Annotated in this window: 203 protein-coding genes and 1 riboswitch (1 of these 204 only partly in view); of the genes, 87 read left to right on the top strand and 116 right to left on the bottom strand. The window is 64.2% G+C overall.

The features are described from left to right. The 8 genes from ACOJCM_RS12915 to puuE form a co-directional block, all read right to left on the bottom strand. Window positions 1-749 (bottom strand): pyruvate kinase (locus tag ACOJCM_RS12915; protein WP_445212454.1); only part of this gene is annotated, 749 nt, incomplete at its 3' end. After that, window positions 746-2,050: a glycerate kinase type-2 family protein gene (locus tag ACOJCM_RS12910; RefSeq protein ID WP_445212453.1), complete on the bottom strand. Its 1,305-nt coding sequence runs from the start codon at window positions 2,048-2,050 to the stop codon at window positions 746-748. The genes ACOJCM_RS12915 and ACOJCM_RS12910, both read right to left, overlap by 4 nt. A gap of 217 nt (window positions 2,051-2,267) precedes the next feature. Beyond that, window positions 2,268-3,152, bottom strand: a complete 885-nt coding sequence (locus ACOJCM_RS12905) for a 2-hydroxy-3-oxopropionate reductase (protein ID WP_445212452.1) — start codon at window positions 3,150-3,152, stop codon at window positions 2,268-2,270. 168 nt (window positions 3,153-3,320) lie between these two features. Then, entirely contained in the window at window positions 3,321-4,091 is a 771-nt protein-coding gene (hyi, locus tag ACOJCM_RS12900; RefSeq protein WP_445212451.1) for a hydroxypyruvate isomerase, read from the bottom strand. Window positions 4,092-4,440: 349 nt separating this feature from the next. After that, a complete protein-coding gene (gcl, locus tag ACOJCM_RS12895) occupies window positions 4,441-6,216 on the bottom strand; it encodes a glyoxylate carboligase (RefSeq protein ID WP_445212450.1) in 1,776 nt (591 codons plus the stop codon). A 170-nt stretch (window positions 6,217-6,386) separates the two neighbouring features. After that, window positions 6,387-6,872 carry an ureidoglycolate lyase gene (locus ACOJCM_RS12890; RefSeq protein ID WP_445212449.1) on the bottom strand — a complete coding sequence of 162 codons (486 nt, stop codon included), beginning with the start codon at window positions 6,870-6,872 and terminating at the stop codon, window positions 6,387-6,389. Between the two features lie 166 nt (window positions 6,873-7,038). Beyond that, window positions 7,039-7,872 (bottom strand): bifunctional allantoicase/(S)-ureidoglycine aminohydrolase, encoded by an 834-nt coding sequence (locus ACOJCM_RS12885; RefSeq protein ID WP_445212448.1) that lies wholly within the window; start codon window positions 7,870-7,872, stop codon window positions 7,039-7,041. 233 nt (window positions 7,873-8,105) lie between these two features. After that, window positions 8,106-9,038: an allantoinase PuuE gene (gene puuE, locus ACOJCM_RS12880; RefSeq protein ID WP_445212447.1), complete on the bottom strand. Its 933-nt coding sequence runs from the start codon at window positions 9,036-9,038 to the stop codon at window positions 8,106-8,108. A gap of 574 nt (window positions 9,039-9,612) precedes the next feature. On the opposite strand from puuE, the gene ACOJCM_RS12875 reads away from it, so the two are divergent. The 3 genes from ACOJCM_RS12875 (at window position 9,613) to ACOJCM_RS12865 (ending at window position 13,380) form a co-directional block, all read left to right on the top strand. Beyond that, a complete protein-coding gene (locus ACOJCM_RS12875) occupies window positions 9,613-10,359 on the top strand; it encodes an aspartate/glutamate racemase family protein (protein WP_445212446.1) in 747 nt (248 codons plus the stop codon). 107 nt (window positions 10,360-10,466) lie between these two features. Then, on the top strand, window positions 10,467-11,849 hold the full coding sequence (locus tag ACOJCM_RS12870) for an NCS1 family transporter (RefSeq protein WP_445212445.1): 1,383 nt from the start codon (window positions 10,467-10,469) through the stop codon (window positions 11,847-11,849). Between the two features lie 73 nt (window positions 11,850-11,922). Next, the gene (locus ACOJCM_RS12865; protein ID WP_445212444.1) at window positions 11,923-13,380 is read left to right on the top strand and encodes an NCS1 family nucleobase:cation symporter-1; all 1,458 of its coding nucleotides are present in this window, start codon (window positions 11,923-11,925) and stop codon (window positions 13,378-13,380) included. A 72-nt stretch (window positions 13,381-13,452) separates the two neighbouring features. Here the strand turns inward: ACOJCM_RS12865 and ACOJCM_RS12860 are convergent, their stop codons facing one another. The 3 genes from ACOJCM_RS12860 to uraH all read right to left on the bottom strand — a co-directional run bounded on the left by ACOJCM_RS12860 (window position 13,453) and on the right by uraH (window position 15,952). Beyond that, window positions 13,453-14,199: a GntR family transcriptional regulator gene (locus tag ACOJCM_RS12860; protein ID WP_445212443.1), complete on the bottom strand. Its 747-nt coding sequence runs from the start codon at window positions 14,197-14,199 to the stop codon at window positions 13,453-13,455. Window positions 14,200-14,328: 129 nt separating this feature from the next. Continuing rightward, window positions 14,329-15,531: a urate hydroxylase PuuD gene (locus ACOJCM_RS12855; RefSeq protein ID WP_445212442.1), complete on the bottom strand. Its 1,203-nt coding sequence runs from the start codon at window positions 15,529-15,531 to the stop codon at window positions 14,329-14,331. Window positions 15,532-15,598: 67 nt separating this feature from the next. Further along, entirely contained in the window at window positions 15,599-15,952 is a 354-nt protein-coding gene (gene uraH / locus ACOJCM_RS12850; protein WP_445212441.1) for a hydroxyisourate hydrolase, read from the bottom strand. 202 nt (window positions 15,953-16,154) lie between these two features. On the opposite strand from uraH, the gene uraD reads away from it, so the two are divergent. Further along, window positions 16,155-16,682, top strand: coding sequence for a 2-oxo-4-hydroxy-4-carboxy-5-ureidoimidazoline decarboxylase (uraD, locus tag ACOJCM_RS12845; protein WP_445212440.1), 528 nt, complete (start codon window positions 16,155-16,157; stop codon window positions 16,680-16,682). 79 nt (window positions 16,683-16,761) lie between these two features. Here uraD and ACOJCM_RS12840 read toward each other — a convergent pair whose 3' ends face one another. Further along, window positions 16,762-18,222, bottom strand: coding sequence for a uracil-xanthine permease family protein (locus tag ACOJCM_RS12840; RefSeq protein ID WP_445212439.1), 1,461 nt, complete (start codon window positions 18,220-18,222; stop codon window positions 16,762-16,764). Window positions 18,223-18,516: 294 nt separating this feature from the next. Between ACOJCM_RS12840 and ACOJCM_RS12835 the strand changes: the two genes are divergently transcribed. Beyond that, window positions 18,517-19,128: a phosphoribosyltransferase gene (locus ACOJCM_RS12835; RefSeq protein ID WP_445212438.1), complete on the top strand. Its 612-nt coding sequence runs from the start codon at window positions 18,517-18,519 to the stop codon at window positions 19,126-19,128. 69 nt (window positions 19,129-19,197) lie between these two features. Here the strand turns inward: ACOJCM_RS12835 and ACOJCM_RS12830 are convergent, their stop codons facing one another. Both ACOJCM_RS12830 and ACOJCM_RS12825 read right to left on the bottom strand, forming a co-directional pair. Next, entirely contained in the window at window positions 19,198-19,551 is a 354-nt protein-coding gene (locus tag ACOJCM_RS12830; RefSeq protein ID WP_445212437.1) for a phasin family protein, read from the bottom strand. 127 nt (window positions 19,552-19,678) lie between these two features. Further along, entirely contained in the window at window positions 19,679-20,386 is a 708-nt protein-coding gene (locus ACOJCM_RS12825; RefSeq protein ID WP_445212436.1) for a glutathione S-transferase N-terminal domain-containing protein, read from the bottom strand. A gap of 357 nt (window positions 20,387-20,743) precedes the next feature. Between ACOJCM_RS12825 and ACOJCM_RS12820 the strand changes: the two genes are divergently transcribed. Next, window positions 20,744-22,447: an L-lactate permease gene (locus ACOJCM_RS12820; RefSeq protein ID WP_445212435.1), complete on the top strand. Its 1,704-nt coding sequence runs from the start codon at window positions 20,744-20,746 to the stop codon at window positions 22,445-22,447. A 35-nt stretch (window positions 22,448-22,482) separates the two neighbouring features. Here ACOJCM_RS12820 and glcC read toward each other — a convergent pair whose 3' ends face one another. Beyond that, complete coding sequence (glcC, locus tag ACOJCM_RS12815; RefSeq protein ID WP_445212434.1) at window positions 22,483-23,259, bottom strand: transcriptional regulator GlcC; 777 nt, start codon at window positions 23,257-23,259, stop codon at window positions 22,483-22,485. 194 nt (window positions 23,260-23,453) lie between these two features. Here glcC and glcD point away from each other — a divergent pair, with 194 nt between their 5' ends. The 4 genes from glcD (at window position 23,454) to ACOJCM_RS12795 (ending at window position 27,933) form a co-directional block, all read left to right on the top strand. Continuing rightward, window positions 23,454-24,950: a glycolate oxidase subunit GlcD gene (gene glcD / locus ACOJCM_RS12810; RefSeq protein ID WP_445212433.1), complete on the top strand. Its 1,497-nt coding sequence runs from the start codon at window positions 23,454-23,456 to the stop codon at window positions 24,948-24,950. 10 nt (window positions 24,951-24,960) lie between these two features. Continuing rightward, window positions 24,961-26,067 carry a glycolate oxidase subunit GlcE gene (gene glcE / locus ACOJCM_RS12805; RefSeq protein ID WP_445212432.1) on the top strand — a complete coding sequence of 369 codons (1,107 nt, stop codon included), beginning with the start codon at window positions 24,961-24,963 and terminating at the stop codon, window positions 26,065-26,067. 18 nt (window positions 26,068-26,085) lie between these two features. Continuing rightward, window positions 26,086-27,330, top strand: a complete 1,245-nt coding sequence (gene glcF / locus ACOJCM_RS12800; RefSeq protein ID WP_445212431.1) for a glycolate oxidase subunit GlcF — start codon at window positions 26,086-26,088, stop codon at window positions 27,328-27,330. A 201-nt stretch (window positions 27,331-27,531) separates the two neighbouring features. Further along, a complete protein-coding gene (locus tag ACOJCM_RS12795; protein ID WP_445212430.1) occupies window positions 27,532-27,933 on the top strand; it encodes a GlcG/HbpS family heme-binding protein in 402 nt (133 codons plus the stop codon). A gap of 89 nt (window positions 27,934-28,022) precedes the next feature. Here ACOJCM_RS12795 and ACOJCM_RS12790 read toward each other — a convergent pair whose 3' ends face one another. After that, window positions 28,023-29,639 (bottom strand): BCCT family transporter, encoded by a 1,617-nt coding sequence (locus ACOJCM_RS12790; RefSeq protein ID WP_445212429.1) that lies wholly within the window; start codon window positions 29,637-29,639, stop codon window positions 28,023-28,025. A gap of 301 nt (window positions 29,640-29,940) precedes the next feature. Here ACOJCM_RS12790 and ACOJCM_RS12785 point away from each other — a divergent pair, with 301 nt between their 5' ends. After that, complete coding sequence (locus tag ACOJCM_RS12785; RefSeq protein WP_445212428.1) at window positions 29,941-30,192, top strand: hypothetical protein; 252 nt, start codon at window positions 29,941-29,943, stop codon at window positions 30,190-30,192. 47 nt (window positions 30,193-30,239) lie between these two features. Here the strand turns inward: ACOJCM_RS12785 and ACOJCM_RS12780 are convergent, their stop codons facing one another. Further along, window positions 30,240-30,668, bottom strand: coding sequence for a hypothetical protein (locus tag ACOJCM_RS12780; protein WP_445212427.1), 429 nt, complete (start codon window positions 30,666-30,668; stop codon window positions 30,240-30,242). A gap of 193 nt (window positions 30,669-30,861) precedes the next feature. Between ACOJCM_RS12780 and ACOJCM_RS12775 the strand changes: the two genes are divergently transcribed. Then, window positions 30,862-31,761 (top strand): DMT family transporter, encoded by a 900-nt coding sequence (locus tag ACOJCM_RS12775; protein ID WP_445212469.1) that lies wholly within the window; start codon window positions 30,862-30,864, stop codon window positions 31,759-31,761. Further along, complete coding sequence (locus ACOJCM_RS12770; RefSeq protein WP_445212426.1) at window positions 31,758-32,324, top strand: gamma-glutamylcyclotransferase; 567 nt, start codon at window positions 31,758-31,760, stop codon at window positions 32,322-32,324. The genes ACOJCM_RS12775 and ACOJCM_RS12770 overlap by 4 nt, the downstream gene beginning before the upstream one ends. Window positions 32,325-32,374: 50 nt before the next feature. Here the strand turns inward: ACOJCM_RS12770 and ACOJCM_RS12765 are convergent, their stop codons facing one another. The 5 genes from ACOJCM_RS12765 to ACOJCM_RS12745 all read right to left on the bottom strand — a co-directional run bounded on the left by ACOJCM_RS12765 (window position 32,375) and on the right by ACOJCM_RS12745 (window position 37,968). After that, a complete protein-coding gene (locus ACOJCM_RS12765; protein WP_445212425.1) occupies window positions 32,375-33,142 on the bottom strand; it encodes a MauE/DoxX family redox-associated membrane protein in 768 nt (255 codons plus the stop codon). A 122-nt stretch (window positions 33,143-33,264) separates the two neighbouring features. Continuing rightward, on the bottom strand, window positions 33,265-34,107 hold the full coding sequence (locus ACOJCM_RS12760) for a carbohydrate ABC transporter permease (RefSeq protein WP_445212424.1): 843 nt from the start codon (window positions 34,105-34,107) through the stop codon (window positions 33,265-33,267). 28 nt (window positions 34,108-34,135) lie between these two features. After that, entirely contained in the window at window positions 34,136-34,996 is an 861-nt protein-coding gene (locus tag ACOJCM_RS12755) for a carbohydrate ABC transporter permease (protein ID WP_445212468.1), read from the bottom strand. 390 nt (window positions 34,997-35,386) lie between these two features. After that, window positions 35,387-36,691, bottom strand: a complete 1,305-nt coding sequence (locus ACOJCM_RS12750) for an ABC transporter substrate-binding protein (RefSeq protein WP_445212423.1) — start codon at window positions 36,689-36,691, stop codon at window positions 35,387-35,389. A gap of 44 nt (window positions 36,692-36,735) precedes the next feature. Next, entirely contained in the window at window positions 36,736-37,968 is a 1,233-nt protein-coding gene (locus ACOJCM_RS12745; protein WP_445212422.1) for an ABC transporter ATP-binding protein, read from the bottom strand. Window positions 37,969-38,173: 205 nt separating this feature from the next. On the opposite strand from ACOJCM_RS12745, the gene ACOJCM_RS12740 reads away from it, so the two are divergent. Then, on the top strand, window positions 38,174-39,742 hold the full coding sequence (locus ACOJCM_RS12740; RefSeq protein ID WP_445212421.1) for a GNAT family N-acetyltransferase: 1,569 nt from the start codon (window positions 38,174-38,176) through the stop codon (window positions 39,740-39,742). 4 nt (window positions 39,743-39,746) lie between these two features. Then, the gene (locus ACOJCM_RS12735; protein ID WP_445212420.1) at window positions 39,747-40,562 is read left to right on the top strand and encodes a M90 family metallopeptidase; all 816 of its coding nucleotides are present in this window, start codon (window positions 39,747-39,749) and stop codon (window positions 40,560-40,562) included. Between the two features lie 2 nt (window positions 40,563-40,564). On the opposite strand, the gene ACOJCM_RS12730 is transcribed toward ACOJCM_RS12735, so the two are convergent. The 8 genes from ACOJCM_RS12730 to ltnD form a co-directional block, all read right to left on the bottom strand. Then, a complete protein-coding gene (locus ACOJCM_RS12730; RefSeq protein WP_445212419.1) occupies window positions 40,565-41,446 on the bottom strand; it encodes an NAD(P)-dependent oxidoreductase in 882 nt (293 codons plus the stop codon). 46 nt (window positions 41,447-41,492) lie between these two features. Next, entirely contained in the window at window positions 41,493-42,953 is a 1,461-nt protein-coding gene (locus ACOJCM_RS12725) for an aldehyde dehydrogenase family protein (protein ID WP_445212418.1), read from the bottom strand. 43 nt (window positions 42,954-42,996) lie between these two features. After that, window positions 42,997-44,271 carry a TRAP transporter large permease gene (locus ACOJCM_RS12720; RefSeq protein ID WP_445212417.1) on the bottom strand — a complete coding sequence of 425 codons (1,275 nt, stop codon included), beginning with the start codon at window positions 44,269-44,271 and terminating at the stop codon, window positions 42,997-42,999. Then, the gene (locus tag ACOJCM_RS12715) at window positions 44,268-44,855 is read right to left on the bottom strand and encodes a TRAP transporter small permease (protein WP_445212416.1); all 588 of its coding nucleotides are present in this window, start codon (window positions 44,853-44,855) and stop codon (window positions 44,268-44,270) included. The genes ACOJCM_RS12720 and ACOJCM_RS12715 overlap by 4 nt, the downstream gene beginning before the upstream one ends. A 75-nt stretch (window positions 44,856-44,930) precedes the next feature. After that, complete coding sequence (locus tag ACOJCM_RS12710) at window positions 44,931-45,926, bottom strand: TRAP transporter substrate-binding protein (protein WP_445212415.1); 996 nt, start codon at window positions 45,924-45,926, stop codon at window positions 44,931-44,933. A gap of 64 nt (window positions 45,927-45,990) precedes the next feature. Further along, window positions 45,991-46,953, bottom strand: a complete 963-nt coding sequence (gene denD / locus ACOJCM_RS12705; RefSeq protein ID WP_445212414.1) for a D-erythronate dehydrogenase — start codon at window positions 46,951-46,953, stop codon at window positions 45,991-45,993. 68 nt (window positions 46,954-47,021) lie between these two features. Then, window positions 47,022-47,816: a 2-oxo-tetronate isomerase gene (gene otnI / locus ACOJCM_RS12700; protein WP_445212413.1), complete on the bottom strand. Its 795-nt coding sequence runs from the start codon at window positions 47,814-47,816 to the stop codon at window positions 47,022-47,024. 97 nt (window positions 47,817-47,913) lie between these two features. After that, the gene (ltnD, locus tag ACOJCM_RS12695; RefSeq protein ID WP_445212412.1) at window positions 47,914-48,843 is read right to left on the bottom strand and encodes an L-threonate dehydrogenase; all 930 of its coding nucleotides are present in this window, start codon (window positions 48,841-48,843) and stop codon (window positions 47,914-47,916) included. Window positions 48,844-48,970: 127 nt separating this feature from the next. On the opposite strand from ltnD, the gene ACOJCM_RS12690 reads away from it, so the two are divergent. Next, entirely contained in the window at window positions 48,971-50,002 is a 1,032-nt protein-coding gene (locus ACOJCM_RS12690; RefSeq protein ID WP_445212411.1) for a LacI family DNA-binding transcriptional regulator, read from the top strand. Window positions 50,003-50,005: 3 nt separating this feature from the next. Here ACOJCM_RS12690 and ACOJCM_RS12685 read toward each other — a convergent pair whose 3' ends face one another. Next, window positions 50,006-50,869 (bottom strand): LysR substrate-binding domain-containing protein, encoded by an 864-nt coding sequence (locus ACOJCM_RS12685; protein ID WP_445212410.1) that lies wholly within the window; start codon window positions 50,867-50,869, stop codon window positions 50,006-50,008. A gap of 127 nt (window positions 50,870-50,996) precedes the next feature. On the opposite strand from ACOJCM_RS12685, the gene ACOJCM_RS12680 reads away from it, so the two are divergent. The 3 genes from ACOJCM_RS12680 to ACOJCM_RS12670 all read left to right on the top strand — a co-directional run bounded on the left by ACOJCM_RS12680 (window position 50,997) and on the right by ACOJCM_RS12670 (window position 53,974). Further along, on the top strand, window positions 50,997-52,169 hold the full coding sequence (locus ACOJCM_RS12680; RefSeq protein ID WP_445212409.1) for a TauD/TfdA family dioxygenase: 1,173 nt from the start codon (window positions 50,997-50,999) through the stop codon (window positions 52,167-52,169). Window positions 52,170-52,238: 69 nt separating this feature from the next. Then, window positions 52,239-53,192 (top strand): ABC transporter substrate-binding protein, encoded by a 954-nt coding sequence (locus ACOJCM_RS12675; RefSeq protein ID WP_445212408.1) that lies wholly within the window; start codon window positions 52,239-52,241, stop codon window positions 53,190-53,192. A 98-nt stretch (window positions 53,193-53,290) separates the two neighbouring features. Then, on the top strand, window positions 53,291-53,974 hold the full coding sequence (locus ACOJCM_RS12670; RefSeq protein WP_445212407.1) for a TVP38/TMEM64 family protein: 684 nt from the start codon (window positions 53,291-53,293) through the stop codon (window positions 53,972-53,974). Here the strand turns inward: ACOJCM_RS12670 and ACOJCM_RS12665 are convergent. Beyond that, window positions 53,934-54,935, bottom strand: a complete 1,002-nt coding sequence (locus tag ACOJCM_RS12665; RefSeq protein ID WP_445212467.1) for a LysR family transcriptional regulator — start codon at window positions 54,933-54,935, stop codon at window positions 53,934-53,936. The two genes, ACOJCM_RS12670 and ACOJCM_RS12665, sit on opposite strands and share 41 nt — an antisense overlap. Before the next feature lie 102 nt (window positions 54,936-55,037). On the opposite strand from ACOJCM_RS12665, the gene ACOJCM_RS12660 reads away from it, so the two are divergent. Both ACOJCM_RS12660 and ACOJCM_RS12655 read left to right on the top strand, forming a co-directional pair. Continuing rightward, window positions 55,038-55,922 (top strand): alpha/beta fold hydrolase, encoded by an 885-nt coding sequence (locus ACOJCM_RS12660; RefSeq protein ID WP_445212406.1) that lies wholly within the window; start codon window positions 55,038-55,040, stop codon window positions 55,920-55,922. 18 nt (window positions 55,923-55,940) lie between these two features. Then, window positions 55,941-57,014, top strand: coding sequence for a tartrate dehydrogenase (locus ACOJCM_RS12655; protein ID WP_445212405.1), 1,074 nt, complete (start codon window positions 55,941-55,943; stop codon window positions 57,012-57,014). A 428-nt stretch (window positions 57,015-57,442) separates the two neighbouring features. Here ACOJCM_RS12655 and ACOJCM_RS12650 read toward each other — a convergent pair whose 3' ends face one another. Further along, window positions 57,443-58,114, bottom strand: coding sequence for a GNAT family N-acetyltransferase (locus ACOJCM_RS12650; protein WP_445212404.1), 672 nt, complete (start codon window positions 58,112-58,114; stop codon window positions 57,443-57,445). 368 nt (window positions 58,115-58,482) lie between these two features. On the opposite strand from ACOJCM_RS12650, the gene ACOJCM_RS12645 reads away from it, so the two are divergent. Continuing rightward, window positions 58,483-59,316 (top strand): PRC-barrel domain-containing protein, encoded by an 834-nt coding sequence (locus tag ACOJCM_RS12645; RefSeq protein ID WP_445212403.1) that lies wholly within the window; start codon window positions 58,483-58,485, stop codon window positions 59,314-59,316. A 148-nt stretch (window positions 59,317-59,464) separates the two neighbouring features. Here the strand turns inward: ACOJCM_RS12645 and wrbA are convergent, their stop codons facing one another. Both wrbA and ACOJCM_RS12635 read right to left on the bottom strand, forming a co-directional pair. Continuing rightward, the gene (gene wrbA / locus ACOJCM_RS12640) at window positions 59,465-60,061 is read right to left on the bottom strand and encodes an NAD(P)H:quinone oxidoreductase (protein ID WP_445212402.1); all 597 of its coding nucleotides are present in this window, start codon (window positions 60,059-60,061) and stop codon (window positions 59,465-59,467) included. 114 nt (window positions 60,062-60,175) lie between these two features. After that, window positions 60,176-61,078, bottom strand: coding sequence for a class I SAM-dependent methyltransferase (locus ACOJCM_RS12635; protein WP_445212401.1), 903 nt, complete (start codon window positions 61,076-61,078; stop codon window positions 60,176-60,178). A gap of 196 nt (window positions 61,079-61,274) precedes the next feature. Here ACOJCM_RS12635 and ACOJCM_RS12630 point away from each other — a divergent pair, with 196 nt between their 5' ends. The 7 genes from ACOJCM_RS12630 (at window position 61,275) to iadA (ACOJCM_RS12600) (ending at window position 67,953) form a co-directional block, all read left to right on the top strand. Beyond that, the gene (locus tag ACOJCM_RS12630) at window positions 61,275-62,261 is read left to right on the top strand and encodes a succinylglutamate desuccinylase (RefSeq protein ID WP_445212400.1); all 987 of its coding nucleotides are present in this window, start codon (window positions 61,275-61,277) and stop codon (window positions 62,259-62,261) included. A gap of 242 nt (window positions 62,262-62,503) precedes the next feature. Further along, a complete protein-coding gene (locus ACOJCM_RS12625; RefSeq protein ID WP_445212399.1) occupies window positions 62,504-63,274 on the top strand; it encodes an ABC transporter ATP-binding protein in 771 nt (256 codons plus the stop codon). A 10-nt stretch (window positions 63,275-63,284) separates the two neighbouring features. After that, window positions 63,285-63,986: an ABC transporter permease gene (locus tag ACOJCM_RS12620; protein WP_445212398.1), complete on the top strand. Its 702-nt coding sequence runs from the start codon at window positions 63,285-63,287 to the stop codon at window positions 63,984-63,986. 1 nt (window position 63,987) lies between these two features. Next, window positions 63,988-64,725, top strand: coding sequence for an ABC transporter permease (locus ACOJCM_RS12615; protein ID WP_445212397.1), 738 nt, complete (start codon window positions 63,988-63,990; stop codon window positions 64,723-64,725). Between the two features lie 122 nt (window positions 64,726-64,847). Continuing rightward, a complete protein-coding gene (locus tag ACOJCM_RS12610; RefSeq protein ID WP_445212396.1) occupies window positions 64,848-65,615 on the top strand; it encodes a transporter substrate-binding domain-containing protein in 768 nt (255 codons plus the stop codon). A gap of 351 nt (window positions 65,616-65,966) precedes the next feature. After that, window positions 65,967-66,740, top strand: coding sequence for a transporter substrate-binding domain-containing protein (locus tag ACOJCM_RS12605; RefSeq protein WP_445212395.1), 774 nt, complete (start codon window positions 65,967-65,969; stop codon window positions 66,738-66,740). A 64-nt stretch (window positions 66,741-66,804) separates the two neighbouring features. Then, entirely contained in the window at window positions 66,805-67,953 is a 1,149-nt protein-coding gene (gene iadA, locus ACOJCM_RS12600; protein WP_445212394.1) for a beta-aspartyl-peptidase, read from the top strand. Here the strand turns inward: iadA (ACOJCM_RS12600) and ACOJCM_RS12595 are convergent. Both ACOJCM_RS12595 and cadR read right to left on the bottom strand, forming a co-directional pair. Beyond that, on the bottom strand, window positions 67,941-68,567 hold the full coding sequence (locus tag ACOJCM_RS12595) for a hypothetical protein (protein WP_445212393.1): 627 nt from the start codon (window positions 68,565-68,567) through the stop codon (window positions 67,941-67,943). The genes iadA (ACOJCM_RS12600) and ACOJCM_RS12595 overlap by 13 nt on opposite strands. A gap of 19 nt (window positions 68,568-68,586) precedes the next feature. Further along, window positions 68,587-69,045, bottom strand: a complete 459-nt coding sequence (gene cadR / locus ACOJCM_RS12590; RefSeq protein ID WP_445212392.1) for a Cd(II)/Pb(II)-responsive transcriptional regulator — start codon at window positions 69,043-69,045, stop codon at window positions 68,587-68,589. A gap of 79 nt (window positions 69,046-69,124) precedes the next feature. Here cadR and ACOJCM_RS12585 point away from each other — a divergent pair, with 79 nt between their 5' ends. Further along, a complete protein-coding gene (locus tag ACOJCM_RS12585; protein WP_445212391.1) occupies window positions 69,125-71,359 on the top strand; it encodes a heavy metal translocating P-type ATPase in 2,235 nt (744 codons plus the stop codon). Here ACOJCM_RS12585 and ACOJCM_RS12580 read toward each other — a convergent pair. Next, a complete protein-coding gene (locus ACOJCM_RS12580; RefSeq protein WP_445212390.1) occupies window positions 71,334-72,536 on the bottom strand; it encodes a cation:proton antiporter in 1,203 nt (400 codons plus the stop codon). The genes ACOJCM_RS12585 and ACOJCM_RS12580 overlap by 26 nt on opposite strands. A gap of 154 nt (window positions 72,537-72,690) precedes the next feature. On the opposite strand from ACOJCM_RS12580, the gene ACOJCM_RS12575 reads away from it, so the two are divergent. Then, window positions 72,691-73,947, top strand: coding sequence for an NAD(P)/FAD-dependent oxidoreductase (locus tag ACOJCM_RS12575; RefSeq protein ID WP_445212389.1), 1,257 nt, complete (start codon window positions 72,691-72,693; stop codon window positions 73,945-73,947). Window positions 73,948-73,957: 10 nt separating this feature from the next. Here the strand turns inward: ACOJCM_RS12575 and ACOJCM_RS12570 are convergent, their stop codons facing one another. From ACOJCM_RS12570 to ACOJCM_RS12535, 8 genes are all read right to left on the bottom strand, one after another. Beyond that, window positions 73,958-74,701, bottom strand: coding sequence for a glutamine amidotransferase-related protein (locus tag ACOJCM_RS12570; protein WP_445212388.1), 744 nt, complete (start codon window positions 74,699-74,701; stop codon window positions 73,958-73,960). Window positions 74,702-74,770: 69 nt separating this feature from the next. After that, window positions 74,771-75,952, bottom strand: coding sequence for an iron-containing alcohol dehydrogenase (locus ACOJCM_RS12565; protein ID WP_445212387.1), 1,182 nt, complete (start codon window positions 75,950-75,952; stop codon window positions 74,771-74,773). A 19-nt stretch (window positions 75,953-75,971) separates the two neighbouring features. Further along, complete coding sequence (locus ACOJCM_RS12560) at window positions 75,972-77,357, bottom strand: aldehyde dehydrogenase family protein (protein ID WP_445212386.1); 1,386 nt, start codon at window positions 77,355-77,357, stop codon at window positions 75,972-75,974. A 325-nt stretch (window positions 77,358-77,682) separates the two neighbouring features. Next, complete coding sequence (locus ACOJCM_RS12555) at window positions 77,683-79,062, bottom strand: glutamine synthetase family protein (protein ID WP_445212385.1); 1,380 nt, start codon at window positions 79,060-79,062, stop codon at window positions 77,683-77,685. Between the two features lie 89 nt (window positions 79,063-79,151). Next, complete coding sequence (locus tag ACOJCM_RS12550; protein ID WP_445212384.1) at window positions 79,152-80,210, bottom strand: TRAP transporter substrate-binding protein; 1,059 nt, start codon at window positions 80,208-80,210, stop codon at window positions 79,152-79,154. A gap of 78 nt (window positions 80,211-80,288) precedes the next feature. Further along, a complete protein-coding gene (locus tag ACOJCM_RS12545; RefSeq protein WP_445212383.1) occupies window positions 80,289-81,614 on the bottom strand; it encodes a TRAP transporter large permease in 1,326 nt (441 codons plus the stop codon). Then, the gene (locus tag ACOJCM_RS12540; protein ID WP_445212382.1) at window positions 81,611-82,138 is read right to left on the bottom strand and encodes a TRAP transporter small permease subunit; all 528 of its coding nucleotides are present in this window, start codon (window positions 82,136-82,138) and stop codon (window positions 81,611-81,613) included. Before ACOJCM_RS12540 ends, ACOJCM_RS12545 begins: the two co-directional genes overlap by 4 nt. A gap of 199 nt (window positions 82,139-82,337) precedes the next feature. Next, on the bottom strand, window positions 82,338-83,297 hold the full coding sequence (locus ACOJCM_RS12535; RefSeq protein WP_445212381.1) for a LysR family transcriptional regulator: 960 nt from the start codon (window positions 83,295-83,297) through the stop codon (window positions 82,338-82,340). Between the two features lie 96 nt (window positions 83,298-83,393). On the opposite strand from ACOJCM_RS12535, the gene ACOJCM_RS12530 reads away from it, so the two are divergent. Then, on the top strand, window positions 83,394-84,194 hold the full coding sequence (locus tag ACOJCM_RS12530) for a TraX family protein (RefSeq protein WP_445212380.1): 801 nt from the start codon (window positions 83,394-83,396) through the stop codon (window positions 84,192-84,194). 6 nt (window positions 84,195-84,200) lie between these two features. On the opposite strand, the gene ACOJCM_RS12525 is transcribed toward ACOJCM_RS12530, so the two are convergent. Then, a complete protein-coding gene (locus tag ACOJCM_RS12525) occupies window positions 84,201-86,543 on the bottom strand; it encodes an EAL domain-containing protein (protein WP_445212379.1) in 2,343 nt (780 codons plus the stop codon). Window positions 86,544-86,707: 164 nt separating this feature from the next. Between ACOJCM_RS12525 and ACOJCM_RS12520 the strand changes: the two genes are divergently transcribed. Continuing rightward, a complete protein-coding gene (locus ACOJCM_RS12520; RefSeq protein WP_445212378.1) occupies window positions 86,708-88,729 on the top strand; it encodes a PhoX family protein in 2,022 nt (673 codons plus the stop codon). A 63-nt stretch (window positions 88,730-88,792) separates the two neighbouring features. On the opposite strand, the gene ACOJCM_RS12515 is transcribed toward ACOJCM_RS12520, so the two are convergent. From ACOJCM_RS12515 to ACOJCM_RS12495, 5 genes are all read right to left on the bottom strand, one after another. Next, a complete protein-coding gene (locus tag ACOJCM_RS12515) occupies window positions 88,793-89,929 on the bottom strand; it encodes a 5-(carboxyamino)imidazole ribonucleotide synthase (protein ID WP_445212377.1) in 1,137 nt (378 codons plus the stop codon). A 22-nt stretch (window positions 89,930-89,951) separates the two neighbouring features. Further along, the gene (gene purE, locus ACOJCM_RS12510; RefSeq protein WP_445212376.1) at window positions 89,952-90,461 is read right to left on the bottom strand and encodes a 5-(carboxyamino)imidazole ribonucleotide mutase; all 510 of its coding nucleotides are present in this window, start codon (window positions 90,459-90,461) and stop codon (window positions 89,952-89,954) included. Between the two features lie 120 nt (window positions 90,462-90,581). After that, a complete protein-coding gene (locus tag ACOJCM_RS12505) occupies window positions 90,582-92,603 on the bottom strand; it encodes a TRAP transporter permease (protein ID WP_445212375.1) in 2,022 nt (673 codons plus the stop codon). Window positions 92,604-92,613: 10 nt separating this feature from the next. Further along, entirely contained in the window at window positions 92,614-93,063 is a 450-nt protein-coding gene (locus ACOJCM_RS12500) for a DUF1850 domain-containing protein (protein ID WP_445212374.1), read from the bottom strand. Between the two features lie 160 nt (window positions 93,064-93,223). Then, window positions 93,224-94,183: a TAXI family TRAP transporter solute-binding subunit gene (locus ACOJCM_RS12495; protein ID WP_445212373.1), complete on the bottom strand. Its 960-nt coding sequence runs from the start codon at window positions 94,181-94,183 to the stop codon at window positions 93,224-93,226. Window positions 94,184-94,552: 369 nt separating this feature from the next. Here ACOJCM_RS12495 and ACOJCM_RS12490 point away from each other — a divergent pair, with 369 nt between their 5' ends. Next, complete coding sequence (locus ACOJCM_RS12490) at window positions 94,553-94,834, top strand: XRE family transcriptional regulator (protein WP_445212372.1); 282 nt, start codon at window positions 94,553-94,555, stop codon at window positions 94,832-94,834. Between the two features lie 130 nt (window positions 94,835-94,964). On the opposite strand, the gene ACOJCM_RS12485 is transcribed toward ACOJCM_RS12490, so the two are convergent. From ACOJCM_RS12485 to ACOJCM_RS12470, 4 genes are all read right to left on the bottom strand, one after another. Beyond that, a complete protein-coding gene (locus ACOJCM_RS12485) occupies window positions 94,965-95,153 on the bottom strand; it encodes a hypothetical protein (protein ID WP_104203957.1) in 189 nt (62 codons plus the stop codon). An 81-nt stretch (window positions 95,154-95,234) separates the two neighbouring features. Next, window positions 95,235-96,923 carry a dihydroxy-acid dehydratase gene (gene ilvD, locus ACOJCM_RS12480; protein ID WP_445212371.1) on the bottom strand — a complete coding sequence of 563 codons (1,689 nt, stop codon included), beginning with the start codon at window positions 96,921-96,923 and terminating at the stop codon, window positions 95,235-95,237. A 121-nt stretch (window positions 96,924-97,044) separates the two neighbouring features. Continuing rightward, the gene (locus ACOJCM_RS12475; RefSeq protein WP_445212370.1) at window positions 97,045-98,487 is read right to left on the bottom strand and encodes an APC family permease; all 1,443 of its coding nucleotides are present in this window, start codon (window positions 98,485-98,487) and stop codon (window positions 97,045-97,047) included. Window positions 98,488-98,752: 265 nt separating this feature from the next. Beyond that, window positions 98,753-100,141: a sodium:solute symporter family transporter gene (locus ACOJCM_RS12470; RefSeq protein WP_445212369.1), complete on the bottom strand. Its 1,389-nt coding sequence runs from the start codon at window positions 100,139-100,141 to the stop codon at window positions 98,753-98,755. Next, window positions 100,131-100,235, bottom strand: a riboswitch (TPP riboswitch). It overlaps the preceding gene by 11 nt. A 133-nt stretch (window positions 100,236-100,368) precedes the next feature. On the opposite strand from ACOJCM_RS12470, the gene ACOJCM_RS12465 reads away from it, so the two are divergent. Continuing rightward, window positions 100,369-101,040: a hypothetical protein gene (locus ACOJCM_RS12465; RefSeq protein ID WP_445212368.1), complete on the top strand. Its 672-nt coding sequence runs from the start codon at window positions 100,369-100,371 to the stop codon at window positions 101,038-101,040. Window positions 101,041-101,061: 21 nt separating this feature from the next. On the opposite strand, the gene ACOJCM_RS12460 is transcribed toward ACOJCM_RS12465, so the two are convergent. The 3 genes from ACOJCM_RS12460 to ACOJCM_RS12450 all read right to left on the bottom strand — a co-directional run bounded on the left by ACOJCM_RS12460 (window position 101,062) and on the right by ACOJCM_RS12450 (window position 105,225). Then, a complete protein-coding gene (locus tag ACOJCM_RS12460) occupies window positions 101,062-101,652 on the bottom strand; it encodes a peroxidase-related enzyme (protein WP_445212367.1) in 591 nt (196 codons plus the stop codon). Between the two features lie 88 nt (window positions 101,653-101,740). After that, the gene (locus tag ACOJCM_RS12455; protein ID WP_445212366.1) at window positions 101,741-103,549 is read right to left on the bottom strand and encodes a diguanylate cyclase domain-containing protein; all 1,809 of its coding nucleotides are present in this window, start codon (window positions 103,547-103,549) and stop codon (window positions 101,741-101,743) included. Window positions 103,550-103,725: 176 nt separating this feature from the next. Then, complete coding sequence (locus ACOJCM_RS12450) at window positions 103,726-105,225, bottom strand: CoA-acylating methylmalonate-semialdehyde dehydrogenase (protein WP_445212365.1); 1,500 nt, start codon at window positions 105,223-105,225, stop codon at window positions 103,726-103,728. 177 nt (window positions 105,226-105,402) lie between these two features. Between ACOJCM_RS12450 and ACOJCM_RS12445 the strand changes: the two genes are divergently transcribed. Next, window positions 105,403-106,347 (top strand): LysR family transcriptional regulator, encoded by a 945-nt coding sequence (locus ACOJCM_RS12445; RefSeq protein ID WP_445212364.1) that lies wholly within the window; start codon window positions 105,403-105,405, stop codon window positions 106,345-106,347. Between the two features lie 6 nt (window positions 106,348-106,353). Here the strand turns inward: ACOJCM_RS12445 and ACOJCM_RS12440 are convergent, their stop codons facing one another. Genes ACOJCM_RS12440 through ACOJCM_RS12415 form a run of 6 tightly spaced genes read right to left on the bottom strand, consistent with a single transcriptional unit; the run spans window position 106,354 to window position 111,883 of the window. Then, complete coding sequence (locus tag ACOJCM_RS12440; RefSeq protein WP_445212363.1) at window positions 106,354-107,766, bottom strand: FAD-dependent oxidoreductase; 1,413 nt, start codon at window positions 107,764-107,766, stop codon at window positions 106,354-106,356. Window positions 107,767-107,777: 11 nt separating this feature from the next. Beyond that, the gene (locus ACOJCM_RS12435) at window positions 107,778-108,710 is read right to left on the bottom strand and encodes a polysaccharide deacetylase family protein (RefSeq protein ID WP_445212362.1); all 933 of its coding nucleotides are present in this window, start codon (window positions 108,708-108,710) and stop codon (window positions 107,778-107,780) included. Between the two features lie 2 nt (window positions 108,711-108,712). Then, window positions 108,713-109,663: a polysaccharide deacetylase family protein gene (locus ACOJCM_RS12430; protein WP_445212361.1), complete on the bottom strand. Its 951-nt coding sequence runs from the start codon at window positions 109,661-109,663 to the stop codon at window positions 108,713-108,715. 19 nt (window positions 109,664-109,682) lie between these two features. Continuing rightward, window positions 109,683-110,357 carry an isochorismatase family protein gene (locus tag ACOJCM_RS12425; RefSeq protein WP_445212360.1) on the bottom strand — a complete coding sequence of 225 codons (675 nt, stop codon included), beginning with the start codon at window positions 110,355-110,357 and terminating at the stop codon, window positions 109,683-109,685. A gap of 30 nt (window positions 110,358-110,387) precedes the next feature. Further along, window positions 110,388-111,260, bottom strand: coding sequence for an isocitrate lyase/PEP mutase family protein (locus ACOJCM_RS12420; RefSeq protein ID WP_445212359.1), 873 nt, complete (start codon window positions 111,258-111,260; stop codon window positions 110,388-110,390). Between the two features lie 47 nt (window positions 111,261-111,307). Further along, window positions 111,308-111,883 carry a tautomerase family protein gene (locus tag ACOJCM_RS12415; RefSeq protein WP_445212358.1) on the bottom strand — a complete coding sequence of 192 codons (576 nt, stop codon included), beginning with the start codon at window positions 111,881-111,883 and terminating at the stop codon, window positions 111,308-111,310. Between the two features lie 154 nt (window positions 111,884-112,037). Here ACOJCM_RS12415 and ACOJCM_RS12410 point away from each other — a divergent pair, with 154 nt between their 5' ends. The 6 genes from ACOJCM_RS12410 (at window position 112,038) to ACOJCM_RS12385 (ending at window position 118,038) form a co-directional block, all read left to right on the top strand. Next, window positions 112,038-112,853 (top strand): GntR family transcriptional regulator, encoded by an 816-nt coding sequence (locus ACOJCM_RS12410; protein ID WP_445212357.1) that lies wholly within the window; start codon window positions 112,038-112,040, stop codon window positions 112,851-112,853. Window positions 112,854-113,018: 165 nt separating this feature from the next. Then, window positions 113,019-114,428, top strand: coding sequence for a 3-isopropylmalate dehydratase large subunit (leuC, locus tag ACOJCM_RS12405; RefSeq protein ID WP_445212356.1), 1,410 nt, complete (start codon window positions 113,019-113,021; stop codon window positions 114,426-114,428). Beyond that, window positions 114,425-115,066, top strand: a complete 642-nt coding sequence (gene leuD / locus ACOJCM_RS12400) for a 3-isopropylmalate dehydratase small subunit (protein ID WP_445212355.1) — start codon at window positions 114,425-114,427, stop codon at window positions 115,064-115,066. Before leuC ends, leuD begins: the two co-directional genes overlap by 4 nt. A 69-nt stretch (window positions 115,067-115,135) precedes the next feature. Then, window positions 115,136-116,137, top strand: coding sequence for a TRAP transporter substrate-binding protein DctP (gene dctP / locus ACOJCM_RS12395; RefSeq protein ID WP_445212354.1), 1,002 nt, complete (start codon window positions 115,136-115,138; stop codon window positions 116,135-116,137). A gap of 81 nt (window positions 116,138-116,218) precedes the next feature. Next, entirely contained in the window at window positions 116,219-116,725 is a 507-nt protein-coding gene (locus ACOJCM_RS12390; protein ID WP_445212353.1) for a TRAP transporter small permease, read from the top strand. Beyond that, window positions 116,725-118,038: a TRAP transporter large permease gene (locus ACOJCM_RS12385; protein ID WP_445212352.1), complete on the top strand. Its 1,314-nt coding sequence runs from the start codon at window positions 116,725-116,727 to the stop codon at window positions 118,036-118,038. The genes ACOJCM_RS12390 and ACOJCM_RS12385 overlap by 1 nt, the downstream gene beginning before the upstream one ends. A 6-nt stretch (window positions 118,039-118,044) precedes the next feature. Here ACOJCM_RS12385 and ACOJCM_RS12380 read toward each other — a convergent pair whose 3' ends face one another. Next, window positions 118,045-119,523, bottom strand: coding sequence for a protein adenylyltransferase SelO (locus tag ACOJCM_RS12380; RefSeq protein WP_445212351.1), 1,479 nt, complete (start codon window positions 119,521-119,523; stop codon window positions 118,045-118,047). A gap of 83 nt (window positions 119,524-119,606) precedes the next feature. Then, a complete protein-coding gene (locus ACOJCM_RS12375) occupies window positions 119,607-120,290 on the bottom strand; it encodes a GntR family transcriptional regulator (RefSeq protein ID WP_445212350.1) in 684 nt (227 codons plus the stop codon). Window positions 120,291-120,461: 171 nt separating this feature from the next. Here ACOJCM_RS12375 and dctP (ACOJCM_RS12370) point away from each other — a divergent pair, with 171 nt between their 5' ends. The 11 genes from dctP (ACOJCM_RS12370) (at window position 120,462) to ACOJCM_RS12320 (ending at window position 130,457) form a co-directional block, all read left to right on the top strand. Beyond that, complete coding sequence (dctP, locus tag ACOJCM_RS12370; protein ID WP_445212349.1) at window positions 120,462-121,460, top strand: TRAP transporter substrate-binding protein DctP; 999 nt, start codon at window positions 120,462-120,464, stop codon at window positions 121,458-121,460. A gap of 76 nt (window positions 121,461-121,536) precedes the next feature. Then, on the top strand, window positions 121,537-122,061 hold the full coding sequence (locus ACOJCM_RS12365) for a TRAP transporter small permease subunit (RefSeq protein ID WP_445212466.1): 525 nt from the start codon (window positions 121,537-121,539) through the stop codon (window positions 122,059-122,061). A 2-nt stretch (window positions 122,062-122,063) separates the two neighbouring features. Further along, window positions 122,064-123,398, top strand: a complete 1,335-nt coding sequence (locus ACOJCM_RS12360; protein ID WP_445212348.1) for a TRAP transporter large permease — start codon at window positions 122,064-122,066, stop codon at window positions 123,396-123,398. A gap of 12 nt (window positions 123,399-123,410) precedes the next feature. Then, a complete protein-coding gene (locus ACOJCM_RS12355; RefSeq protein ID WP_445212347.1) occupies window positions 123,411-124,790 on the top strand; it encodes a malonyl-CoA decarboxylase in 1,380 nt (459 codons plus the stop codon). Beyond that, entirely contained in the window at window positions 124,787-126,304 is a 1,518-nt protein-coding gene (locus tag ACOJCM_RS12350; RefSeq protein ID WP_445212346.1) for a malonate--CoA ligase, read from the top strand. Before ACOJCM_RS12355 ends, ACOJCM_RS12350 begins: the two co-directional genes overlap by 4 nt. 127 nt (window positions 126,305-126,431) lie before the next feature. Continuing rightward, a complete protein-coding gene (locus tag ACOJCM_RS12345) occupies window positions 126,432-126,836 on the top strand; it encodes a carboxymuconolactone decarboxylase family protein (RefSeq protein WP_445212345.1) in 405 nt (134 codons plus the stop codon). A 78-nt stretch (window positions 126,837-126,914) separates the two neighbouring features. Further along, window positions 126,915-127,517, top strand: coding sequence for a 2-hydroxychromene-2-carboxylate isomerase (locus ACOJCM_RS12340; protein ID WP_445212344.1), 603 nt, complete (start codon window positions 126,915-126,917; stop codon window positions 127,515-127,517). A gap of 109 nt (window positions 127,518-127,626) precedes the next feature. Continuing rightward, entirely contained in the window at window positions 127,627-128,565 is a 939-nt protein-coding gene (locus ACOJCM_RS12335) for a siderophore-interacting protein (protein WP_445212343.1), read from the top strand. A gap of 97 nt (window positions 128,566-128,662) precedes the next feature. After that, on the top strand, window positions 128,663-129,241 hold the full coding sequence (locus ACOJCM_RS12330; RefSeq protein WP_445212342.1) for an SHOCT domain-containing protein: 579 nt from the start codon (window positions 128,663-128,665) through the stop codon (window positions 129,239-129,241). A gap of 191 nt (window positions 129,242-129,432) precedes the next feature. After that, window positions 129,433-129,714 (top strand): hypothetical protein, encoded by a 282-nt coding sequence (locus tag ACOJCM_RS12325; protein WP_445212341.1) that lies wholly within the window; start codon window positions 129,433-129,435, stop codon window positions 129,712-129,714. A 203-nt stretch (window positions 129,715-129,917) separates the two neighbouring features. Continuing rightward, window positions 129,918-130,457 carry a helix-turn-helix transcriptional regulator gene (locus tag ACOJCM_RS12320; RefSeq protein ID WP_445212340.1) on the top strand — a complete coding sequence of 180 codons (540 nt, stop codon included), beginning with the start codon at window positions 129,918-129,920 and terminating at the stop codon, window positions 130,455-130,457. A 20-nt stretch (window positions 130,458-130,477) separates the two neighbouring features. Here the strand turns inward: ACOJCM_RS12320 and ACOJCM_RS12315 are convergent, their stop codons facing one another. Both ACOJCM_RS12315 and ACOJCM_RS12310 read right to left on the bottom strand, forming a co-directional pair. After that, window positions 130,478-131,092, bottom strand: a complete 615-nt coding sequence (locus ACOJCM_RS12315) for a flavin reductase family protein (protein ID WP_445212339.1) — start codon at window positions 131,090-131,092, stop codon at window positions 130,478-130,480. A 58-nt stretch (window positions 131,093-131,150) separates the two neighbouring features. Beyond that, entirely contained in the window at window positions 131,151-131,294 is a 144-nt protein-coding gene (locus ACOJCM_RS12310; RefSeq protein WP_445212338.1) for a hypothetical protein, read from the bottom strand. An 85-nt stretch (window positions 131,295-131,379) separates the two neighbouring features. Here ACOJCM_RS12310 and ACOJCM_RS12305 point away from each other — a divergent pair, with 85 nt between their 5' ends. Then, window positions 131,380-131,451, top strand: a complete 72-nt coding sequence (locus ACOJCM_RS12305; protein WP_445212465.1) for an EF-hand domain-containing protein — start codon at window positions 131,380-131,382, stop codon at window positions 131,449-131,451. A 110-nt stretch (window positions 131,452-131,561) separates the two neighbouring features. Here the strand turns inward: ACOJCM_RS12305 and ACOJCM_RS12300 are convergent, their stop codons facing one another. Next, window positions 131,562-132,245, bottom strand: a complete 684-nt coding sequence (locus ACOJCM_RS12300) for an RES family NAD+ phosphorylase (RefSeq protein ID WP_445212337.1) — start codon at window positions 132,243-132,245, stop codon at window positions 131,562-131,564. Window positions 132,246-132,247: 2 nt separating this feature from the next. Beyond that, window positions 132,248-132,649, bottom strand: coding sequence for an antitoxin Xre-like helix-turn-helix domain-containing protein (locus ACOJCM_RS12295; protein WP_445212336.1), 402 nt, complete (start codon window positions 132,647-132,649; stop codon window positions 132,248-132,250). 142 nt (window positions 132,650-132,791) lie between these two features. Between ACOJCM_RS12295 and recC the strand changes: the two genes are divergently transcribed. Then, the gene (gene recC / locus ACOJCM_RS12290; RefSeq protein WP_445212335.1) at window positions 132,792-136,382 is read left to right on the top strand and encodes an exodeoxyribonuclease V subunit gamma; all 3,591 of its coding nucleotides are present in this window, start codon (window positions 132,792-132,794) and stop codon (window positions 136,380-136,382) included. Between the two features lie 7 nt (window positions 136,383-136,389). Here the strand turns inward: recC and ACOJCM_RS12285 are convergent, their stop codons facing one another. Beyond that, entirely contained in the window at window positions 136,390-137,298 is a 909-nt protein-coding gene (locus tag ACOJCM_RS12285; protein WP_445212334.1) for a polyprenyl synthetase family protein, read from the bottom strand. 193 nt (window positions 137,299-137,491) lie between these two features. Here ACOJCM_RS12285 and fni point away from each other — a divergent pair, with 193 nt between their 5' ends. Genes fni through crtB form a run of 5 tightly spaced genes read left to right on the top strand, consistent with a single transcriptional unit; the run spans window position 137,492 to window position 143,444 of the window. Further along, entirely contained in the window at window positions 137,492-138,538 is a 1,047-nt protein-coding gene (gene fni, locus ACOJCM_RS12280; protein WP_445212333.1) for a type 2 isopentenyl-diphosphate Delta-isomerase, read from the top strand. 1 nt (window position 138,539) lies between these two features. Beyond that, window positions 138,540-139,799 (top strand): glycosyltransferase, encoded by a 1,260-nt coding sequence (locus tag ACOJCM_RS12275; protein WP_445212332.1) that lies wholly within the window; start codon window positions 138,540-138,542, stop codon window positions 139,797-139,799. Further along, complete coding sequence (crtY, locus tag ACOJCM_RS12270) at window positions 139,796-141,028, top strand: lycopene beta-cyclase CrtY (RefSeq protein WP_445212331.1); 1,233 nt, start codon at window positions 139,796-139,798, stop codon at window positions 141,026-141,028. The genes ACOJCM_RS12275 and crtY overlap by 4 nt, the downstream gene beginning before the upstream one ends. Continuing rightward, a complete protein-coding gene (locus tag ACOJCM_RS12265) occupies window positions 141,025-142,512 on the top strand; it encodes a phytoene desaturase (protein ID WP_445212330.1) in 1,488 nt (495 codons plus the stop codon). The genes crtY and ACOJCM_RS12265 overlap by 4 nt, the downstream gene beginning before the upstream one ends. Further along, window positions 142,509-143,444 carry a 15-cis-phytoene synthase CrtB gene (gene crtB / locus ACOJCM_RS12260; RefSeq protein WP_445212329.1) on the top strand — a complete coding sequence of 312 codons (936 nt, stop codon included), beginning with the start codon at window positions 142,509-142,511 and terminating at the stop codon, window positions 143,442-143,444. The genes ACOJCM_RS12265 and crtB overlap by 4 nt, the downstream gene beginning before the upstream one ends. Here crtB and ACOJCM_RS12255 read toward each other — a convergent pair. Continuing rightward, window positions 143,383-143,934, bottom strand: a complete 552-nt coding sequence (locus ACOJCM_RS12255) for a sterol desaturase family protein (protein ID WP_445212328.1) — start codon at window positions 143,932-143,934, stop codon at window positions 143,383-143,385. The two genes, crtB and ACOJCM_RS12255, sit on opposite strands and share 62 nt — an antisense overlap. After that, window positions 143,931-144,398, bottom strand: coding sequence for a hypothetical protein (locus tag ACOJCM_RS12250; protein WP_445212327.1), 468 nt, complete (start codon window positions 144,396-144,398; stop codon window positions 143,931-143,933). The genes ACOJCM_RS12255 and ACOJCM_RS12250 overlap by 4 nt, the downstream gene beginning before the upstream one ends. Window positions 144,399-144,590: 192 nt before the next feature. Here ACOJCM_RS12250 and recB point away from each other — a divergent pair, with 192 nt between their 5' ends. Together recB and recD are read left to right on the top strand one after the other, a co-directional pair. Continuing rightward, the gene (recB, locus tag ACOJCM_RS12245) at window positions 144,591-148,361 is read left to right on the top strand and encodes an exodeoxyribonuclease V subunit beta (RefSeq protein WP_445212326.1); all 3,771 of its coding nucleotides are present in this window, start codon (window positions 144,591-144,593) and stop codon (window positions 148,359-148,361) included. Beyond that, window positions 148,358-150,703: an exodeoxyribonuclease V subunit alpha gene (gene recD / locus ACOJCM_RS12240; protein WP_445212325.1), complete on the top strand. Its 2,346-nt coding sequence runs from the start codon at window positions 148,358-148,360 to the stop codon at window positions 150,701-150,703. Before recB ends, recD begins: the two co-directional genes overlap by 4 nt. A gap of 150 nt (window positions 150,704-150,853) precedes the next feature. On the opposite strand, the gene ACOJCM_RS12235 is transcribed toward recD, so the two are convergent. From ACOJCM_RS12235 to ACOJCM_RS12210, 6 genes are all read right to left on the bottom strand, one after another. Beyond that, window positions 150,854-151,330 (bottom strand): Mov34/MPN/PAD-1 family protein, encoded by a 477-nt coding sequence (locus ACOJCM_RS12235; RefSeq protein WP_445212324.1) that lies wholly within the window; start codon window positions 151,328-151,330, stop codon window positions 150,854-150,856. After that, window positions 151,318-152,964 (bottom strand): E2/UBC family protein, encoded by a 1,647-nt coding sequence (locus tag ACOJCM_RS12230; RefSeq protein ID WP_445212323.1) that lies wholly within the window; start codon window positions 152,962-152,964, stop codon window positions 151,318-151,320. The genes ACOJCM_RS12235 and ACOJCM_RS12230 overlap by 13 nt, the downstream gene beginning before the upstream one ends. A 5-nt stretch (window positions 152,965-152,969) precedes the next feature. After that, window positions 152,970-154,145: a CBASS cGAMP synthase gene (locus ACOJCM_RS12225; RefSeq protein ID WP_445212322.1), complete on the bottom strand. Its 1,176-nt coding sequence runs from the start codon at window positions 154,143-154,145 to the stop codon at window positions 152,970-152,972. Window positions 154,146-154,426: 281 nt separating this feature from the next. Beyond that, the gene (locus ACOJCM_RS12220; RefSeq protein WP_445212321.1) at window positions 154,427-155,065 is read right to left on the bottom strand and encodes a Cap15 family cyclic dinucleotide receptor domain-containing protein; all 639 of its coding nucleotides are present in this window, start codon (window positions 155,063-155,065) and stop codon (window positions 154,427-154,429) included. Between the two features lie 446 nt (window positions 155,066-155,511). Further along, complete coding sequence (locus ACOJCM_RS12215; protein WP_445212320.1) at window positions 155,512-156,378, bottom strand: DUF6544 family protein; 867 nt, start codon at window positions 156,376-156,378, stop codon at window positions 155,512-155,514. Window positions 156,379-156,433: 55 nt separating this feature from the next. After that, on the bottom strand, window positions 156,434-156,634 hold the full coding sequence (locus ACOJCM_RS12210; RefSeq protein ID WP_445212319.1) for a DUF427 domain-containing protein: 201 nt from the start codon (window positions 156,632-156,634) through the stop codon (window positions 156,434-156,436). Window positions 156,635-156,796: 162 nt separating this feature from the next. Between ACOJCM_RS12210 and ACOJCM_RS12205 the strand changes: the two genes are divergently transcribed. The 4 genes from ACOJCM_RS12205 (at window position 156,797) to ACOJCM_RS12190 (ending at window position 160,112) form a co-directional block, all read left to right on the top strand. Next, a complete protein-coding gene (locus ACOJCM_RS12205) occupies window positions 156,797-157,198 on the top strand; it encodes an MbcA/ParS/Xre antitoxin family protein (RefSeq protein WP_445212318.1) in 402 nt (133 codons plus the stop codon). Further along, a complete protein-coding gene (locus tag ACOJCM_RS12200) occupies window positions 157,195-157,875 on the top strand; it encodes an RES family NAD+ phosphorylase (RefSeq protein ID WP_445212317.1) in 681 nt (226 codons plus the stop codon). Before ACOJCM_RS12205 ends, ACOJCM_RS12200 begins: the two co-directional genes overlap by 4 nt. A 110-nt stretch (window positions 157,876-157,985) precedes the next feature. Then, a complete protein-coding gene (locus ACOJCM_RS12195; protein WP_445212316.1) occupies window positions 157,986-159,191 on the top strand; it encodes a GGDEF domain-containing protein in 1,206 nt (401 codons plus the stop codon). A gap of 165 nt (window positions 159,192-159,356) precedes the next feature. Next, window positions 159,357-160,112, top strand: a complete 756-nt coding sequence (locus ACOJCM_RS12190) for a phosphatase PAP2 family protein (RefSeq protein ID WP_445212315.1) — start codon at window positions 159,357-159,359, stop codon at window positions 160,110-160,112. 165 nt (window positions 160,113-160,277) lie between these two features. Here ACOJCM_RS12190 and ACOJCM_RS12185 read toward each other — a convergent pair whose 3' ends face one another. From ACOJCM_RS12185 to ACOJCM_RS12175, 3 genes are all read right to left on the bottom strand, one after another. After that, on the bottom strand, window positions 160,278-160,625 hold the full coding sequence (locus ACOJCM_RS12185) for a cupin domain-containing protein (RefSeq protein WP_445212314.1): 348 nt from the start codon (window positions 160,623-160,625) through the stop codon (window positions 160,278-160,280). 26 nt (window positions 160,626-160,651) lie between these two features. Next, window positions 160,652-161,668 (bottom strand): diguanylate cyclase, encoded by a 1,017-nt coding sequence (locus ACOJCM_RS12180; protein ID WP_445212313.1) that lies wholly within the window; start codon window positions 161,666-161,668, stop codon window positions 160,652-160,654. 146 nt (window positions 161,669-161,814) lie between these two features. After that, entirely contained in the window at window positions 161,815-162,588 is a 774-nt protein-coding gene (locus ACOJCM_RS12175) for an ADP-ribosylglycohydrolase family protein (RefSeq protein WP_445212312.1), read from the bottom strand. 204 nt (window positions 162,589-162,792) lie between these two features. Here ACOJCM_RS12175 and ACOJCM_RS12170 point away from each other — a divergent pair, with 204 nt between their 5' ends. Together ACOJCM_RS12170 and ACOJCM_RS12165 are read left to right on the top strand one after the other, a co-directional pair. Beyond that, on the top strand, window positions 162,793-162,915 hold the full coding sequence (locus ACOJCM_RS12170) for an antibiotic biosynthesis monooxygenase family protein (RefSeq protein ID WP_445212311.1): 123 nt from the start codon (window positions 162,793-162,795) through the stop codon (window positions 162,913-162,915). Then, window positions 162,912-163,568, top strand: coding sequence for a 5'-methylthioadenosine/S-adenosylhomocysteine nucleosidase (locus ACOJCM_RS12165; protein WP_445212310.1), 657 nt, complete (start codon window positions 162,912-162,914; stop codon window positions 163,566-163,568). The genes ACOJCM_RS12170 and ACOJCM_RS12165 overlap by 4 nt, the downstream gene beginning before the upstream one ends. 32 nt (window positions 163,569-163,600) lie before the next feature. Here ACOJCM_RS12165 and ACOJCM_RS12160 read toward each other — a convergent pair whose 3' ends face one another. Continuing rightward, window positions 163,601-164,230, bottom strand: a complete 630-nt coding sequence (locus ACOJCM_RS12160) for a hypothetical protein (protein ID WP_445212309.1) — start codon at window positions 164,228-164,230, stop codon at window positions 163,601-163,603. Between the two features lie 435 nt (window positions 164,231-164,665). Between ACOJCM_RS12160 and ACOJCM_RS12155 the strand changes: the two genes are divergently transcribed. The 3 genes from ACOJCM_RS12155 to ACOJCM_RS12145 all read left to right on the top strand — a co-directional run bounded on the left by ACOJCM_RS12155 (window position 164,666) and on the right by ACOJCM_RS12145 (window position 167,062). Then, window positions 164,666-165,154 carry a pyridoxamine 5'-phosphate oxidase family protein gene (locus ACOJCM_RS12155; RefSeq protein WP_445212308.1) on the top strand — a complete coding sequence of 163 codons (489 nt, stop codon included), beginning with the start codon at window positions 164,666-164,668 and terminating at the stop codon, window positions 165,152-165,154. Between the two features lie 163 nt (window positions 165,155-165,317). Then, the gene (locus tag ACOJCM_RS12150; RefSeq protein ID WP_445212307.1) at window positions 165,318-165,884 is read left to right on the top strand and encodes a TetR/AcrR family transcriptional regulator; all 567 of its coding nucleotides are present in this window, start codon (window positions 165,318-165,320) and stop codon (window positions 165,882-165,884) included. Continuing rightward, window positions 165,881-167,062: an MFS transporter gene (locus ACOJCM_RS12145; protein ID WP_445212306.1), complete on the top strand. Its 1,182-nt coding sequence runs from the start codon at window positions 165,881-165,883 to the stop codon at window positions 167,060-167,062. Before ACOJCM_RS12150 ends, ACOJCM_RS12145 begins: the two co-directional genes overlap by 4 nt. On the opposite strand, the gene ACOJCM_RS12140 is transcribed toward ACOJCM_RS12145, so the two are convergent. The 3 genes from ACOJCM_RS12140 to ACOJCM_RS12130 form a co-directional block, all read right to left on the bottom strand. Continuing rightward, entirely contained in the window at window positions 166,971-167,279 is a 309-nt protein-coding gene (locus tag ACOJCM_RS12140) for a DUF2945 domain-containing protein (protein WP_445212305.1), read from the bottom strand. The genes ACOJCM_RS12145 and ACOJCM_RS12140 overlap by 92 nt on opposite strands. A gap of 97 nt (window positions 167,280-167,376) precedes the next feature. Next, a complete protein-coding gene (locus ACOJCM_RS12135) occupies window positions 167,377-169,419 on the bottom strand; it encodes a CocE/NonD family hydrolase (protein WP_445212304.1) in 2,043 nt (680 codons plus the stop codon). 59 nt (window positions 169,420-169,478) lie between these two features. Beyond that, on the bottom strand, window positions 169,479-170,780 hold the full coding sequence (locus ACOJCM_RS12130; protein ID WP_445212303.1) for an ATP-grasp domain-containing protein: 1,302 nt from the start codon (window positions 170,778-170,780) through the stop codon (window positions 169,479-169,481). Window positions 170,781-171,130: 350 nt separating this feature from the next. Between ACOJCM_RS12130 and ACOJCM_RS12125 the strand changes: the two genes are divergently transcribed. The 3 genes from ACOJCM_RS12125 to iadA (ACOJCM_RS12115) are packed head-to-tail and all read left to right on the top strand — an operon-like array spanning window position 171,131 to window position 175,793. Further along, complete coding sequence (locus ACOJCM_RS12125; RefSeq protein ID WP_445212302.1) at window positions 171,131-171,985, top strand: cyanophycinase; 855 nt, start codon at window positions 171,131-171,133, stop codon at window positions 171,983-171,985. After that, the gene (gene cphA, locus ACOJCM_RS12120) at window positions 171,982-174,624 is read left to right on the top strand and encodes a cyanophycin synthetase (protein WP_445212301.1); all 2,643 of its coding nucleotides are present in this window, start codon (window positions 171,982-171,984) and stop codon (window positions 174,622-174,624) included. Before ACOJCM_RS12125 ends, cphA begins: the two co-directional genes overlap by 4 nt. Then, on the top strand, window positions 174,621-175,793 hold the full coding sequence (iadA, locus tag ACOJCM_RS12115) for a beta-aspartyl-peptidase (RefSeq protein ID WP_445212300.1): 1,173 nt from the start codon (window positions 174,621-174,623) through the stop codon (window positions 175,791-175,793). The genes cphA and iadA (ACOJCM_RS12115) overlap by 4 nt, the downstream gene beginning before the upstream one ends. An 87-nt stretch (window positions 175,794-175,880) precedes the next feature. Here the strand turns inward: iadA (ACOJCM_RS12115) and ACOJCM_RS12110 are convergent, their stop codons facing one another. The 5 genes from ACOJCM_RS12110 to ACOJCM_RS12090 form a co-directional block, all read right to left on the bottom strand. Next, window positions 175,881-176,423 carry a DUF2380 domain-containing protein gene (locus tag ACOJCM_RS12110; RefSeq protein ID WP_445212299.1) on the bottom strand — a complete coding sequence of 181 codons (543 nt, stop codon included), beginning with the start codon at window positions 176,421-176,423 and terminating at the stop codon, window positions 175,881-175,883. Between the two features lie 168 nt (window positions 176,424-176,591). Then, window positions 176,592-176,864 carry a hypothetical protein gene (locus ACOJCM_RS12105; protein ID WP_445212298.1) on the bottom strand — a complete coding sequence of 91 codons (273 nt, stop codon included), beginning with the start codon at window positions 176,862-176,864 and terminating at the stop codon, window positions 176,592-176,594. Window positions 176,865-177,117: 253 nt separating this feature from the next. Beyond that, on the bottom strand, window positions 177,118-177,849 hold the full coding sequence (gene nfsA / locus ACOJCM_RS12100) for an oxygen-insensitive NADPH nitroreductase (RefSeq protein ID WP_445212297.1): 732 nt from the start codon (window positions 177,847-177,849) through the stop codon (window positions 177,118-177,120). An 88-nt stretch (window positions 177,850-177,937) separates the two neighbouring features. Further along, the gene (locus ACOJCM_RS12095; protein ID WP_445212296.1) at window positions 177,938-178,336 is read right to left on the bottom strand and encodes a GFA family protein; all 399 of its coding nucleotides are present in this window, start codon (window positions 178,334-178,336) and stop codon (window positions 177,938-177,940) included. Window positions 178,337-178,347: 11 nt separating this feature from the next. Beyond that, on the bottom strand, window positions 178,348-178,698 hold the full coding sequence (locus tag ACOJCM_RS12090; RefSeq protein ID WP_445212295.1) for a DUF427 domain-containing protein: 351 nt from the start codon (window positions 178,696-178,698) through the stop codon (window positions 178,348-178,350). Between the two features lie 178 nt (window positions 178,699-178,876). On the opposite strand from ACOJCM_RS12090, the gene ACOJCM_RS12085 reads away from it, so the two are divergent. Next, window positions 178,877-179,209, top strand: coding sequence for an antibiotic biosynthesis monooxygenase family protein (locus tag ACOJCM_RS12085; RefSeq protein WP_445212294.1), 333 nt, complete (start codon window positions 178,877-178,879; stop codon window positions 179,207-179,209). A 61-nt stretch (window positions 179,210-179,270) separates the two neighbouring features. Here ACOJCM_RS12085 and ACOJCM_RS12080 read toward each other — a convergent pair whose 3' ends face one another. Beyond that, window positions 179,271-179,735 (bottom strand): DUF2846 domain-containing protein, encoded by a 465-nt coding sequence (locus ACOJCM_RS12080; protein WP_445212293.1) that lies wholly within the window; start codon window positions 179,733-179,735, stop codon window positions 179,271-179,273. 274 nt (window positions 179,736-180,009) lie between these two features. Between ACOJCM_RS12080 and ACOJCM_RS12075 the strand changes: the two genes are divergently transcribed. Next, window positions 180,010-180,534, top strand: coding sequence for a YgjV family protein (locus ACOJCM_RS12075; RefSeq protein WP_445212292.1), 525 nt, complete (start codon window positions 180,010-180,012; stop codon window positions 180,532-180,534). Between the two features lie 101 nt (window positions 180,535-180,635). On the opposite strand, the gene ACOJCM_RS12070 is transcribed toward ACOJCM_RS12075, so the two are convergent. From ACOJCM_RS12070 to ACOJCM_RS12040, 7 genes are all read right to left on the bottom strand, one after another. Beyond that, window positions 180,636-181,898, bottom strand: a complete 1,263-nt coding sequence (locus ACOJCM_RS12070; protein WP_445212291.1) for a type II toxin-antitoxin system HipA family toxin — start codon at window positions 181,896-181,898, stop codon at window positions 180,636-180,638. Further along, on the bottom strand, window positions 181,888-182,202 hold the full coding sequence (locus ACOJCM_RS12065) for a helix-turn-helix domain-containing protein (RefSeq protein WP_445212290.1): 315 nt from the start codon (window positions 182,200-182,202) through the stop codon (window positions 181,888-181,890). The genes ACOJCM_RS12070 and ACOJCM_RS12065 overlap by 11 nt, the downstream gene beginning before the upstream one ends. A gap of 233 nt (window positions 182,203-182,435) precedes the next feature. Continuing rightward, window positions 182,436-183,413 (bottom strand): lysylphosphatidylglycerol synthase domain-containing protein, encoded by a 978-nt coding sequence (locus ACOJCM_RS12060; RefSeq protein WP_445212289.1) that lies wholly within the window; start codon window positions 183,411-183,413, stop codon window positions 182,436-182,438. A 15-nt stretch (window positions 183,414-183,428) separates the two neighbouring features. Further along, window positions 183,429-184,676, bottom strand: a complete 1,248-nt coding sequence (clsB, locus tag ACOJCM_RS12055) for a cardiolipin synthase ClsB (RefSeq protein ID WP_445212288.1) — start codon at window positions 184,674-184,676, stop codon at window positions 183,429-183,431. Then, complete coding sequence (locus tag ACOJCM_RS12050) at window positions 184,673-185,461, bottom strand: endonuclease/exonuclease/phosphatase family protein (RefSeq protein ID WP_445212287.1); 789 nt, start codon at window positions 185,459-185,461, stop codon at window positions 184,673-184,675. Before ACOJCM_RS12050 ends, clsB begins: the two co-directional genes overlap by 4 nt. 120 nt (window positions 185,462-185,581) lie before the next feature. Next, window positions 185,582-186,619: an SDR family oxidoreductase gene (locus tag ACOJCM_RS12045; RefSeq protein ID WP_445212286.1), complete on the bottom strand. Its 1,038-nt coding sequence runs from the start codon at window positions 186,617-186,619 to the stop codon at window positions 185,582-185,584. Window positions 186,620-186,755: 136 nt separating this feature from the next. Further along, the gene (locus tag ACOJCM_RS12040) at window positions 186,756-187,964 is read right to left on the bottom strand and encodes a hypothetical protein (RefSeq protein ID WP_445212285.1); all 1,209 of its coding nucleotides are present in this window, start codon (window positions 187,962-187,964) and stop codon (window positions 186,756-186,758) included. 119 nt (window positions 187,965-188,083) lie between these two features. Between ACOJCM_RS12040 and ACOJCM_RS12035 the strand changes: the two genes are divergently transcribed. Then, complete coding sequence (locus ACOJCM_RS12035) at window positions 188,084-188,308, top strand: DUF3820 family protein (protein WP_445212284.1); 225 nt, start codon at window positions 188,084-188,086, stop codon at window positions 188,306-188,308. A gap of 2 nt (window positions 188,309-188,310) precedes the next feature. Here the strand turns inward: ACOJCM_RS12035 and ACOJCM_RS12030 are convergent, their stop codons facing one another. From ACOJCM_RS12030 to ACOJCM_RS11995, 8 genes are all read right to left on the bottom strand, one after another. Then, window positions 188,311-188,649: a hypothetical protein gene (locus ACOJCM_RS12030; protein ID WP_445212283.1), complete on the bottom strand. Its 339-nt coding sequence runs from the start codon at window positions 188,647-188,649 to the stop codon at window positions 188,311-188,313. After that, on the bottom strand, window positions 188,646-189,938 hold the full coding sequence (locus ACOJCM_RS12025) for a M20/M25/M40 family metallo-hydrolase (RefSeq protein ID WP_445212282.1): 1,293 nt from the start codon (window positions 189,936-189,938) through the stop codon (window positions 188,646-188,648). Before ACOJCM_RS12025 ends, ACOJCM_RS12030 begins: the two co-directional genes overlap by 4 nt. Before the next feature lie 79 nt (window positions 189,939-190,017). Further along, window positions 190,018-190,653 (bottom strand): hypothetical protein, encoded by a 636-nt coding sequence (locus ACOJCM_RS12020; protein WP_445212281.1) that lies wholly within the window; start codon window positions 190,651-190,653, stop codon window positions 190,018-190,020. A gap of 137 nt (window positions 190,654-190,790) precedes the next feature. Next, window positions 190,791-191,315 (bottom strand): PRC-barrel domain-containing protein, encoded by a 525-nt coding sequence (locus ACOJCM_RS12015; protein WP_445212280.1) that lies wholly within the window; start codon window positions 191,313-191,315, stop codon window positions 190,791-190,793. A gap of 191 nt (window positions 191,316-191,506) precedes the next feature. Beyond that, the gene (locus tag ACOJCM_RS12010) at window positions 191,507-192,400 is read right to left on the bottom strand and encodes a PRC-barrel domain-containing protein (RefSeq protein ID WP_445212279.1); all 894 of its coding nucleotides are present in this window, start codon (window positions 192,398-192,400) and stop codon (window positions 191,507-191,509) included. A gap of 77 nt (window positions 192,401-192,477) precedes the next feature. Then, on the bottom strand, window positions 192,478-192,873 hold the full coding sequence (locus tag ACOJCM_RS12005; RefSeq protein ID WP_445212278.1) for a copper resistance CopC family protein: 396 nt from the start codon (window positions 192,871-192,873) through the stop codon (window positions 192,478-192,480). Then, window positions 192,870-193,352 carry a DUF3618 domain-containing protein gene (locus tag ACOJCM_RS12000; RefSeq protein WP_445212277.1) on the bottom strand — a complete coding sequence of 161 codons (483 nt, stop codon included), beginning with the start codon at window positions 193,350-193,352 and terminating at the stop codon, window positions 192,870-192,872. The genes ACOJCM_RS12005 and ACOJCM_RS12000 overlap by 4 nt, the downstream gene beginning before the upstream one ends. A gap of 85 nt (window positions 193,353-193,437) precedes the next feature. Beyond that, window positions 193,438-193,764, bottom strand: a complete 327-nt coding sequence (locus ACOJCM_RS11995) for a thioredoxin family protein (protein WP_445212276.1) — start codon at window positions 193,762-193,764, stop codon at window positions 193,438-193,440. 339 nt (window positions 193,765-194,103) lie between these two features. Here ACOJCM_RS11995 and ACOJCM_RS11990 point away from each other — a divergent pair, with 339 nt between their 5' ends. The 3 genes from ACOJCM_RS11990 to ACOJCM_RS11980 all read left to right on the top strand — a co-directional run bounded on the left by ACOJCM_RS11990 (window position 194,104) and on the right by ACOJCM_RS11980 (window position 196,326). Then, the gene (locus ACOJCM_RS11990; protein ID WP_445212275.1) at window positions 194,104-194,871 is read left to right on the top strand and encodes a DUF1499 domain-containing protein; all 768 of its coding nucleotides are present in this window, start codon (window positions 194,104-194,106) and stop codon (window positions 194,869-194,871) included. Window positions 194,872-194,960: 89 nt separating this feature from the next. Continuing rightward, complete coding sequence (locus tag ACOJCM_RS11985; protein WP_445212274.1) at window positions 194,961-195,698, top strand: hypothetical protein; 738 nt, start codon at window positions 194,961-194,963, stop codon at window positions 195,696-195,698. 13 nt (window positions 195,699-195,711) lie between these two features. Then, window positions 195,712-196,326: an exopolysaccharide biosynthesis protein gene (locus ACOJCM_RS11980; RefSeq protein WP_445212273.1), complete on the top strand. Its 615-nt coding sequence runs from the start codon at window positions 195,712-195,714 to the stop codon at window positions 196,324-196,326. A gap of 159 nt (window positions 196,327-196,485) precedes the next feature. Here ACOJCM_RS11980 and ACOJCM_RS11975 read toward each other — a convergent pair whose 3' ends face one another. After that, window positions 196,486-197,118: an SDR family oxidoreductase gene (locus tag ACOJCM_RS11975; protein WP_445212272.1), complete on the bottom strand. Its 633-nt coding sequence runs from the start codon at window positions 197,116-197,118 to the stop codon at window positions 196,486-196,488. Between the two features lie 135 nt (window positions 197,119-197,253). Here ACOJCM_RS11975 and arfB point away from each other — a divergent pair, with 135 nt between their 5' ends. Together arfB and ACOJCM_RS11965 are read left to right on the top strand one after the other, a co-directional pair. Further along, window positions 197,254-197,667 carry an alternative ribosome rescue aminoacyl-tRNA hydrolase ArfB gene (gene arfB, locus ACOJCM_RS11970; protein ID WP_445212271.1) on the top strand — a complete coding sequence of 138 codons (414 nt, stop codon included), beginning with the start codon at window positions 197,254-197,256 and terminating at the stop codon, window positions 197,665-197,667. A 58-nt stretch (window positions 197,668-197,725) separates the two neighbouring features. Beyond that, a complete protein-coding gene (locus ACOJCM_RS11965; RefSeq protein WP_445212270.1) occupies window positions 197,726-198,730 on the top strand; it encodes an ion transporter in 1,005 nt (334 codons plus the stop codon). A 15-nt stretch (window positions 198,731-198,745) separates the two neighbouring features. Here ACOJCM_RS11965 and ACOJCM_RS11960 read toward each other — a convergent pair whose 3' ends face one another. Both ACOJCM_RS11960 and ACOJCM_RS11955 read right to left on the bottom strand, forming a co-directional pair. Continuing rightward, complete coding sequence (locus ACOJCM_RS11960; RefSeq protein ID WP_445212269.1) at window positions 198,746-199,789, bottom strand: proline racemase family protein; 1,044 nt, start codon at window positions 199,787-199,789, stop codon at window positions 198,746-198,748. Then, window positions 199,786-200,937 carry a zinc-binding dehydrogenase gene (locus tag ACOJCM_RS11955; protein WP_445212464.1) on the bottom strand — a complete coding sequence of 384 codons (1,152 nt, stop codon included), beginning with the start codon at window positions 200,935-200,937 and terminating at the stop codon, window positions 199,786-199,788. The genes ACOJCM_RS11960 and ACOJCM_RS11955 overlap by 4 nt, the downstream gene beginning before the upstream one ends. Window positions 200,938-201,389: 452 nt before the next feature. On the opposite strand from ACOJCM_RS11955, the gene ACOJCM_RS11950 reads away from it, so the two are divergent. After that, window positions 201,390-202,301 (top strand): diacylglycerol/lipid kinase family protein, encoded by a 912-nt coding sequence (locus ACOJCM_RS11950; protein WP_445212268.1) that lies wholly within the window; start codon window positions 201,390-201,392, stop codon window positions 202,299-202,301. Here the strand turns inward: ACOJCM_RS11950 and ACOJCM_RS11945 are convergent. Both ACOJCM_RS11945 and ACOJCM_RS11940 read right to left on the bottom strand, forming a co-directional pair. After that, complete coding sequence (locus ACOJCM_RS11945) at window positions 202,296-202,805, bottom strand: metallophosphoesterase family protein (protein WP_445212267.1); 510 nt, start codon at window positions 202,803-202,805, stop codon at window positions 202,296-202,298. The genes ACOJCM_RS11950 and ACOJCM_RS11945 overlap by 6 nt on opposite strands. 110 nt (window positions 202,806-202,915) lie before the next feature. After that, a complete protein-coding gene (locus tag ACOJCM_RS11940; RefSeq protein ID WP_445212266.1) occupies window positions 202,916-203,338 on the bottom strand; it encodes a CBS domain-containing protein in 423 nt (140 codons plus the stop codon). 228 nt (window positions 203,339-203,566) lie between these two features. Here ACOJCM_RS11940 and ACOJCM_RS11935 point away from each other — a divergent pair, with 228 nt between their 5' ends. Both ACOJCM_RS11935 and ACOJCM_RS11930 read left to right on the top strand, forming a co-directional pair. Continuing rightward, the gene (locus ACOJCM_RS11935; RefSeq protein WP_445212265.1) at window positions 203,567-205,150 is read left to right on the top strand and encodes an alpha/beta fold hydrolase; all 1,584 of its coding nucleotides are present in this window, start codon (window positions 203,567-203,569) and stop codon (window positions 205,148-205,150) included. Window positions 205,151-205,559: 409 nt separating this feature from the next. Further along, window positions 205,560-209,186, top strand: a complete 3,627-nt coding sequence (locus ACOJCM_RS11930) for a S41 family peptidase (RefSeq protein ID WP_445212264.1) — start codon at window positions 205,560-205,562, stop codon at window positions 209,184-209,186. A gap of 33 nt (window positions 209,187-209,219) precedes the next feature. On the opposite strand, the gene ACOJCM_RS11925 is transcribed toward ACOJCM_RS11930, so the two are convergent. The 3 genes from ACOJCM_RS11925 to ACOJCM_RS11915 form a co-directional block, all read right to left on the bottom strand. Then, window positions 209,220-209,561, bottom strand: a complete 342-nt coding sequence (locus ACOJCM_RS11925) for an antibiotic biosynthesis monooxygenase family protein (RefSeq protein WP_445212263.1) — start codon at window positions 209,559-209,561, stop codon at window positions 209,220-209,222. A gap of 13 nt (window positions 209,562-209,574) precedes the next feature. Next, complete coding sequence (locus ACOJCM_RS11920) at window positions 209,575-210,807, bottom strand: DUF3422 domain-containing protein (protein WP_445212262.1); 1,233 nt, start codon at window positions 210,805-210,807, stop codon at window positions 209,575-209,577. 97 nt (window positions 210,808-210,904) lie between these two features. After that, window positions 210,905-211,834 (bottom strand): alpha/beta hydrolase, encoded by a 930-nt coding sequence (locus ACOJCM_RS11915; RefSeq protein ID WP_445212261.1) that lies wholly within the window; start codon window positions 211,832-211,834, stop codon window positions 210,905-210,907. Window positions 211,835-211,961: 127 nt separating this feature from the next. Here ACOJCM_RS11915 and ACOJCM_RS11910 point away from each other — a divergent pair, with 127 nt between their 5' ends. Together ACOJCM_RS11910 and ACOJCM_RS11905 are read left to right on the top strand one after the other, a co-directional pair. Next, window positions 211,962-213,023 carry an acyltransferase family protein gene (locus ACOJCM_RS11910; RefSeq protein WP_445212260.1) on the top strand — a complete coding sequence of 354 codons (1,062 nt, stop codon included), beginning with the start codon at window positions 211,962-211,964 and terminating at the stop codon, window positions 213,021-213,023. 37 nt (window positions 213,024-213,060) lie between these two features. Next, a protein-coding gene (locus tag ACOJCM_RS11905) for a universal stress protein (RefSeq protein ID WP_445212259.1) crosses the window boundary here: on the top strand, window positions 213,061-213,357 show its 5' portion. Its footprint extends 594 nt past the window's final position; 297 of the gene's 891 nt are visible here — the first part of the coding sequence; it begins with the start codon at window positions 213,061-213,063; the stop codon falls past the right edge of the window.

The raw sequence follows: 213,357 nt of genomic DNA, 5'->3' as shown, positions 1-213,357 counted from the left end.
GCCTCGATGATGCCGTTCAGCGTGGCGTCGTCGGCCACCGCCTCGGCGCGCTCGAGCTTGGCCACCAGGCCGATCTCCTTACCCGCCTCGCCGAGCAGGCGGCGCGCCTCAAACATGTCCTCGGCATGGCGCGGGAAGGAGACGGCGAGATAGTCGACACCGATCTCGATGGCGGTCTCGAGGTCGGCCTTGTCCTTGTCGGTGAGCGCCGGGGCCGAGAGCCCGCCGCCCTGCTTGTTGATGCCCTTGTTGTTGGAGAGCTTGCCGCCGGTGACCACGACGGTGTGAACCTGCGCCCCCTCGACCCGGGTGACGTCGAGCACCAGGCGGCCGTCGTCGAGCAGCAGGCGGTCGCCGGCGCTGACGTCGTCGGCCAGTTGGGTGTACTCGCAGCCGACGCGGCCGGCGTCGCCGGCCTCGGTGTCCATGGCCATGTCGAGCACGAAGGGCTGGCCCTCCTCGAGCACCACGGCGCCGTCACGGAAGCGGGCGATGCGGATCTTGGGCCCCTGCAGGTCGCCGAGGGCGGCGACACTCCGGCCCAGGCGGTCGGCGATCTGGCGCACGGCGATCAGCCGGCGGCGATGGTCGGCGGCGCTGCCGTGGGAGAAGTTGAGGCGCACCACGTCGACCCCGGTGCGGATCATGGCCTCCAGCACGCCCTCGCGGTCGCTGGCCGGGCCCAGAGTGGCGACGATCTTGGTGCGGCGAATGGGGTCGTGGATGGGGGCATGGGGCGGAAGCGTCATGATGTCCTCGGCAAGACCAGGATGGCACGGAAGTCGTTGACATTGGTACGCGTCGGCCCGGTGACGATGAGCCGGTCCAATGCCTGGAAGAAAGTATACGCGTCGTTGCGTGACAGGTAATCGGCGGGATCGAGGCCCTGCTCACGGGCACGGGCCCAGTCGTCGGGGGAAAACAGCGCGCCGGCATTGTCCTCCGAACCGTCGATGCCGTCGGTGTCGACGGCCAGGGCATGGATGCCGTCGGCACCGGCCAACGTCTCGAACAGCCCCAGCAGGTACTCCACGTTGCGCCCGCCACGGCCGTCTCCGCGCACGGTGACGCTGGTTTCACCACCGGAAAGGAACAGCAACGGCGCGTCGATGCCGTCACGTGCCTCAAGCGCCATGCGGGCCTGGGCGCGGCCCAGCTCACGGGCCTCGCCCTCGAGGTCGTCACCCAACACCTGCACCGCGACACCGGCGGCTTCTGCTGCCTGCCCAGCAGCTTCCAGCGCATCGCGGGCTCGTGCCAGGGTCACGCTGTCGTCACGCTCGAAGGCCGCGTCGTCGGGCGAGGGGGCGGATCGGTCCTGATCGAGATGCTCGCGAACGTTCGTCGGCACATCGATGGCGTAGCGTTCCAGCACCGCCAGGGCATCGGCCGGCGTCGAGCGATCGGGAAGGGTCGGCCCCGAGGCGATCTGGGTAGCGATGTCACCGGGAATATCGGAGATCAGCCAGGTCACCACCTGGGCCGGATGGGCCGCTGCCGCCAGGCGTCCGCCCTTGATCGCCGAGAGGTGGCGACGCACGGTGTTCATCTGGCTGATCGGCGCACCGCAGCGCAGCAGTTCGCGGTTGATGGCCTGCTTGTCGGCAAGCGAAATGCCCTCGGCCGGCAGCGTCATCAGCGCCGAGCCGCCGCCGGAGATCAGCGCGATGACACGGTCCTCCTCGCCAAGATTCTTCACCGCCTCGAGCATGCGCCGGGCCGCCCTCTCGCCGAGGTCGTCGGGCATGGGATGGGAGGCTTCGAGCACCTCGATCACGTCGCATTTTTCGACGTGCCCGTAGCGGGTGACCACCAGGCCGGAGAGCGGCGCCTCGGGGCAGCGAGTCTGCCAGGCGCGCTCCAGCGCCGCAGCCATGGCCGCTGCCGCCTTGCCGGCCCCTACCACGACGGTGCGTCCGGGCGGCGGGTCGGGCAGCAGATCGGCTACCAGGGTATCGGGATGCACGGCGGTCACGGCGACGTCGGCGAGGCGGCGCAGCCATTCCGCCACGTTCACCGTGCGGTCCAGGTAAGGAAGTTCTTGGGGCATGGGGCACACCTCGAGCGGAAGACAACATCGACGGTAACAGCCGGGTATGGAAGAAAAAAGCCCGACGGCGGGCGGGGTTCAGCCGGGGATCCCACCGCCGGGTCAAGGACCGCACGGAGCGTGCGATCGTCGATGAGCGACGGCCCGACGTTCATCGCAGAGGAAACGTTGACGGCCGTGTCGCGCGACCGGCGTGACGCAACGTTTCCCCAGGAGGTCAGCTCCCTACTTCATGGTCGGCAAGCGTTTCCAATGCACGCAAAATACCGGCGTGATCCCACTCCCCCCCGCCATGGGCGGCACAAGCCTGGAACAGCTGCTGGGCGTTGGCGGTGCCGGGTAGTGCCAGGTTGAGGCTACGCGCCCCTTCCAGGGCCAGGTTGAGATCCTTCTGATGCAGCTTGATCTTGAAGCCCGGATCGAAGGTACGCTTGATCATGCGCTCGCCGTGCACGTCGAGGATCTTCGACTGGGCGAGACCGCCGAGCAGCGATTCGCGCACCTTGGCCACATCGGCACCCGCCTTCGAGGCGAACAGCAGGCCTTCGGCCACCGCCTCGATGGTCAGCGCGACGACGATCTGGTTGGCCACCTTGCAAGTCTGGCCGGCACCGTGACCGCCGATGTGGGTGATCGTCTTGCCCATGATCTCGAGGAACGGCTTGGCACGTGAGAAGCCCTCCTCGGTGGCACCCACCATAATGGTCAGGGCCGCATTGATGGCACCGCCCTCGCCGCCGGACACCGGCGCATCGACGTACTCGCCGCCGGCCTCATGGACGCGCTTGGCGAAGCCTTGGGTGGCGATGGGGGCGATGGAGCTCATGTCGATCACCAGGGTGCCGGGCTTGAGCCCTTCGATGACACCGCCCTCGCCGAACAGCACCTGCTCGACGTCAGGCGTGTCCGGCACCATGGTGATGACCACCTCGGCCTGTTCGGCCACGGCGCGGGGGCTGTCGAGTTCTGTCATGCCCTTCTCGGCCAGGGTAGCGTCGAGGGTGCCGCGCTTGACGGTGACGAGTTCGTGGCCGGCATCCAGCAGATGTCCCGCCATGGGGCGGCCCATGATGCCAAGGCCAATGAAACCGATCTTGCTCATGATAATTCTCCTCTCAGCTTGTCTTTATGATCGTTGCTCAACGTTCTTAAACGCGTCGTGAGCGAAGGCAGGTCGGCCGCCGCTGGCGCGCAGCAACCGGCGTTGACTGGGTGCTCAATGAGGATTGTGAGCACCGCCGGCGGCCGAGATGCCGAGCGCAACAGCGTTTCACCGATCGAGCCAGCCCAGTCCCTCTTTCGTTGTCGTGGCCGGCTTGTACTCACAGCCGATCCAGCCGTCGTAACCCAGCCGGTCGAGATGGGCGAACAGGAACGGGTAGTTGATCTCGCCGCTGCCCGGCTCGTGGCGACCGGGGGTGTCGGCCAACTGCACGTGGCCGATACGGTCCAGGTGCTTCTCGATGGTCGGCGCCAGGTCGCCATCCATGATCTGCATGTGGTAGATGTCGTACTGCAGCTTCAGGTTGTCGCTTCCCACCTCGTCGAAGATCGACAAGGCCTGTTCGGTGCGGTTGAGGAAGAACCCTGGAATGTCGCGGGTGTTGATCGGCTCGGCGAGGAGCACGATGCCCGCCGCATCGAGCTTCTCGGCAGCATAGCGCAGGTTTTCCACCAGGGTGCGGCGAGCCTGCTCCAGGCTCACCCCCGGGGGCTGGATGCCGGCCAGGCAGTTGACCTGCTTGCAGCCGAGCACGGTGGCGTAGTCGATGGCCGTTTCCACGCCGGCACGAAACTCCTCGATGCGATCCGGGTGGCAGGCGATGCCGCGCTCACCGGCGCCCCAATCGCCGGCCGGCAGGTTATGCAGCACCTGGGTCAGGCCGTGCTCGTCGAGCCGCGCCTTGATCTCGGTGGCCGCATAGTCGTAGGGGAAGAGGTACTCGACGCCCTTGAAGCCGGCCTCGGCGGCGGCCTTGAAGCGGTCGAGGAAATCCTCCTCGGTGAACAGCATGCTGAGGTTGGCAGCAAACTTGGGCATGGTTGTCTCCTTGGGTCGTGACCAGAACTCGCTCTGGGCTGTGAGACGGGGCTGATCCGGCGACAGGCCTGCGAGGAAGCGCTGTGAACCCATCCCTGGGCGCTACTTTTGCCATCCATGGCAAAAGACCTCCTCTTCGGCCTGCCCCCGGCGCCCCTCGGCGCGTCCTGCCAATCAATCGAAACGATGAAATCTCGCAGTGTTCTAAGGAAACTGCTGATTTATGTCGCGAGCGAAGATAGGTTGGCCGCCGCCGGCGCGCAGCAACCGGAGTTGACTGGGTGCTCAATGAGGATTGCGAGCACCGCCGGCGGCCAAGATATCGAGCGCAGCAATAAATCATCGTTTCCTAGGTCAGTTGGGCGATTGATGTGGGCGCATCTTCGCCCTCGTCGGCCAGCGCCTCGAACTCGTTGATGCCATCGAGGTCGGTGCCCATGGCGATGTTGGTCACCCGCTCAAGGATCACCTCCACCACCACCGGCACCTGGTACTGCGCCATCAGCTCCTTTGCTTCCTTCAGGGCCGGTACGATCTCGTCGGGCCGGGTGACGCGCAGCGCCTTGCAGCCGAGCCCTTCGACCACCGATACGTGGTCGACACCGTACTCGTTGATCTCCGGGCAGTTGATGTTCTCGAACGAGAGCTGCACGCAGTAGTCCATCTCGAAGCCGCGCTGGGCCTGGCGGATCAGCCCCAGGTAGGAGTTGTTCACCAGCACGTGGATGTAGGGCAAGTTGAACTGCGCCCCCACGGCCAACTCCTCGACCATGAACTGGAAGTCGTAGTCGCCGGAGAGCGCCACCACTTCGGCACTCGGGTCGGCCTTGCACACGCCCAGCGCAGCGGGAATGGTCCAGCCCAGCGGCCCCGCCTGGCCGCAGTTGATCCAGTGGCGCGGCTGGTAGACGTGCAGGAACTGGGCGCCGGCGATCTGCGACAGGCCGATGGTGCTGACGTAGCGGGTGTTCCTGCCGAAGACTTTGTTCATCTCCTCGTAGACCCGCTGCGGCTTCACCGGCACGTCATCGAAGTGGGTCTTGCGCAGCAGGGTGCGTTTGCGTTCCTGGCACGACTCGGCCCAGGCGCTGCGATTCTTGAGCGTGCCCGCTGCCTTTCTCTCGCGGGCCACCTCGACGAACAGCTCGAGTGCCGCCTTGGCGTCGGAAACGATGCCGTAGTCGGGGCCGAAGATGCGCCCGATCTGGGTCGGCTCGATGTCGACGTGGACGAATTTCCGCCCCTTGGTGTAGGTCTCGAGATTGCCCGTGTGGCGGTTGGCCCAGCGGTTGCCGATGCCCATCACGAAGTCGGATTCGAGCAGCGTGGCATTGCCGTAGCGGTGCGAGGTCTGCAGCCCGACCATGCCGGCCATCAGCGGGTGGTCGTCGGCAATCGTGCCCCAGCCCATCAGCGTGGGGATGACCGGCACGCCGGTGAGTTCGGCAAATTCCTGGAGCAGCGCGCTGGCATCGGCATTGATGATGCCGCCGCCGGCGACGATCAGCGGACGTTCGGCCTCGTCGAGCATGGCCATGGCTTTCTCGATCTGGACGCGGGAGGCGCTGGGCTTGTAGGCCGGCAGCGGCTCGTAGGTGTCCGGGTCGAACTCGATCTCGCTCATCTGCACGTCGATCGGCAGGTCGATCAGTACCGGCCCCGGGCGCGAGCTACGCATCAACTGGAAGGCCTGCTGGAAGGCACGCGGCACCTGGGCCGGCTCGAGCACGGTGACCGCCCATTTGGTCACCGGCCCGGCGATGGCCTGGATGTCGACCGCCTGGAAGTCCTCCTTGTGCAGCCTGGCCCGCGGCGCCTGGCCGGTAATGCACAGGATCGGGATGGAATCCGCACTGGCCGAGTAGAGCCCGGTGATCATATCGGTGCCGGCGGGGCCGGAGGTGCCGATGCAGACGCCGATATTGCCGGCCTTGGTGCGGGTATAGCCTTCCGCCATGTGCGACGCGCCCTCGACATGGCGGGCCAGCACGTGATCGACATCGCCGATCTTGCGCAGCGCGGCGTAGAAGGGATTGATGGCGGCACCGGGCACGCCGAACGCGACGTCGATGCCTTCCTTGCGGAGCACGTGAACGGCGGCTTCTGCTGCGGTCATACGAGCCATGACGGATCCTCCCGTGAGTGGCGACCAGATTGTTTTTGGAAAATATTTCTGTATTTCGAGATTAGAAGCCAGCGCCCACGCCGTCAATGATTATTGGAAAATATTTTCACATAAACAATCAGACACAAAAAACCCAGGCAAAAACAGCTGCCTGGGCTCTTACCCGACGATCAGGCCGTGACGCGTATTGCCAGCGGATACTCGTCGCAGTTGTTGCCTTCGCCGCCGCGATCGACAACCAGGAACTCCCCTTCTCGCTCCAGCACCGACTGGATGGCGTGCCAGGTGCCGGCGCGGTAGTTCACGCCTTGGCGCCCGTCGGTGACGAAGGCGCATACCTCGGCCGGGTCAATGGTCTCGCCCGGTGGCGCCACGACGATGACAAAGCGCTCCTCGTGCAGCGGTATGAAGGCCTGGCTGCCCTGGGGGTGGCGCTCTAGGAAGTCGAGCTCCAGTGGCAGCGAGATCGGCTGGCTGACGAAGATGCTGATCAACGCCCTGGCCTGCTCGCCCAGGGTCTCGACCTTGGCCAGGTCGTGGTAACGCCGGGTACGCCCGGCGTTGATGTGGAAGTAGTCGGCGATTCGCGTGTCGATGACCTCGCCGAAGGGCGCGAAGGCCTCCGGCGTCAGCGGTTCGGCTTTGAGTTCCAGCATGTTAGCCCCTCGGATTCATTCGGCAGACTGCCTTTACACCGGGGCTGATCCGAGGGCAGGCCTGCGAAGAGGCGCTGTAAACCCCATCCCTGGGCGCTACATTTGCCATCCATGGCAAATGACCTCCACTTCGGCCTGCCCCCGGCGCCCCTAGGTCGTGATCTTTTCAGCGAGCGCCCAGCCGCAGCGCCGCGTGGCGGTTCACGTCCTTGTACAGCAAATAGCGGAACGGCCCCGGGCCGCCGGCGTAGCACGCCTGCGGGCAGAAGGCGCGCAGCCACATGAAATCGCCCGCCTCGACCTCGACCCAGTCCTGGTTGAGGTGATAGACCGCCTTGCCCTCGAGCACGTAGAGGCCGTGCTCCATGACGTGGGTCTCGTCGAACGGGATCACCCCACCGGGCTGGAAGGTGACGATATTGACATGCATGTCGTGGCGCACGTCGGAGGGATCGACGAAGCGAGTGGTGGCCCAGCGCCCCTCGGTATCCGGCATCTCGTTGGGGGCGATGTCGTTCTCGTTGACCACGAACGCCTCGGGCACCTCGATGCCCTCCACGAACTCGTAGGCCTTGCGTACCCAGTGGAACCGCACCGGTGCGCCGGACTCGTTGCGCAGCTGCCAGTGGCAGCCCGGCGGCAGGAAAGCGTAGCCGCCCGGCGTCATCTCGTGCCGCTCGCCGGCGATGGTCAGGGTCATCTCGCCCTCGACCACGAACAATACGCCCTCGGCGGCGGGGTCGAGTTCGGGGCGTTCGCTGCCGCCACGGGGGCCGACTTCCATGATGTACTGGGAAAAAGTCTCGGCGAAGCCGGAGAGCGGGCGTGCCAGCACCCACAATCGAGTCTCCTCCCAGAACGGCAGGTTGCTTGTCACGATGTCGCGCATCACTCCCTTGGGAATGAAGGCGTAGGCTTCGGTGAACACCGCCCGGTCGGAGAGCAGCTGGGTCTGGGGCGGGTGTCCGCCGTGGGGGGCGTAATAAGTGCGTTGGCTCATGGGTGGTCCTACTAATCAAATAACGATTTAAACATCAGCCTGGCGACGCCTGGACGCCGAATACATCAGGGCAGAATAGCCCGCAAACGCAGCGAGAGGCGCCGGGAACAGGCCGAACCGGGGGGTCCGATGCCATGGGATGGCATCAGTAGCGCCCAGGGAGGGGGCCACAGCACCCCCAGGTCTGTTGACGGAGCAGCCTCGAGCGGACCACCAGGCTGCAACAACTTACCTCAGCGCGCCGGTGCCGGATGATGCTCGATCCAGTGTCGCGCGATATCCACGCGCCGCGTCACCCACACCCTGTCGTGAGCCTCGATATGATCGAGGAAGCGCTGTAGCGCGCGAAAGCGACCGGGGCGGCCGAGCAGGCGGCAGTGCATTCCCACCGAGAGCATCTTGGGCGATTCCTCGCCCTCGGCATAGAGCACGTCGAAGGCGTCGCGCAGGTAGGTGAAGAAATGATCGGCCGTGTTGAAGCCTTGGGGCGCGGCGAAGCGCATGTCATTGCTGTCCAGCGTGTAGGGAACGATCAAGTGGTCGTGCTCGACGCCTTGGCTGTCGGTCTCTCGGGTCCAGAACGGCAGGTCGTCGCCATAGTAGTCGCTGTCGTAGAGAAAGCCGCCTTCGTCGAGCACCAGGCGACGCGTGTTCGGGCTGTCACGGCCGGTGTACCAGCCTTGCGGCTTCTCTCCATAAAGGCGCTGGAAGATCTCCATGGCACGCTGCAGGTGTTCACGCTCGATGTGTTCCGGCACCTCCTGGTAGTGGATCCAGCGGTAACCGTGACAGGCGACTTCGTGGCCCAGCTCCTTGAAGGCATGCGCCACCTCGGGATGGCGCTCTAGCGCCATGGCCACGCCGAACACCGTGAGCGGCAGGCCGCGGCGCTCGAATTCCCGCAGGATGCGCCAGACACCGGCCCGCGAGCCGTACTCGTAGATCGATTCCATACTGAGGTGGCGATCGGGATAGGAAGCAGCACCGATGATCTCGGAGAGGAACTGCTCGGAACCGGTGTCGCCGTGCAGCACACAATTCTCTCCGCCCTCCTCGTAGTTGAGCACGAACTGGACGGCGATCCTGGCTTGCCCGGGCCAGTTGGCACGGGGCGGGTTACGGCCGTAGCCGATGAGATCACGGGGATAATCGGAACTGACGCTCATGGCTCTTCCTCTTGTTCTATTGCTATCACATGATGCGCGCGGCAGCCGCGCCGCGTCGCGCAACAGCACATGTATACAATAAGAAAAATAAACTGTATCCAACTTGGCTGCAACATGGCCCGCTTGTTTCACTCAGGCTCATATGTCGCGTGACGTACCTCGACAGAGTGGCCTTCGAGCTTCTGCCAGCAAGTGTAATAGCGGCGCCCCATCGTGGCGAAGCACCACATATTTTGTATACAAAATTGATGCCCCTTTGCAACTATCTCTTCAATTCTGCCGACTCCGTATGACCTCATGAGGCCGCCAGACATAGCAAGGGGAAGGATTGACCATAACTGTATACAATACACTAATTAAATAGTCGCCACTATGGCAACCATCAGGCCTCCTTCCGACTTAAGTCTACCCCCTAATCTTTCTGAAAGCCGATCCTTTGTTCATTTATCTTACTGATAAATCTAAGTTTTACCCATGAATCAGCGAACAAGTTGGAAGGCTTGCGCGCGAGACTAGAAACGCCTATTTTGTGTACAAAGAGATTTTTAATTGTTCACAAGAAACCGGAGTCCGCATGCGTCTACGCCTCATCAATCCCAACACGACGGTCGCGATGACCCAGAAGATCGGCGAAGCGGCGCGGCGCGTAGCGGCCCCGGGAACGACGATCGTGGCAGTCCAGCCGGCAGACGGCCCGGTTTCCATCGAAAGCCACTTCGACGAAGCCATTAGTGCGGTGGGCGTGGCGGACGAAGTGCTAGCCGGAGAGAAAGAGGCGACCGATGCCTACGTCATCGCCTGCTTCGGCGACCCGGGCCTCCTGGCGGCTCGCGAACTGACTCGTTCCCCGGTGATCGGCATCGCCGAAGCCGCCTTTCATATGGCCAGCCTGATCAGTACGCGGTTCTCTGTGGTCACCACACTCTCGCGCACCGCCATCATTGCCGAGCATCTGCTGGAGCAGTACGGATTCCGTCACCACTGCCGCCGGGTCCGCGCTGCCGAGATTCCGGTGTTGGATCTCGAAGAAAACGGCTCGACGGCGCTGGGCCGGATCATCGAGGAGTGCCGCCGGGCGCGCGACGAGGATGGCATCGGTGCCATCGTGCTGGGCTGTGGCGGCATGGCCGACCTGACCGAGACCATCTCCCGCGAGGTGGGGCTGCCGGTGATCGAGGGCGTCACGGCCGCGGTCAAGCTGGCTGAAGCCCTCGTCGGTCTTGGGCTGGGCACCAGCAAGCATGGCGACTTGGCGTTCCCGCGTCCCAAGCCCTTCAGCGGGCGCTTCGAGAGGTATTCGCACCTGACGCCCCAGCGCTGAAACGCTTTGCAACAACAACAACAACACAGACCTTGAGCACGTCGCCATAGAGCCCGCTGTAGAGAGGGCACAACCACAACAGAGCAACGACTTGCGAGGAAAGACCCATGCAACACCCCAACCCACACAGCACGGCGGCCGACCCCGCTCCCCTGGCGGCGGCCGCACCCGCACCCGGCGCCACCAAGGCGCTGGGCGAAGAATCCCTCGCGCCCCAGAAGACGCGCATCATGGGGCGCACCTCCTACTTCCTGGCCTGGTTCGGCGGCTGCGTATCGATCGGCACCTTCGCCATGGGCTCCAGTGTGGTCGGCACCCTCAACCTGATCCAGGCGACCCTGGCCATCGCCATCGGCTGCTTCGTGATCGGCATTGCCCTGGCGCTGAACGGTGCCGCGGGCTACAAGTACGGCATTCCGTTCATGGTACAGGCGCGCAGCGCCTTCGGTTTCGCCGGCACGCGCCTCCCCGGCCTGGTACGCGCCGTCCCCGCGGTGGTGTGGTACGGTTTCCAGAGCTGGATCGGCGCGGGGGCCCTGAACATGGTCTCGTCCACCCTGTTCGGCTTCGATAACCTGGTGTTCTACTTCATCGCATTCCAGTTTCTGCAGATCGGCCTGTCGGTCATGGGGTTCCAGGGCATCAAGTGGCTCGAGAACATCGGCAGCACCTTCATCCTCGCCTCGCTGGTGTACATGTTCTATGCCACCGTGCAGCGCTACGGTGACGAACTCTCGGCCAGCCTGCTGACCATGGAAGGCTCCTGGGGCATGCCGTTCTGGGGCGCCACCATGCTGTTCCTGGGCATCTACAGCACCATGATGCTCAATGTCAGCGACTATTCGCGCGAGCACAAGAAGGGCACCGGCCAGGGCCTGCTGACCACCATCTATGCCATGTCCATCCTGCCCTGCACGCTGTTCATGGGCCTGATCGGGTATATGGTGTCCGAGGCCACCGGCACCGCCGACCCCATCCAGGTGTTCGCCAATGCGGTGGACAACACCCCACTGCTGATGACCACCCTGCTGTTCATCGCCTTTGCCCAGGTCACCACCAACGTACTCAACAACGTGGTGCCGCCGACCTACGTGCTGATGGACGTGTTCAAGCTGAAGTTCACCACCTCGACGGTGATCGTCGGCCTGCTGGCCTTCGCCACCTTCCCCTGGAAGCTGGTACAGCCCGATTCCGCGGCCGGCCTGCAGCTCTTCGTGCAGACCTACTCCGCCTTCCTCGGCCCGATCTTCGCCATCCTGGTGGTGGACTACTACCTGATTCGGCGCCGCACGCTCGATCTCGCCAAGCTCTATGACGAGAGCGGCCCCTACCAAGGCGTCAACCAGGCGGCACTCATCGCCACCGCCGTGGGCATCGTCGCGGCACTGACCTTCTCCGCCGTGTCCTGGTACGCCAGCCTGATCCCGGCCGGCCTGACCTATTACCTGCTGATGCAGTACTGGACTCCCTGCCAGCGCTTCCGCCAGTAGTCAAACGCCGCCCAGCTTCGCCCTCCCGCCCTGTCGGGCGGGCGAGCTTCTCACAACGACAACGGTGACGACGATGCAAGACAATGAGCTGAACATTCAGAACATCGATCCCACGCTCTACAACGAAGACCTGGCGCCGCTGAAGCACAAGGATCGCAGCTGGGGTGCCTTCGAGATCTTCAACGTCTGGTCGAACGATATCCAGAGTCTGTTCGGCTATACGCTGGCGGCCTCGCTGTTCCTAACCTACGGGTTGAACGGTTGGGCGGTCATGGCGGCCATCATTCTCGCCGGCGTGATCGTCATGTTCCTGGTCAACCTGACCGGCAAGCCCAGCGTGAAGTACGGCATTCCCTTCCCGGTCATGGTGCGCGCCAGCATGGGCGTGCGCGGCGCGAACCTGCCGGCCATGCTGCGCGCCATCATCGGGATCTTCTGGTACGGCGTGCAGACCTACTTCGCCTCGACCGCGGTGGCGCTGCTGATCACCGCGCTTTTCGGCGCCGGCAGCGGCGCCACTTTCCTGGGGCTCTCGTCAGTCGCCTGGGTCTCGTTCGTGATCGTATGGCTGTTCCAGATTGCGATCTTCTGGCAAGGCATCGAGCGCATCAAGCACTTCCTCAACTGGGCAGGCCCGCTGGTCTACCTGGTAATGGTGGCGCTGATGATCGTGGTCTGGGTCCAGGCCGGCAGCGACCTGTTGCCCGCCATCGGCACCATCTTCAACGCCGACGGCGAACGCAATGGCAGCGCCATCGGTGCCTTCCTCGCCATTGTCGGCACCATGGTGGCCTACTTCGCGGCGGTGGTGATCAACTTCGGCGACTTCACCCGCTTCGTGAAGACGGAACGCCAGATGAAATTGGGCAATCTGCTGGGGCTGCCACTCAACGTGGCCTTCTTCTCGTTCATCGCGCTGATCATCACTGCCGGCACGCTGGTGCTGTTCGGGGACGCCTTGACCAACCCGGCCGATATCGTCGAGCGGGTCGATTCCCTGCCCCTGACCATCGTCGCCGCGCTGACCTTCTTTGCCGCCACCGTCGGCATCAACCTGGTCGCCAACTTCATTCCGCCGGCCTACGACCTGGCCAACCTGTTCCCCAGCAAGATCAGCTTCAAGGTGGGTGGGCTCATCACCGCCGTGGTGGCCTTCTTCGTCGGCGCACTGTGGGTCTCGTTGATCAGCCAGATCGGCGTGCCGGGCTTCGTCAACGCGCTTGGCGCCGTCGTCGCGCCCTTCTACGGCATCATCGTCGTGGATTACTACCTGGTGAAGCGCCAGCATCTGAACATGGAAGAGCTGTTCTCCTCCGAGCCGGGTACCACCTACTACTACATGAAGGGTTGGAACACGCGCGCGCTCGCAGCCTTCGGCGGCGCCGCGCTGTTCTCCCTCTCCACGGTGCTGGTCCCGGCGCTCTCCGCCCTCGACGGCTACGGCTGGATGATGGGCGCCGCCCTCGGCGGCGCGTTCTACTATGGCTTGATGCTGAGCCACCGCCCCGCTGCGGTAACGCCGGCGGCCTGAACGCCAGACCACTGCCGTGAACGGCGCCTTCGGCTTTGGCCGGAGGCGTCGCTGTCGTGTTCTGGATTGCTTCTAGGCGCCGAAGATGCGCTGCAGGTCCGGCGTCTCCTCCTCTTCCTCGACGATGGAAAGCGAGGCCTCGATCGCCTTGAGGTGACGGCTCATGAAGGCCGTGGCACGCTCGCCGTTACCGGTTTCCAGGTAGCCGATCAGGTCGTCGTGATCGTGGGACTCGCAGCCCAGGTGCCCCGAACTGCCATAGACCGCAAGGATCAACGACGAGCGCGAGCAGAGCTGGCCGACAAAGGCCGCCAGTGTCGCGTTGCCGGAGAGCTGGGCGAGGCGTTCGTGGAAAGCGGCGGAGAGCTTGATCGCCCGGCTCTGCTCGCCCGACTTGAGCGCCTCGCGTTCGCGTCGTGCCATGTCGCGCAGCTCACGCACGTCCTCGGCGCTGATGCGGCGAGCCACTTCCGGCATCAGTCCGCACTCCACCATCTGGCGAGCATCGAAGACATCCTTGGCCTCGTCGGCGGTGGGCCGAGTGACACTGGCACCGCGTCGTGGCGTCAGCGTGACCAGCTGCTCCAAAGCCAGGCGCTGGAGGATTTTACGTATACCCGTGCGGCTGATGCCGAATACTTCGGCCAGGGCATCCTCACGCAGGCGCGCCCCCGGGCGCAGCCGGTGCTCGATGATGGCATCGCTGATCGTGCGATAAATCGCTTCATGACGCTCGGCCCCATCGCCGTTCTTGCCCAGACGCCGAGGCTTGGCCTTGCTTGAGTCGCCGGGATCGGCCAGGCTCTGCCGCTGGTTCATGGTTGCCCTCCTCGCATCCATCACTGACAGCCATTGTATACGTAACACACCACTACTATCGAACCGATGCAGACGCCCCCAACCCGCCTGTCGGCGGGCTGGGGGCGAACGGGGCGAACCGGTTCGGGCTTATTCCGACCAGTCGGCAATCACCTCGCGCTCCTCGTCGGTCATGCCGGTCATGTTGCCAAGCGGCATGTACTTGCTGGCCACCACTTCCTGGATCTTTTCGCGATGGCCTTCGATCTGCGCCGTGGTGTCGTAGATAACCCCCGCCGGAGCCGAGCCGAAGCCTTCCTGGGTCGGGTTGGCCGAATGACAGGAGGTACAGCGCGACTCGATGATGGCTTCAACCTCGGCCAGGCTCGGCCCTTCGCCGCGCTCGGCACCATCCGATGCACTGTTTACCGGCATGCCGACCCAGAAAGCCACGGCGATCAGCGCCGCACCGGCAGCCGGATAGGCAGGCTGGATCTTGCCGGCATGCATCAACACGAAGAACTGGCGAATCAACGCGCCGGCGAAGATGAACAGCGACATCAGCACCCAGGCGTATTCGTGGTTGTACACGAAGGAGTAGTGGTTGCTGATCATCAGCAAGACGACAGGCAACGTGAAGTAGGTGTTATGCACCGAGCGCTGCTTGCCGCGCTTGCCGTCCAGGGGGTTGGGCGCTTCGCCCGCCTTCATGGCCTTCACCATGCGTCGCTGGCCGGGAATGATCCAGAAGAAGACATTGGCCGACATGGCGGTGGCCATGACGGCCCCCGTGAGCAGGAAGGCGGCACGCCCCGAGAACATCTGCACGCTGAGGTAGGAGACCACGACCATCAGCACGGCAACGGCAAGGCTCAGGACCCCGTCGCGATCCATGTTGGGGCTGATGCGCTTGCACATCTCGTTGTAGACGACCCAGCCGCCGAGCAGGAACGCCAGCGCCAGTAGGTTGACCTGCCAGCCGCTCAGGTTGGCGGCCCACGCCCAGTCGCTGCTGGAGTTGACCAGATAGAAGCCCGGGTTGGCCATATACAGCAGGACGAACAGGGCGAAGCCGGAAAGCCAGGTGGTATAGGCCTTCCAGAACGACCAGTGCAGGTCTTCCGGCAGCTTGGCGGGTGCCGTGGCGTATTTCTGGTTGTGATAGAAGCCGCCACCGTGCACGGCCCACATCTCGCCGAATACGCCCTTGTCGCGATCTTCGGCTGCCTTGGGCTTGCGCAGGCCGTTGTCCAGCATCACGAAGTAGATCGACTCGCCGATCCAGGCGATGGCCGCAATGACATGAAGCCAGCGCAGCATGAAATTGATGAACTCGTGTAGGTAAGCTTGCATCAGGTTGTCTCGACGTCGTTATTGTTGCCGCCCGTACGGCGGAGCGCAGCCGGTGTCAGGCGCAGACCTAGCTTCCGCGGTAGGTGGAGTAGCCGTAGGGAGAGAGCAGCAGCGGCACATGGTAGTGCTGCGAATCGTCGGCCACGCCGAAGCGCAGCGGGATAACGTCGAGGAAGCGCGGCTCGTCCGCCTGAATGCCCTGCTGGCGAAGGTAGTCGCCGGCATGAAAGACCAGTTCGTACTCGCCGGTCTTGAATTCGTCGTCTTCGAGGATGGGCGCATCGCAGCGGCCATCGTCATTGGTCGTGACGGTCTTGAGCGAAATGCGCTGCGCCCCCTCCAGGCGATAGACCTCGATGCGAATGCCCTTGCCGGGGCGGCCCTGGGCGGTATCCAGTACGTGAGTGGTCAGGCGTCCCATAATAGTACTCCCCTCGTTAGCCCGGGACTGGCCGATAACGGCGCCGGGTCGAGCCAATGCCTGGCGGGGCGTGTTGACCCCGCCTCCCTTACTGAGGACAGTTTTAGCTTTTCCAGTAGTACATTTCAAAGATTTTTTGTATACACTTTCTGAACGGCACGCTACGAGCCATGACTTTTCAGCCCTGACCATGGAGATCACGATGAACGACAGGACCCTGACGCCGCGCCCCAGCACGCTCGGTCGAGATGAATTCGTGGCCCGCTTCGGCGACATCTACGAACACTCGCCCTGGGTGGCCGAACTGACCTGGGAGCGTGGCCTCCAACCGGAGCAGGACACACCGGCCGGACTCGCCGAGGCCATGGGTCAGACATTGAGGGACGCCAGCCCCGAGCGACAGCTCGAGGTAATCCGTGCCCACCCCGACCTGGCCGGCAAGGCCGCCATCGCCGGCGAGTTGACCGACGACTCCACCCGCGAGCAGGCCGGCGCCGGGCTCGACCAGTGCACGCCCGAGGAGATGGCACGCTTCGAGCGGTTCAACGCCGCCTACAAGGCGAAGTTCGGCTTTCCTTTCGTGATGGCGGTGAAGGGCAGCGACCGGCATGCCATTCTCGCTGCTTTCGAAACCCGGCTTGAAAACACCCCCGAGGAAGAGCGACGCACCGCCATCGAACAGATCAATCGCATCGCGCGCTTCCGCCTGGAGGCACGCCTCGACGCCTGAGCCGACTGCGGAACCTGCCCTGCCTGGCGGTTCCGCATGTTGCCGCGACCCGGGAGCCATCGGGTCACGGCAACGGCTCCTAGCCGCCTCGCGCGCCGTTGTGCGCTGTCCCGTCACTGAGTCGCGTGCCTCCGGATCGGGCGCCTTCCTTCATGCCGCACTGCCTTTCGCCTGTCGTCTCGCCAGCATCCGCGCGCGCCATCGCCTCGCGCTCTCTGGCCTCGTCCTCCAAGGTCACGTTCGGCAGTAGCAGGTTGAGCATGAAAGCCGTGATGGCCGCCACCACGATGGGCGCGCCGCCGACCAGGTTCTGCAACCATTCGGGGAAGCGCTCGATCGCCGCCGGCACCTCGGCAATGCCAAGACTCAAGGCCAGCGCCAGACCCACGATGGTCATGTTGCGGGCGGAGAGCTCATCCTTGATGAGCAGCTTGATGCCGGTCATGGTGATCATGCCGAAGACGGTGATGGTGGCCCCGCCCAATACCGGATACGGGATGGTCGTCATGAGCGCGCCGAACTTGGGGCTGAAACCGGCCAGCAGCATGAAGCCGCCGGCCAGCGCCAGCACGAAGCGGCTGATGACCTTGGTCATGGCCACGATACCCACGTTCTGGCTGAACGTGGAGGTCGGCAAAGCCCCGAAGAAGGCGCTCACCGTCGTGGTCAACCCATTGCCCAGCAGGCCACCGGTCAGCTCCGGCGTTTTCAGCTCGCGATTCATGCCGCCCACGGTGGTGGCCGAAAGATCGCCGATGGTCTGTACCGAGTTGATCACGCAAATGACGACCATGGCGACGATCGCCGAGGCGTGGAATTCCATGGCGAAGGGCATGACCGTTGGCACCGCAACCCAACGGGCCTGAGCCACCGAACCGAAGTCGACCATCCCCAGCGAAAGCGATAGCGCATAGCCAACGAGAATGCCGACGATGATCGCCGAAAGCTTGACGACCCCTTTGCCGAACTGCGAGGCGACAAGCACGGTGACCAGGGTCACCAGCCCCACGACCCAGTTCAACGGATCGCCGAAGCCGGGCGCATTGACGTCACCGCTGCCCGCCATGTAGCGCACCGCGATATCGTAGAGCGACAGCCCGATCACCAGCACCACCGTCCCTGCCACCACCGGGGGGAAGAGGTGACGGATGTACTGGATGAAATAGCCCACCGCCATCATCGTGATGCCGCCGATCAACTGAGCACCGAGAATCCCTTCGATACCGAACTGGCCGCCCACGGCAATCAACGTCGGTACATAGGCAAACCCCACGCCGAAGATCGCCGGCAACCGCGCACCGAATTTCCACACTCCGTAGAGGTGGAACAGCGTGCAGACTCCCGAAGCCAACACGGCGATCTGGATCAGCAGCAGCTTTTCCTCCGGCGTGGCGCCTACCACTCCGGCAATGATGATGGGGGGGGTAATGACACCCGCGATCATGGCCAGCACGTGCTGTAGCGACAAGGGCAGCGCCTTGGTCAGCGATGGCCGGCCATGGAAATCGAAGATCGAAGTGTTGTGCTGAGTCTTTGGCATGGATCCATCCAGTCGTTGTTGTGTTCTGTATACGAAGTGACACTCGCCAATTGCTATTGGAAGTCGCTTCGACATCCGTACACCCTCGTGTCCCGGCGTGCAGGCGTTGAGCGTAATCCTGTCCAAACGGTCAGAACTGTATTCCAAATAGACTTTTTATAGACGACATTACATCACTTTATTGTATACATAAATTATTTCCACTTTTCGACCCAGCACTGGGAGCCGCCCCCTCCCTACGGCCCATCACTCACTACACTGGGTAGGGCAATGGGTAACGAGAAGGAGACCGCCATGTTTCGTGATCGCCTGGACGCGGCAGAGTTGCTGGCTCACCGCCTCGAGCACCTGAAGGGCAGCCATCCACTGGTGCTGGCCATTCCCCGCGGCGGCGTTCCCATGGGCCGCCACTTGGCCGACGCCCTGGAGGGCGAGCTCGATGTGGTGTTGGTGCGCAAGATACGCTCTCCGGGAAGTCCCGAGTTCGCCATCGGTGCCATCAGCGAGGATGGCACCATGAAGCTCGACGAGGCCGCTTCACACTTCCCCAAGGAGGCGGTGGAGCGTGAAGCGGAACGGCAGAAAGCACTCCTCAAGGAGCGTCGGCAGCGCTACAGCCCGATCCGACCACCGATCCCTCCGGAGGGTCGGGTCGTTGTGATCGTCGATGACGGCAGCGCCACCGGTGCCACGATGGAAGCGGCGCTGAAAACCCTCAAGGGGCGTGCCGAACGCCTGGTCGCCGCACTGGGCGTGGCCTCGCCCAGCGCCGTCTCTCGCCTGGAGGCGGTCGCTGACGAAGTCATCTGCCTGGATGCGCCCCAGCGATTCATGGCGGTAGGCCAGTTCTATGCCGACTTCAGCCAGGTCGAGGAGGAAGAGGTCATGGAACTGCTCGAAGAGTGACCGCCGCAACCAAAGAAAAGGCCGCCACCCTTGCGGGTGGCGGCCTACGGCGTTCAGCCGGCGACGGACTTACTTGGTCGCGGTGCTGGCGGCCTTGACGTTCTGCTCAGCCAGTTGCTGGCCTTTCTGCAGGAACTCCTGGCTCAGGTCGACTACCTTCTTGGTGTCGCCCTGCAGGCGCTCGCCCAGTTCCTTGGCGGCCTTCTGCTGGGTTTCGAAGACCTGCTTGAGACCTTCGGAGTCCTTGACGTCGACCCAGGCGCGAGCTTGAGCCAGGCTCAGGTCGGAGTAGCTACGAAAGGCTTCCAACTGAGCCGAAAGCAGCTTCTCGTAATATTCCAGCGCCAGGGTGCCATAGGCGCGCGCCGGACCGAAATACAGGTTTTCGAGTTGCTGGGTTGATTTGTCTTGAGTCTTGCTCATGAGACACCTCCTACGTTGCGTTGCCAAGGCAGGAATGCGCCTTGTTGCAATGCAACATAGCAGGCCGTTTTGTGCGTTGCAACATTTTTTGTGCATCGCACTATTTCCGCCCTGACTCTCCTAGGCTTCAGCGATAGGACCCTTCGATATCGGTGATTCGCATCGCCTGGCGGCCCAGCCCGCCATGCAAGTCGAGCATGCGCTCGAGCCAGCCGTGGACCGGGTCGGCATTCGACACTAGGTCGGCGGTGGAAACCACCCTGGCCCACATGAAGCTGCCAAACACCAGGTAGTCGGCAGCCGCCGGCGCCTCGCCATCGAGGTAGGCACTCTCCTGCAACTGCCCACGCAACGGCGCCAGGGCGGCATCGAGCTGTGCCAGCCCTTTGGCGGGGGAGTGGAACTCTTCCAGAGTCCTCCCGAAGCGCTTCTCGCGGGTCTCTCGGAAGTAGGCGCGATCCTTCGGGTCGATCGCATTGAGCAGGTCCATGATGATGGTGCGCATCATGGCCGGCGCCAGGGATCGTTCGGCATAGTGCTTGAAGAAGCGGGCCCGAGACTCGGCCACGCCGTCTCCCAGCAGCGGCGCCTCGGGATAGGCTCGGTCGAGATAGCGCAGGATCTCGTAGCTGTCAGTGATCGTTTCGTCGCCGTCGACCAGCACCGGCACCTTGTCGTAATCGGCGAAGGCCAGCGCCTCCTTGTCGGTGAAGTGCCAGGCGCGCGTTTGATAGTCGAGCCCCTTGTGCGCCATGGCGTAGCGTACCCGCCAGCAGTAGGGAGAGAAGCGCAGCCCTTCGTCGATACCGCAGAGATCGTAGAGAACCCTTGCCATGGTGCCTCCTGGCGTTTGTTGGAGTGAGCTCCGATAGTGCCAGCCATGACTCATGACTGCCAAGCGCGGCCTTGCTCGGTACGACCAGGCGTCTTGGCCTGTCCATTAGTCTAATAACAATTCCGCGACGCCCCCATTTCCAATCTGCCCTTCCATTTACAAGCTTTTGTTTTGGCACCGTTTGTAGAAAGTCGTCAGATTGCCATCCGGAGCAGACTTATTGGTAAGACCAATTACCCGAGATGGCAAGTTCCGCTCGCTCTTCGTATCGTTGCCTCCCCGTCGGCCGCACACGCCGGGGCGCCCCAAAGCAACCCTATGCCGAAGGGCTCAACAAGGAGAATCGAGGAAACGTTCATGTCGGATACGACCCTAGCTCTACTCGCTTTCACGCCGTTGATACTCGCCGGCGTGCTGCTTATCGGTTTTCGCATGGCCGCTCGAACGGCCATGCCGATCGTCTTTGTGGTCACGGCCCTGATCGGGCTGTTCGCTTGGGAGATGAGCTTCAACCGGGTTCTGGCCTCAACGCTCCAGGGGCTGATCCTGACCGTCTCCATCCTGTGGATCATCTTCGGTGCCATTCTGCTGCTGAATACGTTGAAGCACTCCGGCGGCATTGCGGCCATTCGCAACGGTTTTTCCGGCATCAGCCCCGACCGCCGCGTTCAGGCCCTGATCGTGGCCTGGCTGTTCGGTTGCTTCATTGAAGGGGCCTCCGGCTTCGGCACCCCGGCCGCTGTGGCTGCTCCGCTGATGGTCGCGCTCGGCTTCCCGGCGCTTTCCGCGGTGGTCGTGGGCATGATGATCCAATCCACACCGGTCTCCTTCGGTGCCGTGGGCACGCCGATCGTTGTCGGTGTCACCGGCGGCGTCAACGCCAGCGCCATCACCGAGCAGCTCGAAGCGGGTGGTTATACCTGGCTCGAGTACTTTCGCCTGATCGCGGCGGAAGTCGCCATCGTGCACGGCATCGTGGGTATTCTCATGCCGCTTATCATGGTGGTGATCATGGTGCGCTTCTTCGGTGCCAATCGCTCCTGGAAGGAAGGGCTCTCCATCGCCCCCTTCGCCATCTTTACCGGTGTCGCCTTCGTGGTTCCCTATATGCTGGCTGGCGTCCTGCTGGGGCCGGAATTCCCCTCGATGATTGGCGCCATGGTAGGGCTTGCCATCGTTGTGCCGGCAGCGCGGCGCGGCTTCCTCCTGCCCAAGGACAGCTGGGATTTCCCGGAGCGTAGCGCTTGGCCAGAAGGCTGGATCGGCAAGATCGAGATCAAGATCGACGATATCGCTGGCAAGACGCCGCTCTCCACCTGGATGGGCTGGCTGCCCTACGTGCTACTGGCGCTGTTCCTGGTGGCGTCGCGCGTCATCGACCCGCTGCGCGAGGCACTCAATGCCTTCGCCTTCGGCTGGAGCGATATTCTCGGCGAAGCCGGCGTGTCCGGTAGCATCGCTCCGCTCTACCTGCCGGGCGGCATCCTGCTGATGGTGGTGCTGGTCACTGCCGTGATGCATCGCATGCGCGTGGGCGAGCTCAAGGCTGCCTTCGGCGAGTCCTCGCGTACCCTGCTGGGTGCCGGCTTCGTGCTGATCTTCACCATTCCCATGGTGCGAATCCTGATCAACTCCGGCGTCAATGCCGCTGACCTGGTCTCGATGCCGGTAGCCATGGCGCAGTTCGTCGCCAATAGCGTGGGTGACGTCTACCCCTTCTTCGCCCCCGCCGTGGGCGCGCTGGGCGCCTTCATCGCCGGTTCGAACACCGTGTCGAACCTGATGCTGGCCGAGTTCCAGTTCAACGTCGCGGGTGCGCTGGGCGTCTCCACCGCCATGATGGTGGCGCTGCAGGCCGTCGGTGCCGCGGCGGGCAACATGATCGCCATCCACAATGTGGTTGCGGCATCGGCTACCGTCGGTCTGCTCGGCCGCGAAGGCGAAACCATCCGCAAGACGATCCTGCCGACGCTCTACTACCTGATCTTCACCGGTCTGATCGGTCTGATCGCCTTCTATGTGCTCGGGGTCTCGGATCCGCTGATGCAAGTCGGCGGCTAATTGCCCCCACGCCGCTGCCCACCCGGGTAGCGGCGTCACTCCCAATCCCCCAGGCGCATGGCAGAGCGTTCGAGGCGTCGATCCTCGGCCTCGATGTCACGCAACTGCGCCTCGATCCCCGACAGATGATCGAGCGCAGCGCGCCGGGCCGCCTGCGGCTTGCCTTCCATGACCGCCCGGTAGAGCCTGGCATGCTGCCGGTTGATCATCTCCCGCGGTTCGGCACGGTGATAGAGGTTCTTCACCGAAGTGAAGACCGAGCTCAGCAGCAGATCGGTGAGCGACTGCAGCGTATGCACCAGCACGGGGTTATGTGAGGCCTGGCAGATCGCCAGGTGAAAGGCGTGGTCCAGATGGGCCAGTCGCTCCACATCGATGCCCTCGCCGTCCTCGATATATGCCGCCATGGCCTCGTAGCGACGCTGGATCAGCACCCGGTCAGCCGGCGTGGCGCGCTCGGCCGCGAGACTTGCCGATTCGCCCTCGAGCAGCGAACGCACTTCCAGCAGGTCGAACAGGGTACGTGGATGGTCGCGGAAAAGGTGCATCAGCGGACTGTCGTCGCGCCCAGGCACCAGCGCCGCCACCGCCGAGCCGCGCCCTTGGCGGGTGACGATGATGCCCTTGCTGCGCAGCACCCGGAGTCCTTCACGCAGCGACGTGCGCGACACTCCCAGACGGTCGCAAAGGCGCCGCTCGGAAGGCAGCAATTGCCCCGGGCGAAACACGCCGTCGAGTATCAGCCGCTCGAGGCGAGCGGCCACCGCGTCCGGCGTGCGGGTCGGCGCCAGGCTCTCGTTATCCTGAAACATGATTCCTCCGCGCATTCCCCGGCTTGTCACCACGGGCTGGTTGCGCCATGGTGTATCATGAAAATTATTTCCATGACAGCAGAAAACAACTGGTAATACCAGTAGACCGCAGACTGGACAGAACGGTCGGCTCGGCGCACATTGGGCCCCTGCACAAGGATAACCCTGCCGCCAAGACTCGCTATGAGGCGCCCATGAACATCCTCTACGACGAAAGACTCGACGGTCCGACCCCGCAGCTGGACAGGGCGGCCATACGCGACACCCTCCGCCAGGCCATTCCGGACATGACCCTGCTGCACCGGGAGGAGGACATGCGCCCCTTCGAGTGCGACGGCCTGTCGGTCTATCGCACCCTGCCCCTGCTGGTGGCGCTGCCCGACTCCCTCGACCAGGTGCAGCGCCTGCTGTCGGAGTGTCATCGTCTCGGCGTGCCGGTGGTGACCCGCGGTGCCGGTACCGGCCTCTCCGCCGGGGCGCTGCCGCTCACCCACGGCGTATTGCTGGTGATGTCCCGCTTCGCACGCATCCTCGAGATCGACCCCGAGGCACGTATCGCCCGGGTCGAGCCCGGCGTGCGCAACCTGGCCATCTCCGAGGCGGCCTCCCCCTACGGACTCTACTACGCACCCGACCCCTCGTCGCAGATCGCCTGCTCGATCGGCGGCAACGTGGCCGAGAATGCCGGTGGCGTGCACTGCCTGAAGTACGGCCTCACTGTGCATAACGTGGTCAAGGTGGAAGTGCTGACCGCCGAAGGCGAGCGCATGACGCTGGGCAGCGATGCACTGGACGCCCCCGGCTTCGACCTGCTGGCGCTCTTCAACGGCTCAGAGGGCATGCTCGGTGTGGTCACCGAGATCACCGTCAAACTGTTGCCCAAGCCGGAAGTGGCCAAGGTGCTGATGGCCAGCTTCGACGACGTGGAGAAAGCCGGCAACGCAGTAGGCGCCATCATCGAGGCCGGCATCATTCCCGGCGGCCTGGAGATGATGGACAAGCTTGCCATCATCGCCGCCGAAGACTTCGTCCATGCCGGTTACCCGGTGGAGGCCGAGGCCATCCTGCTGTGCGAGCTCGATGGGGTCGAGGCCGACGTCGACGACGATTGCGAGACCGTGCGACGCGTGCTGGAGAAGGCCGGTGCCACCGGCATCCAGCAGGCCCGCGACGACGCCGAGCGTGCCCGGTTCTGGGCCGGGCGCAAGAACGCCTTCCCCGCGGTGGGCCGCATGTCGCCCGACTACTACTGCATGGACGGCACCATCCCGCGGCGCGAGCTGGCGCGGGTACTCAAGGGCATCAGCGAGCTTTCCGAGCGCTACGGATTGAAGGTAGCCAACGTGTTCCATGCCGGCGACGGCAACATGCACCCGTTGATCCTGTTCGATGCCAACCGCGAGGGGGAGCTGGCCGTGGCCGAGGCGCTGGGTGGCGAGATTCTCGAACTGTGCGTCCGGGTCGGCGGCACCATCACCGGCGAGCACGGTGTCGGCCGCGAGAAGATCAACCAAATGTGCGCCCAGTTCCGCCCCGACGAGCTGGCCACCTTCCGTGCCGCCAAGGCCGCCTTCGACCCCCGCGACCTGCTCAACCCGGGCAAGAACATTCCCACCCCGGCACGCTGTTCGGAATTCCGCACCATCAAGAGTGCGGCCGCCGACGACGCCGCCGGCGCACTGCAAGGCTGACGGAGTGACCATGACAACGGCAACCACACCCCGCGACCAAGATGCCGGTGAGGCCCTGGCCGAGCGCATCCGCCAGGCCAGCGTCGACGGCACCCCGCTGCGCATCGTCGGCGGTGATACGCGCTTCTTCTATGGTCGCGAGGTAGAGGGCGGCGAGCTCTCCACCCGCGAGCACCGCGGCATCGCCTTCTACGACCCGGTGGAGCTGGTGGTCTCGGTGCGCACCGGCACGCCGATTGGCGAGCTCGAGGCCGCCCTGGCCGAGAACGGTCAGATGCTGCCCTTCGAACCGCCACGCTACGGCGAGGCCAGCACCGTGGGCGGCATGGTCGCCACCGGCCTCTCCGGCCCGCGCCGCCCCTGGGCGGGCAGCGTGCGCGACTTCGTGCTCGGCACGCGAGTGATCAACCACGAGGGCATCGAGCAGCGCTTCGGCGGCGAGGTGATGAAGAACGTGGCCGGCTACGACCTGTCGCGGCTGATGGTGGGCGCCCAGGGCACACTGGGGCTGATTACCGAGGTCTCGTTCAAGGTGCTGCCGATCGCCGGCGCCACCCATAGCCTGCGCCTGGAGCTGCCGCTCGACGAGGCGCGCCTGCGCCTGGCCGAGTGGGGCCGCGAACCGCTGCCGATCAGCGCCGCGGCGTGGCTCGACGGCGCCCTGCACCTGCGCCTGGAGGGAGGGCCGAGTTCGGTGGCCGCCACACGCGCACGCATCGGCGGCGACGACCTCGACAACGACTTCTGGCCCGCCCTGCGCGACCAGCGCCTGGCCTTCTTTCGTACCGGTTCGCCCCACGAAGCCAAAGCACCGTTATGGCGTCTTTCGTTGCCCCACCGCACCCCGGCGCTCGAGTTGCCGGGCGTCGACGAGGCCCAGATGCTGCATGACTGGGCCGGTGCCCAGCGCTGGCTGCGTGCCGATCTCGATGCCCAGACCGTACGTCAGGCCTGCCGGGCCGCGGGTGGCCATGCCACTTGCTATGGCCCGCGCCCGGCCGAGGTGGAGCCTTTTACGCCGCTGCCCGAGGTGGTGATGAAGTATCACCGCAACCTCAAGGCCCAGCTCGATCCCAAGGGGCTCTTCAACCCCGACCGGCTCTACGCGGCGATCTGACAGACAGGATTTTTCGACATGCAGACGCACTTTACCGAAGAAGCCCTCAAGCAGCCGCACATCCAGGAAGCCGACCGCGTCCTGCGCAGCTGCGTGCATTGCGGTTTCTGCAACGCCACCTGCCCCACCTACCAGTTGCTGGGCGACGAGCGCGACGGGCCGCGCGGGCGCATCTACCTGATGAAGCAGATGCTCGAGAACCCCGACGACAGCGAGAACGTCACCGAGCAGACCCGCCTGCACCTGGACCGCTGCCTGACCTGTCGCAACTGCGAGACCACCTGCCCATCCGGCGTGGAGTATCACAAGCTGCTCGACATCGGCCGCGCCGAAATCGAGCGCCGGGTGCCGCGCAGCCCCGCCGACCGGGCCCAGCGCTACGCACTCCGCAAGGCGCTGGTGGAGCCCAAGCGCTTCCAGGCACTGCTCAAGCTGGGCCAGACCTTCCGCCCGCTGGTGCCCGGCAAGCTCAAGGACAAGATGCCGCCCAAGCCGGTCGATGCCGGCACACGCCCCGACCACCAGCGCCACGCGCGGCAGATGCTGGTCCTGGAAGGCTGCGTGCAACCGGGCCTCTCGCCCAATACCAACGCCGCCACGGCGCGAGTGCTCGACCGCCTGGGCATCGGCCTGACGCCGGTCAGCGAGGCCGGCTGCTGCGGCGCCATCGACTTCCACTTGAACGCCCAGGATGACGGCCGCGCCCGTGCGCGCGCCAACATCGACGCCTGGTGGCCGCATATCGAGGCCGGGGCCGAAGCCATCGTGCAGACCGCCAGCGGCTGCGGCGCCTTCGTCAAGGAGTACGCCGAGATTCTCAAAGGCGACCCGGCCTATGCCGAAAAGGCCAGGCGCGTCAGCGAACTGGCCAAGGATCTCGTGGAGGTGCTGCGCGACGAGGACCTGACGGGCCTTCAGGTCGACGCGGGCCGGCGGCTGGCCTTCCACTGCCCTTGTACGCTGCAACACGCGCAGAAGCTCGGCGGCGCGGTGGAAGGCGTGCTGGTCAAGCTCGGCTTCACCCTGACCCCGGTGGCCGACGCCCACCTCTGCTGCGGCTCGGCGGGGACCTACTCGATCACCCAGCCGGAGCTCGCCACGCAGTTGCGCGACAACAAGCTCAACAACCTGGAAGCCGGCAACCCCGAGACGATCATCACCGCCAATATCGGCTGCCAGACGCATCTCAACGGCGCGGGGCGTACACCGGTCAGGCATTGGATCGAGATCGTCGATGAGGCTCTGCCGCTCGTAAGCCGCTAGCCGTTACGATAGTTGCCAGCGCAAGGGGCGGCGGGGACAGGCCGAAGAGGAGGTTCCCATGCCAGGGATGGCATCGGTAGCGCCCAAGGATGGGTTCACAGCGCCTCCTCGTAGACCTGTCGCCGTCACAGCCCCGCGACTCACCCCTAGGGCGCCATCCGCCCCGCATAGCCTACTGTTTGATTCCCACAGGAGAGCCCCATGAAGACCAAACCCGTACTCACCCTGACCGAGGTCAACGCCATCCTCGATGCCGCCCAGAAGGAGGCCGAAGCCAACGACTGGAAAGTGACCATTGCCGTCGCCGACGACGGCGGCCACCTGCTCGGCCTGCGCCGCCTCGATGGCGCCCCGGCCATGACGCCCGACATCGCCACCCAGAAGGCACGCAGCTCGGCGCTCGGTGCGCGGGAGACCCAGGCCTTCGAGGAGATGATCAACGGCGGGCGCAACGCCTTTCTCTCCGCACCGATGCAGGGCCTGCTTTCCGGCGGCGTCCCGGTGCTGGTCGACGGCCAGATGGCCGGTACCGTCGGCGTTTCCGGCGTCAAGCCCGACCAGGACGTGCAGGTCGCCAAGGCGGGCATTGCTGCGATCGCCTGACGAAACTTGAACAGGCCGGCCGCGGCACGCTGCCAGACAGCCGCCGCGGCCGGCCTTTTTTCGTTCTTCGTGCCCCGACTGGCGTAGGCTCAGCCCTTCCCGGGGCGACGATGGCGTAGCTCACCGTTCAACGCCTTGATGATGGTGTAGCACATCACCAGCATCACGACGGAGAACGGAATCGCCGTCGCTGTCACCCCCGCCTGAAGCGCCGCCAGGCCGCCGCCAATCAGCAGCACGATGGCGATCAGCCCCTCCACTGTGGCCCAGAACATCCGCTGGGGCCTGGGCGCATCGATCTTGCCTCCGGCGGTGATGGTATCGATGACCAGGGAGCCGGAATCCGACGAGGTGACGAAGAAGATCAGGGCCAGCACAATGCCGAGGGTCGACATCAGTCCCGTCAAGGGCAGTTCATTCAACATGCCGAACAGCGACAGCTCGGGGCTGTAGCCGTCGATCACGTACTCCTTGACCAGGCTGCTGCCGGGGTCGGCGTAGAGCTGGTCCAGCGCGGTGGCGCCAAAGACGCCCATCCAGATGAAAATGAAGAGGCTGGGAATCAACAGCACGCAGGTCACGAATTCCCGCACCGTACGCCCACGCGACACCCGGGCGATGAACATGCCGACGAACGGTGCCCAGCTGACCCACCAGGCCCAGTAGAAGATCGTCCAGGCCTGGCGATAGGCATCGTCTTCGCGTCCGAAGGGGGCCGACAGCGGGATGAACTCCTTCGCATAGGCCACAAGGCCCGTCCAGAAACCGCCCAGGGCCACCAGGGTCGGGCCCACTAAGAGCACGAAGAAGAAGAACAGCACGGCCAAGATCATGTTGATCTCGGAGAGCTTCTTCACGCCACCTTCGAGCCCGCGCCAGACCGACACCAGCGCCACTGCCGTCACCAGTACGATGATGACCACCTGAGCCGCGGTGCTGACTTCCAGCCCGAAGACGAAATTCATCCCGGCGTTGGCCTGCTGGGCGCCGAGCCCGAGCGACGTGGCAAGACCGAACAGGGTGGAAAACACCGCCAGGATATCGATGACGTGCCCCCACCAGCCCCACACGCGCTCACCCAGGATCGGGAAGAACGCCGAACGAATGGAGAACGGTAGCCCCTTGTTGTAGGTGAAGATAGCCAGGGCCAACGCCATGACTACATAGACGGCCCAGCCGTGAATGCCCCAGTGGAGGTAGGTGCCGGCAAGCCCCAGCGCCGTTGCCTCGGGAATGGCCTCCGGATTCAGCTCACCATCGGCACCGAAGGGTGACGCAATGCCCAACGGCAGCGAGACGTTGGCATGATAGACCGGCTCCAGCACACCGAAGAACAGCAGCCCGATACCGATACCGGCGGCGAACAGCATGGCAAACCAGGAAAGGTAACCGTAATCCGGCCGGGCATCGGGTCCTCCCAGCCTTACCGCCCCATAGGGCAGGATGACGAGCGCGATACAGAACAGGATGAAGAAATCCACCACGAGCATGAAATACCAGTCCAGCGTTCCGGTGGCGAAACCGACGATGGACTGGAAGATGTCACCCGCCTTCTCGGGGAACAGCAGGGTGAGGATGATGAAAACCACCGAAGCGAGTGCAGATACAACGAAGACCCGGTTGTGAATGTCGAAACCGATAGGTCCCAGCCGCCCCTCGATGTTGTCCTGACCGACGGTGTAATCCGTCTGCATGTCGCTGGACATGGATCTCGAATCTGGATCACTCGGGCTATGCATATCGGGACACTTCCTTTTATCCTAATATAAAGAATGAGTTAGGTTCGTAGCACAAGCCTAGATGAGCCGGGCCATGCGTTCCACTGACGCCCCGCGGCAGGCCTGGTGGGACGCTATTCGCCTGTGTGAAGCGCTGGTGCCATCTATACTGACAGCGCCACGCCGTTGCCCTGCAGCCGCGACGGGCGATGGCGAGGTCGACACAGGCACTCATTACGGCCAGCCCAGGGCGGCGTCGACAGGGCTGCGCCCAACGGGAGGAACCCACATGATCAAGAAGCTCTTTGCCGCATTGGTACTGATGGCCTTCATGGCCCCTGCGTGGGCACACATGTGCCCATCGCTGATGTCGGACATCGACGAAGCGCTGGAAGACGACGAAAAGGTTTCCCAACTCAGCGAGGACGAACTCGCACAGGTACGCGACCTGCGAGAGCAGGGTGAGCAGTACCACAACGACGGCGAACACGACCAGTCCGAGGAGGCACTGAACGAAGCCAAGGAGATACTCGGCGTCTGAGGAGAACCGGGCGAGGGCGCCCTCGCCCGGTTCCTGCTATAGGTTCCTCACTCCCCCGGCCCGGGACAGCGCATCAGGGTGACCTCGTAATCCTCGCGTTCGGGATAGGTGAGTGTGAGGACTTCACCCTCGCCTTCGTCGCTCTCCTCCTCAAGGGAGAAGTGTATGCTCTCGTCCGTGGCCATATCGTCCGGCGGACAGTCGAGTTCGGCGCTCCAGGCATTGTCGCCCTCTTCCGCCACCGCCATGTCACAGGAGGCGTCGCTTCCCTCGAAGCGCGACGGACCCAGCGTGATCGCACGAACCTCATCGCCTCCCTCGGCGCACAGTGCCGGCTCGGTTGCCCAGCGCCCCGCGTAGGCAACGGCGTCATCCAACGACGGGTCGGCATCGTCCTGGGCATGAACATGACCTGCGAAGCCAACCAGCCCCACTGCGGCACACATTGCCATCCATCCGTAGTGTCGTAGCTCCATATTGTTACCTCGGTGTTAGCGTTGTGTTGAGATTCGCCAATATCAGGGTAGCCCAATCTGCGCGTATGCCAGTCTTTCGGCGAGCCGGATCACGGTTAGCTTCCTCATGATTTGCACCGCCGTGACAGCCCGATATCATGGTGCCTTTCGCTGCCCCGCCATCGCGGGGCCGCTCCATGCTCGAGACACCGCCATGCCGCTGCTCTATTTTTTGCCCCCGCTGGGCGCCGTGCTGATCTGGTCGGGCAACATGACCATCAACCAGCTCACCGTGGGCACCATCGCGCCCAGCAGCATCGCTTTCCTGCGCTGGTTGCTGGCCCTGGCGATTCTCACCCCCTTCCTGCTACCGGCCGCCTGGCGTCACCGGCATGCGATTCGCCGTGACTGGGCCAAGCTCGCCACCCTGGGCCTGCTCGGCATGGGGCTGTGGCAAGGGCTCGCCTACGTGGCCGCCGAAACCACCACGGCTACCAACATGGGTATTCTTGCCGCCATGGTACCGCTGCTCACGGTGCTGCTCAGTGCACTGATCCTGCGCGAGGCGCCGAGCCTGGGTGGCACCCTGGGCGGACTGATCGCCCTGTTCGGCGTCCTGGTTCTGCTGGGACGCGGCGACCCGCTCTCGCTGCTCGAGCTGCAGGTCGCTCCCGGAGACCTGCTGATGGTCATCGCCGCGACCTGCTATGCGCTCTATGGCGTCATGCTCAAACGCTGGCCCCTGGACCTGCCGCCCTGGGTGCTGCTCTACGCCCAGGTGGTGTTCGCCGTGCTGTTCCTGCTGCCGCCCTACCTGCTGGGACCGATGACACCGATCGACGGTGAGAATGTCTGGTTGATTCTGTATGCCGGTATCCCCGCCTCGATAGTCACCACCTTCCTGTGGATGCGTGCCATCCGGCGGATCGGCGCCAGCCAGGCCAGCATTTTCATCAACCTGATGCCGCTGTTCAGTGCACTTATCGCCATGGCTTTCCTCGACGAGCGCATTGCGCTGTTCCATCTGGTGGGTGGCGTGTTGGTGCTGGCCGGGGTGCTCATGGCCCAGACCCTGACCCAACCGCTCATCCGCAGAGCCACACGCAATACATGACAGTCGATACCACTTCGCTCAATCGGGAGAGAAATTTCTTTGCCGCCAGCCAGACACTGTGGCTGTTCGGCTACGGCTCGCTGATCTGGAAGGCGGAGTTTCCCTTTCACGAACGCCGCCCCGCCCACATCGAGGGCTGGGCGCGACGCTTCTGGCAAGGCTCTCATGATCATCGCGGCACGCCGGATGCCCCGGGGCGCGTAGCCACCCTGGTCGAATCCCCCGGCGCACACTGCCAGGGCATGGCCTACCGTATCGATGCCGCCACCCTGGGCCCGCTGGATATACGCGAGAAGAACGGTTATCTGCGCGAACGGGTGACGCTGCATTTCCACGACGGCAGTCATACCGAGGGCCTGATCTATCTAGCCACCGAGAAGAACGCCGCCTTTCTCGGCGACGCCCCACTCGACGAGATGGCCCACCAGATCGCCAACGCCCAAGGCCCCAGCGGCGCCAACCGCGATTATCTGCTGAACCTCGCCACCGCGCTGGAGGATCTCGGTGCGGTGGATGAGCATGTGTTCGAGCTGGCCGAGCGAGTAGAGCGTTACTCGCCCTGAACCCGGCCAGACGCTGCCAAGCGGCTACTCTCCTCGGGCCATGCGCTGCGCTAGAGAAGATACATGCGCAAGGGCATCCAGATTCCCATGCCGATCATGATCAAGTTCTCGGTCAACGACACGAAGCCCAGCGGCACCTGACTGTCGCCGCCGACGCAGGCACACTTGAGCTCGCGCCTGTCGACATAGACCGCCTTGAACACCGAGACGGCGCCCACTGTGCCGATGAACAGCGCCAACGGAGCGGCCAGCCAGACCAGGGCCCCAGCCAGCATCAGGATGCCTGCCAGCGTCTCGGCATAGGGGTACACATAGCCATAGCGCACCTGCCGTTGGGCCAGTAGATCGTAGTTGAGGAACATGGTGCTGAAGCTCTCCACGTCCTTGAGCTTCTGCAACCCCAGCAGGGCCATGGCGATGGCGATGAAGTACTCCGGCATCCTGGGGCTCAGCAACGAGCCTGTTGCGGTCCAGCTGACCGCAAGCCCCAGCAGCAACGCCGTGGCAAACAGGGCGATGACAGGCCGGTACGTGGTCTCGTCCTCGTCCGGCGAGTCCTTACCGAAATACTCGCGCAGCTCGTCATAGCCGCCGATGCGCTGGCCGTCGATAAAGGTCTGGGGCGTGGTATCGACGTCGTGCTTCTCCTTGAACGCTTCCGTCTCCTCCCGCGTGGCCAGGTGGTGGTCCTCCACCTCGAAGCCCTTGCGCTCCAGCAGGTCCTTGCTCTTCAGGCCGAAAGGACAGATGTGCTCTTTCATGACCATGCGGTAGAGCTGGGCTGTTTTTCCCCTTTCCTCCGCTTGCGCCTGCGGCATGGGTCTTCCTCCTTTCCATGAAGTCTGCACAACAAGTGTAGAAGTCAGTCCCCCGGCGTGAAGACCATCAGGGGGCCTGGTACCGCAGCAGGCGACGAAGGATAAGCGCAACGAAGCAGGATTCAGCGAATCCCCGCCCTGAGGAACGACTGCACGAACTGGCGCTGGAACAACAGGAAGGCGACAAGCAGCGGGGCGATGCTGAGCAGCGTCGCGGCGCTGACGGTGGCCCAGTTGACCCCGGTTTCCGGCGCCGAGAAGATGCCCAGCCCCACGGTGAGCGGGCGGCTCTCCACCGAGTTGGTCACCACCAGCGGCCACAGGAAATTGTTCCAGTGGTGGCTGATCGAGACCAGGCCGTAGGCCAGGTAGGTGGGCTTGGCCAAGGGAACGTAGACCTTGAGCAGGATCGCCATCCAGCCGCAGCCTTCCACTCGCGCGGCCTCCTCCAGCTCGCGGGGAATGGTCTTGAAGGTCTGGCGCAGCAGGAAGATGCCGAAGGCACTGGCCACGTAGGGCAGCCCCACCCCGGTGATGGTGTCGACCAGCCCCAGGCCGCTGGCGATGCGGTAGTTCTCGACGATCAACACCTCGGGAAAGACGAACAGCTGAATCAGCACCAGCATGAACAGCACGTCGCGGCCGGGGACGGGAAAGCGGGCAAAGGCGAAACCGGCCAGGGTGCAGACCACGAACTGAGCGAGCACCACCCCGGTCACCAGCAGAAAGGTATTGAGGTAGTAGCGCGCGAACGGCGCCTGGGCCCAGGCGTTGGCGAAGTTGTCCAGCGTGAGCGGGGCGAACAGGTCGAAGCGCACCATGTAGGCCGGCGGATGGAAGGCGGCCCAGATCGCGTAGAGCAGTGGAAAGATCCAGACGATGGCCAACAGCCAGGCAGCCGTGGTCTCGAGGCCCGGCACCCGGCTCGTGAACCGCCTGGCGGCAGTGAGACTGGCCTGGTTCATGGTCTCGCCTCCGGTCGTGATGAAGCGCTCATTGATAGTGCGTCCGGCGATCGAGCACGGTGAACTTGAGCGTGGCCACCACCGCCAGCACCATCAGGATCACCACCGTGATGGTGGCCGCGTAGGTGCGGTCGAAGAACGAGAAGGCGTTCTCGTAGACGTAGTAGAGCAGCAGGTTGGTGGCATTGTTGGGCCCGCCTTTGGTCAGGATGAACAGGTGGTCGACCACCCGCACGGCGTTGATCAGCGCATTGATCAGTACGAACAACGTGGTCGGCATCAGCAGCGGAAAGGTGACCCGCCAGAAGAAGCTCCAGCGGCTGGTGCCCTCCAGGTCCGAGGCTTCCTTCAGCTCCGGCGGGATGCTCTGCAGCGCCGCCAGGTAGAAGATCATGAAGAAGCCGGCCTCCTTCCAAACGGTCATCAGGATCACCGAACCGAGCGCCACGCTGGGGTCGCCCAGCCAGTTGACGCCCGAGACACCCAGCGCTCCGAGCAGCTTGTTGAACAGGCCGATCTGCGGGGCGTAGAAGAACATCCAGACGTTGGCCGCGGCGATCATCGGCAGGATGGTCGGCGTGAAGTAAGCCATGCGCACGAAGCCGCGCCCCGGCAGGCGCGCGTTGACGAACAGCGCCATGCCCAGCGCCAGGGCGATGGAGGTGGGAATGGTGCCCAGGGCGTAGATCAGGTTGTTGCGCGCCACCCGCCAGAAGGTGCGGTCCTCCACCAGCATGGCGTAGTTCTCCAGCCCGACGAACTCCGGCGGCGCGCCGCGAAAGCCGGGCAGGAAGAAGCTGTTGATCAGCGTCGCCACGGTAGGCAGGTAGGCGAAGGTGCCGAGCAGCACCGCCGCCGGCAGCAGCAACAGCGCGCCGTAGATCTGCATGCGTCGGTCGGCATTTTGGATCACTCGAATTGGCCTCCTGCGCCATGGCGGTACCGGCGGCAAGACCTACGAGGAGGCGCTGTGAATCCTTCCCTGGACGCTACATTCGACATCCCTGTCGAATGACCTCCTCTTCGGCCTTGCCCCCGGCGCTTCTTTGCCTCTCGTTATGTGCCCACGCCAGGAAGCGCTGCACAAATAGGCGAGCGAGATGAAGCGCAAGGCGCACGGAGCACAGAACCGAGCGAAGCGACAAACAGCCGTAGGCTGGCCCCGAAGGGGCGAGAAGCCGAAGGCTGCGAGTCAACCGGAGCCTATGGGGTATAGGTGAGGATTCCGAGCACCGCGCAACGCAGCGATTCGCTCGCGCAGCCATTTGTCAGTGTTTCCTTAGCGGGAGCGTGCATAGCGGCGCAGCGCCGCGTCAGCTTCCGCCTGGGCTTGCTTCAGCGCCTCCTCGGGGCTCATCTCGCCCGTCAGCGCCGCCTGCACGGCGTTATCCAGCGCCCGGCGCACACGCCCACCCTGGTAGGTGGCCAGCTCCGCCGTGGCATGCTCGAGCTGGTCGCGAGCCACCGCCGCGGGCGGAAACTCCTCGACGTAGTTGCGCAGCGCCTCGGTCTCGTAAGCAGCCGGGCTCACCCCCATGTAGCCGGTCTCGATCGACCAGGCCGCGGCGCGTTCCGGGTCGGTCATCCAGCGAATGAAGGTGAGTGCGGCGTGTCGCTCCTCGTCGGTGGTGTCCTTGAACAGGTAGAAGTTGCCGCCACCGGTGGGGCTGCCGCGCTGCTCCTTCATCGGCAGCATCGCCACGCCGAAGTCGAACGAAGCCTCGTTGCGCACCGCGGTGAGGTTGCCGGTGCTGTGCCACATCATGGCGGTGGACTGCTCGAGAAAGTTCTGGCGCAGGGTGCCCCACTCGATGGCGCCATCCGGCATGGCGTCATGCTCTTGTGCCAACGCCACCCAGTATTCCAGGGCCTCGATGGCGGCCGGGTCGTCGAAATAGACCTCGGTGCCCTCCTCGTTCATCAGCCGGTGACCGTTCTGGAAGGCGAAGGCCTGGAACATCCAGTAGGGATAGCCGGTAGAAGGCACCATCACGCCCCACTGCTCGCCATTGCTGGCCTCACGCACGGCGGCGGCCATCTCGGCCATCTCCTCCCAGGTTTCGGGTGGCGTCTCGGGGTCGAGCCCGGCGGCTTCGAAGGCCTCCTTGTTCCAGTAGAGCACGATGGTCGAGCGCTGGAAGGGGATGCCGAAGGTCTGGCCGTCGATCTGGCCGTTCTCCATCAGCCCCGGGTAGAAGTTGTCGAGCCATTCACGCTCCTCGTCGCTCTCGACCACCTCGTCGAAGGCCACGATGGCGTCCTGCTCCAGCAGATCGAACAGGTCGATGGAGAAAAGCACCGAGAGCTGGGGTGCCTCGCCGGCCTCGATGGCCGACATGGCCCGCACGCGGGTGTCGTCGTAGTTGCCGGCGTAGATGGCCTCCACCGCGATATCGGGGTGTTCGTTCTCGAATTCGGCTACCAGGCCGTCGATCACGTCGGTCAGGGCACCGCCCACGGCGACCGGGTAGTACATGGTCAACTCGGTTTCGGCCTGGGCACCAAGCGAGCCAGCCGTCAGCAGGCCGGCCAGGGCGACGGTTCCCATTCGGTTGCCCTTGATGAGAGAGAAGCGTGCATTCATCGGTTCACTCCTGGAGAGTCATTCCCTACGTGGTTGGACGAGGCCTAGGCCTCGCGGTCTTGTCCTGCGGAAGCCGCCGAACCCGGCGAGTTCGGCAAGTTCGGCTCGAAGCGTCGACGCCCCGGCGGCGCGGCCAGGTCATGCCCGGCGATCGCCAGGCGCCGGCCATCGTCGGCGGCAAAGAAGTGAGCCGCCTCGCGCCGCCACTGCAGCCGGCAGGCCGAACCGGCGGCGACGTTCGGCTTGCCGTCGAGGCGGGCACGCAGCTGCTGGCTGCCGACCTGCAGGCGCACGATGCTGTCGGCACCGAGGAACTCGGCATCGATCACCTCGGCGGGCACGCCGGCGGCGTCGGCCGGCAGCAGGCTAATATTCTCGGGACGCACGCCGAACCAATGGCCCTTGGCCTCGTGAGGCGCCACGCTGCAGTGCGGCTCGCCGTCGATCACCGCGCCGTCGGCGGCGGCGGCAAGCGTCACCAGGTTCATCGCCGGGCTGCCGATGAAGCCGGCGGCGAAGGCCGTCGCCGGCCTGTCGTAGAGTTCTCCGGGCGTGCCGTCCTGCACGATGCGCCCCTCCTGCATCAGGATCACCCGGTCGCCCATGCTCATGGCCTCGACCTGGTCATGCGTGACGTAGATCACCGTCATGCCGAGGCGCTGCTGTAGCGCCCTGATTTCTCGGCGCATCTCGCCGCGCAGGCGAGCGTCGAGGTTGGAGAGCGGTTCGTCCATCAGGCAGATGGGGTGTTCCGAGATGATCGCCCGTGCCAGGGCCACCCGCTGGCGCTGGCCGCCGGAGAGCTGGGCCGGCTTGCGCTCCAGGTAGGCTTCGAGGTCGACCAGCTGGGCCACACGGGCCAGCCGTTCGCGTCGTTCGGCCCTGGGGACCTTGCGGCTGCGCAGGCCGAAGACGATGTTGTCGGCCACGCTCAGGTGGGGGAAGAGCGCATAGGACTGGAATACCATGCTGATGCCGCGGTCCCCCGGCGGCAGGTGAGTGACGTCGCGCTCACCGATATGGATGCTTCCTGCGCTGGCCTGCTCGAGGCCGGCGATCATGCGCAGCGTGGTCGACTTGCCGCAGCCCGAGGGGCCGAGCAGGATGACGAACTCGCCCGGCGCCACGTCGAAGCCGATGCCGTCGACGGCGGCGGTATCGCCCCAGCGCTTGCTCACGGCCTCGAGCCGGATGCGCTGGCTGTCCTTCGCACCTGCTTGCGGGCCGGATGGCTGACTGAGCGGTTTCAGGGTCCGGTTGTTGTTATTCAGGTTCATGCTGCGTCCGCATTGCCGATAAAGGCGTGGCATGGCTGTCATCGACTCTCCCGAAACTCAGCGTAGCCGCAAATCCTTCGGTGTGCGGCCATCCTGATGCGTTTCGATGACGAAGCGATGACGGAAAGGCGACCGAGCGGTAACAGTCGGGCCCGCATATCGGCATGCTAGAATGCGGCTTCACCCTGATCAGGAACCGAGCGCAATGTCCCTTGACGACCTGCACCTCAACCTGCGCAACCTGACGCAGGACGATTACCCTCAGCTCAAGAAGCTGATGGATGCCGTCTACGACGACATCGGTGGCGCCTGGCCGCAGCACTCCATTGACAGGCTGATCCAGGAGTTTCCCGACGGCCAGATCGTCATCGAGGACGACGGCAAGCTCGTCGGTGTCGCCCTGACCGTGCGGGTCGACTACGACGAGTTCTCCAACCCGCACAAATACGACGACCTGGTGGGCCATCGCGATATCATCCTCAACGACCCCGAGGGTGACGCCATGTACGGGCTGGATGTGCTGATCCACCCCGACTATCGCGGCTATCGCCTCGGTCGGCGCCTCTACGAGGCGCGCAAGGAGCTGTGCCGCTCGATGAATCTGCGCGCGATACTCGCCGGCGGGCGTATCCCCAACTACCACGAGCACCCCGACCTCAGCCCCGCCGAGTACATCGAGCGCGTGGCGCGCAAGGAGATCCACGACCCGATCCTCTCCTTCCAGTTGGCCAACGACTTCCAGGTCAAGCGACTGCTGCGCAAGTACCTGCCGGAGGACGAAAAGTCCCAGGGCTACGCCACCCTGCTGGAGTGGAACAACATCCTCTTCGAACCCGCCGAGCGGGTGCTGGAGAACCGTCCCACCCAGGTGCGGGTCGGCGCCGTGCAGTGGCAGATGCGCGAATGCGCCTCCATGGAATCGGTGCTGCAGCAGGTGGAGTACTTCGTCGATGCCATTTCCAGCTACCAGAGCGACTTCGCCGTCTTTCCGGAGCTGTTCAACGCCCCGTTGATGGGCTTGCAGGATCGCGCCACCCAGCAGGACCAGCTCGCCGCCATCCGCTACCTGGCCGGCTTCACCGAGCAGTTCAAGAACGAGCTGTCGCGCATGGCGGTCTCCTACAACATCAACATCATCGCCGGCTCGATGATCGAGGTAGGCGAGGAAGATCGGCTCTACAACGTCAGCTACCTGTGTCATCGCGACGGCGATGTCGAAAAGCAGTCGAAGCTCCACATCACGCCCCAGGAGCGCCGCGAGTGGGTGATAGAAGGCGGCGACGAGCTGCGCGTATTCGACACCGACGCCGGACGCATCGGCATCCTGATCTGCTACGACGTGGAATTCCCCGAACTGGGCCGGCTCCTGGCCGACCAGGACATGGACATCCTCTTCGTGCCGTTCTGGACCGACACCAAGAACGGTTACCTGCGGGTACGCCACTGTGCCCAGGCGCGGGCCATCGAGAACGAGTGCTACGTGGTCCTGTGCGGCAGCGTGGGTAACGTGCCGTCGATCCGCAACCTGGACATCCAGTATGCCCAGTCGGCGGTGTTCTCGCCCTCGGACTTTCCCTTCCCTCATGACGCCGTGCTTGCCGAGACCACACCCAACACCGAGATGGTGATCTTCTCCGATCTCGATCTCACCCGGCTCACCGTGGTGCGCGCCGAAGGCTCGGTGACCAACCTGAAGGATCGGCGCAAGGATCTCTTCGACCTGCGCTGGCGCGACTGGTCATGGAAGTCCGGCGCCCGGCAGGAGGAGAGCTGAGGCCGTGTTTCGCCGCTTGCAGCGCTGGCGGGCCGAACGCTTCGAGGCTCGCCACCCCTTTCCCAAGGCGGCCTGGGACGAGGCGCGCGTGCGTCTGCCGCTGCTGGCCTTTCTCGATGACGACGAGGCCGGACGCCTCGGGCGACGCGCGTGGCGCTTTCTGCACGCCAAGCGCCTGAGCCTGCATCCCGACCTTACCCGTACCCCCTTCGACGAGGCCGCCCAGCTGGCCCTGGCCGCCCAGGCCTGCCTGCTGACGCTGGGCTGGTCGGACGACGAACACGACGAGGCGTTCAGCGGCTTCCACGAGATCCTGATCCTGCCCGACGCCTTTCATCGCCAGGTCGAGGAGATGGATGAATTCGGCGTGATGCACGCCTACGAGGACGAGCGGGCAGGAGAGACCTCGCATCAGGGCCCCGTGGTGGTGGCCTTTCCCGACCTGATGGAGAGCGGCGACTTCAGCGGCTTCAACGTGGTGATCCACGAGCTCGCGCACAAGCTCGACATGGGCAACTCGCTCGACGTCGACGGTTTCCCGCCGCTGCCGCGGGACATGGACCCCAGGGAGTGGCACCGCGTCTTCACCGCCGTGTGGGATGACCTGCAGGGGTACCTCGCACGCGGCGAGGAACCGCCCATCGACGATTACGCCGCCACCCACCCCGGCGAGTGCTTCGCCGTATGCTGCGAGACCTTCTTCAGCGCCCCCGATGTGCTCGCCGGCGCCTATCCCGAACTCTACGCGCTGCTCGTCCGCTACTTCCGCCAGGACCCGCTACGCCGCCTGCCCGAAGCTGACGCCACCACGCACGCCTGAGTTCATTTCCCCTCCAGCAGGCTGACCAGCTCAGGTACCGGCCGCTCGGCATGGCCCGACTCGCTGGCCTGCCGATAGAGCGCCAGCACCGCTTCCGCCACGCCATGCTCGGCGGCGAGATCCTCGGTCATGGTGCGGTAGTAGCCGATGTCCTTGAGCGCATTGGCCACGCTGAAGCGAAATCCGGACGGATCGTCGGCTTCGATGAAGGGGCGCAGGCGCTCGAGGATCACGCCGCCGCCGCCGCCCTTGCCCAGCACCTCGAGTAGCGCCGCATCGTCGATGCCGGCCCGGCGCGAGGCCGCCGCGGCTTCGGCCAATACTGCGGTGAAGCCCAGCGAGACGAAGTTGTGCAGTAGCTTGAGCGTGTGGCCCGCGCCCACCGGCCCGGCATGAGCGATATTCTCGGCGTAGCATTCCAGCAGGGGTCGCACCTCTTCGAACAGCGCATTCGGCGCACCGACGATCAGGTTCAGACGCCCCGCCTCGGCCTCCTTGGGCGTGCGCGTCATGGCGGCGTCCATGAAACGGCCGCCCGCCGCCGCCACTCGCTCGGCTACGCGCTCGGTGGAGCTCGGCAACGCCGTGGAGCAGTCGATCACCACGCTACCCGGCACGAGCCCCTCGAGCACGCCGCCCGGTTCGAACAGTACCGCTTCCACCTCCGGTGAACCGGTCACGCACAGGATCACGATCTCGGCGGCTTCGGCCACCTCGCGTCCGCTGCCCTTGGCCACGGCCCCCGCCGCCAGCAGGTCGTCCACCGGCTGATTGCCGGGATGTTCCAAAAAGCAAAGCGTGTGTCCGCCTCGCAGAATATTGGCGGCAATGCCATGCCCCATCAGGCCGACCCCGACCAGGCCGACCTTGCGTAACTCGTTCATGTCCTACTCCTCGTCAACGCGCATATTGCGATTTCAACCCCGCTTTTCATCCGTGCTTCAGCGCTACGGTCTTCAGACGCGTGTAGCTGCGCAGCCCCTCGAAGCCCTTCTCGCGACCGTGACCGGAGCGTCCCACGCCACCGAACGGCAGCTCGATACCACCGCCGGCGCCGTAGTTATTGATGAAAACCTGACCACTGCGAATGCCCTTGGCCAGGCGAAGCTGACGACCGCCGTCGCGGGTCCAGATCCCGGCGCACAGGCCGAAGTCGGTGGCGTTGGCCAGGCGCAGCGCCTCGGTCTCGTCATGAAAGACCTGCACCGCCAGCACCGGGCCGAACAGCTCCTCGCGCAGCACGTCGTGGCCTGCCGGGATGCCGCTGAGAATCTGCGGCACCACGAAATGGCCCCCGGCCGGTGCGCCCTCGGCCAGTTGGCCACAGGCCAGCATCTGCACGCCGGCGGCGCAGGCCGCCTCCAGGCGAGCCTCGAGCTTGGCCTTCTGGCGCGCGTTGATCAACGGCCCGCAGTCGGCATCCGCCTCGCCGACGTCGCAGCGCAGGGCCGAGAAGCGTTCGGCCAGCTCGCCCAGCACCGCCTCGGCGCAGCTCGCCTCTACCAGGAGTCGGCTGCCGGCCGAGCAGGTCTGCCCGGCGTTTTGCACGATCCCGCGCACCACGGCTTCCAGGGCGGCCTCCCGGTCGGCGTCGGCGAAAACGATCTGCGGCGACTTGCCGCCCAGCTCCAGCGTCACCGGCACGTGATGCGCTGCCGCGGCCTGAGCGACGAACGTACCCGTCTCGGGCGAGCCGGTGAACGAAAGATGGTCGATCGCCGGGTGCCCCGCCAGAATGGCCCCGGCCTCGCGGCCCAGCCCCGGCACCACGTTGAGAACGCCGGGCGGCAAGCCGTTTTCCTGCGCCAGCTGGGCCAGGCGCAGCACGCTCAGGCAGGCATCCTCGGCAGGCTTGAGCACCACGGTGTTGCCGGCCGCCAGGGCGGCAGCCACGCAGCGGCCGAAGATCTGCGCCGGGTAGTTCCAGGGGATGATCTGGGCGCAGACGCCGAAGGGTTCACGCAGGGTCAGTACGGCAAAGCCTTCGTCAAAGGGGATCGTCTCGCCGTGCAGCTTGTCGGCGCCGCCACCGTAGAAGCGGAAGTAGCGAGCGCAGGCGTTGATGTCGGCCTTCGCCTGGGTCATCGGCTTGCCGGTGTCGGCGCATTCCAGCGCCGCCAGGTTGGCGTGGTCGGCCTCTATCGCATCGGCGAAGCCCAGCAGCCATTCGCCGCGGCGACGGGCGCTCCAGCGCGACCAGTCACCCGCGTGTCCGGCAAAGGCGCGTCGCGCAGCGTCAACCGCCACCATCACCTCTTCAGTCTGGCAGCGGGCGATCCGGGCAATGGTTTGGCCGCTGGAAGGCGTCTCGACCTCCAGCAGCGCCTGGGTCGGCACCCACTCGCCGCCGATCAAGGCGTCGCTGGGCGGTGTCACCGGTAGAGGGGCCATGTGTCCTCCTTGTCTTTGTCGTTGTTCCTCGAACGCCGCCTCGCTAGTAGACCAGCCATACCAGTCCCATCGAGATCCACGGCAGGTAGGTGATCGCCACCAGACAGGCGAGCACCACCAGTACGAAGCGGGCAAGCCAGGGCAGCATCTGGTCGATCGAGATACGAGCCACCGCACAGGCGGCGAACAGATTGACGCCCAGCGGCGGGGTAATCATGCCGAGCGCCAGGTTGACCACCATGATCAGGCCGAAGTGCACCGGATGGACGCCGAACTGCATGGCGATGGGCGTGAGAATCGGCGCCAACACCAGGATCGCCGCGGAGGTCTCGATGAACATGCCGACGAGCAGCAGCAGGACGTTAACCGCCAGCAGGAAGGTCATGGGACTGTCGAACACCTGGGTGACCCAGCCGGCGACATGGCCCGGCAGGCCGGTGCGGCTGATCAGGAAGCTGAACAGCGAGGCGGCAGCAATGATCAGCATTACCGATGCCGTCGAGATCACGCTCTGGCGCAGGATCGGCCAAAGATCGGCGGCCTTCAACTCCCGGTAATAGAGCCCGCCCACCAGCAGGGCATAGAACACCGCCACCGCCGAGGCCTCGGTAGGCGTGAACACGCCGCCATAGATGCCGCCGATCACCACCACCGGCATCAATAGTGCCGCCCAGGCGCGCTTGAAGGAGATCACGAAACTGGTGCTGTCCTGGTGGTCCTCGAGGCCGTAACCGCGCACCTTGCAGAACAGGTAAAGGAACAGGATCAGCGCCGTGCCGATCAGCACCCCCGGGCCGACGCCGGCGAGGAACAGCTGCCCGATGGAGGTATCGGTACTGACGCCGAACAGGATCAGCGGTATGGAAGGCGGGATCAGCACGCCCAGCTCCGCCGATGAAGCCTGGATCGACGCCGCCAGCGGCTTGGGGTAGCCGTGGCGCACCATGGCCGGGATCAGGATGGCACCGATGGCGAAGGTGGTCGCCACACTGGAGCCGGACACGGCGGCGAACATCATGCAGGTCAGCACGCAGGTCATCGCCAGCCCACCCTGCACGCCGCCGACGATCGACTTGGCGAGATCGACAAGGCGCTGGGAAATGCCACCGGCGGCCATCAGGTTCCCGGCGAGAATGAAGAACGGGATCGCCATCAGCGGGAACTTGTCGATGCCGATGAACATCTGCTGCGGCACCAGCATTAGCGGTAGCCGGGTGAAGAACTCGATACCGATGATCGACGCCAACATGATCGCCACGGCGATAGGCACGCCAAAGGCGAACAGGATGACCAGCGACAGGCCGATGACGAGGTTCATGACTGCGCCCCTCCGTGGCCGCTGTCATTGACGTCGCCGGTCAGGGAACGCTCGGGAGGCCGGGCTTCGGCGCCGGGCATGGCTTCGTCGAGGTCAGGTCCCACCGCCTCGCGCCCACTGAGCTGTGCTGCGAAACGCGCCACCACGGCCAGCATGGCGAAAGCGGCACCCACCGGGATCGCGGCATAGGCATAAGCCATGGAGACGTTCATGCCCGACATGGTCTGATTGCTGACCCGCTGGGTCATCTGAACGCCGAAGTAGATCAGTACCGCCAGCACCAGCAGGCAACACAGCACGATGGCGGCTTCGAGCAGCAGTACCAGGCGACCCGGCACCACCTTGTAGATGGCCTCGACGGCCATCATGTAGCCGCCGCGAAACGTCGCCGCGGCGGCCATGAAGACGCACCAGATCATCGCCGTACGCGCCGCCACTTCCGACCACGTGGAGGGTGCATTGAACACGAACCGGGTCAGCACCTGATAGAAGCTGAACGATACCGATATCACCAGCATGACGACGGCAATCGCCAGTGCCAGGCGCGTCAGCTTGTATTCGAAGCGAAGCAACAGTTCCACCATGAGCGTAAGGTTCCTGCCGGCACGCCTCCGGCAAATGCCGGAGGCGTGGAGGGGGCTACCGAGGGTGAGCGGCCATCAACAGCCGCTCGCTTTCTCCTGGATCCGCTCCAGCATTTCGCTGCCGTACTCTTCGGTGAAGATCTCATAGGCCGGCTCCACGGCCTGCTGGAACGGGCCGATGTCGATGTCGGTCTGCACCGTCATGCCATGCTCCTGAAGCAGGGCGACGCCCTCCTCCTCCAGCCGTGAAACTTCGGCGCGGGTCGCCTCGGCCGAGGCACGCGCAGCCTCTCGGAACCATTCGCGCTCCTCATCGCTGAGCCCGTCGAGCAGCAGCGGCGAGCCCAGCACCACCGCCGGCGAGTAGACGTGCCCGGTGAGTGAAAGGTGGTCCTGTACTTCCCAGAAGTTGGTGGCGACGATCACGGTAATGGGGTTTTCCTGCCCATCCACGGTGCCCTGCTGCAGCGCCGTGAACAGCTCCGGAAAGGCCATGGGCGTCGGTCTCGCACCCAACTGGCGGAACGCTTCCTGGTGCACCTCGTTCTCCATGGTGCGCACTCGCAACCCCTCGGCGTCGGCGGGGCTGGTCACTTCGCGCTCGCTGTTGGTGAGGTGGCGAAAGCCGTTCTCCGACCAGGCCAGGCCGACCAGGTCGTGATCTCCCATTTTCTCCAGCAGCTCGTCGCCAAGCTCGCTGTCCAGCACGCAGCGCGCCTGGTCGTAATCCTCGAACAGGAACGGCAGGTCGAGCACGTAGGTTTCCGGCACGAAGTTGCCGAGCGGGCCGGTGGAGGTGATGACGATGTCGACGGTACCGATCTGCAGCCCCTCGATCATCTCCCGCTCGCCACCCAGCGCCCCCGAAGCGTACTCGGTGACGGTGAAGGCGCCGTCGCTGAGCGACTCCAGGGTCTCCTTGAAAGCCTGGGCGCCCGCCGCATAGTGGGAAGTAGAAGAGAGCGTATGCCCCAGACTGACCTCCTGGGCCGCCTGGGTAGTGCCGATCAGTGCGGCAGTTACCCCGCCGATGGCAACGGTGAGAGCATGGCGTACGAACCGAGTTTTCATTGTTGTTTCCTCTTCGTCGTGAAACACCGGGTTTACGGCGACGCTGCGGTCGCCCTGGGTTACCTCATCGACTCTCCTCGATGAACGCTTCGACGATATTCCGCAGGCTACGGTCGCCGGTGAAGCCCAGCGCCCGCGCACGGCGCGTATCGAAGCGGGCCGGCCAACTGGCGACGATCGACTCGACCTGCGGGTCGCGCTCATGGCGCACTCGCGCCAGCGCCTCGTCTCCCGCCACCTGGCGCAAGGTTTCCAGCATCTCGGCCACGCTGACGGTGATGCCGGGCAACATGAAGGCGCGAAACGGCGCGAGTGCCTCGCCCGGCACCTCGGCCCCATGCACCAGCGCCTCGATCACCTTGCCTGGCGACATCACGAACAGGGCCAGCTCGGTGGGCACGGGGCAAACGGTCTCCTCATCGTTCAGCGGCTCGCGCAGGATGCTGGAGGCGAAGCTCGACGCGGCGGCGTTGGGGCGCCCCGGGCGAACGATGACGGTCGGCAGGCGCAGCACACAGCCGTCGATCAGGCCACGGCGGCTGTAATCGTTGATCAACAGCTCGCACATGGCTTTCTGGGTGCCGTAGGAGTTTTGCGGCTGCAACGCGGTCATGTCATCGAGCACGGCGGGCAGCTCGCCGCCGTAGGCCGCCACCGAACTGGCCATCACCAGGCGGGTGGCGGCCAGCCCCCGCTCACGGCAACCGTCGAGCAGCGCCCGGGTCGCGTCGAAGTTGATCTCCATGCCCAGATCCAGATCGGCTTCGGCGGCGGAACTGACCACCGCGGCGAGGTGATAGATCACCTGGGGGCGTGCATCGAGCACGGCGTCGAGTGCATCGGGTTCGGCGATATCCAGTGCCAGCCGCACCGTCTCGACCTCGCCGCTTGCCGGCAGCGGCGCCTCGATCTGGTCCACCAGCGTCAGTCGACGGATGGCCCGCCCCCTGAGCTCGCCCCGCTCCAGCAAGCGGGCGACAAGGCGCTGGCCGAGAAAACCGGCAGCGCCGGTAATGGCGATATGCATAGGATTCGTGCCTCGTTGTTGTCGTTATCGTCGTTGTTATTGTCGTCTGCCATCGGCACCTTGTCCGCTCAGGTCGAGAGTCCGAAGTCACGCCCCCAGCCCAGCCCCTCACGGGTGCCTGCCGCCGGGCGATACTCGCAGCCGATCCAGCCCGTGTAGCCCAACCGTTCGAGCCGCGCGAAGAGGGCGGGATAATGCACTTCGCCGGTATCCGGCTCGTGGCGCTCCGGAACCCCGGCAATCTGGATATGGGCAATGGCGGTGAACTGGCGCTCCAGGTGACGAATCAGGTCGCCCTCCATCACCTGGCAGTGATAGAGGTCGAACTGCAGCCTGAGATTGCCGGCCCCGACCTCCTCGAGCACCGCCATGGCCTGGTCCTGGCGCGAGAGAAAGAAGCCCGGCATGTCGCGGGTATTGATCGGCTCGATCAGCACCTGGCGGCCCACCTTGGCCGCCTCGGCGGCAGCAAAACGCAGATTGGCCACGTAGGTCGCGCGGTGATCCGCCAGCGTAGCGGCGTCAGCGTTCACCGGCAGCAGTCCGGCCATGGCGTGCACACGGGGACAATCGAGCGCCTCGGCATAGCGCAGCCCTTCGATCACGCTGTCACGAAACTCGGCTTCGCGTCCGGGCAGGCTGGCCAGGCCACGCTCGCCTGACGCCCAGTCGCCCGGCGGCAGGTTGAACAGCACCTGCTCGACGCCGGCCTGGCGCAGCGCCGTTGCCAGCACCTGCGCGTCATGGTCGTAGGGGAACAGGTACTCCACGCCGCGAAAACCCGCCGCCGCCGCCGCCTCGATGCGCGCAAGGAAATCGTGCTCGGTGAAGAGCATGGAAAGGTTGGCAGCCAGTCGAATCATGGCTCGTGTCTCATGGTTTCTTCTCTCGTCGATTCGTTGACCGGATCGGCGACGCCGATGAAGTTGTTGCCCATGGCTCCGGACACCATCGCCATGCTCACTGGCCTGCGTCGTTGGCCGCCTCAGGCAAGGCAATACCGGCGAGCCTCTGGTAGACCTTGATCACCGCTGCGTCGTCCTCCCGGCCGAAGCCGGCACCCTTGGCGGCGGTGAACTGTTGCAGGGCGCTGGCGGCGATTGGCGTGGGCATGGCCAGCTCGCGGCCGGTCTCGTGCACGATATTGAGATCCTTGACGAAGATGTCGACCGCCGAGAGCGGCGTGTAGTCGCCGTCGAGGATATGCGGCACGCGGTTCTCGAACATCCAGGAGTTGCCGGCGGAGCGGGTGATGACCTCATAGACGCCGCGCGGCTCCAGCCCCATGCGGATGCCCAAGGCCATGGCCTCCGCCGCCGCCGCGATATGCACTCCGGCGAGCAACTGGTTGACCAGCTTCATGCTCGAGCCGACGCCCGGTGCCTCACCCAGGCGATGGACGGTGGCGGCCATGGCGTCGAGCACCGGGCCGGCCTTGTCAAAAGCCGCCCCGCTGCCCGAGGCCATGACCGAGAGCTGCCCCTCCCGCGCCTTTACCGCCCCACCGCTGATCGGCGCATCGAGCATGGCGACGCCACGCTCGGCCAGGCGCCTACCCAGCCGTTCGGCCAGGCTCGGCGCCACCGTGGCGCACTGGATCACCAGCCCGCCCGGCGCCATCGCATCGATGAGTCCCTGCTCGCCAAACAGCACCTGGTCGACCTGCAGGGCGTTGACTACCACCACCAGCACCACGTCGCACTCCGCCGCCAGCGCAGCGAGGTTGGCGACACAGCGCCCACCGGCGAGTGCAAAGGCATGCCGGGCCGCTTCGGCCACATCGCACCCCACAACCGCCAGGCCGCGCTCATGCAGTGCGGTAGCGATGCCAAGGCCCATTGCTCCCAGGCCGATGACGCCCACTCGCGGCGCTGTCGTGCTGTCGCTCACCGGATACCCCCTGCCGCCCTTGCGGCCTGGCTGTCGCGTTTTTATGTTAGCGCTAACATGTTAGCGCTAACATGGTTGTAGATGACTTAGTGGAGCCCAGCAAGATGGCGCCAGGAGGATACGACCAATGTCTAACGAAGCCCCATCGGCACGCCGACGCCGCCGTTCGGAGCTGCCTACGCTCCGGGAAGTGGCGCGCGCTGCCGGCGTCTCGGCCATCACGGCTTCGCGCGCGCTGAACCATCCCGAACGGGTCAATGAACGCACCCGCGCGCGGGTGCTCGATGCGGTAGAGCAGCTCGGCTACGTGCCCAACCTGGTCGCCGGAAGCCTGGCTTCGGCTCGTTCGCGGTTCATCGCCGTCATCGTGCCTTCGCTTGCCAACGCCGTGTTCATCGAGGTGATTCAGGGACTTCAGGAAACCTTCGAGTCACAGGGCTACCAGATCCTGCTGGGCAACACCGACTACGACACCGAGCGCGAATACCAGTTGGTGCGCACCTTTCTCGGCTGGTCCTGCTCGGCGCTGGTAACCGCCGGGTTGCGCCATCACGATGCCTGCCGCACCCTGCTCGCCAATTGGGACAAGCCGATCGTGGAAGTCATGGAGTTGGGCGAGGCGATCGACCTCAACGTCGGGCTGGACCACACCGAAGCCGGCCGCTGCATGGCCCGCCATCTGCTCGAACGTGGCCACCGGCGGATACTCTTCGTCGCTGCGCGAATGGGCAGCGATTACCGTGCAGGGATGCGCTACGGTGGCCATCGCGAGGTGATCGAGCGGGCCGGTTTCGAAGCCCCGGTGCTGGAACTGGATCGGTTCGGCAGCCTGGACGCCGGTGCCGCAGGGCTCGAGCAGGCCCTGGCCGATCACCCCGGCGTCAGTGCGATTCACTTCGCCAACGACGACCTGGCCACCGGAGCGCTACTGCATGCCCAGCGACTCGGCCTGCACGTACCGCAGGACTTGGCCATCGCCGGATTCAATGGACTACCCCTCGGCCAGCACGTGACGCCGCGGCTGACCACCATACGATCCCCGCGCCAGCAGATGGGCCAGCTCGCGGCATCCGAGGTGATACGTCGCCTCGAGGGCCAACGGCCCCAGGCACTTCAGCACGATGTCGGCTTCGAACTGCTGGTGGGGGAAAGCACTTGAAGGTCAGCGCCTCGCCACCAGCCACTCCCACAACAGGATCGCCTCCTCGCGCCGCTGCCGACGGCTCTGGCGCACCAGCCAGAAGCTTTCCTCACTGGCGGCCTCCAGTGCGAAAGGCGTCACCAGGTCGTCGCGGTTTTCCAGAAGACGACGGTGGGTGAGCGCCACACCACCACCCTGGCTCGCCAGGGCGAGTGTCATCACCTGATTGTCGCAAGTAATGGCCGGACAGTGCCGGTCGAGACCGGCCACCCCGGCCTGCTCCAGCCAGGTCGGCCAGCCGACGGCAAAACCCACCGCATGCAGCAATGTCTGCCCCGCCAGATCACCGGGCTCGTGCAGCGCCTCTGCGAGCGCCGGGGTGCAGGCCGGGAGCATGACTTCCGGCCCCAGCGATACGGCTTCCACGCCGCTCCATTCGCCACGACCATAGCGCAACTCGATGTCCGCCCCCTCGGGGCCGAAGTCGTCGTTCCAGATGGCGCTGACCAGTCGCACGGCAATATCGGGATGGGCACGGTGGAAGTCCGGCAGGCGCGGCGCCAGCCAGCCCTGCTGCATCACCGGCGTGGTGCGCAGTGTCACCGGTCGCTCCGGTGCATGGCCGAACACTTCCTGCGTGCCCTCGCCGATACGCGCAAACCCGTCGTGAATGCTGGGCAGCCATGCCTGGCCGGCCGGCGTCAGCGAAAGGCTGCGCGCATGGCGCACGAAGAGCTTTTGTCCCAGGCGATCCTCGAGCAGGCGTATGCGCTGGCTGATGGCCGCCTGAGTCACGCCCAGCTCGCGGCCGGCGGCGGTGAAGCTAAGGGTGCGGGCGGCAGCCTCGAAGGCCTGAAGCCACAGTAGCGGAGGAAGGGGGCTCATGGGAAAGCCTGGTATAAGCCTAGCTGGGTCATAGGGGCCAGATTAATCGTTTGTCACCCGCAGGACCAGTCGTCATCCTCTTACCTGCTCAAGACCCATCGATCCTCGACTCTGGACAGGAGGCCTGATGACCGCCGACGTTCGCGATGCCACCGACGTGCGCCCCGATATGTTCGAACTGACGCCCTATTCCACCGGGCCGACGCTGATCGAGGCCCGGCTCGAAGGCGCCCGGCTGTGCCTGGCCTGGCAGGATGGCAGTCGCACCGCGTTCCCGCTGGTGTGGCTGCGCGATCACTGCGCCTGCACCGATTGCCGCCACCCCCAGATCCGCGAACGCCTCCATGTTCCTCTCGATCCTACCCCTGCCGCTGCCCGAGCCGACATCGTCGAAGGCCAGCTGTGGCTCGAGTGGCAGGATGGCCATCAGAGCCATTATGCCAGCGGCTGGCTGCATCAGCGCCGCCCCGGCAAGCGGGAGACCATCACCCTGCCGCAGCGTCTCCCCTGGCGCGACGGCTTCCGGCCGGAACGCATCCGTCATGCCGACTTTATCGCCAGCCGCCAGGGAGAGCGCGCCTGGATCACGGCGCTGCTGCGCGACGGCCTGGTACTGCTCGACGAAGGTCCCTTGGCCGATGAGGAAGTGAGCCGCCTCGCCCAGCGCATCGGGCCGTTGCGCTCGACCAACTTCGGGGCACGCTTCGACGTGCGCTCCAAGCCCAATCCCAACAATGCTGCCTTCACGCCGATCGGCCTGGCATTGCACACCGACCTGCCGAACTGGCGCCAGCCGCCGGATATCCAGCTGCTCTATTGCCTGGAGAACGGTGCCTCGGGCGGCGAATCGCTGTTCGCCGACGGCCTCCAGGTGGCCGAGACGCTGCGCGAGCAGTCGCCCGAGGCCTTCCGACGCCTCAGCGAGACGCCGATCGATTTTCGTTTCCAGGACGAGGAGCAGGACATCGGTCTGACGGCTCCCATTCTCGGCTGCGACAGCAACGGCAACGTAGTGGAGGTTCGCTTCAATAACTGGATTCGCGACACCCTGCGCCTGCCCGAACAGGAGATCGCACCCTGGTATGCCGCTTACCGCCACTTCTGGCAGTTGCTGCACGACCCACGCCACCAGATCGAGTTCAGCCTGGCACCGGGCCAGATGGTCGCCTTCGACAACCGTCGTGTACTGCACGGCCGTCGCGCGTTCGACCCCAATACGGGATCCCGCCACCTGCAAGGCACCTATCTCGATCGCGACATGCTGGAGTCGCGCCTGCGCGTGCTGGCGCGCCATTCCTGACCTCGCCGCTTCATGCCCGCCGGCCATAACCATAACGATGCCGGCCCCTACGATAAGGAGAATTGTTCCATGACATTCCCCCTGAACGTCCATGCCCGCCCGGCGCTTGTCACCCTTGCCCTGCCGCTGAGCCTGGGGCTTGCCCTGAGTGCCCAAGCCGATGACGCAACGCTCGACTTCGGCGTTCCGGCCTGGCCGGGCATTACCGTGAAGACCGCCATCGCCGAACAGCTGCTCGCGCCGCTGGGCTACGAGACCGCCAGTCATGAACTCGGCCTGCAGGTGATCTACCAGGGGCTCGACAGCGGCGATATCGACGTCTTTCTCGGCGGCTGGATGCCGGCCCAGCGGGAAATGTACGAGCCACGCCAGGAAAGTGGCACCATCGTCAACGTGGCCAACAACGTCGACGGGGCGCAGATGACCCTGGCGGTGCCGGTATACACCTACGAGCAGGGAATCCAGAGCTTCGCCGACCTGGATGAAAACCGCGAGCTCTTCGAGGGCCGCATCCACGGTTTCGGCGCCGGCTCGGCGGCTAGCGAGATCCTCGAGGAGGCCATCGACGAGGATGTCTGGGGGCTCGGCGACTGGCGCCTGGTGGATACCAGTGAAGTGGGCATGCTCAGCGCCGTGCGCGACGCCATCTCTCGCGAGGAGGCCATCGTCTGGGTCGGCTGGACGCCGCATTGGATGAACCTCGAGATGCCGATGCGCTACCTCGACGACCCCGAGAACCTGTTCGGCGAGAACAACGGCGAGAGCGACGTGCTGACGCTGATGCGCAGCGACTTCGCCGAGGCACATCCCGAGCTGGCGACCTTCTTCGAGCAGTTCACCTTCGCCTCGGAAGAGCAAAGCTGGATGATCCAGGAGTTCGGGCGTGAGGAGCGCGACGCCGAGGCGGTCGCCGAAGAATGGATTCGCGACAACGCCGAGCGGGTAGAGGCGATGCTCGAAGGCGTCACCAGCCGTGACGGCGAGCCCGGCTGGGAGGCCGTCAGGAGCGAAATGGCGCTCTGAACGCCAGCATGACACCGACAGGAAAAGCGCCCGGTGGCCCCACGGCCACCGGGCGCTTTGTTCTATGCTGTAGCTTCGTTGGACCTCGGAACACGTCTATGTCGCGAAAGATCGCCCTGCTACTGCTCGCCATTGCCTGCCTGGTGGCTCTCGGGATGCTGTGGCGATGGCTCGCCGCACGCGACCTGTTCGACGCCACTACCCTGTTCGCACTGATGCAGGGCTCACTGACCTGGCGCGACGCGCCTTGGGCGGGTGCGGTGGTCGTGGCGGCCTATCTGGTGGCTTCGCTGACCCTGTTTCCGCTTAGCGTCCTGGTCGTGCTGGCGGGGCTGCTGTTCGGCCCCGTCTGGGGCTTCGTCTACTCCCTCATCGGAACCCTCGCCGGCTCGGTCGTCACCTACTGGCTAGGGCGCCGGCTGGGGCGCGACGCCCTGCTGCGATATGGCGGCACCCGCCTTCAAGGCCTGTCACGCTATCTGGCGGGGCGCGGCATCAGCACCATGACGCTGTTCAGCCTGCTGCCACTGGCGCCTTTCACGCTGACCAACATGATGGCCGGCGCCATGCGCATCCGTTTCCGCGACTACATGCTGGGAACCCTGATCGGCGTAACACCCGGCCTCGCGGGAATCATCTTGCTCGGTAGCCAGCTCGGCACGCTGCTGACCGCCGAGGACCGCCATGAGCTGGCCTGGGCGGGGGGCGGCATTGCCGCCGGCATCGCCCTGCTCTACGGCCTCAAGCGTTACGCCGACCGGCGCCGGAAGCGCCGGGCTTGATGGCTTGCTCCCACGTCTCGTCGGCAGCCACCCTTCGCCCGTGGGAAAGCCGGGGCGCCGGGACCCGCCGGGGCATCTCCTGCTCAAGATAGGCGACGAAGGCGCGAAGGCGTGCCGGCACGTGGCGTCGCTGCTGGTAGACGGCATGAAAGTCGGCGCGTACGCCCTGCCACTCGGGCAGCAGCTCGACCAGGCGACCGCTCTTCAGGTGCCGGTGAATGTCCCACCAGGAGCGCAGCACGATCCCATGACCATCGAGGGCCCACTGCACGATCGCCTCGCCGTCGTTGCTGGTCAACGGACCGCCGACCTTCACCGCCTGCTCGGTCGCGCTGCCGTCTCGACGGCACAGGCGCCAGACGGCGTAGTCGCTTTCGTTCTCACGCAACACCAGGCAAGGGTGAGCGGCCAGGTCAGCCGGTACGGCGAGCGCCGCCATGCCCGCCACGTAGTCGGGCGAGGCGCACAATACCCGGCGGTTGGGGAGGATACACCGGGCCACCAGGCGTGAATCAGGCGGCTCGCCCACACGCACGCCTATATCGAAGCCCTGCTCGCCCAGGCTCAACGGATAGTTGGAGAGCTCCAGTACGGCCTCGATGCCGGGATGGCGAGAGCAGAACGCCGACAGCAGTGGCGCCACATGGCGACGGCCGAAACCGAAGGTGGCATTGACCCGGAGCGGGCCCGATAGTGCCGCCTGTTGCTCACCCAGCGCCTCCTCCAGCTCGGCAAGTTCCTCGAGGATGACCGCGCCCCGCTCCAGATAGCGCTCGCCCTCGGCGGTCAGTGCCAAGCGCCGCGTGGTGCGGCTGGCCAGCTCCACGCCCAGGCGTGCCTCGAGCTGCTTGAGTCGCTTGCTCACCGCCGACAGCGAAAGGCCCAGCTCACGCGCCGTGGCCGTCAGGCTCCCGGCACGGGCCAGTTGCTGGAAGAAGACCAGGTCGTCGAGCTGGGCCACGGCACTCTTCACTCCAATTCAATAATGTCTTTCCATTCAGCCCGATTATCCCCACAAAGCCAAGGGCTAGACTGGGAACTGTCCAGGTACGGAGGATGACCCATGTTCGAGGGATTCCGCACGTTCGACATTGCCCATGGCGACATTCACATACACGGCCGCATCGGCGGGTCGGGGCCACCGTTATTGTTGCTGCACGGCCATCCCCAGACCCACGTGATCTGGCATCGCCTGGCCGACGCGCTGGCCGGTCACTTCACCGTGGTGGCTACCGACTTGCGCGGCTACGGCGACTCGTCGAAACCGCCGGGCGAGCCCGATCACGCCAACTACAGCAAGCGCGCCATGGCCGCCGATCAAGTCGCGGTGATGCGCGAACTGGGGTTCGAGCGCTTCTTCCTCTGCGGCCACGACCGTGGCGGTCGCGTCGCCCATCGCCTGGTCATGGACCATCCCGAGGCCGTGGAAAGACTGATGCTGCTCGACATCGCGCCGACGCTGGCCATGTACGAGCAGACCGATCGCACCTTTGCCACCGCCTACTTTCACTGGTTCTTTCTGATCCAGCCCGCACCGCTGCCGGAAACCCTGATCGAAGCCTCGCCCGAAGCCTACATCACCCGCACCATGGGCGGCCGTCACGCCGGGCTCGACGCCTTCGACCCGGCGGCCATCGCCGAGTACCAGCGCTGCCTGGCCCAGCCCGGCGCAGCCCACGCCCTGTGCGAGGACTATCGCGCCAGCAACGGCATCGACCTGGAGCACGACTGTGCCGACCGCGAGGCGGGCCGGTGCATCGCCTGCCCCGTCAGCGTGTTGTGGGGCGAGTACGGCGTCATCGAGCGCTGCTTCGACCCGCTGGCGGAGTGGCGTGCCGTGGCCGAACGGGTCGAGGGGGAGGCCCTGCCCTGCGGTCACTACATCCCCGAGGAGGCGCCGGACGCGTTGCGCGACCGCCTCTTTCGTTTCATGACAACTCAAGACTGACCCACCGAGGAAGCGACCATGACCCATCGCATCGCCGTCATCCCCGGCGACGGCATCGGCAACGAAGTCGTACCGGAAGGGCTACGCGCCCTGGAAGCCGCCGCCAGGCGCTTCGACATCGAACTCGCCTTCGAGCACTTCGACTTCGCCTGCTGCGATTACTACGAGAAGCACGGCAAGATGATGCCGGACGACTGGTTCGACCAGCTCAAGGATTTCGACGCGATCTTCTACGGCGCGGTCGGTTGGCCCGACACGGTGCCGGACCATATCTCGCTGTGGGGATCGCTGCTGCAGTTCCGCCGCCAGTTCGACCAGTACATCAACCTGCGTCCGTGCAAGCTGCTGCCGGGCGTCAGAAGCCCGTTGGCCGACCGCAAGCCCGGCGACATCGATTTCTACGTGGTGCGCGAGAACACCGAGGGCGAGTACTCCAGCGTCGGCGGCAAGATGTTCGAGGGCACCGAGCGCGAAGTGGTGATCCAGGAAACGGTGATGACCCGCTACGGAACCGAACGAGTGCTCAAGTTCGCCTTCGACCTGGCCCAGAGCCGTCCGCGGAAGAAACTCACCTCGGCCACCAAGTCGAATGGCATCGCCATCACCATGCCATGGTGGGACGAGCGGGTCGCGGCCATGGCGGAGCATTATCCGGAGGTGAATGTCGACAAGTTCCACATCGACATTCTCACGGCCAACTTCGTCATGCATCCGGACTGGTTCGACGTGGTGGTGGCCAGCAACCTGTTCGGCGATATCCTCTCCGACCTGGGCCCGGCCTGCACCGGCACCATCGGCGTGGCGCCATCGGCCAACATCAACCCCGAGGGGAAATTCCCCAGCCTGTTCGAACCGGTACACGGCAGCGCCCCGGATATCGCCGGCAAGGGCATCGCCAACCCCATCGGCCAGATCTGGTCCGGGGCCATGATGCTGGAGCACCTGGGCCACAAGAAGGCCGGCCAGGCGATCGTCGACGCCTTCGAGTCGGTACTCGAAGCGGGCGACAAGAGCGTGCTCACCCCGGACATCGGCGGCACCGGTAACACCGAGAGCCTGGGGCGCACCATCGCCGAACGCATCGCCGGCTGACACAGCCCTGGCCCATTGGCCACTCGCTTGCCCTCGCGCTACCGAGGGCAAGCGCCAGGTTTCCAGGCCAACCGCACCGGGCAAGGTCATCCTCGGTAGCGCTTCCTTACCTGCACCCTCGCGTCTTGTACGACTCCCCGTAAAGCTGACTTGAACGAGACGATCGCACTCACTGCCGAGCTCCCCGGTACGAATGGCCGCCCAATCACGGGGAGGTTCTTCTCCACGCACCCAGGCAATCCGAGCGGAAAGCATGTCGGCGCCCGCCTCGGTACTAAAAGGAAAAACCGCCACCGAAGCGCGGACTGAACCCCTCGGCGAAAAAGGTGCCCTTCACTTTGATTTCATCATCGAACTCATCGATTGTGCTCTACCGCTTCATTAACCTCTCCCTACGTCACTAAGCGCACAGCTCCGATTTTATTTTTTCATGAATTCAATGCCAAACTCGCATTGCTGCTCTTTGTTATATTGGGGCCATCTAATGCCGTCATCTCGAGCGACATCTCAATGTCTTTTCCATAACGCTTGACGAAGCGAAAACCTTGCCCCTGATAAAAGCGGATGGCAGGGACGTTATCCTGACGAACGCGCAGCTTAAGATAACGCAAGCCACACTGAAGTGCCGCGCCTGCCACGGCTTCGAGCACGCCACGTGCCATGCCGCTTCTTCTAACATCCGGCGTCACCAGGAACAAAGTGATAAAAGCCGCTTCCGTGGCAGGCTCATAGGTATAGAAGGCACAGAAACCACAACATTTTCCTTCAACATCTAGCACGGCAAAGTCGGCCTTGGACAAAATCTTGTCGAGATGATTGTCGAACTCGACCCCCTTTAACAATTCGCCTGCTTGTCGCTCCTGCTCATCTTGAGCGAGCTGACGAATGTCAGCCACATAATTCGCCACCTCGTAGGGAGCGAGGACTCTCGCCTTCCATCTTCTCCTCGCATTCTGATTAGCGTGCATCGGCCACCCCTCTGCCGCGTTAACAAACCGAACCTTTGTGACCCACATTGTTACATTGATCACGAAGCGTTGCCTCGGGGTTTTTTTAATCACCATGAAGAGGAAAAAAATACGATGCCCGGTGAGGGACATACCCAGTATGCCTCTGGAAAAAGCGGGACGTGTCTTAAGCCTACGCACAAATCCTCCATGCCAACTTGCTTCTCAGGCACTCGGCATCAGAACCCAGGATCCAGCACCACGTTGCCCGGGCCGCATCGTGGCCGACAGGATGAGCATCCACGAACCGCAGCACGCCCCAGACCGGCGAAAGCCGTTCCAGAAGGGTCGGGCCGGTGATTATGACGATACGCACCGAGAGTGCCCGAAGGAGACCCTAGGTAAACTTTTGATTGGTTTTGGTTGATTTCTCGTAAGAGCGCGCCAGAAGAGCCGATTCCTCGACTAGCCTGAAGGTTGCAAGCCCACGAGGGCAAAGCGCAATGAAAAGGAGGAAAGGCATGAAAAGGACAGCAATCGCCATTGCAGTGGGTGCCTTGAGTACCGGGTTGACCCATGGCGCTCTCGCCCAGGACGAGGATGCTCAGCTGAGCGATCAGCAGCAGGCCTCCGAGGAGAGCGTTCAGAACGATGACATCAATAGCCAGGACGCAGCCCAGGATCAGGATCAGACTGAAATTCAGGTTGAGGAAGAGGCCGCGGATGTAAACGTCGACCAAGAACCCGCCGATGTTCAGGTCGAGCAGGAGCCACCCGATGTGACCGTTGAACAGAATCCGCCTGAGGTCACCATCGAGCAGGAGGATCCCAACGTCGAAGTGGAGCAGGCCGAGCCCAACGTTACCGTCGAGGAAACGGGTGAGCCCGACGTCGAGGTCGAGCCCGCCGAAGAGGCGGAGGCCGAGCTGCGTACCGACGAAGAAGGTGACGCCGAGCAGCAACAGGCTGACGAGCGCGACGAAGAAGGCATGCTTGAAGATGAGCAGAGCCAGGACCAGGCCGACCAGGACGCCCAGCAGCAAGGCATCCAGGTTAGCGAACTGGAAGAGCGTAATCTCGTCAACCAGGACGGCGAAGACCTCGGCGACATCGACCGCGTGGTGCGTGACACCGAGAGCAACGAAACCTATGTGGTCGTGACGGAAGGCGGTTTCCTCGGCTTCGGCGAGGATGAGATGGCCTATCCGATCGAGAACTTGGAAATCCGCTCCGAAGACGAAGTCGTCCTTCAGTCGCAGAGCGGCGAGCGGGCCGCCAACGAGCTTGACGGCGACAACTATGAAGAGCTGGACGGTGACGAGCGCTTGAACGAAATCAATCAGAGCGCGAACTGATAGAACCAGACTCTTCCGGAGCCAAGATCCACTAGGGTCTGAATGAGCAAGGCGCGGCAATGGCCGCGCCTTCTTTTTGCCGGATCGAAACCGGACCGGTACGATGCCGGCACAGCACACAGCCGTATGCGCCGGCCAACCTAGGTCATCAGTTAGCGAGCTTAGCCGCGACTTCAGCGACGCTACGCCCCTGCATGCGTGCAAGCTCCAGTTCATGCTCGGTGGGCTGACGCGATCCATCGGGTCCCGCAAGCGTCGAAGCGCCATAGGGCGAGCCGCCCTGCACGCTGGAAATATCGAATTGGGATTCGAGCCCGTAGCCGATGGGCAGGATCAACATGCCGTGATGCGCCAGGGTGGTCCAGGAGGTGAGAATGGTGGTTTCGTTGCCGCCTCCGGTACCGGTCGAGGTAAACACGCTGCCCACCTTGCCGCGTAGGGCGCCCTTGGCCCACAGGCTTCCCGTCTGGTCGAGGAAAGTACGCATCTGCCCGGTCATGTTGCCGTAGCGGGTCGGCGTCCCGAAGATCACCGCATCGTAATCCGCCAGCTCCTGGAGCTTTGCCTCGGGCGTGTCGAAGGTCTTGCCGCCCGCCTTGGCATAGGCCTCGGGGTCCATGGTCTCGGGTACGTGCTTCACTTCGGCTTCGACACCTTCTACCTGGCGAACCCCTTCCGCCACGGCCTTGGCCATGGTGTCGATATGGCCATACATGGAGTGATAAAGCACGAGTACCTTGGTCATTTTGCGCCTCCTTTCTGGTTGCCTTGCAAACACCGGGCAGATCCGGTGAGTGTCTACAGCATAGAAAGGAACGCGATGAAGAAAAGCGAAGCATTTCGTCCAGGCGTTTCGACTTTATCGTTGCACTCGCCGCCACCCCCCCTGAAGCACCCGAACCTTGCCGGCGGCGAGGTTGTCACGCAGGTTGCGTCCCATCTGCGCGAATTCCGCCCCGAAGATCAGCCCTGGCCCTGGCAGCGGAGGCGTCACCTGCCGCTTTTCCCCGGCGCGACACTCGCGCCGGCTGCGCTCCTTTCGCCAGGCCAGTGCCGCTTCGGTGACGTCCTCCACCGCAAACGGCTCGAAGCCGGCGAGGGCCATGGCCCGCAGCAGCTGTTCACGGTCGCGCAGATGGCTGGTCGCGTGGCTGCGAGCCCAGGGCACGGGCAATGACAGCGGCTCGCGATTGTCCCCCGCCACCACTTCGTGGAGCAGTACACGACCCTCCGGTCGCAATAAGCGCTGCCACTCGGCCAGCACGCGAGGAAGATGCGGCATGTTCATCAAGGCATGCTGACACCACACCAGATCGATGCTATTCGCAGCCAACGGCAAGCGGGCGGCATCGGCGCACAGGAAATGCGTACGCTCGGCCAGGCCGGTGGCCCCGCTCAGCCAATCGGCGACCTCGACGAAGGCCGCGGTGAGATCGATTCCAATCACTTCGCAACCGAACTCGGCGGCCAGCAGCCGGCCGGCGCCCCCGGTGCCGCAGCCGACATCCAGCACCCGCTCTCCGCCCTGCAATCCGGCCATCCTGGCCAGCGAGCGACTGGCGCTTCGCCCACCGAGATGGAGTTGATCGATGCCCGCCACGTCGTCGAGGGTCAGGTTGACGGGGTCGCAACCCGCCGCGTGGAACGCCTCCTTCGCCCGCGGCAGCAACGCCTTGCCTTCCCTTGCCGTTGCGGCATCGTAGTGGTCAGCGAGCTTATCGCCGTATTCGCCGAGTGACGGCTCGGTTCGCTCGTGGGGCATGGTGAGCTCCTGTACGTGGGAGGAAGGCGGCGCCAGCCGGGGCGAACATGGCGCAGTCCCGCTGGCCCGATCCCCATGCCAGTTTCAATATCGCACCCGGGTTTTCACCAGCCCGACCTTGGGGCTTGCGGTATGCGTCCCGCCGCAGGATGGTGGCTCGGATGACACCATCATACTCACAGCGCCCGGAAACAGCATGCTGTCGGAATGGATTGAACTCAGCCTGGAAGATGCCACGCCCAAGTCACGCAATGGCAAACTTCCTGGAGGTACCTACACCCTCCACGCGCCAGGCATCGTCGAACTGAGGCCCACCACCTGCCGCGACAATGCGCGCGCTTGCATTCTGTCGGTAGGCATTCATGGCAACGAGACCGCCCCCATCGAGCTGCTCGGTGAGTGCCTGGCACGTCTTGAAGCGGGCCTGCTGACGCTCGGTGCCCCCGTGCTGGCGATACTGGGCAATCTCGAGGCGATCCGGCGCTCCGAGCGCTACGTCGGCACCAACCTCAATCGCCTGTTTCGCCGCGACCTCCACGAAAGTGGCATGGAACCGGAACGCGCCCGTCTCTTGATGCGTGCCGTCGATGACTTCTTCGCCCGCCACGCGAACCGCGAGCGTCTTCACTACGACCTACACACCGCGATTCGCGAGAGCCGCTTCCCCCGTTTCGTGGTCGAGCCCTTCGCCGACGCCCCCACCCGGCCCGAACAGTGGCGCTGGCTGGCGGCGGCGGACATCCAGGCGGTGCTGCACCAGCATCAGCACAGCTGGACCTTTTCCCACTATTCGAAACATTACCATCAGGCCCAGGCCTTCACCCTGGAACTGGGGCGTGCCTTGCCCTTCGGACACAACGACCTGACGGTGCTGGCGCCCATGGCGCGCCTGCTCGAGGCGCTGCTCTCCGGGCAAGAGCCACCTGGCGACGCCCCCGCTCGCATGCGGTTCTTCCGCGTCGCCCACGAGTTGATGCGCCACTCCGACGACTTCCGCCTCTGCTTCGCCGACGACACGCCGAATTTCACGGAATTCGCGTCCGGCTCACGCCTGGCCGAAGACGCCGGGGCCGGACCCTTCATCGTCGAAGAAGAACCGCTATTCGTGGTATTTCCCAATGCCGCCGTCGAGCTGGGTGCGCGCGCCGCACTGCTGGCGCGACCGGACCATCCGCCCGGCTGAGGCCAACAACGAAAACACCCTATAAAACAGCTAGCGCAGCAAGAAATATTGCCTCACAACAATAACCAGGAGTCTTTTCATGCCATATCTCTCTCGGCTCATCGACTATCGTCCCATGGTTCGGGCTGCAGTTCGTCCTGCCCAAAGCGTCAGGGCCTGTTAGAATCGCCCCTTTTTCGCGCCTGTCCGCTTAAACCGGCCCGTCGCCGATGGCGACTCGTCCCGATCTGGAGCCCGTTTCAATGGCCGATACCCCGATTCCTCTCGACGTGCGCAACATCAAGAAGCGCTTCGGCGATACCGAAGTCCTCAAGGGACTCTCGCTGCAGGCCCGCAAGGGAGACGTGATTACCCTGATCGGTGCCTCCGGCTCCGGCAAGAGCACCTTCCTGCGCTGCATGAACCTGCTCGAGCAGCCCGACGAGGGCGACCTGATCGTCCACGGCGAGGAGATCCGCTTCAAGCAGACCCGGCACGGCCGCGAGCCCGCCGACTGGAAACAGGTCGTCAATATGCGCGCCAAGCTGTCGATGGTGTTCCAGAGCTTCAATCTCTGGGCGCACATGACGCTGCTGGAGAACATCATCGAGGCACCGATCCACGTGCTCGGGGTGCCGCGCAAGGAAGCGGTCGAGAAAGCACGCGCCCTGCTCGAGCGGGTCGGCCTGACCGAGCGTGCCGACGCCTACCCCGCGCAGATGTCGGGCGGTCAGCAGCAGCGCGGTGCCATCGCGCGCGCCCTGGCCATGGATCCCGAGGTCATGCTGTTCGACGAGCCCACCTCGGCACTCGACCCGGAGCTCGTGGGCGACGTACTCAAGGTCATGCGCGACCTGGCCGAAGAGGGCCGTACCATGGTCGTGGTGACCCACGAGATGGGCTTCGCCCGCGACGTCTCGAGCCAGGTCATCTACCTGCACCAAGGGGTGATCGAGGAAGCCGGGCCGCCCCAGGACGTGCTGGTCAATCCCACCTCGCCGCGTCTCAAGCAGTTCCTGGCGCCGAAGTACTGAGGGAGAGACCATGCTCGATCTACATGGCTACGGCCCGCGCCTGCTGGAAGGCGCCGGGGTCACGATTCAGTTGGCAGTGCTGTCGCTGATTCTGGCCGTCCTGCTCGGCCTGCTGACCGCCAGCGCCAAGATGTCGCGCAGCTGGCTGCTGCATCGTACGGCCACGCTCTACACCACGCTGATTCGCGGCGTGCCCGACCTGGTGCTGATGATGCTGCTGTTCTTCGGCGGCCAGATGGGGCTCAACCTGCTCACCGACAAGCTCTACGACCGCTTCGGCGTCGACTGGTACATCGACCTCAATGCCTTCGTCGCCGGCGTGATCACCATCGGCTTCATCTTCGGCGCCTACATGGGCGAGACCTTCCGCGGCGCTTTCATGGCGGTGGACCATGGCCAGATCGAGGCGGCCAAGGCTTACGGCATGGGTTCGTGGCTGGTGTTCCGCCGCATCCGCTTCCCGCTGATGATGCGCCACGCGCTGCCGGGGCTGTCCAACAACTGGATGGTGCTGCTCAAGACCACCGCACTGGTCTCGGTGATCGGTCTCACCGACATGGTGCGCGTCGCCGCCGAGGCCTCTCGTGCCACCCACGAGCCGTTCACTTTCCTGATTCCCGTGGCGGTCATCTACCTGCTGATCGCCAGCGTGTCGGAGTGGATCTTCGCCCGCCTGCAGAAGCGCTACAACGTCGGCTTCGGGGAGCATTGACATGGACCAATTGAATCAATGGCTCGCCGCCCTGCTGGAAGGCAACGTCATCTTCACGCCCCAGACGCTGGCCTACTACTGGGACGGGCTCGTGACCACTACCCAACTGGTTTTCCTGTCGCTGCTGATCGGGCTGATTCTGGCGGTACCGCTGGCGATCCTGCGCGGCTCAAAGCATCGCTGGATCAAGCTGCCGGTCTACTTCTACACCTACGTGTTTCGCGGCACGCCGCTGCTGGTCCAGCTCTACATCATCTACTACGGCGTGGTGTTCGTGGACGGCATCCAGGAGAGCTTCCTGTGGCCTCTCCTGAAGGAGGCGTTCTATCCGGCACTGATCGCCTTCACGCTCAATACCGCCGCCTATACCACCGAGATCTTCCACGGTGCGATCAAGGCCACCTCGCGCGGCGAGATCGAGGCGGCACGGGCCTACGGCATGTCGCAGGCACTGACGATGCGACGCATCATCCTGCCCAGCGCCTTCCGCCGCGCTCTGCCGGCCTACGGCAACGAGGTGATCTTCATGCTACACGCCAGTGCCATTGCCAGCGTGGTCACACTGATGGATATCACCGGCGCAGCGCGCTTCGTCTATGCGCGCTATTACGCGCCCTTCGAGGCCTTCATCTTCGCTGCGTTGATCTACCTGTGTCTGACCTTCGCCATCCTCTATCTCTTCCGTTACCTGGAGAAAAGACTGCTGGCCCATCTCAAGCCACTGAACGCCAGCGGATGATCAACGTCAAACAGGCGTTGGAAAAACCGCGTCCGGGGGCTTTCGGCCCCGGCGTGGCTGCGCTAAATTCAGGCGCGACGTCACCTCAACGGTGCACGAACGACAACAAAGGGAAACGAACGATGAAAAGAGTGTTGACTGTATCCCTGCTGGGCCTGGCGATCGCCGCCGGTACTGCCCAGGCCCGCGACTACGACCACGTGCGCTTCGGCGTCGATGTCCCCTACGAGCCGATGGAGTACCGCACGCCCGAAGGCGAGCTGACCGGTTTCGACATCGAGCTGGGCAACGCCATGTGCGAGGAAATCGGTATCACCTGCGAATGGATCGAGCAGGAGTGGGACGGCATCATCCCTGGCCTGCTGTCACGCAAGTACGACGCCATCATGTCGTCGATGACCATCAACGACGAGCGTCGCGAGACCGTGCTCTTTTCAGACCCGTACATCACGCCGCCTTCGGCCTGGTTCGCGCCGGAAGGTACCGACATCGACGAGCCCAGCAACGAAGCGCTCGAGGGCAAGACCATCGGCGTGCAGCGCGGCACCCTGCAGGACAACTACGTCACCGACATGTACGGCGACGTGGCCGACATCAGCCGCTACTCCACCGCCGACGACATGGTGCTGGACATGGAAGCCGAGCGTCTCGACATCGTCTTCCTCGACTTCCCGGTGGGCAAGTCCACCCTGCTCGACAGCGACGAGCGCGAGTACAGGGTCGTCGGTGAAACCATCACCGAGCCCAAGGAGTACTTCGGCGACGGTTTCGGCATCGCCTTCCGTCCGCGCGACGAAGCCTTGGCCGAGCGCTTCAACGAGGCCCTGGCAACGCTGAAGGAAGATGGCACCTACGACGAGATCTACGCCCGCTACTTCGAAGAAGAGTAAACGCAGCGTTCGCCCTCCCCGGCGGCGCCGGGGAGGGCTTGACAGCCCGGACCAAGCTGACCGAAAGTCTGCTTATCGTATCGCATCAGGCACCGCCCATGATCGATTCCGCACCTCTCCTTCTTCACCAAGCGCTCGAGGCCTATCGCTGTTTCTTCGACAGCTTCTACCTCAGCGAATGGTTCGACGAATAAGTCCTTCCTGCGGCCACCCCGGCCGTATCGGCACATTCGTGCCAGCCGATGCTTCACGGCCCTTGCCGTGACTGCATGACCCGTTGCCGCCCAAGCGCGGCGAATCCGTAGCCACACCGCTACACATCAAAACAATGCCTTCCCGGGAGGAAGACTCATGCGTCCTATCCAACTGCTCCTGGCCGCCAGCCTGTTCACCGGTGTCGCTCAGGCCCGCGACGATAATGAGATACGCCTCGGCGTCGACGTGCCCTACGAGCCCTTCATGTACCGTACGCCGGACGGCGAGCTGACCGGCTTCGAGATCGAGCTGGGCGACGCCGTATGCGACTACCTCGAAGCGAACTGCACCTGGGTCGAGCAGGACTGGGACGGCATCATTCTCGGCCTGCTGGCGCGGAAGTACGACGCCATCATGTCGTCGATGTCGATCAACGAGGAGCGAGCCCAGCAGGTGCTCTTCTCCGAGCCCTACTACACCACGCCGAGCGTCTGGATTACTGCCAACGACCGAGACATCGACGTCGAGGACCGCGACAGCCTCAAAGGCCTGGTGGTCGGCGTGCAGCGCGCCACCTTGCAGGATAACTACGTCAGCGAGCTTTATGGCGACGTGCTGGAGATCCGCCGCTATACCAGCGCCGACGACGTGGTCACCGACTTGCGTGCCGGGCGCCTCGACCTCACCTTCATGGACTACCCCGTTGCCGAGTCGAGTATCGCCATCGACACCGGCGCCAGCGACTTCCAGCGTATCAGCGGCTTCATCAAGGAACCCCAACACATCTTCGGCCAGGGCGTGGGCGTCGCCTTCCGCAAGCGCGACCGCGAACTCGCCGAGCGCTTCAACGAGGCCCTGGCCGCGCTCAAGGAGGACGGCACCTACGACGCGCTGATGGAGAAGTACTTCAACTACGATATCAAACTGTAACGCGGCTTGCGCCAACCCGCGAACGCCGGCACGCGCCGGCGTTCACCTTGAGTGAGGAGCCACAATGCTGATCCTGCTGAAGAACGCACATTTCTACGCACCGCAAGCCATGGGGATGTGTCATCTGCTGCTCGCCGATCGGCGCATCGCCGCCGTGGTGCCGTGCGATCAGCCGGTGCCCGCGGAAGGCTCGGCCGTCGAGGTGATCGACCTGCAGGGACGCCGTGTGATCCCCGGCCTCGTCGATCCCCTGGTGCACTTCATCGGTGGCGGCGGCGAGGGGGGCTTCGGCACGCGCACCGCCGAGCTGACCCTGGAAACCGCGCTGAGCTCAGGCGTCACCACGCTCATCGGTGCCTTGGGCACCGATGCCCTGACCCGCACGCCGGCCAACCTGCTGGGCAAGGCGCGGGAACTCGCCGCGGGTGGCCTGACGACCTACTGCTATACCGGCTCCTACCAACTGCCGCCGGTGACGCTGACCGGCTCGGTTGGCAGTGACATTCTCTACATTCCCGAATTCATCGGCGTGGGTGAGGTCGCCATCAGCGACCACCGCGGCTCGCAGCCCTCCGCCTTCGAACTGGCTCGCCTGGCCTCGGAAGCCCGTACCGCCGGCATGCTGGCCGGCAAGGCGGGCATCGTCTTCATCCATACCGGCGACGCCCCGACACACCTGGAGCCGCTGCGCGAAGCGGCACGCGACAGCGCCATTCCGCTGGCCCAGTTCCTGCCGACCCACATCAACCGCACCGCCGAGCTGTTCGAAGACGGCCTGCGCTTCGCCCGGGAAGGCGGGCGTATCGACTTTACGACCAGCACCACACCGGAGCTGCTGGCGGGCGGCGAAGTGCCGGCCGCAGAAGCCGTGGCCCGCGCGCTGCAGGCTCGTGTCGAGCCCTCGCGTGTCACCCTGTCGTCGGATGCCAACGCCTCGCTGCCCCGCTTCGACGAGCAGCGCCGCTTCATCGGCCTCGAGCCCGGCCGGCTCGCCAGCCTGTTCGAAGTACTGGGCGAGTGCATCAACGAGCACGGCATCGCCCTGGAGCAGGCCATCGGCGTGGCCAGCACTCACGCCGCCGATGCCCTCGGGCTCACCGTCAAGGGGCGCTTGGAATCCGGTCGCGATGCCGATTTTCTGGTACTGGCCGAGGGTGAATGGGCCATTGACGAGGTCTGGGCCATGGGTCGCAGGGTGTATCAACGCGGATGATGACAGCGCACCAAGATTCCCCGCCCGGCAAAGAAGCGCTCGAACACCTCGCGTTCGAGGCGTGCGTCGGCCTGACTCACGCCGGGCAAGCCGGAGGGATTGTGCAAGCGCAGGCGCCCCCGGTCATCCAGGCCGAAGAGGTAGACCAGATGGCCGCCACGATGCGGGGGTTCCTGCGCGGGCGTTCGGATCGAGGGGTGGACCGAGGCGATGATACGGTGCCCTTCGGCCAGCCAGGCGACGAGTCGTTCGGCTTCCACGTGCTCTACCACCTCGGCGTCAAGCGCGTGGCGCTCCCTCAACTGTTGCACCCAGGGGCGATAATAGAGCCCTTTAATTCCTGCTTCGGTGACCACGTAACCGCCAGCTTCCAGGCTCCTGCCAAGGAGTTCGAAAAGCGTCGGCCGCTCACTGGCCAGTTCCTCGAGCAGCATCTTGGTACACGCCATACCGCAGATATGCGAGGCCCAGCGTGCATAGTCATGGGCGCTGTCTGCCCCGGACTCCGCCCAGCGCGGGTCGTCGGCGGCGTGCATTCGTCCGGTAAAAAACGCGGGGACGAGTTCACTGGAGACCCACTGCGAGTAGTAGGCGGGTACGTCCCTGTGCGACATGCGGGCTTCCTCGTTAGCGTCAGTGGCCACCATGCGGTCCCGGCACGTGGCTGGGTTCGCCGGCCTCCACGGCGAGCTCGCGCGGCGTTGGCTGGGCCAGCTCATGCAGGATGCCGCAGTGGCTGGAGTCGGACTCGCCGTTACAGCGCGAGCGCAGCGTCACCAGCGCTTGTCGTAGCGCCTGAAGCTGCTCGATGCGGGCCTCCACGTGGGCCAGGTGATCGTCGATCAGTCCATTGACCGCATTGCAGGGCTGGCGCGGACGGTCATGATAGTCGAGCAGGATGCGAATCTCGTCCAGCGTCATGTCCAGCGTGCGGCAGTGCCGGATGAAGCGTAGCCGCTCGGCGTGAGGCTCGGCGTAGAGCCGATAGTTGGCGCTGCTGCGGGCAGGTTCGGGCAGCAACCCCTCGCGTTCGTAGTAGCGGATGGTCTCTACCGGGCAGCCCGTGCGAGTCGCTAGTTCACCGATCTTCATCAACACCTCACAAGTCGCTTGACCCTGTAGTGGCTACAGGGTGTTTCATCATGGTAGACCAATGACAGGGAGCCCTACCATGGTGGCTGAACGATCCTGCTGCTCCAGCTGCAGCGTGCCCGATGCTGTCACTGACACGCCGAGACGGGTCGCACCTACCCCCGATACGCAGTCGCTACGCCTGCGCATCGAGGCGATGTGCTGCCCCACCGAGGAAGGCCTGCTGCGCCGGGCACTGGAAGATATGCCCGGTATCGAGCGGCTCGACTTCGACCTGATCGGGCGCAGGCTCACCGTACATCACGACAATGTCAGCGAAGAGTCCATTCGACGCCGCATCGCCGCCACCGGCATGACGGCCGAGCGCGATGACCCCACGCAGCGCACGGTACCGACAACACGCGACGAGGCGCCTTGGTGGAAGATCGGCGTGGCTGCGGCTCTCGCCCTGGCGGCCGAGGCCAGCCACTGGCTGGAGATGGCGGAGCCCTGGCTCGCTGCCGTGCTGGCGCTTGCCGCCATCGTCCTGGTCGGCCTGCCCACCTGGAAGAAAGGCTTCATCGCCCTGCGCCACCGCACCCTCAATATCAACGCCCTGATGAGCGTGGCGGTGACCGGTGCGCTGTTGATCGGCCAGTGGGCCGAGGCAGCCACGGTGCTGGTGCTGTTCACCCTGGCCGAGCGCATCGAGGCGCGCTCGCTGGGCCGGGCACGCAACGCCATCCGCGAACTGCTCTCGCTGGCCCCCGAAAGCGCCAGCGTGCGCCAGCCCGACGGCAGTTATCGCAGCATGACGGCGAGCAACGTCGCCGTCGACAGCCTGGTACGCGTGCGCCCCGGCGAGCGCCTGGCGCTGGACGGCAACGTCACCGAGGGCCATCCGGCACTGGACGAATCGCCCATCACCGGCGAGAGCCTGCCGGTCGACAAGGCGCCGGGAGAAACCGTGTTTGCCGGCAGCGTCAACCAGGGCAGCGAATTCCTCTACCGCACCACCCGCGCCGCCGCCGACACTACCCTGGCCCGCATCATCCATACCGTGGAGCAGGCCCAGGCCAACCGCGCCCCCACCCAGCGCTTCATCGATCGTTTCGCCGCCGTCTACACCCCGGCGGTGTTCGCCATCGCCCTGCTGGTGGCGCTCACCCTGCCGTGGCTGTTCGGCATCGGCTGGCTCGAGGGCGTCTACCGCGCCCTGGTACTGCTGGTGATCGCCTGTCCTTGCGCCCTGGTTATCTCCACCCCGGTGACCATCGTCAGCGGTCTGGCCGCCGCCGCGCGCTCGGGTATCCTGATCAAGGGCGGCAACGTGCTCGAACAGGGCCATCGGTTGTCCACCCTGGCCTTCGACAAGACCGGCACCCTGACCCAGGGCCGCCCCTCGCAGCGTGCCTGGAACCCGCTCGGTGCCAGCCTGGACGAGGCCGGCAAGGCCCGGCTGCGTGTCCTGGCGGCAGGGCTCGCCGGACGCTCGTCGCACCCCGTGTCGGCGGCGCTGGCCCGCGATGCCGAAGCGAATGCCATCTCCCCGTTGGCCGTGAATGACGTGCAGGAGTTGCCTGGCCGCGGGGTGGTCGCCCGGCACGAGGACCGGGTCGTATGGCTCGGCAACCGCCGTCTGATGCAGCAGTTCGCGACAGCGAACGAGGCAATCGAAGCTCAACTGGCCGAGCACGAGGCCCGTGGCGAAACCCTGGTGATCCTAGGAGAGGAGGCCTGCCCCTTGGCGCTGTTCGCCGTTGGCGACCCGCTGCGCGAGGAGAGCCGTGAAGCCATCGAGGCCCTGCATCGCCTGGGCGTGACCACGCTGATGCTGAGCGGCGACAACCCGGCGAGCGTGGCCGCGGTGGCCGCCCAGGCCGGCATTGACGAGGCCCATGGTTCGCTGCTGCCGGAGGACAAGCTGACGATGATCGAACAACGCGCCCAACAGGGTACGGTAGGCATGGTGGGGGACGGCATCAACGATGCTCCCGCACTGGCTCGTGCCGACATCGGCTTCGCCATGGGAGCACTGGGCAGCGATGCCGCCATCGAGACCGCCGATGTGGCGCTGATGGACGACGACCCGCGCCGTCTGGCTGAGTTTCTGCGCCTGTCACGGCGCACACGCACGGTACTGCTGCAGAACATCGCCCTGGCGTTGGGCCTCAAGGCGGTGTTCATGGCGCTGGCCTTCACCGGTCACGCCACCCTGTGGATGGCGGTATTCGCCGACATGGGGGCCAGCCTGATCGTGGTGGCCAATGGCCTGCGCCTGCTGCGTACGCGTGGCGTTAACGGTTCGGTCAGCGCAGCACCCGCCGCACCATGAAGGGCCCGAGCACCTCGAATACCACGGTAGACGCCACCACCGCCGAGAGCAGGGGCGGCCCGTGCTCGGGATAGCGCTCCGATACCAGCAGCGCCATGCCCATGGCGATACCGGCCTGCGGCGTCAGGGCGAGCCCAAAGTCACGAGGCAACTGTACCTCTCGCGAGCGCACCAGGCCGCCGCCGACAACGCCGCCAAGATAGCGCCCCACCCCGCGCAGCGCGATATAGGCCAGGGTGAGCCACACGGCACTGCCGAGATAGCGCAGGTCGATGCTTGCTCCAGAGAGCACGAAGAAGAAGACCAGAAATGGCCACTCGATATGCTCGATTTCATTGAACGAACGGGTGTGATGACGAGACAGATTGGCGACCAGCGCACCGGTGAGCATGGCGGCCAGTAACGCCGAGACCTCCAGCCACTCGGCCAGCCCGGACAGCAGCAGGATCAGCGCCAACGCCTCGACCAGGGTGGGCTCGCCGGGACGTAGCCGACCCGTCAACCACGCGGCGGGAATGCCAATCGCCAAGCCCAGCAACACAGCCCCGCCCAGCTCCCATAGCGACAGCAGCAACGCCTCGCCCGCGTTGCCCGACAGTTGCCAGCCCAGCAGCGCCATGGCCAGGCCGAAGGTCAGAATGCCCCAGGCATCGTCGATCGCGACGATGCCCATCAGCAACCGGGCGGGCAATCGCGTGTCGTTCTTTTCCTGGATGACCTCGCGCACCTCGGCCGGGTCCGTGGCCACCGAGATGGCCGCCAGGCTGATGGCGACCAGCATGGAATAGCCCAGCAGCAGGAGCCCTACGCCCACCACCGCCAGACTCACCAGCAGCACTGCGAAGGAGAGCAGAAAAATCAGTCGACCGGTGCTGCGCAGCCGCTCCAGCGTCAATTCACCGCCCAGCAGAAAGGCGACCATGACCAGGGCGACCTGGATCAACGGTTCGCCGAGCCCCTCCAGGGGGCGCCCTCCCTCCTGGCCGAGCCAGACCTGCTGAACGATGGCGACGCCCACGCCGACCAGCACCAGCAACGAAATTCGCGGCAGCCGGGTGCGGCTGGCGACGGTGTCGGCGAGGATGCTGAGGCTTAGGATCAGGCCCAGCAGAATCAAGTTGGCCGAGGCCAGGTCGAGGTGTCGGGTGGCTTCCTGCCAGGCTTCGCTTAGCGTCATCTCCCTGAATCTCCGTGGTACGGGCGAACACTGCACAGCCTATCCTTCGCTGGCCGCGTTGTTAAACTGACTGGCTTGCCGCTCAACGCGCCAGCGTATGAGAATCGGTGAACGAGACGCCACGCAGGCGGCGACCAGGAATAGCCGACACGACATGAACCAGCCAACCCAGCACGCCGAGGTGATGATCATCGGGGCCGGCATCGTCGGCCTGGCCTGTGCCTGGCACCTGCAACAAGGAGGGTTGGAGGTCGTCCTGGTCGATCCCGAGCCACCCGGCAGCGGAGCCTCCTCCGGCAACGCCGGCACGCTGGCCAGCTACGCCGTCGAGCCGTTGGCCCAGCCCGCCCTGTGGCGGCAGATGCCGCACCTGCTTTTCTCACCCGGGTCGCCCTTCCACCTTCGCTGGCAGCACCTGCCCAGGCTTGCCCCGTGGCTATGGCGCTTTCTCAAGGCCTCCAACCGCCGCAGCGCCGAGCAAGCCACTCGGGTATTGAGCGAACTGCTGGCTCCTGCAACAGACGACTGGCAGCGGGTACTCGACGACCTGAAGGGCAAGGATGAAGGTGTCACCCTGCATCGGCGCGGCGCCCTGTACTTCTATCGCAGCGCCAAGGGCTGGCACGAGGCGCAGCATGATTTCGCCGTGCGCGAGCGCTACGGCGTGGCCCAGGAGCGACTGGATTCTCGCGCCCTGACAGCGCTGGAGCCAGCCCTGGAGGGTCTGGCCCAGGGCGGCATCCTGTTCCCCGACGCCTGCCATCTCAGCGACCCGCTAACCCTGGCCCAGCGACTGGCCGAACGGCTGGTGAGCCGTGGCGCTCGGCTCATGCGCGCCCAGGCGCTGGGGCTTCAGGCACGGGACGCCCGCCTCCATATCGATACCGACCAAGGCCCCTGGCAGGCCGAGCGAGTGGTAGTGGCCGCCGGTATTCGCTCGCAACCGCTGGCACGTGCCGCCGGGGATGACATTCCACTGGAGGCGGAGCGCGGCTACCACCTGGAGTTCCCCGCCGCCCGCGAGCTTGTCAGCCGCCCCTGTTGCCCCGGCGAACACGCCTTCTACCTCACGCCCATGGCCGGCCGTCTGCGCATCGCCGGCACGGTCGAGCTGGGTCACCCCGACGACCCCGCCAACCCAGGGCGGCTCGACTACATACGGCGCCATGCCGAGGCACTCTTCGGTCCGCTCGGCGAGCCTAGCCAGCGCTGGCTCGGCCTGCGACCTTCGCTGCCCGACTCGCTGCCAGTGATCGGCCCCGCCTCGGCCCTGCCCGGCGTCAGCTACGCCTTCGGCCACGGCCACCTGGGCCTGACCCTGGCGGCCACCACCGGGCGCCTGCTGGCCGCCAGCCTCAGGGGGGACGCGCCCGCCTGGCTCGCGGGATGCAGCGCCGCTCGCTTCCGCTAATGGAAACCGTTCAAGGTTCGCCGCGCAGCGCTATTGCCCGCTGCATGAAATTCAGTATCCAGCGCGCCATCAGCGTGTCGTCGACTTCGGTGCGAAGCGACTCCTGCCCTTTGCGCACGCGCTCCTCGCCTACCAGTTCGCGGCGCAGCGCCATCAGGTCGCGCGAGTATTCCTTGGTGAATTCGGGGTGGCCCTGCACGCCAAGGAAATGCTCGCCGATTTGCATCAGGTAGTGGGGGCAGAACTCGCTGCCGCCGATTACCCTGGCCTCGGGCGGCAGCGCCTCGATCTGGTCCTGGTGGCTCACCAGCAGGTCGAGGCCCGGCTGCCAGGGGTCCATCCACTCGACGCGGGCCTCGATGCGGTTGAATGACAGGCCCACGCCCCATCCCCGATCGCTCTTGACCACTTCGCCGCCCAGTGCCTTGGCCATCAGCTGGTGGCCGAAGCAGATACCCACCAGTGGCTTTTCGGCCCGCCACAGGCGCCTCACGAAGCCGCACAGCGCCTCGACCCAGGGTAGTCCATCGTTGACGCCGTACTTCGAGCCGGTGGTCATCCAGGCATCGACGGCTTCGATGTCGTCGGGTATCTCGCCGTCCAGGCAACGCCACACCTGGAACTCCAGCGTGGGATCGACCCGCCGGAACAGGGCCGCGAACATTTCCGGATAGTTGCCGTGGGCCTCGCGCAGTTCCGGCGCCACGTCATCGCACTGCAATAGCCCGATGCGCATCGGTGGATCTCCTTTCATTGAGCCTTCCCTCATTGAGCCTTCCCTGGATCCCTGCCTGACCATTACGGCAGCGTTGGCCAAACACGATCAGAGCCGGCCCTCCACGGCGGCGACAAAGATATCGCGGTACTCGCCGGTGTCGAAGGCGATCGGGTTGGAGCCCGATGAAGGGTCGGCTACCGCCATGCGCCCGACCTTGTCGGCCTGGCGGGTATCGATGCCCAGTTCCGCCAGGGTGTGCGGAATGCCGAGCCGTTCGCGCAGGCCCAGCACCCAGTCGATCACCGCCGCAGCACCCGGCTGGTCCAGGTTGAGATAGCGACCCAGGCGCACCATCGGCTCGCCGATGGCACGCTCATTGGCCCGCAGCACATAGGGCATCAGCACTGCATTGAGGGTTCCGTGGTGGGCATCGAACAACGCTCCGAGCGGATGCGCCAGGGCGTGCATGGCGCCCAGGCCGCGCTGGAAGGCGGTCGCCCCCATGCTCGACGCCACCAGCATGTTCATGCGCGCCTCGAGATCCTGGCCGTCGCTGTAGGCACGCTGCAGGTAGAGATCGATGCGGCGCATGCCCTCCACGGCGATGCCCTCGGCCATGGGGTGGTAGTTGGGCGAGCACCACGCCTCCATGCAGTGCGACAGCGCATCCATGCCGGTGGCAGCGGTGATCGCCGGTGGCAGCCCCACGGTTAGCTCGGGGTCGAGAATCACCGTCGCCGGCACCATGCCCGGGTGGAAGATGATGCGCTTGACGTGCTCCGCCTCGTCGGTAATCACCGAGGCGCGCCCCACCTCGGAACCGGTACCCGCGGTGGTGGGCACGGCGACGATGGGCGCGATGGCCTGGGCGTCGGCGTTCTTCCAATTGTCGCCAACATCCTCCAGCGACCACAGCGATAGCCCCTCACGCTGGTTGGCCATCAAGGCCACCGCCTTGGCGGCATCGAGCCCCGAGCCGCCACCGAAGGCGATCACACCATCGTGGCTGCCGCTACGGAAGGCATCGATTCCATCGAGCACGTTGCGCCCGGTGGGGTTGCCCTTGATCTGAGTGAACACGGCGATGCGCAGGCCGGCATCCTGGCACGCCTGCACACATTCCTGAACCATGGGCAGTGCCGCCAGCCCCGGGTCGGTGACGAGCAGCGGCGCACCCATGCCCAGCGCCTTGCACGCCTCGGGCAGGTCGCGAATGCGCCCCGCCCCGGTGAGGATATTCGAAGGGTAGTTCCAGCCCATGGTGTAGGGGGTCATGTCGTGGCTCATGGCGGTCTCCTGGGCCAGCTCAGGCGTGTTTGAGGTGGAAGGACTTGGGTCGGGTCAGCGTCTCGTAACCCAGGCGGGACAAGGAACAGCCACGCCCCGACCGCTTGACGCCGGTCCAGGCCAGCTCCGGGTCGAGATAGTCGCAGCGGTTGGTGAAGACGGTACCTGCCTCGAGCCGCGCGGCAAGCGCTTCGCCCGTGGCGATGTCGCGGGTAAAGACCGCCGCGGTGAGGCCGAACTCGCTGTCGTTCATCAACCGCACGGCCTCGTCGTCGTCCGCCACCGGCACGATGCCGACCACCGGACCGAAGCTCTCCTCGCTCATCACCCGCATCGAGTGGTCGACCCCTGTCAGCACCTGTGGTGCCAGGTAGGCGCTGCCAGGCCGCGAGAGCGGGTAGTCGCCAGGGTCGATCCACGCCTTGGCGCCGGCGGCCACCGCCTCCTCGACCTGGCCGCGCACGAAGTCGGCCGCCGCGGGGCGCACCAGCGGACCCAAGGTGGTCTCGGGGTCGGTGGGGTTGCCGAGCCGTAGCTGGCGCACCCAGGCGACGGCGCGCTCGACGAAGTCGTCGAAAATCGACTCGTGCACGTAGATGCGCTCAATGCCGCAGCAGCTCTGGCCCGAGTTGAAGAAGGCCCCGTCCATCACGCCCGGCACCGCCTCGTCGAGGTTCACATCGGCGCGGATGTAGGCCGGGTCCTTGCCGCCGAGTTCCAGGCCCGTGGCGATGAAGCGTCCGGCGGCGTTGCGCTCGACCATCGCCCCGCCCGCCACCGAGCCGGTAAACGAAACGTGGGCAATGCGGGCGTCACCAATCACCGTCTCGGCCGCCTCATGGGCGAGGTGCAAGTGCTGAAATACGCCTTCGGGCAGCCCGGCCTCGTCGAAGGCCTGCTGGAAGCGCTCGGCGCACAGCGGGGTCTGGGCGGAGTGCTTGAGGATCACCGCGTTGCCCGCCATGATCGCCGGCACCACGGCGTTCACGGCCGTCATGAAGGGGAAGTTCCACGGCGCGACGATGAACGACACGCCCAGCGGCTCGCGAGTGATGTAGCGGGTGAAACCGGGCTTCTCGGCCAGCCGGACCGGGGCGAGCGCCTCCTCCGCCAGGGCGATCATGGTGCGGGCACGATCTTCGAAGCCACCAATTTCGCCGCCGGCCACGGCGATCGGCCGGCCCATCTGCCAGGTCAGCTCGCCGGCCAGCTCGTCGCGCCGGGCGACGAAGGCATCGACCATCTTCGCGCACAGCCGCGCGCGCTCGGCCAGGCTCGTCTCGCGCCATTGGCGCTGCGCCGCCACTGCCTTCTCCAGCGCCGCCTCGACCCGAGCCGGGTCGGCCAGCTCGCGCTCGACGTAGACCGACCCGTCGACCGGAGAAATCGTCTTCTGTATGGCCATACTCTTCTCTTCCCTTCCAGTAACCAGTCACAAGGCTCAGTTCGCTGCTCCCACCCGGACCGCGGCTACTCCAGCGACAGGCCACCGCGGGGGCGCTGTGAATCCCTCCCTGGACGCTACTTCTTCCTTCCCTGGAAGAAGACCCCCGCTTTGCCCTGTCCCCGGCGCCGCTCATTGGTCTGCAACCCGAACTACCACAGTAAGCACTGAGCGAGCGGTTCGCAGGCAAGGCGGAGCGGAAAGGAGCGAGCGGAGTTGACTCCAGTCAATGAGCATCGCGAGTTTTCGCTCCAACACAGCCTGCGGATCGCGCAGCCAGTGCGGCTCAAATAATTTCGAAATAGCGGTCTAACTCCCAATCCGTGATATGCCTGCGGAACTGTCGTTCCTCCCACTCCCGCGTGGCCGCGAAATGCTCGACGAAGGTGTCGCCGAACAGGCTGCGCGCCGCCTCCGAGGCCTTGAGCCGCTGGGCCGCCTCCCACAGCGTCCGCGACAATGCCTGGTGTTCGGGGTGGGCGAGCTCATAGGAGTTGCCGGTTATCGCCTCGTCCGGCTCGAGCCGCTGCTCGATCCCGTACAGGCCGGATCCTATCGCCGCGGCCAGCGCCAGGTAGGGGTTGGCGTCGGCGCTGCCCAGGCGATACTCGACCCGTTGCGACTTGGCGCTGCCGGGAATGACGCGCAGCGCCGTGGTGCGGTTCTCCACTCCCCAGGTGGCGTCGGTGGGGGCCCAGAAGCCTGGGATCAGGCGGGTGTAGCTGTTCACCGTGGGCGCGAACATTGCCAGGAACTCCGGCATCAGCTTCTGCTGGCCGGCCACGAAGTGACGCTGGATATCGCTCATGCCGTGGGGCTTATCGGCATCGAAGAAAGCCGAATCGCCACTGTCGGCATGGTTGAGCGAAAGATGGATATGGCCGCTCTGGCCGGGATAGTCGGGCGACCACTTGGCCATGAAGGTGGCCATCAGCCCGCGGCGCTGCGCCCATACCTTGGTGAAGGTCTTGAACAGCGCGCCCTTGTCGCCCGCGGCCAGCGCCTCGTCGACACGTATCGCCGCCTCGAGCACACCCGGGCCGGTCTCGGTATGCAGTCCCTCGATGGGGAAATCCATCGTCTCGGCCATACCCAGCAGCTCGTGATAGAGCTCGCCGTGTACCGAGCTCCTCAGCATCGAATAGCCCATCATGTCAGGCGTCAGCGGCTTCAAGTCACGAAAGCCCTTCTCACGCACCGACTCGGGGGTTTCCTGAAACAGGAAGAACTCGTACTCCAGCGCACCGCAGGCGGCGAATCCCATCGTCTCGGCCTTCGCCAGCACGCGACGCAACAGCCCGCGCGGGCAGATGGCCTCGGCCGGGCCGGTGAATTCGGCCACGAACAGCAGCATGTCGCCCTCGCAGGGCAGCTCGCGGCAGCTCTCGGGAATCACCCGCAGCGAGGCGTCGGGATAGCCGGTGTGCCAGCCGGTGTACTTGACGTTGTCATAGAGTTCGTCCTTGCTGTCCCAGCCCAGCACCACGTCGCAGAAGGCAAAGCCCTCGGTCAGCGCATGGAAGAACTTGTCGCGGCGCATGTACTTGCCCACCATCACGCCGTCGATGTCGAACATGCCTACCTTGACGTGGCTCAAGCCACGCTGTTCGACGATCCGCCGGGCATCGTCGGCGTTCCTGACGTCTCTTGCCTGGAGTCGGCTCATCTCTCTTTCCTCGCACCTCTTGTCGTTGTCGTTCGTGCCTGCGGCGCAAGCCGACAGGGCGGGCGCGGCAGACGCGCCCGCCCTCTTCCTCAGCCATAGCGGTAGGGAGGCCCGGCCTGCTGCATGGTCTCGCGGTACGCCTTGAGGATTTCCACCACCCGGGCGCTGCGGTCACTCTCCTGGGCGATCTCGTCCCAGAAGGCCAGCGCCTCGTCCTCGAGTCGCTGCCACTCCTCTTCGGGGATCGAGGTCAGTTCCAGCTTGCCGCCGGTGGTGCGGTAGTGGGCCTCGCCCCACCAGTACCAGTGCTGGCGGTAGTAGTGGGAACTGTCCATGCACAGCTTGAACAGGGTCTGCAGGTGTTCGGGCACCTCGTTCCAGCGTTCGGTGTTGGCGAAGTAGGAGCCGGCCCAGGCACCGGAGATGTTGTTGGTCAGGTAGTAGTTGCTGACGTCCGCCCAACCCACGGTGTAGGCCTCGGTGATGCCGGCCCAGGCGATGCCGTCGAGCTCGCGGGTCTGCATGGCGACCTCGATGTCCTCCCACGGCAGCGTCACCGGCACCACGCCGAAGCGGCTCAGGAAGCGCCCCGCGGTGGGGAAGGTGAAGACGCGCTTGCCCTCGAGGTCATCGAGGCTGCGAATCGGGTCGCGAGTGACGAAGTTACAGGGGTCCCAGGCGCCCGAACCGAGCCAGGTGACGCCTTCGACCTCACCGTAGGCCTCCTCCCACATCTCCTTCAGGCCGTAGTGATGGAACAGTGCCGGCACGTCGAGGCTGTAGCGCGAGGCGAACGGGAAGTAGCCGCCGAACACCGAGACGTCGACCGGGGCGTTGATCGAGTCGTCGTCGCTCTGCACGGCATCGATGGTGCCGCGCTGCATGGCGCGGAAGAGTTCGCCGGTGGGCACCAGCTGGTCGGCGTAGTACAGCTCGATCTCCATCTCGCCGTTGGCCGCCTTGTTGAAGGCATCGATGGAGGGCTTGATCACGTGCTCGGCCAGCGCCGGCCCGGCGTAGGTCTGCAGGCGCCAGCGGATCGGGCTGCGCGACTGGGCATGCACGTAGGGCGCCGACAGGGTCGTGGCTCCCACTGTTGCGGCGGTGGCAAGCCCGGCCTTCTTGAGGAAATCGCGACGGTTGGTCATGTGTCTTCTCCTGCTGTTTTGCTTGTTGTCGGAAGAAACGGATACTCGATCGTCGTCGTGTGGGTCACCTCCTGCTTGTCAGTAGCCGCGATAGAGCTGCGGCAGCCACAGCGCCAGCTGCGGGAAGATAGTGATCAGCGCCAGTCCGATCAGCATGATGCCGACGAAGGGCCAGACACTGCGATAGATGTCGCCCAGCGAGATTTCCGGTGGCGCCATGGCACGCATCAGGAACAGGTTGTAGCCGAACGGCGGGGTCATGTAGGCGATCTGCACGGTGATGGTGTAGAGCACGCCATACCAGATCGGATCGAAGCCCAGGCTGATCACCAGCGGTACGTAGAGCGGCGCCACGATCACCAGCATGGCGGTGTCGTCGAGGAACATGCCGAGCAGGATGTAGGAGAGCTGCATCATCACCAGGATCTGCCACGGGCTCATGCCGATGCGGTCGAGGAAAATGTTCTCGATGGCACGCACTGCCCCGAGGCCATCGAACACGGCACCGAAGCACAGCGCGGCGAGGATGATCCACATGAACATGCAGCTGATGCCCAGCGTCTTGTGCACCGTGCTTTCGATCACTTTCCAGGTCAGTCGGCGCTTGACCAGCGCTGCCAGGGTCGCGGCCACCGCCCCGACTGCCGAGCTCTCCACCAGGCTGGTCACGCCCATCAGGAACAGGCCGGTCATGACGAAGAAGATCAACAACGGCAGGATGCCGGCGCGCAGCAGCTTGAGCTTCTCGCCCAGGGACAGGTGCTCCCGCTCCTCGGCGGGCAGCGCCGGGCCGAGATGCGGCTGCAGGCGACAGCGAATCACGATGTAGATCACGAACAGTGCCGCGAGTATCAGCCCCGGGATGGCCCCGGCCAACCATAGCTGGCTGACCGGCTGGCGGGCGATCATGCCGTAGAGCACCAGCACCACGCTAGGCGGCACCAAGATACCCAGGGAGCTTCCCGCCTGGATGACACCGGTCACCATGATCTTGTCATAGCCGCGGCGCAGCAGCTCAGGCAAGGCAATAGTGGCACCGATGGCCATCCCCGCCACGCTCAGGCCGTTCATTGCCGAGACCACCACCATCAGGCCGATGGTGCCCACCGCCAGGCCGCCCTTGAGCGAGCCCATCCAGACGTGGAACATTTCGTAGAGTTCGCTGGCGATGCCCGACTCGGAGAGCATGTAGCCCATGAAAATGAACAGCGGCAACGTCAGCAGCGGATACCAGTTCATCAGCTGTATGGCGGCGTTGAAGGGCATCTCCACGCCACCGTGCCCCCACAGCAGCAGTGCCGAGGCGGCCCCGACGAAGCCGATCACGCCGAACACCCGCTGGCCGGTGAGCAGCAGCAGCATCATGGTCGAGAACATCAGCAGGGCGATCATCTCGTAGCTCATTCACGCGTCTCCCCTTCCAGCGAGACGCCGCGCAGCCGCGCAATGTCCTTGAAGAAGATCGACACGCTCTGCAGCAGCATCAACAGCACGCCGAAGGTCATGATGATCTTGATCGGCGCCAGCGGTGGCGCCCAGGCGGTGTAGCTCTTCTCGCCGTAGCGCAGGGCGTATTCGGTGCTGGAAATGCCCCCGGCGAACAGCGCACCGAGAAAGACGAACAGCAGCACGATGGTGAGCGCGTCGACGGCGGCGCGGGTACGGTCGCTCCAGCGCGAGTAGAAGAGATCCATGCGCACATGCGCGCCCATCTGCATGGCGTAGGCACCGCCCAGCAGGTAGTAGGCGGACATCATGAATTGCGAGACCTCGATGCTCCAGATCAGCGGGCTGTTGAAGGCGGTGCGCGCCACCGAGGAGAAGAGCAGCAGGCCGATCATCACGAAGATCAGGAACATGATGATGCGTCCCACCGCGCGGTTGAACGCGTCAACCCAGCGCACGTAGCGCGTTATTATTCTTGGCATCGGTCGGCCCCGTCGGCTTGGCTTTCGTCCAAGTCTTGAGGCGCCGTTCAAGAATTCGCAACGTACATCGGTATCGGTAACGCCTGAAGTATCGATGAAATCGATAGTGTTCCCCGATGGCGCGCCCATGCCCTCCATCGCACCTTCGCGGTGCGTAGCGGGAGGATCCGTCAGCTCATCAGATGGGCTTGCGGAGTGCTCAGCTCCGGGTCACGACCTCGGCGGAGAGCCAGGGCAGCGCCTGCTGCAGCTGGGTGCGGAAGCGCTGTTCCAGCAGACGGCGGCTGTCGCGGGCCAGCAGGGCGGGCAGCTCCCCCAGTTCGTCGCGACGGGCGACCAAAGTCAGCTCGCGGGTCAGCGGTGCCAACGGCAGGGGCGACACCGTGACGTTGAGCCCCTCGAGGCCGGCCTGGTAAAGGCACAGCGGGGTGGTGATCGTCCAGCCCGCCCCGGCCCCGACCAGGCGCAGCACGGCAAAGGTATTGTCGAGGTGCAGCCGGGCCGGCAGCTCGAGCTGATTCAGCCGCAGGTGGCGCTCGATGGCCTGGCCGATCAGCGACTGCGGCGTATAGCGCACGAAATCGAGGTGGCGCGCCAGCCAGCGCAGGTTGTCCAGCGGGCCGTTCCAGGAGAGCGGCACCACCAGCACGAAAGGTTCGCGCAGCAGGGCGTGCCGCTCCAGGCCGTCGTAATTCTCCAGCCGATCATCGGAAATGATGATATCCACGTGGCGCGTCAGCAGGGAGTGGCCATGCATGTGCGAAAGGCCAGTGGTCAGGGTATAGTCGCGGGTATAGCGACGGATCTGCTCGATGAGCGGTTGTCCTACTGCAGTGGCCAGCGAGTCGACCAGCGCCAGGCGCACCTGGTGGAGCTGGCCGAAGCCGCCGCTGACCAGCTCGCGTCGGGTGTTGCGTGCGTCGTCGAGCAGGCGCCGGGCGCGGTCGTAGAAGAAGCGTCCCGCACTGGTCGGTTCCAGCGGACGTGAGTGTCGCTTGAATAGCGTCACGCCCATGCTCTCCTCCAGGTTCGCCAGGCTCTGCGACACCGAGGACTGCTTGAGCCCCAGCCGCCGGGCCGCCGCGCTCTGGCTGCCCTGCTCCAGGGTCTCGACGAAGATTTCCATGCTGCGAAGATCGAAACCGAAACCGCTACGCATCTGTCTACCCTCGCTCTATGCGGCCAGGCTCCGGAACTCCCGTACTGGCGCCCCGGTCAGAGAGATGATTATCGCCGTCACGACAGGGAGGTTCCGTTGACCGCACAGGCCATCGTCCGGCCGCTGGCCGAGCGCCCCGCCTCCACCTGGACCGGCTGGGGCCAGTGGCTGGCTCTCGCCACCATGACCATCGACCACCTGACCCGTTATGTGCTACCCACCGGCTGGGAACTCGACTGGGCGGGGTCGTCGCTGGGCCGCATCGCCTTTCCCCTGTTTGCCGCCATGGTGGCCTGGCATGGCCTGTTCAATACCCGCAACCCGCTGCGCTATGCCCGGCGCATCCTGGTCATCGGGCTGGCCGCCCAGCTGCCCTACATGCTGATGCCACGCGCCTCCGATGCCTTCATTCTCAATGTCTGCTTCACCCTGGCGCTGGGTCTCGCCTGGGGCGCCTGGCTGCGCGATCTGCTCGCGCGCCATCGCCGCGGCAGCCTGAGCATTGCCTGGCTGGGGGCGGCATTCGCCGCCACGCTGGCCGTGTGGTACCTGCTCGGCGACTGGGTCGAGTATGGCCATCGCGGGCTACTGTTGATTCCGCTGTTCATGCTGGCCATGTATCACCTTCATTGCGCCGGCGACGGTCTGGTCGAACGTCTGGGTGCGGTGGCCATGGCCGTTCCCCTGCTGCTCGTGGCGGGGATGATGAACAGCTCCGACATGGCCAAGTCATTCACCGTCGCCACCTGTCTTGTGGTGCTGTGGCTGGCCGCCGGCGCTCACCGCCTGACCCCCGGCGTTCCTGTCGCCATGCCTCGTCGGCTATGGCTGGCCTGGTACCCGGCACACTTCGCCCTGATCGCCCTGTGGTTATGGGCCAGCGGTGGGCTCGGCTGACCGACGTCATCCTGCATCCGAGCCCACCCGCTCGGCCAATAGCCGCTCGAAGTCGTCGAGCGGCATCGGGCGATGGAAGTAGAAACCCTGAAACAGACGACATCCCCGCAACAGCAGGAAATCCCGCTGGGCCCTGTTCTCCACCCCTTCCGCGACCACGTCGATGCCGAGATGCTGGGCCATGGCCAGCACCGTCTCGACGATGGCGGCATCGTTGCCGTCGGTATCGAGGTTGCTGACGAAGCTGCGGTCTATCTTGAGTTCATCCAGGGGCAAGGACTTGAGATAGGAGAGCGACGAGAACCCCGTACCGAAATCATCGAGGGCCAGGTGCACCCCCAGGCGCTTGAGCGCCCGCATGCGCTCGATGGCATCCTGCAGCCCGTCGATCATGATGCTCTCGGTCAGTTCCACGACGAGCCGCGCCGGATCGATACCATGGGTGCCGGTCACCCAGGTCAGTCCCTCGACGAAGCCGGGCTGGGTAAAGTGGCGCACGCTGATGTTGACCGAGAGCCGCGGCAGGGCCTCCGCCGGCAGGCGTGCCAGTAGCCCGCAGCAGCGATCCAGCATCCAGGTCTCGAGTTCGACGATCAGGTCGCTCTCCTCGGCGATGGCAATGAAGACCTCGGGCGAGATCCAGCCTTGGCGTGGGTGCTGCCAGCGCATCAGTGCTTCCCCGCCGATGACTCGACCGGATGCGTCGAGCTGGGGCTGGAAGGCGATGCTCAGCTGGTCCTCGGCCAGGGCGCGGCGCAACGCCTGCTCCATTTCCAGCCGCCGGCTCATCTGGGTCTGCATCGCGGGCTCGTAGCAGCAAATCTGCGCACGACCCTTCATCTTGGCCTGGTACATGGCGGTGTCGGCATGGCGCAGTACGTCGCCGACGTCCTCGTCCCCCAGCGGAAACAGGGTATAGCCGATACTCGGCGTCACGCTGATGCGTTGACCGCCCAGGTCGTAGGCCCGACGCAGAATAGAGAGCAGCCGTTCGGCACGATGCTCCGCGCGCTGCAGTTCGACCTCGCGGTCGCTGCTCAGGGCCGGCATCAGTACGACGAACTCGTCGCCGCTCAGCCGCGCCGCCATGGCCTCCTTGTCGATATTCAGCTGCAGACGCTTGCTGACCTGGCGCAGCAGCTCGTCGCCCACTGCGTGGCCCAGGGTATCGTTGATGATCTTGAAGCGATCCAGGTCGAGAAACATCACCAGACCCACGCGCCCATCGTCGCGACGGTCGCGAATGGTAGAGGCCAGCGTCTCGATCAGCAGGCGCCGGTTGGGCAGCTCCGTGAGCGGATCGAAGTAGGCCTGGCGATGGATGGTCTCCTCCGCCAGCTTGCGTTCGGTGAAGTCCTCGATGATCGCCACGCCCCCCACCACCTTGCCCGACTCGTTGCGCAGCGCGCTGTAGAAGGCGCGTAGCGGTGTCTGCTTGCCGCTGACCGCGGTGCGGTAGGTGCCTTCGAAATAGCCGGTACCGCTCTCCAGGGCGTCGCGAATCGCTCCGGTCACGCGTTCGTCGTGGAGCTGGGTCAGCAGGTTCAGCCCCATCAGGCGCTGTCGGCTGGTGCCGAGAATGTCGAGGCACATCTCGTTGCAGTCGATCACGTGCCCCTCCCGGTCGAAGTGCATCACGCCCAGCGGCGTATGCCGGAAGATGGCCCGATAGCGTGCCTCGCTGACTCGCAATTGCTGCTCCCGCGAAGAGACGATCAGGCGCAGGGCGATGTTATCGGTGATGGTGCGATGCAGCCGGCGGCTGGCGACCAGCACCAGCCCCAGGAACAGCACCACCATGGCGGAGAGCAACAGGGTGAAGGAGGACCACTGCAGCACCAGTTGGACCAGCAGCGGCAGCATGGTGGGCAGGACGAACAGCGGCGCCATCCACGCCACCGACGAGAGCGTGGTCACGCCGCCGGCGGCAATGCCGGTGAGTACGATTGCCAGCGCCGCCAGATGACCGGGATGCTCCATGGTGAACATGGTCAGGCCCGCCACGCCCCATAGCAAGCCGGCCAGGGCGGCGCCCCAGGCGAAGCGGTATAGCCAGCGTCGCCTGTGTCGTTGATCGGCAGGCTGGCGCCGGTAACGCCAGGCTAGCCACAGGCGTGCCCCCGAAACCGCCACCAGCGCGCCAAGCCACCCCAGCAGGTAGCTCGAGGGCATGATCGGCCACATGGCCCCCACCAGCAGACACGCCGCCAGAACGCTGGACAAGATCGGCTGCCACAACCGTTCATAGAGCAGGTGCATCTGTTCCTGGGCCAGCTGACGGGAGCGGGAAAGATCAGGTAACCGTGTACCGTCGTATTCGAGTGGCTCTTCCTGTAGCGGGAAGGACATGGGTAAGTCCGCTTGGGTTAATGTGCTAGCTGCCTATCTTTACGCGATACGCCGATGCTTGGCGAGGTGGGGCCCTCAACGCAGTGACCGCGTTTGGTCATCCCCATGCAACATGGGACCACCAAGATCGGACTTCGCCATCCCTTTCCTGCACGAGGCCACCCATGAACCAGCTCCCCCTGCCCGGCCATGTCGATCCGATCCTCGCCGCCGGTGACGAACCGATGAGCAACGCTTCGCGCAACGCCTACTTCGGCGACATCCTCGCGGCGCGCATGAGCCGTCGTACGCTGCTGCGCGGCACGCTGGCCGCAGCGGTGGCCGGCGTCATGGCCACCCACCTGCCCATTGGCCGCGCCCTGGCCGCCGACATCGGCGCCGCGGCACCGAGCATCGATTTCAAGGCGATTCCGGTCGGCACTGCCGACAGCGTCGTGGTGCCCGAGGGTTATCGGGTGCAGACCTTCATCCCCTGGGGCACGCCGATCAGCGGCAACATGCCGGCCGCCTCACTGGAGGCCAGCGGCGAGGACCAGGCCCACCAGGTGGGCAGCCACCATGACGGCATGCATTTCTTCCCGCTCGAAGGCAGCTCCCGCGACGGCCTGCTGGTGCTGAACCACGAGTACGTCGAGCCGCGTTTCATGCATGCCGCCGCCCGAGGCCTGGCGCTCGACTCAGGCGCTTTTCCCGAGCAGGAGGACGGCTCGCGCGATGCCGACCAGGTGCGCAAGGAAATCAATGCCCATGGCGTCACGGTGGTACGGGTGCGCCAGGGGGACGACGGCCAGTGGCAGGTGGTCGAGGATCCGCACAACCGGCGCATTACCGGGCTGACGCCGATGCGCCTGGCAGGTCCCGTGGCCGGTACCGAACACGTGGTGACGAAGTACAGCCCCGACGGCAGCATGACCCGCGGCACCCTGAACAACTGCGCCCATGGGGTCACGCCGTGGAACACCTACCTTGCCGCAGAGGAAAATTGGTCGGGTTATTTCGCCAACGAGGATGCCGAGATCGACCGCCGCCAGGCGCGCTACGGCATCGAGACCCGCAGCGAGGGGCGTTATCAGTGGCACAAGGCGGAGGGCGGCGCCGACGAATTCGTGCGCTTCGACGCCACGGCCCGCGGCGCCTCGCCCAGCGAGGACTACCGCAACGAGCCCCACGGCTTCGGTTACATGGTGGAGATCGATCCGTACGACCCCGAAAGCACGCCGGTCAAGCGCACCCACCTGGGCCGCTTCGCCCATGAGGGCGTGGTGTTCGCCCCTGCCGTGGAGGGCCAGCCGGTGGTTTGCTACTCCGGCGATGACGCCCGCTTCGAGTATATCTACAAGTTCGTCTCGGCGCGGCCCTATGAGTCCGCCAGCGCCGACGGCTCGCTGCTGGACGAAGGCACGCTCTACGTGGCCAGATTCAACGACGACGGCAGCGGCGAGTGGCTGGCGCTCGCCCCGGGCGAGAACGGTCTGACGCCGGAGAACGGCTTCGACGACCTTGCCGACATCCTGGCCAATACGCGTAGCGCCGCGGACCACGTCGGGGCCACGAAAATGGATCGTCCCGAGTGGGGGGCGGTGGATCCCGCCACCGGCCAGGTCTACTTCACCCTGACCAACAACACCCGCCGCAGCGAGGAGCAGCGCAACGCTGCCAACCCCCGCGCCGAAAACCACTTCGGCCATATCATCCGTTGGCAGGAGGACGGCACCCACACCGCCGAAGACTTTCAGTGGGAGATATTCCTGCTGGCGGGCGACCGCGAGGCCGGACGCGACCTCAACGGCGACCCGCTCGACGAGGATGCCATACTGGCCGCCCCCGACGGGCTGTGGATCGATCCCGATCGTCGCGTGTGGATCCAGACCGACATCAGCGAATCGGTGGTCAACAGCGGCATTCACGAGGTATTCGGCAACAACCAGATGCTCGTTGCCAACCCAGAGACCGGCGAGCTCAAGCGCTTCCTCACCGGCCCCATCGGCCAGGAAATCACCGGCGTGATCACTACCCCGGATCAGCGCACCATGTTCGTCAACGTACAGCATCCCGGCGCCACCACGTCGGCCGAGGCGTTCGCCACGGGCGAGCTAACCAGCCACTGGCCGGATGGCGGCAACGCCATTCCCCGCTCGGCCACCCTCGTCATCACGAAAGAGGATGGTGGGATCATCGGTTCGTGATGCCTCGGCCTGAACGCAGCGGGCCCCGCCAATGGCGGGGCCCGCTGCGTTTCGAGGAACGGTTCAATTGCCCTGGCTGAACTTGTCCTCGAAGCTGAAGCGCGGCTCCGGCGCCTCCGGCAGCAGCCAGGCACAGGCGTGCACTTTCTCCAGCAGCTTGCCATGGCTCTCCGCCAGCAGGTTCACGTGGCCCAGCTTGCGACCGGGCCGCTCATGCTTGTCGTAGCGATGCAGGTGGGCGTCGCCGATGGCGAGTATCGCCGCCGGATCGCCCTCCTGACCGATCACGTTGACCATGCAGGTGGGCATTCGCGCCGAGGTATCGCCCAGCGGAAGACCCTGAATGGCACGCAGGTGGTTCTCGAACTGGCTGGTCACGGCGCCATCCAGAGTCCAATGGCCGGAATTGTGGACTCGCGGTGCCATCTCGTTGGCCAGCAGCTTGCCATCACGGGTCTGGAACAGCTCCAGGGTCAGCACGCCGACGTAGTCGAGTTCGTCGAGCAGAGTGCGAATAAAGCCATCGGCGGTCTGCTGCACTTTATCGTCGAGGTCCGGCATCGGCGCCAGCGAATAGCGCAGAATGCCGTCGACGTGCAGGTTCTCGGCCATGGGATAGAAGGCCACCTCGCCATCGCGGCCGCGCACCGCGATGATCGACACCTCGCGCACGAAGTCGACAAAGGCCTCGACGACCAGCCGCGGGTGGTTGATGCTCCGCCAGGCATCTGCCGCCTCGGCGGGGTCGCGCAATACCGCCTGGCCCTTGCCGTCATAGCCCTCGGTGACCGACTTGGCCACCACCGGACAGCCCAGCTCGCGGGCAGCCGCCTCCAGCGCCTCGGCGCTCTCCACGATGCGATAGGCCGGCGTGGGAATCCCCAGGCGGTCGAACAGCGCCTTCTCCTCGGCGCGGTTCTGGCAGATCCGGATCGCCTCGCTGGAGGGAAAGACGGGCTTGACCTCCTCGATGGCCTGGACCAGAGATACCGGCAGGTGCTCGAATTCATAGGTGACCAAGTCGACCTTGGCCAGGAAATCGTCGAGCAGGTGGTGCTGGTCGGTATACACCATGACATCGCCGATCCCCGCGCTGGGATGGCCGGTGGTATCGAGGAAAGTGAAGCGGTTGGCCAGCGGGTAGCCGGCCAGCGCCAGCATGCGGCCGAGCTGGCCGGCTCCGAGCACGCCGATGTTCATGTCGATGTCTCCTCTCGCTGGCTCATTCGCTCGCAGGGCGAGGATCGGGGTTGTCGAGCACGGTTTGCGTCTGCTCGGCACGGAAGGTCTCGACGGCCGCACGCACCTTGTCATCCTGCAGGCCGACGATCTGTGCGGCGAGCAGGCCGGCGTTGGTCGCCCCCGCCTTGCCGATGGCCAGCGTACCCACGGCGATGCCGCCGGGCATCTGCACGATCGAAAGCAGCGAGTCGAGGCCCTTGAGCGCCTTGGACTCCACCGGCACACCGAGCACCGGCAGCGCCGTCTGAGAGGCCACCATGCCCGGCAGGTGAGCGGCTCCGCCGGCGCCGGCCACGATCACCTGCAGGCCGCGTCCGGCAGCGCCCTTGGCATAGTCGAACAGGAGATCCGGCGTGCGATGGGCAGAGACCACCCGGGTCTCGCAGGGTACGCCCAGGCGCTCGAGCATCGCCACCGCGTGCTCCATGACCGGCCAGTCGGACTTCGACCCCATGATCACGCCTACGCGTGGCGGCTCGTTGGACTGCATGTATGGCTCCCGGAAGTGGCGCTGAGGATTCGAAGGGCAGATATTCTAACGGCGCCCGCAGGCGCCGTCATCTTGACCAAGTGAACAGGCGGCCGCCCCCAAGCGGCGCGACCGCCGATCTCAGGCCGGCCCTGCGCCGGCGGTGCCGGTTTCTCGCCGACTGGCCAGCCAGTTGGCGCCGAGCGCCACGATCATCACCGCCACGCCGGCCGCCTCCACCATCAGGCTGGGATAGAATACCGCCACGATGGCGGCCGAGATGGCGATGCGCGGCAGCCACGACATGCGAGTGAAGAGGTACCCCTCCAACGCCGCGGCGAAGGCGCACAGCGCCAGAATTGCAATCACAGCGTTCCAGGCCACGACCAGCACCGGGCCGCCCATGATGAGCTCGGGGTTGTAGACCATGAACACGGGGATCAGATAGAGCCCCTTGGCGAACTTCCACGCCTGGATGCCCGTTTCCATCGGCTTGCTGCCGGCGATCGCCGCCCCGGCGAAGCCGGCCAGGGCAATCGGTGGCGTGACGTTGGAGTCCTGTGAATACCAGAACACCACCAGGTGGGCGATCAGCAGCGGCACGCCGAATTCGTTGGATAGCGCCGGCCCCACCAGCACGATTAGTACGATGTAGCTGGCGGTGACCGGCAGCCCCATGCCTAGCACCAGGCTGGCCAGCAGTACCATCACCAGGGCCAGCAGCAGGTTGCCGCCCGAGAAGGCCATCATCATGGAGGAGAACTTGAGCCCCAGGCCGGTCAGGCCCACCACGCCGACGATGATCCCGGCCACGGCACAGGCCATGGAGACCGCCACGGCGTTACGCGCGCCGAGCTCGAGGCCCTCGACCAGCTTGACCAGGCCGGCCCAGACCACGCCGCGAATGCTCGCCAGCGTTACCTTCTGCCCCTGGCGCGGCGCGATGAACAGGAACCAGAACGTATAGCGCAGCACCGCCACCGCGACCATGGTCACGACCGCATAGAAGCCCACGCGCATCGGCGACATGCTCATTACCAACAGCCACACCAATACCGCCAGCGGCAGCAGGAAGTGCCAGCCCTCGCGCATCACGTCGCGCATCTGCGGCAGCTCGCTCTTGGCCATGCCCTGCATGCCCTGCTTGAGCGCGATGATATGTACGAACAGGTAGACGGTGGCGAAGTACATGATCGCCGGCAGAATGCTTACCTTGACCACATCCAGGTAGGGGGTGTTGGTGTATTCGGCGATCAGGAAGGCGCCCGCCCCCATCAGCGGCGGCATGATCTGCCCGCCGGTCGAAGCGGCGGCCTCGATACCGCCGGCCTGGTGCGGCTTGTAGCCCAGGCGCTTCATCAGCGGGATGGTGAAGGCGCCGGTGGTCACGACGTTGGCGATGGCGCTGCCGGAGATCGAGCCCATGCCGGCAGAAGCGAGCACCGCCGCCTTGGCCGGGCCACCGCGCTGGCGACCGGTGGCGGCATAGGCCATGTCGATGAAGAACTTGCCGGCACCGGTGCTCTCGAGAAAGGCGCCGAACAGCACGAAGATGAAGATGTAGGTGGCCGCCACGCCCAGCGGCAGGCCGAAGATCCCCTCCTGCCCCAGGTAGAGCTGGCCGGCCACGCGGTCCAGGCCATAGCCGCGGTGGCTCATGATTCCGGGCAGCCATTCGCCCAGCCAGGGCAGCTCGCCACGCGGCCCGGCAAAGGCGTAGACGATGGCCAGCGCGCCGATCACGGTCATGCCCAGGCCCACCGCGCGCCGACTCGCCTCCAGTACCGTCACGGTGGCGATGATCGCCACGCGGATGTCGGTCTCGCTCCAGAAGCCGGCGCGATTGATGATCTCATCGAGGTAGAGGACGAGATAGCCCCCCGTGATCAGCGCACCGCAGAAGAACAGGATATCGATCACCCAGCCGATCAGTCCCCGCTTGCGATGGGGGCCGAACACGGGAAACATCAAAAAGGCCAGCATCATGATCAGCATCAGGTGGATGCCGCGCTGGTAGAACAGCCCCAGCGGCTGGATGCCCGCCGAATAGAGCTGGAACAGGGACAGCCCCACCGCCACGATCGTGATGAACCAGAGCACGACTCGCGGTTGAATGGCTTTGCCCCCGGGCACCGTCACGGGCGGGCTGTTGGAATCGTTCATGCAGTCCTCGTCAGACGTCGTCAGGCTTGCGCAGTTGTAGGGTGACGCGTTGGCCGGCGGCCAGCCCGCTCAGGCTGATACTGTGCTCGGCGTCGTCGTCCTGCCACAGCAGGCGATGGTCGACCTCCGGCGAACCGACCCGCAGCACGTAGCGATCGCCGGGCACGGGCTCGTCGATGTTCTCGATCCAGTAGCCGCCCTGACCATCGGAAACCTGCTCGCCGCGCCCCTGGGTGTGCCCCAGGCCGGCGGCGAAATCGGGTTGGTGGCTGCGCTCGAGCACCATCCGCCCCTGGTGGTAGCGGTAGCAGTCAAGCACGGGAAAGTGCTTGACCGAGTGGTTCCAGCCCAGGCACCAGCGCATGTCAGGCTCCAGGGGCAACTCGAAGAGCGGCTCCCCCGCGGCGTCGAGCACGGCCAGGCTGGCCCTGCCGTCCTCCCCCCAGGCACCCGGGGCCATGCAGCCGATACACGCGATAAATAGCAGCCGCCATAGGGCGGTCCACGGACGGCCACACGACGGCAGGGCGGGCGCATGCGCCCACCCTGCCTGGCTTCCGCTTGGATATGTCGGCGGCGGTGCGGCTGTCATGCCGTCACACCCTAACCGTGGCCGCGTATCACGGACGCAGCTTGTCCGGGATCTCGGCGTCGACTTCTTCGTAGTAGCGGATCGCACCCGGGTGCAGCGGCACCGGCGTCGACTCCATGGTGAACTCGATGGTGGTGTCGTTGGCCGCCGGGTGCACCGCAATCAGGTCGTCGATACGCTCGAAGAGCAGCTTGGTCAGGTCGTAGGCCAGTTCCTCATCCATGTCGGCATTGACCACCAGGACGTTGGGGATGCTGATGGTCTGGACCGCCTCGTCCATGCCCTCGTACATGCCTTCGCTCAGCTCGTACTTGGCGAATACCGGCTCCTCCTCCTGGGCGTTGGCGATCTCCTCGTCGGAGATGCCGATCAGGCGGATGTCGCGGGTAGCGGCCAGGTTCATGATCGAGCTGGTGGGCGGGCCCACGCTCCAGAAGCCGGCATCGATGTCGCCGTCGCGGAGCGCATCGGCGGTCTCGTTGAAGTTCAGGCGCTGGGGCGTGAAGTCGTCATAAGTGATGCCGTTGGCCTGCAGCAGGGCACGGGCATTGAGCTCGGTACCGCTGCCTGGCGCGCCAACGGAAACCCGCTTGCCCTCGAGGTCTTCGAGCGACTCGATGTCGGAGTCGGCCAGCACCACCAGTTGCACGGCGTTGGGGTAGACCGACGCCAGAGCGCGGGTGTTCTCGATCTGGCGACCTTCAAAATCGCCGCTGCCTTCGTAGGCCTGCAGCGCGGTATCGGCCAGCACCAGGGCAAGATCGGCGTCACCGCGCATGATCAGCCCCATGTTCTCCACCGAGGCGCCGGTCACTTCGGCACTCGCTTCGTAGCCTTCCAGGTGATCGTTGATGATCTCGGCAAAGCCACCGCCGATCGGATAGTACACCCCACCGGTACCGCCGGTGGCGATGGAGAGCTGCTGAGCGGCAGCCAGCGGGGCTGTAGCCAGCAGCGAGGCTGCTGCAGCGTATTTTAAGGCTCGCATGGAATCCTCCGTCCTGAAACCGGATCGTTTTTGGTTGTCCTGGGAACGCACCGGGCGAACCCGGCCGTTTACCTGTCAAAAACTAGCACGCCCTCGTGCCAAGGGGCTAATCGACAGTTTCTACGTTCTTGTAAATTTTCGGCAATCCCACCATGGTCGGTCAGCCAGGCAGCCCGCCGGCGGCGACCTGCAGCCCCTGGCCACGGCGCTACCGCCACGCTTCGAGGGCGTTTCTGACGGGCTCATGACCGCTGCCCGACCCACCGAGTGGCAGGTGTCGCGGAAGCGTGAAAAAGACGCGAATCGGGACTGGCAAAATCGCCGAAATGCCCCCATGATGTGAATGTCGCAACCGCCCACTGGAGTATCATGAGTACGGCACGACATTCTTCCAACGCGGAACTTCTCGACCCCCCGCGAAGAAGCCCTGACCTCGATGTCAGGGATTTGGAAAAACGCACACGCCTCATGCGCATCGTCACCCGGCTGATCGCCGTATCCGACCTCGGCTGCCGCGATATCGCGCGCCGCGCCGGGCTTCCGGCACAAAAGATCAGCGATCTACTGGCGGGCCGCCTGGAGCATCTCTCTCTCGATGAACTGCGGCTGGTCTACCACACCGTCGACCCGGACGGCGCGCTCAACTACTAGCGAGCTGCCACGAGACGGTACGCCCCACGGCCAAACACCGAACGCCTCGCTCGATGCGAGGCGTTTTTTTTGGGTGTCGTTGATGGCTCCCTGCCGACAACCGACAGGAAGCCTGCGGGTTCCGCCTGGATCACTCTTCGCGCTGTTCGTACTCCTCGGCCGCCTTGAGCGCCTCGACTTCGGTTTCGTGTTCCGAGACGACAATCTCGTTATCGGGGTCCGTCTCGTCGATGACATGCCAGCCGGTCACCGGCAGGTTGATGTCCTCGGCGTCGCGGATCGGCTCGATGCGCGCTTGCTTGGGTCCGCTCTTGGGCATGGTGCCTCCTTGCTCGTTTGCCTGTGCTTCCTCAAGCTAGCCGAGCCTGGGGGGAAAGCCAAACGCAGCTGACCGGCAGCATCATGCCGGCGGCTGGTCGGTCACCGCCCCGGTGGACGCCGAACTTACGCTGCGCGCGTACTTGGCCAGCACGCCGCGGGTGTAGCGCGGCACGGGCTGGCGCCAACCCTCGCGTCGGCGGGCCAGTTCCCCGTCATCGACGTGCAGCTCGATGGTGTCGGCCTCGGCATCGATGGTAATGGTGTCGCCGTCCTGGACCAGCGCCAGCGGTCCGCCGTCGAAGGCCTCGGGCGAGACATGCCCCACCACGAAACCGTGGCTGCCGCCCGAAAAGCGCCCATCGGTGATCAGCGCCACCGAATCGCCCAGCCCCCGGCCCATGATGGCCGACGTGGGCGTAAGCATCTCGCGCATGCCGGGACCGCCCTTCGGCCCCTCGTAGCGAATCACCACCACATCGCCGGCCGTCACCGTGCCGTCGTTGATGCGTGCCTGGGCCTCCTCCTCGGAGCCGAACACCCGTGCACTGCCGGAGAAGCGCGTGCCTTCCTTGCCGGTGATCTTGGCCACCGCCCCGTCGGGCGCCAGGTTGCCATGCAGAACCCGAAGGTGGCTCTCGCGCTTGATGGGGGCGTTCAGCGGGGCAATGATCGCCTGGCCCTCGGGATACGGCGCGACGCCGGCCAGGTTCTCGGCCAGCGACCTTCCCGTCACGGTCAGGCAGTCGCCATGCAGCAGGCCGGCGTCGAGCAGGGTTTTCATCAACGGTTGGATCCCGCCGATCTCGACCAGCTCGCTCATCATGTGTCGCCCGCTCGGGCGCAGGTCCGCGAGTACCGGCACACGCCGGCCGATCTCGGTGAAGTCGTTAAGCGAGAGCGGCACCCCCACGGTACTGGCCATGGCGATCAGGTGCAGCACCGCATTGGTGGAACCGCCCAAGGCGATCACGATGGTGATGGCATTCTCGAAAGCCTCGCGGGTCATGATGTCCGAGGGCTTGATGTCGCGCTCGAGCAGCTCGAGCACGGCGGCACCGGCCGCCTCGCAGTCGGCACGCTTGGCCTGGGACACGGCCTCCTGGGCCGAGCTGCCCGGCAGGCTCATGCCCAGCGCCTCGATGGCCGAGGCCATGGTATTGGCGGTGTACATGCCGCCGCAGGAGCCGGGGCCAGGTATTGCCGTCTCCTCGATCTGCTTGAGCTCGATCAGGTCCATGTCGCCGCGTGAGTGCGCCCCCATGGCTTCGAACACCGAGACGATATCGGTGTGGTTGGCGCCGGGCCGAATGGTACCGCCATAAACGAACACGCTGGGGCGGTCGAGCCGCGCCAGGCCCATCATGCAACCCGGCATATTCTTGTCGCAGCCACCGATGGCCACCAGACCGTCGAAGCCCTCGCAGCCGGCCACCGTCTCGATGGAATCGGCGATCACCTCGCGCGACACCAGCGAGTACTTCATGCCCTCGGTACCGTTGGCGATACCATCGGAGATGGTGATGGTATTGAACACCACGCCCTTGCCACCGGCTCCGTCGGCGCCATCACGGGCCCGCTCGGCGAGTTCATGGATATGGCTGTTGCAGGGCGTGACCATGCTCCAGGTAGAGGCAATACCCACCTGGGGCTTGGTAAAATCTTCATCCGTAAAGCCCACCGCACGCAGCATGGCGCGGCTGGCCGCTTTGCCCACGCCGTCCACCACCGGGGCGGAATGGCGACGACGCGGGTCCGGGGAATCGCTCATGGAACGGCCTCCGTTTCGATCGGGTGATCTACAGAGGGTGGCCTTCCACGAGCGAGCTGGCAAATGGCCGATAGACAAACAAGGCTCGCCGGTATGACGAGCCTCGCGGGTTAGCGCACCTTCAGCGGCCCGGGTAGGGGTCCGCTCCCGCCAGCTCGCGGGTCATCATCCGGTCGCTGTAGGCGGTACCGTAGCGCTTTCTCGACCAGGCGTAGAGCACCAGGCCGATCAGCATCCAACCGGCGAACATCAGCCATTCCACCGGCGCCAGGGCGGAAGGGCTGCCGGGCATGTACAGGGCGATGAGGCCCAGGGAGAGCAGGATCGACAGGCTGCCCACCAGCTTGCCGTGGCGCACCCGGAACGGGCGCGGCATGTGCGGCTCACGCCTCCGCAGCACCACGAAAGAGACCGCCACGAACAGGTAGGCAATGACGATACCGAGGCCACCGGCCACCACCAGCCAGACCAGGGCCGGGCGGCCGAAGAACGGCGCGATCGAGGAGAGAATGCCCATGACCAGGATGGCATTGGTGGGAGTGCGGTATCTGGGGTGAAGCTTGCCCAGCCAGGCCGGCAGCATGCCGGAGTGCGCCAACGCATAGATCGCTCGTGAACCGCCGACGTAGAAGGCGTTCCAGCTGGTCACGATGCCGGCGATACCGGCCAGGATCATCAGGTTACCCGCCCAAGGCGCCTGGAAGACGGCTTGCATGGCATCCGGCACGGCCAGCGAACTGGCAGCCAGCTGTTCGGGATTGAGCATCAGGGCGGTGCCGAGAATGATCAGCGAATACCAGAACACCGCCATGATCACCGAGATCATCAGCACGCGACCGATCTCGCGAAACGGCAAGTTGATCTCCTCGGCCGCCTGGGGGATGACGTCGAATCCCACGAACATGAAGGGCACCATGATGATGACCAACATGATACCGCCAACCACGCCCTGCTCGACGGAGAACAAGGGCTCCATGGTGGCCGTATTGCCCTCGAAGAGCGCTCCGGTGATGAACATGATGCCCACCACCAGGATCAGCAGCGTCACCAGCTTCTGCAGCAGTGCCGCGGTGCGGATGCCTACGTAGTTCACCCACATCATCAGCACCGAGCCGGCCACACCGACGGCCACCCAGGTCGCCTGAACGTCCCAATCGGCTACGGTCCACAGGTGTCCCACGGCGTAATTGGGGAAAAGGTGCTCGACGACGGTAGGCAGCGCCACCGCCTCGAAGGCTACCACGCTGACATAGCCCAGGGTGATCGCCCAGGTACACAGGAAGGAGGCGAAGTGTCCAAGCGCACGATAGCTGTAGACGTGTTCACCGCCTACCTGGGGCATGGCGGAAGCGAGCTCGGCATAGGTGAGGCCCACCAGTACGATGATCAGCCCGCCGATCAGAAAGGCGGTGATCGCGCCCAGGCTACCGGCGGACTGAATCCAACTGCCGGTCAGCACGATCCACCCCCAGCCGATCATGGCACCGAAGGCAAGTGCCAGTACGTCCTTTCGTGCCAGTACGCGAGCCAGCTGTCCCGGCACTGTCGCGGGTTCCTGTGTCATATCGTCCTCACATTTGTCGTTATCAAGGTGTAAAATATTTACCCCAAGCCTATCAAAATAATCAACGATAAAACCGCAAGCAGTGACGATATTTAGAAGAATAGACCTTGGTCTAAAAGAGCGACATGCGACAAGCGCCGGCAGGACAACCCATGACCCGCAGGTGACAGACGCGCGAAGAAACGCCGCGCTGAGCTCGCCCACAGGCACGATGCAAGGGTCGAGACGTCAGCGCGGCAGGTTGAACGAGCCGTGCGGGGCGGGTTCACGACATACGAGCGTGCTGCTTCGGCGCCAACCCGGCGACGACCAGGCTCACCAGCGTCGATGCCACCAAGGCCCCGAGGAACGGCGGCAGCGTAGGGACGCTGCCGGGGAAGCTCGCCGCCACCACGCCGCCCGCCAGGCTGCCTTCGGCGACCCAGCCCGGCAGGATCGCGCCGATCATGCCCGCAACGCCTCCCGCCACGGCGGCCAGCGGCGTCATCCTGCGCCATAGCCCAAGCAGCACCGGCACCACGATGGCAGCACACAAGAGATCAGCGATCAGGAACAATCGCAGCACCGAGAGCCCTTGAAGCGCCACCGCCACCACCGGCACCATCAACGCGACGCTGACCAGCCGCGCCGCACCGATGGAGAGCCCCCGCCGGCCCGAGCCCGCCACGACCAGCGAAGCAATGCCGTTCTGCAGGGTATCGACGCTGGAAGCGACCAATGTGACGGCCAGCACCAGCGACGGCAGCGCCAGCCAGCCCGGCGCTTCGCTCAACAGCGCGAAGAAGGGAATCGGCGGCTCGCCCAGGGCAACGCCACTCATTGCCGCCAGCATGCCAAGCCCGCCCACCATCGCCGCCACGGCCACGGTAATAGCACCGCCCAGCCAGGCGCCGCGATTCAAGGCGCTGTCGTCACGTGCCGCCCATACCCGCTGCCAGTAGCCTTGGTGGAATAGGTTGGCAGCCGTCACTGCGATGACCAACGTCAGCGCCACGCCCAGCGCACTGCCGGTGGGGATCGACGGGAGGGTCGCCTCGGCAGGCATCTCCGGCAGGCGGGCAAGCGCTATGCCGCCCACCACCAGCAGCAGCACGATCAGCAGCCACGCCTGCCAGCGGTCGGTGGCCAGGCTCGCCCGCAGCCCACCGATGGCGGTATAGATCAGCGTGGTCACCGCGACGCCGATTACCACCAGCGCCGGCGGCACATCCGAGAGCAGTATCGTGATCGCCCCGATGGCGGTCAGCTCGGCAGCCAGGAAACAGGCCATGTAGAGGATCGACACCAGCGCCACCCAGCGGCGCACGCCTGCCCCGTAGCAGGCTTCGGCGAACTCCCCGATGCTGCGCCCTTCAGGCAAGTGACGGCGAATCGCCGGTCCGTAGAGACCCAGCACGATGAAAGGCAGCGCCGAACCGATGGCATACCCCGCCAGCGCGACGGGGCCAACGAAGGCGCCGATCTCCGGCGGCGCGAAGAGAATCCACGCGCCCATGCCGGAAGCCAGGAACGAGAATCCCAGGGTTGCAGCAGGCTGGGAATTACGGGCGGTGACGTAGTCGTCGAGCGGGCCGTCGGCCCGGCGAGCCCTGAGGCCCAGAAAAGCAAAGCAAATGAGCGCCGCGCCAAGCACGGCTGACGTCAGGTAGGGCATGTCGCGCTTCCTCCGCCGGTATGAACCGGATCAGGTTCCAGGGTCGGCACTTGGCCCTCTCAGCCCGCACGGCGGGACTCCCCTGGCGACAATGAATGAGAGAATTTACTATGGCGGTCTACAAGGGTAAGGCACAACGCCGCGTTGCATGAGTCGATATGCCTCGAATCCCCTGAAATGATATAACAACCATAAAACCAGAACGACTACCCTCGCAGGGAACCACCATGCCTTTCAGTGAAGCCAAGGAACACGCCCCCGGGCATTTGCACCGCCTCTTTGCCGACCCCTATTCCGCCTTTGACAACCTGGCTATCGAACGCCAACTCCACCTGCGGATCGCCCTGCAGGCACTGGTCTGCGACCCCCTGGCCAGCGGACGGCTGACGCTGCGGGTCATCCATGGCTGGGAAAACGGCGGCTTCGAACCTTCCGACCTGGCACATAGCGACCACCGTATCGCCACGCTCAACGATCTGGAGCAGGTACGGCTGCGTTATCAAGAGGCTTTCGAGAAGGCCGCTCCGCTGCCGCGTGACGAGGCATCACTGCTTGCCGAGCCGCTGGCGCACGCCATTACCGAGGCTGAAGCCAAGGGCATGGCGCTGGACGAAGAGACGCGCACCATTCCCGCCCGCTGGCCCGCCTTCGATCGTGGCCTCACGCTCTACACTTTTTTCAAGGTCTACCACCGCCTTACCTACGGCGAGGACGACGCCTACCGCTCGATTCGCTGTCAGACGCTGCGCGGCCCGCGGGAAATTCACGAATTTCATCTCGAAGAGGGGGAGTTCGCGGTGATCCGTCCCGCCGACGACACCCCCGGGAACAGCGTGCTGGCGCTGCACGTCAGCCAACTCGAACCGGTGCTGATGCTGCTGGAGACGTGCCGCAGCTAGGCCCTGCCGACCTCGATTCCATTACCCCTTCTCCCGCGGCACCCTGCCCATCAGGTAGAACTCGGGATTGGGCGGCGTGCCGGTGAGTGTGACGAGGCGGTTGGAGAGGCCGAAGAAGGCTGTAATGGCGCCGATATCCCAGATGTCGCTCTGGGTGAAGCCGACCTCGATCAGGCGCGCCTGCCATTCATCGGTGAGCTCGCCCACCTCCAGCCCACAGTGCATTGCGAAATCGAGCATCACCCGGTGCCGCTCGCTGATCGGAGCGGTGCGGTGGTTGATGGCCACCTGATCGGCCAGCAGGGGATTCTTGCTATAGATGCGCACCAGCGCGCCATGGGCTACCACGCAGTAGAGACAGTGGTTGCGCGCGCTGGTGGCGACCACGATCATTTCTTTCTCAGCCTTGGTCAGCGTATCGGATTCCCGCTCCATCAAGGCGTCGTGGTAGGCGAAGAAGGCGCGAAACTCATCCGGCCGATGGGCCAGCATGAGAAAGACGTTGGGCACGAAGCCGGCCTTCTCCTGCACGGCGAGAATGGCCTGACGAACATCTTCGGGCAGGTCGTCGAGGGACTCGGGCACGGGGAAGCGGCTGAGCGGAACAGTCATGGCTTGTACCTCTTTGTCGTTGTCTGCCATCCGCCAGTTAACGTCAACGTCAACAAGAAGTCCATGCGACGTCCGCCCTACCCTTACGTCACACCTCCTCCATCAGCGAGCGCGTGACCACTCGATTGCGGCTGCGCTGCTTGGCTTCATACATGGCTTGGTCCGCCTGGCGATACACCGCCATGGCGGAAGGTGCCTGATCGTAGTCGCTGCAGCACACCAGCCCGAAGGAGCCGGTGATGACGCCGTGGCGCGATTTCTCATGAGGTATCTGCAACTGCTGCAGCGCATGGCGGAAGCGCTCCAGGGCAAAACGCCCCGCATCGAGGGAGTCGGCCTCCAGCAGGATGCCGAACTCCTCGCCGCCCAGCCGGAACAGGCGATCGCCGGCACGCCGGAAGTGTGCCTTGAGCAGGTGGCTGACCTCGATCAGCACCTCGTCTCCGGCCTGGTGACCATAGGTATCGTTGAACGGCTTGAAGTCGTCGATGTCCATCATGGCGAACAGCAGCGGCTTGCCATCGCGCTGGCGTCGTTGAATCTCCTCACTGACCAGCGCCTCGAACTGGCGCCGGTTGAGCAAGCCTGTGAGCGGGTCGGTGCGCACCATGGCGGCCAGCTTCTGGTTGGCCTGCTCCAGCTCTCGGGTACGCTGGTGCACCTTGGTTTCGAGCTGCTGGTTGAGGCTGCGCTGCAGCTCGTAGGTTTCCCGCTCGGCCTGCAGCTTGGCGCGCTTGAGCCGATTGATCTTGCAGGCCAGGCCGAAGGCCAACAGCAGGAAGCTGAAGGCCGCTCCCAGCTCCAGCGCATATTCGGTGGCCAGGGCATGGGGGACGTAGCCGCCCAACCGCAACGTATAGAGTACGCCACCCAGCAGTAGCCCCCCCCAGGCCAGCAGGAAGATCTGCGCCAGACGGTCCCGCTTGAGGCTCAGCCAGGCCGTGATGCCCAGCAGCAGCAACGCGTAGCTGATACCCAGCGGGATCAGGGCACGCACCACCCAGGCGAAGCGATCGAAGAAGGCCGGCAGCACGCTGAGCACGATTCCCCCGGTCAGCACCGCGAGGCCCGCGGCGAGGCGTGGCACCTGGCGCCTCAGGTTCAGGTAGCCGATGCTGAACACGCTGAAGGCAACGAAGAGCAGGCCGGCGCTCAGCAGCAGCATCTGCTGGTTGAAGCGCGGCCACTCCGGCCAGAGGAACTGGTAGCCGAACCCACGCAGAGTGAAGTTGAACAGCAGAAAGGCGCCCAGGTAGAACACGGCGTTGAGGAAAGCCCGTTCGCGGGTGGCCAGGAACGTCAGCAGGTTATAGATCAACAGCGCCAGCAAGCCGCCATATAGCACGCTATAGGCCATCAACTCGCTCTGGGTGCGCTCGATGAAACTGACGTCGTCCATCAGCAAGAGCGGAGTGGCGGGCACCACGCCGTCATGGCTGGAGAGACGCACGAGAATCTGGCGCGACTCGTTCGGCCCGATGTAGACGGGCAGCACGAAGGCGTGATGGCGGATGGGACGAGACGCAAACGGGCGGCGATTACCGGTATGCCACTGCTGTACCACTCTGCCCTGCTCGTCCACGACATAGGCATCGACGAAGTCGGGCAACGACGAGCCGAGTTCGAACAGCCGCCGCAGAGGCGCTTGAGAGTCGTTTTCCAGCTCCAGCTTCAACCACCAGGCCGAATCGGTAAAGCCGAAGTTGGGCACTTCTTTATGCAGCGGCCGCCAAGGCATGGCGTCGGCACCCTCGAGCACCTGTTCGATGTCGAGCCGGCTCGTTTCGTCTTCGAGCACCGAGACCTGCGGGCCGGGATTGATGACAGCCGAGGGCGCCGAGATGTCGACGGCGGCCTGGGCCTGCCAAGACAAGAGTAGCCAGAGTAAAGCGGCCATCCATTTGGCCATACCGGCTGGCTTTCCGGTGAGTTCGCAGCGCATGGGCACACTGCCTCCGTATCGTGTCCTTACGATGCCCCCACTTTAGCAGGTTTAGCCCTCCATCACCCTCCCCTAACGAAACGAGCCCCACCCGAAGGGCGGGGCACGCATCGTACCGAGACGAAAGAGGGTCAGCTCAACGAAATGGTACTGTTGATGCCGCTGGAGACGTTCTCCGGCTCGAACCAGCGCGCGGTGACCGTCTTGGTCTGGGTCCAGAACTGGATGGCCTGCTTGCCGTTGGGGCCCAGGTCACCGAGCTTGGAGCCGCGCGAGCCGGTGAAGCTGAAATAGGCCACCGGCACCGGGATCGGCACGTTGATGCCCACCTGGCCCACGTCGATGTCGCTCTCGAAGCGGCGCGCCACCCAGCCGGAGTTGGTGAAGATCGAGGTACCGTTGCCATTGGGGTTGGCATTGATGAAGGCGATCGCCTCGTCCAGGGTATCGACGCTGACCACGCACAGCACCGGGCCGAAGATTTCCTCGCGGTAGATGGTCATCTCCGGCTTGACGTCGGCGAACACGGTGGCGCCGACGAAGTTGCCGTCCGGATAGCCCTCCACCTGGTAGCCGCGCCCATCGACCAGCAGACGGGCGCCCTCCTTCTCGCCTGCATCGATCAGGCGCTCCACGCGCTCCTTCGCGGCCGGAGAGACCAGAGGGCCGAGATCGGCGTCGCGCTGGGTGCCCGGCCCCACCTTCATGTTGCGCGCCCCTTCGACGATATCCTCAAGCCACTGGTTGGCTTCGCCCACCAGCACCACCACAGAATTGGCCATGCAGCGCTGGCCGGCGGCGCCGAAGGCCGAGCCCAGCAGGTTGTTGATGGCCTGGCTGCGATTGGCGTCGGGCATCACCACGCAATGGTTCTTGGCGCCCATCATGGACTGTACCCGCTTGCCCGCTTCGGAGGCGCGGCGGTAGAGGTGCGTACCGACGTTGGTCGAGCCGATGAACGAAAGCGCCTTGATGTCCGGGTGATCGCAGATCTGGTTGGCCACGTCGGGGCCGCCATGCACCACGTTGAGCACCCCGGCGGGAACGCCCGCCTCGTGGGCCAGCTCGACTAGGCGCATGGTGGAACTCGGATCCTGCTCGGAGGGCTTGAGCACGAAGGTGTTGCCGGTGGCGATGGCCAGCGGGAACATGAAGCAAGGCAGCATGATCGGGAAATTGAAGGCGGTGATGCCGGCGCCCACGCCCAGCGGCTGGTTGAGCGTGTAGACGTCGACCTCGTTGGCGGCGTTCTCGGCCAGCTCGCCAAGCTGCAGCGAGGTAATCGAACAGGCGTGCTCCACTACCTCCAGGCCGCGGCCCACCTCGCCGGCAGCGTCGGGCAGGGTCTTGCCGTGCTCCTCGGTGATCAGCGCGGCGAGTTCCTCGGTATGCTCGCGAATCAGCGCCTGCAGCGTGAGCATGATACGCATGCGCTTGGCCAGCGGCGTCTTGCGCCAGGTCTTGAACGCCGCCTTGGCGCTGGCCACGGCGCGATCGACCTCTTCGGCGGTACAGAACGGCACCCGCGCCACGACTTCCTGGGTGGCAGGGTTCACGACGTCGCGCCACTCCTGGCTCTGGGAGGGGACGGCCTGGCCGTCGATGTACATGGAAATTTCGCGAACGGACATGGCGATACTCCTTCGACTTGTAATCGTTGTAGTAGGGCGTTCAACTTAGACTTTCTGTGTATAAATACACGAATGAGAGTGAAACTGAGTCTATCGACTCCTTGCCAGGCTTAACAATGGGCACTTTTTCACATCCTTTGTGCAACAATGCACAGCACCCTGGCTTGGAGAAGGGCCATGCTCGACTGGCAGGATATCCAGATCTTTCTCGAAGTGGCGCGCAGCCAACGGCTCACCGACGCCGCCCGGCGCCTGGGGCTGGATCACTCCACGCTGTCGCGGCGCACCCGGCGCTTCGAACAGAAACTCAATACCCAGCTCTTCGAGCGTAGCACTCACGGCTACCACCTGACCGAGGCCGGCCAGCAGCTCCTGGCCCACGCCGAGGAGATGGCCCGCCATGCCTTCGAGGCGGGCGAAAGCCTGGCCGACAAGAACCGTCAACTCAGCGGGCAAATCCGCCTGGGGGTGACCGAGGGCTTCGGCACCTGGGTCATCGCCCCGCTGCTCTCGGCGTTCTGCCAGCGTCACCCCGGCATCACCCTGGACCTGCTGGCCCTGCCCCGGGTGGTCAACCTGAGCCGACACGAGGCCGACCTGGCCATCACCGTCGAGCGCCCCGCCAGCCAGGGGCTGGTCATCTCACGGCTGTGCGACTATCGCCTGCGGCTCTACGGCAGCCAAGCCTACTTCAAGCATCAAGGCCACCCGGCACGAATCGCCGACCTGGGCGAACACCGACTGATCGGCTACGTCGACGACCTGATCTTCAGCGAGCAGCTCAGCTACCTCGATCCGCTGCTCGACCCCGCCGTAGTGGGAACGGCGCCGCACTTCTCGATTCGCAGCACCAGCGTGACCACCCAGCACGCCGCCGCCCTGCAAGGCGCTGGGCTCGCCGTGCTGCCCTGCTTCATGGCCGAGACCAGCGAGCGGCTCGAGAGCGTGCTGGATGAAGAAGTGGAGATCGTGCGCCAGTTCTGGATCACGGCGCGCCAGGAGCAGCGCCGCCTGGCACGGGTGCGGCTGCTGTGGGATTTCCTGCGCGAATCGCTGGAGGCCAACCGCGCCCTGCTGATGGGCGAGGCGCGGGAGCTGGTGTTGCCCGACGCCTCGGCTTAGGCCCGCTCAGGCGGCTGAATCATAGCCGAGCTGGCGGGCAGCCTCGCGACCGGCAATGGCGCCCAGCACCACGGCGCTGAGCAGGCCGTTGCCGGAGAGGTAACCGCTGTCGCCCGAGCCGGAAACGCCCCGTGCCGCGCCGCCGGCGGCGAACAGGTTGGTAAAAGTGGAACCGTCCTGGCGCAGCACTTGCGCCTGAGTGTTTACCTCCAGTCCACCCTGGGTATGGAACAGCGCGCCAGTTACCTTTATCGCATGATAAGGCGCCACCAACATGTCTTCGGAGATGAAGCGCCGCCCCAAGGGATCGGGTTCGCCGCTCTCGGCCAGGCGATGCATTTCGGCAAAGGTGGCGCGCAAAGCCTCCAGCGGCAGTGCGAGCCCCGCAGCCATGGCCTCGAGGCTGTCGAAGGTGCGTACCGCCCCGGCGATATGGGCGTTACGGTAATCCTCGAACTCCAGCGCCGCCTGATGGATGCGCCGATCGAACAGGTTCCAGGCGAAGCCGCCCGGCTGGGCCAGTACCTTGGCCGCCTGCTCCGAATAGCCGCCGTGCTCGTTGGAGAAGCGCCGCCCCTCACCGTTGACCTGCACGCCGCCACGCATCATCACCGCCCAGGTGATGAGGGTCTGGTGCGGCATGGCCAGCGAGCCGTGGCCCTGGCAAGCCCCCAGATCCTTCAAGCTGGCGCCCAGGGCCTCGCCCCAGAGCAGGGCGTCGCCCTGGTTGCCTTCGTGGCCGAAATAGAGCGCCTCCTTCAATGCGGGCAGGTAACGTGCCACCAGCTCGTGATTGCCGCCATAGCCGTTGCAGGCCAGGATCAAGGCGTCGCAGCCGATCGACTCCCGGCTACCGTCGGGACGTTCCAGGGTCACGCCTCCCACGCGGCCGGTGTCATCCACGTGCAGGTCAACCACCCTGGCCTCGGTGAGCAGGTCGATACCCGCCGCCTCCGCCGCAATGAGCAGGCTGCCCATCAGCTCCTCCCCGGTGCGTCTCGGGCTGGCATGCATGCGCATGCGGCTGTGCCCGGGGTAGAGAAAGCCTTCGACCAGGTCGAAAGGAATGCCATGGGCATCGGCCAGCCATTCCACCACACCCGCGGAGGCTTCGGCCAGGGCACGCACGATGACCGGATCCGCCTGGTGGCCGTTCTTGCGCTGGATATCCTCGGCCATCAGTTCGGGGTTGTCCTCGACACCCGCCTCTTTCTGGAAACGCGTCCCCGCCGCCGGGATGAAGCCCTGGGACATGGCGGTGCTACCCCGTGGCAGCGCATCGCGCTCCAGCACTACCGAGTCCACGCCGGCCCCCTTGGCAGCAAGCGCCGCCACCAAGCCGCAGGCGCCCGCCCCGACGATGACCAGCGGCACATGCGCCTCGAACGCCTCACCGCCACCAAAGGCCACGATAGCCATTGCATCTCTCCTCAGTCGTTAACGGCCTGGGCCCGGTAGGCGTCGAGAATCTCGCCCGCCGTCGCCTGCCACACCTCGGGATGTCCCGCAATATGGTCGAGTACCGCCTCAAGACAAGCGATGCGATGGGGCTGGCCCACGAGCCAAGGGTGCAAGTTGAGCGCCAGCAGCCGACCGCCTTGGTCACGCCCTTCCTGCAGCAGGAAGTCGAAGGCGTCCTTCACCTGGGTCGCCCAGCTATCCTCCGAGTGCAGGTTCTGGCTCATCACGAACTGGTCCTCGATCTCGGTGGTGAGCGGTATCATCGTCAAATCGCCGTGTTGAGTGGTGAAGGCATAGGGCATGTCGTCGTTGACCCAGTCGCCGCAGTACTCGATGCCGTTCTCGGCCAGCAGCTCCGGGGTGTTCCAGCTCTGGTGCTTGGCAGGACTCAACCAGCCGCGCACCGGCTGTCCGGTAAGCTCGCGCAGGGTTGCTACCGAGCGACGCACGATCTCGGCTTCCTCGTCGCGATCCTGCCCGCCGTAGTGCAGGTGATCCATGTTCCAGCCATGGCAGAGGAACTCGCCGCCGTACGCCTTGAGGCGCTGCAGCAGGTAAGGGGTCTGCTGGGCAAGCTGGGCGTTGATCGCCCAGGTAGGTCGAATGCCTCGCCTCTCGAAAGCCGCCAGCATGCGGTAGATGCCCACCCGATTTCCGTAGTCGCGCAGCGAATAGTGGCGCAGGTCCGGGTAGGGCATGGTCATGCCGTTGGGCACCTTGAACGGCACGCCGCGCTGGTTGAGCGGATAGAACTGCAGCGAGACATTGATCCACACCGCCAGCGGCTTGCCGCCAGGCCACTGGATAGGCTTGCGGTCATCGAGCATGGACCAGGCGTAGCGGTCGTGATCGTAGCCGTGGCGCCGCCAGGGATAGGACAGGTATTCCGGTTCGAGGGACATGCTCAGCTCCTCCCGGCCGCGGCGGCCTTGGCATCGATGTCACGCTGGGCATCGTCGTAGTGGTGGGCGAGATAGTGACTGGCGATCTCGCGGCCGGTGGCGACCCAGACGTCGCTGTGGCCGGTGATGTATTCCAGCGCCTCCTCGAAGGCCTTGATGCGGTGCGGGCAGCTGACCTGGTAGTTGTGGGTGGGAATGCACATCACCGTACCCGACTCGGCGCCCTCGGCGTAGAGCCGGTCGAAGTGGCGCTTGAGCATGGTCAGGTAGTGGCGCGGCTCCACCTTGTTCACCGCATAGACGATGGTGTCGTTCATCTCCAGCGAGTAGGGCATGGAGATGAAGCGTCGCCCGGAGCGCAGGCGAATCGGCGTGGGCTGGTCGTCATGGAACAGGTCGCAGGTATAGAGGCCCGCCTCCTCGCCGAACAGCTCCTGGCCCACCTCGGCGAACAGGTCGAGCGTGTGTTCCGAGTGGGACAGCGCCGGTGCCAGGTAGCCGGCGCACTTTTGCCCGGTGTGGCGGTGGATCGTCTCGATGCCATCGCGGATCATCTCCCGCTCCTGGGCTTCGCTCAAGCCGTAGGTATAGCGGGTGTTGTAGATGCCGTGGCTGAAGAATTCCCAGTCACGCTCGCGGCACATGGCGATGATCTCGGGATGATGCTCGCACAGTGCCACCGAGAGCGACACCGAACCGCGAATGCCGTACTTGTCGAGCAGTGCCATCTGGCGTTGATGGCCGACCCGGTTGCCGTAGTCGCGGATGCTGAAGCCCGGCACCGAGGGGTGCGGTGTGGGCCAAGGCTTGCGCTGCGGATTATGCGGCGGGTCGAGTTCGTAGTACTCGATGTTGGGGGCCACCCAGAAGGCGACCCGCGCCCCACCCGGCCAGGTGATCTTCGGCCGGTTCTCGTAGGGCCAGTAGTCGTAGGCGTCCAGCGTCTCTTTCATGTCACCCTCCTCACCCGGCTCAGGCCGTTTCTTCGGCACGCTTGTCGAGCCAGGCCAGCACGTCCGCCACCGGCATCACGTCGGCATATTTCAGATGGAGGTCGGTAAGATTGGCGTAGTGGTAGCTCTCGTGCTTGTCGGCCACGCACTCCATGGGCACGACGGTGCGGTAGCCCCGCGACAGGCTGTCCACCGCGGTGGCGCGGATGCAGCCGGAGGTGGAGCCGCCGGTGACGATCACGGTATCGACCTGATGCCACACCAGCAGTGACTGAAGGGGCGTTTCGAAGAAGGCCGAAGGCATGCGCTTGGTGTAGACGACATCACCCGGGTCGATCTCCACCCGCTCGTCGAAGGCGGCGCGGTCCGAACCGTACTTGATGTTCTGCAGCGAGTCGGGCGTATCGGTACGCGTGCCCCACACGCCGGCGTCTTCGGCCGAGTCGAGAAAGGCCACGTGGGTCCACACTACCGGCCAGCCGAGCTTGCGGAAGCCGCGCGCCAGCTGGTTGACGTAGCCGAGCTGGTTCGGATCGGTCTCGTAGGCGGTCTTGTAGAGATCGGTGCGCGTGTAGGCCTTTTGCGGGTCGACGTTGACCAGCACCGCCTTGTTGCCGAAGCCGAACGGCACGCGCTGGGGATTGGCCATCACCTCGTGGAAGATCTCCTTGGCGGTCTTGTCGGTCGTGATCATGCGCTCTCTCCTTGTCTGTTGTCCTTGTCGTCAACTGTCGTATTTCTGGCCCAGTTCGAGCATGGCCTGGGTGCCTAGCACCTCGTTGAGCTGACGGAAGTCGAGCATACGCTCGCGGAAGGCATCGGTGGTGCCGTCGCGACGCAGGGTATCGAAGAACTGGCCCGCCATATGGGTGAAGGCACGCACCAGCGCCCCCGGGAAGATCACCAGCGAGAAACCCATCTCCTGCAGCGCCTGGGCGTCCTGCAGGGGCGTATCGCCCCCCTCCACCATGTTGGCCATGATCGGGATCTGGCCACGGAACTCGGCCATGATGCTCGCGATATCGTCGTCGCTGCGTATGCCCTCGATGAAGAGCATGTCGACACCCGCGTCGCGGTACGCCCGTGCTCGTGCGATGGCACGCTCCGTGCCCTCAACCGCCACGGCATCGGTACGACCGATGATCAGGGTCGAGTCGCTCTCCCGGGCATCCAGGGCCGCCTTGAGCTTGCCGACCATTTCGTCCTGGGGAACCAGTGTCTTGCCGCGAAGGTGACCGCAGCGCTTGGGATAGGTCTGGTCCTCGAGCTGGATGGCGTTGGCGCCGGCACGCTCCAGCAGCCGCACACTGCGCATCACGTTCATGGCATTGCCGAAGCCGGTGTCGCAATCGACCACCACGGAAAGCGCGGTACGTTCACGAATGTGCGACATCACGTCGTTGACCTCGCTCACGCTGACCAGGCCGATGTCGGGGCGGCCAAGCTGGGTGTAGGCAATGCTGGCGCCGGAGAGATAGACGGTATCGAAACCGGCATCCGCGGCGAGCGAAGCGCTCAGGGCGTCGTAGACGCCCGGCGCCACGACGATCTCGGGGGCGTGCAGCCTGGCCTTCAGATCGCTGACAGATAAAGTCATGAAGCAAGTTACCTCAGAGGTCGAAGAATAAGGGGTAATCGGACGGCTCAGCGGCGCGCCAGTGCGAGGTCGTTCCAGACCTGCTGCCGCAGGATCCTGCCGTGACGTAATACAAAGCGATCGATAAAGCGCACGCCGGCGAAGGGCGCCCCGTCGGGCCACTCGCCGTGAAGCTCGCCGTGACAGACCACCGTGGCATGCTCGCCTTCGCCGCAGGTATCGAAGGCCTCGATGCGCTTGCCTACGAAGCGATAACGCTCGGCGGCCCAGGCCACCAGCTCGTCCAGGCACGTCATCTCGACACTGCCGGGGAAGGACATCGAGAAATCCTCGTGAAGCAGGCTTTCGGCGAGCGCCACATCGCGTTTTTCCATGGCATCGAGAAAGATCCGCACCACTTCCTCAGGAGCCGCGCCCGACGCCTCGACGGGCGTGGCCTTCCCCGGGGTTCGAGGGCGTCCGCCGCGCATGTAGGCGTCGGGCTCCACCTCGTGCAGCAATACGGTAATGCCATCCGGATCCGCGGCGATGCTGTGTGCCACGGCCTCGGTAAGTCGTTTGCACAGTCGCTGCTTGAGTTCGCCGGAGTAGCCGCGGATCAGGCTGACCTGAATGACAGGCATGAAGCTCTCCAAGAAGCCATTGTCGTTGTTTGGCGCTATTCTTCAGAATGCATGGCACACAAAGCTGTCCTATGCATAATACATTTCTATGTCTACTCAGTGCAGCGCGTCAAGCTCTTAATAACGACCAGCCACAACGAACAGGGACCGAACCATGAACGATACGCATGCGAACTCCGTCGGGGGCACCAAGTCCCATCGCATCTATCTGCTGCTCAAGGACGCCATCCTCAGCGGCCGGCTGGCACCAGGGCGCAAACTGCCCGGCGAACTGAAGCTGGCGGAGCAGTATGGCGTTTCGCGGGTGACGGTCAGGCGCGCCATGCAAGCACTCAACGAGGCGGGGCTGGTGGCGCGCAAGCCCGGGCTCGGCACCGTAGTGCTCGAGCAACCGCTCGACGCCACGGTGATGACCGCCAGCGTGGCCAACCTGCTGCCCAACATGGTCAAGATGAGCAAGGCCTCGCGCGTTAGACTGCTGGAGTTCTGCTACGTCAAGCCGCCGGAGCCGGTGCGCGAGAGCCTGGGGCTGCGCGACGGCGAGCGCGTTCAGCGCTCCATCCGCGTGCGCATGGCCGACAACAAGCCGTTCTCCTACCTGGTGACTCATGTGCCGGAGCACATCGCCCTGCACTACAACGAGGCGGATTTGTCCCAGTCTCCACTGTTTGCCCTGCTCGAACGCAGCGGCGTGATGGTCGATCATGCCGCGCAGACCATCTCGGCCACCCTGGCTACCCACGAAGTGGCCGAAGCTCTCGACGTCTCGGTGGGTTCGCCGCTGATCGCCTTGACCCGAGTGGTGTACGACGAAGAGGGACGCGGCGTGGAGCACCTCGATGCGCTCTACCGTCCCGACCGCTACCGCATCCAGATCGACCTCAACCGCACTGGCGACGAGGCGGCCCGCTACTGGGAACCGATGGCGCCGGAGCCACAGCGCGCGGACGCGGAGCCTCACGAGGCCTGAAGCGACGACATGGCTGCCACTCGCCAATTGTTCTATTTTTAGTACAGATAAAAAAGGAAATAAAATACATTTGACCTGTGACATACAGCTAGGATAGTTGTATGCATAACGATACGTGAGATGGCCTGTCGCCACTCTTGACGCAGCCTCGGCGAAGCGACCGACATGACCAAGCCAACGACCCTGTTCGACAAGGTGTGGGACGCCCACGAGATTCTGCGCAGCGAAAGCGGCCAGAGCCTACTGTGGATCGACCGTCATTTTGTGCATGAAGGCTCTTTCCACGCCTTCAACAAGCTGCGCGAGCGCTCGCTGACGGTCGCTCGCCCCGACCTGACCTTCGGCATCGCCGATCACTACGTCCCGACGTTGACTCGCCACCTCGGCGACATCGGCGACGCCAAGATTCGTGGCATGATCGAACAGCTTGCCGACAATACCCGCGAGCACGGCATCACCCTGTTCGGCCTCGACGACCCGCGCCAGGGCATCGTCCACGTACTCGGCCCGGAACAGGGCCTGACCCAGCCGGGGCTGATGATGGTGTGCGGTGACAGCCATACTTCCACTCATGGTGCCATGGGCAGCATCGCCTTCGGCATCGGCGCCTCGGAGGTGGCCCATGTGCTGGCAACGCAGACCCTGTGGCAGACCCGGCCGAAAAAGATGCGGCTCACGGTCGAGGGCAAACTGCCCCCCGGCATTTCGGCCAAGGACATTGCGCTGACCTGGATCGCCCACCTGGGAGCCGACGGCGCTCGCGGCTACGCCATCGAATACGCCGGCAGCGCCATACGCGGCCTGTCGATGGAAGCGCGACTGACGCTGTGCAATCTCTCCATCGAAGGCGGCGCCCGGTGCGGCATGATCGCCCCCGACGAGACCACCTTCGACTACCTGCGCGGGCGACCCTTTGCCCCCAGCGGGGAGCGGTGGAATCAGGCAGAAGCCTATTGGCAGACCTTGAAAAGCGATGACGACGCCCGCTTCGACCGGGAAGTGACGCTGGCTGCCGCCGAGATCGCCCCCACCGTGACCTGGGGCGTCTCACCGGAAGAGGCACTGCCCATCGATCAGCGCGTTCCCGACCCGGCACGGATCGAGGACGAGGCCCGTGCCCGTCAGGTGCGCAACAGCCTGGACTACATGGGGCTCACACCCGGTCAGCCGCTGACCGATATCGCCATCGACCGCATTTTCATCGGCTCCTGTACCAACGCTCGCCTGGAGGACCTGCGTGTCGCCGCCGAGGTCCTTCGCGGTCGGCACAGCAAGGTGCCAGGCATCGTCTCGCCGGGCTCCACCCAGGTGAAGCGACAGGCGGAAGCCGAAGGGCTGGACGTCGTCTTTCGCGAGGCGGGCCTGGAGTGGCGGGAATCGGGCTGTTCGATGTGCGTGGGCATGAACGGCGACCTCGTACCGGCCGGTGAGCGCTGCGCCTCCACCACCAACCGCAACTTCAAGGGCCGCCAGGGGCCGGGAGCCAGAACCCATCTCATGTCGCCGGCCATGGTGGCCGCGGCGGCCGTGACCGGGCGCCTGGCTGACGTCCGTGAACTGTCAGGAGCCGCATGATGGAACCCATCAAGACCCTCGAAGCCCTGGCCTGCCCGCTGCCTTTGGCCAACGTCGATACCGACCAGTTGATCCCGGCACGCTTCATGAAGGAGCCGCGCAGCGTCGGCTACGGCCAATTCCTGCTGCATGACCTTCGCCACGACGCGCAAAGCCAGCCGATCGAGGGTTTCATTCTCAACCACCCCCAGGCCGGGCAGGCGAAAGTGATAGTGGCGCGGCGCAACTTCGGCGCCGGCTCGTCGCGGGAAGCGGCGGTCTACGCCCTGGTGGATTTCGGCTTTCGCTGCGTTATCGCGCCAAGCTTCGGCGATATCTTCGCCTCCAACTCAGTCAATAACGGCATGCTGCCGGCCACGGTCGACGAGGACGACGTCGAGACTCTCCTCGAAGCCCTGGGCGAGGCCCCCGGCCTGTTGCGTGTCGACCTGGAATCGCAGCGCATCAGCATCGGCGATCTGAGCGTGCCGTTCGACATCGCGCCGACCTGGCGCACCAAGCTGCTCAACGGCTGGGACGATATCGACATGACCCGGCAACACGCAGAAACCATCCGGCGTTTCGCCGCCGACTATGCCAGCCAGCGACCCTGGCTCGACGTGGCAAGACCCTCAGCGGAGATCATTTCGCGAGGCTGAAGCCGACTTCGCCCTTCGAGGCAAACAACAAACCCAAACACGAAGACCCGCTGCCCCAGGAGAACAATCATGAAAACACCTCTCTTCACTTCACTTGGCCTGGCCGTCCTCATGGCCTCCGGCCACGCCCTGGCCGTCGAGCGCATCACCGCCGTCCACGCCTTCCCGCCGTCGCTGATCTATACCCAGAGCTTTCTCGAATTCGTCGACAAGGTGAACGAGCGCGGCGAGGGCGTGGTGCAGATCGACGTGCGCGGCGGCCCCGAAGTGATCGGGCTCTCCGAGCAGCCCGATGCCGTGCGCAACGGCGTGGTCGACATGGCCTACACGGCGGCAAGTTTCTACGCCGGCACCGTGCCCGAGCGCGACGCCATGGTGGCCTCCAACACTAACGCCATCCACGCCCGCGAAAACGGCGGCATCGACCTGCTCAACCAGATCCACCAGGACAAGATGGGCGTCTACTACTTGGGCTGGTTCGACAGCGGCGTCAGCTACAACCTCTATACCACCAAGGAACCGAAACTGGACGACGAGGGCAACCTCAGCGTCTCGGGCCTGACCCTGCGCAGCAACCCGGTCTACGACGCCTTCTTTCAGGATTACCTCGGCGCCCAGCCGATCAGCCTGCCGACCACCGATGTCTATTCGGCACTGGAACGCAACGTGGTCAACGCCACCGGCTGGACCCAGATCGGCCTGAAGGACCTCAACTGGGATCGCTTCCTCAACTACCGCATCGACCCCGCCTTCTTCTCCACCGACATGGGCGTGATCGTCAACCTGGACAGCTGGAACGGCCTCAGCGAAGAGGCGCGGGAGATCCTGCAGGAAGTCGCCATCGAGCATGAGCGCGAAAGTGCCGAGCGCTTCGAGGTGCTGGCCGAAGAGCAGCAGGCCGAACTGGAAGCCGACGGCATGCAGGTCTTCCACCTGGAGGGCGAGGCCGGCGAACGCTTCTCCGAAGCCGCACGCGAGGCCACCTGGGAGCGCATGCGCAGCCAGATGGAGCGTCACCCCATGGGCCTGGAGCACTACGACGAGCTGATCGACAAGTTCAACGACCTGTAAGTGTCGCGGGGCTTGCCGTCAGGCGGCCGGCCCCGTCATCCAGCTGCGCTGGACCACCCCTCTCCGCGTCCGGGTATTCCTATGCATTACGCGAGTCGTGCTTATCGCCTGTTGCTCAACGGCATGGCCCTGGCGGCCGCCATCATGCTGGTGTGGTTGATGGTTGCCATCGTTCTTTCCGTGGTGATCCGCAACCTGGGCCTTCAGCCCTCGGCGTGGTTCTTCCTGTCCACCGAGTACGCCATGTTCTACCTGACCCTGCTGGGGGCGCCCTGGCTGGTCAGGCACAAGGGCCACGTGCATATCGAGCTGCTCACTTCGATCCTGCCCCCTGCGGCACTTCAGGTGCTGAGTCGCCTGGTGGCACTGCTGTGCGTGGCGGTTTGCGCGGTGCTGGCGTGGAAGGGTTATGACCTGGTCTCGCTCAACCTGGCGCGCAGTGATTACGACGTGCGCGCTTTCTTCGTGCCGAAGTGGATTCTCACCATCGCCTACCCGGTGTGCTTTTCCATGATGGCCATCGAGTTCGCCCGCTTCGTGATCGGGCGGGACATCCTTCACAGCGGCGAAGCGGGGATCAAGGAATAATGGAATGGTATCTGGCCCTGGCCTTTCTACTGGCCCTGATTCTCGGCTTCATGATGATCGGCACGCCCATCGCCCTCGCCTTCCTTGCCGCCAACGTCATCGGCGCCTGGTACTTCATGGGCGGTCAGAATGGCCTCATCCAATTGCTTAACAACGGCTTCGGTGCGATCTCCAGCTTCAACCTGGTGCCGATCCCGCTCTTCCTGCTGATGGGGGAACTGTTCTTCCGCACCGGGCTTGGCATGCGCATGTTCAACGCCATCGACCAGCTCATGGGCAAGGTGCCCGGGCGGCTCTCCTACGTGACCGTGGTGGGCGGTACCGGCTTTTCCACCCTGAGCGGCTCCTCGATGGGTTCCACCGCGCTGATGGGCTCGTTGCTGGTGCCGGAGATGGAGCGCCGGGGCTACCACAAGCGCATGGCCATCGGCCCGATCCTCGGCACCGGGGGACTGGCCATCATCATTCCCCCTTCGGCGCTGGCGGTACTGCTCGCCACCCTGGCCAAGGTCGATATCGGGGCCTTGCTGATTGCCGGTATCCTGCCGGGACTGTTGCTGGCTGGCCTCTACATGGCCACCATCTGGATCCAGACCCGCCTCGACCCCGACGCGGCACCCAACTACGAACTCGAACCGGTGCCGCTTGGCCAGAAGCTGCGCCTGGTCGTCTCCGACATCCTGCCGATGATCAGTGTGATGATCTTCATCGTGGCACTGATGCTGCTGGGGTTCGCCACGCCCTCGGAAGCGGCGGCGTTCGGTGCCCTAGGCGCCATCGTGCTGGCCGCCATCTACCGATGCATGACCTGGCAGGCGTTCAAGCTCTCCGTGATCGGAGCACTGAAGGTCACCTTGATGGCCTACCTGATCGTGTTCGGCTCCGCTACTTTCAGTCAACTGCTGGCATTCTCGGGGGCTTCCAGCGGGCTGATCCAGTGGGCCACCAGCTTCGACCTGGCCCCGATCCTGATGCTGCTGGCCATGTTCGCCGTGCTGCTGGTGCTCGGCACCTTCATGGAGCAGATTTCCATCATGATGCTGACGGTGCCGTTCTTCTTCCCGCTGGCGCAGGTGCTGGGCTTCGATCCCATCTGGTTCGGCATCATCATGCTGCTTGCGCTGGAGATCAGCTTCTCCACACCACCGCTGGGTTTGCTGCTGTTCGTGATGAAGGGCGTGGCGCCCCAGGGCACCACCATGCGTGAGATTTACGCCGCCGCGATCCCGTACATCCTCTGCTCGATGCTGCTGGTGGCCATTCTGATCGTATTTCCCGACATCGCGACCTGGCTGCCCGGCATGCTCGACTGAAGGCGCTCAAGTCCCGCAGAAGGTACGGAACACACGCTCGGTGGGCTCGGCCGGGCGGGCGTACTCCTCGCGGCCGGGCTGGTCGTCATAGGGCCGGGTCACAATTTCCAGCAGCGTCTCGAAGGGGCCAAAGTCGTTCTCGTCCATGGCCGCGGTGAGCGCCTGCTGCACGCGATGGTTGCGCGGAATGAAGGCCGGGTTGACCAAACGCATCCGCCGCGCCCGTTCGTCTTCGGTCCACAGATCCTGGGCCAGGCGTTGGCGCCAATCCTCGAGCCAGCCAGCGATCTCCTCCGGGCGTTCGAACAGCGCGACCAGCGAGGCTTCGGCCTGACGATTCCCGGCCGCGTCCGCCAGGCGACGGAAGGTCAGGGTGAAATCGGCACGCCCCCGATGCATGGTCGCCAGCAGCGCCTCGGCCAGCGCCCTGTCGCCAGGCTGCTCCCGCTCCAGGCCGAGCTTGGCGCGCATCACCTCGAGCCATTCGGCCTCGTACTGCTCGGGGAAGCGCTGCAGCAGCTCGGTGGCGAGTTCCACCGCTCGGTCGCTGTCGTCGTCGATCAAGGGCAATAGGGTCTCGGCCAGCCGCGCCAGGTTCCACTGGGCGATCCAGGGCTGGTTGGCATAGGCATAGCGCCCGCCCTCGTCGATGGAGCTGAACACCATCTGCGGATCGTACTGTTCCATGAAGGCACAGGGCCCGAAATCGATGGTCTCTCCCGAGATCGACGTGTTGTCGGTATTCATCACGCCGTGGATGAAGCCCACGCCCATCCACTTGGCGATCAGCGCCGCCTGGCGCGCCTGAACCGCCTCCAGCAGCCTCAGGTAGCGCTCGCCGCCCTGCTGCGAGTCGAGCTCGGGGTAATGCCTTCCGATGACATGGTCGGCCAGTTCGCGCACCCCCTCGATATCGCCGCGGGCGGCGAAGTACTGGAAGGTGCCGACGCGGATATGGCTGGCCGCCACCCGGGTAAGGATGGCTCCCGGCTCGGGAATGCCGCGCACCACGTGCTCGCCGGTTGTCACCGCGGCAAGTGCCCGGGTGGCGGGAATGCCCATGGCGTGCATCGCCTCGCTGACCAGGTACTCGCGCAGCACCGGGCCCAGCGGCGAGCGTCCATCGCCGCCGCGGGAGAAGGGCGTGCGCCCCGCTCCCTTCAGCTGGATGTCGCGCAGCCGTCCGTTGCGGTCGGTCACCTCGCCCAGGAGCACCGCGCGCCCGTCGCCCAGCCGCGGTACGAAACCGCCGAACTGGTGCCCGGCATAGGCCTGCGCCAGCGGCTCAGCGCCGCGCGGCACCACGTTGCCGGAGAACCACACAGCCGCCTCCTCGTTATCGAAGGCAGAAAGGTCGAAGCCGAGCGTCTCGGCCAAGGGCCGGTTGAAGGCGATCAGCCGGGGCTCGCGTACAGGCACCGGCTCGAAGCGCTCGTAGAAGCGCTCCGGCAGGCGGGAATAGCGCAGGGTAAAGGCGGGAAACATGGCGACTCCACTGACGTTCCTGCCCGTCACTTTAGGTGCCCGAGGGGGGAAAATCGAGGGTCTTTGCATCCCATTACATCCCCTCAACCGGCCGCGGGTACCGGGCGTTCGAACTTGCGTACGCTGGCCACGAAGTCGCTGAAACGCTCGCCCTGGATCAGCACGTGATCGCGCAACGCACGCTCCGCCGCGGCCGGGTCGCCCGCCTCGATCGCCGCCACGACGTCGCGGTGCTCGCGCAGCGAGCTGTGCATGCGCTGGCGCACCTGGAGCTGTAGACGCCGGTACGGCTTGAGCCGCTGCTTGAGCTGGCGTGCCTCGCCCAGCAGGAAGCCGTTGTGGCTGGCGCGGTAGATACAGTCGTGGAAGGCTTCGTTCTCGTAGTAGTACTCGTCGGTATCGCCGGCCCGGGCGGCCGCCTCGCAGCGCCCCAGCGCAGCGCGCAGTTCGGCCAGTTCCTCCTCGCCGATGCGCCGCGCCGCCAGCCGTCCGCACATGGCTTCCAGCTCGGCCATGACCTCGAACATCTCGATCAGCTGGTCGATGCCCACCTTGGCCACGAAGGTGCCCTTCTTCGGCGTGACCGTGACCAGCCCGCTGGCGACGAGCTGCTGGATCGCCTCGCGCACGGGGGTACGCGAGACGTGGAACTCCCGGCCCAGCGCTTCGGGATCGAGCCGCTCGCCCGGGGCCAGACGCCCATTGATGATGGCGTTCTCCAGCGAATCGCGCAGGCGCTGTGCACTCGAGCGCTTGGGGCTGGTCATGGTCACCTCCTTACTGTCGCGGCGTCCCTTGAACGGGGCTCTTCGCTTCGTCTTTTCACGGTAACGTATTTGACATGAGTATACTCAAGCGCTATTGAAGTATACATCAGCCTCGCTGATAAACATCACTGAAGCCAACTCCCACATAAGAACAACCCGTGGAGACGCCAAATGCAACGCCACATCCTCACTCCCCTCGCCCTGCTGAGCCTGGCAGCCGCCGTCAGCGGCGCCGCTTCCGCCGATACCGTCCTGCGCGCCTCGCATCAGTTTCCCGGCGGCCAGGGCGACGTCCGCGACGAAATGGTCCAGATGATGGCGCGCCAAGTGGCCGAGGCCGACGTCGGGCTCGAGATCCAGGTTCATCCCGGCCAGTCGCTGTTCAAGGCCGATGAGCAGTGGGGCGCCCTGAGCCGCGGACGCCTCGATATCACTGCCCTCCCGCTGGATTATGCCAGCGGCCGCCATCCGGAGTTCTCCGCCACGCTGATGCCGGGCCTGGTGCGCAACCATGAGCACGCCCAGCGCCTCAACGACTCCGAATTCATGGAGATGATCAAGGAGGTGATCCAGGAAGGCGGCGCCCGCGTGCTGGCCGATGCCTGGCTGTCGGGCGGTTTTGCCTCCAGCGAGCAGTGCATTACCTCGCCCGATACCGTCCAGGGCCAGAACATCCGCGCCGCCGGCCCGGCCTTCGAGCAAATGTTGGAAGCCGCGGGGGCGTCGATCGCCTCGATGCCCTCTTCGGAGGTCTACACCGCCATGCAGACGGGCGTGCTGGATGCGGCCAATACCTCGTCGATGTCGTTCATCTCCTTCCGCCTCTACGAGCAGGTGGAGTGCCTGACCGAGCCCGGGGACTATGCGCTGTGGTTCATGTACGAGCCGATCCTGATCTCCGAGCAGAGCTGGCAACAGCTCAACGAGGAGCAGCAACAGGCGCTGATGGAAGCCGGCGAGGCGGCCGAGGAATTCTTCGCCGCCGAGGCCGCCGCCATCGACGAGGAGATGGTGAGGGTCTACGAGGAAAACGGCATCGAGGTGGTGCGCATGAGCGAGGAGGACTACAACGCCTGGCTCGATATCGCTCGGGAAACCTCCTACAAGAACTTCGCCGAGAACGTTCCCAACGGCCAGGCACTCATCGACGCCGCCTTGGCGGTCGAGTGATGCCATAGAGGCTGCCGGCCATCCTCCGGGGGATGGCCGTCCTCCAACCGCTCCCGAGGGAACCATGGCCACTACCATGACACAACGCTCCCCTGCACGCCGTTCCCGAGCCCTCAGCGGGCCGGTTCGTGCCTATATCCGGCTGATGGATCGCCTCTCGCGTTTCATGGCCTATGTCGCCGGCCTGCTGTTCATCGCCGGGGTCGTCGTCATCTGTCAGATGGTCTTTGTCCGTTACGGGCTGGGACGGAGCACCAGCTGGCAGACCGAATTCACTGTGCTGTCGGTTACCGCCGCCATGCTGCTGGGCAGCCCCTACGTGCTGATGACCGGCGGCCACGTCGCCATTACGATCCTGCCCGATGCCCTGGGCGGGCTGGCACGCAAGCTCATGCGACTGGTGGCCGCGCTGTTCGGCCTGGCCTTCTGCGCCGCCCTGGCCTATGCCTCGTGGGTCTACGTCTGGGAGGCCTGGGAAGGGGGCTGGACCACCGGCACGGTGTGGAACCCGCCGCTGTGGCCCGGCCTGTTGCCCATGGCGGTCGGTGCCAGCCTGCTGACGCTGCAGTATGTGGCTGAAATCCTGCGCGGGGAGGGCTGAGCATGGATCCGATCACCCTGGGCATCATCGTCGCCCTCGCCCTCATCGCGCTGATGGCCATCGGCACGCCCATCGCCTTCGCCCTCGGCGGGGTGTCGCTACTCGCGCTGATCTACGACCGCGGCCTGCCGGAACTCGTCTATTTCGGCGAAACCTTTTTCGACCGCATCGCCGAGTTCGGCTTCGTCGCCATCCCCATGTTCATCCTGATGGGCGCCGCCGTGGCCTCCTCGCCCACCGGCCGCGACCTCTACCGCTCCCTGGACCTGTGGATGGGTCGCCTGCCGGGTGGCCTGGCCGTCTCCAACATTGGCGCCTGCACCATCTTCTCGGCGCTCTCCGGCTCGTCGCCGGCCACCTGCGCCGCCATCGGCAAGATGGGCATCCCCGAGATGCGCACCCGCGGCTATCCCGACGGCGTGGCGGCGGGCTGCATCGCTGCCGGCGGCACCCTGGGCATCCTGATCCCGCCTTCGGTGACCATGATCATCTACGGCATCTCCACCGAGACCTCGATCGGCCGCCTGTTCATCGCCGGGGTCATGCCAGGCTTCATGCTCGCCGGCCTGTTCATGGTCTGGACCATGATCGCCTGCAAGCTTGCCGGGGGCTACGCCAACCCGCTGGCCCAGGCCGCGGTGCAGATGAAACAGACCGTACGTGCCAACGTCGACGCCAACATCAAGGCACTGGTTCGCGTACTGCCATTCCTGGCCGTGGTCGCCGGCATTCTCTTCGCGCTCTACGGCGGCGTGGCCACGCCCTCGGAGGCGGCCGGCGTCGGCGCCTTCCTGTGCCTGGCACTGGCCATCGTCATCTATCGCATGTGGCAGGTGGGGCCGATCAAGCTGATCATGCGCGACTCGCTGCGCGAAAGCGTGATGATCATGCTGGTCATCGCCTGCGCCGAGGTATTCGCCTACGCCCTTTCCTCGATGTTCATCACCCAGACCGTGGCCGCCACCATCGCCGGCCTGGAGGTCAATCGCTGGGTGCTGATGGGCGTGATCAACCTGTTCCTGCTGGTCGCCGGTTTCTTCCTGCCGCCTGTCGCGGTGATCGTGATGACCGCGCCGATCCTGCTGCCGATCATCCTGGCCGCCGACTTCGACCCCTACTGGTTCGCCGTGATCCTGACCATCAACCTGGAGATCGGCCTGATCACCCCGCCAGTGGGCCTCAACCTGTTCATCATCAAGGGCATCGCGCCGGACATCTCGCTGCGCAACATTCTGATGGGCAGCCTGCCCTACGCCCTGTGCATGGTGCTCGGCATCATCCTGCTATGCCTGTTCCCAGGCATAGCGCTTTGGCTGCCCAACCTGATCATGGGCTGAGAGAGTTCAATCATGAACATGACCTTCCTGCAGGAGCTGTTCAACAGCATCACCCAGCGCGACGCCAAGCGATGGCGGCGACAGGGCGATACCACCGCGCTCGACCATGACCAGGTACTCGACGCCTGCCGGGCGTTGCTGGAGAGCGACGGCGAAGCCTCCAGCATCAGCCTGGCGAGCCGCGCGCTGGACATGTTCAACCGGCTGGCACCGGACGAGTGCACCCACTTCTTCGAGGGGCTGGCCAGCGACTTCGCCGCCGACCCGGCGCGCATCGACCAAGCCTACGAAGCCTACCGAGAGCAGCGTGACAACCGCAGCCTGCAGGCCCTGTTCGATACCTGCGAGCCGCGCCGCCAGGAGCTGTTCCGACGCCTCAACCTGGCCAGCAACGGCACCTACGAGCTGGTCCGCATGCGTGAAGGCCTGCTGACGCGGCTGCGTGCACGGCGTGGCGACGAGGCAAAGGAACTGGCGGCCATCGACGCGGACTTTGCCCACCTGTTCGGCTCCTGGTTCAATCGCGGCTTCCTGATGCTCAGGCGTATCGACTGGAACACCCCGGCTTCGATTCTCGAAAAGGTCATCCGCTACGAGGCGGTACACGAAATTCGCGACTGGGATGACCTGCGCCGACGCCTCGACGCCCGGGATCGCCGCTGTTTCGCCTTCTTCCACCCGGCGATAGGCGACGAACCGCTGATCTTCGTCGAGGTGGCGTTGTGCAAGGGCCTGCCCGACCGCATCCAACCCATCCTGGCCGGCAAGAGCGACGGCCATCGCGAAATCGACGACCCCGAGGCTGCCGACAGCGCCGCCTTCTTCGGCATCAGCAATTGCCAGACCGGCCTGCGCGGCATCTCCTTCGGTAACTTCCTGATCAAGCAGGTGGTGCAGGAGCTCAAGCAGGAGCTGCCGCAGCTCAAGCACTTCGTCACGCTCTCGCCGGTACCGGGCTTCGCCCACTGGCTCGGTGAACGACGCGACGACGACGCGCTGCCCGACGAGGTACGCCAGGTACTGCTCGAACTCGACGCCCCCGACTGGCACCTCGACCCGGCCCGCAGCGAACGGCTCAAGGCGGTTATCAAGCCGCTCGCTGCGCGCTATCTGGTCGAGGAGAAGAATACCCGCGGCCTGCCGCTCAACCCCGTGGCCCGCTTTCACCTCGGTAACGGCGCCGAGCTGCACCGCATCAACTGGCTTGGCGACACGTCGCCCAAGGGGATGACTCAGGCCGCCGGGCTGATGGTCAACTATCTCTACGTGCTCGACGATATCGAGCGCAACCACGAGAACTACACGGCCAACGCCACCGTGGTCTGTTCCAGCGAGGTCCGCGACCTCAACCGCCGCGCCCGGAAGATGGCCAAGGGAGAGCCTGCCAAATGAGTCACAACCTCTTCGAAACCTTTGCCGCCCGCATGCATGACCGCGACGATGCCGACTTCATCACCACCCGCGAAGGGCGCCGCTACGCGTACCGCGATGCACTTGGCGCCAGTGCCCGCCTGGCCGGCGCCCTGATCGAGGCGGGCGTGGCCCCCGGCGACCGGGTCGCGGTACAGGTCGACAAGAGCCCCGAGGCCATTCTGCTCTATCTCGCCTGCCTGCGCATGGGCGGCGTCTACCTGCCGCTCAATACCGGTTATACCGCCGATGAGATCCGCTACTTCCTGTCCGACGCCGAGCCGGCCCTGTTCGTCTGCCGCCCTCAGGCGCTCGCCAAGGCTCGCGCGGTGGCCGATGAGAGCGGCTGCCCCAGGGTGGAAACGCTCGGCGTCGATGCCGACGGCAGCCTGATGGCGCTGGCCGAACAGGCCTCCCCCCATGAGGACATCGAACCGCGCGGCCAGGACGATCTGGCCGCCATCCTCTACACCTCGGGCACCACCGGGCGTTCCAAGGGCGCCATGCTGACCCATCGCAACCTGGGCTCCAACGCCGCCACCCTGAAGGAAGCCTGGCGCTTCACCGCCGAGGATCGCCTGATCCATGCGCTGCCGATCTTCCACACTCACGGGCTGTTCGTGGGTTGCAACGTCACCCTGATGACCGGCTCGAGCATGCTGTTCCTGCCCAAATTCGATGCCGACGTGATCTTCGAGGAGATGCCGCGGGGCACGGTGCTGATGGGGGTGCCCACCTTCTACACCCGGCTGGTAGCCGACGAGCGCCTCACCCCCGAGGCCACCGCCAACATGCGCCTGTTCGTCTCCGGTTCCGCCCCGCTCACCGCCGAGACCCACCAGGCCTTCGAACAGAAGACCGGTCATGCCATCCTCGAGCGCTACGGCATGACCGAAACCAACATGAACCTCTCCAACCCCTACGACGGCGAGCGCCGTGCCGGCACTGTGGGCAAGCCGCTGCCGGGAGTGGAGTACCGCATCACCGACCGTGAATCCCACGAGCCGGTGCCCCAGGGCGAAATCGGCATGCTCGAGATACGCGGTCCCAACGTCTTCATCGGCTACTGGCGCATGCCCGAGAAGACCCGTGAAGAGCTGCTCGACGACGGTTTCTTCGTCACCGGCGACCTGGCCATGGAAGACGAACAGGGCTATGTGCACATCGTCGGACGCGACAAGGACTTGGTGATCTCCGGCGGTTACAACGTCTATCCCAAGGAGGTCGAGCAGGTGATCGACGAGCTGGAAGGCGTGGTGGAGTCGGCGGTGATCGGCGTGCCGCACCCGGACTTCGGCGAGGGCGTGACTGCCGTGGTGGTAGCGCAGCCTGGCAACGAGCCAAGCGAACGACAAGTGCTCGACCATCTGGAGGGGCGGCTGGCGAAGTACAAGCAGCCCAAGCGCGTGTTCTTCGCCGACAGCCTGCCACGTAATACCATGGGCAAGGTGCAGAAGAATGAACTGCGCAAGCGCTACCAGGATGCCTACCGCTGAGAACCTGTCCATGGCGACGTGATTCCCGACGACTATCAACGGCGGACGCCACTTCGACGCTTTCGCCCGGCTGGAGGGCGCCGCCGGGCGGCCGGTGCCCCACCTCGCCCAGCAAGAGGAAAACCCCATGGATTCGCGCCAAGACCGTCTCGACCCCAACGGGCTCGCCACGCGCCGGGAAGTGCTCGGCGACGCCTATGTCGACAACGCCCTGGACCAGGCCGATGAATTCGGTTGGCCCCTGCAGGAGCTGGTGACACGCAACTGCTGGAACGATATCTGGAATCGGCCGGGGCTGGCGCGCCCCACCCGCAGCCTGGTCAACATCGGCATGCTGGTGGCGCTGAACCGGCCCCACGAGCTCAAGGTGCATCTGCGCGGTGCGCTCAACAACGGCTGCAGTGTGGAGGAGATCCGCGAGGTACTGCTGCAGTGCGTGCCCTACTGCGGTTTTCCCGCAGCCATGGATGGCATGCGCGTGGCCCGTGAGGTGATCGCCGCCTACCGCGAGGAACAGCAGGCCGACGTTTGAGCCAACCTCGCGGCGGACACCGGGCGCCGGGCAGGCTAGTCTCTGGTAGCCGTACGCCGCGAACGTGAGGAGCCCTCCATGCCCAAGCACATCACCTATTACTGCAGCCTGGTATCACCCTGGACCTACCTGGGGCACGCCCGACTCGGCGAGATCGCTGCCCGCCACGGCGCCACCGTCGACTACGTGCCGATCACGGTAAGCGAGGTATTCCCACGGACCGGCGGGCTACCGCTGCCCAAGCGCGCCCCTGAGCGCCAGGCCTACCGCCTGGTGGAGCTGAAACGCTGGCCGAAACTGCTCGGCGTACCGCTCAACGTGGCGCCCAGGCACTTCCCCACCGATGACCGCCCCGCGGCGCGCCTGGCGTTGACGGCCAAGGCCAAGGGGCACGATATCGCCGAGCTGACGTTGGCCATACTGCGCGCCTGCTGGGTCGAGGATCGGGATATAGCCGATCTCGCCACCTTGGGGGAAATCGCCGACGCCTGCGGCCTGGATGGTCAGGCGCTGCTGCAGGAAGCGGAAACATCACCAGGCCAGCAACGCCTCGACGAAGCCTGCGAGCGGGCGATCGCCGCGGGCTGCTTCGGCGTTCCCTGGTACGACGTCGACGGGGAACCGTTCTGGGGCCAGGACCGCCTCGAAATGCTGGAGAAGACGCTGGCCGGCGAGCTGTGAGCTGACCGTACGCAGCGTGCCGATGCCGACAGGACGCCCAACGAGATAGCATTGAGAACTATTATCAAAAAATGGTAGCCTGCCGTCATCGCACGGGAGTCACAGCGCCATGGCCAAGCAGAGCTACCATCTATTCGATATCACCCTTTCTCGCCGAACCCGGGTCAGCCCCTCGCTGGCCCGGTTCACCTTCACCGGGCCCGATGTGGCGCGCATGACGACCTACGCACCGGACCAGCGTATCAAGCTGTTCTTTCCCACCGCGCCGGGCAGTCTCGACGCCCTGTTCGATTGCGCCAGCCGCACGCCCGACGACTGGTACGCCGCCTATCGTGGTCTGCCCGACCATCAGCGACCGCCGATGCGCACCTATACCATTCGCGCGCTGCGTGCGGAACAGGGCGAAGTCGACGTCGAGTTCGTGCTGCACGGCGATGAGGGTCCCGCCTCGCGCTGGGCCATGCGCGCCCAGCCGGGTGACCGGCTGGCCATGACCGCCCCGAGCCGTGACGTCCCGAACGCCGGGGTGGGCTACGAGTGGAAGCCGCCGCGAGGCGTGAAACGCATCCTCGTCATCGCCGATGAAACCGCCCTGCCGGCGGCGGCCGGCATCCTCGAGGAACTCGCCGCACGTGCCGATCGCCCGCAGGTGGATGCGCTCATCGAGGTGCCGCGGGGCGACGATGCCCAGGCGCTCCCGGCTCAGGCCCGAGTCAGTTGGCTACCGCGAGACGCGACGCCCGGCTGCGGCCATGGCGAGCGACTGCTGCGCGCCATACGCGATGTCGACCTGCGCAGCGAGGTCGAGCACCTGGGTGGCCGGCCCGGTGGTGACGAAGCCGGCGCCTGCGCTCAAGACGAGCCGGGTGACGACCAGCTTCTCTGGGAAGCGGCGGAAGCCAACGACGGCGCCCCCTTCTATGCCTGGATCGCTGCGGAATCCAAGGTAGCACTCGGCATCCGCCGCTACCTGGTCAACGAATGCGGCCTGCCCAAGCGCTACGTCAGCAGCATGGGCTACTGGCGCGAGGGAAAGGTGCTGGGATGACGGCCTGTCTTGCGGCCCCGCCTGCCTTGAATCGGGCCGCCTTTCCATGAGGCTTCGACTAGGCTTAGCGCATTGGCCCCAGAAAGAGACTCGCGCCATGCCCTCGCTCAGCCCCCAAGGAACCGCCATCGTCGATGCGCTCGCCGAGCGTCACGATTTCAGCCGCGACGCCATCGCCCACATGGTAGCGGCCGTGGCCGACGGTAACGGGCAGATGGCGATGTTTTCGCACCCCGAGTTCGGTGGCCCCGGCCAATGGATGCAGGGCGGCATGCTGATGCTGAGCGACTCTCTCAACCATGCCTTGAAGGCTCGCGTGGATGCGTTGTGCCACGAAATCGGAGAGAAAATGGGTGAGAATGCGAGTGGGATAATTGCCCGGCAACCGGCTTGGCTCGTCGCGGAAGAGAACCCTGCCTGGTGGCCGGCGGAGTTCGGCGCCCCCAACGCGACCGGCGCACAGGACGGCTTGCGCTATGCCTATTTTGCCCAGGCGCGGCGCCTCGTCGTGCAGACCGCCGATGCCATCCGCGTCTATGACACCCTGGACCACCGAATCAGTGGCTTTGCCCAGCAGCAGGGAAACCAGAGCCGCTTTACAGTGACCAGCCAGCATGGCGATATCGACCTTGCGAGCCTGCCGCTAATCGATACCGATCGGCAGCCGTCGAGTTAACGGCCGGTACCGGTCCTGAGGTTGTACCTCTACGCTCCTGGTGTCCACGTTCCGCCATGCAACGCAGCAGAAACGTGCAAAGCACCGCACGTCTGGGCAAGCCTTGCCCGACGTTACCTCCGATCATGAAGTCGACGAGTTCGGCATGCCGACTCGATCACCTCATCCGACACATGACAGGAGGTAGCAACATGAAACTTCGCGTGCTTGCGCTCTTGCTAGCGCTGAGCGTCATCCCCGGCGCGGCGCTTGCCGACCGCCCCGACCCCATAAGCAAGCCTTTGATCACCTACAGCAGCGGCCACGAGGCTCCGCTGATCAAGCGCAGCTACGAACAGCTCGATGCCGATCAAGACGGCCGATTGTCTCGAGCCGAAACCGTCGGAGCGGCATTGACCGATTCATTCGTTGGACTCGATCGTAACCGCGACGATTTTCTCAGCCGCCAGGAGTACTACTATCAACCCAACTGATCGCTCAGCCTCAACCCGGCCCGGCGCGAGCCCCTAGGTCGTTTTGCCGATTGAAGAGAAAGAATTCATTCCACCCACTATCTTGTTAGTAGGCCAGGCTCGACCATGCTGGCCTACATTTTTAACGGCTCGCCTACTGGCGAACCAAGCCTCTGAGCGACATGACTCACGCCCAGGATGTCACACTTTTCGGGGGCGATGCGATGACGCCGCTTTCGACCATGGTGCCTGGAACGCCGTGCCTCCTGCCCGAGGTTCGCGCACGGCTTATCCAACTACTCGACGAGGCCGAGGCCGCCCTGACCTTGGATCAGGAATCGGCCCGCGCCAACCTGGCCCAGGCCCTGCGCCTGCTGACCCAGGCCACTGTCAATCCCGAACCGGTGGCGGGTCTCCATGGCGGGCTCATGGGCTGGCAGATCAAGCGTGTCATCGCCTTCGTCAACTCTCACCTTGACGCCACGATTCACGTCAAGGAAATGGCCTTCGAAGCACGCCTCAGCCTCAGCCATTTCTCCCATGCCTTCAAGCTGACCTTCGGTGAGCCGCCGCTGGCCTACGTGACACGCCGTCGCCTGGCCCGCGCTTGTGACATGATGCTGGCCAGCGATGCGCCGCTTTCCCGCATTGCCCACGAATGCGGCTTCTACGATCAATCGCACTTCACCCGCCACTTTCACCGGCGGCTGGGCATGACCCCGCAGAGTTGGCGGCGCTTTTACGCCGACGAGCCCGAAGGCTGAGGCGCTGCGAGGCCGTCCTCTCACGCCGGCCTTTCCAAGCCGAACAGGTCGCTGGTGCGGGCGTAGTCGCTGCCCGCCATGCGCCCGATGGGCTTGAGCGCCTCGACGCTCACGTGACGCCCGTTCCAGATCGCATCGTCGATATGGATCGACACCACTTCCGCCAGCACCAGGCAGCCCGACATGGGTTGGTCGCCGAAGCGCACGATCTCCCGCAGCCGACAACCGAAGGCCACCGGGGCCGCTGCCACACGCGGCACCGACAGCCCCGGCATGGCGACCTTCTCCAGCCCCGCCAGGGCGAACTCGTCCTCTCCCGCCGGCAGGCTGGCACTAGTGACATTCATCGCCTCAACCAGCGCTTCGCCGCTGATGTGCACCACGCACTCCGGCACCTGCTCCAGGTTGCGGATGGTGTCCTTGGGCCGGCCTTCGCCGTTGAGCAGCGGCGAGAAGCCCAGCACCGGCGGCGCCACGCTGACCACGTTGAAGAAGGAGAACGGCGCCAGGTTGGTGTTGCCGTCTCGATCCCGGGTCGACACCCAGGCGATGGGGCGCGGGCAGATCGTGCCGCAGAACAGGCGATAGATGGCCCCGCTGCTCAGCGGTGCCTCTTCCACTCGGTAGTCGCTCATGGCCAGCCCTTGTTGCATTCGGTGAAGGCCTTCCATCCTACACCGGTCGCGGCATCGCTCAATGCGTCAGCGCCAGGCCCGCCGCCTGTGTCGGCGGCAGCAAAGCCAGCGTGGCTTTCATTTCACGTACCTCCTCGCCGGGAGGCCGGCCGAAGAAGCGCTTGAACTCGCGGCTGAACTGCGAAGGGCTCTCGTAGCCCACCCGGGCGGCGGCGGCCGCAGCGGGCAGACCGGATGGCGATGGCGATGTCTCCCGCCAGGAAGCCCAAGCGGGTCCGCTACCGGAAATCTTCGTGCTAATGGATCGCAACCACGATGGCAGGATCTCCCGTCAGGAGTTCCACTTCCGTCCGCGCTGATCAGTCAGTGTGACGCAGTTCTGTAGGTACGAACGCGTACCGAACATAGAGGGAGCCCAGCGCTCCCTTTTTCTATTCCTGGCTCACGGGACCGGAGCGAACCCATCCACTTATTTCATTCGATGCTCGATGACTTCCAGAACATGGGTAACGGCCTGCGCCTTGCCATCCCACACATAGCGAAGATGTGGGCCCTGGACGGGGATGCTCAGTGCCGGTGGGCGTAGTACCGCCGCGCACTCATGACCCGGCATTCTTACGCTGTTATAGAGAATCCCCCACGCCCCTTCCCCCCGGAGATGTGAGGCAACTATTTGTCCTCTGGGATAAGTGGCCGGATCCGGATCGTGCAGCTCGGGGTGGCCCTCACGCACGTCATGCAGTGGCTGGATAATCGTGTTGATATAGGTCCGCATGGTGACTTCAACGCTGCCCTCGCGAGTCGCCGTCAGATACTCGGCCATGTGAAAGCGGGTCTCGGCGATAGCCGCCTCCAGCGTGCTGGCGCAGTAGTAGACCCCATAGCTGCCGTCGGTGAATCGTGATGGCCGCCCGATATGGGTAAAAGCCGCCATGATGGGAGATGAGCCTGGGCCTGCAATCCGATCATGGGTCGGCACCCGGTTCAATTGGCCGGCCTCTTCGAGCAACCTGTCGTTGGTCATCGCCTCGATGGCGAAGGCGTATTCCAGGTCATCCGCGTCCAGGGTGTCCTCAAACACGGCGATGGGTGGATAAGCGCTGTTGATGATACGAAAGGCGTTGCGCCACTCGGGAAGGCAGGTCCCCGCCACGCTCACCCCCGCACGCCGTCCAGATAGCGCCGGGTATCTGCCAGGTCAACGACGCGCCCGTGCAGCATGTAGTCGAGGGCCGACTGGCCGTTGAACGGCGGTGCGTCGTTCACTTTATGCACCCATTCGTAGGCCTTGTCGGGGCTGCTGCTGAAAAGAATGCGCAGCGCCTTGTGGATGCCCATGAGATAGGAGATGCGCTCCAGGGTGTCATGCGGCAAGCGTACCTGGGGGATCTTCTTGTACTTGTGATAGGTGGTGTTGCCGATACCGCCCAGCAGGATACGCTGCTGGGCCGGAGTGCAGCCCCACAACGCCATGACGTTGAAGAAGAACTTCAACGCCACGCGACCGGCTTCAGGGCTGGCCGTATCGGGACGTTCGAGAAGCGGTTCGGCGTTCATGGCATGGCACCCAAAAATGAGTATTCGCATATGGATTATATGACAATCTTTATTCACATGCGAATTACCCTCTAATCGACGCGTTTAACCGCCTACCGTTTTACGGCACCATGAAGCCTTGCCCTAAGCAGGAAGCTCCGCCATGCCGTTCGCCTCCCTCCAGGAGAATGCCCTCACCCCCGGCTTCATGGTCGTTCACGGCAACCGCCTGGAAGACCTGCGCAGCGTGGCGGTGGAGTGGATGAAGCGCCATCCGCTCAGCCCGCTGGAGAACGAGACGATCCTGGTGCAGAGCAACGGCATCGGCCAGTGGATGAAGCTGGCGCTGGCCGCCGACGAGGCCGACGGCGGCAGCGGCATCGCCGCCGCGCTGGATGTCACGTTGCCGGCGCGCTTCCTGTGGCAGGCCTACCGCGCGGTGCTCAACCACGTGGAAGGCGACCCCAACGCGGTGCCGGCCACCTCGCCCTTCGACAAGTCGCACCTGATCTGGCGGCTGCTGCGCCTGCTGCCGGAACTGATGCCGCGCGACGAGTTCGCCCCGCTGCGCCGCTTCCTCGAAGGCGACAACGATCTGCGAAAGCACCATCAGCTCGCCGAGCGCCTGGCCGACCTGCTCGACCAGTACCAGGTCTACCGCGCCGACTGGCTCGAGGCCTGGGCACGCGGCGAGGACGTGCTGATCACTGCCCGCGGCGAAGCGCGCCCTCTCGACGACACCCAGCGCTGGCAGCCCGCCCTGTGGCGTGCACTGATCGAGGACGTCGGCGACGATGGCGTGGCCTCCAGCCGCGCCATGGTGCATCGGCGTTTCCTCGAGGCGGCGCGCCAGCTCGACTGCGACAACCGCCCCGCCGGCCTGCCGCGCCGGGTGATGGTGTTCGGCATCTCGTCGTTGCCGCAGCAGGCGCTCGAGGCGCTGGCCGCCGTGGCCCGCTGCAGCCAGGTGGTGCTGTGCGTGCACAACCCCTGCCAGCACTACTGGGCCGATATCATCGAGCACAAGGACCTGCTCCGTGCCCAGCGCTACCGCCAGCAGCGCAAGCAAGGCATGCCCGCCCGGCTCGACGTACTCGGCGTTGGCGACGCCAGTGGGGAAGGAGCGGAAAGCCTGCACCTGCACGCCCAGCCGCTGCTCGCCGCCTGGGGCAAGCAGGGCCGCGACTACCTGCGCTTGCTCGACGAGCACGATGACGCCCAGCAGTACGAGCGCCTGTTCGCCGCCGACTCGCTGCGCATCGACCTGTTCGAGCCCTTCGTGCGCGAGGGCAACGGCAAGCTGTTGCAACAGCTGCAGGACGACATCCGCGAGCTGCGTCCGCTGCACGAGACCCGCGACACCTGGCCGGCGGTGGATCCGCGCCGCGACGACTCCATCGTCTTCCATGCCGCCCACAGCCCCCAGCGCGAGGTGGAGATCCTGCACGACCAGTTGCTCGCCGCCTTCAGCGCCGACCCCAACCTCAGGCCCCGCGACATCATTGTGATGGTGCCGGACATCGACCACTACGCGCCGCACGTGCAGGCGGTATTCGGGCAACGGGAACGCGACGACCCGCGCCACATCCCCTTCACAATCTCCGACCAGGGCAGCCGCCACCGCCAGCCGCTGTTGATCGCGCTGGAGAAGCTGCTGCGCCTGCCGGAACTGCGTCTATCGGTAAGCGACCTGCTCGACCTGCTCGACGTCCCCGCTGTGCGCGCACGCTTCAGCATCCAGGAAAACGACGTCCCGACCCTGCGCCGCTGGATCGAGGGCGCCGGTATCCGCTGGGGGCTCAACGCCGGCCAGCGCGGCAGCCTCGACCTGCCGGCCGGCATGGAGCAGAACACCTGGGCCTTCGGCCTGCGTCGGCTGCTGCTGGGCTACGCCGTGGGCGATGCCGCCAGCGGCCCGTGGCAGGGCATCGAGCCCTTCGACGATATCGGCGGGCTGGAGGCGGCGCTGGCCGGCCCCCTGGCCGCGCTGCTGGAAACGCTGGAAGCACAGTGGCGCAGCCTGCGCGAGCCCACCGACGTGGCCGGCTGGGTGCAGCGCCTGCGCGCCCTGCTGGAAGCGAGCTTCGCCGCCGATACGCCCGAAGACAGCCTGATGCTGGCCCAGCTCGAACAGACGCTGCAGGCGTGGCAGGAGAGCGCCGAGGAGGCCGGTCTTTTTCGCGAACTGCCGCTCTCGGTGGTGCGCGAGCACTGGCTGGCCCAGATCGACGAGCCGAGCCTGTCGCAGCGCTTCCTGGCCGGTGCGGTAAACTTCGCTACTCTGATGCCGATGCGCGCCATCCCCTTCAAGCGCGTTTGCCTGCTGGGCATGAACGACGGCGGCTACCCGCGCAGCCACCCGCCGATGGACTTCGACCTGATGAACGGCGACTACCGACCCGGCGACCGCTCGCGCCGCGAGGACGACCGCTACCTCTTCCTCGAAGCGCTGCTCTCCGCCCGGCAGCAGCTCTACGTGAGCTGGGTGGGTCGCAGCATCGTCGACAACACCGAAAAGCCGCCCTCGGTGCTGGTGGGTCAACTACGCGATCATCTCCAGGCGGGCTGGCAAACGAGCGACGGCAGCAACCTGCTCGACGCCCTCACCACCGAGCATCCGCTGCAACCGTTCAGCCGCACCTACTTTCCCACCGCCGCACAGCAGGCCGAGCGAGACGTGGCTTCGCGGCGACTCTTCACCTATGCCCACGAGTGGCGAGAGGTGCATGGCGAAGCGAAGGCAGAAGCAGCGCCGCTCGAGCTCGAGGCTTTTACGCAGGACACACCGCTGACATTGGTTCAACTGGGCAACTTCCTGCGTGACCCGGCGCGGGCCTTCTTCACCACCCGCCTCAAGGTGTTCCTCGAGCGCGAGGACATCGTCAGCCTCGACCACGAACCCTTCGCCCTGGACGGCCTGGCCAATTGGCAGCTGCAGGACCTGCTGATCCGCGAGCAGCGCCGCGCCGTCGATGAAGGTCATGACCGCCTGCCCGCCCTGCTCGGCACCCTCGACCGCCTGCAAGGCCAGGGCGTGCTGGCCATGGGTGCCTTCGGCGAGCGCATGCGCGAACAGCTCACCGAGCCGATGGAAGAACTGTTCGAGGCCTACGAGGAAGCGCTGGAGCAGTGGCCGCGACAGATCGAGGAGCCCCAGCCGGTGCAGCTCAGCGTGCCCGGCGCGCCGCCCTTGGAAGATTGGCTCGACGAACTGCGCGAGAGCGAGTCAGGCGAGCGCTGCCGCCTGGTGCTTACCAGCAGCAGCCTGGTAAAGAAGGGCAAGTACCGCTGGTCGCACCTCCTGCGCCACTGGGTCGCGCACCTGGCCGGGCATCTGGATGGCGTCCCCATGACCACCCGGCTGCTCTCCAAGGCGGGCCACGTCACCCTGCCGCCGCTCGACCCGGAAGCGGCCCGTGTGCACCTGCGCGATATCATCAAGACGTGGCAGGCCGGCATGCAGGCACCGCTGCCGCTGGCCTGCGACACCGCCTTCGTCTGGTTGAGCAAGTTGGGCTCTTCACAACACCCACCCGAGACCGTCCGAGACAGCGACGCCTGGCGCGCCGCCGCCAGCACCTATCACGGCGACGACTTCAACGCCGGCGAAGCGGGCCGCAACCCCTACCTGGCCCACCGCTGGCCGAGCTTCACTGCGCTGTATGAAGCCCGCCACGACGCCTACGGCTTCGCCGAACTCACCGACCGGCTGCTCGCCCCGGTGCATCAAGCAGTGAAGGGGAAACGATCCTGAGGTCCCATCAGGTGTTACGCATAAGCCGTACGGAAAGCGCCTGAACGTAACGGCGGATAGGCTGGTCTGGCCGGAAGACCGCCGCCAGATGCCGCTCGGCCTGTTCCAGTTGGTTGCCGAGCTGCTGTCGCACCGTCTCCGCTCCGAGCAGGGCAACCAGTGTTGCCTTGCCTCGATCCTGGCCGGCATCCTTGCCAGTGCAGTCGCTCTCGTCGATAAGGTCATCGTAGTGTTGAAAGGCCTGGCCCAGCGCCTGGGCAAAACGGCTCAACTGCGCCGTGGCAAGTTCGTCCGCCCCGCCGACGACGGCGGCCATGAGCATGGCGGCTTCGAACAGCGAACCCGTCTTGAGCGCGTTGGTGGTCGCCACGGCCTGCGCCGAAGGCCTGCGGGAGTCGGCGTGCAGGTCACGATACTGCCCTTTCACCAACCCTTTCATGCCCGACGCCTCGGCCAGCCTGGCGACTAGCTGAGCACGCGCCTGGGTCGGTACGCTCGGCGTCGAGGCTACCAGGCGGAAGGCCTCGGTCAGCAGCGCCACGGCGGCGAGCACCGCCACGTCCTCACCGAACTGGCGGTGGACCGTGGGCTGGCCCCGACGCAGCTGGGCGTTGTCCATGCAGGGCAGGTCGTCGAGGATCAACGAAGCGCCGTGGACCATTTCCGTGGCGCACCCCAGGTCGAACAGCGTCGTAGCGTCGCTACCCAGGCCCTGCCCGGCCAGCACCAGCAGCATGGGCCTGATGCGCTTTCCCGGCGAGAGCAGGCACGCCCGCATGGCGAGCCCCACCGGCTCCTCTTCATCCTCCGCCAAGGACAACAGCTCCTCCAGCCGCATGACAAGGCGTTCACGCAGCTCGTCGAATTCGTCGGGAGCGTGGGAAACGCCGTCGATTCGTGGCACGGGTAGGTTCATCGCGCATCTCTCCTTCAAGCGCCAGCCAAGACGAGCTATAGGTTACGGGCACGGGTACCGCTGGTTGACGCGTCGCGCTATTAGACTAGGATCTTATACAAGAATTGCACAAGGCCTATATCCTAGCACTATAGTCCCTAACGCCGGCAGAAGCTTTGGTTCGGCAACTTTCTCTCCTTCCCAGGAGTTCATCATGGCCGACGATGACCTGATCCACCGCAAGAACGATCACTTGAACATCGTGCTGGGCATGGAGCCTAACGCCGCCCCGGTAACGACCGGCCTGTCGCGCTATCGCTTTCACCACTGCGCCCTGCCGGAAATGAACCTGGAGGCCATCGATCTCGGTACGTCGTGGTTCGGCAAACCGCTTCGCGCCCCGCTGCTGATCAGCTCCATGACCGGCGGCGCCACCCGGGCAGCGGCGATCAACCATCACCTCGCGGAAGCGGCCGAAGCCCTGGGGATTGCCTTGGGAGTCGGCTCGCAGCGCGTCGCCCTGCAGTCCGGCGCCGACCATGGTCTGACGCGCGACCTGCGGCGCTTCGCCCCCAGCGCGCCGCTGCTCGGCAACATCGGCGCATCGCAACTGCTCGAGCCCCAGGGGATCGACTGGGCCAGGCGCGCGGTGGAGATGATCGGCGCCGATGCGCTGATCGTGCATCTCAACCCACTGCAGGAAGCCGTTCAGGCCGGCGGCGACAGTGACTGGAGCGGCGTGCTCCGGGCTATCGAAAGGTTGGTCGTGGCACTCGACGTACCGGTGGTGGCGAAGGAGGTCGGTGCCGGCATATCGGCGCCGGTGGCCCAGTCACTGGTGGCGGCCGGCGTGGCAGCCATCGACGTGGCGGGGGCCGGCGGCACCAGCTGGGCCAGGGTAGAGGGCGAGCGTGCCAAGAACGCGAGCTCGCGACAGGTGGCGATGGCTTTCGCCGATTGGGGTATACCCACGGCCGAGGCATTGGTGAGCGTGCGCCGGGCCTTGCCGGATACGCCGCTGATCGCTTCCGGCGGTATTCGCAACGGCGTGGAGGTCGCCAAGTCGATTCGCCTGGGGGCGGATCTGGTAGCGCAGGCCGCCGCGGTGCTGCAGAGCGCCACGCAGTCGACCGATGCCGTCATCGAACATTTCCAGGTCGTCATCGAGCAGTTGCGTATCGCCTGCTTCTGCACCGGCAGCGCCAGCCTCGCTGAGCTGCGCCGCGCCCCCCTGTCACCGCTTGACGAACTGCCGTCCTGACATGGCCCATCATTTCGGTGTCGTCGCACCGCCCTTTCCCAGCCACTTTCGCGCCCTGCAGGCACTGGCGGATGCGCTCGTCGGGCGTGGCCACTGCGTCACCTTTCTGCACCAGCCGGAGGCCGCCCGTTGGCTCGACTCCCCTCAGGTTTCCTTCCACGCCGTGGGCCGCACCAGCCATCCACCTGGCGCCCTGGCACGTACCCTTCGCCTGGCGGCCCAACCGGGCGGGCCGCTGGATCTGCACCGCCTGATCGCCGACATGAGCCGTGCCACCGACATGCTGTGCCGCGAGCTACCCCGCGCGCTTGACACGCTCGGCATCGATGCCCTGCTCTGCGACCAGATGGAAGCGGCCGGCGGCCTGGTGGCCGAGGCCAGCGGACGGCGCTTCGTCTCGGTTGCCTGCGCCCTGCCGGTCAATCGCGAGCCCGGCCTGCCGCTGCCGGTGATGCCGTTTACCTATGGCCGCAGCGAGAAGCACGAGCGAGTCTATGCTGGCAGCGAGCGGACCTACGACCTGCTCATGGCGAAGCATCGCCGAACCGTGGCCCGGCATGCCGCGAGACTGGGGCTCTCCCCGCGCAGCGGGCTTCACGAATGCCTCTCGCCCTACGCCCAGATCAGCCAGACGGTCGCGGGCTTCGAGCTTCCCCGACGTGCCCTGCCCGCGCATTTTCACCACGTCGGCCCACTGCGTCCCGCAACGCCCTCCCACAGGGAGCCGGCGCCCAGGCTGTCCCCCGACAAGCCCGTGGTCTTCGCCTCGCTGGGAACGCTGCAAGGCCACCGTTTTGCGCTGTTCCGACGCATCGTGCGCGCCTGCGCGCCGTTGGACGTCCAGCTGCTGGTGGCGCATTGCGGCGGCCTTGAACGCTGGCAGGAAGAGGTGCTCTGGCGGGAGGGAGCGACCCGGGTGACGAGCTTCTTTGCGCAGCGTGCCATGCTGTCCCGCGCCGACGCGGTCATCACCCATGGCGGGCTCAACACGGTGATGGATGCCCTGGTCACGCGCACACCGATGCTGGTGCTGCCCCTCGCCTTCGACCAGCCTGGTGTCGCCACGCGCGTCCAGCATGCCGGCGTGGGGCTGCGCGCCTCGCCACGATTCGAGGGCCCTCGCCCAATGAGAGCCAAGCTTGTGAAATTGCTCGAGGGTTCAGGCTTCGCCACCGCCCTGGCCCGCCTGGGCGGGGAAGTCGAAGCCGCGGGAGGCACACCTCGCGCGGCGGATATCGTCGAGGAGGCCCTGCGGCCATGAAGGCTCGCCATGACCTGATCCTGGTGGGGGGCGGCCTGGCCAATGGCTTGATTGCGCTTCGCCTCAAACAGGTCCGCCCCGAACTCGACGTGCTCGTCCTCGAGCAGGAAGCCGCGCCGGGCGGCAACCATACCTGGTCGTTCCACGACAGCGACCTCACGCCCGCACAGTGGGACTGGGTCGGCCCGCTGGTAGGATGCCGCTGGCCGCAGCATGAGGTGCGTTTCCCCCAGCGCAGGCGCACCCTGCAGAGCGGCTACGCCAGCCTGTTCTCGAAAGACTTCGCCTCGGTACTGCGCGATACGCTCGGCAGCGACCTGAGGGTCGGCGTCCGTGCGGCGCAGCTCGACCCCACCCAGGTGCAGCTGGAGGATGGCCGAACCCTGCATGCCGGCGCGGTGGTCGATGGGCGCGGCGTGGCGACGAGCCCGCACCTGGCGCTGGGCTGTCAGGCTTTTCTCGGCCAGGAGCTGAGGCTGGCGCGTCCCCATGGTCTGAGCGGCCCCATCCTGATGGATGCCACGGTCGCCCAAAGCGAGGGGTATCGCTTCGTCTATGTGCTGCCCTTCACCCAGGACACGCTGCTGATCGAAGACACGCACTATGTCAACAGCGACCGGGTCAACAGCGACCGGGCCAACAGCGACTGGGCCAACAGCGACCGGGTCGACATGGGGCGGCTCGAACCGCAGCATCTTCGCGACAACATCGCCGACTATGCCCACGCCAGCGGCTGGCAGGTGCAGGCGATGCTGCGCGAGGAGAATGGCGTGCTGCCCATTACGCTGGCCGGGGACTTCGCTGCCTTCTGGCGCGAGGCCGATTCACAGCCGCGCAGCGGCCTGCGCGCCGGGCTGTTCCATCCCACCACCGGCTATTCGCTGCCTCATGCCGTGCGCCTGGCCGAGCGCATCGCCCGCCTCGACGACCTGAGCGCGCCGGCGCTGTTCGATGCCATTCGACGCGAGGCGCTCGGCGAGTGGCGGCGCCAGGGCTATTTTCGCCTGCTCAATCGCATGCTGTTCCTGGCCGGCCGCCCCGAGCAGCGCTGGCGGGTCATGCAACGCTTCTACGGCCTGCCGGAGCCGCTTATACAACGCTTCTACGCCGGGCGGCTGACCGCCCTGGACAAGCTGCGCATCGTCACCGGCAAGCCGCCGGTACCCCTGGGCGAAGCCCTGCGTGCCGCGCGGCTCGGCTCCCCTCATCAGATCAGGACAGGCAAATGACTGATTCTCCTCGCGCCGTCATCATCGGAGCCGGTTTCGGTGGCCTGGCGCTCGCCATCCGTCTGCAGGCCGGCGGCTATCGCACCACCCTGCTGGAGAAACGCGACAAGCCTGGCGGGCGCGCCTACGTCTACCAAGACAAGGGCTTCACCTTCGACGCCGGCCCCACGGTCATCACCGACCCCACCGCGCTCGAGGAGCTGTTCGCCCTGACCGGTCGCCGCATGGCCGACTACGTCGAGCTGCTGCCGGTCTCGCCGTTCTATCGCCTGTGCTGGGAGAACGGACCGGCTTTCGACTACCTCAACGACCAGGCCGAACTCGAACGGCAGATCGCCCAGCGCAATCCCGCCGACGTGGAGGGCTACCGCCGTTTCCTGAGCTATTCGCGAGCGGTATTCGAGGCGGGATATCGCAAGCTGGGCGCCGTGCCGTTCCTGAGCTTTCGCGACATGGCCCGCGCCGGGCCACAGCTCGCCCGGCTGCAGGCCTGGAAGAGCGTCTACACCATGGTGTCGCGCTTCGTTCGGGACGACCACCTGCGCCAGGCCCTCTCCTTTCATTCACTGCTGGTGGGCGGCAATCCCTTCGCCACCTCATCGATCTACACCCTGATCCATGCGCTGGAACGCGAATGGGGGGTATGGTTCCCGCGCGGTGGCACCGGCGCGCTGGTACAGGGAATGGTGACGCTGTTCGAGGAGCTTGGCGGCACGCTCGAGCTCAACGCCAGCGTGGATCGTATCGAGGTCGAACAGGAACGAGTGACGGCCGCGCATCTTGCCGACGGCCGCCGCTTCGAGACCGATGCCTTGGCCTCGAATGCCGACGTGATGCACACCTATGGGCACCTGCTGCGCGCCCACCCACGGGGCATCAGCGAGGCCAGGCGGCTCTCAGGCAAGCGCTTCAGCATGTCGCTGTTCGTGATCTACTTCGGCCTGGATACGCCACCGCCGCCCGGGCTGGCGCACCACACCGTATGCTTCGGCCCGCGCTATCGCGAGTTGATCGACGAGATCTTTCATGCCGAGACCCTGGCCGACGATTTCTCGCTCTATCTGCACGCTCCCTGCGTCACCGATCCCACGCTCGCCCCGCCCGGCGGAAGCGCCCACTACGTCCTCGCGCCCGTTCCACACCTGGGCAATGCGCCCATCGACTGGGCGCGTGAAGGCCCCCGCTATCGCGACCGCATTCTCGAGTACCTGGAACGTCACCACATCCCGGGGCTGCGCGAGCATATGGTCACCTGTCGTCACTTCACGCCCGAGGATTTCCGAGACGAACTCAACGCCCACCTCGGTTCCGCCTTCTCGCTGGAGCCAATCCTCACCCAGAGCGCCTGGTTCCGCCCGCACAACCGCGACGCCCGAATCGCGAACCTCTACCTGGTGGGCGCCGGTACGCATCCCGGTGCCGGCGTGCCGGGGGTGATCGGGTCGGCCAAGGCGACGGCCGGCCTGATGCTGGAGCGGACATGAACGAAGCACTCGTCGCTCACGCCGACCGGACCATCCAGGCCGGCTCGAAGAGCTTCGCGACCGCTGCACGGCTGTTCGACGCCGACACCCGCCGCAGTGCCGTGATGCTCTACGCCTGGTGCCGCTATTGCGACGACAGGGTGGATGGCCAGACGCTGGGATTTGCCGGCGAGCCCGGCGACGCCCCCCAAGGCATGGAGGGCCGTCGGCGCCTCGAGGAGCTGCGCGACCTGACCCGCCGTGCCTACACCGGCGAACCCATGGCCGAACCGGCCTTCGCCGCCTTTCAGGAAGTGATACAACGCCACGCCATCCCCGAGCGCTACCCCCTGGAGCACCTGGCGGGCTTCGCCATGGACGTTGACGGAACGCGGTACGCCGACTTCGACGACACCCTGCGCTACTGCTACGGCGTGGCCGGTGTCGTGGGAATCATGATGGCGCACATCATGGGAGTAGAAGAGGAGACGGTCCTGGATCGTGCCTGCGACCTGGGCCTGGCCTTCCAGTTGACCAACATGGCCCGCGACATCGTGGAGGATGCCAGGATGAACCGCTGCTACCTGCCCGCCGAGTGGCTGCGCGATGCCGGCATACCCGAAGATGAGGTCGCCGCCGCGGAACACCGCCCCGCCCTGGCGAGGCTGGCGGCGCGCCTGGTCGATGCCGCCGAACCCTATTACGACTCCGCACAGGGCGGGCTGCCGGCCCTTACGCTGCGCTCGGCCTGGGCGATCGCCACGGCCCATGGCGTGTACCGGGAGATCGGCATCAAGGTGAAGAACCGCGGCGCTCACGCCTGGGACAGGCGGATATCGACCGGCAAGGCAGAGAAGCTTCGGCTACTGGCCCAAGGCGCGAGGATGGCCGTCACGTCTCGCGACGAGACGCCCGCTCCGCGTCCGGAATCGCTGTGGCAGCGTCCTCTCTAGCCAGTGGACCGCCATGCCGCTCGCGCAACTGGCGCTTGAGCCGGGACACCGGAGGCGCGAAAAGGAAGCCGAACGACACGCAGCCCTCGCGGCCACGCACGGCATGGTGCATCAGGTGGGCCTGGTAGAGCCGCTTGAGATAGCCGCGGCGCGGCACGTAGCGAAACGGCCAGCGCTGATGCACCAGTCCATCGTGTGCAACAAAATAGAGGAAGCCGTAAGCGGTCATGCCCGCCCCGATCCACTGCAGCGGATACCTGCCCGCTGTACCCAGCGCGATCAGGACGATCGCAATGCTGGCAAACACCACGGCGTAGAGATCGTTCTTCTCGAACCAGCCGCGACGCTCTGGGGAGTCAGGCGGTTCATGATGCGATCGGTGCCACCCCCACCCCCAGCCGTGCATGATGTACTTGTGCGCAAACCAGGCAAACAGCTCCATGCCGACCACGGTGAGCAACACGATCAGGACTGGGGCGATCACGCTCATCGCGACAGCCCCTCCAGGGCCTCGCGCAACGCCTCGGGCGCATCGAAAGTGCGCCGATCCTCGACCACCAACCCCTCCAGGCCAAGCCACAACACCTCGTCGCCCTGGCCGAGATGCGCCGGCGCCACCTTGCTATCGTAATCGAGCAGGACACTGTAGGAGGCCGAGCGCATCGCGGGCACCATCACCATGCGCGTGATCATCTTGGGCATTCGCGAGACATCCGCCACGTACAGCGCCAGGTGCGACTCGAGGAAGCCCTCCGGTAGTCCCTCCAGTGCCTCGTTCACCACATCGGCCGCCTTGCGGCTGCTGGCCACCAGCAGCAAACGAGTCTCGGGTGCGATCATCACGGCATCACCGAACTGATCCTCCAGGGTCCAGGCTCTTACCCGTTCCCCTTCCGACTTGGCCTGTACGCCAACGCTGAACAGCACCAGAAGCAGCATGGTCAGGAGTTTCATCGACGCTTCCTCATCAAGGGGGCAGCTACAGCTTCATGGTAACCCAGCGCATGCCACTTGGCGCTGTACGGATAACGATCTCGTCATGCCGGCCGGAGTGCCTGCATTTATCGCCTCGACGTTTTGCGGCAACATACCCTTCAGCGTAGGGTAACTTGGCACGAAAAGGGCATAACCAACAGGGGAACAAGCATGAGCGAGGTCACGCAGCTCGATCCATTGGCATTTCCCCTGCACGGCAGCCGCCTGATCGAGGCCAGCGCAGGCACGGGCAAGACCTTCACCATCGCCCTGCTCTACGTGCGCCTGGTGCTCGGCGCCCGTTCGGAGGCCGACGACGCCGCCTTCGAGCGCCCGCTGACGCCGCCCGAGATCCTCGTCGTCACCTTTACCAACGCCGCCACCCAGGAGCTGCGCGAGCGCATCCGCACACGGCTGGTGGAAGCTGCGGCTGTTTTTCTGCAACCGGCGGAAGGTGCCGAGGGCGACGACCTGCTTCTTCAGTTGCGCGACCAATATGACTCTGCCACCTGGCCCGCCTGCGCCCGACGCCTGCAGCTCGCCGCCGAATGGATGGACGAAGCCGCCGTCTCCACCATCCACAGCTGGTGCTACCGCATGCTGCGCGAGCACGCCTTCGACAGCGGCAGCCTGTTCTCGCTCGATCTGGAAACCGACCAGACCGAACTGGAGCTCGAGGTGGTGCGCGACTACTGGCGCAGCTTCTACTACCCCTTGAACACCGACGAACTGGCCAGCGTGGTACGCCACTGGAGCACGCCCGAACAGCTGCACCAGGCGGTGCGAGGGCTGATGCCTGAAGCCGAGGCGCTAAACAAGAACGCCCCGCCCCCCGCCGAGACGGTTGCCAACGCCAGCCGCGAGACCGCCGAGCGCCTGGCCCAGCTCAAGGCGCCGTGGCCCAAGTGGGTGAACGAGTGCGAAGCGCTGTTCGAGGAAGCCGCCCAGCAGAAGGCCTTCAAGGGCCAGAGCTTCAATGCCCGTAGCCGCGCCAACTGGCTCGGCGCGCTGCGCGAGTGGTGCCAAAATGATGCCGCCTGGCCCGGCCTGACCGAGGCCGCCTGGAAGCGCCTGACGCCCCAGGGCATGGCCGAGATCTGGCTCAAGGGCGAGCCGCCGGACCACCCGGCCCTGGCCGCGCTGGAAAAGCTGCAGGAAGAGCTCAACGCCCTGCCCGATCCCTACGCCGACCTGCTCACCCACGCCGTGCACTGGTGCCGCGCGCGGCTCGATCGCGAACAGGAACGCCGCGCCGAGATGGGCCCCAACGAGCTGCTCACGCACCTCGACCGGGCGCTGGCCGGCCCCAACTGCGAGGCGCTGGGTACACAGATCCGCCGCCAGTTCCCGGTCGCCCTGGTCGACGAATTCCAGGACACCGACCCGGTGCAGTACCGCATCTTCGACTGCGTGTACCGCATCCGCGAGAACCGCCCAGAGTGCGGCGTGTTCCTGATCGGTGACCCCAAGCAGGCGATCTACGCCTTCCGCGGCGCCGACATCCACACCTATCTGCGCGCCCGCCGCGACACCGAAGGCCGCCACGTCACCCTGGGCACCAACTTCCGCTCCAGCAGCGAGATGGTCGAGTCGGTGAACCGCTGCTTCGAATTCGCCGAGGCGCATCCGCCCGGCGCCTTCCTGTTCAAGTCGCCCGAAGGGGACCCGGTTCCTTTCATTCCCGTCGGCGCCAAAGGACGCAAGGACTCTCTCACCCGCCACGGCCAGCCGCTACCCGCCATGACCCTGTGGCAGCTCGACTGCGACGAACCGCTCTCGAAGACCGCCTACCACGGCGAGATGGCCGAGCGCTGCGCCTCGTACATGGTCGAACTGCTCAACGAGGGCCAGCGCGGGAGTGCCGGTTTTCAGAGCGAGCAAGGCGAACTGCAGCCGCTCAAGCCCTCCGATATGGCGGTGCTGGTCAACGGCCTGGGCGAGGCGCGGGCGATCCGCCAGGCGCTGGCCCGGCGCGGGGTGAAGAGCGTCTACCTCTCCGACAAGGACAAGGTGTTCGCCTCGCCGGTCGCCCCCCAGCTCGACGCCTGGCTGCGCGCCTGCGCGGCACCCGACGACGACCGGCTGCTGCGCACCGCGCTGGCCACCCCGGTGCTGGGGCTGGATATCGCCACGCTCGACCACCTCAACGAAGACGAACTGGCCTGGGAAGGCCGCGTGATGCAGTTCCGCGACTATCACCGGCTATGGCAGCGCCAGGGCGTGCTGCCGCTGGTGCGCAGTATTCTCCACGACTTCGACGTGGCGCAGAGGCTGCTGGCAAGCGGGCCCGCAAGCGAAGGTGAGCGCTTCCTAACGGATTTATTACACCTTGGGGAGTTACTACAGCACGCCAGCCAGGAGCTCGACGGCGAACACGCGCTGATCCGCTTTCTCGCCGAATCCATCGCCCACCCCGAAGCCCAGGGCGATACCCACAAGCTGCGCCTGGAGAGCGATGCCGACCTGGTGCAGGTCATCACCATCCACAAATCCAAGGGGCTGGAGTACCCGCTGGTGTTCCTGCCTTTCATCTGCAGCCACCGCCCGACGAAGAAGGACGACTCGCCGCTGCGCTGGCACGACGCCGAGGGCCGGCTGCGCATCAGCCTGGAGGCCGACGAGGAGACGCTCGCCACCGTCGACCGCGAGCGCCTGGGCGAGGACCTGCGCAAGCTCTACGTGGCACTGACCCGCGCGCGCCATGCCACCTGGCTCGGCATGGCACCGCTCAAGGGCGGCGAAGGCAGCGCCATCGGCCAACTGCTGGCCAACGGCGACCTACTCGGCCCCACCGGCTTCAGTGAAGCGCTCAAGCGGCTGAAGGGCGACTGCGCCGCCATCGAGATCGCCCCCGCGCCGCCCGCCCACGCCCAGATCGTCAGCCGGAGCGAGCGAGACGACGCCTTGGGCGAAGCGCGTACGCCCGCACGCCCCGCCCGGGAGCACTGGTGGATCGCCAGTTACTCGGCGTTGCGCCTCTCCGGCGAGACCGTAACCGTCGATGCAGCGAGCGCCCCAGTAAGGACTGACTTACCCCCTAACCCGCAGGATAGCGAAGCGCAGCGAAGCGGCAGCCTTCCCGAGCCCGCCACCGCCATGGAGGCCACTGCGCTGGAGGTGATCGAAGAGCCGCACGACAGCGGCCAGAGCGAACCGCTACCTTCCTTGCACCGGTTTCCCCGCGGGCCCGGGCCCGGCACGTTCCTGCACGGCATTCTCGAGTGGGCGGGGGAACTCGGCTTCATCCGCGTGGCCCGCGACCCGGCCCTGCGCGAGGAGACCCTGGCCCGGCGCTGCCAGGTGCGCGGCTGGCAGCCGTGGCTGCCTACCCTGCACGCCTGGTTCGGCACCCTGCTCGCCGCTCCACTGCCGCTGCCCGATGGCGCGGGCAGCTTGCGGCTCGAAGCGCTGACGAGCTACCAGGTGGAGATGGAGTTCTGGTTCGCCTCGCGCCAGGTCGACACCCGCCGGCTGGACGCCCTCGTAAGTGCTTACACACTCACGAGCCCAGGCACCAGCCTGCCCCGCCCCGCGTTGGATGCCGATACCCTCAACGGCATGCTCAAGGGCTTCATCGACCTGGTGTTCGAGCATGAGGGGCGCTACTACGTGGCCGACTGGAAATCGAACCACCTGGGGCCGGACGACGCCGCCTACAGTTCGGATGCCATGCGCCAGGCCGTGGCCGATAAGCGCTACGACCTGCAGTACGCGCTCTACCTGCTGGCCCTGCACCGGCTGCTGAAGGCGCGCCTGCCGGGCTACGATTACGACCGGCACATCGGCGGCTCGCTCACCGTCTTTCTCAGGGGCGCGAGTGCCGAGAGCCGCGGCGTGCACGCCGAGCGCCCTTCGCGTGAGCTGATCGAAGCGATGGACGCGCTGTTTCAGGGCAACCCCCAAGCAGCTGGCAACCGCACCTCGACGGAGGCCCCGGCATGAGCAGGCGCAGCAAGAATCACGACGACGCCACCCCGGATCTGTTCGCCGATCTCGCTGAGGAATCAGGCGCCAGTAGCGAAGCCGGCAAGCGCGAACCCGCCAGGTCGGAACCGCCCCAGGCCGCGCTTCACGACACCCAAGCGCTGTTCGCCCTGCTCGACCGCTGGGTGGAACGCGGCTGGCTGCGCGCGCTGGACCGGGCGCTGGCCGGCTTTTTCCAGCGTGAGGTGAGCGACGCCCCTCCCCTGCTGCTGCTGGCCGCCGCACTCGCCAGCCACCAGCTCGGCCGCGGCCACGTGTGCCTGGACCTCGCCCAGACCCTGGCCGCCCCCGACCTGGCGCTCTCGCTGCCGCCGGAAGGTGACGACCTGAGCGACCCGCCGCCGCTGCCCAGCGACCTGCTGGCAGGGCTGGAACTCGCCACCTGGCGCGACGCCCTGAATCACCTCGCCCTGGTGGCGAACGGCCACGCCCCGGCTGACGAATCAAGCTCTACTCAACTTCCGGGCAATACCCCGCTGGTACGCAGCGAACGCGACGGCAGCGTGCGGCTCTACCTGCGCCGCTACTGGCAGTACGAGCAAGACATACGCGGGCTGATCGGCAGCCGACTGACTGCCCCTACCGAGGCAGCAACCGATACCGCCACCTTGGCCCGCGCCCTGGCGGCACTCTTCCCCGAAAGCCATGAGCTCGACTGGCAGCAGGCCGCCTGTGCCCTGGCCAGCCGCTCGCGCTTCGCCGTCATCACCGGCGGCCCCGGCACCGGCAAGACTACTACCGTGGTCAAGCTACTCGCCCTGCTGCAGGCGCTGGCCCTGGGCGAAACCACACAACCTGGCTCCGCCGCCCCGCGCCCGCTGCGCATTCGCCTGGCCGCCCCCACCGGCAAGGCCGCGGCACGGCTCAACGAATCCATCGCCAAGCAGGTGCAGGGCCTCTCGTTGGTGGAGCTGGCCAGCGCCGTGGGCCAACAGGGTGTGGATATCTCAACCCTGCGCGACAGCATCCCCACAGAAGTCACCACGCTGCATAGGCTGCTGGGCTCACGGCCGGATACCCGTCACTTCCGCCACCACGCCGGCAACCCGCTGGCGCTGGACACCCTGGTGATCGACGAAGCCTCCATGGTCGATATCGAGATGATGGCCGCCGTGCACACCGCCCTGCCGCCCCGGGCGCGACTGATCCTGCTCGGCGACAAGGACCAGCTCGCCTCGGTGGAGGCCGGCGCCGTACTCGGCGACCTGTGCCAGCGCGCCGAAGGCGGCCACTACACGCCCGCCACCGCCGAGTGGCTGGAAGCCGTGACCGGCTCGCCGATTCCCGAACCGTACAAGGACGCCAACGGCCAGCCGCTGGACCAGGCCATCGCCATGCTGCGGGTGAGCCACCGCTTCGACGCCAGTAGCGGCATCGGCCAGCTTGCCGAAGCCGTCAACCGCCCGCTCGGCAACAGCCCGGAGGAGAAAGAAACACACAAGGAGAAGAAGCGAGCGGTACGCGCTATCTTCCAGCAGGGTTACGCCGACATCGCCCGCCTCGCCCTGGCGGACGCCGACGACCCGGCGCTGGATCGCCTGGTGGTGAACGGCAACCCGGCCGCTTTCACCAATGGCGGCGAAGGCCGCCACGACCGCCGCGGTGAGACCATCGAAGCCCCGGTCGGCTACGCCCACTACCTGGAAGAGATGCAGACCAATCGCCCCGCTCAAACATATTTCGGCGAAGGCGAGGCGCGCCAACCCTATGACGCCTGGGCCCGCCAGGTACTCGACGCCCACGGCCACTTTCAGTTGCTGTGCGCACTGCGAAAAGGTCCCTGGGGCATTACAGGGCTAAACCCACGTATCGGCCGGGCACTACGCCGCGCCGGCTGGCTCAAGGCCAGCGACCTGGAGCTGGAACAGGGCTGGTTCGAAGGCCGCCCGGTGCTCGTTACCCGCAACGACTACTCCCTGGGGCTGATGAACGGCGATATCGGCATCACCCTTGCCGTACCCGAAGCCCGCAGCGCAACGGAGCAACCCGGCCGCACCCTGCTGCGCGTTGCGTTCCCCGCCAGCGACGGCAGCGGCGACATCAAGTGGGTGCTGCCCAGCCGCCTGCAGGCGGTGGAAACCGTATTCGCCATGACGGTACACAAATCCCAGGGCTCGGAATTCACCCACACCGCCCTGCTGCTCCCCGACGCCCCCAACCCCATCCTTACCCAGGAACTGGTCTACACCGGCATAACTCGCGCCAAGCATTGGCTGACACTGGTGGAGACGGGCCGGGGGATGCTGGATGAAGCGGTGACGAGGGAGGTGGTCAGGGTGAGTGGGTTGGGGAGGTTGTAGAGAAGCGGACATCACAGCATTTGTGATGTCGGCTTTCGGCCAAGAGCGGGCGACGCAATGCCATTAGCTTTCACCATATAATGCGTTCAACAGACTCGAAGCGCCCTAGGTGCGTCCCCCACAGCTGAGCCCACCTGGCTAAGTTAGGCTCTACTCGCATATTGGCAGTAGACGTCTTCGTACACCAGATGAGCTCATGTATTCGACTCGTAAGCCTTTTCGTCCAATGATTGCAGCGAGCATGGGGCGGCCATCCCGTCGACCCTTTGCAAGCCTTTGCCATTCGTTGATGTCGAGCCTCGAAGGTGTCGGGTGGTCTTCGGGGTGCGTATGCCACTCACCCAAGTACCTGATCAACGTGTTGCTGTCTTTCCATCGTTTCTCCACAATGCGCTGGTGCCCATGCAGTAGCCTCTCAAAGAAGTACTTATGCCGTTGATCCTTTGGGGTAGGTTCTGTGGCTTCAAGAACCTCTACGTGAACACCACGAACATGGCCAAGTAGGATGCCTCCCGCCTCCATGTCCTGCTCTCCTTGAATGTATCGCTCAAATATTTCGATCACAGGATGCGAAAAATAGACCAAGCCATCGCTATTAGCGACCCTCCAAGTATTCAAGAAGCGCATGCAGGACATCCTAGTTTCGGAAGGATGGTGACATCCCCCGCCGACGAATCATGCTCTCGGCTGATGACCCGAGTAGAAAGCGATGGCCAAGGCCTTTGATTGGCCCAGGCCAATGCAGTATCCAATCCCAATGCTGCTGCCTGAACGGAGACAGATGCCGGATATGCCACGTATTGTCCTTCACATCCACCCCCGGCAAGTACAGGATCAACGCCACCAAGCACCGATAAAAAATGCCCTTCGGCTTCATAATCACACAGACATCGGTAACATCCTTCTACGGGCTGCTTCCGTATATGCGACCTGACAGCCTCGCCCGAACCTTCAATCCACACATGCAATAGCGGAGTAGTAAACTCCTTACCTCTCTGACCCCCCATTCGCCCCAAAGCTTGCTGACCAGCAATCCATTGACTAAAGGGCTGTTCCCCAGTGGCATCGATGACGAGGTGAAATCCATTCAGATCTAGTGAGTAAGCATCGACGGGGAGAGCAATGACTCTCGATGATGGCATCCCCATCTTAATCTCCTCTACCAGTCCTTCAGCCTTATTTATATTAAGCCGATTTACTCCTAGACGGTGACGGCCGATATTCCCTGCAGCCAGCCACTGATTATCGACTAGTAGGAGCTCACCACCATCGCAACCTCCACCTGCTTTCACAAGCATGTCTGCTAGATAACCACCAATAGTCCCGCACCCAATAAGAAGAATTCGCTTTCCAGACAGCGTCTCTTGTCCTGGGATATTGCGACTCACAATGTAGCGATCGTCCAACCTAGCCACTGGCGCCAGAATGATCGGAGCGTCGAATATGGGCATGCTTTGATCGATCTTTTTTTTCCGTGGATGCTTTTGCAGGTCATGAATCAGAGCGCCGATCTGACCGACTGGTGTGTCAAGCACTACGGCATAGACGTTAGCTCCCCTCCGGTAGCCCTGAGCGATACGTTTGAGAATCTTCCTGCGGCAGTTGGGATCCAGAGCGGCTTGCCAGTCCAGTAGGGCCTTCACCGTTTTTGGAGGCCATGCATCAATGAGTGGCCTTGGCGGCGCCTTAGTTGTAATCTTGGCGGAGAGCCCAACACTTTCAGAAATGTCGGAGAAAAGATGACCGAGTTTAGCTTTAGTCCTTTCCGCATTATCCGAAAATGCTAGTCCATTCTCGCCACCTTCCCCCAATACGAGAGCGATTATCTCAGTAGAATTCACGCTCTCAATGTCAGTATAGCAGCAGGCACCATGCCAATACGCATAAAACTCCTCCTGTAAATCATTGACAAGGTCATTCGCCATTACCCTGTCGAGCACTTCCTCGGCTCTTCGCAATGCAGCAATCGTTTGAGTGACCGGCTTGTAGATATCGAAGACCGCAGTCGACGAGGACACATAGCACAGCAGCCCTGATGGTCCGACATGTGGTGCGATAGGAAGCAAGCTAGGCGGCAGAGGTGACTTCAAAAGGACGTTTGGGAATGAGCGAAGTTCACGGTCGACATAAACATCGCATGGCACCGCGCCAAAGCGAGTATTGAGGGCTCCTTCCAAGTGAAGATAGCCGGGGGTAGTTTGGCGCAGTAAACGTCGGAACCCCATCGGCTCTAGCGATTTGAGCAGCTGTGGGATCACCATGTTAGTTAGCCTGATTTCGAACGCTGAAGAATTTCCAGCTCACTGGGCTCAGGCTCAACAGCTGCAATCGCAGCAGGCAAACCAGAAGGTTTTCCGTCAATCAAATCTGGGCGGTTCGGGAAACGGTCCCCCAGCATCTCACGCATCCAGCGGCAAGCTTGCTCTTTTGCGCTTGCGCTGAGCGACATAGCAGCTTCAAGATATTTTGCAAACATCTCAAACTTCTCTGCTGCTGCCTCGATCTCTTCCTCCGAGAGCGCAGCTGTGAGATAAACATCTTGATCAATCGGGCTCAACACACCGTCACGCAGAGCTTGCGGCATGCCCTTCAAAACGGTTAAGAGCGCCTCGTCATCTCGCTTATACTCAAGCTCAAAGAGGGGGCAGGCTGCTGCCATCAAAAAAATTGAGCTCGGCCCTTTTTCATCCCATTGTTGGTCACGAAATCCCTTGATGTAGCGAATTACTCGACGCAATTGCTGCCCCTTGTCCTGAACCTCCTGCTCGAACCACTCTTTCATAGAAAGAGGATCTGACTTGATCCAGCCACGATCACAGGCCAGGAGAATCTGGTCGGAGGGTAGCCTCTTCCAGGTTTGGGTGGCCGCAGTGGCAGCGATACTATCAAGTGTCCTGACATTTCGCTCCTCCATTGCTGCCTTGAGGATCAAGTACTGTTCATCCGGGATCGCATAGAGAGGCAGATCAATATGAGCATAATGCGAAATCACAACCCGCATGCAAGTAGCTTTGCGTTTCAGCTCCCAACCGTAGTCATTACAGAGCGGCTGTAGTACTTCCATTACTGCCGCGTAGAAATCATCAATCGCTAGGTGAGGCTTCGTCTCTTCTTTCATGATGCTCAAAGGCAGGTAGACACCGTCATCAACGTCTGATTGTTGTGGTGGAGTCTGGCACGGGCGATTCAGCGTTTTATATGCCCAGGAACCCTGTATATAAAATTTTGGCTCGCACACCCTGCCTGTGTATCCCTTCTCCCGTAGTGCCGCTGGGAGACCTTCGCGAAGCGCATCTCGAATTTCCTTGCGGGCAACATCAATGCTCTTTTTTTCCTCTGGAGAGAGATCGAGAGCTTTCAGGAAAGTCGGGGGAGCTAGACTGCGACCATCCTCATGAAGAGAATCCTTGGTGGTGAACAGCAAAGGGCTCAGGTTAAGCATGAAGATTCTCCAGTCGATGGCTAACGAGCACCGTGCCTGGCTTGATGCTGACTCGTGCAATGAGAGGTGGCTCAACTTCCACCCCCTCCTTCCGTAGGCCAGCTACTAATACTCCCCTGGCTAATTAAGCACTCCTGCAGCGAAGCGGACACAAGCTGGGTAACATGCTGCCACAAAACTACATATAGGTCAACTAACAGTAAAATTGCACCATATGTAGGGTGGGCTGTACCTTCAGGACATGCTCATGTGCTTACTCAAGGCAAACCGAAAGCAGGACCTCACAGCCGCTCAAATGCAATCAGGCCCGCCGTATTCAGACCTTTGTTCCAATTGCGATTGGTCCAGTACTCCCCTTCAAGGGAAACCAGCCCATTCTTTTCATGTACCTCAACCCTAGCAGCCCCATAGTGGCAGCCGCTGTCCGTCACCTCTGGGTTTCGAGTGACATTGTGGTAGCAGTAGTTTAGCTCGATCGTCCCGTGCTCTGGATCTCGGCGGACCCCAACCATCGTCGTCGTCGACTTTGAATATTCATCGTTGGACTGAAATTTAATTCTCACACTAAATAGCCGTGAAGTGATGGTTACCTTCCCTTCTTTTTTGAATAGTGCATCTCCTTTATCCTCACCCACTAGCTGCCGCAAGATGTTCCAGTTTGAACGCATAATGACCTGCCACTCGCCGTCGATAGGAGGGAAATAATTTCCCACCCGAGGGAGCTTGCAGATCCAGGGAAACAGAGGGGTCTGGCCCAGACCGATCAGGAGCAAAAGTGTCGTAGCCACAGCGAGCTTGGCCAAAGACCAATAATCTCCAAGTTCACTTGGAGGAAAGAAGAAACCTAGCCCTACAAAAAAGAACAGACACAAGAAAAGCAAGTATCCCAGACACCTCTGAAAACCCAATACCTGATACATGAATTCACCTTTGAGAATGAGACATAAATATCACTATGACAGGGCGGGCAACGTCGCTGCGTCGCGCCTATTCTTGCCAGCAGGCACACGTCTGCACATCCCCCGGTCAGTATGACCGAAGAGATCATGAGCTTGGACTCTGAATCGCCCCTATTTTTGTAGGCGCTCGATGGTCGTTATGGACCGACTGTTGTCTATCACGACTGGCCGCTTTGGGTCGATACCGGCCAGCGTTGCAGGTAGCTGTGTTTGCGAGGTTGAATGGGCAGCGCTGGTAACCTGCTCTCGGCGGCCAGTCGTCAGCAGCGAGCCTCGGTGTCTTCTCTATCCATATGAATTGTCCCAGTGCGTACTGATGTGTCGTTATGTATCTTTGAATTTCAGCCTAGCACCGAAGCATGTGCTGTCCCATGACGAGAATCAACGGAACGACTAAAGGTAAAGCACTACAAGATCGAAAACCGCACCTCCTCCACCCTCACCCGAAAGAACGGGAAGTACGCTTCCGTCCCGAAGTGATTGCCCGCCTCGACCTTGGTGTGCAGGGTAACGCCTTCGAAGTTACGAAAGTCGTCGAGATAGCCACCGAAGGGCTGGAGCCGCCACTCCTTCTCGGGGTTGGCGTTGCTCCAGCGCTGGAACTGTACCCAACGCGGTTGGCCATCCTCGGCCACGGCGATCTCAATACCTTGCTCCAAGGTGCCGTGGGTGATGACGGCTCGTGCCTTGTCCGGCTCGCCGGTCTCTTCCCAGCGCACGCCGTGCTGCGGCAGCAAGGCTGCCGGGGCCCAGAAGGCGGCTTCTGCCGCCACACGGCCGAACGAGGCGCGCAGGTGGTTGTCGTCGCCCCCTGCCCTGGCGACAGGTAACGTGCCGTTGAGCCAGAAGCGCGTCCAGGAGTGGCCGTTGGCCATGCCGTCCGAGCCGCTCATCTGCATGAGCCCGGAGCCGGCCCGTTCGAGGTGCCAGATAAAGCCATACGGTGGGGCGAGAAGTTGGCGTGCCCGCATCGGGCGGTAGCCGGGTGCTTCCTTGGTGCCGAGGCCGATCTCACCGCTCATGCGAATTTCGCTGACGCGCTTAAGTGGGGTGCCAGTGGCGATGGTAAAAAGGAAGTAGCGCCGTGCCGCGTCGGGCAGGCCTTCGACCATGGCGGGATCGAATGTCTCGACCGTGGCGGGCGCTTGGGACTGCAGCCAGGCCCAGGCCTTCTCCGTCGCGTGGTTATCGGCCAGGCGCCAGGCCTGCATCGTCACTATGCCTACCACTACCAGCGCGAGCAGCAGGCCAGCGGCCATTACCAGGTATGCCATTCGCCTGCTCCTTCGCTCCGCTGCCGTTCTCGTCTTAGTCTTCGGATCCTAGCCTTCAACCGACGATGACCTTCTTGTCGTCGAACGCCAAGTGTTGCGCTATTGCCTGCATGCTGGCCAACGGCTGTTCATAGCTCCACACCACATCGCGTCGCGTACGTCCTTGCAGGGTAGGTAGAGGCGCGACGGGGTAGCCACGCTCACCCAGTTCGATGGCGCGGGTAGTGTCGGCGAGAAGCGTATCGCCAATCTTCACTTGCAGCTGATCCTAGCATGGTGGCGGCCTAGGGCTGCTCTAGGGATAAGTTGCCAAAGCATCGTTGGCGTGGAGGCTTTCGACACCGAATCGGCCAGTGGCAGGCTTTCGCCATTTAAGCGACAATTATCCAAAAATCGCCATTTGGTAAGCGAGATTGTCATGGCCCTGACCCGGCTACCCGTCGAAAAACGCCAACAGATGAGTGCCGCGGCGATGCGGACGTACCCCAACATCGCCAGCGACTGGGGGCTGAAAGAGCAGGAAGCCGCCTTGCTGCTTGGCGTGCCTGAGTCGACCTACCGGCGCTGGCGCAAGCAGCCCACGGCGGCGCGTCTCGACGTCAATCACCTTGAGCGCATGTCGTTGATTCTGGGGATCTACAAGGCCCTGCAGATCCTGCTGCCGCGGACCGATGCTGCAGATTCATGGTTGCGCCGTCCTAACCGTAACCCCCTGTTCGCAGGCCAATCCCCTCTGGATCGGCTGCGCAGCGGCCTGGTGCAGGATCTCTATGTGGTCCGCCAATACCTCGATGCGGCCCGAGGCGGGGGCCATGCGTGACGTTTCCGCTCTCCCCTGTCTGCTGGCGCCCCTGCTACCGAGTCATTCCGTCGCGTTTCCCGCCTATCGACCTGTTCGAGCGAGTGGCGGCACCTGATGACTGGGCCCTGCTCCAGGCGCTCGAGGGGGAAACCTCGGCGCGTCTGCGCGAGCGGGCCGGGGCGATTCACCTGGTACGTGAGGAAGACCGACGATACGGCCCCGGCTGGTCGCCGGTGATGGCGGCGTTCTGTTACGTCAGCGAGCGCGGCTCCCGTTTCACCGACGGCACCTTTGGTGCCTACTACTGTGCCTTGACCGAGGCCACGGCCATCGCGGAAAACCGCTTTCACGCCGAGCGCTTCCTGCAGGAATCCAACGAGCCGCCGATGCAGCTCCAGCAGCGGGTCTACCTGGCGGACCTTCAGGGCGAACTCGTCGACTTGCGCCATAACCCTCCTGGGGCCGAACCTCTGCTGGACCCGGAGGACTGGGGCGCGGGCCAAGCATTTGGCCGCAAGGCCTGGGAGTCCCATGCCGATGGTATTGTCTACCCCAGCGTGCGAGATCCAGGTGGTGAGTGTGCCGCGGTGCTTCGTCCGCCGGTATTGTCGCCGACCTGGCAAGGGAGGCACCTTGGCTATGAGTGGGACGGTGAGCGGATTCGCCATGTCCTCGAGCTTCGGTTAGTCGAGTGAGGCTTAGGGACGGGCCGCAGCATGTGGAATGAGACGGTGACGCAAGGTCGTGAGGATAAGTGGTCCTCGGCGGCGAAATATTCAATCAAGACATGACGGGGAGTCGACCTGTGTCGTCAACAACAATAAAAAGCACGCTGCACCGGCTGACCGGCCAATTTCATGAGCCAAGCAGGGAAATCAGGTACCGTCAGGACATCGAGCCCAGAGTTAGGCTCGAGGCCTGCCTGTCGCTGATCGTGGCGGCTTCGGTCTTTGGCATGTTCGGCATTTCCGACTACTTCTACATCGGCGTGAGCACCGAACTGTATCTGCTGCTCGCCATGCGAGTCCTGGTGGTGGTCTCATGCCTGATGCTGGCCATCGCGCTGGGTCGCTGGGGCAGCTATTCCCGCCATGCCTGGCTGCATGCATTGCCCCTCTGGATACTGGCAACTGGCATCATCCTGATCGTTCCCTTGCGCCCTGACAGCCTCGCCACCCAGGTTACCGCAGTGGTGGTCGCCACCATGGCGTTCTACCTGCTCATCCCCAACCTGCTGCCCGTCGTGGCAACCGCCAGCCTGTACTTGAGCCTGGGCTTCCTGGCCGCAGCGGTACTAGCAGCCGATATCTCTGCCGTGGTCGCACTGCGCATAGCACTGCTGCTCATCATGACTAACGCCGTGGGCTTCTTCGCCTTGCTGCGCCTGGAAAAATTGCAGCGACAGCAGTTCGCGCTACTGGAGGAGGAACGTGTCCGAAACCAGCAGCTGGTCGAGGAGATAGCGCATCGCAAATCGCTGGAAGCACAGCTACGCATGGTCGCCGAGCGGGATGAATTGACGGGGCTGAACAGTCGAAGCCATTTCATGAAGCGAGCCCAGGGACTGCTTAAACGCTCACAACTCGAAAAGGCGCCGTTTTGCCTCTTCATGATCGACGTCGACCATTTCAAGGCCATCAACGATACCTGGGGGCATAGCCGGGGGGATCGGGTACTAACCGCGATCGCAACGACGTGCAGGCAGTCCCTCAGGCCCCAGGATGTCATCGGGCGTTTCGGCGGTGAGGAGTTCATCGTGGCATTGCCCAACACTCACCTGGATGACGCTCGAATCGTGGCGGAACGGCTACAACAGGAGGTCGCCAAGCTGTCGGTGATGGAGGAAGCTCCCGATCACCGGCTGACCGTTACCATCGGCATCGCCGGGGTCCTTGACGAGAAGGTCGACCTGGAAGCCCTGATCAACCAGGCTGATCAGGCCCTGTACGCTGGCAAGCATGACGGAAGGAATCGGGTCGTGATGAGTCACGAAAGAAGAGAGGAGGTGTGAGAGGAAGATATGCCAAACAGTGCTTAAAGCTGGGGGAGACGGACTGCGGGATACTGGATGACACAGTGACGAGGGAGGTCGTGAGGATGAGCGGGTTGGGGAAGTGGCCATAACGGTTCATCCTAGACATCGGCACGTATGATGACCAAAGCAAGGGAGTTGCGAATGAAGCACTACAGAAAAATCGAACATGTCAGACGCCACGGCCTGTCCCTGCTGGCTCGGCTCGGCCGCTACGAATTGGCCGTGCTGCTGTGCGTCTCGGTACTTTCCGGCGGTGTCTGGGGGTTCATCGAGCTGGCCGATGCCGTCACCGAGGGAGGTACCCAGAGCATCGACGAGACCCTGCTGCTCTCTATGCGCAATCCTGCCGATCTCACTGACCCGCTCGGCCCGGGCTGGGTCGAAGAAATGGGCCGGGACTTTACCGCGCTCGGTGGGGTCGGCGTGCTGGTCGTGATCACCCTGGGTGCCCTAGGCTACCTGCTGCTCGCCCGGCGCTATCGCGCGGCGCTCTTCGCCGCGGTCGCGGTACCCGGCGGCATGCTGCTCAGCACACTGATGAAGATGGGCTTCGATCGTCCTCGGCCCGATCTCGTGCCGCATGAAGCCATGGTCTACACCGCGAGTTTCCCCAGCGGCCACTCGATGATGTCTGCGGTTACCTACCTCACCCTGGCCGCCCTGCTCATCCGGGTACAGCCAGTGCTGAGGCTGAAGGCCTACCTGCTGATACTGGCGATACTCCTTACCCTGCTGGTGGGAATAAGCCGGGTCTACCTGGGGGTGCACTGGCCGACGGATGTGCTTGCCGGCTGGACCGCCGGGGCGGCCTGGGCCGCGCTATGCTGGCTGGTGATGCGCTGGCTGCAGCGGCGCGGGCAGGTAGAAACAGAAGAGAGCGTCTCGGACACCGAGTAGGTTATCAAGCGAAAGCGGTCGCAGCATTAAGGAGATGCTGCGGTTGCCCCCCGCCTCCATCCTCACCCCAACCTTGGGCTGTCATCTTCCTGCCGTCGAACGCCATGTGGTGCGCTAGCTACACGGGGCGGGTGGTGTCGGGCCTGCACCCGGCGGTGTTCATGTTTAGGGTGAGGCGGGGGCGGTGCGCGCTTCGCCACCCTCAGGACCGTAAAAGAATACCCACGTGGCAAAATCGTCAGTGAAGTCCTCGAAGCGATGAACGACGCCGGCGGGCACGAAAAGCACTTCCCCCGCCTCGAAGGGCTGGCGGGTGTCGCCATTGAGGAACTGACCGGAGCCGGAGATGACGACGTATACCTCGTCTCTGGTGTGCGGGGTCTGGTGATCCAAGCCCTCGGGCTGGTAGATCTCGACCTGAAGCGAGCCGCGCCGAAACACCTCGGCGAAGGGTATGTCGGGATTGTCTCGCAGCTGCTGCAGTGCGGACGAGGGTGTCAGGCGATCCGTCATGGGCTCTCTCTCGCTAGCGGTTGGCGTTAACCAGGCGTCTTTCGATAGCGCTCCCGCTTGGCTGCGAGTAGCTGCTGGTCAGCGCGGGCGGCCAGGCTGTCCAGGCGGTTCTCGTCGGGGCGCAGCGTGGCAACCCCGACACTGATCGAGACGTCAACCTGCTCGCGTGCCCGCTGCTGCAATCGCTCGGCAGTGGCACAAGCGTCGTCGCTGTCACTCTCGGGAAGCAGAATCAGGAATTCATCGCCGCCGAAGCGGCCCAGCAGGTCGCTTGTACGCAGTGCGCCCTGCAGGCTCGCGGCAACGCGCTTGAGCACGGCATCCCCCGCGGCATGCCCTTGGGTATCGTTGACCTGCTTGAAGGCGTCGAGATCGACCATCAATAGGCTGAGCGAAGTCCCATAGCGCCGAGCCCGCTGAATCTCGCGCTGGCCCAAGGTCTCGATATGGCGGCGGTTGTAGCAGTCGGTGAGAAAGTCACGAGTCGCCATCTCCTCGAGCTGGCCGTTGAGCATCCTAAGCTCACGGTTGGCGTGCTGCAGTTCAGCGGTACGCTGCTCCACGCGTGCTTCCAGCGCTTGATTGTGGCGCTCCAGTGCCTCCCGGGCCTGGTGCAGTTCTGTCACGTCCTGCGCAATGCCGAACAGGTGGGTGACGCGCTGCGGGTCGTCGGCAGCGTTGTGCAGCGGCACGATCAGCGTCAACCAGTGGCCGTACTGCTCGTTGCCATGCGCGTCGAAGAAAGCGGCATGCTCTTGATAGCGCATGGGCTTATTCCGTGCCACGCATTCGCGGTAGCGAGCATAAATGGACTCAACCGAAGCAGCCGGCATGAAGGCCGCAAGCGGCTTGCCCAGGTACTCGCGGCCGATGGTGTCGAGCTGCGCCGGGTTGGCTGCCTCGACGGTGAAATGGCCGTTGTCCTCCACACGCACCAGAAACATGTTCTCGGGGAAGTGATTCCAAAGCTCGCGAATCAGCGGATGCGCCATCAGGGCATCGTGGAAAGATTGCGGTAACTGCTGAGGAGACGCTTCGGTCATGTGATCACCCGCTGCGAGGTCTACCTTACATTACAATAACCGCCGAGCCTGGCAAGCCCTGGTCACTGGCCAGGGCACGCTCAGTGCTGAGGGTACCGACCCTCTGGCTCGCTTCTTGCCACGAACGTGAGTGCTGCCCGGGCCTGTCAGCCATTCATGAACCGGGCTTCGAAGGCTTCCACCACCTGGCGCAATGCCGGCGTCAGCCGGGCCAATGTCTCGCTTCGCAGCGCCTCGGGCAGGCCACCGTGGAAGGCTTCGGCCATGGCGCCCGCCATGCACGCCTGGGTGTCGGCATCGCCGCCAAGCGATACCGCATTGCGGATGGCCGATTCGACGCTGTCGGCCTCCAGAAAGGCGAGGATGGCCGGCGGTACCGAACCCTGGCAGGAGACGTCGAAGCGATAGCCCGGCCGGATCTCGTCCAGGGTTGAAGAAAAATCGTAGCCGAAGCGGCCCTCGACCTCGTCACGCAGGCTCGCCTTGTCGGCGCCTTGGCGTGCCAGGAAGATCACCGCCGCGACTGCCTGGGCACCGCGAATGCCTTCGGGATGGTCGTGGGTGACCTCGGCACTGCGCCTGGCCAGGCTGAGTGTTTCGTCCATTGACGTGGCGGCAAAGCCCACCGGCGGCACCCGCATGGCCGAGCCGTTCCCCCAGCTGTAGTAGGGCTGCCTGTCCCGGTTAGCCGCCCAGCGCATGAAGCCGCCGCCAAAGCCGGCGTCGGGATAGCGATGGTAGTAGTCATGGAAGACGTCGACGAAGTCGCCGCCGTGCAACAGCACCTCGGCGACGGCGACGCAGAGCACGGTGTCGTCAGTGAAGGTGCTATGCGGCGTGAACAACGGGAAGTCGCGGTGCTTGGTACCCCGCCCTTCGTGCACCGAACCGATGATGTCGCCGGCAATGGCGCCGAGCATATGACCTCCTTGAGGGCTGTAGGGGAATTTCTTGAGCGTAGCCCCTGGATTCATCGATTACCCCCGGCTCGCGATAACCGAAGCCATGCTACCGGAGGGGATCAGCGCTTCGTCGCCTTGGGCGATCTTGCCCTTGCTCCCGGTCGGAGGCGGTGTCATCGTCATCCGGTCGCTGTCAGCCGCCTGACCATAAGGAGCCAAATCGTGTTCATCGCCATGAACCGTTTTCGGGTCGACCCCGAGCGAGTGGAGGAGTTCGTGCCGATCAGGCCGAAGCGGGAGATTCACCTGCAAGGCCTGCCGGGCTTCGTCGGGATGGAAGCATGAGCGCGGCACTGCGCCCATCGCAGGCGCTGACAGAACTCGGCGGCTACAAGGTGCTATTCGTGATGGCGGCCGAGGCCGAGTACGGCCACCACCTGAGGCAGCGCTTCGCCCCGCTCATGACCGGCGTGGGCCCTGTCGAGGCGGCGGTGGAACTCACCGCGACCTTGGCCGCTTTGGCCCAGCGCGAAGGCCTGCCCGATCTGGTGGTGTCGCTGGGCTCGGCCGGGAGCCGGGTGCTCGAGCAGACCGAGATCTATCAGGCGACTTCCGTCGCCTACCGCGACATGGATGCCTCCCCGCTGGGCTTCGAAAAGGGCACCACGCCCTTTCTCGACCTGCCGGCCATAATGCCGCTGCGGCTGCGCATACCCGGCATTCGTGAGGCCACGCTCTCGACCGGCGCCAATATCGTCTCGGGCGAGGCCTACGCCGCCATTCCTGCCGACATGGTCGACATGGAGAGCTACGCCTGCCTGCGCGCCTGCATGCGCTTCGACGCGCCGCTGATCGTGTTGCGCGGCATTTCGGACGGCAAGGCGGAGCTCCACCACGTGAACGACTGGACGGAGTATCTCCACCTCATCGACGAGAAGCTGGCCGAAGCCGTCGACCGGCTTGGCGAGGCACTGGCCGAGGGGCTGTTGGTGCGCTGAGCGCTTGTGGCATCAAGGCGGAGTCCGAGGCTTCACTCGCAATCCATGTGCTGGCGGTAACGCTCGGGATCGTGGCCCTCGGGCACGCTGTCGCAGGGGTTCTCTTCACCGTTGACGTAGCCGCGTAGCTGGTTGTAGCGCTCGACTTGCTCATCTTCGAGTATCGGCAAGGTGTCGAGATGGGCGGCAAGGTGCACGAAACGCAGTTCGGCCCGCGCCTCTTCGGCTTCGACAAGCAACTGGCGTAGCCTTTCCCTTTCCAGGTTGCGCTCGGCAAAAGCTTGCTCAATGGCACGTTCGGCCTCGATCAGCCGTTCACCGGCCTCTACCGCCTCGTCTCGCATGCTTTCGAAAAGCGCTTCGATTGCCGCTTTCTGATCCTCCTGAAGGGGGATCCCTTCACTCAGTTCGAGCAGATGGGCCGGCCCCGGCATGCCGTTCAGCTCGGCGGGAAGCGCCAGGCCCCAGCCACCACCTCGGCGCAACTCCTCGAGGTCTTCTTGCGACAGGCTCTTGATCTCGCGCTCCTCGTCACCGGCGTAGGGCGAATGATGCTGGTGCTGATGCTGTGCCGAGGCTAGCGCGGAACCGAAAAAAAGCAGCGCGAACAAAAGTGTGGCGAAAATTCGGCGGGGGCAGGTCAGGTGCGGGGAGTCGGACATAACAGGGCTCCAGAGCGGACAAAACCTGACAGGAATATGCAGGCGACCGGAGTGAAAGCAAAGCAGGCAAGATCAGCCGGCACGTGCTGATGAGCCGAAGGGCGGAATGAATCGGCTCATTCTCTTAGCCGAATGATCGCCGGTTCGGCTCATGCCCGCCCTAGGAGGTCCGGCAGGATGGCGATGGCGTCGCCGACGATGCGGAAGCGCCAGCACTGGGTGTTGTTTCATCGCTCACTCGCCCCTGCCGTAGCTCCATTGCTTAGCTCAGTTTAGTGACAATACCACCCCGAGCGCTGATTCATGGCATGTTTGCGGCTTTGCCATCGGTCCATTTGCCGGGCTGGCTCGAGATAACTAGGCTGATTTCGCCATGTGCGGCATTGCCGGACTGGCCGCCTATTCGCGCACCGTTTTCGACAGGAGGTTGAAGCCATGTCCAGCCCTGAGCATAAGCAGAAGATCTGGAAGATGATCAAGGATATCCAGGTCGGCATGCTGGTCACGCTAGACGGCCATATGCCGCGTGCCCGGCCGATGCACCTGGTGCAGGATGAATACGACGGTACCCTGTGGTTCTTCACCCGGCGCAGCGCCGAGAAGGTCTCCGAAACCAACCGGGACCACGACGTCTGCCTCAGCTTTTCCGATCAGGAAGATGGCATGTACGTCTCGCTCTCGGGCACGGCCAACCTGACCGATGACCGCGAGCTGATCGAGAAGTACTGGAACCCCTTTGTCGCGGCCTGGTTCCCCGACGGCAAGGACGCCCCGGACCTCGCCCTGCTGGAGATCAAGGTGACCATGGGCGAACACTGGAAGGCCAAGGAGAGCAAGGTGTTCCAGCTCTATGAGTTCGCCAAGGCCAACATCAAGAAGGACGCCACACCGAACCTGGGCGAGAACGAGAAGTTCGGCGGCTGACGAAGCGAGCAACGCCCTTGCCGGAATGGCGCGATCCGCCATTCCAGTGCTTCCTGGCTCTCGCCTGTCTCAATTTATTCGCTGTGGTTTGACACCGTCGCCTCCTCTGGGCTTAGATGCGTCTTAATATTTAGATAGATCGGTCTATATAGGAACGCCGTCCATGCCTGCCTCCAAACGCGACCAGCTGCTCGCCACGGCCGAGCGGCTCTTCTATGAGCAGGGGTTTCACGCCACCGGCATCGACCGCATCGTGGCAGCGGCCGGGGTGGTGCGCATGACGCTCTACAACCACTTCCCCTCCAAGGAAGCCTTGGTGACAGCGGTACTGACGGCACGCCATGAACGCTTCATTGCCAGCCTTGATGTGGCCACTGACTCGGCCCCGCCGGGCCAGGCGACAAGGGCACTGATCGATGCCCATGGCCGCTGGTTGGAGCACTGCAGTCAGAATGGCTGCATCATGGTCAAGGCAATGGGCGAATACGCCGAGCACAGCGCCAAGATCCATGCGCTGGCGAGAACCGCCAAGCGTGACCTGCTGGCTCGCCTGGAAGCCGCCGTGGCGCGTGATGGCCTGGATCAACACGCCGAGCTGGCACGACGCCTATTCATGGTACTGGAAGGCAGCAATACGGCGGTGGTACTGCTGGGCATGCAGACGGCCCTGGCTGATACCCGGGCAGTGGTCGATGTCCTTCTCGCCGCGGCTCGGGACGAGGCCTCATGAAGCCCCTCTCTCCCCTCGGCATGGCGACCCTTGGCAGCGGCGTCATTGCCATTACCTACGGGCTGGCCCGCTTCGTGTTCGGGCTGTTCCTGCCTTCGATGCGCGACGAGCTGACGATCTCGCCGACCATGGCCGGGGTGATCGGCGCCCTGCCTTTCCTGAGCTTCGTTTTTGCCATCCTCGCCGCGCCCTGGGTGACGCGCCGCCTTGGGGTTCGGCGCGCCGGAGTCGCGGCCGCCGGCCTCGCCGGAGTCGGGCTGATGACCATCGCCCTTGCACCTTCCTCATTGCTGTTGGCCGTCGGCGTGCTGGTTTGCGGCATCAGTACCGGACTTTCCTCGCCGGCGATGGCGGTGGCAGTATCCCGAGTCGTGCCACCCGGGCTGCGCGGGCGGGTCAACGCCACCATCAATGCCGGCACCAGCGTGGGCATCGCGATCGCTATGCCATCCGTGCTGATATGGGCGGAAGCCTGGCGCAGTGCTTATACCGGGTTTGCCGCCCTGGCGGCTCTGGCCGCCCTTGCCGCGCTGTGCTTTCTGCCTCGTGAAGCGCCACGCACCTCGCCGTCACAACCGCGCCCGCCAGCCCTGCCGGTGAGTCGTGAGGTGTGGCTGGGAATCAGCCGACTCAGCGGCCTTGCCGTTGGCATGGGGTGCGTGAGTGCGGCCTACTGGGTGTTTGCTCCCGATGCGGTAATTAACGCGGGTGGGCTCGCACCGAGCCAGACGGCCTGGATGTGGCTAATGGTCGGCCTCGGGGGGCTGACGGGCGCCGGCGCCGGCGATCTTATCTCGCGCTTCGGGCCGGCCATGAGCCATGCGACTGGCCTCGCGGTGATGGCCATCAGCCTCGCGATTCTGGTCATCGACCCCGGAAGCTTCGCCCTCGCCCTGTTATCGTCGGCCCTGTTCGGCGCGGGATACATGATCCTTACCGGCTTTTATCTTGTGAGGAGCATCCAGATCATGACCGAGGCACCGGCCTTCGCCCCGGTACTCCCGCTGCTCGCCACTTCGGTCGGCCAAGTGGTCGGCTCCCCGCTGGCCGGCTGGCTGGTCGGAGCCGGGAGCCATGCCGCGACCTTCATGCTCTTCGCCCTTCTGGGGCTTGCCGTCGCCGGGCTGGGGCTATGGTTACTGAAGGAGAGTATCGGTGCCGATGGCACTCCCGCATAACTAATCTTTCGCCTTCGTTAGCGCCGAATCCCTTGTGCATGGCGATATGATCGGTTTTATCGCTCTTGATCTCGTATTGCGGCTCGTCTTCGCTGGCATGCCGCTTGTGCCCCTTGTACTCCGTGTCCTGGGTATGAACGCGGATAATTTTGCCGCTGACCTGCCCGGCCTCGGAGTTCCACGTTACGTGGTCGCCAACCTTGAAACGCTTTGTCATCGCTCACCTCAAGGTAGAGTCTGTTTCACGTAATTCCGTTATAGGAAATGCCCGCATTGGGCGCCAGGGAGAGCGCCCGGGTTGTACACACCTTCGCTCAAACCAGGTCGCGCGGGATCTCTTCGTCCCAACTCTTGGAAAAGACCCGGCTCTCGCCCTCGAAGGCGTCCAACGTCGCACGCAAACGAAAGCTTTCGGCGTTGGAGGTCATCAAGGTACGGGTGACGCTGCGCACCATCCAGTCGCTGCGTCGAAAGCAGCGCTCCCACTCGGTCCAGCCGCTCAGGCTGTCGTAGTTGCCGTAGGAATAGGTATAGCGCTCGACGACCCTTGACGAGAGTTCGAGTTCGATATCATCGAGACGAAAGGTGCCTTGGTCGTTGATGACTTCGAGTATGGTCTGGTCGTTGGCCAGGTCACGTATCACCCGCCACGCTTCCTGGCTCGGCTGTATCAGGGTCATCGCCAGCGGCGGAGCGCCCTCCGGCGGGCCAAATGGGTTCAGTGCCGCTTCTTCCTGGGGGCGAGGCTCGCGGCATGGCAGGATCAGTCGGCAGCCGGCAGGGTGCACCGTCAGCTTGACGGGCTCTGGCGAAGGCCAGGCCAGCGGCCAGTAGCTGGTCGAGAGCGAGAGCCGCATGGCATTGCCCACGGGAAACTTCTGCGCGATGTGTTTAAGCGGGACACGAACCTGATAACGCTTGCCGGGCGCCAGCGGCTGGGGAAATTCGTCACTGTCGCGGTGGGTCAGGTTGAGCAAACCATAGGTAATCCGAGTCGCCTTGTCGTCCTCGGCGATATCGCTGAGCCGTAGCGCCACCATCGCCACCGGCTGATCGGCTTCGATGTCGAGTTCGACAACGGGTTGCCCGCAAATCTCGATGTCCCTTTCGAGTCGTGCCGACTGGAATATTAGCGAGCCGCCGTCCTCGTCGCGTTGGTCGTGAGGCAGGTCCGGCGGGGCATTGTAGGAGCACCACTTACCGGCATACAGCCCGACCGACAGCGGCGAGCGCACGGCCAGCGGGACATCGTCGCCCCGTACAGGAGCCTCGGCGCCCTGCGGGTCCGGCAGCAGATCATGACCGCTGGTGAGGCGGAAGTGCTTCGGTTCGATCCGCGGCGACGGCCAGCTCGGTTCGGCAACCCAGCGCCCCGGTCGTACCTCGTAGCGGGCTGACGGCGGAACCGACTCCTGCATCCATACGCGCAGCATCGGTTCGTCCATGATCCTCGTTTCCTTGCCTTTCAACCAATAGTCCCACCAGCGCAGCGATTCCTGCATGAAGCCGATGGCCGGGCCCGGCACCCCGAGGTGTGGATACTTGTGCGCCCACGGGCCGACCAGGCCCTTGCGTGGTACGTCGAGCCCGGCGAGCAAGCGAAACACGGCATTGCAGTAGCCGTCGGCCCAGCCGCTAACGGCATAGACGGGGCAGCGAATGCGCGAGAAGTCCTCGCAGACCGAGCCATGCTTCCAGTAGCCGTCGCGACGCTGATGCTGGAGCCAGGTCGCCAGCCACAGTCCACTGTCCTCGAGGCGCTCCCGCCACATCTCGCGCCAGCGCTCGCCAACCAGCAACGGGTCGGGGGGGCAGGTGTTGGCATCGAACATGGTCGAGGCCCACGACAGGTTGTCGCCGAGCAGGCAGCCACCCATGTGGTGAATATCGTCGGCGTAACGATCGTCGGTCGAGCACAACGTGATGACGGCCTTCAGCTCGGGCGGCTGCAACGCCGCGATCTGCAGGCCATTGAAGCCTCCCCAAGAGATGCCGACCATGCCGACATCCCCGGTACACCAGGGTTGTCGGCACAGCCAGTGCAGGATTTCAACGCCATCGTCCAGTTCCTGCTGCAGGTATTCATCGGTCAGCACGCCGTCCGACTCGCCGCTGCCGCGAATGTCGACGCGCACCCCGGCGTAGCCGTGGCCGGCCCAGTAAGCGTGAGTCTGAGCGTCGCGCATCGCCGTGAGGTCTCGCTTGCGATAAGGCAGGTATTCGAGGACGGCCGGCACCGGGTCGCTCTCCGCATCCACCGGGCGCCAAAGACGTACGCCCAGCCGGCAGCCATCGGCCAGCGTGATCCAGCCCTCCTCTTCATGTACTTCGCGGGGAAACTCGCTGACGATATGCATGCTCCTACCCCCTGTACCGTAACGGAAATTCTCACGCTTGATGCCGCGCCGAGAACGCCTCAGCCAACGATGTCCTCGAAGGCGAAATGTAGCTGCTCGGCAAGGCGTGCGTAGTTCTCTTCCAACGCGTCTTCGGCATCGGCGCCCATCCACACGTAAGCCAGGGCGTAGCTGTAGCTGTCTTGCTCGGGCAAGGATGACAGGCGCATACCGACCTCGACCTGGACCGAGATCAAGGTGCCGGGAAAGGCTTGCTGCAGTGACTCGATCTCTTCGGCACTCGGGACCTGGCTGACGGTGGCGTCGGTGAAGAACACCCGATAGAAGAACTCCGCCGCGACCTTGAATGCCCCTTGGCGGCAAGGCATGTCCGGCACCTGCCCGAGCGCCAGGTCCACCGTGACTTGCTGATGGCTGACCCCATCGACCTTTTCGACCAGGTCGCAGTGCGATTGGGCAATTCGGGTATTGATTTCCAGCAGCCAGATGCGATCTTGCACTTCGTCCCAGAAGAATTCGATGTTGAACGCCGCATTGTCGTACCCGATTTGGGCCATGACGTGACGCGTCAGCTCTTGCATCTTCGCCTGGATGGAGGAAGGCAGACGGGAGGGGTAGCGATAGGAGAAAAAGCTCAGGACTTGCGGGTAGCGGATCGAATCGACAATGGCATAAGGGACAACGCCCCCTTGGAACACGTACCCCTCGACCGTACATTGCCATCCGCCGATAATCTCTTCCGCCATGCAGTGGCCGCCATCGACCGAGCGTACCTCGTCAGGCAGGTCGGTTTGCTCGAGTACGTAATTGAAAGGTTCCGAAATCGTACCGATGCCTTCGCATAACCGCGCGACGGCGTAGTTGAAGTCTTCGGGGCTTTCCATGCGAAAACCCAGTCGCGAGCCTGACGACTTGATGGGCTTGACGAAGAAGGGAAAATACAGCCCCGCTTCGCCTATATGCTGCAATGCCTGGGCGTCGAAGGGGTCGAAGGCGGTAAAGCGGGGAATATACTCGGCAATGACTTCGTGCTGCACGAGCCGACTCCAGTACTTGTGCTCGCATTTGAGCAAACTCTCGAGACTGGTGGTGCGCGTACCGAATCGCTCACACAGCAGCGGCAGCATGGTCGAGACGGGAAAATCCATGTAGCCGACGATGGCATCGATAGGCCCGTTGAATACTTTCAACTGGGCTTCGGCTCTGGACAGCATGTCTTCGATAGGAAAGATTTCCGTTTCATTGACTTCCGCGGGGTCGATTACGCCATGAAAGCGATAATTCTCCGCCCCACGTAGATGCTCGAGCCGTTCACGATTGCGTTCATCCAGCCCGACAACAAACACGTTCCGATCGCTCATGATCGCCTCCTGGCGCAAGCTCGGCTGTGGCAGCGCTCGCTGCCGAGCCGCAACGAATCGCAGGCTGGGATGGCGCTTGCCCGTGCTGACCTCCGGGCCAGGTGTAGAGGAAGGCCTGTCACCGAAGCATAGCGGTTTATCGTTGCCGCGCAGGGCAATCGGCGGGAGAAAAAATCTCCCTGTGCCACGGAGGGGTCGAGCCAGGCCGAGGGATCGCTATAAACCTGGCTAGAGGGGGGGGCCGGCTGTTATAAGTGAAGACGCGGGTCAACGCATCACGCGATACGCCATTGCCGGTATCGGCAATGATTCAGCGTTCTCCAAAAGCGTCGCTGGGCGGCGAATGGGATATGGCGCCACACCCCCCCATCGTTTCAGGCCATATCGTGGCCATTGGCGGTGCCGAGGACAAGACCTCCGAACTCGCCATCCTGCGGCGGGTGTTCGAGCTTGCCCCCGACGATAGTAACGAAGTGGCCGTCATCGCCACGGCCAGCAGCATTCCTGAACAGCTCTTGCCCTGCTACGAGGAGGTTTTCTCTCGCTTGGGCGCCAGCCGTGTCCATGCATTGGACATCCGCGATCGCCAGCAAGCCGCCGATGCAGACAATGTGCGGCTTATTCAGCGAAGTGGCGTGGTTTTCTTCACCGGGGGAGATCAGCTTCGCCTGACCAATGTTTTCGGCGGCTCAGCCACCCTGCGAGCCATCCGCGAGCGCTTGAGGGCCGGCGCCGTCGTGGCGGGGACCAGTGCCGGCGCCGCGGCCATGCCAAGCACCATGATCTACAACGGTGCGGCGGCGGACGCTTTGCGCAAGGGGGCGGTCAACATGACCTTCGGCCTGGGCTTCGTTCGCGGGATCGTCATCGACAGCCACTTCCTCGAGCGGGGGCGTTTCACGCGCCTCATGGAAGTGGGCGCCAGCAACCCCGAGCAGCTGGGTGTCGGCATCGGCGAGGATACGGCTGTCATCGTCCACCCGAACCGCATCCTGGAAACCATCGGACCGGGGCACGTCATCATCATCGATAGCCGGGATCTGGCGAGTTCCAATATCGCGGAACTGCCCATGGGCGCGCCGGTCGCCGTCGAGAACATGATCCTGCACGCCATGGTCAGTGGGCATGGGTACGATATCGATGCGCGGCGCTATCTCGTCGCCGACGAACTCCAAGCCGTCCTGGCGGAGAGGCAAGCGCAATGATCATCCTCGAGCATCGGGCGCTACGCGGCCCGAATTACTACAGCCGCTACCCGGCAATCTTCATGCGGCTGGACATCGGTGAGCTCGAGGCGCGGACGAGCGATACCGTCCCCGGCCTCGTGGAACGCATCGCCGTGCTGCTACCGACCCTGTACGAGCATCGCTGCTCGGTCGGACGGCCCGGTGGGTTTCTGGAGCGACTCGAGCGGGGTACCTGGGCCGGCCACGTGGTGGAACATGTCGCGATCGAACTACAGAATCTGATCGGCTTTTCGGTGGGCTACGGCAAGACGGTGGATTCCTACGAAACCGGCATCTATAACGTCGTCTATCGTTACCGGGACGAGGCCTGCGGCCTAGCGGCCGGCGTGGAAGCCGTCGATCTCGTCGCCCGGCTCTTCGATGGCGACGAGATCGATATCACCTCGGTCGTCACTCGTCTCAAGGAGGTGCGCGATGCGCATATGCTGGGGCCCTCCACGGCATCGATCGTGGATGCCGCCATGCGACGAGGTATCCCTTGTGCTCGTCTCGACGAGAACAGCAGTTATGTCCAACTGGGGCACGGTTGTCGTCAGCAACGCATCCAGGCGACGGTGACTTGCCGCACGAGTCTGATCAGCCACGGCATCGCCGATGACAAGCACTGGACCAAGCAAGTGCTCGGCGAGGCCGGCATTCCCGTGCCGCGCGGGTGCCTCTGTAACACGATTGAAGATGCGCTGAAGGCCACTCTCGATATCGGCTATCCCGTCGTCGTCAAACCGCTGATCGGCAATCACGGCCGTGGAGTGAGCACGGATATCTCCGACGAAGCGGCGTTGCGGGAAGCGTTCGCCATCGCCTCCCGCCACCACTCGACGGTCATGGTCGAGAGTTTCGTCCAGGGAGAGGATCACCGACTGCTGGTGATCGATGGCAAGCTTGTCGCCGCCGCCAGGCGTCGCCCCGCACATGTGGTGGGCGACGGTGTGGCGACGCTGCAGGCGTTGATCGACCGGGAGAACCGGGACCCGCGTCGCGGCATCGGTCATGAAAACCTGCTGACGCAGATTCACCTGGACGAGCAGTCGCATCGGCTGATCGCTCAGCAGAACCTGACCCTGGGGAGCGTCATCGCGAAAGACGAGGTCGTCTACCTGAAGTCCACGGCGAACCTGAGTACGGGGGGCACCGCGACGAATATCACCGACGATGTACACCCGGAAGTGAAGTACACGGCAGAGCGCATCGCGCGCCTGGTCGGCCTGGATATCATCGGTATCGACCTGCTCGCCGAGAACCTGGCGATGCCCCTGGAGGAGCAATCTGCCGCGGTGGTCGAGGTCAACGCGGGGCCCGGGTTTCGCATGCATCTTTCCCCGACCCATGGTACGGGCCGGGATGTCGGTCATCACGTCATCGAGATGCTCTTTCCCGATAGCGAGGATACCGGGCGGATCCCCATTGTGGCAGTAACCGGCACCAATGGAAAAACCACCACGGTGCGTTTGATCTCGCACTTGCTCCGCCAGGCCGGACGCAGTGTCGGCATGGCCTGCACAGGTGCCATCGAGATCGACAACCACACCATCATGCGGGGAGATTACAGCGGGCCACAGGCGGCCACGACCGTACTCCGCGAGCCCACCGTCGAGTATGCTGTGCTGGAAGTCGCGCGGGGCGGCATCATGCGTCGCGGGTTGGGTTTCGATGAATGCCAGGTCGGCGTACTGCTGAATATTGCGAGTGATCATCTGGGGGAAAACGACATCCACACCCTGGATGAGCTGGCACGCTGCAAGACCGTGGTGATCGACGCGGTCCGCCAGGAAGGGACGGCCGTGCTCAATGCCGACGATCCGCGCGTGCTGGCGGGCAGGGAATGGGCCAGAGGGAAGGTGATCTACTTCTCCCTGGACCCCGACTCAGAGCCAGTCCGTCAGCATGTGCAAGCCCATGGGGTCGCATTCACGGTGCATGACGAGTGCATCGTAATGCGTCAGGGTAACGTCGAAGCCGCCATCGTTTCGGTGGTGGACGCCCCGATTACCTTCGAAGGCCATGCCCGTTTCAATGTGGCCAATGCCCTGGCGGCCAGCGCCGCGGCATATGCCCTGGGGCTGAGCACTGCGGATATCCAATTGGGCCTGCAGACGTTCCACCCCACGCCGGGGCAGAATCCGGGACGCACCAACTTTATCGACGCCGGCGACATCAAAGTGCTGATCGACTACGGCCATAACGTCCCGGCGCTTGAAGCCCTGGGCGGACTCATTGGTCGCATTCCCGCGCGGCGGCGCATTAGCGTGGCCAGCGCCCCGGGCAACCGGCGTGACGAAGACCTGTTTGCCCTGGGAGCTCAGCTTGCCCGCATGCATGACATCGTCTTGCTCTGTGAAACCGAACCACGAGGACGCCCCGACGGTGAAACCGCCGGCCTGCTGCGCGCTGGGGCGGAATCAGAGGCCGGCACCTGCCACGTCGAGGTGGTCATGAATGAACGTCACGCCGTCGACAGAGCGTTCGACGAGGCCAGGGAGGGCGACCTGCTGGTGCTGCTGATCGATGACATCGAAGGCGCCACCGAGCGCTTGCGAGGACGCCGGTTCCTGCCGGATATGCCGAAGACGAAGAGCGAGGCAGGGGACCGCCCATGACCCCTCGCGATGCGAGTAATGCCGGGCTCATGACCCTACTGCGCGTCGGCGCTATCTTTTCACCCGAACGGATCGAGGCGACAGACCTCCTCATGGCAGGAGGAAAAATCGTCGCCTTGGGAAACGACCTCAGCATGCCCGAGAGCTGGCCTATCGAGGTGATCGAGGCGCGTCATCTCATCGCCGTTCCCGCCTTTATCGATCAGCATGTCCATGTCACCGGGGGTGGGGGCGAAGGCGGTTGCGGTACTCGCTGTCCCGAGATCTCGGCCCAGGAAATCGCGGCGATGGGAATCGGCACGGTGGTGGGTGTACTTGGCACCGACAGCATCAGCCGCTCCCCGGCCGATCTGCTGGCCAAGGTGCGCGGGCTGCGTGCCGAAGGCATATCGGCCTTCATGTATACCGGCGCGTATCGCGTCCCGCCCCCCACGCTGACCGGGGACATTCAGCGCGACCTGGCCTGGATTCCCGAAGTCATCGGCCTGGGGGAAATCGCCATCTCGGACCATCGCTCGAGCCAACCGCGCCAGGATGAGATCGAACGGATCGTCAGCGATACACGCGTCGGTGCCATGCTGGCCGGCAAGCGGGGTATCTGCCACTTCCATATCGGTGACGGTAAGCGGGGCCTGGAACCGCTGCGCAGATTGCTTTCCGAAACCGAGATACCCGCCGACCAGGTGATCCCCACCCATGTGAATCGCCACCCTGCCCTGCTCGAGGAAGCCGCCGACTATGCGTTAGCATTCGAGGCGAGTGTCGATGTCACCGCCTTTGAAGATGCCGGCGACGGCCTTTCCAGCTTCGATGCGGTGTCCCGATTGCTGGCGCACGGCGTCCCACCGGAGCGCATCACCATGAGCTCCGATTGCAATGGAAGTTTGCCGGAATTCGATGCCAACGGGGCATACCTGGGAATGAAAGTTGCCAGGAACACGACGTTGATCGCAGATTGGCAGCGGCTTGTCAATGAAGGTGTGTTGCCTCTCGAATCGGCCTTGGGGCTGATTTGCACCAATGTGGCCCGAGTACTCGGTTTACATGCCAGCAAGGGACATCTCGCTATCGGCTTCGAGGCCGATGTGACGCTTCTTGACAGCGACCTTCAGCCGCAGCAAACGTTTGTGGCGGGTAACTGTATCTATAACGTAAGCATAACGGAATAACTCAAGTCATTAACACTCATGTCTACTGCTTTGATTGAGGGCAACCCTAAGCCCTGGCGGGCTAGTCAATTTTGCAGGCGATACTACTCATCGGTTTCGGTGCGGTGGAATGCAGCTCTCCTCAATATGACGCAAGGTGTACTGCGCCATGCGTTGCCATGCTTCGTCGGTATCACCTCGATAAGACAAGTGTTGCTCGCAAGCAAACGTGTTGCTGTCGTTCAAATCCAGCATCGCCAGCCTTACCCTTCCAATCAGCGTACTCACTTTGTGTATCTCGCCGACCAGCAGATATTGAGCACCAGCGTTCTTGGCTTGCCTTGTAAGAGCGGCCAGGCCAGGAGTCCGGTGCGTACAGCGTTCCGCCCCACAAGTCAGGCCGACAAGCGTGATCTCCTGGTTCCCGGCAAGACCGCCGTGCAACGTTTCATTGAGCGATTTCAGTCTCGCTTCGTGCTCGGCACTTTGGTCCTGAACTTCGCCGGAAGTGTCCTGGAAATCGAACTGGGCCAAGGCCAGGGTCAATTTTGCGGTATCAGCAACGACCTTCGATGCCATTGCCATCGCGCTTGTCAGAAGCAGGAAAGACACTCCGCGCGCGATCCAGCGACATACGGCCCGTGAAGTCATGACACCTCCTGATGGAGCCTGTGTAAGACGCGCCAAGCCCCTTGCGGTGGTTCATTTTAGGCTGAATGCATGATCTGCATTACGTCCATCATTAGGGTGATGATAGCCGGCAACGTGAGCGACGCCTGAAAGCTTCGCGAATCGTCAAAACCCGCCCGACACCAGCGGCTACCACACGTGCTCGTAGCCGATGGTGATCGCGACCCACACCAGCAAAGCCGCCATGGCGAGACTGAAGCCCTTGGGCAGCCTCGGATTATCGATTCGCTGGCCATGAGCGGTGCCCATCAGCGCGTAGCTGCCGGGGGCACCGAAGGCCAGCACGGCCAAGCCGAGCGAGCAATGCAGCAAGCTCACGCCGTGGTGTTGTGCCCCCTTGCCAAGAATGCGCCGCGTGGTGTTGTCGACGATCACCGCGCCGATGGGACTGCCCCCCGTCATGGCTCTTTTGCGCCAGCAATACCGCGATCCGCATGAAGTCGGCATCGCTTATCCGCTGAGCGAACATCGCCCAACAGCGTCGAGAGACTGGCGGTCGGCATGTGTGCGATGGCGACCAGGGCTGCCTCCGTTATTTCGGATCGCGAGTTCAGTAGCGCTTGCATCTTGCCTCCGATGAGTTCGATGGAGATGTGCCCCGCGTGTTCATCAGCTTAGCTTTTGCGCCCTCGTCGCCTGGACAAGAGGAGACGTGTCACTTCATCTCGAAGCCACGCTTCGTCAGGAACTCGCGCATGTGGGCGCGCAGCTTGCTGTCGAACAGCGGGCCAAGGTTCCTCGACCAGTTGGTGTTCTTGTTGCCGCCTGTTCGCTCGCCGTAATAGGTCTGCATGGCCTTGTCGAAGGCCGCCACCAGTTCACTATCGTCGGTGTAGTAATCCTCCTTGAGGATCGCTTCCACCGGCAGGCGCGGCTTGACGTCGGGATCGGCGGCCGGGTAGCCGAGGCACATGCCGAATACCGGGTAGACGTGCGCCGGCAGCTGCAGCAGGTCGCTGATGGCCTGAGGATTGTTGCGAATGCCGCCGATGTAGCAAATGCCAAGCCCTTCGGACTCAGCGGCGATGGCCACGTTCTGGGCCATCAGCGCGGTGTCGATGCTGGCTACCAGGAGCTGCTCGGTCATGCCGCGCACGACATTGGCCCCGGTACGTTCGGAAGCCTCGGTGGGGCGCTTCATGTCGGCGCAGAACACCAGGAAGTCGGAGGCGCTGGCCACGTAGGACTGACCACCGGCCAGCTCGGCGATGTTCTCGCGGTTGGCCGGGTTCGTCACGTGAATGACGCTATAGGCCTGCACGTGGCTGGAGGTGGCGGCGGCCTGGCCGGCGCGAATCAGTTCCACCAGCAGCTCGTGGGGAATCTTCTGATCGGTGAATTTACGAATCGAGCGGTGGGATTTCAGCAGTTCGATAGTCGGATTCATGTCGCCTCGCGGGTACGTGTCGATCATTACCCTGCTTATTGTCTTTCATTCCGAAGCATATTGCATTGCGCTTGATGTCGGACAGGGCTCAGCGCGCAAACTCGGGGAATCGGGGCAGGTCATCGGCGAGGTCGAACCACTCCGCCTTATCCTTCACCCAGGCATGGTAGCGCTTGTCGGCGCATATCAATGTGTCCAGGGTACCCAGCCGCAACCGCTTCATTTCGGGCAGGTCATCGCGAGCGCTATAGAGGGGGCTGCCGCACATCGAACAGAAGACCCGCGCCTTGTTTGGCGTGGCACGGTACTCCTTGAGGTACTCCGCGCCCTGGGTGATGCGAAACGCGGCCGAGCGTATAGGGGCCACGGCGGCGAAGGCACTGCCCTGGGCCTTCTGACACTGCTTGCAGTGGCACATCGAAACCTCGACGATTTCACCCCTGACCTCATAGCGGACCCTGCCGCAAAGACAACTCCCTTTATGCACTGGCGAAACTCCTAGCGGTCCGTTGTTGTCACGCTCACTTTCTTGTCATCGAACGCCAGCCTGCCCGCGATCGCCTCCATGCCTGCTGGCGGCCGCTCATAGCTCCATGCCACATCAGCCTGGTCGTCAAACGAGAAATACGTGGCATCGCCCTTGAACGGACAGTGCGTAACAGTGTCGGAGCGGGTCAGCCGGTCCATCCGCGCATCGTCGCGCTGAAGATACAGCCGCGGTGGGTAGTTGCGTTCGCGTAGCTCAATGGCGCGGGTGGTGTCGGCGAGCAGCGTGTCGCCGACCTTCACCTGCACCCGCTCACGATACGGATGCAGGGTAATGCGGGGCTCGGTGGCATCCATGGGCATGGGAGCGTTTCCTTTGCATCTGGCTGTCATGAGTCTATGAGAATCAGCCTAGCACCTTGGGGAAATTCCCAGCGCCGAATTACGCTGCGTTGATAAAGAAGACTGGCTTGCCCGTCACCCCGTAAGGTGCCATGGTCATTCGACAGTTTTTGATTGCTTGACGACAAGGAGCGCCAACGTGTTCATTGCCATGAATCGTTTCCGGGTCAATCCCGAAAGAACGGACGAGTTCGAGCAGATCTGGCTGGAGCGGGAGACCCACCTGCAAGGCCTGCCCGGTTTCGTCGAGTTCCATATGCTGCGCGGCCCCGAGGAGGAGGACCACGTACTCTACGCCTCCCACACCATCTGGCGCTCGCGTGAGGACTTCGAAGCCTGGACCCGTTCCGAGGCGTTTCGCGCGGCCCATGCCAATGCCGGCCAGAGCAAGCGCGAGGGGCTCTACCTGGGCCCGCCCAAGTTCGAGGGCTTCGAAGTCATTCAGACAGTCGGCAACGAGAGCGGCGGCTGAACGCAAGGCGTATCCGACCTGGCACCAGCACGGCGCCGCCCGAAGACGGCGCCTGCTTCGGTTACTGGCTGCAGGTCCCTGAGCGGGCCATTTCCAGCTTGCTCACTTCTTCCATGCCTTTTTCTTCATCAACAAGACGGAGGTTAGCCCCGCCGACGAAGGCACCCATCTTGATGTATTGCTCGACGAAGTAGTTGTTTCCGGATTCGGCAAAGAGACTCAAGGTATTAGGAGAGAATTCGGACTCGGTAGCGACTTCATGCTCTTGATCCCCTTCCACCTGATGGTAGAAGAACACCCCCCGCGCGCTTTCGCCGATGCATTCATCATTGATCCAGATGTCCTTCTTCAAGGCGGCTCCGAAAGGAGATTCCTTGCGAAAGACATACACGCCTGCCATGCCTTCTTCCGGAGCTTCGAACTGCTTGGCTTGTGAGGATTCCTGCTGAGGTGCCATGTTGACCGAGGCACAGCCGGTCATTAGCGCCAGCACGACAATGGCGGCTGAGGTTTTGAGTAGCTTCATTTCAGTTCCCTTTATTTAAATAATCGGCTTCAAGCCGCTTTTCTTTGTGGCTCTAAGGCCACTTCATTTCTTCTGGCTATGCCGAGACCAAGCACAGCAAGGTACTTGCCCATCGCGAGCGGGAAGGTAACAGAACGTGTACTACGGCGAAATGGAGCTTTACCTACCTCGTGTAGGTTATTACTTACAAACCCTTACCTTTAGGCAGGCTGCCGTCTAGTGGGCATCGCCATGCTAAGCTCACTCCTTCAGTCCCTCGTTAACGGTATGCTCCATGGAAGAGATCGGCCTGAGGTGGCTACTGGGCCAGGCCGTCAGCCTGGTGGCCCTGGCGCTCTGCATCGTAGGGTTCGCCAGCAAGCGCGACGACCGCTTGTTCGTCCTGCTGCTGTTCGCCAACGTGGCTTTTGCCGCGCAGTTCGCGCTGTTCGAGAGCTGGGTGGCGGCGGGTATCTCGGCGCTGATCGTGCTGCGCATCGCCCTGGTGCGACGCTATCGGCGCAACCGCGCCATCATGCTGGCCATGCTCGCGGCTACCCTGGTGGTGGCCCTGCTGACCTGGAGCGGCCCGCGGGACATACCGGCGCTGGCCGCAGGCCTGCTGGGTACCTACGGCATGTTCATGCTGCACGGTATTCCCATGCGTATCGCCCTGGCGGCAGCCGCCTTGTGCTGGGTTGTCAGCAACGTTCTGGCGGGCTCCATCGGTGGCACCATCGCCGAAAGCCTGATCTTCCTGACCAACGTGGTGACCATGCTGCGCCTGAGACGCGACGCGCGGCTGCCGTACACCGCGTAGAAGGTGACGCTATGCGGGCATTCGATGAGTGGGGTCAACGCAGGCAACTTCCGTAACAACGACTGAAGGGAGCAGCGCCATATCGCACATGGCCCCGTGGATCATGTTGCGTCTATGCGCCACTCCGGTGCGAGATCACGCCAATGTTGCCGCAGGATCGCCTTGTGCGCCTCGGCCATCGGCATGTCTTGTAGTTGCTTGGGCCACTGGGCGCGGGCACGCTCCAGAGTGTCGTTGAGTACCTTGCGGATGGCGGGCCAGGCGACACCGACCTTCTCGGACCATCGGCGAAAGTCGTCTTCGCCCAGGCGATACCAATCCTTCTTCCCGTTCAGGTTGAGTGCCAACTGGTGGTCGCCTTCGAGGTAGGCCAGGGTCGTGACGATATCGTAGGCGGGTGCCAGGCACGGCGTACGCCGGTCCGGGTATAACAGGCTCCAATTCTTTAGGTGCGAATCGCCATTGGCCAGGAGGATATCCACCAGCAGGCGACGGGCGAAGGACTGGACGTTGGCCAGCCCATCGGTTGTGAACTCACGCAGCAGCCGCCCCAGTCGCTCATAGTGGGGGCCGTCGTACTTCTCGTGGGGATAGCGAAACAGCACCTGCGCCAGATCCTCGGCGTGAATACGTCGCTCGCCTTCACGGTCGAAGCGGCGAATGGCGTAGGCGACCTGCTCCTCCGGCAGGTTGATGGTAGGCAGCCCCTCGAGTGCACTCAGGGGGATCAAGCGAATTTCGGGAATCTCGACCCCGGCGCTCTGGGCCAGCCACATCGCCGTGGCCTCGTTCTCGGGCACCTGGGGGTGACGCGTCGAGGGCGTCTTGACGATCCAATCGCCCAGTTCGTCGGCATGACCGAAGTGAAAGCGGCCGTCTCGCTCACGCATGGAGAATTTCATCTGCACACCGGCCAGCGAGAAACCGCCACCCACCTCGGCAACCCGGCGCACCGGAGTGACGCTTCGCCGATGGCTGAGTACCCAGTCCGGCATGTCGTCGGGGTCCACCGGAGCGACCTGCAGGGCACCGGGCAGATCATTCCCCAGGCTCGCCAGTAGCGGGAATTCGTTGTCGGGATGCACCTTGAGTCGCTGCGCCAGCCAGTCACGCAGCGCGCCCTCCGGCAACAGATTGGAAAACCAGGGGTGCAGTCGCTGCTGGCGAATCCAGGGCGCCTGCATCAATTCTCCTGCACGGGGAAAATCGGGATGCAAGGTCAACGATAGCGTGGGGCGCGAGGCATCGAACCGCCAGGCTTCATCGAAGACCATGACGTTGCGCCCACTCCGGTAGCCAACCAGGTAACCCACCCGGCTGCCGTGCAGGTCGAGGCGCAGCATCTCGACCGCGTCATTCGTCATTGCGCTCGGCCTCATCTCGCTCGTCATCGTCCAGTAGGCCCTGCCACGGGTCGGCATCGAGCCCCCTGGTATCGTCTGCCTCTCCCTTCAACAGGGCCTGCACGGCATGCCATTTTTCCAGCGGGATGAGCATCAGCTTGGCATTGAGCCCATCAGCCGCCAATTCGAGCGTATCCAGGCGAGGGTTGCCGCCACGCTCCAGACGCTGGTACTGCTGGCGTACCATGCCGGTTCGGATGGCCAGCTCCTGCTGGGTGAGTTTGAGCGCCAGCCGCCTCTGTCGGTATTGTTTGAGAAGGTTCATGGGCATCTTATATGCTGCTTTTTCCTCTTTGAAGCAACTTATAAGATGCAAGATAGCGGTTCTAAAGGCTAAGCGCCACTGAAACCTGGACGGTTCTCCTCTCGCCGAAACCTGGCTGGAACACGGATTCCGCCCACCCATCGCGCGGCAGGCGCATGGTCGAGCCAGTTGCGCCTTCCTGCGAGAACGTCCCGCCCGAACGGCGTCGAGCGGGCACCGATTGCGCCAGGCAGCTATGCCTGGTTTCGCTCGGCCAGCTTGCGCTCCCTGCCGCGCCGTTCCAGCACCAGATAAACCAGGAAGGCCGCCGTCAGCGGCACCAGGAAGTAGAGGGCGCGATAGCCGATCAGCGCGGCGAGTATCTGGCTCGGGGCGACCTGGTGCTGCAGCAGGGCCAGAAAGACGGCCTCGAGCACGCCCAGGCCAGCGGGGATATGCGTGATGACGCCGGCAATGGAGCTGATAAGCAGAATGCCGAGAATGCTGGGGAAGAACAGTCCCTCGGGTAGCAGCAGGTAGATCAACGTGGCCATCAGCGTCCAGTTCGCCGCGCCCAGGGCGGCTTGCATCAACGCCAACCTGAGCGGAGGAAGAATGATCTCATGCCCCCGTACATGCCATACGCGTCGCTTGGAGAAGCGGCAGGCGGCCAGGTAGGCGAAGGAGACGAAGAGCAGTCCGAACCCGATGATCTGCAGCCCCGTGGCGCCGAGCTCCCAGGATGACGGCAACGCCAGCAGCCGTGCAGAGAAGATGATGCCGGCGAGAATCATATAGCCCAGCCAGTTGGCGATCAGGCTGATGCTCAGGATACGCGTGACGGTGCCCACGTCTAGGCCCAGGCGGGTATAGAGCCGATAGCGCATGGCCAGGCTGCCTACCCAGGCACCGAGATTGAGGTTGAAGGCATAGCAGACGAAGGCGACCAGAAGGACACGCTTGGCCGGCAGCTCATGGCCGGTATATTTCTTGCCGAGCAGGTCATAGCTGCAGAACGCGAGATAGCTGGCCACCGTGAGGGCCAGCCCGCCCAACAGGGTCAGCGGGCTGTAACTGGTGAGGGTTTCGGCCACGGCGGGCCAGTCCACGTTTCTGACGAGCGAGAACAGCAGCACCACCACCAGCACGAAGAATGCCAGGGTGATGATGCGTTTCAGCCAGCGGAACCAAGGCTTGCGGGAACGAGATGTGTTCTTTCCGGGGGCATTCATAGGCATCCTTGCGCTTCAATGCAATTCCTGTTCATTCTTCTGCTTGTCGTTCCGCTTGTCATCCGGCTTGCTTTTCCGCGCCTTTTTCCTTCCCTTGGGCATGAGCGGCTCGAGCCGGGGCGTATGGCCGGGGCTCCAGCCCATGCTGAGCGGAAAGTGACGCAGGAAGTGATAGCTCATGAACATCAATGGCGTACGCCACCAGCGGCCTCTCTCAGCCGCTTCCGGCGTGATCATCTTGCAGCTGTTGTCGATGAGCTCCACCAGGTGGTCGTAGATCTCCCGGTTGAGGTCGGCATCGCGAATGAACAGGTTGGCCTCGAGATTGAGCGACAGGCTGAGCGGGTCGAGATTGCTCGAGCCGATGGTTACCCACTCGTCGTCGGCGATGGCAATCTTGCCGTGCAGGGGATGCTCCTTGTACTCGTAAATGCGGATGCCATCCTTGAGCATGTAGCTGTACAGCGAGCTGGAAAACATCCGCGCCCAGGGCATGTCGGGGCGTCCCTGGAGGATCAAGGTGACCTCCACGCCACGGCGGGCGGCGTTACGCAGTTCGCTCCAGATGTGATAGCTGGGGAAAAAATAGGCGTTGGCGATCATCAACCGCGATCGTGCCGTACGAATCGCCTCCCGATAATGGTCTTCGATATCGGTTCGGTGCAGATGGTTGTCGCGTGTGGCCAGGCGCATGGCCGCCTGTCCCGCCGGCGGCGTGTCGACCGGCGTATCGGGCAACCCTTCCACGGCCTGGTGTTCCAGCAACAGGGCCGTGGCGGCGCGGCGGATGTCCTCGACAACCGGCCCGCGCACGCGCACGCCATAATCCTGCTTGCCCATGGCGTACTTGTCGGGCAAGTGATCCCAGCCAAAGTTGATCCCGCTGATGTAGGCCACCTCACCGTCCACCACCACGATCTTGCGATGCAGGCGGCGGAACAGGTTGGTACGCACACCGAGCCGGCGAGGCTGGGGGTCGTAGACATGCAAGTGGACGCCTGCATCGTTCAGTTCGGCGATGTACTCGCTACTCAGATCCGCCGTACCGTAGCCATCCACGGTGACCTCGATGCGCACCTGCCGGGCTGCTGCCTCGAGCAGGGCGTCCTTGAGTGCTTGGCCAACTTCGTCATCGAAGATGATGAACGTCTCGATCAGGATCTCCCGGCGCGCCGAGCGAATCGCGTCGAACACGTCGGGAAAGTATTCCGAGCCGTTCACCAACAACTTGGCGTCGTTGCCTTCCTTCCATTGGAATTTCACAAGCCTATCTCTGCTATGAGGGGAACATGGTCAGAGAGGTGCGACCACGGCTTTCGAGAGAGGGCTCTGGGCTCACGTATCGTGGCGTTGCGAACGTAGATGCGGTCGAGGCGAAGCATCGGCCAATGCGCCGGAAAGGTCTTCGCCGGGCGCCCTTGGGATTGCGCGAACGCTTCGTGCAGTCCGCAATTGGCCAGCACGTCATTGGCTTTCAGGCGCCAGTCATTGAAATCGCCGGCGACGATGACCGCTTCGCCCTCCGGTACCGAGTCCAGCAACTCGCACAGCAGCTTCAACTGCTCCAGGCGGTGCTTCTCACGCAATCCGAGGTGGACGCAGACCGCATGCACCCGACGTTGCCCGGGTACGGCCAACTGGCAATAGAGCAGCCCCCGGCTTTCGGTGCCGTGGATCGAGACATCCCTGTTCTCGTATTCGATTATCGGGTAGCGGGACAGCAGGGCATTGCCATGATCGCCATTGGGATAGACGGCGTTTCGGCCATAGGCGAAATCAGGCCACATGGTGTCGGCCAGGTACTCGTACTGGGGTACTTCCGGCCAATCGTGGTAGCGAAGGTAATGCTTCTTGTGCTCGCCGTGGACTTCCTGCAGAAAGACCATGTCAGCCGAAAGCGTCGTCACGGCCTCGCGCAGCTCCGGCAGAATATGACGACGATTGAAGAGGTTGAACCCCTTGTGCACGTTGATCGTCATGATCTGCACGGAACTGACGGGTGTCGTTTGCTGCAGTTCCTGTTTCGGCTTCCGTTCCGTCACATTCACTAGCCAATCCTTATTCCTGATCGATGACGCGGCCCCGCCGGGTCACCCGACCAAGTAAAGGTTAGCAGCTGAGACCCATTCTTGCTTGCCAACTCGGCGGCAACCTTCAGTTCGCCTGGATCACGGGCCCCCACTGCCGCCCGTGGCACCATAGACCTGGCCGGTCGCGTAGCTGGATTCCTGCGAGGCGAGCAGGACGTAGACACCGGAGAGTTCCACCGGCTGACCCGGGCGGCCAAGCGGAGCCTGCTCACCAAAGGACGCGACGTTCTCCTGGGGCTGGCCACCGCTGGGCTGCAGAGGGGTCCAGAACGGGCCGGGGGCGACGGCGTTGACGCGAATCCCCTGATCGGCGACCTGCTTGGCCAGTGACTTGGTGAAATTGACGATAGCCGCCTTGGTCATGGAGTAATCGACGAGAATCTCGGGCGGGTCGTAGGCCACCACCGAGGCGGTATTGATGATCGTGGCCCCCTCCTCGAGGTGCGGCATGGCAGCCTTGGTGATCCAGAACATGGCATAGAGGTTGGTTTTCAGCGTGGCGTCGAAGTCGTCGGTCGAGATGTCCTCGAGCGAACCTGCCCACTGCTGCCGCGCCGCGTTGTTGACCAGGATGTCGAGGCCCCCGAGCCGCTCCACCGCCGTTTCGACCAGCTCGCGGCAGAACGCCTCGTCGCGGATGTCGCCGGGAAGCGCTACTGCCGTGCGCCCTTCCGCCTCGATCAGCTCGATGACTTCGCGGGCATCCGGCTCTTCCACCTCCAGGTAGTTGATCGCCACGTCCGCGCCTTCGCGGGCATAGGCGATGGCCGCCGCACGGCCGATGCCGGAATCGCCCCCCGTAATGAGTGCCTTGCGCCCCTCCAGCCGTCCGCTACCGCGGTAGCTCTCTTCGCCATGATCCGGGCGCGGATCCATCTCGCCGGCCAGGCCCGGCCACTCCTGGGGCTGTTCGGGAAACGGCGGCCTGGGGTACTGCTCGAGAGGATTCTGCTTCTGTGCTAAGGGGTTATCCCCTGCCGCGCCCTGCCGCGCCGAGGCCTGGCCTTCGGCGTTCTGCTGGCCGAAGGCCGGTGCCGCGACCGCGGCGGCGACACCGCCGGCCAGGCCGCCCATTAGTCGGCGCCGCGTCGGATCGTGAGAGCGATCGGATTCCATGGCTTCTTCCTTCCATTGGTTTGACAGGCTTTCCTAGACCCTAGCCCGCGCCGGCGACAATACAATGCCGAGGCCGTTACCGACTGTAGCGCTCGCCAACTAGACTGGCGGCGCTGCCGGTCTGTGCCGATCAGGGTCAGCCACGTTTCTGCTGCGCTTCGGCATGACGCCGCCTCTGGCGATAGCCGTAGGTGGCGTTGCGCACGGTTTCCTCCTGCTCCAGGCCGGCGCCCAGGGCGCCGACCACGGTAGCGACGGAACTGGCCAGCCAGGCAAGCACGACGTAGTCGGACAGCCCCACGGGATGATCCAGGCTCGCTTCGAGCATGTCGGAGGGTATGAAGATGAGTACGGCCACCACGAACAGACATAGCAGGATCACGTAATAGAATACGACCCCCACGGAAAGGGTGAGCACGGTCACGGCATTGTAGAGCCTGGCCATGTTCGGCGAGACGGCCTTCTTCACCGGCTCCCAGAGACCATGGGCGATGATGATCCACGCCACCATGGCTGCCATGGCGGCACCCATCAGCGTGACCAGGCGCGGCCAACCGTAATGGGCGCTCATCTGCCAAAGATTGGGAAACACCAGGCCATAGGCGCCTGTCGCGAAGGCGGCGGCAATCACGCGGCGAAAGGCGGGGAAGATGGTCCAGGGCCGATTGGCGCGAACCATGCCGGCGAGAATGCGCAGGTTACCGTTGATGTGGGTATGGGGAACGAAGCGAACGTCGATGGGCCCCTGCTCATGAGTGAGCGGAATACGCCGGATCGGGAAGAGTTTCTCGTAGAGGTGCCAGCCGAGCAGTTCCCGGGCGCCCTTTCCGCGCAAGCTCTCATGCACCTTGTCGGCACGTTCGGTCTGGCGCTCTTGACGCGCCCGGTCGGCTTCCGAGCTGCCGTGATGCATCTCGTTTGCCAGTTGCAGGATCGCTTCGTTCAGGCGCCGCCGAGTGGAGGTGGCGCCGAACGAAGGCAGCGAAATCAGGGCCACGCTGCAGGTCATGCTCGCCTCGGCCACCACGAAGCGGTTGTCCTTGCGTATCGGCAGGTCGGTAATGCATACCGCGTAGTCCCAGCGATAGAGGCGCCGGGTCTGCTCGGTCTTGCGGATGATGGAAACCGAATCCTCCTCCGCCCCGGTCAGCGGGTCGACCACCACCCTCACTTCCCACTCGAGGCGATTGTCAACGTAGTTGGCCAGCAGTTCGGGAAGCTGGCCGGCGATTCGCTCGGCCATGTCGGCAGGAAGCTCGGGCGCTGGCACCAGCCCCAGCACGGCGGTATTGCTGGCAGGGGTATCCTGCTGGCTATGCTGGCCCGACGCGGCGGCAGTCGTCATTTCATACGTCCCTGTAGAGGCGGGACTACAGGTTAGCACCGCCATGCTTGCGGTTCATCGAACGCCCCCTGGACCCGGCCGGCTGTGGCATCATCGCGTTCTGTCGAGGAGCGAGAACCATGCAACCCGAAGACCTGGAAAAACTGGTGATCCGCCGGATGCCGTTCGGCAAGTACGAGGGGCGGCTGATCGCCGACCTGCCGGGCCCCTACCTGAACTGGTTCGCCCGGGAGGGTTTCCCGTCCGGCGAGATTGGCGAGCTGCTGCATCTGATGCACGAGATCGATCATAACGGCCTGGGTTCGCTGCTCGATCCGCTGCGCCGGAGCGAGACGGGCGGCTGAGTCTACCCTCTGGCGGCCAGGGCCTGTTGGAACTCATCGCTGTACGCCTCGGCATGACGAGCCGGGTCGCTGGGGAAGCGACCCAAGGCCACGGCAAGCTCGAAGAAGCCCGGCGCCGGCAGGTCGCCGCGCCGGCTCACCACCAGCGCGGCGATGAAGGGGCGTCCCTGCCCGGCATCCTCGCGCATCAACGCTTCGAGTGCTTGGGCCACCTGCTGTATGGTACGCGGCGGCGTCAGCCCCAGCGCCTCGGCCAGCTGCTGGTAAGTCAGTGGCAAAGACGCTGCCGGGGCCGCTTCGAGCAGGCAGCGTGCTGCTCTCGCGGTTGCGCTTGTTGTCATGAGGGATGTTTTTGACCCGCCCCCGGCGGGCCCGCGCCGTTGTCCTTGTCGCCTTCGGGCTTGGCCGATCCCTGGTGAGTGAGCCGCTGGGCCTGGTCGAGCCGCGGATGGTTGTCGAGGAATTCGCGGTGCGGGTCCGGCAAGGCATCCAGCGCCTGAAGCGTACGGGCCAGCACATGCACCGCGGCCAGCACATCGTGGGTGTTGCCGGTCTCGGAAATGGTGTGCATGTTGCGGATGGGAAAGCCGATGGACGTCGCGGCACAGTCCACCGCGGCGAGGACGCCGGCCATGCCGTCGGTGCCGGTGTCGGCGCCGACGATGTCGCGCTGCATGGGAATCTCATGCTCGCGGGCGGTGCGCTCGATGATGCGGTTGAGCTGTTCGCTGGCGATCGCGCCCACCGACATGGTGAAGCCCTTGCCCATTTCCAGCGGCTGCATGCGTCGCTCGCCAATGCCGGGAGCAGCGACATAGTCGTGGTTGACGTCGACACCGATCACCACGTCGGGCTCGAGCTCGCCGGCCAGCACCCGGCTACCGAAGCGGCCGATCTCCTCGTAGCTGGCGACGGCGAACAGCACCCTCACCTTCTCGGTACCGCCGGACTCGGCAATCAGGCGTGCCACCTCGGCAGTGACGAAACAGCCCAGGCCGTTGTCCAGGTAGGCCCCGTAGAAGGTGTCGGGGCTGAAACCATGGCGAATGGGGCGATCGAAAATGATCGCGTCGCCGGGACGCACGCCGAGGTTGAGTACCTGCTGCTTCTTGTTCTCGCCATGGATCTGCAGGTCGAGGTAGATCTGCTCCTTCTTGATGCCCTTGCTGCCTTCGCGCTGTGCGGCATCCGAGAAGTGAATGGCGCCGAGCGCCTCCACGGTGCCGCCCTGGATGATGCGATAGCGGCCGGGGGCCTCGGGGTCTTCGCTGAACAGCTTGACCTCATGGCCGACCAGGACGTTGGGCAGGAAGGCGTCGGTATTGATCCAGATCTTGCCGTCATCACCGATGCTGCGAACCTGCATGCGAATCTTGTCGGCGTGACCGATGATCATCACCTTGAACAGGTCGTCGCGGCCCGGGTGGGTGTCCCACACTACGCCGGCGTGCCCCTTGTACTGGTGCATGTGCCAACCCTGCGGGGCAAAGCTCTCGAAATGGGGCTTGAGGACGCCGTAGGTCATGGCGCCTTCCAGCCCGACGGGGCTGGGTGCATCCAGGATGCGCTGCATCAGGGTGAATTGCTGCTCCGGCATGGGCTGGGCCCACGGCTTGTTCGTCTCGCTCATGTCGCTCGCGTTCCTTCGATACGTTCACGGGTGCTCTACAGTCTGGCAGATTCGCGCGGTAATGGCCTGACACAGCGGCTCAGGGTTCCTGGCCGTGGGCCTGGCGTACTTCGCCGGTGTCGGGTTGGTAGCGATAACGCCGCCCGTCGACCTCGAACACCAGCACATCGTCGCGCCACGCGACGACTTCGTACTCGGTTTCAGGGGGGACCTGCTGCGCGTGGCTGGGTATCTGGACCTGGCTTGCCGTGGCGCTGACGGTGGCTCCCAGGGCAGTGCGATCCACCACGACGAGCACGCGGCTCGGTGCCGGTGTGTCGTTGAGGAAGCTGGCATAACGTCCGCTGGTGCTCCACGGCCCCAGTGTCACCTCGCCACCGTACTGAAACGTCGCCGGGTAAGGCCTGCCCTGGTCCACCGCCACCAGCCATCCGGCGCCGTGGGCGGCGCCAGCGGTGGCAACGGCCAGCCACTTCCCATCCGGCGAGGGCAAAGCATCGGTGAAGGCCTCGGCCGCCCCGAATTCGCTGGCGTCATCAACTCGGATGCTGCCTGGCATATCGTCGATGTGGAGGAGCCGAGAGCCATCCGCAGCGAGCACCTGCCGCTCCTCAATACGAAGCGGCCCATCCGGCACGACGCCGGTCTCGCCCTGTGGCGGTATCCCGGTGCACCCCGTCATGACAAGCAGGGCGAACAGTAGGGGTATGGGCATCCGCTGCGTCATCCTGGCTGTTGCTGAAGAATTCAGCAGAAAAGGCAAGGCCACCGGCCTTGCCTTCCTGCTAGCAATGTCGCCAATAGGCACGGCGAGTTCAAGTGCGGAAACTTCCCTCGATCCGGCTTGCTGCCTCAGGCATCGGACAGCTTGACGTCATCGTCAACCTCGCTGTAACGCTCCTCGTCGTACTCCTCGGCGGATTCCTCGAGCTCTTCCTCGCCGTAGTCTCGCTGGATCACCAGTTGATCGTCCAGCAGCTGCATATCGGCTAGCGGCAGCACCACATCGCTTCCGCCCATGCCCCAAAGCCCGCCAATGGTCACGACGACATGCAAGATGCCGGTTTCGTCGTCCTTGACCACGTTCTGCACGTCACCGATCTCTTCGTCATTCTGGTTAACGACCGTCATGTCCTCGATCTCGCTGACATCCCTATCGCGCAGCGACTCGTCCAGCTCATTGTCACCCGCCATGGATGAGGCAGAGGTGCCGGTGCCCATGCCGGACGACTCATCGGTGGTAGTGTTCGGCTCCTCGGTCAGGGCGGCATCATTGCCGTCGTTGAGCTCGTCGTCACCGTTGTCCTGGGCCAGGGCGCCTCCCGCCAGGCCGGTGGAAATAGCGCCGATCATGATAGCCAGCAGTGTCCTTTTCATATCACTCCCTCCTAGAGTTGACCGTTACCTTTTGAACATAGCGCCCGCTTTGGCTGACAACAGAAACTTAGCGAAAAATTTCGCTACCACAGTTAGCCGCTTCGTTTCGCTTTACTTGCATACCGACGCGTTTCAGCGACAAAAGGCAAGGTCTGTTGACCTTGCCCTGGTGCCGTTGTCGCCGTGGGACGCTAGCGGCCCATCGCATCCGATAGCGTCATGTCCCCGTCCACCTCGCTGTAGCGATCCTCGTCGTAGTCGGTAGCCATTTCGTCGAGCTCGTCTTCGCCGATGATGTCCTGCAGCACCAACCGCTCGTTTTCGAGCTCCATGTCGACAAGCGGCAAGGCGACCTCGGAGCCGCCGAAAATCCAGAATCCGCCGACCGGAACGACGGCATGCAGATCACCGGCATCATCGTGCCGCAGCACCTTGTCAACTTCGCCCAGCGTTTCGCCCTCGCGGTTGACGATGGTCATGCCCACGACCTCGCTGACCTGAAGAGACGCTATCGACGGGTCGAGCGCGGCACCGGTCGGCTCGCTTTCCTCGAAAGCCGAATCGGTATCCTGCTCAGCCGCCTGGCCGGCTTGCGGCGTATGCTCTCCCTGAGGTGCCTGCTCGGCCTCTGCTGCGGCGGGTTCTGCCGACGTTGCCTGTTCACCCGGGTCGGTCTGCATCTCCTCACCAGCATCGGACTCATCATCACCTGCGACCCGCTCTTCTTCGCCGCCTGCCTGCTCGTCGCTGGCCTGCTCGTCGCTGGACGGGTCGCCGTTGCTGTCCTCGTCGTCAGTCATTTCCTGGTAGTCTTCGGCGTCGTCTCCTTCGTCGGGCAGTTCCTCTTCGCTTACCGAGGCATCGACCTCGCCCTCGTCATCGGCCTGCTCGCCATCATCGCCGGCTGCCGCAACCTGCTGCTCTTCGGTGTTCGCGTTCTCTTCAGCGCTTTGCCGTTCAGCCGCCTGCTCTTCGCCGACGGCAGCATCGTCGTTGAGCTCGGTGTTGCTGTCCTGGGCCAGGGTGCCGCCGGCTAGCCCGGCGGAAATCGCGCCGATGGCAATCGCCAGTAATGTCCTTTTCATGACGCCTTCTCCTTGGTGGGTCCTGTTTCGCAAGATAGGATGTCGGCACGCGATACCGCCAGAAACACAACGTGTTCTTACTTTTCGAGATGGAAGCGATACCCTCCTGCCGAGGTCGTGCCGTTTTCCGCCGTTCCCCGCCAGACGATGCGATACTCCCCCGGTGCCAGACGACCTTCCGGGACGGCCCGATGCCGGTCGCCCAGCGTTTCGGTGGTGCTCTCGCGCAAGTTCACCATACCCTCGGGGCCGGAGACCGCGAACAGCGTGAGCCGTACGGGTTCGTCGAGCCAGATCTCGAAAGTGTCGGGAGCGTGCTCCAGCCTTGCGCCATCATCGGGCACGGACTCGACCAACTCGGCCTCGGCCCACAGCGGCGAAGCCGCGCCGGACAGTGCGACAAAGGCGACGAGGCGAACCTTGCCGCCGAGGGAATCAAGCGCCCCTCGCCCCGCCGCTCGACGCCGGTTCATGTGTTGGGATAGACGTAACCGCTCCAGCCCTGCCCGGTCCCCAGATGCGTCGCCTCGCCGATCACATCAGGCCGATGGGAAGAGAGCTCGCCCCGTCCCTGCTGGGTTCCCATATGGGTAGCCACCATGCGCTGTGGCGCCTCCTGACGAACCGGGAGCGTGCCGCCATGCGCTACGGGCACGGGAAGGCGGGCATGGCGGGACGCTTTCCGCGAGCGCAGCTGCGATACGATAAGCCAGCCCAGGCCAACACCGGTCAGCAGAACGGGCGCGGGATTGTCGCGGATAGATCGCCCCAGACTGTCGAAGAATCCTGCAGCCGCCCCGTTCCTTCTGGGCATATAGCGTGCGAGGTCATGCTTGAGCTTCGTCGGCGAGAGCCTGCTTTCGAGTTCGTGAAGGGTGTCGTCGAGGTGTGCGCGAGATTGCTCGATTTCAGCCTCGAGCTCTTCTTCGCGACGCTGATGGTAACGGCTCATGTCATGCCTCCTTGGCTTCACCGTTTCAGTGGCTTCCCTATGACTCAAGCTGGCCCCACGGAGGTCAGTCGTCAAGTCGGCGCTTTCATCCTGCTATACGTTCGAGGGTTTCCTCGATGACTTCACCACTGGCGGGGCGAACGAGTCTCGCCACTTCCTCTCCATCCTGAAGAAAGACCAGCGTGGGCCACAGCTTGACGCGATATATCCGCCCCAGGCGACGCCCCGGGCCGTCCTCGATCTTGAGATGGCGCACCTCGTCGCGCTGGGCCAGGGCACGCTCGAGCCCCGGCTGAACCACCAGGCAGAAACCGCACCAAGGGGTGCCAAACTCGATCACGGTCAAGCCTTTGAGCTCACGCACCTGCTCGGGACTCGGCGCTTCGGTCATGTACTCGCGCTGCATGGGCATGGCGCGTCCTCCGTCAAATACCGCCGACTCGATAGGCGCAAGCTTAGTGGCCGACGTACGCTGCGCTCAAATGAGGCGGTAGCGCAACGTCCCCCTAGCGTGAAGGCCCTGTTGTCGAGCCTTCGCATCGTCGCAGCCCGAGGGTGAGGCCGGCACACATGAACAGCAGAATCACCACGAAAGGCAGCCCCGATATGGTGGCTACGGCCTGCAGGACCCTAAGGCAACGATAGCAGCCGCAAGCGGGAGAAAAGTTGCGATATGCAAGTGACGATGCGGCATCGTTCTCCCCTAGCGGATATGCTGAAGGTATCGTTCCGCTGCCAGACGAGAATTGTCATGCCAGCTTCGAAACGTCAGCACTACCCCCGAGGCGGAAAATGGCCGGCACGCATTGCTGGGCTGAGCCTGCTTTTGCTGCTGTTGGCCGCGCTACTGCTGGCAGGCGCCGGCCCGGCCTATCGCCTGGAGCTGCTGCCGCTGGGCGGCGCCTTCGACATGCTTCGCCGTGGCGTCTATCTCGCCGCCGGGGCGGCCGCTGTGGCACTGCTGTCGGTGGCCGTCGCCATCTTCTGCCGTCGCTTGAAACCGGCATTGACCGGCGGGCTGGTACTGATCGCGACCGCAACCATGCTTGCCGTGCCTTGGCTGCACTGGCAGCGCGCCCAGACGGCGCCGCCGATTCATGACATCACCACCGACACGGAGGACCCGCCGGCCTTCGAGGCTCTGGCGGCGGCTCGCGAAGCCGCTCCCAACGCGGTGGAGTATCCCGGCGAGGACTTCGCACGCCAGCAGCGCGAGGCCTACCCCGACATTGCGCCCGTCACGCTCGACCTGCCTTTGGGCCTGGTGCATGACGTCGCCGAGGCAGCCGTGTTGGACTTGGGCTGGCGCCTGGTCGACAACTCGCTCACGCGCATCGAGGCCACCGATGCCACCCCCTGGTTCGGCTTCAAGGACGACGTCGTGATTCGCCTGAGCGAAACCGGTGAGGGCGTGCGAATCGACGTGCGTTCGGCCTCGCGGATGGGCCGCGGCGATATGGGGACCAACGCGAAAAGAGTTCGGGATTACTTCGAGGCCATCGAGCGGCGACTCGATTGACCCCGCCTTGCTGGCTGTCTCATCGGCAACTACGTTGATCCCATCCACTCGCCTTTAGCTAAGTAGCGCCGATATAGCCAGGAAGGCTTATGCTGATACAGTTGCTGAGCATCAGCATTTTGATTCTCAGCCATATATATGCCGGCAAGCTCAGAAATCTCAGCCATATCCCCAGAAGCGCCTGGCTCTCTCTGGGGGGGGGCATCGCCGTCTCGTACGTCTTTTTGCATATCTTCCCCGAACTTGAACAGGCGCAGCAGCACTTGACGGAGCAGGCTGCTCTAGCGTTCATAGAAAGTCATGCCTACCTGGTCGCTCTCCTAGGCCTGTTGCTGTTCTATGGGTTAGAGCACAAAATCAAGACGAAAGCACTTGCACCCATAGAGCACGAAAATTGTGAAGCGCAGCCAAGCTCTCATACCGGAACCCCCCTCTTCTGGCTGCACATCGGCACCTTTTCACTTTACAACGCCCTGATTGGTTACCTTCTGGTTTACCGCGACAGCACGGTTATGGAAACCCTCTTTTTTGTCATTGCTATGGCGTTTCATTTCCTGATGAATGACCACAGCCTCTACTATCAGCACCGAGGCGCTTATTTAAGTTTTGGCAGATGGATACTCTCAGCCTTCATTGGCCTAGGCTGGGCCGTTGGCTTGAGCTTTCAAATCAGTGAGGCGGCGACGAGCGTGCTGTTTGCCTTCCTTGCGGGGGGCATCATTCTCAACGTGCTGAAGGAAGAATTACCTGAGGACCGCAAGAGTCGAGTCTGGCCTTTTACATTGGGAGCCACACTGTATTCTATCTTACTTTTGACGAGCCAATGAGAAAGGAAGCGAAATGGATCATTCAAGGGCGAGCCAACGAAACGAACCTCATAGCCTTGGAGAAATGCTAGATCTCTTCAAGCAAGCTGAAGATGACGAAAGCACTGACCAGGTCAGTCTCGGTGACGTGCTCGACGAAGTAGGCCGCCGATCATTTGCCCCTCTACTGCTTGCTCCCGGCATCATTACCCTGCTTCCTGTCATAGGGGATATTCCCGGCGTACCTACCCTCATGGCACTGATGGTTCTGTTGGTAGCCACCCAGCTCCTGTTTAGAGCCCAACGTTTCTGGTTACCCAGATTCCTGTTAAACCGATCCGTTTCCAAGAGGAAGCTCGACAAGGCGGTGAGCTGGAGTCGCCGTCCCGCGCGCTTCCTCGACTCGTTTCTCAAGCCGCGGCTGGTACTTCTCACCCACGGGTCGGGTATCGTGGCTGTCGCCCTTGCTTGCATCGTTATTGCACTTGCCATGCCGCCCATGGAGGTAGTGCCATTCTCAGCCAACGGTGCTGGCCTGGCACTCACGCTGTTCGGTCTGTCCCTGATGACCCATGACGGCCTTTTGGCAGCGGTGGGGTTTGCCCTGACTCTGGCCACGCTGGTCTTCGTCTACTTGGGTATCGCTTAAGAAACCGACTCCCGGTAAGAAACCGACTGCTGGCTGGCCCAGGGCGCCATGCTTCAGGCGGCAGCGCCTCGTGAATTACCCTGTCGCTCAGACTGCAAAATTGCACCATCCTGAACCCAGGTACTGGTTGGCGTAATCACACCCCACCGCAGCGCGAAGCTAGTTCAGCGCCTCGGCAATGGGCCGCTCGCCATCGAGCAGCACGTATTCACGGTTGATCAGGTCGCGCGATTGGAACAGATGCAGCAGCGCATGGGCGACGTTGGCGCGCGAGACACTGTTCTCGCCTCCGGTCTCGTCGAGCGATGTGGCGACCCGCTGGGTGGCGGGCGCGTCGATCAGCCGGCCCGGCTTGAGGATGACATATGGTACCGCCGAAGTCCGCAGGTGGGCATCGGCGGCATGCTTGGCCACCATGTAGGGGCGCAGCTTCTCGGGCGCTTCTAGCGGTCGCTCGGCGCGCATGGCGCTGACCATGAGAAATCTCGACAGGGCGCGTTCGGAGGCCAGGTCGGCGGCTCGAATGGCGCCGAACAGGTCGATCATCAGGGTCTTGTCGGGTCCGGTGTGGGGCCCAGAGCCGGCCGTGAAGATGACCTGGTCGCAGCCGTCGAAGGCGTGATCCAGCTCCCCTTCGAGGTCAGCGATCACGGTTTCGATGCCGCGATCGTCGAACCAGAACCGCTGCCCGGCGTCACGAATCATTGCCCGTATCGCCAGGTCCGAAGCCTGGGCCAGCTCGCAGAACTGTCGGCCGATCTGGCCGTTGGCACCAATGACGAGTGTGGTCATTCGTCTCCTCCGCCGTCAGCTGTGAGTTACCCGACAGCCTAACCCACGCCATCAGGAGGCACCAAGCGCTGCCGAACCCTTCTGTGCTAGCCTGTTGGGCTGCCCGACGCCCCACTCAGCACGCATGAGGCCGATATGCTGCGACTCTCCAACAACGTGGAACTGCCCGGCCACGAAATCGAGATCAGCCAGATCCGCGCCCAGGGAGCGGGAGGCCAGAACGTCAACAAAGTGGCAAGCGCCGTGCATCTGCGCTTCGATATTCTCAACTCCAGCCTACCGCCCTTCTACAAGGAGCGGCTGCTGGCGCTGCGTGACCAGCGCATCAGCAAGGAGGGCGTGGTCGTGATCAAGGCGCAGAGCCACCGCACCCTGGAGCTCAACCGCGAGGAAGCGCTGGCACGCCTGAAAGCACTGATTCAGGAGGCAGTGAAGACACGCAAGGCGCGCAAGCCCACCAAGCCGACACGGGCCTCGAAGCGCAAGCGCCTGGACGGCAAGACCAAGAAGGGGCAGACCAAGGCGCTGCGCGGCAAGCCGAGGATCTGAATGAGAAACGGCTGCTAGGCTTAACGCATCGCTGCACATCTCAAAGGAAGGAGCCGCCATGCACCCGAGGACGTCGTCGCGCCCGCTGAGCCCGACGCTGGAGCGCCTGCATCTGGCCTGGGACTTGCTGATCCTGGTGCTGGTGGTGGCCAACCTGGCCTTGCTGCTCTTCGACAGCCTGTTCCTGCTGGCACCGCTGAACGATGCCTTCGCGGCCGTTGCGCCGGGCCTGCATGACGCCTACGACCGCCACGTACACGCCAACTTCGTGGAGATCGACCTGGCGTTCGTCGCCGTCTTCGTGCTCGACGTGTTGCTGGGCTGGGCCGTCGCCATTGCCGAGCGCCGATATCATCGCTGGTTCTTCTATCCCTTCGTGCACTGGTACGACGTGCTGGGTTGCATCCCGCTGGGCGGTTTCCGGCTGTTGCGCGTGCTGCGCGTGATTTCCCTACTGTATCGCCTGCAGCGCCTGGGGCTGATCGACATGCGCCGCTGGCAAGTCTATGCCTTCTTCGAAAAGTATTACGACATCCTGCTGGAAGAGCTCTCCGATCGTGTCGCGATCCGTCTGTTGGGCAACATGCAGGAGCAGCTACGCTCTAGCGACTCACTGTCGACACGGGTCGTCGACCGCGTGGTGATGCCGCGCAAGCAGCAGCTGATCCAGGAGCTCAGCTGCCGCCTGGAAGAGATGATCGGTAATGCTTATGCACGCAACCGAGAGGATACGATGCGCTACGTCAGCGCGCTGGTCGGGCGCACCGTGGCCGAGAGCCAGGAGGTGAAGCGCCTGCGCCGGTTGCCGATGGGCGACCTCTTCGCCCGCAGCATGGAGTCGAGCCTCGCCGACCTGGCCTGCCGCCTGGTCCACGAGGCGATGGAGGGATTGCGATCGCCGGAGTTCACCGCGCTGGTGGAGCGCATGGCCGACAATGGCTTCGATACCTGGCTGAGGGCCGATGCGCGCACCGACCGGGTGACCGAACAGGTGCTCGTCGACATGCTGCAGCTGGTCAAGGAACAGATCGCCGTGAAGCAGTGGCGACGCCGCTACGATTGAGTCGACGCAGCCCCGCTAGGGGTGCCGGGAGCTGAGGATATGGTGCACCCCGCCACAGTCGACCATCGGGTCGTCGCAGTTGACCACGATCTCGGAGCGCGCCAGCACGTAGCTCTTGCCGGTGATGGTATTTTCCACCACCTGGTGCCCGCCGCCGGCCTCACGTGCCGCCACGAACTGGCCGATGAAGCCGGTTTCGCGCAACGAGACGGTTTCCAGCTTGTCGCCCGGCTTGATGGTGCCCTCGTAGTGCATCAGTGCCAACCGCGCCGAGGTGCCGGTGCCGGTGGTGCTGCGGCAAATCACGCCGGGATGGACGTAGGTGGTCGAGCGCGAACGGTAGAAGTCGTCGGCGATCTGCTCCACCGGCCCCATGAAGTGCAGGAACGGCAGCGGCCCCACGTCACCCAGTGTGTAGTGCGAAAAACCGCTGTGGGCCTGAATCGCCTCGACGATGCGGTGGGCACACTCCGCCAGCGCGCGCTCCTCCTCACGCTTGAGCGAAAAGCCGAGCTCCTCGGCGTTCACCAGCGCATAGAAGCCGCCGCTGTAGGCGATGCTGTAGGTCACGTCGCCGACTTCGGGCACATGGATACGGGCCCTGTGAGTGTCGATGTAGCTGGGCAGGCCGCCGCAGGTAATGGCTTCGACCACGCCGTTCTCGACCCTGGCCTCGATCTGTACCAGTCCTGCGGGGGATTCGAGGGTGAAGTGCTGGATGCCCTCACGCTTGGGAATCAGCCCCGTCTCGAGCAGCGCGGTGGCGGTACAGATGGTGTTGGAGCCGGAATAGACCGGGTAGCCCATCACCTCCATGATGATGTAGCCCATTTGCGCCTGCGGGTCGGTGGCCGGCACGATCAGGTCGACCGACATCTCGGGGATTCCGTAGGGCTCGTTCAGCAGCAGCTTGCGCAGGCCGTCGGCATCGTTCTCCAGATACTCCATCTGCTGGCGCACGGTGTCGCCGGGCAGCGAGTCGACGCCGCCGATCACGATACGGCTGACGTCGCCACCGGCGTGGGTATCGAGCAGTTGCAGGGTGAGTTCGTGGCTCATGAATTGTCCTTGTTAGCGTCGCCCTCGAGCGCGAAGGGTGCACCGTGTTCGGCCCACTGTGCATCAGGCACGATGACGATCTTGCCCAGGTAGTTGCTGCCGCGATTGACGAAGTAACGCTCGGCCTCGTGCAGCTCGGAAAGCTTGAATGCCGCGTGCAGCACCGGCTTGAGCTGGCCACCGCGAATCCACTCGATGAGCTGCTCGGCTTCCTCGCGGGTACCGTGGGAAACGCCGAAGATTTGCACCTGATACAGGTAGATCCGGGTCCACATGATCTCGCTGAGGTTGCCACCGCTCGCCCCGGCGATGGAGAGGCGCGGGTAGGTGGCGCGGGCCTTCATGTCGTCGATCATGGTATCGATGAACAAGTCGGTCATTTCGCCCCCGACCAGATCCATGACGGCGTCGATGGGTGCGCCCCCGGTGGCCTTAAGCACTCGTTCGACGAAGGAGGACAGGTCGCCCCGGTCGATCACCGCCTCGGCGCCCAGCGCCTTCAGGGACTCGGCCTTGTCGGGCTGGCTTACCGCATAGGGCACCGCGCCGACGATGCGACACAGCTGGATCAGCGCAGTACCGACACCGCCACTGGCACCGCTGACCAAGACCCGCTCCCCGGCGGCGACCTTGGCCGAGGTCATCATGTGGTAGGCGGTCTGGTAGGAACACATGCCCATGGCAGCCAGCTCGGCGTCGGCGAGGTCGAGGCTGGGCACGTGGTGGAACTGTTCCGATGGCACGGCGACGTATTCGGCATAGCCGCCGTCGGCCCCATGACCGTAGTAATCGGGCATCAGGTTGATGTCACGGCGCGCATCGGGATAGAGATTGAAGTCGAGCAGGCCGCGCTCACCGATGCGCGAAGAAGCGACGCCCTCGCCTACCGCCACCACGCGTCCTGCCACATCGGCCCCCTGGATGCGAGGGAAGGTCAGGGTTGCCTCGCCGCCCATGGCGAAGGAAGTCACGTCGCCCTTGTCCTTGGTAGGGTAGAGCCCCTCTCGGGCCTTGCGGTCGGTGTTGTTCTTCGCCGTCGCGGTGACTTGCACCAGCACCTCGCCCGGCCCGGGCCGGGGTGTGGCGACGTCGTCGCGATACACCAGCTTGTCGATGTCACCGTGGCCGGTCAGGACCATGGCATGCATAGTGGCCGGAATGGTCGGCGCGTTGGCTGCAGGCACGTTGATTCTCCTCGCTGGGTCTGGTTTGAGGTCACTCGTCATGCCGGGTCAGGCCTGCGCTTCGCGCAATTCGCCTCGCACGCCATGCCGCATAACGAGATGCCATCGAGCCGGCACGATCGCGCACCGACTGGATGTTTCATATTGGCTGAAGGAAAGCGAATGCGGTGGGGCTGGCTGTTGGCATGTGACGATGGGTGCATTGAATCATGCCCTCGCCGGGACTGCATACCGTTGATCAATGGGTATTTTTTCTGTTTTACATGGCGGTAACTGGGGATTCTTTCTTTGCCCGCCCAGGCTTCGGTGCGTTCATAGACGTGGGCGTCGTGCCAGGCCTCGGCCCTGCCATGCGACAGACGCGCGTCACGAAGGCTATCCTTCTGTCAGGACTGGCCCAGGTGAAGGAGACACCGATGAACTACTGGTTGATGGCCAATACCGCTGCCGGCGATGGTCGCCACGACGCCGGCTTCTGGCGCGAGCACCTGCAGGCGGCGGGCCTGGAGGAGGTACAGGTGCGAGACATTGCCAACACCGATTGGCACCGACAGGTCCGGTCCGGCGATCGCTTGCTGGTGGCCGGCGGCGACGGCTCGGTCAACCTGGCCGCATCGATCTGCATTGAACGCAGCGCCATCCTCGGCGTGCTGCCCTCGGGAACGGCCAACGACTTCGCACGTAACCTGGGGCTGCCCAGCGACCCCGAGGCCATCTGCCGCGTGGCGCTGGGCGAGCAAACCGCCAAGGTCGACGTGGCCTGGATCAACGGCCAGCTTTACCTCAACGTCGCTCATATCGGGCTTGGCACCGTGCCGTCACGGGCCGCCTCGCCGCGGGAGAAAAAGCTCCTGGGACGATTCAGCTACCTGATCACGCTGGGGCGAAAACTTCGCCTTCAGCGCGGTTTCCACGGCCGCATCGAAGGGGATGAGCAAGTCGCCGTGGGACGCTGGCTGACGATCGCCATCGCCTCGGGGGCCTATTTCGGGGGTGGGCACGGCATCGCCGGCGCCCGCATCGACGATGGCCAGTTGGATATCGTGGCGATACGTCAGCGCGCCTGGCTGCGTCTATTGCTCTCCTTTCTCGCCACGCGCCTGCTGGGGCATCCGCCACGGGATGACGATACCGTGGTCCACTTGCGCTCGCCACAGTGCCACATACAACTCCAGCGCGCGCACACCCTGACCGCAGACGGCGAAACCCTGGGTCGCATGGCCAATATCTCGGCTTTTACCCGTCATGCCGTGCTGGAGGTAGCCTGCCAAGAGCTGGTGGCCGCAAACCGCAGCGCTCTGGCCGGCGAGGTCCGCGAACCGTCATGAAGCGTGCTTCGTTGGCGGCAGCGGCAGGTGGAGAATCGCGCCTCGCAGGCCGCGCGAGTCCGCCCATAGCTTGCCCAGCGTGATCGGCAATCGGAAGCGACGCCTGCCGGCCGCACCGGGATTGAACAGCAGTCGCTTATGCTGCCACTCGTTGCGTGGCTTGTGAGAGTGCCCGTGCAGTACGGCATCGCATGGCGTGACAGCGTCGAAGTCGGCAATGTCATGAACCAGATGCAGATGCCAGCCATTGACGATCAGATCCTGGCGCAGCGGCAGCGCTTCGGCCCAGGCTGCCGTGTCGATATTGCCGCGCACGGCGTAGAGCTTGGCCCGCTTGGCCAGTCTATCGAGGATGCCTGCGTCGGCGGGCTTTGCTCCCACGTCGCCCAGGTGAAGTATCAGCTCGCAGCCCTCGAGCAGCACCATCGCCTCGTCGCGTAACAGGCCGTGCGTGTCCGAGATCACGCCGATGGGCGAAGCAATGTCGAGACGCAGTGGAGGCATGGTGTTTCTCTTCTGCTCAGGTACCAAAAGGAAGGGCACCGCCGTCGCGATGCCCTTAACGTTCACCTTGCGCGCTCTGCCGAACGTATTGCTGCCTGCAGCCGCGCTTCTCAGTGGTAGTGCTTGCTGCAGTTGGCGATCTCGAGCGCCATCTCGTCGTCTTCGCAATGGTCGGCGATGTCGCTCAACGTCACGACCCCGACGAGACTCTTCTCGTTCTGGTTGTTGAGTACCACCAGGCGCTGGACATGCTGTTCGTGCATGTTGCGCAGCACGTCCTTCACGTCCTGGTCCTCGAAAGCGTACAGCACCTCGGTCGTGGCGACGGAGCTCGCCTTGTCGTCCGGATTCTTGCCCTCGGCAAGCGCCCGAATCGTGAGATCACGATCCGTGACAGTGCCCATGATGCGGTCACCCTCCACCAGCGGCTCGAAGCCTGAATTGTCCTTGCGCATGCGCTCGGCAACTTGGCGAATGGTCGCATCGGACGGGCAATAATCGGGACGTCTGGTCATGACTTCGCGAACTTGCATGTCGCACCTCCTTTCCTATGACGCACGGTCAGGTCCGCGCTGCCCTGCTGGATCTATAGGGAAAAATAGTTCGCGACCGTGCCCGCATCAAAACGAACTCTGTCTTTGTTTTTTGCCATGGGTGAAGAGACGTTTCCGCCACATTGACGCACCGGGTTCGGCTGCTAGCTTTGACTAACGAGGCCGACCAACCGTAGCGCAACAACGATAACGACAGAGGGCCGCATCATGATGGGAAAGGACGCTTGCGCCTGGCTGCTGGGCGCGCTGCCACTATCACTTTTGATCACAATGCCCACCCTGGCACAGACGGACACCGAAGACCTGCCCCGCCTGGAAGACGCCGACTGCCCGACCGAGGCGCTGCGGGAGCTGGGCGCGACCTGCCATACCTTTCATGCCCCGGAGAATTGGCGCGAGCCCAACGGCAGCAGCGTGGTCATGCCCGTGGCCGTGATCGAGCCGGAAACCGACGCAGTACAGGCAGACGCTGAGGATCCGGAAGCCGACGACACGCTACCGGTGTACTTCTTTCCCGGCGGCCCGGGCTACTCCTCACTGTACAACCGCGAATATCTGGAACAGCTGCTCAAGGACGTGGGCGACCGCACACTGGTCACCATGGATCACCGCGGTTTCATCCATGCCGAACCGGCACTTGAGTGTCCGGACTATGCCGCGGTGTCACCCTATCACAACATCATTCATACCCCGGCCATCACCGCTTCGCTGGAACCGATGCACCGGCTGGGAATCATTACGTCGGCAGTGGAGGCTTGTTACAACAAGCTGAACGAGGAGGGGCACGACTTAAGCCAGTACAACAGTCACGCCATTTCGCGCGACGTGGACGAGCTCCGCCAGCTGCTTGGCCATGAGCGCATCGACGGCTTCGGCTCCTCCACCGGCAGCGGCACGCTGGCCTCCTTCATCCAATACCACCCCGAGAGCATCCGCGCCGCCATCTTCGGCTGGCCGTGGTTCAACCATCTGCGCAACCGCCCCCCGGTGGATGAGCTTTATACCGCCAAGCAGACCTTCACCGATACCCTGGCCCTTTGCGCCGCCGAGGACGAGGCATGTCGGGAAATGTTGCCCAATGGGATGCAGGCCTTCGATCGCGCTCGGCGCATGCTCGATGCCCGCCCCTACGTGACTCACGTCGCCACGCCCTACGGCCACACGGAGACGCTCTACTTCGACGGCGCCGCCTTCGTCGACACGCTCTACCTGATGCTGGCCTCGGACTACGCCGAACTGCCGAGCCTGGTGGCCGACGTAGAGGTCGGCGACTACTCGCGACTGGAGACATTCTTCCGCATCGACGACTACGACCCGGAGCCCGAGGCACCGAACTATGCGCTCGGCTATTTTCTCGCCCATGTCTGCAACGACATGGGCACGAACCGCCCGAGCCGTGACGATTCGATTGCCGCCGTCGAGCGCGAGCCAGCGGTACTCGGCTTCGAGCCGCCCTGGCTGTGCGCCTGGTGGGGAGAGGATGGCGACGTGCCGGCCGAGCACAACGACCCGCCCGTGAGCGAGACGCCGGCTCTGGCGATTCACGGCGAAATGGACCCCTGCTGCGGAACGCGCTGGAGCCATCACCTCCAGCGCACCATGCCCAACCTGCAATATGTGGAGTATCAGGCGCTGGGCCATAGCCCGGTCAACGCGTGCCGCTCGGAGATGATCCAGGCCTTCCTCGACGATCCCATGGCGGCAGTCGACGCCAGCTGCCGCGACGAGGTCGAGCGTGAGCCTTGGGTCATCGAACCCCCGAGGGGAAGCCGTGACGCGCCCGAGTGGTAAGTCATGCCCGGCGCGGCGCACGCAGCAGCCAGGAGGCCACAGCCACCAGCGATAGCGCTCAAGAATCACCACCACGAGCATCACCCGCGCGACCACCAGGGCGCATAACCCGATCCACTCCAGGCGGCCGAGCCAGGCCGCCGGCAGTTCGGCCAGCTTGTGCCAGAGATAGAGCTGCAGGCCGAATGCGCCGAACAAGCCATCCATCGACCGAGATGCCGGCGTTGCAGAATCAGCGCACCGGCTTTACGCACTCATCATCTCTACCCCGACCACGAAACGCCCGCTTTCAGCTCGCAGCCTAGCCAGGAGGGTTCAGGCTGGCCAAAGCCGGTCGGATCTCATTCGAAGGGATTAGCAATTGTTGCTACGTTGGTGGGCATGCCATCGGCAAAGGACAGGCTTGAGAATGCAAGGCTCCCGTAAACTTCTTACGTCGCTCTCCCATACCATACGAAACATCTCACTACTGAAGATCATGGGCGTCATGATCGCCAGCGTTCCGACGACAGCGCTGGCTCAGTCAGGCCAGGTCGGCCTGCCGCGGTTCCCCTCCATCAGCCCCGACGGTTCGGAACTCATCTTCAGTTGGCGCGGCGACCTGTGGCGCGCCTCGACCGACGGAGGCGAAGCGGTGCGCCTGACCCGTCACAACCTCGACGACCTGCATTCCAGCTGGAGCCCCGACGGCGAATGGATCGTGTTCGCCTCGATGCGCGATGGCTATCTCAACCTGTGGCGCATGCGCCGGGACGGCAGCGAACTTACCCAACTGACCCATGGCGACCAGCATCTGCGCAATCCCTCGTTCGGGCTCGACGCGCAGGGCGAGCCGATCATCACTTTTTCAGGGATGCTCGAGGCCGACGTCTATCGCGACCAGCGACCTTACCGGCTCCCACCCGAAGGCGGTGAATACGCCCGACTGCACGATGCCTTCGGCTCCGAACCGCAGCTTTCTCCCGACGGCCAGCGCGTCGTATTCACCCGTGGCGGGGCCTACCATGACTGGAACCGTCGCCATTACCGCGGTCCCGATGCGATGAACGTCTGGCTGCACGAGCTCGGCACCGATCGCTTCGAGCCATTGACCGAGCGCGACGGTGACGACGGCATGGCCCGCTGGGTCGACGAAGACACGTTGCTTTTCATGTCCGACCGCGAGGACCAGACGGTCAACCTCTACCGCATGGAGCTGGATGCCGAGCGCTCCATCGAGCGTCTCACCGCGTTCGCTGAACGCGACCTCCAGCATTTCGACGTTTCCCATGACGGCAGTACCGCGGTGCTGCAGGTCTGGGACACCTTGATGACGCTCGACCTGGAACAGCCCGATGCGGAACTCGAGCCCATCTCCCTGCGCGCCCCGGACGACGGCCGCGACCACCACACCTTGCGCCGGATCGACCGCGACGTCAGCGAGGCCGCCCTGAGCCCGGACGGCCAGACCATGGCCTACATCGCCTATGGCCGCGTCTATGTGCGCCATGTCGACGAGCAGAGCCCGACCCTGCTGGTCACACCGGGCACGCATGCCCGCCATCACAGCCTGGCCTGGTCACCCGACGGGTTAAGCCTCTACTTCGTCAACGATGCCGACGGCAGCGAGTCGATCTACCAGGCGCGGGTGACGTTGACCCGGGACGAAGTGCGGCGCAGCCATGAGCGACAGCGCGCCCGTGGCCAGGCTTCGAGACGACAATGGGAGGGCGACCCCACCGTCTCGCTCGTCTCGACCGCTCCCGCCGACGACCCCGACATGTCGGAAGACCCCGAGACCGATCACGACCCCGACCTGGCGGTGCGTGGCGAGGAGCCCGAAGATCCCTTTGCCCCGCAGGATCCCGGGTTCATTCTCGACCCTGTCCTGATTCCGCGGCTGGGCGAACCCACCGAAGTGCCAACACCCTCCCAGGAACCGCCAGTCGAGGTCGAAAGCATCCCCGAAGAGGAACTGGAAGAGGAAGTGCCGGAAGACCTACCCGCCGACCGCGACCCGACCCGCTGGCACGACGCCATTCAGTTCGACGTCAGCCCGGTGGTCGCCGAAGAGACCCACGATCGTGACGTCTCGCCTTCCCCCGATGGTCAGTCCCTGGCCTTTCGCCGTGGCCGCGGCGACCTGGTGATTCACGACCTCGAGAGCGGCGAGGAGCGTACCCTGGTCGAGGGCTGGGACAGCTTCCTGCACTGGCGCTGGTCTCCCGACAGCCGCTATATTGCCTACTCCCAGAACGATCTCGACTTCAGCGCCAATATCTTCGTGGTGCCGGCGGATGGGTCGGCGGAGCCGGTCAATATCACCCGCCACCCACGCAACGACCTCAGTCCGCGCTGGTCGGCGGATGGCCGCAAGCTGAGCTTCATCTCCAATCGCTCCGGCGAGAACTACGACCTCTATCGGGTCTATCTGGATCGCGAGATCGAGACGTACACGCCGCGTGAACTCACGACCTATTACCGTAACGCCCGCGAGGAGGCCCAGAGCCGCTCTCCGCTTCCGGTCACCCGGGAACGCGACGACAAGGCAGCGGAACAGGACCACGCGGAACTCGATCTCGAAGATGCCTGGCGACGCACCGAGCGGGTGACGGCCTCTCCGGCACATCAGACCGCCAACGAGATGACCCCGGGCGGCGATCGTTACGTCTTCAATGACGGCAGCGAAGGTCTGGTCGCGATGAACTGGGATGGCAGCCAGCGTACCCGCATCGCGTCTAGCGCCAACGTGCAACAGCTCAATCTGACCGGTGAGCAGGTCGTCTTCATCACCAACGGCCGTGTGGGTGTGGCCAACCTTTCGGGCAGCGGCTCAACGCGATACCTGGATATTTCCGACCGGCTGCGTATCGACTTGCGCCAGCAGGCGTTGCAGAAATTTCACGAGGCGGCCCGGATCATCGGCGAAAACTTCTACCGAACCGACCTGAAGGGCCTGGATTGGCCCGATGTGGTCGAGGATTATGCCTCGCTGATTCGCCGCACACGCACGCCCAGCGAGTTCAGCGATATCGCCAACCGCCTGATGGGAGAGCTGGCGGCATCGCACATGGGCGTGTCCAACCCAGGGCCGGTGTCGAGCCTGCGCGAGCCCTCCGGCCGGCTGGGTATCGAGACCGAGAGACTCGTCTCGCAGCAGGACGGCCGCATCGGGTTCCGGGTCACCGACGTGATACCCGAGGGGCCGGCCAGCCGGGGACCCATGCCCCTCGCCCGGGGCGATGTCATCACCGAGATCGGGCTGCGTCCGCTCGACGAGGACGAGACACTGCTGGAGCGGCTACGCGGGCAGGTGGACCAGGAGGTGATCGTCACCTTCGATCGCCCAGGCGACGGCGGTTATAACGAATACCGCACCATGCTGCGGACGGTAGGCCTGTCCGAGCTGGCCCGTTTGAAGTACGACGCCTTCCGCGAGGAGAGTCGGCGCCGGGTCGATGAACTCTCCAACGGCCGGCTCGGTTACCTGCACATCCAGGCCATGAACCAGACCTCGCTGGAAGGTTTCCAGGGCGACCTCTATGCTGCCGCGGTCGACAAGGACGGCCTGATCATCGACGTGCGCAACAACGGCGGCGGCAACACCACGGACCGTATCCTGACCTCGATCATGGCCGGCGAGCACGCCTATACGGTACCCGCGGGTGTCGACCGCGACGAAACCGGCCATTACCCCCAGGATCGCCTGGACGCGCCACGCTACACCTTGCCGATCAACATGCTGGCCAACGAGAAGAGCTACTCCAACGCCGAGATCCTGGCCCATGCCTTCCAAACCCTGGGGCGCGGCCATCTCGTCGGCGAGCAGACCTATGGCGGGGTGATCTCCACCAATAGCCATGTCCTCATCGATGGCGCCACCGTACGACGGCCCTTCCGCGGCTGGTACATGCCGAACGGCACCGACATGGAGCACAACGGTGCCAGGCCGGACCTGAGTATCGAGCAGACGCCGCAGGACGAGGTGGCCGAACGCGACCGCCAGCTCGAGGCGGCGGTGGCCGACCTGCTCGAGCGGATCGACACGGAGGAGTAAGGGTTGCCCCAGGCGCCTTGGCCCCGGGGCAGCTCAGTCGCCGTTCACGCCACGTTCGCCGAGGCCGTAGTCACGCTCGACACGGGCAATGCGCACATGGAACGCCGCATACCAGTCGCTGCGGCCGATTCGCTGCGCCTCGCGGTGCTCCACCTGCTGCTTCCAGCGACTGATCGCCTCGAGGCTATCCCAGTAGGACACCGTCACGCCCAGCGCTTCGCGTGCCGACTCCAGCCCGAGAAAGCCAGGCTGCTGGGCAGCCAGTTCGGCCATGCGCTCGGCCATCAGGCCGTAGCCGTTGTCCCCCGCGGTGCGGATCGAGGTGAAGATGACGGCGTAATAGGGTGGCTCCGGGGTTGTGGCTATGCGGCTCATGCGGCTCTCCCATTCAGTGATTCTTCACCCGCCATATGCGCCAAGCCAGCAGGCCGATGATCAGGCCGCCCAGCGGCACCAGGACGGCGGCAGCGGCCTGCGGTTCGATCTCGATACCCAGCGCTTTCAGGCTCTCCAGACCCAACTTGAACAGGCTGAAGATGTAGTAGCTTATGACGATGATCGAGAGCCCTTCCACCGCCTTCTGGATCTTGAGCTGGCTGCTCGTCCGCTCGTTGAGGCTACGGAGGATGCTGGTGTTCTGCTCCTCGATCTCCACCTGGGCACGGGTTCGCAGCAGGTCGTTGAGCCTGGCGGCGCTCTCGGCCAGCCCCCTCTGGCGCCGGTGGATAGCGGCACAGTAGTGCACCGTGGGACGAAACCGACGCAGGATGAAGGTCCCCAGCCGCGGGCAGTGATCGACCCGCCCCTCCCGGAGCTCCTCGATACGGGAAAAGACGATGCGAGCGTAGGCTTCCGTGGCACCGAAGCGCTGACGTGAGCGAGCGCCGCTGCGCTCCAGTCGCGCCGAAAGCTGCGATAGCGCGGCCAGAAGCCGTCGCGGGTTGGCCTCGGCCTGCTCGGCGTTGCGAACGGAGAGTTCACCCAGCTCGACCTCGTAAGCCTCCAATTCCAGCGCCAGCTCCTTGGCCAGGGGCAGCGAGAGCGAGGCCATCATGCGGTAGGTCTCGATTTCCAGCAGACGTCTCACCATGCGCCCCAGGCGGAACGCATTGAGGCCATGGTTGAGTATCAACAAACGATTGTATCCCGCGGCATCGAGGTGGAAATCGCTCCATACCGTGGCGTCGCCGCCGCCGACCTGCGAACCGGCCGGGTCGTTGAAGCCGTAGGCTTCGGCGCTACCCAACCAGGCATCGCCCTCCTCCACCAACACCAAGGTGGCGTTGATCAAGGCTGCCTGGTGCGTCTCGACGACCTTCGCCAACGCTACTGGCGCGTTGGTCCAGGGCTCGCTCCCGACCACCTTGGGCACCAGCAGCGTCAGGGTGGAAAACTCGGTGTGCCGCTCCCACTTCAACACCATGCCATGGAAGGTCAGGATTTGCTGGGCCGCCTCGGCATTGCAGGCGATGCCAGTCGCCTCCCCCAATTGCGCCAGCATGGCGGCGTGCGCCTTTGCATCGATGAAGAAGGCGTAGTGGTAGAGGTGTGCCGGCTCGGAAAAGTAGATTGAGGGGCGTGCGTGCAGCTCGTTGTGCAGTCGTTGTCGTTGTGGGTGCATGCCAGGGCCTGAAGAGAGGGTTATCCCTTAAGACTAAGGTCTAAAAGACCCAGCGCCAACCCCGGCTCGCCCTGTCGCGCCACTTACTGGAGTCGCGTCAGGGGGCGACAGCCACATCGCCTTCGTCGTACTCGTAGGCAGCCGTATCCTCGGCCAGCATTTCGAGAGGCACGGGCTCCTGCATGAAGCGGGCCATCCAGGCCAGGGCATTGGGCAGACTGGCCCGCCAAACGCGCCAGGTATGCCCCCCATTGAGCACTTCCAGGGTCACCAGGTCGGGCTGATACGGGGCAAGCGCCTGACGCACGACTCGAGCGTGGTGCTCCGCATTGTACCTGTCACGATGACCGGCGCTGAGATAGAGCGGCACGACCCAGTCCCCCTCGAGGTATTCCTCCAGGTGTGCGGTATAGTTGCGACGCTTCCATAGCTCGGTGTCGAAATTGCCCGCTTCGTCGAGGAAGGCGGGATGCCGCCACGCCGAGGAGCGCTGCGGCGGCAGCGGATGATAGCTTGCCGGGCTCAGGGCCGCGGCGGCAGCGAACAGGTCCGGACGCTCCAGCAGAAAGTTGAGGGTGCCGTAGCCGCCGGCGGAGAGGCCGGCGATCGCGCGCCATTCGCGTAGCGGAACGACCCGCCAGGTCGCTTCCACGTAGGGCATGAGCTCGTCGAGAAAGGCCGAGCGCGCCGCTTCGTTGTGCCCGTCGATCCACCAGCTTTCGCTGCTGGGCATGACGATGACCATGGGCGGGATGAGGCCCTCACGAATCATGCGATCGGCAGTTTGCTTGAGTTGGCCGCTCTCGACCCAGTCCCTTTCGCTGCCGAACGAGCCGTGCAGCAGGTAGAGGACGGGATAGGCCAGGTTCGACTCGCGATAACCTTCGGGCAGGTAGAGTGCGTAGGGATAGTCCCGCCCCAGCACCTCGGAAGAGAAGCGATGATAAATCACCTCGCCAGCCTGCGACTTCCCTCCCCATAGCAGCGCAAGGCCCAACACGGCGGCAATGGTATGTTTGAGTGCCATGGCACGGATCTCCTTGTGCCGGTTCCATCGTAAGATATTAAGTCTGTTAAGGAATCTTTCCGTCTCGTTATGGTCCGACATCGTGTCGACGGTCGATGTTCCTTGCACAGGGAAGGCAGGCGCTAACATGAAGCGGATCGAAGAAATCTATTGGCTACGCTTTTACGGCTGCCTGGCCGTGTTCAGTTACCACTTCCTCGACCGGCTCAACCAGCATATCGACAACGTCTATGTCGACCTGGCGCGAATCCCTACCGTGCTCGGCACGCCCATCTTCATCTTCATCTCGATCTTTCTGTTCTCGATGCGCTACGGCAATCGTCCCCCGTCGGGTTTCCTGGTCAAGCGCCTGCAGTACGTGATGGTGCCCTACGTCGTCTACGGCCTGATCTACTCGTTGACAAGTTACGTGAACCTGCGCCGGGAAGGCGTACCGGTGGACCTGTTCGCCACCCTGACCGAGTATCTGGTCTTTGCCGGCTGGCACGGGTACTTCCTGATCATTGCCATGCAGTTCTACGCCTTTTACTGGCTCTACTGCCGCTATGCTCTCGAGCGTTGGCTACCCCCCGGCCCCTGGCTGGTGATCGGCAGCTTGATCGGCATTGCCTACTGGGGATTGACTCGCCATTTCGGCATCGAGCCCCCGGGCTATCTGCTGTGGATCGCCCCGCTCGGCTGGATCTACCTGTTCTTCCTCGCCATGCTGGTCGTGCATCACTACCCCCAGCTCGCCCCCGGACGGCTGAAGGAAGTGCCCTGGCTCAAGTGGCTGTCGCGACCGGAGCTGCTGCTGGCCTATGTCGGCGCCATCGTCCTGTTCACGTTGTTTAGCCACTTGGAATACTCCTCGAAGGAAACCTGGGTGGTGCCCTTCTTCATCCTGTTCACCCTGTTTACCGTCACCCGATTAAGAAGCGTGAACGCCACGCCGCTGGTCAAGACGGTCAACCGCTATTCGTTCGGCATCTACCTGGCACACCCCATGTTCTTCGCCATGGTGGATTTCGCCGACGAATTCATGAACTTCACGTTGCTCACTTATTCCCTGGCCTTGATCGTGGTGGGGATGGCCGGCTCCATCGGACTGAACCGGATCGCCAATGGCATACCCGGCGGCGGCATGCTGTTCGGCAAGACCCTGCATGTTCCCGAAGCGCGGCAGACGTCACGCGCCTCAGTGCGCTAGGCTATGCCTGTCCTTTGCGAACAGGAGCTTTGTTTCCATGAGTGGCGCTATTTCGCTTGTCATCGTACCGGTAGACGGCTCTCCCGCAGCGAATGCCGCAACGCGTCATGCCGCCCTGCTTGCCCACCTTCTGGAGGCTCGCCTGCAACTGGTCCACGTCATGCCCCTCAACCCCGCCGAGCTGAGCGACGTGCCGGCCAATCGACAAGCCGAGATGGATCGCGATCGCTCCCTGCGCCTGGCAGCGGCGAAGGATGCCCTTTCCAGCGCCAGAGCGGCTATTCCCCCTACGCTGGCACCGGCGCCGCAAGAGATCACGCTGGAAGAGGAGGGT

The sequence above is a fragment of the Billgrantia hypersalina genome, from assembly GCF_052584175.1.
This window is presented reverse-complemented; position numbering and strand designations above follow the sequence as displayed.

Bases quoted from the DNA above. Each gene is read 5' to 3' on its own strand.
- ACOJCM_RS12910 (WP_445212453.1), bottom strand. From the start codon at position 2,050: ATGCCCCAAGAACTTCCTTACCTGGACCGCACGGTGAACGTGGCGGAA.
- ACOJCM_RS12905 (WP_445212452.1), bottom strand. From the start codon at position 3,152: ATGAGCAAGATCGGTTTCATTGGCCTTGGCATCATGGGCCGCCCCATG.
- hyi (WP_445212451.1), bottom strand. From the start codon at position 4,091: ATGCCCAAGTTTGCTGCCAACCTCAGCATGCTGTTCACCGAGGAGGAT.
- gcl (WP_445212450.1), bottom strand. From the start codon at position 6,216: ATGGCTCGTATGACCGCAGCAGAAGCCGCCGTTCACGTGCTCCGCAAG.
- ACOJCM_RS12890 (WP_445212449.1), bottom strand. From the start codon at position 6,872: ATGCTGGAACTCAAAGCCGAACCGCTGACGCCGGAGGCCTTCGCGCCC.
- ACOJCM_RS12885 (WP_445212448.1), bottom strand. From the start codon at position 7,872: ATGAGCCAACGCACTTATTACGCCCCCCACGGCGGACACCCGCCCCAG.
- puuE (WP_445212447.1), bottom strand. From the start codon at position 9,038: ATGAGCGTCAGTTCCGATTATCCCCGTGATCTCATCGGCTACGGCCGT.
- ACOJCM_RS12875 (WP_445212446.1), top strand. From the start codon at position 9,613: ATGCGTCTACGCCTCATCAATCCCAACACGACGGTCGCGATGACCCAG.
- ACOJCM_RS12870 (WP_445212445.1), top strand. From the start codon at position 10,467: ATGCAACACCCCAACCCACACAGCACGGCGGCCGACCCCGCTCCCCTG.
- ACOJCM_RS12865 (WP_445212444.1), top strand. From the start codon at position 11,923: ATGCAAGACAATGAGCTGAACATTCAGAACATCGATCCCACGCTCTAC.
- ACOJCM_RS12860 (WP_445212443.1), bottom strand. From the start codon at position 14,199: ATGAACCAGCGGCAGAGCCTGGCCGATCCCGGCGACTCAAGCAAGGCC.
- ACOJCM_RS12855 (WP_445212442.1), bottom strand. From the start codon at position 15,531: ATGCAAGCTTACCTACACGAGTTCATCAATTTCATGCTGCGCTGGCTT.
- uraH (WP_445212441.1), bottom strand. From the start codon at position 15,952: ATGGGACGCCTGACCACTCACGTACTGGATACCGCCCAGGGCCGCCCC.
- uraD (WP_445212440.1), top strand. From the start codon at position 16,155: ATGAACGACAGGACCCTGACGCCGCGCCCCAGCACGCTCGGTCGAGAT.
- ACOJCM_RS12840 (WP_445212439.1), bottom strand. From the start codon at position 18,222: ATGCCAAAGACTCAGCACAACACTTCGATCTTCGATTTCCATGGCCGG.
- ACOJCM_RS12835 (WP_445212438.1), top strand. From the start codon at position 18,517: ATGTTTCGTGATCGCCTGGACGCGGCAGAGTTGCTGGCTCACCGCCTC.
- ACOJCM_RS12830 (WP_445212437.1), bottom strand. From the start codon at position 19,551: ATGAGCAAGACTCAAGACAAATCAACCCAGCAACTCGAAAACCTGTAT.
- ACOJCM_RS12825 (WP_445212436.1), bottom strand. From the start codon at position 20,386: ATGGCAAGGGTTCTCTACGATCTCTGCGGTATCGACGAAGGGCTGCGC.
- ACOJCM_RS12820 (WP_445212435.1), top strand. From the start codon at position 20,744: ATGTCGGATACGACCCTAGCTCTACTCGCTTTCACGCCGTTGATACTC.
- glcC (WP_445212434.1), bottom strand. From the start codon at position 23,259: ATGTTTCAGGATAACGAGAGCCTGGCGCCGACCCGCACGCCGGACGCG.
- glcD (WP_445212433.1), top strand. From the start codon at position 23,454: ATGAACATCCTCTACGACGAAAGACTCGACGGTCCGACCCCGCAGCTG.
- glcE (WP_445212432.1), top strand. From the start codon at position 24,961: ATGACAACGGCAACCACACCCCGCGACCAAGATGCCGGTGAGGCCCTG.
- glcF (WP_445212431.1), top strand. From the start codon at position 26,086: ATGCAGACGCACTTTACCGAAGAAGCCCTCAAGCAGCCGCACATCCAG.
- ACOJCM_RS12795 (WP_445212430.1), top strand. From the start codon at position 27,532: ATGAAGACCAAACCCGTACTCACCCTGACCGAGGTCAACGCCATCCTC.
- ACOJCM_RS12790 (WP_445212429.1), bottom strand. From the start codon at position 29,639: ATGTCCAGCGACATGCAGACGGATTACACCGTCGGTCAGGACAACATC.
- ACOJCM_RS12785 (WP_445212428.1), top strand. From the start codon at position 29,941: ATGATCAAGAAGCTCTTTGCCGCATTGGTACTGATGGCCTTCATGGCC.
- ACOJCM_RS12780 (WP_445212427.1), bottom strand. From the start codon at position 30,668: ATGGAGCTACGACACTACGGATGGATGGCAATGTGTGCCGCAGTGGGG.
- ACOJCM_RS12775 (WP_445212469.1), top strand. From the start codon at position 30,862: ATGCCGCTGCTCTATTTTTTGCCCCCGCTGGGCGCCGTGCTGATCTGG.
- ACOJCM_RS12770 (WP_445212426.1), top strand. From the start codon at position 31,758: ATGACAGTCGATACCACTTCGCTCAATCGGGAGAGAAATTTCTTTGCC.
- ACOJCM_RS12765 (WP_445212425.1), bottom strand. From the start codon at position 33,142: ATGCCGCAGGCGCAAGCGGAGGAAAGGGGAAAAACAGCCCAGCTCTAC.
- ACOJCM_RS12760 (WP_445212424.1), bottom strand. From the start codon at position 34,107: ATGAACCAGGCCAGTCTCACTGCCGCCAGGCGGTTCACGAGCCGGGTG.
- ACOJCM_RS12755 (WP_445212468.1), bottom strand. From the start codon at position 34,996: ATGCAGATCTACGGCGCGCTGTTGCTGCTGCCGGCGGCGGTGCTGCTC.
- ACOJCM_RS12750 (WP_445212423.1), bottom strand. From the start codon at position 36,691: ATGAATGCACGCTTCTCTCTCATCAAGGGCAACCGAATGGGAACCGTC.
- ACOJCM_RS12745 (WP_445212422.1), bottom strand. From the start codon at position 37,968: ATGAACCTGAATAACAACAACCGGACCCTGAAACCGCTCAGTCAGCCA.
- ACOJCM_RS12740 (WP_445212421.1), top strand. From the start codon at position 38,174: ATGTCCCTTGACGACCTGCACCTCAACCTGCGCAACCTGACGCAGGAC.
- ACOJCM_RS12730 (WP_445212419.1), bottom strand. From the start codon at position 41,446: ATGAACGAGTTACGCAAGGTCGGCCTGGTCGGGGTCGGCCTGATGGGG.
- ACOJCM_RS12725 (WP_445212418.1), bottom strand. From the start codon at position 42,953: ATGGCCCCTCTACCGGTGACACCGCCCAGCGACGCCTTGATCGGCGGC.
- ACOJCM_RS12720 (WP_445212417.1), bottom strand. From the start codon at position 44,271: ATGAACCTCGTCATCGGCCTGTCGCTGGTCATCCTGTTCGCCTTTGGC.
- ACOJCM_RS12715 (WP_445212416.1), bottom strand. From the start codon at position 44,855: ATGGTGGAACTGTTGCTTCGCTTCGAATACAAGCTGACGCGCCTGGCA.
- ACOJCM_RS12710 (WP_445212415.1), bottom strand. From the start codon at position 45,926: ATGAAAACTCGGTTCGTACGCCATGCTCTCACCGTTGCCATCGGCGGG.
- denD (WP_445212414.1), bottom strand. From the start codon at position 46,953: ATGCATATCGCCATTACCGGCGCTGCCGGTTTTCTCGGCCAGCGCCTT.
- otnI (WP_445212413.1), bottom strand. From the start codon at position 47,816: ATGATTCGACTGGCTGCCAACCTTTCCATGCTCTTCACCGAGCACGAT.
- ACOJCM_RS12690 (WP_445212411.1), top strand. From the start codon at position 48,971: ATGTCTAACGAAGCCCCATCGGCACGCCGACGCCGCCGTTCGGAGCTG.
- ACOJCM_RS12685 (WP_445212410.1), bottom strand. From the start codon at position 50,869: ATGAGCCCCCTTCCTCCGCTACTGTGGCTTCAGGCCTTCGAGGCTGCC.
- ACOJCM_RS12680 (WP_445212409.1), top strand. From the start codon at position 50,997: ATGACCGCCGACGTTCGCGATGCCACCGACGTGCGCCCCGATATGTTC.
- ACOJCM_RS12675 (WP_445212408.1), top strand. From the start codon at position 52,239: ATGACATTCCCCCTGAACGTCCATGCCCGCCCGGCGCTTGTCACCCTT.
- ACOJCM_RS12670 (WP_445212407.1), top strand. From the start codon at position 53,291: ATGTCGCGAAAGATCGCCCTGCTACTGCTCGCCATTGCCTGCCTGGTG.
- ACOJCM_RS12660 (WP_445212406.1), top strand. From the start codon at position 55,038: ATGTTCGAGGGATTCCGCACGTTCGACATTGCCCATGGCGACATTCAC.
- ACOJCM_RS12655 (WP_445212405.1), top strand. From the start codon at position 55,941: ATGACCCATCGCATCGCCGTCATCCCCGGCGACGGCATCGGCAACGAA.
- ACOJCM_RS12650 (WP_445212404.1), bottom strand. From the start codon at position 58,114: ATGTCCCTCACCGGGCATCGTATTTTTTTCCTCTTCATGGTGATTAAA.
- ACOJCM_RS12645 (WP_445212403.1), top strand. From the start codon at position 58,483: ATGAAAAGGACAGCAATCGCCATTGCAGTGGGTGCCTTGAGTACCGGG.
- wrbA (WP_445212402.1), bottom strand. From the start codon at position 60,061: ATGACCAAGGTACTCGTGCTTTATCACTCCATGTATGGCCATATCGAC.
- ACOJCM_RS12635 (WP_445212401.1), bottom strand. From the start codon at position 61,078: ATGCCCCACGAGCGAACCGAGCCGTCACTCGGCGAATACGGCGATAAG.
- ACOJCM_RS12630 (WP_445212400.1), top strand. From the start codon at position 61,275: ATGCTGTCGGAATGGATTGAACTCAGCCTGGAAGATGCCACGCCCAAG.
- ACOJCM_RS12625 (WP_445212399.1), top strand. From the start codon at position 62,504: ATGGCCGATACCCCGATTCCTCTCGACGTGCGCAACATCAAGAAGCGC.
- ACOJCM_RS12620 (WP_445212398.1), top strand. From the start codon at position 63,285: ATGCTCGATCTACATGGCTACGGCCCGCGCCTGCTGGAAGGCGCCGGG.
- ACOJCM_RS12615 (WP_445212397.1), top strand. From the start codon at position 63,988: ATGGACCAATTGAATCAATGGCTCGCCGCCCTGCTGGAAGGCAACGTC.
- ACOJCM_RS12610 (WP_445212396.1), top strand. From the start codon at position 64,848: ATGAAAAGAGTGTTGACTGTATCCCTGCTGGGCCTGGCGATCGCCGCC.
- ACOJCM_RS12605 (WP_445212395.1), top strand. From the start codon at position 65,967: ATGCGTCCTATCCAACTGCTCCTGGCCGCCAGCCTGTTCACCGGTGTC.
- iadA (WP_445212394.1), top strand. From the start codon at position 66,805: ATGCTGATCCTGCTGAAGAACGCACATTTCTACGCACCGCAAGCCATG.
- ACOJCM_RS12595 (WP_445212393.1), bottom strand. From the start codon at position 68,567: ATGTCGCACAGGGACGTACCCGCCTACTACTCGCAGTGGGTCTCCAGT.
- cadR (WP_445212392.1), bottom strand. From the start codon at position 69,045: ATGAAGATCGGTGAACTAGCGACTCGCACGGGCTGCCCGGTAGAGACC.
- ACOJCM_RS12585 (WP_445212391.1), top strand. From the start codon at position 69,125: ATGGTGGCTGAACGATCCTGCTGCTCCAGCTGCAGCGTGCCCGATGCT.
- ACOJCM_RS12580 (WP_445212390.1), bottom strand. From the start codon at position 72,536: ATGACGCTAAGCGAAGCCTGGCAGGAAGCCACCCGACACCTCGACCTG.
- ACOJCM_RS12575 (WP_445212389.1), top strand. From the start codon at position 72,691: ATGAACCAGCCAACCCAGCACGCCGAGGTGATGATCATCGGGGCCGGC.
- ACOJCM_RS12570 (WP_445212388.1), bottom strand. From the start codon at position 74,701: ATGAAAGGAGATCCACCGATGCGCATCGGGCTATTGCAGTGCGATGAC.
- ACOJCM_RS12565 (WP_445212387.1), bottom strand. From the start codon at position 75,952: ATGAGCCACGACATGACCCCCTACACCATGGGCTGGAACTACCCTTCG.
- ACOJCM_RS12560 (WP_445212386.1), bottom strand. From the start codon at position 77,357: ATGGCCATACAGAAGACGATTTCTCCGGTCGACGGGTCGGTCTACGTC.
- ACOJCM_RS12555 (WP_445212385.1), bottom strand. From the start codon at position 79,062: ATGAGCCGACTCCAGGCAAGAGACGTCAGGAACGCCGACGATGCCCGG.
- ACOJCM_RS12550 (WP_445212384.1), bottom strand. From the start codon at position 80,210: ATGACCAACCGTCGCGATTTCCTCAAGAAGGCCGGGCTTGCCACCGCC.
- ACOJCM_RS12545 (WP_445212383.1), bottom strand. From the start codon at position 81,614: ATGAGCTACGAGATGATCGCCCTGCTGATGTTCTCGACCATGATGCTG.
- ACOJCM_RS12540 (WP_445212382.1), bottom strand. From the start codon at position 82,138: ATGCCAAGAATAATAACGCGCTACGTGCGCTGGGTTGACGCGTTCAAC.
- ACOJCM_RS12535 (WP_445212381.1), bottom strand. From the start codon at position 83,297: ATGCGTAGCGGTTTCGGTTTCGATCTTCGCAGCATGGAAATCTTCGTC.
- ACOJCM_RS12525 (WP_445212379.1), bottom strand. From the start codon at position 86,543: ATGTCCTTCCCGCTACAGGAAGAGCCACTCGAATACGACGGTACACGG.
- ACOJCM_RS12520 (WP_445212378.1), top strand. From the start codon at position 86,708: ATGAACCAGCTCCCCCTGCCCGGCCATGTCGATCCGATCCTCGCCGCC.
- ACOJCM_RS12515 (WP_445212377.1), bottom strand. From the start codon at position 89,929: ATGAACATCGGCGTGCTCGGAGCCGGCCAGCTCGGCCGCATGCTGGCG.
- purE (WP_445212376.1), bottom strand. From the start codon at position 90,461: ATGCAGTCCAACGAGCCGCCACGCGTAGGCGTGATCATGGGGTCGAAG.
- ACOJCM_RS12505 (WP_445212375.1), bottom strand. From the start codon at position 92,603: ATGAACGATTCCAACAGCCCGCCCGTGACGGTGCCCGGGGGCAAAGCC.
- ACOJCM_RS12500 (WP_445212374.1), bottom strand. From the start codon at position 93,063: ATGGCCCCGGGTGCCTGGGGGGAGGACGGCAGGGCCAGCCTGGCCGTG.
- ACOJCM_RS12495 (WP_445212373.1), bottom strand. From the start codon at position 94,183: ATGCGAGCCTTAAAATACGCTGCAGCAGCCTCGCTGCTGGCTACAGCC.
- ACOJCM_RS12490 (WP_445212372.1), top strand. From the start codon at position 94,553: ATGAGTACGGCACGACATTCTTCCAACGCGGAACTTCTCGACCCCCCG.
- ACOJCM_RS12485 (WP_104203957.1), bottom strand. From the start codon at position 95,153: ATGCCCAAGAGCGGACCCAAGCAAGCGCGCATCGAGCCGATCCGCGAC.
- ilvD (WP_445212371.1), bottom strand. From the start codon at position 96,923: ATGAGCGATTCCCCGGACCCGCGTCGTCGCCATTCCGCCCCGGTGGTG.
- ACOJCM_RS12475 (WP_445212370.1), bottom strand. From the start codon at position 98,487: ATGACACAGGAACCCGCGACAGTGCCGGGACAGCTGGCTCGCGTACTG.
- ACOJCM_RS12470 (WP_445212369.1), bottom strand. From the start codon at position 100,141: ATGCCCTACCTGACGTCAGCCGTGCTTGGCGCGGCGCTCATTTGCTTT.
- ACOJCM_RS12465 (WP_445212368.1), top strand. From the start codon at position 100,369: ATGCCTTTCAGTGAAGCCAAGGAACACGCCCCCGGGCATTTGCACCGC.
- ACOJCM_RS12460 (WP_445212367.1), bottom strand. From the start codon at position 101,652: ATGACTGTTCCGCTCAGCCGCTTCCCCGTGCCCGAGTCCCTCGACGAC.
- ACOJCM_RS12455 (WP_445212366.1), bottom strand. From the start codon at position 103,549: ATGGCCGCTTTACTCTGGCTACTCTTGTCTTGGCAGGCCCAGGCCGCC.
- ACOJCM_RS12450 (WP_445212365.1), bottom strand. From the start codon at position 105,225: ATGTCCGTTCGCGAAATTTCCATGTACATCGACGGCCAGGCCGTCCCC.
- ACOJCM_RS12445 (WP_445212364.1), top strand. From the start codon at position 105,403: ATGCTCGACTGGCAGGATATCCAGATCTTTCTCGAAGTGGCGCGCAGC.
- ACOJCM_RS12440 (WP_445212363.1), bottom strand. From the start codon at position 107,766: ATGGCTATCGTGGCCTTTGGTGGCGGTGAGGCGTTCGAGGCGCATGTG.
- ACOJCM_RS12435 (WP_445212362.1), bottom strand. From the start codon at position 108,710: ATGTCCCTCGAACCGGAATACCTGTCCTATCCCTGGCGGCGCCACGGC.
- ACOJCM_RS12430 (WP_445212361.1), bottom strand. From the start codon at position 109,663: ATGAAAGAGACGCTGGACGCCTACGACTACTGGCCCTACGAGAACCGG.
- ACOJCM_RS12425 (WP_445212360.1), bottom strand. From the start codon at position 110,357: ATGATCACGACCGACAAGACCGCCAAGGAGATCTTCCACGAGGTGATG.
- ACOJCM_RS12420 (WP_445212359.1), bottom strand. From the start codon at position 111,260: ATGACTTTATCTGTCAGCGATCTGAAGGCCAGGCTGCACGCCCCCGAG.
- ACOJCM_RS12415 (WP_445212358.1), bottom strand. From the start codon at position 111,883: ATGCCTGTCATTCAGGTCAGCCTGATCCGCGGCTACTCCGGCGAACTC.
- ACOJCM_RS12410 (WP_445212357.1), top strand. From the start codon at position 112,038: ATGAACGATACGCATGCGAACTCCGTCGGGGGCACCAAGTCCCATCGC.
- leuC (WP_445212356.1), top strand. From the start codon at position 113,019: ATGACCAAGCCAACGACCCTGTTCGACAAGGTGTGGGACGCCCACGAG.
- leuD (WP_445212355.1), top strand. From the start codon at position 114,425: ATGATGGAACCCATCAAGACCCTCGAAGCCCTGGCCTGCCCGCTGCCT.
- dctP (WP_445212354.1), top strand. From the start codon at position 115,136: ATGAAAACACCTCTCTTCACTTCACTTGGCCTGGCCGTCCTCATGGCC.
- ACOJCM_RS12390 (WP_445212353.1), top strand. From the start codon at position 116,219: ATGCATTACGCGAGTCGTGCTTATCGCCTGTTGCTCAACGGCATGGCC.
- ACOJCM_RS12385 (WP_445212352.1), top strand. From the start codon at position 116,725: ATGGAATGGTATCTGGCCCTGGCCTTTCTACTGGCCCTGATTCTCGGC.
- ACOJCM_RS12380 (WP_445212351.1), bottom strand. From the start codon at position 119,523: ATGTTTCCCGCCTTTACCCTGCGCTATTCCCGCCTGCCGGAGCGCTTC.
- ACOJCM_RS12375 (WP_445212350.1), bottom strand. From the start codon at position 120,290: ATGACCAGCCCCAAGCGCTCGAGTGCACAGCGCCTGCGCGATTCGCTG.
- dctP (WP_445212349.1), top strand. From the start codon at position 120,462: ATGCAACGCCACATCCTCACTCCCCTCGCCCTGCTGAGCCTGGCAGCC.
- ACOJCM_RS12365 (WP_445212466.1), top strand. From the start codon at position 121,537: ATGACACAACGCTCCCCTGCACGCCGTTCCCGAGCCCTCAGCGGGCCG.
- ACOJCM_RS12360 (WP_445212348.1), top strand. From the start codon at position 122,064: ATGGATCCGATCACCCTGGGCATCATCGTCGCCCTCGCCCTCATCGCG.
- ACOJCM_RS12355 (WP_445212347.1), top strand. From the start codon at position 123,411: ATGAACATGACCTTCCTGCAGGAGCTGTTCAACAGCATCACCCAGCGC.
- ACOJCM_RS12350 (WP_445212346.1), top strand. From the start codon at position 124,787: ATGAGTCACAACCTCTTCGAAACCTTTGCCGCCCGCATGCATGACCGC.
- ACOJCM_RS12345 (WP_445212345.1), top strand. From the start codon at position 126,432: ATGGATTCGCGCCAAGACCGTCTCGACCCCAACGGGCTCGCCACGCGC.
- ACOJCM_RS12340 (WP_445212344.1), top strand. From the start codon at position 126,915: ATGCCCAAGCACATCACCTATTACTGCAGCCTGGTATCACCCTGGACC.
- ACOJCM_RS12335 (WP_445212343.1), top strand. From the start codon at position 127,627: ATGGCCAAGCAGAGCTACCATCTATTCGATATCACCCTTTCTCGCCGA.
- ACOJCM_RS12330 (WP_445212342.1), top strand. From the start codon at position 128,663: ATGCCCTCGCTCAGCCCCCAAGGAACCGCCATCGTCGATGCGCTCGCC.
- ACOJCM_RS12325 (WP_445212341.1), top strand. From the start codon at position 129,433: ATGAAACTTCGCGTGCTTGCGCTCTTGCTAGCGCTGAGCGTCATCCCC.
- ACOJCM_RS12320 (WP_445212340.1), top strand. From the start codon at position 129,918: ATGACGCCGCTTTCGACCATGGTGCCTGGAACGCCGTGCCTCCTGCCC.
- ACOJCM_RS12315 (WP_445212339.1), bottom strand. From the start codon at position 131,092: ATGAGCGACTACCGAGTGGAAGAGGCACCGCTGAGCAGCGGGGCCATC.
- ACOJCM_RS12295 (WP_445212336.1), bottom strand. From the start codon at position 132,649: ATGAACGCCGAACCGCTTCTCGAACGTCCCGATACGGCCAGCCCTGAA.
- recC (WP_445212335.1), top strand. From the start codon at position 132,792: ATGCCGTTCGCCTCCCTCCAGGAGAATGCCCTCACCCCCGGCTTCATG.
- ACOJCM_RS12285 (WP_445212334.1), bottom strand. From the start codon at position 137,298: ATGAACCTACCCGTGCCACGAATCGACGGCGTTTCCCACGCTCCCGAC.
- fni (WP_445212333.1), top strand. From the start codon at position 137,492: ATGGCCGACGATGACCTGATCCACCGCAAGAACGATCACTTGAACATC.
- ACOJCM_RS12275 (WP_445212332.1), top strand. From the start codon at position 138,540: ATGGCCCATCATTTCGGTGTCGTCGCACCGCCCTTTCCCAGCCACTTT.
- crtY (WP_445212331.1), top strand. From the start codon at position 139,796: ATGAAGGCTCGCCATGACCTGATCCTGGTGGGGGGCGGCCTGGCCAAT.
- ACOJCM_RS12265 (WP_445212330.1), top strand. From the start codon at position 141,025: ATGACTGATTCTCCTCGCGCCGTCATCATCGGAGCCGGTTTCGGTGGC.
- crtB (WP_445212329.1), top strand. From the start codon at position 142,509: ATGAACGAAGCACTCGTCGCTCACGCCGACCGGACCATCCAGGCCGGC.
- ACOJCM_RS12255 (WP_445212328.1), bottom strand. From the start codon at position 143,934: ATGAGCGTGATCGCCCCAGTCCTGATCGTGTTGCTCACCGTGGTCGGC.
- ACOJCM_RS12250 (WP_445212327.1), bottom strand. From the start codon at position 144,398: ATGAAACTCCTGACCATGCTGCTTCTGGTGCTGTTCAGCGTTGGCGTA.
- recB (WP_445212326.1), top strand. From the start codon at position 144,591: ATGAGCGAGGTCACGCAGCTCGATCCATTGGCATTTCCCCTGCACGGC.
- recD (WP_445212325.1), top strand. From the start codon at position 148,358: ATGAGCAGGCGCAGCAAGAATCACGACGACGCCACCCCGGATCTGTTC.
- ACOJCM_RS12235 (WP_445212324.1), bottom strand. From the start codon at position 151,330: ATGCGCTTCTTGAATACTTGGAGGGTCGCTAATAGCGATGGCTTGGTC.
- ACOJCM_RS12230 (WP_445212323.1), bottom strand. From the start codon at position 152,964: ATGGTGATCCCACAGCTGCTCAAATCGCTAGAGCCGATGGGGTTCCGA.
- ACOJCM_RS12225 (WP_445212322.1), bottom strand. From the start codon at position 154,145: ATGCTTAACCTGAGCCCTTTGCTGTTCACCACCAAGGATTCTCTTCAT.
- ACOJCM_RS12220 (WP_445212321.1), bottom strand. From the start codon at position 155,065: ATGTATCAGGTATTGGGTTTTCAGAGGTGTCTGGGATACTTGCTTTTC.
- ACOJCM_RS12215 (WP_445212320.1), bottom strand. From the start codon at position 156,378: ATGGCATACCTGGTAATGGCCGCTGGCCTGCTGCTCGCGCTGGTAGTG.
- ACOJCM_RS12205 (WP_445212318.1), top strand. From the start codon at position 156,797: ATGGCCCTGACCCGGCTACCCGTCGAAAAACGCCAACAGATGAGTGCC.
- ACOJCM_RS12190 (WP_445212315.1), top strand. From the start codon at position 159,357: ATGAAGCACTACAGAAAAATCGAACATGTCAGACGCCACGGCCTGTCC.
- ACOJCM_RS12185 (WP_445212314.1), bottom strand. From the start codon at position 160,625: ATGACGGATCGCCTGACACCCTCGTCCGCACTGCAGCAGCTGCGAGAC.
- ACOJCM_RS12180 (WP_445212313.1), bottom strand. From the start codon at position 161,668: ATGACCGAAGCGTCTCCTCAGCAGTTACCGCAATCTTTCCACGATGCC.
- ACOJCM_RS12175 (WP_445212312.1), bottom strand. From the start codon at position 162,588: ATGCTCGGCGCCATTGCCGGCGACATCATCGGTTCGGTGCACGAAGGG.
- ACOJCM_RS12165 (WP_445212310.1), top strand. From the start codon at position 162,912: ATGAGCGCGGCACTGCGCCCATCGCAGGCGCTGACAGAACTCGGCGGC.
- ACOJCM_RS12160 (WP_445212309.1), bottom strand. From the start codon at position 164,230: ATGTCCGACTCCCCGCACCTGACCTGCCCCCGCCGAATTTTCGCCACA.
- ACOJCM_RS12155 (WP_445212308.1), top strand. From the start codon at position 164,666: ATGTCCAGCCCTGAGCATAAGCAGAAGATCTGGAAGATGATCAAGGAT.
- ACOJCM_RS12150 (WP_445212307.1), top strand. From the start codon at position 165,318: ATGCCTGCCTCCAAACGCGACCAGCTGCTCGCCACGGCCGAGCGGCTC.
- ACOJCM_RS12145 (WP_445212306.1), top strand. From the start codon at position 165,881: ATGAAGCCCCTCTCTCCCCTCGGCATGGCGACCCTTGGCAGCGGCGTC.
- ACOJCM_RS12140 (WP_445212305.1), bottom strand. From the start codon at position 167,279: ATGACAAAGCGTTTCAAGGTTGGCGACCACGTAACGTGGAACTCCGAG.
- ACOJCM_RS12135 (WP_445212304.1), bottom strand. From the start codon at position 169,419: ATGCATATCGTCAGCGAGTTTCCCCGCGAAGTACATGAAGAGGAGGGC.
- ACOJCM_RS12130 (WP_445212303.1), bottom strand. From the start codon at position 170,780: ATGAGCGATCGGAACGTGTTTGTTGTCGGGCTGGATGAACGCAATCGT.
- ACOJCM_RS12125 (WP_445212302.1), top strand. From the start codon at position 171,131: ATGGCGCCACACCCCCCCATCGTTTCAGGCCATATCGTGGCCATTGGC.
- cphA (WP_445212301.1), top strand. From the start codon at position 171,982: ATGATCATCCTCGAGCATCGGGCGCTACGCGGCCCGAATTACTACAGC.
- iadA (WP_445212300.1), top strand. From the start codon at position 174,621: ATGACCCCTCGCGATGCGAGTAATGCCGGGCTCATGACCCTACTGCGC.
- ACOJCM_RS12110 (WP_445212299.1), bottom strand. From the start codon at position 176,423: ATGACTTCACGGGCCGTATGTCGCTGGATCGCGCGCGGAGTGTCTTTC.
- ACOJCM_RS12105 (WP_445212298.1), bottom strand. From the start codon at position 176,864: ATGACGGGGGGCAGTCCCATCGGCGCGGTGATCGTCGACAACACCACG.
- nfsA (WP_445212297.1), bottom strand. From the start codon at position 177,849: ATGAATCCGACTATCGAACTGCTGAAATCCCACCGCTCGATTCGTAAA.
- ACOJCM_RS12090 (WP_445212295.1), bottom strand. From the start codon at position 178,698: ATGCCCATGGATGCCACCGAGCCCCGCATTACCCTGCATCCGTATCGT.
- ACOJCM_RS12080 (WP_445212293.1), bottom strand. From the start codon at position 179,735: ATGAAGCTACTCAAAACCTCAGCCGCCATTGTCGTGCTGGCGCTAATG.
- ACOJCM_RS12075 (WP_445212292.1), top strand. From the start codon at position 180,010: ATGGAAGAGATCGGCCTGAGGTGGCTACTGGGCCAGGCCGTCAGCCTG.
- ACOJCM_RS12070 (WP_445212291.1), bottom strand. From the start codon at position 181,898: ATGACGAATGACGCGGTCGAGATGCTGCGCCTCGACCTGCACGGCAGC.
- ACOJCM_RS12065 (WP_445212290.1), bottom strand. From the start codon at position 182,202: ATGAACCTTCTCAAACAATACCGACAGAGGCGGCTGGCGCTCAAACTC.
- ACOJCM_RS12060 (WP_445212289.1), bottom strand. From the start codon at position 183,413: ATGAATGCCCCCGGAAAGAACACATCTCGTTCCCGCAAGCCTTGGTTC.
- ACOJCM_RS12045 (WP_445212286.1), bottom strand. From the start codon at position 186,619: ATGGAATCCGATCGCTCTCACGATCCGACGCGGCGCCGACTAATGGGC.
- ACOJCM_RS12040 (WP_445212285.1), bottom strand. From the start codon at position 187,964: ATGACGACTGCCGCCGCGTCGGGCCAGCATAGCCAGCAGGATACCCCT.
- ACOJCM_RS12035 (WP_445212284.1), top strand. From the start codon at position 188,084: ATGCAACCCGAAGACCTGGAAAAACTGGTGATCCGCCGGATGCCGTTC.
- ACOJCM_RS12030 (WP_445212283.1), bottom strand. From the start codon at position 188,649: ATGACAACAAGCGCAACCGCGAGAGCAGCACGCTGCCTGCTCGAAGCG.
- ACOJCM_RS12025 (WP_445212282.1), bottom strand. From the start codon at position 189,938: ATGAGCGAGACGAACAAGCCGTGGGCCCAGCCCATGCCGGAGCAGCAA.
- ACOJCM_RS12020 (WP_445212281.1), bottom strand. From the start codon at position 190,653: ATGCCCATACCCCTACTGTTCGCCCTGCTTGTCATGACGGGGTGCACC.
- ACOJCM_RS12015 (WP_445212280.1), bottom strand. From the start codon at position 191,315: ATGAAAAGGACACTGCTGGCTATCATGATCGGCGCTATTTCCACCGGC.
- ACOJCM_RS12010 (WP_445212279.1), bottom strand. From the start codon at position 192,400: ATGAAAAGGACATTACTGGCGATTGCCATCGGCGCGATTTCCGCCGGG.
- ACOJCM_RS12005 (WP_445212278.1), bottom strand. From the start codon at position 192,873: ATGAACCGGCGTCGAGCGGCGGGGCGAGGGGCGCTTGATTCCCTCGGC.
- ACOJCM_RS12000 (WP_445212277.1), bottom strand. From the start codon at position 193,352: ATGAGCCGTTACCATCAGCGTCGCGAAGAAGAGCTCGAGGCTGAAATC.
- ACOJCM_RS11995 (WP_445212276.1), bottom strand. From the start codon at position 193,764: ATGCCCATGCAGCGCGAGTACATGACCGAAGCGCCGAGTCCCGAGCAG.
- ACOJCM_RS11990 (WP_445212275.1), top strand. From the start codon at position 194,104: ATGCCAGCTTCGAAACGTCAGCACTACCCCCGAGGCGGAAAATGGCCG.
- ACOJCM_RS11985 (WP_445212274.1), top strand. From the start codon at position 194,961: ATGCTGATACAGTTGCTGAGCATCAGCATTTTGATTCTCAGCCATATA.
- ACOJCM_RS11980 (WP_445212273.1), top strand. From the start codon at position 195,712: ATGGATCATTCAAGGGCGAGCCAACGAAACGAACCTCATAGCCTTGGA.
- ACOJCM_RS11975 (WP_445212272.1), bottom strand. From the start codon at position 197,118: ATGACCACACTCGTCATTGGTGCCAACGGCCAGATCGGCCGACAGTTC.
- arfB (WP_445212271.1), top strand. From the start codon at position 197,254: ATGCTGCGACTCTCCAACAACGTGGAACTGCCCGGCCACGAAATCGAG.
- ACOJCM_RS11965 (WP_445212270.1), top strand. From the start codon at position 197,726: ATGCACCCGAGGACGTCGTCGCGCCCGCTGAGCCCGACGCTGGAGCGC.
- ACOJCM_RS11960 (WP_445212269.1), bottom strand. From the start codon at position 199,789: ATGAGCCACGAACTCACCCTGCAACTGCTCGATACCCACGCCGGTGGC.
- ACOJCM_RS11955 (WP_445212464.1), bottom strand. From the start codon at position 200,937: ATGCATGCCATGGTCCTGACCGGCCACGGTGACATCGACAAGCTGGTG.
- ACOJCM_RS11950 (WP_445212268.1), top strand. From the start codon at position 201,390: ATGAACTACTGGTTGATGGCCAATACCGCTGCCGGCGATGGTCGCCAC.
- ACOJCM_RS11945 (WP_445212267.1), bottom strand. From the start codon at position 202,805: ATGCCTCCACTGCGTCTCGACATTGCTTCGCCCATCGGCGTGATCTCG.
- ACOJCM_RS11940 (WP_445212266.1), bottom strand. From the start codon at position 203,338: ATGCAAGTTCGCGAAGTCATGACCAGACGTCCCGATTATTGCCCGTCC.
- ACOJCM_RS11935 (WP_445212265.1), top strand. From the start codon at position 203,567: ATGATGGGAAAGGACGCTTGCGCCTGGCTGCTGGGCGCGCTGCCACTA.
- ACOJCM_RS11930 (WP_445212264.1), top strand. From the start codon at position 205,560: ATGCAAGGCTCCCGTAAACTTCTTACGTCGCTCTCCCATACCATACGA.
- ACOJCM_RS11925 (WP_445212263.1), bottom strand. From the start codon at position 209,561: ATGAGCCGCATAGCCACAACCCCGGAGCCACCCTATTACGCCGTCATC.
- ACOJCM_RS11920 (WP_445212262.1), bottom strand. From the start codon at position 210,807: ATGCACCCACAACGACAACGACTGCACAACGAGCTGCACGCACGCCCC.
- ACOJCM_RS11915 (WP_445212261.1), bottom strand. From the start codon at position 211,834: ATGGCACTCAAACATACCATTGCCGCCGTGTTGGGCCTTGCGCTGCTA.
- ACOJCM_RS11910 (WP_445212260.1), top strand. From the start codon at position 211,962: ATGAAGCGGATCGAAGAAATCTATTGGCTACGCTTTTACGGCTGCCTG.